The following is a 180,796-nucleotide window of genomic DNA, read 5'->3' on the forward strand; positions in this document are numbered from 1 at the left end:
CCCTCCCTCCCGCACCCGGCCGGACCGGCACCGGCCCCCTCCCCGCCGCGCCGGGCGGCACCGGCCCGATCGCTCCCGGCCGCAGGGGCACGGGTCCGGTCCCCGCCGGACGAACCGGTACCGGGCCGATCTCCACCGGCCGTCCGGGCACCGGCCCCATCGACACCAGGCGGACCGGCACCGGGCCGATCTCCACCGGCCGTCCGCCCTCCGGGCGGGGCGGCAGCCGGGAGACCAGCGTCGACCTGCCGGTCCAGGACGAGCCCGCCCGGGGTTCGGGGCGCAAACGCGGCGGCAGCGGACTGGTGACCGTGCTGGCGGTGCTCATCCTGCTGGCGTCGCTCGGCGGGGGCGGGTACTTCGGCTACCTGGAGGTGCAGGAGCGGTTCGGCGCCCCGGACTACTCGGGCGAGGGGACGGGCAGCGTCACCATCGAGGTGACGGACGGGGACTACACCTCGCACGTGGGCGAGAAACTGGTGAAAGCCGATGTCGTCAAATCCGTCAAAGCGTTCGTGCAGGCGGCCGGAGAAAAGCTGAAAGGCCTCCAGCCCGGTTTCTACGACCTGCGGAAGCAGATGTCGGCGGAAGCCGCGGTGGCATTGCTGCTCGACCCGAAATCCCGTACCGGGATCGTGGACGTCCCGCCCGGTAAATGGGCGGCCGAGGTGTACGCGCAGCTGTCGAAGGCCAGCGGCATTCCCGTCGCGAAATTCAAGAAGGTCGATCCCCGCACCCTGGGGCTGCCCGCGGCCGCCAAGGGCGAGGTCGAGGGCTACCTGTTCCCCGGCCGCTACGACCTGCCGCCGGACGCGACCGCCCAGCAGCTGCTCAAGATGATGGTCACCCGCTTCAAGCAGGAGACGAAGGGCATCGACTTCGACCGGGGCGCCAAGGTCGGGCTCACCCCCTCCGAGGTCGTCACCATGGCCAGCCTCATCCAGGCCGAGGCCGGCCAGCCCGAGGACTACCGCAAGATCTCCCGGGTCCTGCACAACCGCCTGAAGATCGACATGGCGATCCAGTTCGACACCGCGATCCTCTACGCGTGGCAGAAGCGCACCCTCGACGTGCGGTACAAGCACCTGGAAATCGACTCGCCCTACAACCTCTACCTGAACAAGGGGCTGCCGCCGGGCCCGATCGGCAGTCCGGGCGTCACCGCCATCAAGGCGGCCATGAACCCCGCCCCGGGCGACTGGCTCTTCTTCGTGGCGACCAATCCGACCGAGCGCATCACCAAGTTCACCGACGACCCCGAGGAGTTCGAGGAGTTCAAGGCGGAGTTCAACCAGTGGCTGGAGGACAACCCCCAGCCGAAGGACTGACCGGGGCTCAGCCGAACCAGGTGCGGGACCGGCCGGAGCGGGCGAGGGACGTCACCCAGGCGGCGAGCTCCTCCAGCTCTGCACGGGTGTGGTCGGAGAGGTAGAGGACCTCGTCGTCCAGCGGGTCCATCATGACGTTCTGCAGGAGCTGGTACTGGTACTCGATCTCCAGGAGGGTCTCGCGGGCGGCGTGCTCGCGGATCTCCGCCACCAGCGCGGGGCGGGCGGTCAGCACGATCGCGCGGCCGAAGGCCAGGGCGAACTCCTCGGCCTCCCGCCTGCTCCAGCCGAGCGGCGCGAAGGCGTCGCGGACGCCGTTCAGCAGGCGGACCGCGCGGTCGCCGTCGAGCTGCCAGCGGGATCGGGTGAGATGCTCCACCACCTCTTCCAGGGGGACGCGGCGGTCGATCGCCTCGGCGCAGAGCCTCGCCACGAGAACGGGATCGGCCTCCGGCCGTAGGCACGTCAGCGTGAGCGGCACTTCCTCGTCCGCCAACTGCGGAAGGCGGGAGAGAGCCCGCCGCCGCCAGGCCGCGTACTGCTCGTCCTCGATCAGCGCGGGCTCCACGGCACGGCCCACGAGCACCACGCGGGCCAGCTCCAGCACGTCCTCACGCGCGGAGACGAGCCCGAGCACCGCGGCCACCCAACGCGGATCCGTCTGCCAGGACCAGGTGTTCAAGTGGACGGTCAGTCGTGCGATCACCGGGGCCGCGACGTCGGGAAGGGCGCAGAGCCGCTCGAAGGCCTCCTGATACCTCGCCCAATCTCCCGCAGCGGCGTTCTCCAGATGCCGCGGGGGCCGATCCAGCAACAACAGAAGCCCGTCCACGACGCCTTGGTCGCCCGCGTGGACGGGCTCCAGTTCGGTCATCTCCGCGGCCCAGAAGCCACGCTCCGGCACGGTTCCGCCCGTCAGAAGCACGGCGAACGCGGGTAGCACGCCCGTCAGACGTCCGGTGGCGGCTGCCGTACGCAGCAGCATCTTCAAGCAGCCGGGTCCGCGAGCGACGACTCTGGCGAGTGCGTTGGCGTCCACGGAGGCTCCGTCACCACGCAGTACGCGGAAGAAGGGCACGAGCAGATCGGCCGGTACGCAGCGCTTCAACCGCTCGTACCACTCCTCCAGGCTCTTCCTGGGTTCGCCTGCGAGCTGGTGGAGCAGCTCGTACAGCACCGGCCCGTTGTCCGCGAGCGCGCTGAAGGCCAGCGTGTACTCCTCTTTGCTGCGCGTACGCACCAACCGCGCCACCGCGGCTTCTCCCCCAGGCGCCCCTTCCAGACTCTTCTCCGGGTCCGGGCAGCTGACGAGCCGGGCGAGGAACGCGTCGGCGAAGCCCAGCCGTTCGGCCGACCACAGGTAGCGCACCGTCTCCAGTTCCGGTTCCAGCTGCCAGAGCTTCGTCCGTGCGGCTTTGACGAGCGCCTCGAAGTCGCCTCCGACCTCGTCCCAGAGCGGCTCGACCACCATGAGGTCGTCGACGTCGCCCCGGGCCACCAGCTCGTTGAACAGGTACTGCCGGTCCTCGACCGAGGGCAGTTCCCGGAAGCGCCCGGACGCGAACAGCCGGTGCACCTCGTCGTAGGAGAGCCGCCCTTCTCGCACCGCCCGCAGCACCGCACCGGGCATGTCCAGCTCGTCCAGGATCCCGATGGCCGCGGCGGTGTCCAGGCCGGTGAGCGGCGCCACCTGCTCCGCGAGGTGGTCCGCCGCCTTCGCCAGCGGCAGTCCGGCCAGCCGTTCCAGATACGCGTGCCCGCCGGGCGGCGCCGCATCCCTCCAGTCCAGCTCCGCCGCCCCCGGGCCGCACCGGGCCGCGAAGGACAGGCCTTCCCCGCCGTCCTCGGTGCTCACGACGAGCCCCGCCCGCATCCCGTAGGGCAGCAGGGCGGCCACCGCGTCGGCGAACGCCAGCCGCTCCTCAAGGCAGAGCCCTCCGGCGTGGGTGACGGTCACCGGCCCGTCCAGGAGCAGCGACGCGGCGCCGGCCGTCCGGCCGAACCCGAACCGCTCCACCAGGGCGGACCGCTCCTCCGCCGGCTCCGCGGGCAGCGCGACGAGCAGCGCCTTCCCCTCCTGCGGGGTCTCCGTGCCCCGCAACGCCGCGTACAGGCTCCGGTAACCGACGCGTCCCGCGGAGAGCGCCCCGGCGGGAACGGAGAAGTACCTGCTGAGGGGGATGGGGTGGCCGTCGGCGTCGATATCGTGCGACCACTCCTGGAGCACCACCTCGAACCGGTCTTCGCGGACCCCGCCGAACGTCACCCGCGTCCCGGCGGAGGGGGCGTCCGAGGGAAGGCGCGCGAAGACCCCGGCGAGTCCGGGCACGCGACCGCCCGAGGCGAGGACCGTGTAGTCCTCATGGCAGGCGCGCAGCGCCCAGCCCACCTCCGCCCGGATCACACCTCAGCTCCTCGGCTCCGCCCCCGGAACCACCGCCTGATGAATTCCCACCCTAGGACGCGGAGGCGCCGATGATCCACCGTCCTTTCTGACAGTTACCGAAAGGTGAGTGAGCAGCGAGTTTCGGCCGAACTCGCCATGGCACCGAACTGAGCCGAAAACCGGAGCGCGAAAGAGTTCCGAAGAATGCGACGCACCGCCTGTCCGGATGCGGCCACCCGGTTCGCCACAGTTCGCCGGAGTTCTCCCGAACATCCCTAAGATCTTGTTTCAAGATCCGAACGAGAGGACGTCCTGATGCTGCCGTGGGGCTTCCTGTTCAGCCGCGCGTTCAGCCGCGACCCCCACACCGCCTACGCGGAGCTGCGCCGACAGGGCCCCGTGCACCGGATCGACTTCCCGCCCGGCGCGGAGGCCTTCCTCGTCGTCGACCACGAGCACGGCCGTGCCGCGCTGAACGACCCGCGGCTGTCCAAGGACACCGCGCACAGCACCCTGCCCGTCCCGAGCGAGCCGTACTTCGGCGGCACCATGCTGGGCGTGGACCCGCCCGACCACACCCGGCTGCGCGGTCTCGTCGTCAAGGCCTTCACCGCCCGCCGCACCGAGGCGCTGCGGCCCCGCGTCCAGGAGATCGCGGACGGGCTGCTCGACGCGCTCGCCCCCCGCGGCGAGGCCGATCTCATCGCGGATTTCGCCGTCCCGCTGCCCATCCAGGTCATCTGCGAGCTCCTCGGCGTCCCGGCCGAGGACCGCGACGCCTTCCGCGCGTGGACCACCGTCCTCACCGCGCCCGTCCTGGACCGCGCGGCGGCCGAACGCCGCCGCGAGACGGCCCGCGCCTTCGACCACTACCTGCGCGGAGTCTTCGACGCCCGCCGCGCCGAACCGCGCGACGACCTGCTCACCGCGCTCCTGCGCGCCCGCGACGGCGACGCCGCCCTCACCGAGGCCGAACTGCGCAACACCATCGGCCTGCTGATCGTCGCCGGCCACGACACCACGGTGAACCTCATCGGCAACGGCGTCCTGGCCCTCCTCCGCTCCCCCGGCCAGTACGGCCTGCTGCGCGACGACCCTTCGCTCCTGCCCGGCGCGGTCGAGGAGCTCCTCCGCTACGACGGCCCCCTGGAGCGCGCGAGCCAGCGCATCGCCCTGGAGGACATGGAGATCGCCGGTACGCCCGTTCCCCGGGGCTCCTGGGTGCACGTCTCCCTGGCCGCGGCCGACCGTGATCCCGCCGCCTTCTCCGACCCCGACATCCTGGACATCACCCGGCCCACCGCCCGCCACGTGGCTTTCGGGCACGGCCTGCACTTCTGCCTCGGCGCACCCTTGGCCCGGTTGGAAGGCCAGGTCGCCTTCGGAGCCCTCCTGGAGCGCTTCCCTTCCCTGGCCCTGGCCGTGCCGTCCGAAGAGCTCCGGTGGCACCGCAGCGGCTCCATCGTCCGCGGGCTGAAGTCCCTCCCCGTGCGCTTCTGACCGCCCGGAAGCCCTCAGCCGGCGCCCGCGCCGAAGACGCCGGAGCCCCACAGGGCGCGGACGTGCGCGATCAGCTGGAGCCGTACGGCGTCCAGGCCCTCGCGGTCGTTCTGCGCGACCGGTCCGGAGACGAGCGCGCCGGTGGCGGCGGAGAGCATCCGGCACGCCAGCAGGCCCTGCTCGCCGGTGGCGCCCAGGACGTCGGCGTGCACGGCGGTCATGGTCTCCTGGAGCTCGCCGCGGCGGGCGACGGCCTCGGGCCCGGCGGCGTACACCTCGACCAGGCACAACCGCGCGGCCGGCCACTCCTCCTTGAGCGCGTCGAGGTAGCCGGTCACGGCCCGCTCGTACCGCTCCACCGGGTCTCCCCCGCCGGACCTCCCGAGCGCCTGCGCGACACGGCCGAGCAGCAGTTCGGTCGAATACTCCAGAGCCGTCATGAAGCAGTCGAGCTTGGAATCGAACAGCCGATAGAAGCTCAACCGCGACACCCCGGCACGCTTCAGGACGTCCTCCACCGAGGTGCCGACGTACCCCTTCTCGACCATGGCCTCGGCCATCGCCCGGCAGAGCCGCTCCCGATGCACCCGCGCCACCTCTTCCGGAGGAAGCGCGTTCCGTCCTCGGGGCAACCGGCGTGGCATCGACATCCGCTCACTCTAAAACAGTCGGCGACTTGCCTGCTCAATGCTCCTTTTCCCGCCTGAGGCGCCCCCTCACCCCCGGAGCCAGTCGGCGTAGCGGACCTCGCCCAGGCGCGCCCCTTCGCCGGGGACGAGGGACTCCTCGGACAGCTCCGCGCCGAAGTAGGGCGCGTGCGGATCGGTGACGACGCGGTGCGGATCCCCCGTCGCCTCCAGGAAGTCGCGGATGATCTCGTCGAACCGGAACCGCTCCGGCCCCGCCACCTCGGCGTCGCCGTTCAGCGGCGCCTCGACCGCCGCCTCGGCGACCGCCCCCGCCACGTCCTCCGCCGCGATGGGCTGGAAGAGCACCGGCGCCAGCCGGACGGCGTCGCCGTCGGCCGAGGTCCGCGCGATCCAGGGGAAGAACTCGAAGAACTGCGTGGCGTGGACGATCGAGTAGGGGACCCCGGACTCCTTGATTAGGTCTTCCTGTGCGACCTTCGCCCGGAAGTAGCCGTTCCCGGGCAGCCTCCTGGTCCCGACGATCGAGAGCGCCACGTGGTGCCCCACGCCCGCCGCCTTCTCCGCGTCGAGCGTGTTGCGGGTCGAGGTGCGGAAGAACTCCAGCACCGCGTCCGGCTCGAAGGACGGCGAGTTCGCCACGTCGACGACCACCGAGGCCCCCGCCAGCGCCTCGGCCAGCCCCTCCCCGGTGAGCGCGTCCACGCCCGTGCTCGGCGACGCCGCCACCGCCTCGTGCCCCCGCGCCTCCAGGTCGCGCACGACCTTCGATCCGATGAGCCCGGTACCGCCGATGACCACGATCTTCATGTCCGCCCCCTTGGGATCGGTTCTTCCCCCTGGTCACCGGCTGAGACGGGCGGCTTCCCGGCTCTGCGCAAAGAAATCCGCGGCGGGCGTCAGCGGGAGGGGCGGCGGACGCGGAGGAGGCGGAGGGAGGTGTCCAGGAGGTGGCGGCGCAGGGAGTCGTCGTCGAGGGGCTGCAGGCGGGGGTCGATGCCGGTGGCCATGAGGCCGCCGCTGACCATGGCGGCGCAGACGAGCGCCTCGTCCGTGGGTTCGGGACCGACCAGCAGGCGGGTGATGCGCTCCTCCAGGGGGCTCAGCGTGGAGTGGAGGCGCAGGAGCTGGAGGACCGCCGGGTCGGACTGCAGGACGGACATCAGGCGGCGGTTGCTCACCGCCGCGTCGACGAGTCCGGAGAGGAGCGTCTCCACGCGTTCGGCGCGGCTCCGGCGTGACTCGGCGGTCTCGGCCACCTCGGCGAGGCGGTCGAGAACGGGGGTGACCACCGCCCAGACGATGTCCTCCTTGGACTGGAACTGGTGGTACACGGCCGCCTTCGTCACGCCCAGCTCGTCGGCGATCATCTGCAGGGACGTGCCGCTGACCCCGTGCCGGGAGAACAGCTCCGCCGCCGCGGCCAGCAGCCGATCCCTGGCGGTGCCCGCGCGCTGTGATCTCTGGACTGCCATCGAAGGAACCTATCAACCACCGCACCGCGCGGACACCGAAGATCCCACCGCGTCTTCGAAGGGGGAGAATCGCTATTTCCTAGTGATATGACCGGCACACGCCTAAGATCAACTCTGTGACGGAAGCAGCCGTGCCCAAGGGCGTCGATCCCACCGTTCCCTCTTCCGCCCGCGTCTACGACGCGCTGCTCGGCGGCAAGGACAACTACGAGTCCGACCGCCAGGTCCTCCAGCTGCTCAACGACCTCTACCCCCACGCCGCGGCCACCGCCCGGGAGAACCGCGCCTGGCTCGGCCGCGCGGTGCGGTACCTGGCCGAGGAGGCGGGCGTCCGGCAGTTCCTCGACATCGGCGCGGGGCTTCCCACCCAGGAGAACGTGCACCAGGTGGCGCAGGCCGTCGACCCGTCCTGCCGCGTCGTGTACGTCGACAACGACCCCGTCGTCCTCTCGCACGGGCAGGCGCTGCTGGCCGGGTCGAAGAACGTCACCGTCTTCGAGGGCGACCTCGCGGACGTGGACGCCATCCTGGAGCAGGCCCGCGAGCACCTGGACTTCAGCCGGCCGGTGGCCGTGCTGCTCAGCGCCGTCCTGCACTTCTTCACCGACGACCAGGACCCGTACCGGCTCGTCGCCCGCCTCCGCGGCGCGCTCTCCCCCGGCGGCCACATCGCCCTCTCCCACGGCACCGGCGACATCGGGAGCGAGGACTCCAAGACCTTCGCCGACACCTACTCCCAGCGGGTGAGCAGCAGCCTCTTCCTGCGCGACCACGCCCAGGTGTCCGCCTTCCTCGACGGCCTCGAACCGGTCGAGCCCGGCGTCGTCCACGCGGTGCACTGGCGCCCCCTCCCGGGCACCACGCCCCGCCCGGTGGAGGAGGCGCCCGTCTACGCCGGGGTGGGCCGCCTCGTCTGAGAGGGTGGGCGTATGTTCCACCCCGCCGACCTCCTGTTCACCGGTGGCCCCGTCCTGACCATGGACTCCGCGCGCACGCGGGCCACCGCCCTGGCCGTGCGCGGCGGCCGGATCATCGCCGTCGGGCACGAGGAGGTGCGCGAGCTCGCCGGGCCGCGCACCGAGCACGTCGACCTGCGGGGGCGGCCGCTGCTGCCGGGCTTCCAGGACGCCCACGTCCACGCCGTCATGGGCGGGATGGAGCTGAACCAGTGCAACCTGGCCGGCACCGTCGACCGGGCGGAGTACCTGCGCCGGATCCGCGCCTACGCCGACGCCCGCCCCGAGAAGGAGTGGATCACCGGGGGCGGCTGGTCCATGGAGAGCTTCGAGGGCGGCGTGCCCACCCGCGACCTGCTCGACGCGGTGGTGCCCGACCGGCCCGTCTACCTGGCCAACCGCGACCACCACGGGGCCTGGGCCAACAGCCGCGCCCTGGAGATCGCCGGGATCACCGCCGCCACCCCCGACCCGCCCGACGGCCGGATCGAGCGGGACGCCGCCGGAGTGCCCGTGGGCGCGCTCCAGGAGGGCGCCATGGTCCTGGTGGACAGGCACATCCCCGACGCCACGCCGCAGGAGCGGCTCGCCGGGCTGCTGCGCGCCCAGGAGCTGCTGCACGGGCTCGGCGTCACCGCCTGGCAGGACGCCCTGCTCGGCGGCCGGGACGGCTACCCCGACTTCTCCGACGCCTACCTGGCCGCCGCCCGCGAGGGGCTGCTCACCGCGAGCGTGGAAGGGGCGCTGTGGTGGTCCCGCCACCGCGGCCTGGAGCAGATCCCCGAGCTGCTGAAGATGCGCGAGCAGCTCACCTTCGGCAGGCTGCGCTGCCACACCGTCAAGATCATGCAGGATGGCATCGCGGAGAACTTCACCGCCGCGATGACCGGCCCGTACTTGGACGGCTGCGGCTGCGCGACCGCCAACAGCGGGCTCAGCTTCGTCGACCCCGCGGCACTCAAGGAGTACGTGCCCGCGCTGGACGCGCTCGGCTTCCAGGTGCACTTCCACGCGCTCGGCGACCGCGCCGTCCGGGAGGCGCTGGACGCCGTGCAGGCCGCCCGCGCCGCCAACGGGTGGCGCGACACCCGCCATCACCTGGCGCACCTGCAGGTCGTCCACCCCGACGACGTGCCGAGGTTCCGCGAGCTGGGCGCCACCGCCAACATCCAGCCGCTGTGGGCGGCGCACGAGCCGCAGATGGACGAGCTGACGATCCCGTTCCTCGGCCCCGAACGCGCCTCCTGGCAGTACCCCTTCGGCGACCTCCTGCGCGCCGGGACGACACTCGCGGCGGGCAGCGACTGGCCCATCAGCAGCGCCGACCCCCTCCAGGGCGTCCACGTGGCGGTCAACCGGGTCGTGGCGGGCCACGACTCGCCACCCTTCCTGCCCGGACAGGCCCTGGACCTCACCACCGCGCTGGCCGCCTACACCGCGGGCAGCGCGTACGTGAACCACCTGGACGACACCGGGAGCCTGCGGCCGGGCCACCGCGCCGACCTCGTCGTCCTGGACCGCGACCCCTTCGCCGGGCCCGTCGAGGCCATCGCGGACACCCGCGTGGCGCTCACCTACGTGGACGGGCGGCGCGTGCACGCCGCCCCCGACGCCTGAGCCGGGTCAGGCCGCCTCGCCCTGCGGCCGGGCCAGCATCCGGTCGATGACGGTGTGCAGGATGACGCGGAAGTACTTCACCGACTCGGGGTCGTCGACCCGCATCATGCCGTTGCCCGGGGCCAGGAGACCGGTGCCGAGGAAGCCGTTGATGCACCACAGCACCACGCCCAGGAACCCGTAGGGCCCCAGGTCGTCGGGCACCACATCGCCGATCTTGCGGGCCGCCAGCCGCATGAGCGGGCGCAGGTAGCGGTCCTCGACATCGGTGATCTCGGCGGCGTCCGACACCCAGCGGTGCGTCCACAGCGCCAGGAGCTGGGGCTGCTGGACGTAGAAGTCGAGGTAGGCCTCGGCGATCCGGTACGCCGCCTCGCGGCCGTCCACCGGGCTGTCCACGATCTCCTGCATCCGGACGCGCTTGGCCTCGAAGACCCGCTCCATCACGCACATGTAGAGCTCGCGCTTGCTCCCCGCCACCTCCTTCACCGCCGCCACCGGCACGCCCAGGGCGTCGGCGATGAGGTCGAGGGAGGTCATGTCGTAACCGAGGCCGGCGAACAGCCGCGTGGCGACCTCGACGACCTTCTCTCCACTGAGCCCCTGCATCATGCCCCCACCATACGGACTAATCGGCCATTAGTCGCATGACACCATTAATGTGGGCGTAAATGATTAACAACGCAAACACCATGAAACAACAAGCAAATCCCATAAATGGTTGAAAAGCGGGATAGACAGCCCAGCTCGGGGCAGGGTATGACCTTTGGGCGTGAGAAGGATGATCCATAGCGGCTTCTGCCAACCTTCCCTATTGGTACATACTGCTGTACTTCACGTGGATCGGGGGGTCGCGGGTCGTCGGATCCGGCTCGCTCCGCGCGGGGACGGAGAAGAAGAGATGAGCCCGGATCGCCTGGGTCTGCTGATCGGCGCCGCCTTCGGCCTGGTGTGGGTGGAGGTCAACGCCGGAGCGGCGCCGTCGCCCGTCGACCTGGTGCTCCGGGTGATCGGGGCGCTCGCCTTCGCCGGGATACTCGCCGCCCTGCTGCGGGCCGGGGGACCGCGGCCGGACGGCGGGGCGGGACGGCCCGGCTTCGGCAGGGGGTACTGGCTGGTCGTCGCCGCGGAGGCGGTCGCCTTCGTCGGCGGGAACGCGCTGCTCAACGGGCCCCTCGACCTGCCGGACGGGGTGCTGGCCTGGATCGCGGTCGTGGTCGGCGTGCACTTCGTCGCGCTCGCCAAGGTGTGGCGGGAGCCGTCGATCGGCTGGGTCGGCGGCGGGGTCGCGCTCCTGGGGCTGATCGGCCTCGGCATGGCGGTCGCCGGGGCCCCGCAGGAGGGCATCGCGCTGACGGCGGGCGTCGGCACCGGGGCGGTCCTGCTCGGCGGCTGCGGATGGGCGGCCCTGCGCGGCCCGCGCGTGCCGGCCGCCGGATAGGTGATCGGCGGATCATCCCGTGGTGGACGAATCGCCTAGGGTGGTGGCATGACTGCCCTGGTTCCCTCCCGCACCGCACCCGACCTGTCCTATCTGCTGGACCACACGAGCCACGTCCTCCGGACGCGGATGGCGGCGGCGCTCGCGGAGATCGGGCTGACGGCGCGGATGCACTGCGTCCTGGTGCACGCCCTGGAGGCGGAGCGGACGCAGATCCAGCTCGCCGAGCTCGGCGACATGGACAAGACGACCATGGTGGTGACGGTCGACGCGCTGGAGAAGGCCGGACTCGCCGAGCGCCGGCCGTCCAGCACCGACCGGCGGGCGCGGATCATCGCGGTGACCGGGCGGGGCGCCGAGACGGCGCGCCGGAGCCAGGAGATCGTCGACGCAGTGCACGAGGCGGTCCTCGGCACGCTGCCCGACACCGAGCGCGAGGTGCTGCTGCGCGCCCTGGAGCGGCTGGCCACGGGGCACCTGGCCGAGCCCGCGGAGGGCGCGGGCGCGAACCGGCGGCCGCGCGAGCGCCACAAGTAGTTCCACAAAGGATCGTCTACAACAAAACTATCTGTTAGAGTCCCTCCCGTGTCCGACGAACCGGGAGAGACCATGACGCGCACCCGCACCTCCCCTTCGCGCCGGGCGGCTCTGGCCGTCCTGTGCGCGGGGACCCTGATGATCATCCTGGACGGCAGCATCGTGACCGTGGCGCTGCCGGCGATCCAGCGCGAGCTGGGCTTCTCCGCCGCGGGCCTGACCTGGACGATCAACGCCTACCTCATCGCGTTCGGCGGCCTCCTGCTGCTGGCCGGACGGCTCGGGGACCTGCTCGGCCACCGGCGCGTGTTCGTCGCGGGCCTCGCCGTCTTCACCCTGGCCTCCCTGCTGTGCGGACTCGCGCGGTCCCCGGAGGCCCTGATCGCCGCACGCCTCCTGCAGGGCGCCGGCGGCGCGCTGGTCTCGGCGGTCGGCCTCGGCATGGTGGTGACCCTGTTCACCGAACCCGCCGAACGCGGCAAGGCACTGGGCGCCTACGCCTTCACCGGGTCGGCGGGCGCCTCGCTCGGGCAGGTGCTCGGCGGAGTGATCACCGACGCGCTCGGCTGGAGCTGGGTCTTCCTCATCAACCTGCCGATCGGCGCGGCCGCCGTCTTCTTCGCGCTGCGGATCCTCCCCGGCGAGCCGGGACCCGGCCTGCGCGGCGGCGCCGACGCGCTGGGCGCCGCCCTGGTGACCGGCGGCGTGATGGCCGGCGTGTACGCGATCGTCCAGACCGACGAGCACGGCTGGACCTCCGCCCGCACCGCCGGGCTCGCCGCCCTGTCGCTCGTCCTGCTCGCCGGGTTCCTCCTCCGCCAGGCCACCGCGGCCCGTCCCCTGCTGCGGCTCGGGATGCTGCGCGTCCGCAGCGTCTGGGGCGCCAACCTCGTCCAGATGCTGACCCTGGCCTCGACGTTCGGCTTCCAGGTCGTCATCACGCTCTACTTCCAGAACGTCCTGGACTACGGCGCGTACGAGACCGGCCTCGCGCTGCTGCCCGCCGCCCTGGCGATCGGCGTCGTCTCCCTCGGCCTCTCCGCCCCCCTCATCGCCCGCTTCGGGCAGCGCCCGATGCTGCTGACCGGCCTGGGCATGCTGCTCGCCCTGTTCCTCCTGCTCGCCCGCCTCCCCGCCGACGGCTCCTACCTCCTGGACGTCCTCCCGGCGCTGGTCCTGGCCGGCGGCTTCGGCCTCGCCCTGCCCGCCCTCACCGGCCTGGGCATGTCCGGAGCCCGGCCGGAGGACAGCGGGGTGGCCTCCGGCCTGTTCAACACCACCCAGCAGATCGGCGCGGCCCTGGGCGTCGCGGTGCTGACCACCCTCGCCGCCACCCGCGCCGAGACCCTCGCCTCGCACGGCGCGACCGCGGCGGACGCCCTGACCGACGGCTTCCGGCTCGCCTTCGGCATCGGCGCGGGCCTCACCGCCACCGCGATCGCGCTGGCCGCCCTGGTCCTCCGCGCCCCCGCCGTCCCGGAACCCGCGCAGGAGCCCGCCCGCGAACCGGTGGCCTGCGCCTGACGCGTCACCGGACCTCCCGGGCACCGGGAACCGGGGCTCAGAAACACGAAGACGGGTCGTGCTCGCATGGCACGACCCGTCTTCGGCGCTTCGCGGCCGGGCCGGATCAGCGGAGGACGCCGACGCCCGCGTAGAAGTGGGAGTTCTCGGCCTCCTGCTGGGTGACGATGTGGTCGGGGTGCCACAGGGGCGGGAGCACCAGGCCCGGCTCGACGAGTTCGAAGCCGTCGAAGAACTCCAGGACCTCGGCGTGGGTGCGCGGGATCAGGGGGGCCGTCGCCTTGTTGTAGATCTCGCGGAGGGCGGCGCCGATCTCGGGCGCGGTGAAGTCGAGGGTGCAGTGCGAGATGACGAGATGGCTGCCCTTGGGCAGGGCCGCCTTCAGCGTCTTCATGATCTCCCCGGGGTTCTCCTCGTCCTTGATGAAGTGCAGGATCGCGACGAGGTTGAGGGCGACCGGCCGGCTGAAGTCGATGAGCGACGTCACCTGCGGGTGGGCGAGGATCGCCTCGGGTTCGCGCAGGTCGGCCTGGATGACGGTGGTCGAGCCCTGGCTCTGCGTCTCCATCAGCGCCCGCGCGTGGATGAGCACCATCGGGTCGTTGTCGATGTAGACGACGCGGATCTCCGGGTCGATCTCCTGGGCGACCTGGTGGGTGTTGCCCGCGGTGGGGATGCCGGTGCCGATGTCGATGATCTGCTTGATGCCGCTCTCGGCCAGGAAGCGCACGGCGCGGCCGAGGAAGGCGCGGTTCGCGCGGGCCGTCAGCTCCATCCCCGGCGCGGCCGCCATCGCCGCCTCGGCCGCCGCCCGGTCCGCGGCGAAGTTGTCCTTGCCGCCCAGGTAGTAGTCGTACATCCGAGCCGGATGCGCGACCGTGGTGTCGATGCTCACCGGCGCCCGGTCACTGCTGATGGACGTGAAGTCCCACTCCGACCCCGCTGCGCTCATGGCCGCCTCCCCGTGTCCCCAGAACCCGAAAAAACGATCATAAGCCACTACTTATCGTGAAGTTCGCTTAAACCGAGCATTCCCTCAGCCCTCCCGCTGCCAGGCCTCCAGCAGGCCGACCGCCTCCGCCACGATCTGCGCCACGGGCTCGGCGGCGCTGACGACCGCCCCGTCCTCGTCCGGCTGCAGGGGCTCCAGCGCGGCGAACTGCGACTCCACCAGCGAGACCGGCATGAAATGGCCGGTGCGGGCGGCGACGCGCGCCACGATCGCCTTCTGGTCGACGTGCAGGTGCAGGAACCACACCCCCGGATCGGCCTCCCGGAGCAGGTCCCGGTACCACCGCTTCAGGGTCGAGCAGGACACCACCCCGCCCCTGCCCTCGCGCAGCCGCTCCCCCAGCCACTCCGCGATGGCCTTCAGCCACGGGAGCCGGTCCTCGTCGTTCAGCGGCCGGCCCGCCTCCATCTTGGCGATGTTGGCGGGCGGGTGGAACTCGTCGCCCTCGGCGTACTCCAGGCCCAGCCGCTCGGCCAGCGCCCGGCCGACCGTGCTCTTCCCGCTCCCCGAGACCCCCATCACCACGATCGCGGGCCGCTCGGGCCGCCGTCCTCGCTCCACGTCCATGGCCCCATTCTTCAGCCGCGGAGCTCTCCCCGCAGGACCCTGTGGACGAGGTCGTCCCCGAACTGGCCGTACCCGGTGCGCGACCAGAGGCCGGAGACCGCGTAGTAGGGCACGTTCCGGCCGTCCACGCGGTCGGCCAGGAACACGGGGAGGCGGTGGCCGCGCACCGCCTTGGCGCAGGCGCCGCAGGCCTGGACGCGCAGGCTGTCGCGGCTGCCGAGCTCGCGCCAGTCGACGGCCGCCGCGGCGTCGCCGTGCAGGGGGTTGAAGAAGCAGAGCGGGCTGCGGGGCCTCTCCTTGCGGCCGGAGGCCAGCGCGCGGGCGGAGTCCAGGGCGTCGCGCCCCCGGTCGACCAGGACCAGGACTCCGGCGAGGTCGAAAACGCCGTCGGCCGCGTCGAGGGTCTTGCCCGCCGCCTGGTAGGCGTCCAGGGCGAGGGTCATCAGGTCGTGGACGCGGGCGGAGTCGGAGTCGAGGTCGACGCCCTCCAGCAGTTCGCCGAACGCGACCACCTCCCGTTCGGCGCGGCCGCGCAGCTCCTCCCGGTCCGCCGTGTTCGCCGCCGCCAGGACCTCGCGCGGCAGCAGCAGGGGGCGCTGCTCGCGGCGGACGCGGGCGGTGCGCCGCCAGCGCCACACCGCCAGGCCGGTGACCGCGGCCGCGGCCAGCGCCCCGGCGGTGAGCGGGAGCGCCGAGTCCGCCCCCCGCCCGATCGGGAACGGCTTCTCGCGGGACGAGCCGAGGTGTTCGGTGGCCTTCTCGTACACCGCGCGCCCGCCGCCCGCGGAGACCAGCTCGACCGCCTTGATCAGGGAGTCGATGAGGGGCGCGTCATCGAACTCGGGGAGGAAGAACGGGACGCGGACGGCGTACTCGGAATCCCGCCGCTGCTCCTCGGTGCCGCCCCACCGGCGTGCCTCGAACAGGCCCCCGTAGGAGCCGGGGCCGATGTAGACGCCGTCGCGGCCGAGCCGGTCGTGCACCACGGTGAGCAGGTCCTCCCCGTCCTCCCAGGTGCCGCCTTTGACCAGTGGCACCAGCACCACGAAGATCGGCATGGGCGCCGCCCCGATGCGGGCCAGCAGCTTCTCGCGTCCGGCCTTGGGCAGGGCCGCCGCCAGCGACGGGTCCGCGTAGACCGGCGACCGGCGCAGCGCCTGGGCGATCTTCGTTCCAGGCGTGGGTTCAGCCGACACCGAGACTCTCCAGAACTCGTTTGGCCAGGTCCTGGCCGCCGAAACCGCGCTGCCAGCGGCCTTCCTTCACCTCGTGGTAGCGGCGCCCGCCGGGCAGCCTGAGCACCCGGCGGACACGTTCCCTGGCGTCCGCGTCCGCGCAGGAGCGGCAGATCTTGCCGGCGGGCAGCCCCACGACCGGTCGCTTCAGGATGCCCGGTCCGTGCAGCGGGTTCACCCGGCACGGTGCGAGCGGTCGGAGCAACCCCTTCTCCAGTACCTCGCGGCCCTGCCTCGCCAGCACGATGACCCCGACGAGGTCGAGCGCCGCCTCGTCGTCCCGTGCCTTCGGACGCGGGCCGACGTCGTCGTAGACGATCCGCGCGGCGTCATAGGAGCGCAGGGCCACCGGCCCGCCCTCCGCCTCCTCGGGAGGAGGCAGCAGCGCGGCGAGCCGGGTGAGCTCCTTCTCGGCCTGGGCGTGCAGCCTTCTGACCCTGGGCTGGTCGGAGGCGGTCGGCGGCCTCCGCCACATCCGGTAGACGCCCCTGCCCAGCACGAGCAGCAGGAGCAGCAGCACGGCGGCGATCGGGCCCAGGACCAGCAGGCCGCCGAAGAAGGGGCCCCAGATCTCCGGCTCGCGCGGTGGCGGCTCCTCGCCGAACGGATCGGCCTCGGAGTAGAGCTCGGGGGTACCGGGTGCTGCGGACGGCGCGTCGAGCACCTCGGCGAACGCCTGCTCGATCCGCGGGACGAGGCCGACGAAGGGCTCTTTCCTGTCCGCGGGGTTCGCCAGGCTCTGCGGAATGACGAAGTGCCCCAGTTCCCGCGGAACCTGGAACGGCACGACCTCGAGGTTCGCGTCTTCATCGACCATCAGGTAGAGGCCGTCGCGGCCGAGCTGCCCGTGCAGCCAGTGCAGGAACACGTCGTCGCGGCCGTCCGCCTCGGAGTCCGGCGGGTTGGGGATCACGATCACGAAGACCGGCATGCCGAGGCGCTCGCCCGTCTTCCGGATCGCCTTCTTGATCCGCCCGCGCTCGCCGCGGTCCACCAGGTCGACCAGCTCGTCATCGACGAACAGCGGGTCCGCCTTCAGCGCCGTGGCCACCCGCTCCAGCCGGACGAGTGCGTACGGCGTCTCATCCGCGGACGAGGCACCCGCCGGCGCGAGCAGCACCACCAGCACGGCCGCCAGCCAGCACGCCGCCGCCCTCATCGCCGCACCCTCTTTCGCACGAGGGAGACGCAGAGCGGGACGAGCACCACCGCGGCGCCCAGCACCGACCCGAGGACCAGCGCCCTCATCTCGGCCCGGTCGCGTTCCCTGCTGCGCTTCGCGTACGCCGATTCCGGCGCCTCCCGCACCTCTTTCAGCCGGGCTTCGACGTCGGGCGCCCGCAGGATCTCCACGAACCTCTCCACCTGCTGCGCCACTCCCGCGTCGTACGACAGCTCCCTGCCCGCCACGCCCCAGGCCCGCTCCACCGGCCAGGACCCGCCGTACTGCCGTGCCGTCCCGCTCCCACGAGCGTCCGTCACCAGGTAGATGCCGTCCTTCTGCAGCCGCTCGTGCAGCAGCACGGCCAGCTCATCGGGGGTCTTCCGCTCGTCGAAGTGGATCCCCGAAGACCGCACCACCACGAAGTACGGCACTCCCAGCCCGCTCAGCGCCTGCTCCAGCCGCTCCGCGGTCCCCTCCGGGATCTCCCGGAGCTCGTGATCGGTCACCAGCACGGGCTTCTCGGCCAGTCGCTCCGCCAGCAGATCCGCGTTGCTCTTCTCCCGATCCGCCCAGGCCGGAGCCGAACAAAACCACACAAAGAGTGACATGGCTGCCAAAAACCCTAGAAAGCGCCGCACGGGGAGCGAGTCTAGGCCAGCCGCCCCTCCCCGCACCGCGAAGTCCACGAAGTCACGGCGCTACGGCAGAACGCCCGCCTCCGCACCGGGGTCCGCGTCCTCCTCGCGAAGCAGCCGGGCGGCCAGCTCCCCGATCAGGTCGTCGGTGGAGTAGGGGGCGAGGATCTCGGGCACGGTGAGGTCGTCGATGACCATGCCGAGCATCGCGAAGTACAGGAGCGCGACGCCGGTGCGGCCGCCGGGGAGCCCCGCCTCCACGTGGTAGTCGACGCTCTCCCGGTGCTCGGCGGTCAGGAACTCGCCGAGCTCGGCATGGAGCTCGGGGCGGCGGGTGGCCTCCAGGCGCAGCTCCAGCATGGCGAGGTTGCTCGCGCGGTCACCGCGCATCCGCGCCAGGAGGTCGCGCATCAGGTCCGCGGCCAGCGCCCGGTCCGGCGCCTCAAGAAGGAGGACGGCCTGGACATCTGGCTGTGCGGCGGCGGCAGGCTCGCCGGCTCCCTGCTCCCCGAGATCGACGAGCTCATCGTCAAGAGCTATCCGGTGGTGGCCGGCGACGGGATCCCCTTGTTCTCCGCGGAATTCCATCCCACCCGCTTCACCCCCTCCCGCCGCCGCTCCTTCGAGAACGGAGTCCTCGTCACCTGGTACAGCCGCCCCTGACCCCGCACCCGGCGGTCAGGCGGCGTGGAAGACCTGGGTGTGGTGCCAGGTGAGGTGGTCGGGCGCCGGGGGTCGGGGCGGGGCGACGGGATGGCCCGCGAGGGCGTGGACCTGGGCACGGGTGTTGGGGGTGTCGCCGGCGAAGGCCTCGGTGACGGAGATGCGGTGGTCGTGGGTGAGGGTGAGGACGCCCTTGTCGAAGAGCACGTGGTGCAGGGAGCAGAGGCAGAGGGCGTTGTCGAGGGTGTCGGGACCGTCAAAGGCGAACCAGCGGATGTGGGCTGCGTCCAGGCCGACCGCCACCCCGGCCAGGCGGCCCTCGTAGTCGCAGAAGGCGCAGCGGTGGGCGTAGGCGTTCAGGACGGCTCGACGGAAGGCCGGGTCGCGGGGGCGGGTCGCGCGGCGCAGGACGTACGGGGTGCGGTGGAGATCGAGGCCCACGGCGTCGCAGATGCTCTCGTGGAGGGACTCGGGGAAGTTGGCGTCGAGGAGGGCGTGTACGGCTTCGAGGAGTGTCTCGGGGCGGGCGCGGAGCTCGGCGACGACGCTGGGGGTGAAACGGCCGGTGGCGCCCGTCGCACGGAGCTTGACGGGTGAGTCGCCGGGGCTGGGAAGGCCGTCGCGGGTGGCGACCGTCCACAGGTCGTCATCGTTGGCGAGGCGGTCGAAGGGATAGTGGGGACCTGCCGCCCTCGGCGGACCGAAGTCGCGGATGAGGGCGGCGAGTTCCTTCTCGGCCGTCGAGTAGAGGATCGGTCCTTCGCCCTCGCGCTGGAAGCGGGCGAGCGCGTACAGCAGGAGCAGCGGCTTGTGCGGCGCGCGTCTGCCGTTCTGCTGCCACATGCGGATGTCCATGATGCGCTCCACGAAGCTCACAGGCGTCAGACTAACGACGCCGAAGGGCGACGACGGAAGGGAAAGGGGAGGCCTGTGGACTTTCCGCGTGGGGTCGAGGTCATCGTGTCCGCTCTCATCGTCAGTCCGGACGAGGAGGTCCTGCTGATCCGGCAGCCGAAGTGGGGGGACCTGTGGACGCCTCCCGGAGGGCATGTCGAGCCGGGTGAGACGCTCGCGGAGGCGGCGTGGCGCGAGGCGGTGGAGGAGACGGGGCTCGAACTCGCGCCGGACGGGCTGGTGCGCTGGGGCGAGATCATCGATCCGGACGGCAGGTCGCGTCCGGTGCACTTCGTCTTCTTCGACTTCGCCTTCCGGGCGCGCGGCAAGGCGCTGGACCTGGACACGTCGGAAGTCTCGGAGGCGTGCTGGGTGCCCTTCGGGGAGCTGGCGCGCTATGAGATCGAACCTGACTTCCAGGCGAGCATAGAGAGGTACCTGGGGGCGTTGACAGGCTGATCCCGCGGTGATCCCGTGGAGGGATGAGTGAGGACTTCTTCGCCGATGAGCTCGTCCGGCAGGCGTGTGACGATATCGCCGCGCGGCCGGACGAGAACCGTTTCGTCGAGCTGCTGGAAGCCGGTGATCTGCCGAGAGAACGGTTGAACTGGCTCGCCGGAGAGGAATTCCGAATCGTCAGGAGCGACCAGCGGAGTTTCGCGCTGCTCGCGTCGCGCTTCCCCGACGGGGCGGCGGGCGATCTGTTCCTGGGGCTCGCCCAGGGGGAGGCGCAGGCGTCCTCCCTGCTGCTGGACTTCTCGGCCGCCCTCGGCTGGCGGGAAAAGGAGCTCAACGAGTACGCGCCGCTTCCCTTCGCGCAGGTGTATCCCGCTTATCTCGCCTGGTGCGCCCTTTACGGGACGCGCAGCTCGGTGGCTCTGGCGATGGTCGCGAATCTCGACGAATGGGGCGGCTACTGCGGGCGGATAGCCGACGCGTTGACGTCCCGGTACGGCCTGGCGGAGGAGGCGGTGGGCTTCTTCCGGTTCTTCGCCACGCCGCCGCCCGGGTTCGTGGAGCAGGCCGAGGCGGCCGTCGTGGAGGGCCTGAACGCCGGCGAGGACCCGGTCGAGGCGATGCGGGCCGCCCAGGCTCTGCACGTGTACGAGGCCGCTTTCTGGGACGCGCTCACCACCGGCCTGGAGTGACCGATCAGCGAGAACACTCCCGAGAAAGCCCAAGAAAGGGGATTTTCTCCATTTTTCACCCTTGAGGGGATGGAACCCGGAGGGAAGCCGGGGTTAGATCATTTGCCATGTTTGATCAGGTGGTCGACACCCGGCGATATCCCCTCCACGACGCGGACGGCCCTCTCTGGAAAGAGGTGATATCCCAGGTCAGAGCGGAATTGGCGGCGACCGGTTGCTGCGTGCTCACCGACTTCGTCCGACCGGAACTCCAGGAGACCCTCCGAAGCGAGGGCGCCGCGGTCGCCCCGCACGCCCACTACGACGTCGAGACCGTCAACGTCTACAACATCGCGGTGGACGGCGAACTGCCCGCCGACCACCCCGGACGCGTCGAATTCCAGCGCGGAAACGCCTTCGTCGCCCGCGACCTCATTCCCGAGGACCTCATCGTCCACCGGCTCTACACCCACCCGGTGTTCCGGCGTTTCGTGGCCGACTGCTTCGGGCTGGAAGAGGTGCACGAACTCGCCGACCCCCTCTCGGGCCTGTGCCTGAACGTCGTCCGCCCGGGCATGGAGCACCCCTGGCATTTCGACACCAACGAGTTCACCGTCAGCATGCTCACCCAGGCCCCCGAATCCGGCGGTGTCTTCGAGTACTGCCCCGGCATCAGGACCGCGGAGGCGGAGAACTTCGACGACGTCCGCGCCGTCATCGAAGGCCGCGGCGAACCCCTCGTCCGCCGCCTCACCCTCCGGCCCCGCGACCTCCAGCTGTTCAAGGGCCGCTTCTCTCTGCACCGCGTGAGCCCCGTGGCGGGCGCCGTCGAGCGGCACACGGCGATCTTCGCCTACAGCGAGCACCCCGGTGTGATCGGCAGTGCCTCCCGCACCAGGCAGCTGTTCGGCCGCGTGCTCCCCGTCCACCTGGAGGCCGGACGCGCCGTCCGAGGCGACCTCCTGCTCGACTGACCCGCCCGACCGGAGCGCGCCCAAGGCCCCCAAAGAAGGAGGAAGACGAGACCGTGCGTGTCGACAGCACAGGGAAAGTCTCACTCGATCACATCTATACGGCCCCCACGCCCCGCGCCTACTTCAGCACCCTGCGCGGATTGGAGTACCAGGTCCCGCAGGCCGCGAAGCCCCACTTCGAAGGGCTCATCGACGACTACCGACGCGCCGCCGGCGTGGCCGTCCCCCAGGTCCTGGACATCGGCTGCTCGTACGGGATCAACGCCGCGCTGGTGAAGTACAACGCGACGATGGACGAACTGTACGAGCGCTACTGCGAAGGCCCCCGCGACGACGGAGCCGTCCTCGCCCGCGACCGGGAGTTCGTCCGCTCCCGCACCCCTCGCGCCGTACGTTTCGTCGGCCTGGACGTCTCCCGGCCCGCGCTCGACTACGCACTGGCCGCCGGATTCCTCGACGACGCCGTCCACGCCGACTTCGAGGCCGCCGAACCCACCGACCACCAGTGCGCGCAACTCGCGAACACCGACCTCGTCGTCTCCACCGGCTGCCTCGGCTACGTCGGCGAGAAGAGCATCTCCCGGCTCATCGAGGCCTTCGGCGACCGGCGGCCCTGGATGGCGCACTTCGTCCTGCGCATGTTCCCGTTCGACGCCATCGAGGAGGCCCTCGCCGACGCCGGCTACGAGACCGTCCGCGCCGACGGCCTCTTCCGCCAGCGCAGGTTCGCCACCGAGGAGGAGCGGACGCTCGTCCTGGACCGGCTGGCGACGATCGGGCTCAGCCCGCGTGGCAGAGAGGCCGACGGCTGGTTCTATGCGCGACTCTTCATCTCCCGTCCCCGCGAGGAAGCTCGCCTCACCCCGATAGAGGAAAAGTGACCAGCAGCCACGAGACACCCGCCCGTACCTTCGCGCTGGAGGACGGGCTGCCGCGCGTGCCCCTGCCGACGCTCGACCACACCTGCGAGCGGTTCCTCGAGTGGTGCTCGCCGCTCCTGACCGACGAGCAGCTCGCCGAGACGAAGGCCGCCGTCGCCGACTTCCTGCGCCCCGACGGCCCCGGCCGCAGACTGCACGCGGCGCTGGCGGAGTACGACGCCCGCGAGGACGTGCACAGCTGGCTCGACCTGTTCTGGCCCTCCCGCTACCTGGGCCGCCGCGACCGGATCGCGCTGAACGCCAACTTCTTCTTCCTCTTCGAGGACTCCCCGCTCGGGCAGGTCGAGCGGGCCGCGCAGCTCGTCGCGGCGGCCGTCGACTACAAGCTGCGCCTGGACGACGAGCGCGTCCCGCCCGTCCGGCGGCGCGGCCAGGCGCTGTCGATGGAGCAGAACAAGTTCCTGTTCGCCACCACGCGCATCCCCGGCGACGAGCAGGACACCGTCCGCGCCCCGTACTCGCGGACGGAGCCGGGACCGTCGAAGTCCACGCACATCCTGGTGTTCCACCGGGGCAACATGTTCCGGATGGAGGTCCTCGACGCCGAGGGCCGCCCCCATTCGCGCGAGGACCTCGCGGCGGGCGTCCAGGCCGTCCTGAAGGCCGGGGAGGTGCGGGCGGAGCGGGACACCTCCGTCGGGCACCTGACGACCATGGCCCGCGCCGAGTGGGCCGAGACCCGGCGGCGCCTCATCGCCTGCGACCCGGCGAACCCCGCCGCGCTCGAGGACGTCGAGTCGGCGCTGTTCTGCCTGTGCCTGGAGGACACCGCGCCCGCCACCGCCCTGGAGGCCTGCGACCTGCTGCTGCACGGCGACAGCGGCGACCGCTGGTTCGACAAGGCCGTCTCCCTGATCGTCTTCCCCGACGGGAAGGCGGGCATCAACGTCGAGCACTGCGGCCTGGACGGCACCACGATCCTGTCGTTCGTCGAGGACATCCTGGCGGCCTCCCCCGAGACGGCCTCCCTGGGCGCCTCTCCCGTCCGTCCCGTGGAGTTCGTCCTGGACGACACGCTGCGCGCCGACGTGCTCGCGGCCGCGGACGCCTTCGCCCAGTACGCCGCCGACACCGCGACGACCACCCTGTCGTTCCCCGACTTCGGCACGACCCGCGCCAAGCAGCTGAAGATCTCCCCCGACGCCTTCGTCCAGATGGCCTACCAGCTCGCCCACAAGCGCTCCAAGGGCCTCACCGGCGCCACCTACGAGTCGATCGCGACCCGGCACTTCCGCCGCGGCCGCACCGAGGCCATGCGCGTCGTCACCCCCGAGATCCTGAGCTTCGTCTCCACCATGGACGACCCCGCCGCCGACCGCGCCACCCGCCTGGCCGCCTTCCGCGCCGCCGCCGACAAGCACGTCGAGCGCGCCAAGCAGTGCCAGGCCGGCGACGCTCCCGAGCAGCACCTGTGGGAGCTGCAGTGGATCCAGCGCCGCCGCGGCCCCGAGCTGGGCGTCACCGAGCACCTGGCGCTGTACGACGCCCCCGGCTGGACCATCACCCGCGACGACTACCTGAGCACCAGCTCCGCCCCGTCCACCCGCGTGCAGTACTTCGGCTTCGGCTCCACCAGCGACAAGTGCATAGGCATCGCCTACGTCCTCCTCCCCGACCGCTTCAACCTCTACCTCAGCACCCCCGAACCGGTCTCCGCCGCCATGCACGACTTCGCCGCGCACCTCAGGACCGCCGTCACCGAACTGGAAGCCCTCCTCGACGCCTGACGCGCCGCTCCGGCGGGACGCACCCCGATCGTCAACGCAGGGTTGACGATCGGGGATGCGTCAACCTATGGTTGACGCATGACGAATCCGCTCAAGCTCACCAATCCGCTCAGACTCGACGAGCTCATCGACGCGGTCAGGAAGAGCGACTCCGACGTGCTGGGGCAGCTGACGAACGCCGTCGTCGCCGCCGACGCCCTCGGGGAGCTCTCCGACCACCTCATCGGCCACTTCGTCGACCAGGCGCGCCGTTCCGGAGCGTCCTGGACGGAGATCGGGCGCAGCATGGGAGTCAGCAAGCAGGCGGTCCAGAAGCGCTTCGTGCCCAAGGCCGACGAGGCGGCCCTCGACCCCTCCCAGGGCTTCGACCGCTTCACGCCGCGGGCGAAGAACGTCCTCGTCGCTGCGACGAACGAGGCGCACTCCGCCGGCAGCGCCGAACTGACCCCCGCCCACCTCGTCCTGGGGCTGCTGCACGAGGCCGACGGGTTCGCCGGCGAGGTGATCCGCAACCAGGACGTGCTCCTGGACGCCGTCCGCCAGGCCGCGACCGAGGCCCTGCCGCCCTCCGCCGAGGAGCCGCCCGAGCTCACCCCCTACGACGCCGGATCCAAGAAGGTGCTGGAGCTCACCTTCCGCGAGGCCCTGCGCCTGGGCCACGGCTACATCGGCACCGAGCACCTTCTCCTGGCGCTCCTGGAGTACGAGAACGGGTCCGGGCCGCTCAGCTCCACCGGTCTCACCAAGGAGGCGAGCGAGCGCATCACCGTCGAGGCCCTCGCCGCCTTCATCGACCAGAACCCGCAGTAGGAAAGCCGCCCTGAGCACAGGGCCCTGCGTCCGGCGACGTCTCCGGCCGGGGCGTTCGCCGGGCGCCTCCTGCGGAAATCGCATCGTGCGCTTTCGGGCGAATGCAGATTCCGCGGTAAGGCGCTCTTCTCTCCCGCGAACACATGCGGGGTCAGGGTGTCAGGTCGCCTCCGGCCAGGCCTTGGTAACCCAGGTTGATGAGGGTCTCACCCGCCTCGTGCAGGGTATTGAGCGCCTTCTCCAGTTCGCGGAGCCGCAGGAAGGCGTCGCCGTAGGGGCGCTGCGCGTCCAGGGGCAGCCGCGGCACGGCGGCGCGCCGCACGTCCGAGCGTGAGGTCGTGGTGGTGGAGGAGCGGGTGAGGGCGGCGGCGCGCAGGAAGCAGGCCAGGAAGTACGGGTCGCAGCGGTCCGGTTCGGGGCGGAGCACCTGGGTGTGCGGGCCGGCGGCCGTTCCGCCTTCGGTGGCGACGTGGACTTCCAGCCTGCGCGGGCTCAGTGCCACGACGACGTCTCCCGGCTCCAGGAGGATGATTCCCGGGCCGTCCTTGGTGCGGCCGGACGGCTCCCTGCCCAGCATCACGTCCTTGGCCATCAGCACCGGGATCTTGCCTGAGGCGGTCTCCATCCGCATAGGCGGCTGCCTGAGAGAGACCGCGCCGCTCTGCACGAGTTCCGTCACCGTCGTCATCGGCAGTTCGCGTGACTCGTCGGTGAGCGTCTGAAGCCGGTCCACCGCCTCGCGTACCGCGTCGACCATGCCGATGAGGCCGTCGCGAGCCGACACGAAGTCCAGTCCCCGCGCCACCGGCCGAACGAGGTGCCTCGAAGGCGTCAGGTCGACGGTGTCGTCGAGCAGTTCGATGATCGGGACACCCCGCGCGAACTCCACGCCCGGCTGGACGTCGCGCGCCACCGCCTTCCACGCCTTCAGCGCGGGCTTCTGGAAGTCCTCCAGCTCCGTCAGGTCCGCCAGCAGCACCATCGTGGGCAGCGGATCGCCCTCCGCGGGACGGCGCAGCAACCACAGGTGCGGTGCCGCGGGCGAACCCGCCGCCATGCCCATGGGCAGTTCGAACACCGCCCGCAACGCGCCCGAACGCAGCAGCTGCGAGCGGACGCGGCGTCCTGATCGCCGGTCGGCCGCGGCAGCCGGCATGAGGCATGCGACGTGCCCGCCCGGTCTGGTATGCCAGAGCGCGTGCTGCACCCAGGCGAGTTCTGACTCCCCGCGCGGCGGCAGTCCGTAGGCCCACCGGACGTCCCCCGTCAGCTCCTCGTATCCCCAGGAGCGCTCTCCGAAAGGCGGATCGCACAGGACGACGTCCGCCTTCAGGTCGGGGAAGGCGTCCGCACGCAGGGAGTCACCGGCTTCGATCTCGGTCTCCACCCCGTGCAGGGCCAGCCGCGTCTCGGATATGCGTGCCGCGACGGGGTCGACCTCCTGCCCGTAGAGCTGTTCCGCTCCCGCCTCCTGCGCGGCGAACAGCAGTGATCCCGTCCCGCAGGCCGGGTCGAACACCGTCGCCCCCCGCACGCCGGTGAGCGCGACCATCAGTTTCGCGCTCTCCTGGCGCGTGGTGGCGACCCGCCGGGAATGCGCCTCCAGGTACCGGTCGACGACGAATTCGTAGAACTCCGGCGCCCGCCCGTCCTTCACCATCCCGGCCAGGTCCGCCGAGACCCCGTCGAGCCGGATGTTCCGTTTCCTCTCGGCGAGGAAATCCCCGACGTCGGCGACGGCCTCGGCCAGCGACAGGTCGTCGGCCACCGACCGGAGCCGCTGCCAGATCCGCTCCTCGGGCGGCACCTGCACGCCCTTGCCCCGCCGGTCCAGCCAGTCCTCGACCTCCGAGAGCGCGAACTGCGGGCTGCTCGCCGTCCCGCCCACGGGCTGGGGGAAGTCGTCATACCGCCGCCGCCAGTTGCTGACCGCGGCCCGTCCGTACCCCGTGAGCCGCGCGATGTCGGCGGCGGTCACCGTGGCGGCTTCGCTCTCGTTCTTCACATTCTCTCCAGCGTCTCAGCGGCCCCCGACGTGACAGGCCGCTCAACCGGCCCCTCCCGCCGTCCGCCCAGCGCCCTGCAACTCCCAGATAATTGAAAGTTCACAAAGACTGGTTGTGTATTTAGGTCACAATATCTCGGGGTCCCCGAGCGGGAGCAGGAGACCAAAGATCACAAGAGAATTATGACCGCTTTTTGGTAAGTAAAAGCCACCTTCCACGCACGGGTGACGTGAGAGCCTCCATGGAAACACAGCGCAACGCCATGATCGCGCAGCAGAGGCGTCCGCCCGCGAACGGCGCCATGACCTCGGTCCTTCCCTCGCATCGGGACGCCCTTCTTCCCCTCGCGCGGCCCGGATTCCGCGGAGGGGAGGACGATCCCGGCCGAAGGAGGCCGCCGCCCGCCGATCCGGCGCGCTCCTCGACGACCGGACCGACGGCTTCGGCCACCCTCCACGAGGGCGTCAGGGCCCGATGCGGTCGAGGAAGCCCGCGATGAGGGGGGCGATCTCGGAGAGGTGGGTCTCGAGGGCGAAGTGCCCGGTGGGGAAGAGGTGGAGTTCGGCGTCCGGGAGGTCGTGGAGGTAGGCGCGGGCGCCGGGCGCGGGGAAGAACGGGTCGTCGGCGCCCCAGGTGATGAGGGCGGGCGGGGTGCGGTCGCGGAGGTAGGACTGCCAGCGGGGGTAGCGGTCGAGGTTGGAGCGGTAGTCGAAGGCGAGGGCCACCTGGGCCTCCTTGCGGCCGGGGAGGTCGAGGAAGTGCTGGTCGAGCGTCCAGCCGGCCGGGTCGATCACGGCGGGATCGGGGACGCCGGTCTCGTACTGGCCGCGGGTGCCCTCCAGGGTGAGCAGGTCGCGGATCGTCCTCTCGGCGCCGGGCGTGTCGGGACGCAGCGCGATGAAGTCGCGGGCGCCGTCCGAGAGCCCCTCCCGGTAGGCGTTGGCGTTCTGGATGACGAGGCCCGTGATCCACTCCGGGTGGCGTTCGGCGAGGCGGAAGCCGACGGGACCGCCGAAGTCGAACATGTAGAGGGCGAAGCGGGTCAGGCCGAGCCGCCGGACGAAGCCTTCGGTGATGTCGGCGAGGCGGTCGAAGGAGTGGACGAAGCCGGCCGGAGCCTCGGTGCGGCCGAAGCCGGGGTAGTCCGGCGCGATCAGGCGGTACCGCGAGCCGAGCGCGTCGATGAGGCGGCGGAACTGGTGCGACGCCGAGGGGAAGCCGTGCAGCAGGAGCAGGACCGGGGCGTCGGCGCGCTCCGGCAGGGACTCGCGGTAGAAGACGCGGACGCCTTCGACGTCGAGGTGGCGGTGGAGGGTGCGCGACAACATGGCTAATGCCTTTCTCGGGGGAAGATGCATTAGTTCTAGCGGTGCGTGGACTAATGCGTCAACAGGGCTATGTACCATTAGCAAGGTGAGTGACCTCGGACCGCTGACCGGAGAGCCCCTGGCTCTGGACCTCGTCAACACCCGCCCCGCCACCGGCGACCTGCTGGCCGCCCCGCGGGACCTGCTCTCCTGGCTGGAGCTCCAGGCCGACCGCTTCCCCGAGGCCCGGGAGTTCCTCGCCGCCCCCGGACCGGACGCCGCCGGCCTGGCCGCCGTCCGCGCCGTCCGCGAGCACACCGCCCGCGCCCTCGACCGCGTCCGCCGCGGCGAGCAGCCACCGGCGGCCGACCTGGCCGCCCTCAACGAAGCGCAGCGCGCCGCCCCCGCCATCACCGAACTCTCCTGGGACGGCGCGACGGTGGTCGTCACCCGCCGCCGCACGGGCCCGCCCGGAGCACGGCCGGCCGCCTGGCTCGCCGAGACCGCCGCCGAACTCCTGGCCGACCCGGCCGTCCGCAAAGTCCGCCGATGCGAGGCCGACGACTGCGTAATGCTCTTCCTGCCCGCCCACCCGCGCCGCCGCTGGTGCTCGGCCTACCGCTGCGGCAACCGCATCCGCGTCGCCCGCCACTACCAGCGCCGCAGACCGGCGAACGAGTGATCAGAAAGGGGTATGCCCTCCCCGACGAACGGAGCAGCACCGACATGACCGCATCGATGACGTCCCTCCTGCCGGTCGCGCTGGAAGCGGCGGCACTCGCCCACGACCTCATCCTCACGCGCGCGCCCGGCGCCGTCACCGCCAAGGGCGACCGCGACATGGCGTCCGAGGTCGACTACGCCGTCGAACGCGCCGTCCGCGACCACCTGCGGGAACGCACCCCGGCCATCGGCTTCCTGGGCGAGGAGGAAGGACGGACCGGCCCCACCGGGTCCGGCCTCACCTGGATCGCCGACCCCGTGGACGGCACCGCGAACTTCGTCCACGGCATCCCGCTGTGCGGCTTCTCCCTCGGCCTGGCCCACCACGACGACCCGGTGCTCGGCGTCATCGACCTCCCGTTCCTGGGCGCCCGCTACTCCGCCGCGCGAGGCGCGGGCGCCTACCTCGGCGACCGCCGCATCCGCGCCTCCACCGCGGCCTCCCCGGCCGACGCCATCGTCGCGATCGGCGACTACGCGGTGGGCCCCGACGCCGACAACGGCCGCCGCCTCGCCCTCACCGGCCTCCTGTCGGCCCGCGTCCAGCGCGTCCGCATGCTCGGCTCAGCCGCCCTGGACCTGGCCTGGACCGCCGAAGGAAGACTCGACGCCTCCCTCACCCTGACCAACAACCCCTGGGACATGGCCGCGGGCGCCGCCATCGCCCGCGAAGCCGGAGCCGACCTCCACGACGCCAACGGCGCTCCCTACAGCCTCGCCTCCGACTCCATCATCGTCACCGCCCCCAGCCTCACCACCACGTTCCAGAACCTCCTCGCCGAGCTCCCGCCCTCCTCATGACACCCGCTCCCCCTCCGGAACGGATGCCGCACCCGACGGAGGCCCGCGAACGAGCCGCCGCAGGCGGCGGGCGGAGCATCCCCCAGGAGTGCGTCAACTTCATCTTCGGCTGCGCGCAGGCGGTGACCGCCTTCTTCAAGTCCGGCGCAGGACGCGATCGCGGCCGCCGGAGAAGAACCGGCGAACCGCCCGTTCTCAGCCGCGGCCGCCGAAAGCGGTAGGCGGCTCTAGCCGAGCTTTCCGGCGACCTGTGCCGCGGTCCGCTCCGCGAATCTCCGGCTCTCCTTTTCTCCCGCTCCGACGAAGTGGAAGATGATGTCGGCCTGATACGCGCCACGGCCCACACGCAGCAGATTGCTGAACTTGCCGGCCTTCAGGCACGCGATCTCCTGAATGTCGGGAATGCGGTCGCATTCCCCGCTCTCCACCTGTGCCAGCAGGTCGGTGTGGACCGTCTCCCCGGTTCCCATCGAGGGAAGCGCGCTCACCCGGACGGTGAGGGAGGAGATTCCGGACCCACCGGACTTCGTCTGCTTTTCACACGAGACGCTGCCCTCTGTCGCCGTCTGGTCAGCCACCACGAGGGTTCCGCCCCCCAGCAGCTCGGACGACGGGTCCTCCACCAGCCCGCAGGCATCGGGCAGCACGAGCGGCGTGCTCGTCCCGGTCGGGGACTCCGCGGCAGCGTCGGATCCACTCGGGTCCGGCGGACCCGAGGCCTCCGGCGAGCATCCCGCCACCAGTGAAACGGCCAGCAGAACGCCTGCCATCCCTCTCATGTCACATGCCCCACACGTTCTCGGCGACCGAGGGAGGTGATGCCAGTCCCGCCGACTCGCTCGACAGGTTCAGCAGGGTGGTGTTGAACTTGCCGCTGATCTGGATGAACCCGTCCACCCGCTGCTGGATGTTCTCCGTCATCTCGTCGAGGGCGTCCAGCATCGGCTTTAGGAGCAGGAGGAGCGAGGCCCCGAAGGTGGCTCCGGCCGCCACGACCGCCACGACCTCCTCCCAGTCCAAGCTCTTGAAGAAGGCCGTCACCGCCTGCGCGCAGTCGAAGATGAAGTTGACGCACTCCCGGTAGGTGTCCAGCACCGTGTTGTAGAAGGTCGCGGTCTCCTTCCCCAAGTTGATGAGCACCTGCTGGTTGCCCGCCGTCGTGGTCTTGAGGTCGGTGAAGTAGGTGTTGAAGGCCGTGTACGCCGGCCCTTCCCAGCCCTTCTCCCCAGCGCTGATCCCCGCGATGGCCTGGTGTGCGAGGCCTTCCTCCGACCAGGCGTTGTTCATCCCCGTGGCAGCGCCCCGCCAGGCGCCCACCGCCCTTTTCACGTCCTCGGGGTTCCCGACCATGTCGCGCACCAGCTGCAGGGCTGCCCGTGCGGCGTCATGGTGGAGCCTGACCGCCCACTTGGCCACGGTGGCCGCGGCCTCCACCGGGTAGGCCACTGGCTGGCCGATTCCGATGTCCGGAACCACAGGCGGGGTCACTTGGCCTCCATAAATGTCGTGGAAAGTGTTCCTGTCGGCGGGAAGGGGATCAGATGGGGCCGAGTCTGTCAGTGTCCTTGTACCTGGCGGAGGACTCCTTGATTTTCTGCGAGACGCCCTTCACCGAGGTCGCACCGTCTTTCAGCGTCTTCTGAGAACCCGTGACGACGCTGTTGTAACCGGAGATGACACCCTTGCCCAGGATTCCCAGGGAAAGAGGGGCGAGCTGGCCGCTGTTGAGGGCGGTCACCGACGCGGTCCACTGCTCCGCGGCGTTGCCCACGTGCTCGGACGCGGTCTGCATCGCCTCGTAACGTACGCCGAATCCATTCTGCGGTGTCACATTCAGCCTTTCAGCAGGTCAGCCGCCGGAGTTCCCGGCGGTCTCCGAGAAACCGCTGATCGCGAAGACCAGTCGTTCCGCCAGCCGTCGCCGTCCGACGAGCCGGGCCGCCGCGGTGTCGAGTTCGACCTTCAGGAGCCTGCCCCTGCCGTCGAGAACCACTTTCCCCAGGCCGCCGCCGATCTCCCGTTCGACCGGCGTGTCGGCCTTCGCGGCCTGCTCCGCCGCGGCGAACTCGGCCTCGCGGTCAGTGACGAGGGAATTGACGGACCTGACCTTCTCGTCGATCATCTCGGCCCAGTCGATCTCGTGCTCTCTCATGTCGTCCGCCCCATGGCCGCCTCCAAGACCTTCGTCCTGGCCCGCTCCACGGCCTCAACGACCCTCTCGCCGACGACACGCAGGTGGGGGCCTTTGTAGAGGCTCTCGGCGATGTCCATGGAGATCAGCCGCCCCGTCCCGTCCATCGTCACCGCGACCCCTCCCGCTTCGGCGGTCACCCGCTCCCGGGCCAGGACGGCGCGCCTCTCCTCAAGCTCCCGGAGGAATCGCGCACTGGCCTCGCGCGGAGCGGCCATCCTTCGGAGGAGTTCCGCCAGCTCGTCATTCGGCTCCGGTTCCCCGGACCACCTCGGAAGAGATTCCTTCGCCCCTTCCTCTTCCCCTCCGATAAGCGCGACGCCCGCTTTCTCCGGCGTCTCGTCATCGGCGGGCAGAATGGAAGAGGAGGGCTCCGCTGTTTCGCTGACGGCCGCCAGGCGCTCCAACGCCTCGTCACGCGATCGGGGAGCCAACGGAGTACTCGTGTTCAGCAACGCGTCGAACTTCGAGGTTTCTTCGTCGGACACGCCGGTAAAATAACCGCCGCCCCATGGCAAGTCAAACTTGTCCGATAAACCACGCACGGTCTGCGGCTTCCCGACTCCCGAAAGAAAATTCGCGAAGTCCGGAAGCGGACACCGGCCCCAACACGAAAAGCGCGCTTTCCCTTTTCTTTCATGGTAGGGATCGGCAGTGGCCTCGCGGAGGGCCGGGTCCGGCCGGCTGGACGCGGTCGGAAGACCACGCACGGTCGGCCCTGCTCCAGAGCGGGCCCCCGCCGGTCGGAGCGGACCCTCACCGGCTGGAGCGGGCCCTGCCCGGCTGAAGGAGGGCCCCACCTCGGCTGGAGAAGGGCTCTGCCTGACGGGAGGAGGGCCCCACCTCGGCTGGAGAAGGGCCCTGCCTGGCGGGAGGAGGGCCCTGCCCAGCCGGAGAAGGCCCTGCCCGCGGTCAGGGAGTCCCCCTACCAGTCAGAGCGGGCACTCACCTGTCAGAGAATGCCCCGCCGGTCGGAGAAGACCCTTACCTGCCAGGGCATCCCCGCCGGTCGGATAAAACCCTTTCCTGCCAGGGTGTCCCCGCCGACCGGAGAGCGCCCTTACCTGCCGGAGAAGGCCCCCGCCGGTCGGAGAGGGCCTTCGTCGGTCAGTGGTCGACCAGGGCCGTGGGGCCGAGGAGGACCTTGAGGTCGCCGGCGAAGGCGCCGTTGCGCAGGTCGACCTGGTAGTCGGGGAGGTCGAGGAGGACCTTTCGGCGGTTGAGTTTCTCCAGCAGGATGTGGACGGGCGTGTCGCCGCGGTGGGTGCGGAACATCTGCTTGAGCTCGGCGAGGAGCTCGCGGTTGATGCGGTCCTCGCGCAGCGCGAGGACGATGGGCTCGCGGCCTCCGGCCTGCGGGACGTTGGAGATGTCGAGGAACTCGATGGCGACGGCGTTGAAGCTGACGCTGGCGTCCTCGCCGCTGTCCCGGATGCGGATCTTGCCGGTGACGGAGACGACGAGGTCGGGCGCGAGGTTGTCGCCGTAGAGCTGGTAGGTGGCGGGGAAGCAGGGCACCTCGATCGAGCCGTCGTGGTCCTCGATCTTGAGGATCGCCCAGACGTTGCCCTGCTTGGTGACCTTCTTGTCGACGCCGGAGATGATGCCCGCGATCCTGATCTCGCCGCGCTCGCGGTCGGCGTCGCCGTTGAGGACCTGGGCGATGCTGTAGTCGCGGTTGCGTTCCAGGACGCGCTCGGCGCCGTTGAGCGGGTGGTCGGACACGTACAGGCCGAGCATCTCCCGCTCGAACGCGAGCTTGACCTTCTTGTCCCATTCGACGGGCGGCACGACGACGGTGAAGGCGTCGTCGCCCGCATCGTTGTCCTCGAAGGCGCCGAACAGGGAGTCCTGCCCCATCGCCTCCTTCTTCTTGACGTCGATGACGGAGTCGATGGCCTGCTCGTGGATCTGGTGCAGCCCGAAGCGGGGGTGCTCCAGGCCGTCGAACGCGCCGGCCTTGATCAGGGACTCGATGGTGCGCTTGTTGCAGACCACCGCCGGGACCTTGGTGAGGAAGTCGTTGAAGTCGTTGAACTTCCCGTGCTCCTCGCGGGTGGAGATGATCCCGTGGATGGGGCCCTCGCCGACGTTCTGGACCGCGCCGAGGCCGAAGCGCACGTCGTCCCCGACGGCGGCGAACCGCAGGTTCGACTCGTTGACGCACGGCGGCAGGACGCGGATCTTCATGCGGCGGCATTCGGCGAGGTAGACCGCCATGCGGTCCTTGTTGTTGCCGACCGAGGTGAGCAGCGCCGCCATGTACTCGGCGGGGTAGTTGGCCTTGAGGTAGGCCGTCCAGTACGACACCAGCCCGTATCCGGCGGTGTGCGACTTGTTGAAGCCGTAGGAGCTGAACGGTTCCAGCACGTCCCAGACGGCCTTGGCCATCTCTTCGGTGTAACCGTTGGCGACCATGCCGGAGGAGAAGGTGGCCCACTGCTTGTCCATCTCCTCCTTCTTCTTCTTGCCCATCGCGCGGCGGAGGATGTCGGCGCCGCCCAGGGTGTAGCCGGCGAGCTGCTGCGCGATGGCCATGACCTGCTCCTGGTAGACCACCAGGTGGAAGGTGGTGCCGAGGATCGGCTCCAGCGCGTCCTTCAGGTCGGGGTGGATCGGCGTGATCGGCTGCTTGCCCTCCTTGCGCAGGGCGTAGTTGATGTGCGCGTTGGCGCCCATCGGGCCGGGCCGGCCCAGCGCCAGGATCGACGAGACGTCTTCGAACCGGGTCGGGGCGATGAGCTTCGTCAGGTCGCGCATCATCGTCGAGTCGAGCTGGAAGACGCCCAGCGTCTCGCCGCGGGCCAGCAGCTCGTAGGTCTTCTTGTCGTCCAGGGGCAGGGTGAGCATGTCGAGCTCGAGCCCCCGGTTGAGCTTGACGTTCTCCACCGCGTCGCCCAGGACCGTGAGGTTGCGCAGGCCCAGGAAGTCCATCTTGAGCGCGCCCATGTTCTCCGAGCTGGGCCCGTCGAAACCGGTGATGCGCGCGCCGTCGTCGGGCCGCTGGAAGATCGGCATGACGTCGACCAGCGGCTGGGAGGACAGGATGACGCCGGCGGCGTGCACGCCGGTGCCGCGGGTCAGCCCCTCCAGGCCGAGGGCCGTGTCGATGATCTTCTTGACGTCGGGGTCGTTCTCGTACAGGGCGCGCAGCTCGGTCGCCTCGGCGTAGCGCTCGTGCTTGGGGTCGAAGATGCCCGTCAGCGGGATCTCCTTGCCCATGACGGCGGGCGGGAACGCCTTGGTGATCTTCTCCCCGACGGCGAAGGGGTAGCCCAGGACGCGTCCGGCGTCCTTCACCGCCGCCTTCGACTTGATCGTCATGTAGGTGATGATCAGGCTGACGTTGTCCTCGCCGTACTTCTCGGTGACATAGCGGATCATGTCACCGCGCCGGCGCTCGTCGAAGTCCAGGTCGACGTCGGGCATCGAGACGCGCTCGGGGTTGAGGAACCGCTCGAACAGCAGGCTGTGCTCGATCGGGTCGAGCTCGGTGATCCCCGTGACGTAGGCGACCATCGAGCCGGTGGCCGACCCTCGGCCCGGACCCACCCAGATCCCGCTGTCCCGGGCGTACTGGCAGATGTCGGCGACGACGAGGAAGTAGCCGGGGAAGCCCATCTCCTCGATGACCGACAGCTCGTACTCGATGCGCTCCTGCACGTCGGCCGGCACCGGGTCGCCGTACCGCCGCACCGCGCCCCGCTGGCACTCCTTGCGCAGCCAGCTCATCTCGGTCTCCCCCTCGGGGACCGGGAACTTGGCGGCGAGGTCGCGGTGGGCGAAGACCTCGTCGTAGGACTCGACGCGCTCGGCGATCAGAAGGGTGTTGTCGCACCCCTCCTTCCACAGCTCGTCGTGGTTGAGCTCGCGCATCTCCTCGGCGGAGCGGATGTAGTAGCCCTGGCCGCTGAACCGGAACCGGTCGGGGTTGGCGATCTGGGAGTTGGTGCCCACGCACAGGAGCGCGTCGTGGGCGCTCGACTGGTCCTCGGTGACGTAGTGGGAGTCGTTGGTGACCAGCGGCGGGATGCCGAGCCTCTTGCCGATCTCCAGCAGCTGGGAGCGCACGGCCGTCTCGATCAGGATGTTCCCGTGGTCCATCAGCTCCAGGAAGTAGTTCTCCTTGCCGAAGATCTCCTGGTACTTCGCCGCGTGCTCCAGCGCCTTGTCGAACTGCCCGAGCCGCAGCCGCGTCTGGACCGCCCCCGACGGGCAGCCGGTGGTGGCGATGATCCCGTCGTGGTACTGCTCGAACAGCTCGTCGTCCATGCGGGCGTACTTCTTCATGTGGCCCTCGAGGGACGCCAGCGAGCTGATCTTGAAGAGGTTGCGCAGCCCCTGGGCGTTGTAGGCCCACATGGTCTTGTGCAGGTAGGTGCCGCTGGCCGACACGTCGCCGCCGACCCCGGTCTGCTCGTTGAACTTGCGCTGGTGCGGCTCCCCCCAGAAGACGGCCTTCTTGTGGAACCGGGACTCGGGGCTGACGTACCCCTCGATGCCGATGATCGGCTTGATCCCCGCGCCCTTGATCTTCTTGTGGAACTCGTACGAGCCGAACAGGTTCCCGTGGTCGCTCATCGCGATCGCCGGCATCTTCAGCTCCGACACCCGATCGGCCATCTTGCCGATCTTCGCAGCGCCGTCCAGCATCGAGTACTCGGTGTGAACATGCAGGTGAACGAACGAATCAGCCACAGGAGATCTCGGCCTTCCAGAGTCAAGCGAGCGGTGCCCCAACTCTATCGAGGCACCACACCGGCCACCCCGGTTCTCCACAGGCCGACTTTCCGATCACCGTTGCCCGCCCGGCCGAGTGCCTGCTCAGCCGCCGGTTCCCAGGCGGAATCCGAGGGCGGCGCGCGGTTCCGAGGATTCTTCGCGAACCGCGGGGAAGAGGACCGGCTCCCGGGGGCGGGGAAGCAGGGCCCGGTCGCCCCCAGGCCCTTCCCTCCCGGAGGGGGGCGGGGAAGCAGGGCCCGGTCATCCCCAGGCCCTTCCCTCCCGGAAGAGGCGAAGGGCAAGGCAACCGGAAGCGTTTTCGGCACGACCGCCCACCACCGCCCACCACCGCCCAACGCCAGCCAACGCCGCCCATTACAATCCCCCGTCTCCCATCGCCGGCCAACGCCACCTACCGCTGCACTCGGCAACACTCAGTCGCGCACGACCGCGCAAAGCCACGCACGGCCACTCACGGCCACCGCAGACCGCGCAGACCGCGCAGACCGCGCAGACCGCGCAGGGCCACGCAGGACCACGCGCGGCCACGCACGACCACGCAAGGGCCACACACGGCCACGCACGCCCGCGCAGACCGCGCAGACCGCGCAGGGCCATGCAGGGCCATGCACGACCGCGCACGCCGAGGCGGCGATGACCGACCGGGCGAACGTTCCGTACGGGTGGGACGGGAGCACCGTTCTGTGCGTCCGGGACCGACGGTCCTCCGTCCCCGGAGCGGTGCACCAGGAATGGAGATTCGCCGGACAGGCAAGGGTTTGTGACGGTTTGATCTTCGAGTCCGAGTGTGGGTCGGAGGGAAGGGCGGTTCTGCGGTGATCCGGCGGAGGATGCTCTGGATGGTCTCCGGGGTGGCGGGGACCGTCGCGGTCGGGATCGCGGTCAACCAGGTGCTCAACGACGACGAGTGGAACCTGTGGGCGCTGGGGATCGCCGTCCTCATCGCGGTGTCGGCTGAGGCGGTGAACCAGTGGCTGGGGCATCTGGACGGACGCGACGCGGCGGGCGCCGTGACGCCGGAGACGGTGGGGAACGCGGCGGAGGCACTCGCACGGCTGGTCAAGGCGCAGTGGACGACCGAGGCCGCGATCCGGGCGCTGGACGACCCCGACCCCATGCCGGTCCGCTGGCGGCTCGCCGAAGCCGCGGTGATGGACCACCCCGAACGCGTCTCCCGGTCGAGGGATCCGGACTGGAGCGGGAGGAGCGACCGGATCGACGAGATCGCCGCCTGGTTGCGCGAACTGGAGCGCTCGCGGCTCGTGGTGCTGGGCGAACCCGGTTCGGGCAAGACGACGCTGGCCGTCCAGCTCGTACGGGAGCTCCTGGCCACCCGTGAGACCGGGGAACCGGTCCCGGTGCTGGTGTCGGTCTCCGGCTGGGACACCGTCGCGCAGCCGGACGTGTGGGACTGGCTGGCCGAGCGGCTCCGTCTGGGTTACCCGGCCCTGTCGGCTCCCGACTTCGGCGGGCACGCCTACCGCGACCTGACCCGCGACCGGTTGGTGCTCCCCGTCCTGGACGGCCTGGACGAGATTCCCGCGCCCGCCCGCACCGCCGTCCTGAAGGCCCTGAACGCCTCGCTCGGCACCGGCGGCCTGATCCTCACCTGCCGCACCCGCGAATACACCCGGGCCGTCACCGACGCCGTCTCCGTCCTCACCGCCGCGGCCGTCATCCGACCCGAGCCCCTCTCCCCCAAAGCCGCCGCCGCCTACCTCACCTCCGTCCTGCCTCCCGTCCCCCCGCCCGCCTGGCAAACCGTCCTCGACACCCTGGCCTCCGGCGGGAGGTCACCGCTCGCCCGGGTCTGCGCCACCCCCCTCGGGCTGTGGCTGGTCCGCACCACCCAGGCCCGGCCCGGCGCCGACCCCGCGGCCCTCGCCGACACCGGCCGCCACCCCACCGCCGCGGCGCTCCGATCTCACCTGTTCGACCAGCTCATCCCCGTCCTCGTCGCCGCCCGGCCGCCCACCGGCGACCCCACCGACCTGTTCCGCCCCCGCAGACGCCATGATCCCGACGACGTCGCCCGGTGGCTCGGCCACCTCGCCCGTATCCTCGCCCGTCCGCTCACCGGCGACGGGAAACCCCGCACCCGCGACTTCGCCTGGTGGCGCCTCGCCCGGGACACCCTCACCCCCGCCCGTTTCAGGATCACGGCCGTGCTCGCGGCTTGCCTTCCCGTCGGGCTCGCGTTCGGGATCTCGGTCGGGCTCTACGGCACGTTCGCGATCGGTGCCCGGGCCGGCATCGTCGGCGGGCTCCTGGTCGCGCTGACGATGATGTTCATCGCCGGAGGAGCCGTCTGGCTCTCGGCCGCGGACCTGTTCCGCAGCGAGCCCAGCCACGCCGACCTGGACCTGCGCGGCCGAACACCCCTGCTGCTCACCGGGCTCGCCCGCAAGGTCGCGCTGGGACTTCCCGTCGGGCTCACCGTCAGTTTCCTGAGCGGGATCCCCGACAAGATCGTCGGCGGGCTCGTGCTGGGCCTCACGATCGGAGTCGTGATCGGATTCGTGGAGTGGGCGGAGGTTCCCGCGGGCACCGGAGGGTCCGGTTCCCCGCTCACCGTCTGGCGCGCCGACCGCACTCTCAACCTCCTGCGCTCCGCCTCGGTCGGCCTCGTCCTCGGCCTCCTGGTCGGCCTCATCACCGGCCTCTCCATAGGTGTCCCCCTCGGGCTCATGGGCGGTCTCCTCCTGGGCCTGACGGTCGGCTTCCTCACCGCCCTCACAGGCGAGAAGCGCGCCTGGCCGGGTTACCTGATCGCCACTTACCGACTGGCCCTGGACAAACGCCTCCCCCGCCGGCTGATGCCCTTCCTCGACGACGCCCACCGCCTCGGCCTCCTCCGCGCGGTAGGCCCCCTCTACCAGTTCCGCCACGCCGAGTTCCAAGACCACCTCGCCGCCCGTCACGACCCCCCTTCTCCCTGATCCCCGAACGACCCGTTCCAGTCTCGCGATCCCTCCAGAGGCCCCGGCAGGTCTCGCCTCCCACACGACAGGCCTGGAACGTCCCACCCGGAAGAGACATGGGCAAGCCGTCTGGAAAGGCTCCGGCGCCGTCAGCCGCGACCTCGTCCCGCACCGTCGTCGGGCACCCGCCCGCTCGCGGTCAGAGCTCGCCCTGGCATTCACTTCCGGTATCGAAGAAGGTGTCGAGGTAGGCCTCCGGTTCGAGGTCGCTCTCCCGGAACAGGGAGAAGACCTCGGCGCCGTGCCCCACGGGATCCGCGAGCTCATAGCTCTGCGCCAACCCCGCGTAGGAGAACTCGTCCAGCATCCCGGCGTATTCGACCGCCTCGGCTTCGGCCAGCCGGATCGCCTCCGCCGCGTCCTTCGCCCGCCAGAGCGTGATGCGCTCCTCATAAGCGCCGATCCCCTCGTCACGGAAGACGCAACGCACGGAGAACCAGGCGTCACCTCCCGAAGGAACCTCGTCCCCGTCCATTTCCGGCTCCTTCTCCGTTCGAACCGATCGCGCACCGAATTCTCTTCGCCCTTGATCCTCTGCCTGGCGCATCGCGAAAGAAAGACCTGCCTGGAGCATCGGCTCACGCCCCCTTCCCGCTGTCTGTCGGATCAGTTCCGGAGTCGAGGCCCAAAGGGAGGGAACGCCACGGGACCCGCCATGCCGCTTCGGGACGGACTCCCCGTTCGAGCAGGATGGAAGTGCCACTCTCCACGTCCGTAGTCAGCGCTTCCCGCATCTCGTCCGAGGAAAGGGGATGCATCATGTGATCCGCCAGGAACCATCCCCGGAGTTCCTTGACAGGAACGGGCGTGCCCTTGGGCGTGAAGTAAGCCGTCTCATCGGTGAAGGTCCGAAGCACCGCGCCTCCCTCCCTCTTCGAGCGCAGCAGGAGAACCGTCAGCGCAACGGCATGCACGTCTTCTATTTCGACACGGCCGTCCTCAGTGAGCCCGATACCCGTGCTCACTTCCACACCCACGCCTTCCACACCCGCCCCTGTGACGGTCAGCAGATGACGCCGCCCCCGCCCGGCAGGCGCGACCAGAGCCGATGCCAGAGCGTCCGTCTCCGCGCGAGGAATCCCCTGCGCGAGCGCGAAGAGCGCAAGACGCTCAGCACGAGCGAACGCGGCACGCTGAACCGCGTCCAACACGATGTCCCGCCAGCCATCGAACCCCCCGGCGGCCTGCCAGACGACCTCCCGCACCATGCCCGGCGGCGGTCTATCCCCAGGGCCGTGATCCCGCTTGCACATGTATCCATCGCACTTCGTCACCCGCGAACGACGCACCGTCTGGCTCTTGCCACACCCCGGATGCCCGCACACGACGACGACCCGCTCGTCCTTCTTCGTCCGCCCCATTGCCCACTCCCGAAGTAGCGCTCGACGTAACGCAAGCATCACCCAGAGCAGCGACATCCGTGAGAGCGCCTGTGGATAACTCCGAACGCCGACCGGCGCCCCCATCCAGGTCGCCGACCTTTCAGAGCAACAAGGCACCCGTGTACCTTATTCACATAATGATTGATTTCAAGAACGGTTCCGTCTTCAAGCTCTCCCCCTGCGACCCCGGCGAGATCGGTTCCACCGTCGCGCCACTGATGATCCAGAACGAGCGGATCATCTCGGCGTTCAAGACCGTCCGGGACTTCGTCGTCTTCACCGACAAGCGGATCATCGCCGTCAACATCCAGGGCATCACCGGCAGGAAGCGCGACTTCAGCTCCCTGCCCTACGGCAAGATCCAGGCCTGGTCCGTGGAGACCGCCGGCAGCTTCGACCGCGACGCCGAACTCGAACTGTGGTTCAGCGGCCTGGGCAGCGTCCGCCTGGAGTTCAAGGGCGACTCCGACATCATCCGCCTCAGCCAAACGATCGCCGTCTACGTCCTCTGACCGCTCCCCGACGTACCGAAGAAGCCCTCGACGCGGCCCCCAGGGAGACGAAGACCGCGACCGGGAAAGAAGTCGCCCTCCTCGTTCCGAGCCTTGTTCTTCTCCTCATCGCATACGGCCTGCTCTTGACGGTCGCGGTGCGCTGAACGCCATCGCCGCACTCCACGATGCCCCCGGAACCCCCGCGCGGCCTCAGAGGAGAGCAAGCCTCAGGAGAGGAGGCTTTCCCCTGCTCACTGGCCGGTTGCTCCTGGCGGCCCGAACGGACGAGAGGATAGTAGCTAGACTGAGTACCAGTAGTCAGTTAGCCTGCCTACCGTGTTGAGACAGATGCGGCAGCAGTGGCTTCATGGGTTTCTGGACGTGTGTTTGCTGTGCCTGCTCGCCGAGCGGCGCGACTACGGGCGGGGGCTGGTGGAGCGGCTCGTCGGGGCGGGGTTCGACGAGGTTCCGGGAGGGACGCTCTATCCGGCGTTGTTGCGCCTGGAGAAGCAGGGGCTGGTCCGGACCGAGCGGGAGGCGTCCGTGTCGGGTCCGCCTCGCAAGTACTACGAGCTCACCGAGGACGGGCGGACGGCCGTGCTCGAACGGCAGCAGGCGTGGCAGCAGTTCCGAAGTGCCATGGACGGCGTCGTGTCGTCGCCGGTCGCGAGCGTGGAGGAGGCGGGATCGTGACCTCCGCGCAGGAGTGGGGAGCGCAGCTCGTCGCGCGGCTGACCCGCGTCGGGATCGAGATGGGCGAGGCACGGGAACTCGCCGGGGACGCTCTGGTGGAGGCCGAGGCGGCCGGGATCCATCCCCGCGCCATGTACGGGCCGGCCGTGGCCTATGCCGACACGGTCGCGCAGGCGGTGCGCACCGCCGTCGTCAACGCGGCACCGCTCCCCCGCGTACGCGGCCCCGTCATACTCCGACTGCGCGGCGTCTCCAAGCGGTACCGGCGGCGGCAGGTGCTCCAAGGCGTGGATCTGAGCCTGCGCGCAGGCGAGGTCGCCGCGATCGTAGGCGCGAACGGTTCGGGTAAGTCGACCCTGCTGAACATCTGCGCCGGGCTCACCCGAGCCACCGGCGGGACCGTCGAACGCACCGCGCGGATCGGTTACGCGCCCCAGCAGCACGGTGTCGCGCCGCTGCTGACCCCGGAGGAGCACTTCCGGCTGTTCGGCGCGGTACACGGAATGAACCGCAAGAAGGCCGTCGCGATCGGCACTGGCCTGGCGTCCCGGCTCGGCTGGCGGCCGCGGGCGGACGTCATCGCCTCGCACCTGTCCGGAGGGACGCAGCAGAAGCTCAACGTCGTCCTCAGCGAGCTGAACCGGCCCGAGCTGATCCTGCTCGACGAGCCCTACCAGGGCTTCGACCAGGCCTCCTACCTCGACTTCTGGGACCAGGTCTTCCACTGGAGGGACGGCGGCGCCGGCGTCCTGGTCGTCACGCACCTGCTCCACGACCTCGACCGGGTCGACCACGTCCTCGAACTGCGCCCCGCGGAGGAGTCCTGATGCTGCCGACCGTCGCCTCGACCGCCCTGCGCGAACTGAGCCGCCGCCGCGTCGCGCTGCTGTTCGTCCTCCTCCTCCCGTGCGTCTTCTACCTCGCGCGCATCGACGTCTCCTACCAGGCGATCCGCTTCCTGGCGATCGGCGTCGGCTGGGCCGTCGCCACCCTGTCGCTGTTCAGCCACGTCAGCGCACACCGCCTCGACCAGCGACTCAGCGCGATCGGCGCCTCCCCCACCGCCCTGTTCTTCGGCAGGCAACTCGCCCTGGCAACCGTCGGCGTCCTCGTGGCCGCCGCCTACTTCACCCTCGTGGCCGCCACCCGCGACGACCTCCCCCACCTCTCCTCCGTCGCCCTCCTCCTCCTGACCACCGTCCTCATCAGCGCCCCCCTCGGCGCCCTCGTCAGCCTCGCCATCCCCCGCGAACTCGAAGGCGCCCTGGCCCTCCTCTCGATCATGGCCCTCCAACTCCTCGTCGACCCCGACGGCTCCGCCGCAAAACTCCTCCCCCTCTGGTCCACCCGCGAACTCTCCGCCCACGCCCTCCAGACCACCCCCGCCCCCCTGACCGACGGCCTCCTCCACTTCACCCTCACCCTCACCCTCTGCACCGCCCTCGCCTGGACCGCCGGCACCCTCCGCCTCCGCCCCGTCCCCCTCAACCCCCCGCCCCCCACGAACGCACACCACTGACGCCAGGACGGGCACTTTCCAGGTCGAGCGAACACAAACGAGGTAGCCCGAGGCCTTCGAACAGGTGCCAACCCGTAGACCTCCACCACTTCGAAAAACTGCCGGCTCTGCGACCTATGCCGCCGCCTCCGCACCACTCGTCCGCAGGCACCGAACCCGTGCCGAGTGAATGTGAGCCGATTTCTCACGCTCAATGCGGCCCGTAGAATTTTCGGCTTCCGTGATCGGCCCGTCTGTCATTCGACACTCATCAGAAATAGTCCGTGTAGTGAATACACATCACCATTCCGGGTAGGTGATCGGCCCAGATCGTTCAGATGGGGACACGTCGAGATGTTGCGCCGACAGGTCGTTCTTCCCGCGGGTGTGCGGATACTGGAGCGCACCGATCCCGGCAAGGTGGGCGGATACCGGCTGACCGGGCGGGTCGGGGCCGGCGGGATGGGGGTCGTCTACACGGGGCTGGCCTCGGACGGGCGGCGGGTCGCAGTCAAGGTGATCCGGGCGGAGTACGGGGCCGATTCGGGGTTCCATGCACGTTTCGCCCGTGAGGTAGAGCTCATGGCCCGGGTTCGCAGCCCCGGTATCGCGGCGGTGCTCGACGCGGACACCGGGGCGGCACGGCCCTGGCTCGTCACCGAGTACGTACCGGGACCGACGCTCGACCAGCAGGTGCGGGAGCACGGGCCGCCGGCCGCCGGACGGGTCAGGACGCTCGCCTTGGGGGTGGCCGAGGCCTTGGCCGCCGTCCACGCGGCGGGAATCGTGCACCGCGACCTGAAGCCCGCCAACGTGATCCTCTCCCCGGACGGCCCGAAGGTCCTCGACTTCGGTATCGCCCGCGCCGCCGACGAGACTTCCCTCACCCGCACCGGTGTCCTGATCGGTTCCTCCGGCTGGATCAGCCCCGAGCAGTATCAGGGGCAGGGCCCCGGCACCGCCGCCGACCTCTTCGCGCTCGGCGCTCCTGGCCTTCGTCGCCGCCATCCGCCGTTCGGCACCGGAACCGCCGAGGCCGTCGCCTTCCGTGTCCTGCAGGACGAACCCGACCTCACCCCGGTGCCCGACGAACTGCGCGGCCTTGTCACCCGCTGTCTCGCCAAGGACCCGGCGGACCGTCCTCTCGCCTCCGAACTCGTCGACGCCTTGGCCGGACAGTGGTCGCCGGAAGACGCCCTCGCGCCCACCACCGTCCTCACCCAGCTCATCACCGAGGAATAGGACGGCTCCGCTCTCCACTCATCCGTTTCGCCTCCTGTCACCTACACGCCGCGCGCCGCCTCCCGCTCCCACGTCTACTCAGTACCGGTTTTGAATGCTGAACCCATCCGGCCGCCGAGTCGAGTGACGGATGTGGCCGCCGTTCAGGCATCGAAGAAATGCAACCGCGGAGGCGATCAGGGCTGTACCGGCAGCTTTGACAGAGGTCCAGTGGGAAGCGCGATCCAGCCTTCGCTGCGGGCGACGTCGATCTGCTCCGGGGGCGCAGTGGTCGTCATCTGCAGGGCCGACGCGCGTGCGGTGAGCGCAGCGATGACGGCGTCCAGCGCGTCGTCAGAGCTTCGACATGCCTCTTCGCACGTGTCGAGGTCAAGCCAGGGCGCTGCGGCTTGTAGTGCGTCGACCAGGTTCCCGAGCCTGTCCAGGTTCGCCGCGCGTTTGTAGTTGCGATGCGGCAACCCCCATCGGTTGAGGGAGGCGGCCGGGTAGACCTCCACGACGATGCCCTCCCCACTGCGATCGACCGGCCGGCCCAGGCGCGCGAGTCCGGAGAGAATGCCCGCGCACCTCATGGCGGTATGGCCGATGCGGTCGGCGGACACGCTCAACGGCGTGAGACCGGTCAGGTCGTGCACCACCTGGTCCGTCACCCGGAGCGTGAGGTCACGACGCCATTCGCGTCCGGTCGGCCCCACCGGTACCTCGACGTGCCCGTTCCTGTGCGCGGTGACGAAGTCGACGAACTCTTCGGGCCAGCCGAACGGGCAATCAATGCCTGCTTTGTCAGCTTTCATCACGGCGTCGAGGATCAAGCCGTCGTCCGCCCCCACCTTGACCCTGTCGACCCGCGCGCCATCTGAGGACCAGTCGACCCAGGCCAGCGCCGTCCTGACGGGTTCCGCCGCCAAATCCACTCCGACCGTACGCATTCCCCTCACGATAGGTCAGGAAGCGCGCGGTCATCATCATGCGGCCTGCTTCGGCCGGGGTAGGGGCGTCTCTGTCACTGCATCCAGCGTGGCGGCCTCTTGGCCTCTGCGACCGCTGCGGCCAGTGCCTCAGTCATGCTCGACAGGTTGCGGAGGCCGTGGACAGCGGAGTCGAGCGCCTCGACGGTCCCTTTGTCCAGGCGGCGCAAGCCGTAGGCTGCCCGCTCCAAGGCGAGGACCGTCTCGGTGTCGACGAGCGGCCGCTGCCGCAGCGCTTCCACTTCGGTTCGGAGGTCGGTCAGCCAGCGAGCCGCCGAGGCGTCGATCCGCTCCAGCCGCTCCAGGGCCTGGTCCAGGTGGGTCTCGCGCTGCTGGAGGGCCTCACCGATCATTCCCTCAAGTCGCCGTTCGGTAAGGCCTGACAGGCCATCCAGAACTTCCATGCCGCTGCCCTCACGTTCGTACTTCCAGTACCACAACACTTCGGAGTCATAGGTCTCCTGGTCCTGGTCAATAGTGGTGTGGTGCGGCCGACACATCAGCATCAGATTTTCGAAGGCGTTCCGTTCGGCCAGTGGCATCTGCGGATCGGCTCGAGGACCGTTGTCCTCGATCGCGACGATGTGGGCGATCTCCAGATTCATGCGCGGAACGCCTCGCACGAACACCAGGACCGGAACCAGGCAGCCCGGGAAGTAGCAGTGTCCTTCGGACAGAGCGGTCAGGGCCTGGATGGTGGCCCTGCTGTAGGAGCGACGGTTGGCGGTGGGCTTTCCGGACACGGGCGCCTCCAGAGGTCTCCGCACCGAGACGAGCGGAGGATGTGGGTGCAGTGTCGCATCCGCCTCTGACAGCTTCAGAGGCCCGCTCGGTACGTCAACTTGGGCCACGCCGACATAGCGACGGTTTCCGAGTCGGCCAGCAAGCGTCCACGAACATCCGATCTCTAGGCATCGGCACTCTTCCTGGCTGCAGGTCCGATGAGAAAACCAGCCGTGGCGTCCCGGCCGAGACCAGATCTCATGGGTGGTGCGGGAGCCCGACGAATATCACCACACGCCCTGACTGCGATCACGCCGTGGCCAACGCCTACCCGGGGGATGAAAAAGGGGTCACTCGTCGTCTTCTATGACTTCCCCGTCTACGACGTTCGCCGGTTTCGTCAGCTCCAGGTCGGCCAGGTGGTTCTTCAGCTTTTTGGCCATGGGGCGGTAGGACGCGAAAGTGAGTCCGCCGGAAATGAGAGCGCCAACGACGGGGATGGCCTTTGAGACGCCCCTTGCGAAGGTCTGCTTTGTCATCTGAACGCCGAGGTAGCTCGCGACCTTCTTCACCATCGGGTAGATGACGCCCTTGGTGAGCGCCTGCTGAGGCAGCTTCTTGGCAACCTGCTTCGACATCATCTCCGCGACCTTCCCCACAGCGGTGTTCGCTGAGTGGAGGCCGAACATCACACCGACGAAGAGGGTGAGCACTCCCTTGGTCGCGTCATCGAGGTCATCGTCGTCGGAGAAGAGATCGGGCCAGCTGTAGAGGTAGGCGAGCTTCTGTGCGATACGCAGTACGTGACCGAAGTATTGCACCAGATCGGCGGACACCGTGAGGGGGAGGACGACGAAACCGGGTATCCCGGCAGCCGCGGAGAGAGCACTGACCTTGGCAGTTTCGTAGGTGATGGAGCTATTGGCCACTTTGTCAAGGACTTCGAGAGGAATACCCGCCGCTGCGGGGGTCTCTGCGATCGCTCTGCGGACCTGGTCTTCGGAGCAGTGGCGACCCAACTCCTTTCGGAGGTAAGCGTCCCTGTTGATGCGCACACCGGGAAGCCTTGCCGCCGCCACCAGCACCAAGGAGAAGCGCGACTCGGGATTTTCATCCATCTCATTCGTTGCCATAGTAAAACGTACATTACCTTGAAGATGTCGAAAACATTCGCATACTTGGTAACAATGTTCACATAGCGCTCAGTCGGGTGGTTCTGGAAGAAGGGCGCGGAGGCAGGTGATCTCCTCAGCGTCGAGGTTCAGCCGGTAGGAGTAGGTCTCGTGCTCCTCCATGTCCCGGCCGTAGACGTCGTCGGTGGTCCTGGTACCGGTGACGACGTCCAGGACGGCCGGATGGAAGACCCTGCTCCGCAGGGCTTCGGCGAGGAACTCCAGAGGATCGTCGTCGGAGAGGACGGGTTCGAGGTTGGTGCCGCTGCGGTAGCAGAAGCTGGAACCGGCATAGACGCGGCTCATGACGGGAGTCCAGGTGGGTGGGATCAGGTGAGATAACCGGTCAAGCGGGTGATGCCAGGTCCCTCGCGTGTGGCGGGGCGGACGGGCGATGCGCGTTCGACGGGACCGCGGACGTCGTTCAGGCCGAGGGGGACGAGCTCACGGTGAGCTTCCAGCGGACGAGGGTGTCGATGAGGATCAGGCCGGGGCCGGGGATCTCCACCCGGCCGCGGAACGGACCCTTGCTGAAGTTGATGATGTCGTGGTGCCTGTCCTCGGGGGCGGCGTCAGGGCGGGTGTGGCGGACGTGGGCGTAGCCGGAGCCCACCTCCAGGAGAGCGGTCGTGGCGGGGCCGTGGTGGCGCAGGACGTCGGGGCACCCGCCAGTGACGGTCCCGGTAAGTTCACGGCAGTCCTCTGAGGTGAGGAAACCGGCTTTCCATCGGAAGAAGGGGAGTTCGTTGGAACTGTTCTCCACCAGGAGGTGCGTGTACTCCTTGGGGACGAGGAAGCGGAACCTGCCCCTGATGTAGCTGCCGGAGCCGACCCAGCCGCCGCGTTCGAGGCGTTCCGGGGTGTCGACCAGTCCGTGGACGTCGAGGCTTCCCAAAAGCCGGCCCTTCATCTCCGCGATGGTCGCCTGCCCTTCGGGGGCGTGGGTCACGGGGATGCGGCCCTTGCGCCAGCCGCGGAAGGGCAGCGGTGTCTCCGCCTGCTTCGTCATGCGGGGAGTCTGCCACGAGAAGAAGATCGTTTTTGTGGCGGAACGTACAGTCCGGGCTCCGTGCGGCGCGGGACGCCGACCGCAGCACCAGGCTGCCGGACTCCGCACTGCGCCAGCGGTTCGCCTTCACCGGGGTCCGGGCCGGCCGGGTACGGGAGAGGGGTCCTACGGCGGGTCGGGCTCCAGCTGGTGGTCCTCGATCACCACGCCCTCTACTTCCGTCAGCTGGCCGCAGCGGAGCTTACGGTAGCGGAACTCTCAGATCTGTGTACCGATTTCACCAGCATGCGACACCCGGGCGCCTCGACCTCATCACGATTGATCATCGGGGTCTCGACGGACCCCTCGTCCCTGTGGTGTGGTGACCGACCATGGCGGAGAAAACGGAGCCACTGCTCCCCGACACCGCCGTCCTCGTCGCACCGCGGTCCTTGGAACAGGCCGTTCGGGAAGAAGGACGGCTGCCGGTTCCGAGCGTCGCATGGGTCGGAGCGCTGGTCGCCTCGGCGCTTGCCGGCATGCATGCGACAGGCGACGCACACGGGGACGTCAGCCCCGGCTCCATCCTGCAGGACGGAGAGCGGGTCGTCCTCGGCCCCGGCCTCACCGAGGCGGGGAGGCCGGAGGAGGACCTCCGCAGGCTCGGCGAGAGCCTGCGCTACGCCGTCGAAGGGCACCACCACGACGATTCGGCTCTCATAAGCCATGCGGGACCCCTGCAGCCCCTCATCGAGGAACTGCTGAGCCACGACCCCTCCCTCAGGCCCACCGCCGCCCAGGCTGCGGACCGGCTCCTCGCGCTCCTGCACGCCCCCGCGCCCGCTCCGCGCTTCCTCACCCGACGGCGCCTGCTCGGCTTGGGAGCCACCGGGGTTCTCGCCGCGACGGTCCCTCCGGCCTCCTTTCTCCTCCTCGATGACGAACCCGACGGGCCCCCGGCCCTCACCCTGCTCGGCCATCTGACCCAGAACGGCTTCTTCATGCTGGGCTTCAACCCGACCAGCAAGGCCCTCGCCACCATCGGCAACCCCCCGGATCATGGGGAATTCCGGCTGTGGAACATGGACACCTTCACCCAGATAGGCCAAACCCTCACCGACTCCGATTATCTCAGCGGGCTCGCCTTCACCCCTGACGGCCTCACCCTCGCCATCGGATTCGGCAGCCGCGTGCACCTCTGGAACACGACCACCGGAGCCAGGACCGGCGCCATCCTCGACCAAGGCCCCTACACGGTCTTCAGCCTGGCCTTCAGTCCCGACGGGCGCCGCCTCGCCGTCGGCTGCGAAGAGTCGATGGTCAACCTGTGGGACGTCGAGCAACGTGTCCGGATCAAGGGACCGCTGCACCACGGCCTGCCCGTCTCCTCGCTCTCCTTCAGCCCTGACGGCCGCCTCCTGGCGAGTGGCGGCTGTTCGGGCGAGAAACTCGGCTGGGCCGTCCTGTGGGACACCGAGACCCACACCCAGGTGGGTGAACGACTCCGTCACGAGCACTGGGTCACCAGAACCAAACTCAGCCCCGACGGCCGCCTCCTGGCCACCAGCTGCTTCGACGGCGAAGTCCGCTTCTGGGACGTTGAGACCCGTGCCCTGACGGCCTCCTTCCACCATCCGCACCCCGTCCACGGCCTGGCTTTCACCCCCGACGGCCGTCTCCTCGTCACCGCCGACCGCAACAGCGACCTCCGCCTCTGGGACACCGCGAAACACACCGCGATCGGCCGCCCCGTATCCGGCAGCCGAGCCCGCATCCTCTTCATGGATCTCAGCCCGGACGGCCGCACCCTCGCCGTCGGCACAGACCTCGGAAGCATCCACCTCTGGCGCCTCACCTCCTGACCGGGCCGCTTGCGACACCCCGGGACATTCTCGCTATAAGAGTGCTTCTCGGTTCTTGTGGGGTTAGCCTGAGCGGGTTAGCGCGTCCGTGCGTTGACGCGGGCGCGTCCGTCCTCGCAGGGAGGAGCCCCCCATGGAGATGGCGCGGTGCGCGGGTGGTCGGCAGGGGCGGCGCCGGGAGGCGCCGGGGTTGTTCCGGGGGTATGAGGAGCGGTCGGGCGGCGGGCTGGTGTTCACCTCGGCGGCGCAGCGGTCGTGGATCAGGTGCCGGTACCAGAACGAGGAGCTGATGTATCAGACGCTCGACCGGCTGTCGGAGGCGGCGGCGCAGTGGCGGGGGTCGAGCGGGGACGTGCGGGAGCGGCTGCACGACTGGCTGATCAGGACGGTGGGGCTGCGGTACTCGCCCATCGACAAGGCGTTGAAGAAGAACGGGCTGGACAGGTTCTGGTTCGCCGGGCGGCAGTTCAGCAGGGTCCACCACATCAAGCTGGAGGACCACGTGCCGCCGACGCGGGTCGGACGCATCTACTTCGCGCTCGACACGCGCGACCACCGGTGGATCGTCGACCACGTGGGGCTGAAGCTCTACCGGGTGTGAGCCGCGGGTGAAGGCCCCGGCGCCTACGGTGCCGGGGTGCCCGCCGCGGGGAAGCCGCGCTGGCGGGCGGCCTCGTACAGCATGAGGGTGCCGGCGGAGGCGGCGTTGAGGGAGCTGGCGGCGCCGCCGATGGGGATGGCGACGGTCTCGTCGCAGATCTCGCGCCAGCGGGTGCTCATGCCGGTGGTCTCGTTGCCGACGACGAGGAGGACGGGGCCGGTCAGGTCGCAGTCGGCGACCGGGGTGGCGCCGTGCTCGTCGGTGCCGACGATGCGCAGGGGGACGCCCTTGCCGCGCAGGGACTCGGCCCAGGCCAGGACGTCGGCGGGCGAGGGGACGCGGACGACGGGCAGGCGGAACAGGGAGCCCGTGCTGGCCCGTACGGTCTTGGGGTCGTAGACGTCGGCGGCGTGGCCGGTGACGATGAGGCCGGAGGCGCCGAAGGCGTCGGCGGAGCGGATCAGGGTGCCGATGTTGCCGGGGCTGGACGGGCGGTCGAAGGCCACGGCGAGGAGGTCGGGCGCCGTGCCGAGGCGGCCGGGGTCGTCGGGGCCGAGGCCGCCGACGGCGATGAGCTCGGGCGGCGCGGAGTCGCGTTCGCCGAGCTCGTGCAGGAGTTCGGGGTCCACGGCGATGGCGGGGACGCCGCTGTCGCGGATGAGGTCCTTGGCCCAGGACGACAGGCGGGCGTCGGTCGGGTAGAGGAGGCGGTGCAGCGGCCAGCCGTACTGCACGGCCAGGGAGATCGGCCGGACGCCGTGGATGAGGAACTCACCGAGCTTCTGGCGCTTGTTGCGGTTGGCGAGCAGCGCCTGCCAGGTCTGGAACTGCGCGTTGCGGGTGGAGACCCTGCGCACTCGCCCGTCGTTCTCTTCCCCGTGGCGTGTTCTCCCACGCCCTTCCCTGTGCGGCACGGTCACCACGATAGTCCCGCTCGTGTGACCTTCGTCCGGTGCTGAAACAAGCGGCCTGTTCCGGGTAAAGAATCCCCCGCGAAGCGATGGCGGGGGCGAAGGGCCGGGGAGGTCTCCGGAGAGCATCGTCTTCCGTAGCAGACCGATCAGGAGAAGCGATGGTCGTCGATCCGGACCTGTGGGAAGAGGGCGGCCCCTCTCGGGGCAGGCGCAGAAAGCGCGGCGGAGCGGCGGTCGTCGTCTCGTTGCTCTTTCTCCTGGCGGTGATCGGCGGAGGCCTCTACTTCGGTTACGACAAGCTCCAGGGGCACATGCCGCCCCCCGACTACACCGGGCAGGGGACGGGGACGGTCACCGTCGAGGTGAAGAAGGGTGATTCCACCGCCCATGTGGGGCGGGCGCTGCAGAAGGCGGGCGCCATCAGGTCCGTCGAGGCGTTCACCAACGCGGCGGGCGCGAAGCTCCAGACGTTGCAGCCGGGCTTCTACCAGGTGCGCAAGGAGATGTCCGCCGAGTCGGCCGTCACGATGCTGCTCAGCCCGGACTCCCGGATCGGTGTCGTGCACGTTCCCGAGGGCAGGTGGGCTTCGGAGGTCTACGCGCTGCTCTCGGAGGCCGCGAACATCCCCGTCAAGGAGTTCGAGAAGGTCGATCCGGCTTCTCTGGGGCTTCCGGAGTCGGCGAAGGGGAAGGTCGAGGGCTATCTGTATCCCGGCCGGTACGACCTTCCGCCGCACGCGACCGCCGCCCAGCTGCTCACCATGATGGTCGACCGGTTCAAGCAGGAGACGCAGAAGGTCGACTTCTCCCAAGGCCAGGCGCTGGGCCTGGACCCGGCAGAGGTCGTCACCGTCGCGAGCCTGATCGAGGCCGAGGCGGGCCGTCCCGAGGACCGGCCGATGATCTCGCGGGTCCTGCACAACCGGCTGAAGATCGACATGCCGCTGCAGTTCGACCCGGCGCTGCTCTACGCGTGGCAGAAGCGCACCATCGACGTGCGGGAGCGGCACCAGGACATCGACTCGCCCTACAACCTCTACCGGCACAAGGGGCTGCCGCCGGGGCCGATCAGCAATCCGGGCGTCGCCGCCATCGAGGCCGCGATGAGCCCGGCCGACGGGAAGTGGCTCTACTTCGTCACCACGAACCCGACCGAGCGCCGCACCGAATACGCGGCGTCCTACGACGAGTTCCTCAAGCTGAAGGCGAAGTTCGACCAGTGGTTGCGGGACAACCCTCAGCCGCAGAACTGACTCACAGGCTCTTCGTCGTGAGCGGGCAGCGGGCGCTTCTGTGCGTTCGCTGCCGACCGGGGCGGGCGCCGAACACCGTCTCCTCCGTCATCCGGTACACGCGTCCCCGCCAGCTCCCGTCGAAGAGGGGTTCTCCCCGGTAGACGCCGACGAGCAGCCGTACCTCGTCCTCGTTCTCGACGAGCTTGGGGAGGCGGCGCAGCTGGGTCGCCTTGCAGGTCTGCACGATGTAGCGCTCGACCGTCCGGTAGAAGGCCAGGCCGAAGCCGAGTTCCAGCGTCCTGTCGTACCCGGCGAGAAGCGGGTCGAGACGGGCGTCCGCGGGCACATGGGCCAGGCCGTGGGTGCGGAGGATCATGGCGCGGGCTTGCGATTTCGTCAGGGAATCGAGCAATGATCACCTTTCACTGCGGATTGATGATCGTACCGCTGCTGCCCCAGTTGCCGTAAGTGACTTGGTAGAAGGAACGGTAGAGGCCGCCGCCGCTCACCTTCTTCCGGAGGTCGAGGTCGAGGCGCTTGGGCCGGTAGTCGGAGTCGAGGAGAAGGGTGAAGCGGATGGTGTCGTAACCCTTGTAGAAGGGACCGAGCTCCGGATTCTGGACGAGCTCCTTTTTCGAGGCGCTGCCGCCCAGCGTCCAGGTGGCCCGGTCCTTGGCATGGGTGAAGGACACCTGCTCGCGGATCAGCGCCGCGATGTTCTGCGGAGAGCTCACCCAGCGGGTCTCGATCAGGAGGTCCACGTGCGGGGAGCCCTGGAGATAGGCGGAGTTTCCGGCGGGCCGGGGGTCGTCGCCGCCGATCGCCTGGGAGTAGGCCGTGTCCCCGATGAGGATCAGATGGCGCGACTCGGCGCCTTCGCCAGGGTCGACCGGGTTGCGCAACGAGACCTCGTAACTGGTCTTCCGGCCTGCCTTGTAGTCGAGTCTGCCTTCCGCCTCAAGTCGTTCAAGGCTGTCCGGACGGCCGCCGGACACTTTGACGTTCGCCGTTCTGGACTTGGCCACCGCCGCTTCGATGGCCTCCGCGAACTCCGTACTGCTCTCTGGAGGTGCCTCTGCGTCAAAAAAAGCCGCTGCCTGCTCGTCCTCCCCCATCTGATCGATCACGACGGCTCCGATTCCCGCCGTGAATATGAAGCCGACGACGGCCGCCGCGGCCATCGGGAGTTTTCGAGAGCGGCGTCGCTGCCGCGGAGGCTCCGTGTGCGGAGTCATGCGGAGGGACGTCCACCGGATGGTCCGGCTGTCGTCGGTGGACGCCTCGACGGCGGTAGCACGGCCCAGAGCGAGCGCGTCGGAGCCGCCGGTGTTCTCCAGAAGGCTCGTGAGGATTTCGCTGGCACTCGGACGTTCCGCAGGCTCCTTGGCCAGGCAGCGGGCGAGCAGCCCGCGCAGGGGTTCGTCGATGAGGCCGAGGTCGGGTTCGGCGGTCAGAAGGCGGTGCATGACGGCCGGAATGGAATCCTGCCCGTACGGGGGGCTCCCGTTGGCGGCGTAGGCGATCGTGGCGGCCCAGGCGAAGACGTCGGCGGCGGCCGTGACGGCGCGTGTCGAGAACTGCTCGGGTGCCATGAAACTGGGCGTACCGACGATCGAACCACTCACCGAGGCGGTGGCGTCCAGGTTCCGCGCGATGCCGAAGTCGATGACGCGGGGCCCGTCCGGACCGAGGAGCACGTTGCCGGGCTTGAAGTCGCGGTGCACGATGCCCGCCTGGTGGATCGCGGCGAGCGCGGTGGCCGTCCCCACGCTCAGCCGGTACAGGGCCGCGCCGGTGAGCGGCCCGTCCTCCTCGACGGCGTCGCGCAGGGACGGCCCGTCGATGAACTCGGTGACCACGTAGTCGTCGCCGGACTCGATGACCTGCGCGGTGCAGAACGGCGCGACCTTGTGCGCGGCGGCGACCTCCCGCCGGAAGTCCTTGTCGACCATTCCGTGCATCACCTTGACGGCGACCCTCCGCCCGTCGGGCGCCTCCGCCAGGTAGACGACGCCCTGCCCGCCCTCTCCCAGCCGACCGAGCAGCCGGTAGCCGTAGATCTCCTCAGGGTCGCGCGGGGCCAGGGGGTTCACGGGAGTCCTCAGGGTTCGAGATCTTCGGATGTCGATCACGCCATTGTGCAGGAGGAAACGGAGGTAATGCCGCAAAGTTCAGCAAGGTGTGCAGAACGGCACCATTCGGCGGCAGGTGTCGTGCGTCCCGTGCCGCATGACGAGTGGAAAGGGCGTCCTGCGCCCGGCTCTGTGAGCCCCGTGCCGTGCGAACACCGCCGGTCCCGGCACGGTCCGCGAGTGGCCGCCATGCGTCCCGCACAACGGCGACGGCGCCGCGGCCGGAGCCGCGGCGCCGTCAGGCGGTAGGTCGGTCACCCGCCGACGTGCACCCACTTGGCCACCGAGGGGACGCCCTGGGCGTCGGTGGCGAAGAGCATGTACCAGCCGGGAGGGGCGATGTTGGGGTTGTTGGTGAGCTTGAACTTGACGGTGTTGCCCTTGACGGTGAGTTTCTCCGGGGCCACCGCGCGCTGGTTGGGGTCGGAGGAGTGGGTCACCGCGCCGGGGCGCATCAGCCAGGCGGTCTTGATCTTGCGGTTGGTCTTGAAGGTGTAACCGCCGCCGTAGGACCAGTACTTCTTGCTCACGCTCTGGATCTTGGGACGGGCGCCCTTGAAGAGGTAGGGCGGCGAGTAGATCGAGATGCGGGTCTCGTAGAAGTTGCTGATCGGGTTGGAGCCGGACGCCAGGACCCGGCCGTCGGGCAGCAGGACCGCGCTGTTGTGGTAGGTGCGGCCGACCTTGTCGGCGGCCATCGCCGTCCAGGCGTTCGGCTTCTTCGGGTCGAACATCGCCGCCTCGCGCACGTACTGGGTGCGGTTGGCGTACGAGCCGCCGGTCTCGAAGACCTTGCCGTCGGGCAGCAGCACGGCCGAGACGTACACCTTCGCCGCGTTCAGGTCGGGACCGCGCTTGTACTTGGGGTTGGCGGCGTTCAGGTCGACGATGTCGGTGTGCGCGTGCGCGACGCCCGGCCCGTCCTGCGAGAAGTCCATGCCGCCCATCGTCATGACCTTCTGGCGCTGGGCGGGCGGGAGCAGGACGCTGGCGGACTGGTCGCGCGCCCACTTCTGGCTCAGGCCGGGGACCTCCTTGAAGGAGTTCTTCTTCTTGTAGTCGAAGATGCCGGCGCTGAGGAAGTTGCCCTCGTTGTGCGTGTAGTTGTCGTTGCTGTTGCCGATGACCGGGTGGCCGAACACGCTGCTGCCGGAGTAGAACAGCTTGCCGTTCTGCATGAGGATCAGCGCGGGGTAGGTCGACCAGTTGATGTTGCTCTGCGCGACCTTGTTCGCGGGCAGCCAGGCGCCGCCGGTCTTGGACTTCTTGTTGTACTTGAACAGCTCCGCGACGCGGGAGACGTACTGGTAGTTGTTCTGGTAGTCGGCGGCGTAGCCGCCCACGGAGTAGACGTCGCCGTTGCCGAGGATGGTGGCGGAGGGGTACCAGTGACCGTCGCTCATGTCGTTGGTCCGGTGGTACTTGTTGTCCTTCGGGTCGAAGACGTAGGCCTTGTCCTCGCCCAGCCAGCCCTGGTACCCGGTGTCGTTCGCGGAGTACTTCTTCGTGCCGCCCATGATGAGGACGCGGCCGTCGGAGAGCTGGACGTGCCCGGCGCAGAACATGTCGACCGGCGTCTTGATCTTCCGGTACTTCCCGGTGGCGGGGTCGTAGAGCATGCTCTCGAAGCTGCCCGCCGCGAAGTTCTGCGCGTTGTTCCCCGAACCGGCGATGAGCAGGACCTTGCCGTTGTTGAGGACGACCGTGTGCATCGCACGGACGCCCTTCTTCTTGGCCAGCCCGCCCGCGTCGCCCGCGTCCTGGTCGTTCGCGTTCGGCACGGGGTCGCCGAAGTCGACGTAGCGCCACTTGCCCTCGACGCAGCCGGTGGCGTCGGTGCACTTGCCGGAGGCGCCCGCGGTGGCCGTCAGGACGTAGTCGTCGGTGGTGATGACGCCCTTGCCGGAGATCGCGAGGCCGAACCGGACGGCCTTGGTGCCGGCGGGCACCGGCGCGGTCTTCACCGTCGCCTTGCGCCACTTGCCCGTCGCGCCGCCGACTCCGTAGTCCGCCCAGGACACCCAGGTGCCGTTGCTCTTCTGCCGGAAGAACATCACGGACGTCTTCGGGGTGTTGGACTTCATGTAGAAGGACAGGTTCAGGCGCTGGCCCGGCTTGACCTTCTTGATGGCGCACCCGGCGGTCTGGACCAGCGCCCGCGCCCCGGAGACCCGCATCTTCTGCGTGATCTGCACCGCGCGTTTGCTGGCGCGCCCGCGTACGAGCTTCACCGAGCCGGTGTTGCGGCCCTTCTTCCACACCTGCCAGCACTTGGGCAGTTTGCCGGAGAGGGTCTCGAGCTTCGGGTTGGGCACCAGGTTGGGCGCGGCGTGCGCGGGGACGCCGCCCTGCACGAGGGCTGCCGCCAGCAGCGCCGACCCGGCCAGGAACACGCGCGCTCTCGGCCTGCGCAATCTCATCGTCGAACTCCTCGGGGCCGCGGCACTGCCGGTCAGCCGTCGCAAGCGATCTTGTTGCCGTCGGTGTCGAGCCGCTGCCGGTCGGTACCCGCGACCTCGATGGCCGTGGTGAAACCGTTGAGCTCGAGCCAGAGGCATTTGTCTTCAGGAGCGGTGATGCCGTCGGGGAACTCCCACGGGACGCACTGGGTCGACTCCCCGTAGTTGCGGTCGCAGCCGCCCCAGTCCTTCGGCGCGCTGCGCTCGCGCTCGGGGACGGCCTCCGGGATCTTACGCTCCTTGAGGGCGGTCGCCTGCGGAGTGACCTGGGGCTTCTCGACGGGCGTACCGTCCGGCGGGAGGGGCTCGGCCGTGGCGCCCGACGGGGACGTCTCGTCCTCGGGCATGGCGAAGGTGGTGTCCCCCGACGTCTCCCGCGCCGGGGCGCTCTGCCCTCCGGTGAGCAGGAAGACCCCGGCGACCACGGCCACGACGGCCACGGTCGCGACCAGGATCGCCCATACGGACCTGCGGCCCCCTGGCAGCGACATGCACGGCCCCCCTAGCCTTCTCGCGGGGGCTCGTCCCCCGCGCCCCGCTCGCATCGTGCGAGCGAAGCTACCAATTACCTTTGCATGATGCAAGGATTGCATCATGCAAAATACCGAACGTCGGGAAGGGCGGTACAAAAGGGGGCATGAACCATGAGCAGGTCGTGGAGACGCCCGGCGGCGCCGACATCGAAGCCGTCACCACGGCTCTCCTGACGGCCTCCCGGCTCCTCGTCGCGATCTCGGCGCGCTCGCTCGCCGCCGTCGGCGAAGGGGTGACCCTCCCCCAGTTCCGGATGTTGTCGAGCCTGTCGGTCCAGGGCCCGATGAAGCTGTCGGCGCTGGCCGACCTCCTGGGCGTCAACCCCTCCACCGCGCTGCGGATGGCCGAGCGGCTCGTCCTCGCGCAGCTGATCACCCGCAGGGTCAACCCGCGCAACCGCCGCGAGATCCTCCTCGGCCTCGCCCCCGCCGGGCACCGCGTCGTCGCGGACGTGACGGCCCGCCGCCACGAGGAGATCTCCCAGGTCGTCGCCCGCCTCGACCCCGAGCAGCGCACCGCCCTCATCCAGGCGCTCGCCGCCTTCACCGTGGCGGGCGGCGACCTCCCGGCCACGGTGACCCAGCCCATTTTCTTCACCTGACCGGGCCGAGAGGGTTCGCGCTACCAGGTGTCCCAGTGGATGACGGAGTCGGGGGAGGGCCGTTTGGCCGGGCGGAAGTCGGTGCCCTTGGTGTAGGCGAGCGGGGTGAGGACGGCTTGGGCGACGGTGTCATATGGAATGCCGAGGATGTCGGCAATGTCACGCTCCCGGGCCAGGTGCATGGACGTCCAGGAGGTACCGAGCCCGCGGGCGCGGGCGGCCAGCATGAAGCTCCACATCGCCGGGAGGATGTTGCCGAGCATCGCCTTCGCCGACGCGCGGTCGGGCCCCTCCGTGCAGCCGATGACCAGGACGGGAGCGTCGCCCATGTGCTCGCCCAGGTAGTCGGCGGAGCTCGCCACGCGGGCCTGCTCGTCGCCGGCCTGCCTTCCCGCGTAGTGCGGTGACGCCCGGTAGCCGGCGTAGACCTCCCGGTAGACGTCGCCGATGGCGCGGCGCTTCTCGGCGTCCCGCACCACGGCGAACCGCATCGTGACGACGTTCGAGCCCGACGGGGCCTGCAGGGCCATGGCCACGCACTCGCGGATCAGGTCCTGGGGTACCTCGCGGCCGAAGTCGAGCCGCTTGCGCACGGCGCGGGTGGTGGAGAGCAGTTGGTCGGGGTTCAAGTCGAGCAGCGTCATATTCGCGATCCTAGGTTTCGGCTCGTCAAGGGCTCACCGCGTCGAGGTAGCGGTTGCCGAGGGTCTTCAGATGCGTGACGAGGCCGGGCGGCCCGGTGACCTTGAAGTCGAGTCCGAGCATGCCGATGTAGACGGCGATCGTCTCCAGGCTGTCGGCGCCCGTCACCAGGACGCATCTGTGCTCGTCGACGGACTCGACGACGCCCACGGTGGGGTTGATACGGGCGAGGACCTCCTCGGCCGGGGCGAAGACGGTGATGCGGGCGTGGACCTTCCAGCCGGTGGCGGCCACGTCGCGCAGAACGAAGCTCGTGTAGTCGAGGCCGGGGAGCGGGACCGGGGTGAAGGCGCGGCGGGTCGGCATCAGGGGGGTGATCCAGTCGGCCCGGTAGGCCGACCAGTCGCCGGACCGCGGGTCGCGGCCCACGAGGTACCAGTGGCGCCGCCAGTTGACCAGGCGGTACGGCTCGACGAGCTTGCGGCCGTCCGGCACGGACGGCGTGGCGGTGGGCGCGTCGGACGGCGCCTCGGGCTCGATCGCGTAGTCGAAGCGGAACCACTCCCGGTCGCGGACGGCCGCCGCGATCCGGGACAGGACCGCGGAGTCGATCTCGGGGTCCGCGACGTTGGTGCCGAGGTACTCCGGCGCCCTGGTGGTGGACTCGTGGATCGCCGCCACCTGGCGGTGCAGCCGGTGGGGAAGCACCTGCTCCAGCTTCGCCAGTGCGCGCGCGCTGCTCTCCTCCATACCGCTGACGCCCGTACCGGCCCGCAACCCGATCGCGACGGCGACGGCTTCCTCGTCGTCCAGCAGCAGCGGCGGCAGCCTCGCGCCCGGACCGAGCCGGTAGGCGCCGGTCGCTCCGCGCGTGGACTCCACCGGGTAGCCGAGTTCACGCAGGCTCTCGACGTCGTTGCGGATCGTCCGGGTGCTCACGCCGAGGCGTTCGGCCAGCTCGGGGCCCGGCCACTCCGGCCGTGACTGCAGCAGCGAGAGCAGGGCGAGCCGTCTCGAAGAGGTCTCCAACATTCTTCGGATTATGGCGTCAATGAGGAATCTGATCTTCCGCTATGGCTCCTACCTTGAGGCCATGACGAAGACGCAGAACGCCGAGATCCGCCCCTTCCACGTCGAGATCCCCCAGGCCGAGCTCGACGACCTCACCCGCCGGCTCGCCAACACCCGGCTCCCCCGCCCCGCGGCGAACGACGACTGGACGCTCGGCACCCCGAACGCCTACCTGAGCGAGACCGTCGAGTACTGGCGCGCCTCGTTCGACTGGCGGAAGCAGGAGGCGCGGATGAACGAGTTCCCGCACTACCTGACCGACGTCGACGGGCAGACCGTGCACTTCGTCCACGTGCCGTCCGCCGAGAAGGACGCGACCCCGCTGCTGCTCATCCACACCTACCCCGGCTCGTTCGCGGACTTCCTCGACATGATCGGCCCGCTCACCGACCCTGTCGCGCACGGCGGCAGGGCCGAGGACGCGTTCTCCGTGGTCGTCCCCTCGATCCCCGGCTTCGGCTTCAGCACCCCACTCGAAGGCGGCGACTGGACCATGGCGAAGGTCGCCCGCACCTTCGACGCGCTCATGCGCCGGCTCGGCTACGACTCCTACGGCTCGCACGGCAGCGACGCCGGGACCATGATCTCCCGCGAGCTGGGCCTGCTGAGCCCGCCCGGATACCTGGGGATGCACGTCCTCCAGCTGTTCTCGTTCCCGTCGGGCGACCCCGCCGAGTTCGAGGGCTTCGGGCCCAAGGAGTACGCGGCCCTGGAGCACATGCAGTGGTTCCAGTCGGTCGGCGGCTACAACGCCATCAACGCCTCCCGCCCGCAGACCGTCGCCGTCGGGATCGCCGACTCCCCGGTCGGCCAGCTCGCCTGGAGCGAGCTGTTCAACTCCTTCGGCAACGGCACGAGCCTGGTCACCCGCGACCAGATCCTCACCCAGGTCTCCCTCTACTGGTTCACCAACACCCAGGCCACGGCCGGCCGCTACCACTACGCGGAGGCGCACTCGGGCGCCGAGCCCGCCATCAACACCGCCCCCACCGGAGTCGCGGTCTTCGCCGACGACTTCAAGACCATCCGCAGCCTGGCCGAACGCGACAACACGAACATCGTGCACTGGAGCGAGTTCCCGGACGGCGGCCACTTCGCCGCCATGGAACGCCCCGCCGAAGTGGTCGGCGACCTCCGCGCCTTCTTCGCGGCCCTGCGGAAGGGCTGAATCCGCGGCGCACGCCCTGTTGACACGAGAGCTGATATGTCTCATATTCGCGACATGACTGCTGAAGTGTTCCAGGGATACGCGCCCCTTTCAGGGGAGTCGTGGCGCGACCCGTTCGGCCTGTACGCCGGGCTGCGCGACCACGACCCCCTGCACCACGTCGAGCGGGGCGACTACTGGGTGCTGTCGCGGTTCGCCGACGTGTGGGAGGCCGCCCGGGACACCGGGACGTTCTCCTCGGCCGAGGGGCTGACCTTCACCTACGGCGAGCGGGAGCGGATCGGGCTCGGCGAGGCCGCGCCGATGGTGATGCTGGACCCGCCCGAGCACACCGAGTTCCGCAAGCTGGTCAGCCGCGGCTTCACCCCCCGCCGCGTCACCTCGATCGAGCCGGAGGTGCGGGCGTTCGTGCGCGAGCGGCTGGACCGCGTCGCCGACGGCGGCACGGCCGAAGTGGACATCGTCGCCGAGCTGTTCAAGCCGCTGCCGAGCTTCGTCGTCGCCCACTACCTGGGCGTGCCGGAGGCCGACCGGGCGAGGTTCGACCACTGGACCGAGGAGATCGTGGCCTCCAACGCCTACGGCGACGCGCTGGCGGCCGGGCAGGCGGTGGCGGAGCTGTTCGGCTACTTCAGCGAGCTCCTCGAACGCAGGCGCGCCGAGCCCGGCGACGACGTGATCTCCGCGCTGAGCACCGTCTTCGACGACTCCGACCCGCTCGGGCCGCTGCGCGTCCTCGGCTTCGCGTTCACCATGGTCGCCGGCGGCAACGACACCACGACCGGCCTCCTCAGCTCCGGATGCGGGCTGCTCGCGGCGCACCCGGACCAGCGGCGGACGCTGGTGGACGACCCGGGCCTCATCCCCGACGCGATCGACGAGCTGCTGCGGCTGACCACCCCCGTCCAGGGGCTGGCCCGCACCGCCACCCGCGACGTGGAGCTGCACGGCAAGGTCCTCCCCGCCGGGCGCAAGGTGCTCCTGCTGTACGGCTCGGCCAACCGCGACCCCCGCGAGTTCGGCGACGACGCCGCCGAACTCGACCTCACCCGCCGGGCGCGCCGCGCCCTCGGCTTCGGCCACGGCGCCCACCACTGCCTCGGCGCGTCCGCCGCCCGCCTCCAGGCCCGGATCGCCCTGGAGGAGCTGCTGGCCCGCTTCCCGCACTTCGAGGTGGACACCGACCGCGGGGAGTTCGCCCCCGGCCACTTCGTCCGCCGCTTCCAGTCCCTTCCGTTCCGTCCGGGGCCGTCCGCATGAGCCGCCCGTGGCTGCAGGAGGAGCGCAACGGCCTGGCCGCCGAACGCATCCTCGACGCCGCCGGAGAGGTGTTCGCCGAACGCGGCGTCGGCGCCACCGAGATGAGCCACATCGCGAAGGCCGCCGGATGCTCGCGGGCCACGCTGTACCGCTACTTCGAGAACCGGCACGCACTACAGGTGGCGTACATGCACCGCCACACCCACCGCGTCGTGGCGGACATCGGCCGCCGCCTCCGGCACCTCACCGACCCGCGCGAACGCCTCGCGGAGACCGTCCAGGCCGCCCTCGCCGCGGTACGGCAGAGCCCGGTCCTGGCGTCGTGGTTCACCGGGGCGGACGGCGCCCGCACCGCCGAGCTCGTCGACGCCTCCGCCGTCCTCCAGGGCCTGTGCGCCGCCTTCCTCGGCGACCCGGACGACACCGGCACCCGCGAGAGGGCGCGCTGGCTGCTGCGGGTCATCGTGTCCCTGCTGGCCCATCCCGGACACGACGCCGCCGACGAGCGCATGATGATCGAACGCTTCGTCCTCCCCGTCCTCCTCGACGCCCCGACCTCCGCGCCTCCCGCGTGAGGCGGCCCCCTTCGTGAGGCCGCCTCCCGCGCGAGGCGGTCTCACGTCCCGGAACCGGCGCGCCAGGCGGCATGGGCGCGGTCCTGCTCCTCGGGCGTGCCCAGCAGGTCGGGGTCGGCGGGCCCCAGGATCGGGGCGGTCGCGTCGCCGGAGGTGAGGAAGGCGACGTCCCGCTCGGCGCCGGGCGATCCGGGCGGGCACCGGTGGGCGTCGCGGCGGGAGCCGTTCACCAGGAGGCGGACGCCCACCCGGGCGGCGGCGCGGGAGAGCTGCTGGAAGGCGGCGAAGAGGTCGTCCCCCTGCGCCGCGATCCTGGGCCCGTCGTCGGAGCCGCGGAGGCGGAAGGCCACCGTCCACGGGTCGCGCCTGCGGACGGTGACCAGCCCCCGCGTCCGCCGCCCGTCCCGCAGGACGTCGACCTCCACCGGAACGCCCAGGACGAAGTCACCCGGCCGGGCTCCGGGAACCGGCTCCTCCAGGTACTTCGTCCCGCAGGCCGTGCACGCCCACCGCTCCTCCCGGGGAACGCAGCCGCCCAGGACGAGCCGTCTCCCGCGCAGCGCCTCCTGCAGTTCGTCCGTGAAGTGCGGGTAGCCGTACATGACCGGCACGACCCCGCCCTTCCGGCACCGCGGACACGGCACCCGCTCCGCCTCCACCGGTTCCCCTCGATCCATCCCTCTCCCTTCTCCAGGCGGCTTCCCCCCGTCCTGACGCCGTTCCGCCCGGCGAGGTTCGCCGGACCGGCAGAGATGCGAAGATCGTGGACATGAGCGCTTCCGATGGCAAGCCTTCCGTTGTAGGGGTGTTCGACCGGTCCGCGGCGAACTACGAACAGGTCGGTGTGGAGTTCTTCGCCCCCATGGGACGGGCGCTGGTGGAACGGGCCGCGATCGCCGAGGGCGCGCGCGTCCTGGACGTCGGGTGCGGGCGCGGGCACGTGCTGTTCCCCGCCGCCGAGGCCGCGGGCCCGTCCGGGTCCGTCGTGGGCACCGACCTCGCCGAGGGGATGGTCGCGCTGACGGCGTCGGCCGCCGCCCACCTGCCGTGGGTGACCGTGGCCGTCGGCGACGCCGGCGCCCCGGACTTCCCCGACGGCTCGTTCGACACCGTGCTCGCCGGGCTCGTGATCTTCTTCCTGCCCGCCCCCGAGGAGGCCCTGGCCGCCTACCACCGCCTGCTGCGTCCCGGCGGGCTGCTCGCCCTCAGCACCTTCGGCGCCCAGGACCCCCTCTTCGGCACCGTCGTGAAGACCCTCTCCGCCTTCGCCCCGGCCGGAGAGGGGGAGCGCCCCGTCGACCGCTTCGGCGACCCGGCCTCCATCACCGCCCTCCTCGCCGGCTGGGCCGACGTCGAGATCACCGAGCACCTCGTCGAGACCCGCTTCCCCGGCAGGCCCGTCTTCTGGGACTGGCTCTGGACGCACGGGCTGCGCGCCCTCATGGAGGAGATCCCCGAGTCCCGCCTCGAGGAGGCCCGCGCCGCCGTCCACGCGGAGCTTCCCGAGGCGCCCTTCTCCCTGCGCACCACCCTGCGCGTCACCACCGCGCGCAAGGTCAGCGGGTGAGGACCAGATAGAGGACCAGCGTGGCGGCCACGCTGATGAGGATCGAACCCAGACATCCAAGACGACTTGAGAAAAAGAAGAACATATTCCTCCCCTACCCACGGGACGGGTAAGGACCGGCTCCGGCAGGTCAGGGGTTGCGGTGGAGGCGGCGGGCGAGGAGCGCCAGGTGGAGGCGCAGTCGGCCGGAGGGTGTGCGGACGTCCCAGCCGAGGAGGCGGGAGGCCTGGGCCAGACGGGTCTGCAGGGTGGAGTGGTGGACGGTGAGGGCGGTCGCCGCGGCGCGGAGGCTGGTGGCGGAGGCGACCGTGTCCAGGGTCAGCAGCATCCAGGGGGCGGCGACCGCGGCGCGCTCCAGGGCGCGGGTGTCGGGGTCGGGGCGGTCTCCCGGCCGGACGTGCGCGGCCAGGACGGCCAGCGGACCCAGCTCCTCGGCGTGGAAGACGCGCGGGCCCGGGTCCTGGTCGGTGCCTTCGGCGGTCAGGCGGAGGGCGGTGCGGGCCGCCTCCCAGGAGGAGGGCAGGTCCGCGACGTCCACCGCGGCGCCCACTCCGGCGCGGCGCCCCTCCGGGACGTTCGCACCGTCCGGACCGTCCGGCCGGATGATCGGCGGTCCGTCCGGGAAGACGATGACGCGGACGGGTCCGTCGGTCTTCAGACCGAGACGGCGGGCCGCCCACAGGCGTTCGTGCTCCGGGGTCCGCGGGTCCAGGAGGATTTCGACGGGCTCGCGGGCCGGAGTCCGGGTGCGCTCCAGGACGGTACGGGCGGCGGCGGCCGCCCGTTCGAGGATCATCGGATCCAGCTCCGCGGGCCCGGAGGTCCGCTCCAGCAGCAGACGGGCCGGCCCGCCGGTCGCGACCTCCTCGGCGGGCCACCGCGGATCGACCGCGTCCCGGGCGTCGCCGCCGAAGGCGCGGGTGTCGGCGGGGGCTCCGTCGGGGGTCGCGCGCAGGTGGAGGCGGCGGTCCTCGTCGACCAGCCGGGCGGGGCACCTGGCCAGGAAGGCCGCGCCGCGGACGATGGCCTCCAGGCCCGCCCGCTGGGCGACGAGCGCGTCGAAGTAGGCGATGACCCGGACGGCGGCGCCCGCCCGGGGATCCAGCTCGGTCAGCCTGCCTACGAGCTCTCTCACCTCTCCATCATCGCTCCTCAGGAGGACAGGACGCGGCGCGCCCAGCGCAGGCGTGCCTCCTTGGCCTCGGCGGAGATCGCGGCGTGCGGGGCGAGCTCGTCGAACCCGTGGCAGCCGCCGGGCCAGACGTGGAGCTCGGCGACGCCGCCCGCCCGCCAGATCCGGGTGGCGTAGGCGACGTCCTCGTCCCGGAACGTCTCGGCCGAGCCGACGTCGATGAACGCCGGGGGCAGGCCGGAGAGGTCCTCGGCGCGGGCCGGCGCCGCGTACGGGGAGACGTCGGGGCCGCCGCGGGCGTCGCCCAGCAGCGCCGTCCAGCCGGTGTCGTTGCAGGTGCGGTCCCACAGGCCGAGCCCGGCCATCTGGAACGACGAGGGGGTGTCGTTGCGGTCGTCGAGCATCGGGCAGATCAGCATCTGCCCGGCCGGCGCGGGCCCCCGGCGGTCCCGGGCCAGCAGGGACACCGCGGCGGCCAGGCCGCCGCCCGCGCTGGTGCCGGCGACGATCAGGCGGCCGAGGTCCAGGCCCAGCTCGTCGGCGTGCCCGGCGGTCCAGAGCAGGCCGGCGTAGCAGTCCTCGACGGGCGCGGGGTGCGGGTGCTCGGGCGCCAGGCGGTACTCCACCGAGACCAGCGCCATCCCCAGGTCCCCGGCGATCTCCAGCATGTCGGACACCCCGTGCCGGTTGGTGCCCATCACCATGCCGCCGCCGTGGATGTAGTAGATCACCCCCGTCGGCCCGGTCGCGCCGGCCGGGCGGCAGATCAGCAGCGGGACGTCGGGCGCGCCCTCCGGGCCCGGAACCGCGCGCTCCTCGACGGTGAACGCCCCGTTCCCGGTGAACTCCGCGGCCGGCAGGGCGCCCAGCTCGGCTGCGGCCGCCCGGTAGACCGGGATGCGCGCGGCGACGAGCCCGTCCGCGGGCATGGTCTTGTGGACGACCGCCAGCGTGGCGGCCACGGTCGGGTCGAAGGGGGGCGGAGGGCCCACCGGGCTCTGCTGCGTCACGGCTCTCCTCGCGGTGCTCATGCGGCCGGACCACGGCCGCGAGCACCATTGTGGAGTCGCCCGGAGACCGGCGGAGCCCGTCAAACGGCGGACGTACTCCGCCGATCCGGCGGTCCCGCGGCTGCCGCGCGAGCGCGCTCCCGGCCCCGCACGGCCGTGCGGAGGGGCTCCACGGCCCCTCCGCACGGGAGTCCAGGACGTCGACCGGTCAGGCGCCGACCTTGTACAGGGTGTCCTTGACCACCTTGTCCTCCGTGACGCCCCCCTTGGCCGTGTTCCCGCTCGCCGCCTTGTCGGCGGGCTTCTCGGCGGGCTTGTCGGCCGGCTTCTCAGCCGGGGGCTTCGCGGCCGGAGGCTGCTCGGCGGGCTTGTCCGCGGGCTTCTCGGCCGGCTTGCCGCCGGGCTTCCCCGCCGCGTCGAGGTCGAAGAGGTGCACGTCGTGGTCGTAGTTCCCGTACGGGGTGTCGGCCTTGATCTGCACCCAGACCTGCTTCTCCCCCTTGAGGTACAGCCGGGTGCTGCCCTTGGCCACGCTGAGGTCGAACGGCAGCTCGACGCCCTCCTTCAGCGTCCCGGTGGCCTCCCCCAGCGAGGCGGGCCCCGAGAGCGGCACCTGCATCGCCCCCGTCACCTCGGCGTTCAGGTCGCCGGGCGCGATCCCGCCCCGCACCTGCCACACCTCGAAGTGGTACTCGAAGTTCTCCTTGCCCCCCGCGCTCTTGCGGGTCAGCATCCCTCCGTTCTGCACCCGGGTGACGCCCTCGCCCCCGGGTGGCTCCTTCACCGCGACCCGAGCCCCTCTCTCGGCGGCCGCGTACGCGACAGCCGGCACAGCCGACACCCCCAGCGGAACGACGACGGCCAGAACACCTGCGAAACGGCGAGTACGAAGCACGAGCTCCCTTTCCCGAAGTCCCAACGGCCTTGGTCCCGACCCGCCCTACCCAGCGTGATCGTTCTGTTACCGCGACACACCCCCAAGGCCAGGCAAAGGAGCACTCACGAGAGGGTAATCCGACGGGAAAATCCCCACATCCCCACCACCGGGAGCCGGAGAAACCCCCGGCCCGTCCTCGGGCGCGCCCCACCGGGGCCGACGTGAATATGCGGCAATCTTCGGCATTTCACCGACGCGTCGACATGGGTCAACAAACGCTCCTGTAACCGATTTGTGATTGACAGTAGCGTGATCGAGTGGTGACGTTGAGATCCGATCCGATATGTCCCGCTGGAAGGAACCCCTCCCTCCGGGGTCGCGGCGGAACGCGATCCTTTCCCCTGTCGCGTGCCGCTAACTGACCTAGATTTCCGTAGTCCGTCCGTTATGGCAGTGAGATGGGCCCGGAGGTTCTACAGTCGTCTTCGACATGCAAGAAAACGGGGAGAAGTGCATGAACAAGCCGCGAGTCCTGGGCGTGGACGCCTGCCGCAGAGGATGGGTGGGGATCGCGGTGGAGTGGGACGGAGGGCTGACCGCCTACCACGCCCCGGAGATCGGCCGGCTGGTCGACCAGGCCGAGCGGGACGGCAAGGTCGACGCGGTGGCGGTGGACATGCCGATCGGGCTGGCCGACGCCGGACGGCGGCAGGCGGACGTGCTGGCGCGCAAGGAGGCCGGGCCGCAGTGGTACTCGGTGACCATCGTCCCGGTGCGGGAGGCGCTGGAGAGCGCGGACATCGACGACGCGCGGGCCACCAACCTCCGCCTGGCCGGTGACGGCCTCACCCCCCACGCGTTCTCGCTCCGGGCCAAGATCCTCCAGGTGGAGCACTGGGTGCGGGAGACCCACCTCCCGGTCGTCGAGGTGCGGCCCGAGGTGAGCTTCGCGGCGCTGGCCGGAGAGCACCTGCCCTCCCGCAGGTCGTCCTGGGCCGGCGCCCACCACCGCCGCGAGCTCCTCGCCCGCGCCGGGATCATGCTCCCCAACGAGCTCGGCGATCCCGGCCTGCGCGCCGGCGTCGACGACCTGCTCGGCGCCGCGGCCGCCGCCTGGACCGCGCGCCGCGTCTCCCGGGGCGAGGCGCGCGCCCTCCCCGACCCTCCGGAGACTTTCAGCGACGGCCTGTCCTGCGCCATCTGGATCTGAAATCTGCTCCCGCGCGGAGAATGAGGCGGGACGTCCCATGACCATCTACTGACGGAAGTCAGATACCACTGACAGAAACGTGGACGCCCCTCCACTCTCCGTGCACGCCGGCACCCATCGCCTCCGCGGTGCCGCCCGGTCTCATGGCGAGAATCTCGGAACCCCGCCTTTCCCGCCCGGTCGACTCGGTGTCAGGAATCCTGATACCGAGCCGATCGGCAAGGTCAGCGGAGCCCCCCGCGCAGGTCGCGCTTGAGGATCTTGCCGACGGGGTTGCGGGGCAGGGACGGGCGGAGTTCGAGGCGTTCGGGGAGCTTGAAGGACGCGATGCGCCGGTCGCGCAGGTGGGAGACGAGCTCCTCCAGGGTGGGGGCGGCGCCTTCGGCGGGGACGGCGATGGCGCCGTCCCGCTCGCCGAGGACGTCGTCGGGGTAGCCGACGACGGCGACCTCGGCGACGGAGGGGTGCCCGGCCAGGAGGTCCTCCAGTTCCGCGGGCGCGATGTTCATGCCGCCGCGGATGATGAGGTCCTTGGCACGGTCGACGTGGTGCAGGAAGCGGCCGTCCTCGCCGGCGATCTCGAACACGTCGCCGGTGCGCAGGTAGCCCTCCTCGTCGAACGGGGTGGGCAGGTCCGCGCCGTTCAGGTAGCCGGGGAAGACCGTCGGCCCCTTGATGCGCAGCTCGCCGGGCACTCCGGGCTCCGTCACCTCCTCGCCGGTGGCGGGGTCGACGAGGCGCACCCGCACCTGGTCGGAGAGGCGGGACGTCCACTTCACCCCGGGGACGCCGTAGCGGGGGAAGTAGCGGGCGCGATGCTCGGGGTCGGGCACGTCGTGCGGGTCGGTGAGGAGCGCGATGCCCTCGTTGGAGCCGAAGAAGTTGATGATCCCGATGCCGTGCCGCTCCTGCCATCCGCGCACCATCGCGGGCGGCAGCGGCGCGGAGCCCGAGCCGATGGCGCGCAGCGAACCGAGGTCCGCGGCGGCGAGGATCTCGGGGCGGGCGAGCAGCAGGCCCAGCAGGGCGGGCGGGGCCACGGTGTACGTCGCCTTCTCCAGCGCGATCTGCCGCAGGAACGCCGGCAGGTCGAACGGGTGGTGCTGGACGAGCACGCCTCCGACGCGCAGCCACGGCAGGAACATGCCGGCGATCCCCGCCATGTTCACCATCGGGAACGGGTTGAGCAGCACGTCCTCGGACGTCAGCCTCGGCGCGTCCACGCTCGCCCAGGTGATGGCGAGCCAGTCGTAGTGGGTGCGCGGCACGCCCTTGGGCGCGCTCTCGGTGCCGGACGTCCAGCAGATCGTCACGCAGTCGTTCGGGTCGGCCGGGTGCGCGGCGGCGTGGGCCTCGACGATCTCGCGGGCCGCCGGACCGGAGAGGACGGGGTGTGCCTCGTCCGGCAGGTCGTCGCCGTACGCGATGACCGTCCGCAGCTCGGGCAGCGCGGAGCGGACGGCGCAGATCTCCCGGACGGGCGAGCGGTCCCCGATCCGGTCGACCGTCAGGTACGCGTCGAAGCCCGCGAGCCTCCCCAGCTCGGTGATCTCGTGTTCGCGGTACTGGACGGGCAGCGGCGAGACGACGGCGCCGATCCGCCAGCACGCCAGGTAGGCGGTGACGAGCTCGACGGTGTTGGGCATCTGGACGCCCACCACGGCACCCGCGCCGACGCCTTGCGCCAGCAGCGTGTGGGCGAGCGTGTTCACTTCCTCGTCGAGCTCGCGCCAGGTGAGCCGACGGGGCCGCTCACCGGTCAGATCCGCCTTGTTGGCGGGGTCGACGACCGCGAGCCGGCCGGGAGCGGCCGCCACGCGCGCGCGGAACAGCCCGTCCAGGGTCTCCTCGCTCCACCAGCCCGCGGCGGTGTACTCGGCGACGCGTTCGGCGGGATGCAGTCCTCGAAGACCCATCGCGTTGTCCTCTCCTCGTGCCCACGGGGCCGGGCCGCACCGGCCGCTACGGAGATCCTCTTCCCCGCGGTCCGAGCAAAGGACTTGAATCACGAAATACAGCGAGAATTCTTAGCAGTCATCATCCCGCTGACCCGCACGAACCGCTTCCCACCGCACAGGCGGCCCTCCTTGACTGACCGAAATGCGCCATGCATCCCCCTATGATCTTGATCTACCGTGTCATGGTCATTTTGGACCGTTGAAGGGTTCGCATGAGATCTGGACTGAAATACCTCGCCGCGCTCCTCCCCCTGGCCTTCCTCCTGGTGAGCGCCCCCGCCCACGCCGCTTACACGCCGCCGCAGGGCGCGCTCTTCAACCGGCCGACGGCCGCCGGGGCAGGCGCGGAGAACACCATCCAGAACCACCTGCTCAACCTCATCAACAACGCCGCCGCCGGGTCAGAGATCCGCGTCGTGATGTACACCTGGCGCGAGGACGTCATCAAGAACGCCCTGATCTCCGCGCACGCCGACCGCGGAGTCAAGGTGAAAGTCCTGATGAACAATTCCGTGGACGGCGATTCCGTGGCCGCCTACGACGCGCTGCGCGCCGCGCTCGGGGGCGACCTGAGCGCGGGCTCCTGGGCCGCCCAGTGCAAGAAGGGCTGGGGATGCCTCGGCACGGGCATCAACCACAACAAGTTCTTCATGTTCTCGCAGGCCGGCACGGCGCAGAACGTCGTCGTCCAGACCTCGGCCAACCTGACTTACCACAACCGCGTCTCGTACTGGAACAACGCTTACACCGTCGCGGACGCGGGCGTGTACGGCCTCTACAACAACTACTTCAACCGCCTGAAGACCGGCGTCAACCGCACGACCACCCCGGACAACGACGAGTACTGGACGGGCTCCAGCGGCTCGCACAAGCTCTACACCTACCCGTACGCCCAGTCCGACACCATCGTGAACGTCCTCGACAACGTCAAGTGCGGCACGGACCCCGACGCCCTCACCCGCATCCGCGTCGCCGTGCTCAAGTTCGGCCGGACGGCCATCGCCGAGAAGCTCGTCGCCCTGAAGAAGCAGGGCTGCCGCGTCTACGTCGTCTTCGAGGACTTCGACGGTTCGAGCGTGGGCGGCATCATCAGCGGCAAGCTCAGCGGCATCAAGCGCTGCGCGGCCGACGACCTGACGGTCCACTCCAAGTACATGACCATCGAGTCCGGTTCAGGCAGCTACGCCGGGACGAGCGGCCTCAAGCTGGTCTTCACCGGCAGTCACAACTACCACGACAACTCGCTGCGCTACAACGACGAGACCGTGCTGCGCGTCACCGGCGCGACCACCTACCAGCAGTACGAGGACAACTTCGACGAGGGCCTCTACACCCACTGCCCCTCCTGGAGCTGAAGACCCGCCGCGGGGACCGGGGGCGGCGCGGTCCCCGTCCCCGCGGCGCCCCTTTCCGGCGAACCGCCTCAGACGCTGTTCCCGACCAGCACCTCGGTGCCTTGCAAGAGCCCCCCGCACTGGTCGCAGATCAGCCGGGTGCGCAGGTCCTGGCCGCAGTCGCGGTGGGTGTAGACCAGCGCGGGGCCCTCGTCGGCGAGGAACCAGCGCTGCCCCCAGTCGATCGCGGTCATGACCACCGGGTAGAAGGCGCGTCCCTTCTCGGTGAAGCGGTAGCTCTGCCAGTCGGCCCGGTCCTCTCCCGGCACCTGGGTGAAGACGCCCAGCTCGCAGAAGACGCGGAGCCGGTCGGAGATGATCGTCGGCGGGGCGCCGAGCCGCTGCTCGAAGTCGCGGAACCGCTGCGCTCCCTGGAAGGCGGCGCCCAGCAGCGCCGCCGACCAGCGGTTGCCGATCAGCGCCATCGTCTCGGGGAACATGCCGGCGCCCTCGGCGGACGCCGAGCGGCGGCGGGTGGTGGCGGCCGGCACCGAGCGGCTCCAGGTGCCGCTCGGACCGAACCCCCCGGTGACGTCGGCGGCCCGCGCGGGCTTCTCGCACGCCGCGCACGAGAGCACCGGCAGGAAGGCCCGCCCGCACGTGCGGTGCGCCATCCGGGGCAGGCGCTCGGGACGCGCCTGCACCCACTCCGCCTCCCAGCCCCAGATCGCCACCAGCACCGGCCACAGGTCGCGGCCGCGCCGGGTGAGGACGTACTCGAACCGCTTGGCCTTCCTCTGGTACTCGACCCTCTCGAACATCCCCATCTCCGTGAGGACGTGGAGCCTGCGGGTCAGCACGGCGTGGGAGATCGGCAGCTCCTGCCGCCACTCCCCGTACCGCCGGACGCCCAGCATCGCGTGGCGCAGGATGAGGAGGTTCCACTCGTCCCCGATGAGGCCGAGGGTCCATCCGACGGCGTTGGTGCCGCCCGGCGGCAGCGGGGTGGGCCGGTCCGGCGGGTGGACGACCTGCCGGGGCGTCCCGCCCGGCGGGTCCGTCGGAGGTCTGGTCAAAGGTCGCCTTTCAGAGCCCTGCCGCCGTCCGGTCCTTACTACAACAGTGAGAGTAAGTCGTCAATGACATCCTCCTCGGGTGTCGGGAGAGCCTCACGCTACAACCGGGTTCCCGGCGCGTCCGCGAGGCGCGCGTACGAGGCCCGGCGGAAGCGGACGCCCCGCGCAGGGGCGGCCCGCGGCGGAGGTCCGGGTGCTCCCCCGCCTCCGCGGAGAGGCTCAGGTGATCACGACGCCGTGGGCCCGTGCCAGGTCGGCCAGGCCGCCGGGCCAGCCCTGGCCGACGGAGCGGAGGTGCCACGCGGACCCGCCGTCGGCGGAGCGGTAGAGCTCCGCGATCACCACCGCGCGGGCCGCGGGATCCGGCGGGACGGGAAGGACCCAGCAGCCGGCGATCGAGTGGAGTTGCAGGCCGGCCCCCTCGGCGGGCCGCCCCATGCCGATCGCCAGGATGACGCGGTGCAGGTGCGGGGGCAGGGCGGCCAGGTCGAGCGCCGCCCGTTGGACGCTGTAGGTCTCCTCGGAGCTCTTTCCCAGGAGCCGGACCGCGCCTTGGGCGGCGATGGGCTGGTTGTAGAAGACGAAGTCCTCATCGCCGCCCACCCTGCCGTCCGCGCCGGTGAGCAGGAGCACGAGGTCGGCGTCCGGGTCGAGGGAGCCGAAGGCCGCCGTCAGGTCGCGGACGGTCGCTTCGGGAAGGGGAAGGTGCTGTCCGGGCGCCAGGTGGACGGGTGAGGGAGGCAGCGGGCTCGGAGCAGCACTCTGGCGCCATTGCGCGAAGGGCACCGTCTCGTAGGGGTTGATCAGGGGCGAGGCGGGCTCCAGAACGTCACCGAAGTCGTCCAAAGACTGTTCGCCTTCGTCGAGGGCGGTCTCCAGGAGCTCTCGCAGGCTCGGCAGACGCTCGATGTCGAGTGGTTTCACGACGGTCGACAGGTTGCCGGAGGCGGTGACGGTGACCGAGCAGGAGACGTCCCGCCCCAGGTCGAGGAAGTGCAGGGCGTCCCGGGGCTCGCGCCACGGCGTCGTCTCGATCGCCCTGCGCGTCCACTGGCCGTAGGCGACAACGCCGAGGCGCTGCGTTTCGGACATGCGGGTGAGGACCGCGAGGTCGATCGCGGTGATGCCGGGCGCGGAGGCGAACGCCTCCTTCAGGGTGGCGATGACGTTGGAGCCCATGATGGTGAGCCACCACAGGAGCCTGTCGCGTTTGGTGAGCTTCTTCAGCGTCGTCCGTCCACCGGGGGTGAGGGCGGGCATCCGGTCGGGCAGGGTGTCCAGGTCCTGCTGCCTCATCAGGACGGACAGCACGCCGTCCCGCACTCCCACGGCGCAGCCGGCCGCCGGGTTGTCGGCGAAGGCGGCGTTGACCGCCTCGCAGACCGTCTCCTCGTCGTTCATGGTGAGCGCCTGCCACCACTGGTCGGCGGAAGCGGCGAGCTGCTGGTGCTTCTGGGCGAGCCGGGCCCGCTCGGAGGCGAGGTAGGCGGGCGCCTCCTGCCGGGCGCGCCGCCTGGCCGCCGCGCGATCGGCACGCGCGAACACGCCCAGCCCGCGCAGGTGGAAGGCGGAGGCCGCCGACAGAGCCCAGTCCTGGTCGAGGGCGGGCGGCCGCGAGACGATGGGAAGCCGCGCGGGCGGGAAGTCCTGCAGGTGGACGCTGGTCGTCTGGCGGCGCAGCTCCTTGAGCTGGGCGATCAGCGCGTCCCTTTCGGCTTCCTGCTGCGCCCGTTCCGCGGCGCGTCTCGCCCGTTCGAGCTGCGCCGCGGAAGGCCCCGACGAACGCCTGCGCGTCGTCCCGCGGCCCCCTCCGCCCAGAGAGGTCGACGCGAAGAAGGGGCCGAGACCGCTGGAGACCGACGTTCTTCCGGAACCCATGTGCACCCGGGCGATGCGCGGACCGACGGAAGCGCGGACTCCCCGCGTCGAGACCCGCACGCTCAAACCCGGCACACCGACCCGAAATCCGAAGCCCACCTCGGCACCTCCCCGCCCAGCACACCCCTTCTGTGTAAATTAGCACTCAGCACTATGCATCTGTGTACTGAATTTTCAAGATCTTTCCTTCCCGAAAGGGGATCCCCGCCCGCCCGGACACGGCGCGAGTGAGGGGTGCAGCTCCCCGGGAAAGGGACTTTCATAGACCATTCAGAAACTTCACGTCGGCCGGCCGACCTCACCCGTCAGGCCGTCGAAGAACTCGACGGCCTGCGCGTCCACGGCCCGGAATTCGTCGGCCCCGGACGCGCCGCCTCACCGGACCCCCTCCAGCTCATCATCGACCTGACGGGCCTGGGCGTCAGCGGCTACCAGGCCGCGGACTGGATGCGGGAGCAGCACGGGGTCAACCTGCACGTCTCCGACCACCGCCGCAGCTCCGCCCAGCTCACCTACGCCGACGACGAGTACACCGCCGGCCGTCTCCTCACCGCGCTCTCCGATCTCGTCCAGCACGCCGAAGACTTCCCGGAACCGGCGGACATCTCGGTTCCCAGCCCGCGGGAACTCCGCCTGGAGCAGGCCGAGCCACCGCGTGACGCGTTCTTCGGACGCACCGAGCAGATTCCCCTGGCGAACGCCGCGGGCCGGGTCGGCGCCGAAATGCCGACCCCTTATCCGCCCGGAATCCCCGCCGTCGTCCCGGGCGAACGCCTGACCTCCGCCATCCTGGAATACCTGCGCAGCGGAGTGCAGTCCGGAATGGTCGTCCCGGACGCCGTCGACGCGAACTGGAAACCGTTCGCGTGCTGGCCTGAGTCCTTCTCCTGCCCCGCTAGACCGTCTCGGGAATGTAGGTCAGCAGCGCCCAGATGATGATGATGTCGAGAATGATGACGAGAATGGACCACCACGGGTAGTAGGGAATGAAGAAGAAGTGCTCGATCGCCTGGAGCACGGCCAGCGCGACCGCGGGCCAGCGCGCCCATCCCTGTCCCGACATCAGCGCCAGCGCGAGGCCCACGAGCAGCACCCCGATGATGAGGTGGATCCAGCCCCATCCGGTGGTGTCGAACTCGTACACGTAATTCGGGGCCAGAACGAAGAACTCCCTTTTGGCGATGGCCGCGATCCCGACGATGATGCCCCAGATCCCGTTCAGGATCATCATGACCGAGACGAAGAGCACGACCCCCGACGCGGCTGCCTGGCGTCCGTTCATCCGTCACCCCTTTCACCCGTTCCTCACCTGTCTCCACGGTTTTCCCGGCGGGGTCGCCGTGAAGAGCGAAGACCGTGATCTTTTGCCCTGAACTGCGAAAGGACTTCACCAAGCGATCTCCATGAGAGGACATCGAAACCGGCAGTGACTCTTGTCACCGTGGTTCACCGGTTCTCAGGGGTAGGGCAAAAGACATGACCAGCTGAACCGAAAGGAGTCACCATGGCCACCGGTACTCGGGAAGACGTGGTCGATCTGCTGCTGAAGCAGCACGACGAGATCCGTTCGCTGCTCGACACCGTCGAGCGGAGCAGCGGCGAGCGACGAAAGCAGAAGTTCGACGAGCTGCGCCGGCTCCTCGCGGTCCACGAGACCGCCGAGGAGGAGGTCGTCCACCCGTATGCGCGGCGGAAGCTGGGCGGGGACGACGCCGTCGACGAGCTCGTGGACGAGGAGAGGAAGGGCAAGGAGGTCCTGAAGCGGCTGGAGCGGGTGGAGACCGGCTCCCCGGACTTCCTGCCGCTCTTCCGCCAGCTGCGCACCTCCATCGAGGCGCACGCCCGGCACGAGGAGGAGTCGGAGTTCCCGCAGCTGCGGATCAAGGGCTCCACGGACGAGCTCACCGGCATGGCCACCCTGGTCAAGGCCGCCGAGTCCGTCGCGCCCACGCATCCGCATCCGGGGGTGGAGGGCCAGGCGAAGAACCTCGCCCTGGGCCCGATGGCCGCGGTCGTCGACCGCACCCGGGACGCGATCCACAAGGCGCGCAGCTGAGCCGCGAGCAGGGGGCGGGGTCCGGGGGGCCCCGCCCCCTACATGTGCGCGCGCTCGTACATTCCCCGGATGTAGGCCGCCTGGCCGACGTGCTGGAGGTCGTCCTCGACGACGCTGACGAGCCGGACGGCCATCGTGACGGGCGGAATCCAGTTCTCGTCGACGATCCGCGCCAGTTCCGGCTCCTTCACGGACTGGACGAAGTCCTCCGTCTGCGCGTGGACGGCGTCGTGGTAGCCGATCAGGGTCTCGGCGTCGGCCTTGACGGCGGCGACCTGCTCGGGCGAGTGCCCGTACCCGATGTCGTGGAGGTCCAGCGGCAGGCGGAACCTCTCGGCCCAGCCCCCGGACGTCCAGATCTGCTCGGTGCCGATGATCTCCGAGACGTGGTCGTCCTGGACGCGGGTGAGATGCCAGACCAGCCACGCGATCGTGTTCGCCTCCGCGTCCGGCCGGTATGTCAGCGCGGCCGCGTCCAGCCCCTTGACGATGGCCCGGACGCTCTCCTTGATGCGGCCGAAGGCGTCGACGAGTAGATCGGTGCTGGTCATCTGCTGTCTCCTCTGCGCTTCCGGCCCCCGAAGACGATGCCTTCCCGCCCTCAGCACCATGCACACGTGGTTGCCAGGTATCGCGGAAGGTGCCATTCTCGGATCATGTTCTCTTCACGAAAGGGCGTTCAGCGCCCCGGCCGTTGAGCGCCGGTGAGGGCGCGGCCACCTACCTGGCCCACGCCCTGTCCCTCAGTGCTCTGCACGGCCCCGGCCCCTGGCCTTCCGGCGGTTCTCCGCTTCCCGACGAACGCCCCGATCCGGAAGCGATCCTCTCGGACGTCGTGTTCGACGGGATCCGCACCCATCATTTCGGCTTCGATGCGCAGCCGGAGACGGCCGCCGAACTCGCAGAACGCATCAGCGAGACCGTCCTCCACGACCTCGATCCGTCCCCGCTGGGCGAGCTCTTCGCAGAGCAGTCCGTGCTGCCGCTGGCCGATGACCTCGTCAAAGAGCTCCGCACGCGTCGCCTCCCCCGCGAGAAGCTGCGTTCCGTGGCCCTCCACGTGGTGGAGCACGCCACCCGGGGCTCCGAAACGAAACTCGGCATCGTCCTGCTCGGCATCTGCGGTGACGAACGCGACCGGGAGCTGCTGCTCCTTCTCGGCTCACTCGAAACGCTGACGCTCTACGCCGTCGTCGCGCTCTCGAACACCCAGCCCGACCCGCAACGCGCTGCTTTCGAACTCGCTCAGCGCGTCGAAGGCTGGGGGCGCATCCACGCCGTGGAGCGCCTTGAGGGCTGCGGAGACCCGGAGATCAAGGCGTGGCTGCTCCGGGAGGGCTTCCGCAACCACATCATGAACGAGTACCTCGCACACATCGCGGCCACCACCGGCGGCCTGTACGAGGCGCTTCTCTCCGACGACGTGGACGCCGCCCTGCTGGACGGCGCCGCTGACATCCTCTCCGCGCTGGCCATGGGCGGCCCCGCCAAGGACATGGCCCACTACGACGACGCCGTCCCGGCGATGCACCGTTTCGCGGAACTCGCCGACGCGAGACCCACCCTTTCGCGCCTCGACGCCCTGCTCACTCTCTCCCGCCTGCTCGACAGGACCGGTTTCTCGTGGCCGGAGCACGAACCCGCACGTCTCAAGTCCCGCTACGAGGCCGTTCTTTCGCAGCGGAAGTGGCACAGCCTGGTGTCGGCGCATCTCGTCCGCCCCGTAGGGGAGTACGGCTTCACCCACGCGCTGTCCTGCGCCGGACGGCTGGGCGTCCCCGCCACTCCTCACGCTCTCGGCCATCTGGAGAAGGACCCTTACAACGCCTACGTCTGGCAGTGGCTGCTGGAGCGTGTGTCGCGCGAGGAGGCGGACCTGGTCGTCGCCCACGCCGAACGGCTGCTGCCGCTCGGCGACCTGGCGTCCGGACCCGCCGAGAGCCTGGGTTTCGGTGAGCACCATGCCCCCGACCAGGCCCTCGGGGTCATCGTCCGGGGGCTTGAGAAGCATCCCGGCGCGGGCCACGGGTTGCTGCGGGTCGCGTTGAGCAGCCCTGTGATCAGCACCCGCAACGCCGTGCTCATGGCGCTGGAGGCCTGGCCTTCCGAAGCCCGCCCGCCCGAGGCCGGCGCCTGGCTCACGGCTGCCGGATCCATCGAGCCCGACCCTCGGGTCCGCGAGCGCATCCAGCGACATCTCGGACTCACCGACCAGGGGTTATCCACAGTACGCACCGGAGTGGGCACGATCTGTGATGTCATGAGACCAGTGACGCGGATCGCTCCGGAAGGGGGCCCGCCGTGCGGGAGAAAGTGATCTGGTTCCTGGTCGCCGCGGTCGGCGCCCTGGCCTGGACCGTGCTCGCCCTCGCCCGGGGCGAGCACGTGTCCGCGGCCTGGATCCTGTTCGCGGCGCTGGCCTCCTACGCCATCGCCTACCGCTTCTACGCGCGGTTCATCGTCCACCGCGTCCTGCGCGTCGACGACACCCGCGCCACCCCGGCCGAGCTGAAGAACAACGGCATCGACTTCCACCCGACGGACCGGCGCGTCCTGTTCGGCCACCACTTCGCCGCGATCGCGGGCGCGGGCCCCCTGGTGGGGCCCGTCCTGGCCGCCCAGTGGGGGTACCTGCCCAGCACCCTGTGGATCATCCTCGGCGTCATCTTCGCCGGCGCCGTCCAGGACCTCGTGGTGCTCTTCTTCTCGATGCGCCGCGGCGGACGCAGCCTCGGCCAGATGGCCCGCGACGAGATCGGCCCCGTGGGCGGCGTCGCGGCGCTGGTCGGCGCCCTGTCCATCATGGTCATCCTGCTGGCGGTGCTGGCGCTGGTGGTGGTCAACGCCCTGGCCCACTCCCCCTGGGGCGCCTTCTCCATCACGATGACCGTCCCCATCGCGCTGTTCATGGGCTTCTACCTGCGCTATCTGCGGTTCGGCAGGGTCATGGAGGTCTCCGTGATCGGCGCGGCGCTGCTGCTCCTCGCCGTCGTCGCGGGCCGCTGGGTCGCCGAGTCGGGCTGGGCCGGCGCGTTCACCTGGTCCCCCGAGACCCTCACCCTCGCCCTCGTCGGGTACGGCTTCGTCGCGTCGGTGCTGCCGGTGTGGATGCTGCTCGCCCCGCGCGACTACCTCAGCGCTTTCATGAAGGTCGGCGTCGTGGTGATGCTCGCCGCCGGCATCGTCGCCGCCCTGCCGGACCTGCGCACCGAGGCGTTCACGTCCTTCGCCTGGAACGGCGACGGGCCCGTCGTGGCGGGCGCGCTGTTCCCCTTCGTCTTCATCACCATCGCGTGCGGCGCGCTGTCGGGCTTCCACGCCCTGGTGGCCAGCGGCACCACCCCGAAGCTGGTGGAGAAGGAGTCCCAGATCCGGGTCATCGGCTACGGCGGCATGCTCACCGAGTCCTTCGTCGCCATCATGGCGCTGATAGCGGCCTGCATCATCGATCCCGGCCTGTACTACGCGATGAACATGCCGGCCTCCGCCCTCGGCCCCACCCTGGAGTCGGCATCCCGCGCCGTGGCCGACCTCGGCTTCACCGTCACGCCCGAGCAGCTGTCCCGCACGGCGCAGGAGGTCGGCGAGAGCACCCTCGTCGCCCGGACGGGCGGCGCCCCCACCCTGGCGGTGGGCATCGCCGAGATCCTCGCCTCCGTCATCGGCGGCAAGGCCTTCTGGTACCACTTCGCGGTGATGTTCGAGGCCCTGTTCATCCTGACGACGGTCGACGCGGGCACCAGGATCGGCCGGTTCATGCTGCAGGACACCCTCGGCAACGTGTGGAAGAAGTTCGGCGACATCAGCTGGAAGCCCGGCCTCTACCTCTCCAGCGCGGTCATCGTCGCGGCCTGGGGCTATTTCCTGTGGGCGGGCGTCAAAGACCCCCTCGGCGGCATCAACCAGCTCTTCCCGCTGTTCGGCATCTCCAACCAGCTGCTCGCCGCCATCGCCCTGATCGTGTGCACGACCCTTCTCATCAAGACGGGGCGCGCCAGATACGCGTGGGTGACGCTCCTCCCGCTCGTCTGGGACGTGGCGGTGACGCTCACCGCGTCCTGGCAGAAGGTCTTCTCCAGCGACCCGAAGATCGGCTTCTTCGCCCAGCGCGACCTCTACCAGGACGCCCTGGACGCCGGAAAGACCTCCCTGGGCAACGCCAGGTCCGTCGCCGCGATGGAGCAGGTCGTCCTGAACTCCACGGTCGACGGCGTCCTGGCCGCCTTCTTCGCCCTCCTCGTCCTCATCATCCTCGCCGACGCCGTCCGCGTCTGGATCACCGCGCTCCGCCGCCACGTGCGCACCACCGAGGACCCCTACATCGAGTCCCAGCTCTGGGCCCCCTCCGGCCTCATCCCCACCGCCGAAGAACGCCGCAGGCAGAAAGCCCTGTCATGACCTGGCGCTCCCTGTGGAGGCTCCTCCGCGAACTCACCGGCGACCGCGCCTACGAGCAGTACCTCGAACACCGCGCCACCACCCACCCCGGCGAACCCGTCCTCCCCGAAAAGGACTTCTGGCGCCTCCGCACGGACTCCCGCCCCCCGTCCGGCTGCTGCTGAGCGCTACCGGGCCGCTGCCGTCGGCTCCAGCTCCCCGTCCGACAGCTGCTCCTACCGGACCGCCGCCGTCGGCCGCTTCCTCCAGGCCGCTGTTGAGCTGCCGTTGAGCTGCTCGGGGCTCCGGGTAGTGAGGGTCCCCGGCCTCACGGGCATATTGGGTCTTGTGCGGTAGTGCGGTTAGCGTAGTAGTGTGCACGGCGTAAGGAGGTTTTCCGGTGGACACCACTCAGCTCCTCAAGGGAGTGCTCGACCTCGCCGTGCTGGCGGTCCTCGATCGGGAGGACAGCTACGGCTACGACGTCGTGCGCCGTCTTCGCGAAACCGGCCTGGAGGACGTCGGCGACGCCTCGGTGTACGGGACGCTGCGCCGGCTGTTCAAGGCGGGCGCGCTCAACTCCTATGTCGTCCCGTCCGAGGAGGGGCCGCACCGCAAGTACTACGGCCTGAACGCCACGGGCCGCACGGTGCTCGCCGACTCCCGCAAGACCTGGACCTCGTTCGCACAGACCATGGACACCCTTCTGGAGAGTCGATGACCACCACACCGGTCTCCGAATACGCCGCGGCCGTCCGCGCCGCCCTCAGCCACGTCCCCGAGACGGACCGGTCCGAGCTCCTGGAGGATCTCGAAGACCACCTGACGGAGGTCGCCGGCGAGTCCGGCGAGCCCCTCGAGACCCGCCTCGGCACCCCCGAGTCCTACGCCGCCGAACTGTACGCGGCCTACCTGCAGCGCCCCGACCAGCGCCCCTCCGACAAGAAGCGCCGCAACCTCCTGCGCGCCCTGGAGACCCGCACCGAGGCCTTCCACACCCGCGTCAACGACCGCTTCCCCGGCTACGACAAGCTCCGGAACGACTTCCGCCCCGCCTGGTGGCTCCTTCGCGGCTACCTGATCTCCTTCGCCTTCTGGGGCTTCAAGTCGGGCAGGCTCCACCCGGTCCCGTGGGACACCTTCGACTGGCTGGTCCTCATCGTCGTCACCACCACCTCGGTGATCCTCGGCTACCGGGTGCGCGACGGCCGCTCCCGCCCGTTGCGCCTCTTCTCCCTGGGCGCCGGCCTTCTCGCCGGATTCGTCGCCTTCGCCCTCCTGGTAGAGGGCGGAAGGAACCCCGAGCCGTACGTCTACAGCCCCGTGGACTACCAGCCGCACAGCGATCTGGCGAACATCTACCCGTACACCAAGGACGGAAAGCCCCTCAAGGACGTCCTCCTCTACGACCAGCACGGCAACCCCATCCAGCTCGACTACCAGCAGCACGGCTACGAGCAGATCCCGAGCACGGCCCCGCGGATCCCCAACTCCTACCCGCTGCCCATCTGCGCCTCCGACCTCTACCAGGAGGAGGCCCGCCTCATCCCCCGCTGCTCGGCCTCCGACCCCGGGACCTTCCCCGCCGAGGCCCCCGTCCCCGACCTCCCCACGGCCGCCCCCGCCGCCCCGTCGGACCCGTCGGACAGCTCCCGGCCAAGCGCTCCCTCCCGGCCGGACGCCTCCGAATCGAGCACCCCGGCCCCGACGGACACCCCGAAGCCGCCCTCCGCGTCCCCCGAGAGCAGCCCCACGGAGTGACCCGCCCCTGACCACCCCGCCTGATCCGGTCCGCGCGCAGCACCGATCAGGCGGGGTTCTCCTTTTTCCTCTCCTCTCATCAGGTGGGGAAGAGATCTCCCGGACCCTCGACGCCCGGGAACAGTCCCGCAGAGTGACCATGCTCTGAGCACCCCGCCTGAATCGGCCCGTGCGCAGCGTCGGTCAGACGGCTTTCCCCTTCCCCTCTCACAGGCGAAGAGGGGTGCCCGGACTCCGCGGCCGATCGCCTTCGGCCGTTTCGTACTGAAGGAGGCGAGAGCTCAGGGAGGCGTGGCTAAGGAAGGCGGGTGTGGTCAGTCGGCTGCGGTGGCGCCTGAGCGGGATTGCATGAGGGGGAGGCGGAGGACGAAGTGGGCGCCGGGGTCGTTGTCGGCGATGGTGAGGGAGCCGTCGTGGCCTTCGGCTATCGCTCGGGCGATGGGGAGGCCCAGGCCTGTGCCCTCTTTATCCAGTTCGCGGGATTCTTCCAGGCGGGCGAAACGTTCGAAGACGCGTTCGCGGGCGGCCGGGGGGATGCCCGAGCCGTCGTCGACGATGTCGATGACGGCTTCCTGGCGGGCGGGGTCGGTGGTGAGGCGGACGTCGACGCGGGAGGCGGCGTGGCGTTCGGCGTTGGCGAGGAGGTTGCCGAGGGCGCGGCTCAGGCGGACGCGGTTGCCGAGGACTTCGACGCCCCGGACGGCGGTGACGGTGACGGGGACGCGGCCGATGCGCCGTTCGCATTCGCGGGTGGCGAGCTCGGCCAGGTCGATGCGTTCGAGGCGTTGCGGGGTCCCGGCGTCCAGGCGGGCGAGTTCCAGCAGGTCGCTGACGATCTCGCCGAGTCTTTCGGCGTCCTGCAGGGCCTTGCGCGCCTCCGGTCTCCACGGGAAGTCGTCGGGCTCCTCAACGAGCATCTCCAGCCGGGTCTGCAGTCCCGTGATCGGGTTGCGGAGGTCGTGGGAGGCGTCGGAGACGAACCTGCGCTGGCGTTCCGTGGCCTCCTCGAGGCGGCTGAGCGTGTCGTTGACGGTGGTCGCCAGGTCGTCGATCTCGCCTCCGGTCCCCGGCACGGGCACCCGGCGCTTCAGGTCCGCGGTCGTGGTGATCTCGGAGAGCTCCCTGCGCATGTCCTCCACGGGCACGAAGGACAGGCCGACGACGTACCAGGTGCCGGCGCCGATCAACAGGAGCAGGAAGATGGCGAGCGCGCCGAACTGGAGCGGCAGCAGCCGGTCGGTGAGCGCCGTCGGCAGCGGCTCCGCCCCGTACACCACGACCAGCTGGCCGTAAGCGGAACGAGGAACGAGGAAACTCGTGACATGTACGCATTCATCGAGGTAGGACGGGCATTCCGTGGTGTCCGACCGCACCTCCTTCTCGCTGGGCCAGTCCTCCGACAGCCGCGGCTTTCCTTCCAGCGCCGCCGTGGAGGCGAGGACCCGCCCGTCCCGCCCCACGATCTGGACGAGATTGGTCTCCCCGGACTCGGGGACGATCGGATCGGGAACCCGGCGGACGGCGGCCATCGTGCCCAGCTGCCGCGCCGCGTGCGCGGCCGCCCTCTGCGTCTCGTCCTCCGCGGTGCCCTGCACCAGGAAGATCGACAGCGCGACGCACATCCCCAGCGCCACCGCGGCGACCCCGGTCGTCACCATCGTCGCCCGCCCGCGCACGGACTTCAGCAGCCGCTTCCAGACCTGCTGGAGCCCGGAGCCGTCTGAGGACACCGGACCGCTCCCTCCCGCCCGACCGCCGCACCCCACCCAAGGTCACCACGCCCGCGACGACTACCTACCCATCACCCTCCGTGTTCGAACGACCGCCCGCCCAGGGAAGCCCGTCACCGCAACGGCCCCGGCTCACAACCGTGCAGCACACCGAAACGCTCCTCCGCAATCCGCATCAAAGCAACAAGATCCTCCCGATAGGACCGCTCCTCCTGGATTTCACCGACGTCGATCCGCAGCCAAGGGTCATGCCGCCCGCAGCGGAACGTCGAGACCACGTAGTACGGCCGATCGTCCGCATGGGACGGCGCGTGAACAAGGAACCCGTTCCCGAGTTCCCCTGGCAACCGTTCGGGACCGTATTCCACGTACTTCTTTCTTTGACGGTCGACGACTTCACGTCCTCCGCTCCTACTCCATCTCAGGCCAAGCGGACCTGCAGGGCCGCTGTCACGAACCAAACAGCCGCCCTTCTCCTCCAGCCACCCGCTCCGCTGCTCTTCAAGAGCTGAAACGACACCCGTGACAAGCCGAAGATCTTCTCTCGAAACCAGCTCGCACCAGTACGGCGAAGCACCGGTGACCGGACTCGAATCCGTCTTCGCATCGGCCTGCGGCGAACCCGACTCCGGCGCGTCGCCGCACCGCGTCATGGTGAGGAGCGTGATCAGTGCAAGGCTCACCGCCCTGACCACCAAGCCGTCCGCAGTCAACTTGCCTCCCCATTGACGGCGAAGCTCCGGATCGTCTCGTCACGGGCACGGTCGATCACCCCGTTCACGACGTGGCTCGCCTTCGGCAGCGGGAAATCACGTTCCTTGCACCAGTCGTAGAAAGCCTCGACCTGTCCTGCGTTCCAGCCGGCGGGTGGCAGTATCTTGCCGTTCTCCGCGAAGATCTCGCCCTGTACGTCGTTCGGTTCGTAGTGGAGGTGGGTGACCGTGGAGGAGAGGAGCATCTGGTTGACGAGGTCGCGCATGCGGTCCTCGTCGCTGACGCGGTGGGCCTCGGTGTTGGCTTTCTCGGCGTGTTCGCCGAAGCGTTCCACGAGGTGCTTCCCGATCTCGTCGAAGGCCTTCGCGCCCGCGGGGCCCGTGATCTGGGGCGGGGCTCCGAAGCGTGCGAGGTAGGAGGCCGGGTCGGCCAGGCCGAGGCCGAGGTCGATCTTCTTCTTGAGGGCGGCGTTGACCTCGTCCTCCTGGATCTTGAGCGCTTTCATGGTCTCCGTCCGCAGGGCGAGGAGCCGGCCCACCGCGCCGGCTCCCATGGCCAGCCCGACCTCGCCCTCGCGGCCCCGGCGGCGCTGGTCGTCGATCCACAGCCGCAGGTGCCCCACGTGTGCTTTGAACAGCGCGGTGTAGGCGGCGTCGTCGGTGACGGTGTCCGCGATGACGGCGAGCAGCAACCGGGTGCCCTCCCGGGAGCCGGGGACGATGTGTCCCGAGTCCTCCGCCGCGTAGAGCCCGGTGGAGACGGAGTCGAGCCGGCCGATCAGGATGTCGCCCACGGCCGTCCGGAGCCCGGCCAGCTCGTCGAACGCCGCACGGTCCTTGATCTTCAACCCGCCCGCCTCGTACTTCATCAGTGCCAGCTGATCCCCGCCCAGCACCCTGACGAGCTCCTCGAAGACCTTCCGGGACCGCTCGTCCCCGCCCGAGGCCGCGGCCCGGAGCGCCTGCCCGAGGGCGGCCCCGCGGTCGGTCCCCGCCCATACCCGGCGCTGCCCGTGCAGCAGGTAGCGCAGGTTCCCGGACGTCTCGCCGTCGGGCGTGTGGTCGAGCAGTATCTGCGCCCCCGTCCGCGAGGCGCCCGCCGCCGCGAGAAGCCCTTCCAGGTAGTGCCGGTCCCGTGGACCCGGCACGTGGATCCCCGACGCGTCCGGCACGGCCCGCCAGGAGGATGCACCGCGTTCCCTCGCATGGGCGAGCATGTCCCGCCCCACCACCCGCAGGAACGCGTCCGAATACTTCACCTCGGCGGACGCGAGGATCGTCCCCAGCCCCTGATACCCGAAATACAGCGGCCTGCTGTTCTCCGGCGGGAAACCGCTCCGCCCCGCGACCGCGAGCGCCGCCAGGAACCCGTCTCCCGCGTATCCCGCGGACAACGGACGCGTCCCGCGAGCGAGCGCCTTCGCCAGCAGTTCCAGAGCGGCCCGCGTATCGGCCGTATTCGCTTCGAGCATGACGTCGTGCCGTCCGGCGTCGGCCTGTAGCTCCCGAGCCAGCCCGAAAGGCACGTCCAGCAGCCCTACCGCTCCGAGCCGCTCCAGCATCCCTTCCGCGAAATACGGGTCATCGCCATGCTCCCCGTAATTGAGCAGCGATCGAAGCGCTCCCCGGTCTCCCGCCGCGGCCCGCGCGAAGAGTTCACCCGCCTGGTGCCCACTGACCCGGGCCTGTTGATCGGCGTACCTGTCCGGCAGCCGAACGAACTCCCCTTCCGGCGCGCACACCGCGAAACCGGGCAGCTGCGCGTCCAGATCTCGCGCGAGCCGGTACCGCCGCCGCAACTCGGGCCCCACCTCACGCGTCCACCGGGCGACCTGGGAGAGCTCCGCCGCAGGCCCGGTATCCGCTCCCACCGCCGCCAACGCCGCGTGAAGCCGCCGAGCGAGCTGCTCCAGCTCCTCCTCGGCCCGCCCCACGTCCGTGACGAGCTGCTCGAACGCCCCCAGACGAACCCCGCAGGCCCCCGGTTCCAGCCATCCGTCCCCGCTCACCGCACGACGCCTGCCCCGCCACCGGCCCTTTGCAACGAGTCCGCGGCCTTCCGCAACTGCTCCTGGAGCACCCGCCGGTTGCGCAGTAGCTCCCGTTCGAACGCCCGAGCCGACGGCCCCACCCACGCCTTCGCGTCCATGAGCCGCACCGGACGGTCCAGCAGCCCCCCGTGCTGTTCCGTCATCCTCTGCACCTCGACGAGGGCCATCCGCAGCCGAAATTCGTCCACACCAGCTCCCCCGAGCCCGACCTTTCGACACCGAAGGTAATCGCCCCGTCACCGCGGAAAGAGCACTTGCGCATGCCGAGACGAGACCGAGACGCGCCGTTGGGCGACGAGAGAAGAAATGCCGCCCGAGCCGGGCACGGCCCCATGGGCGGTGCCGACGCCCACGGCGCCGTTCAGTGGTGGAACCCCGGCTGCCGGGGCGCGCCCGTGCTCCCGCTCTTCATCAGCCGGGCCAGGGAGCGTTCGAGGTCGTCGCCGAGGAGGGCGATCTCGTCCTTGCCGATGCCGTGCCGGACGAGGACGCGCTGGACCGTCACGTCCTGGCGGTCGGCGGGCAGCGGGTAGGACGGCACCTGCCAGCCCCGGGTGCGCAGCTGCTCGGTGAGGTCGTAGAGGGTGAAGGGCATGTCGCCTTCAAGGGTGTAGCAGACGGCGGGGAGCGCGCCCTGCCCGTCGTAGAGGAGCTTGAGCGGCCCCATCGCGGCGATGCGCCGGGCGAGGTAGCCGGCGGTGTCGGCGCACGCCTGGTGGACCTTGCGGTAGCCCTCGCGGCCCAGCCGGACGAGCATGTAGTACTGGACGACGACCTCGCCGCCGGGCCGTGAGAAGTTGAGCGCGAACGTGGGCATGTCGCCGCCGAGGTAGTCCACCTGGAAGACGAGGTCCTCGGGGAGGAGGTCGGCCGCGGCCCACACGATCCAGCCGCAGCCCAGGGGCGCGAGCCCGTACTTGTGGCCCGAGGCGTTGATCGAGGCGACGCGGTTGACGCGGAAGTCCCACACGAGGCGCGGGTGGAGGAACGGCGCGACGAATCCGCCGCTGGCCGCGTCCACGTGGATGGGGACGTCGAGGCCCGTCTCGGCCTGGATCCTGTCGAGTTCGGCGGCGATCTCGGCGACGGGCTCGTAGTCGCAGGTGTAGGTGACGCCGAGGATCGCCACCACCCCGATGGTGTTCTCGTCGACGTACTGGGCGAGCTGGTGCGGGCGCAGGCCCGTCGCGCCCTGCTCCAGGGGGATCTGGCGGAGCTCGACGTCGAAGTAGCGGGCGAACTTCTCCCAGCACACCTGGACGGGCCCGCAGACGAGGTTCGGCCGGTCGGCGGGCTCGCCCCGGGCCTCGCGCCGCTGCCGCCACCGCCATTTCAGGGCGAGGCCGCCGAGCATGGCCGCCTCGCTGGAGCCGGTCGTGGAGCAGCCGACGGTGTCGTCGGACGCGCAGTTCCACAGGTCGGCGAGGAGCTGCACGCAGCGTTCCTCGATGGCGGCGGTCTGCGGGTACTCGTCCTTGTCGATCATGTTCTTGTCGAGGCACAGATCCATGAGCTCGCGCACCTCGTCGCTGTTCCACGTGGTGCAGAAGGTCGCGAGGTTCTGCGCGGCGTTCCCGTCGAGGAGGAGCTCGCCGCGGATCGCCTCGAAGACGGCGCGCCGGTCGCTCTCCGCCTCGGGGAGCCGCCGCTTGGGGAGGGTCCGCTCGCTCAGCGGCATGCTGAACACGTCGTCCAGCGGATCGGTCTTGACTCTCACCCGGTGCAGCGCCATGCCGGTCCCCTACCCCCTCCCCCGGCAGGCCTCCCGCCGGACCGGGCGAGGTGCCGGAACCTCTACCTCGTCTTGACCACGCCTTCTGTCTGCTTCGCCCAACGAACGGAAAAAAGCCGGAAAGGACGTACGGGAGGAAGCCGGGATGGGCGAGATCAGGGACGACGTGCCCCGCGCCACGCAGAAGAGGCTGGAGGGGCTCAGCCCGTTCGAGCTGAAGGACAGCCTCATCGAGGTGGCCGAGGAGAACGACCGGAAGAACGCCGTCGCGCTGCTCAACGCCGGGCGCGGCAACCCGAACTGGATCGCCGTGGAGCCGCGCGAGGCGTTCCTGCTGCTCGGCCGGTTCGCCCTGGACGAGGCGCGCCGGACGTGGCGCCAGGGCGAGTCCCTGGCCGGGATGCCGGGCCGGGACGGCGTCGCGGGGCGGTTCACCGAGTTCCTCGACCGGCACCGCACCGAACCGGGCGCGGCGCTGCTCTCCCGCGCCTTCCAGTACGGCACCGGCCGCCTGGGCTTCGACGCCGACGCGTTCGTCCACGAGCTGGCCGACGGCTTCACCGGCGACAACTACCCGGTGCCCGTCCGGATGCTGCACCACTTCGAGCGGATCGTCCACGCCTACCTCGTGCGGGAGATGTGCGGGGGCCGGGAGCCCGAGCAGCCGTACGACCTGTTCGCCACCGAGGGCGGCACCGCGGCGATGTGCTACCTGTTCGACTCCGCGGTCATCAACCGGATCCTGAAGCCGGGCGACCGGATCGCCCTGATGGTCCCGATCTTCACGCCCTATCTGGAGATCCCGCGGCTCGCCGAGTTCGGCTTCGACGTGGTGGAGCTGCGGGCGTCCAAGCGCGACGCCGACGGGCTGCACCTGTGGGAGTACGAGATGTCCGAGCTGGACAAGCTCCGCGACCCCTCCATCAAGGCGCTGTTCTGCGTGAACCCGTCGAACCCGCCCTCGGTCATGCTCCCGCCCGCCGCGCGGGACCGGATCGCCGAGAACGTCCACACCGCCAACCCGGACCTGGCGATCATCACCGACGACGTCTACGGCACGTTCGTGAACGGGTTCGTCTCGCTGATGTCGGTGCTGCCGCGCAACACCCTGGGCGTCTACTCCTTCTCCAAGTACTTCGGCTGCACCGGCTGGCGGCTGGGCGTCATCGCCGTCAACCGCGACAACATCTTCGACAAGCTGATCGCGGCGCTGCCCGCCGCGGACCGGGCCGAGCTCGCCGAGCGGTACGCCTCGATCACCCTGGAACCGGAGGAACTGCGGTTCGTCGACCGGCTCGCGGCCGACTCGCGGATGGTCGCGCTCAACCACACCGCGGGCCTGTCCCTGCCGCAGCAGACGCAGATGGCGCTGTTCGCGCTGTCCGCCCTCACCGACGAGGAGAACGATTACAAGCGCCGCTGCCAGGGCCTCATCGCCAAGCGGATGGCGGCGCTGACGGAGAGCTGGGACATCCGCCCGCCCGACAACCCCGACTCCGCGCACTACTACGCCGAGCTCGACATCCTCGTCTGGGCCGAGAAGAAGCACGGGAAGGCCTTCGCCACCTGGCTGCAGAACAACCACGAGCCCGTCGACATCCTCTTCCGGCTGGCCGAGAACTACTCGGTCGTCCTGCTGCCCGGCGGGGGTTTCGACGCTCCCGAGTGGTCGATCCGCGTCTCGCTGGCCAACCTGCCGACGGAGTCCTACGCGAAGATCAGCACCTGGCTGGAGGAGACCACCCGGTCCTACAAGGACGAGTACGACCGCTCGCACAGGGCCGGGTGACGCGTTGCAGTGGTTCCAGAAACTGCTCCAGGGCACTCCCGAACTGGCCCTCTTCCTGTGTCTGGCCGCCGGTTACGCGATCGGCCGGGTGAAGGTGTGGAAGCTGTCGCTCGGCGGGATCGCCGGCACGCTCATCGTGGCGATCCTCGTGGGGATGGCGGGCAAGGTCACCCTCAACGACCAGGTGAAGAACATCGCCTTCGCCCTGTTCATCTTCACGCTCGGCTATCTGAGCGGCCCGTCGTTCTTCGCCAGCCTCAACCGCCGGAGCCTGCGCTACGGGGTGTTCACCGTCATCGAGGTCGTCTCCCTTCTGGCGATCACCGCGGTCTCCGTCCTGCTCCTGAACCTGGACGCGGGCACCGCCGCCGGGCTGATGGGCGGCGGCGCCACCGAGTCGGCCGTCGTCGGCACCTCCACCGACGCCATCGCCAGGCTGGACCTGCCGCCCGACCAGATCCAGACGCTCCAGGCCAACGTCGGCACCGCTTACTCGATCTCCTACATCTGCGGCCTCATCACGATCGTGCTGCTCACCAGCCAGATCGCCCCGGCGGTCATGCGGATCGACCTGCGGACCGAGGCGCAGCGGCTGTGGGCGAAGATCGGCGGCGGCGCCGAGGACCCCGGGCAGGCGACGGCGCTGCCCGACCTCGTCGGCCGCGCCCACACCGTGACCGTCGCCGACGGCTCCACGGTCGCGGCGGTCGAAGGCTCGCTGGGCCCGCACGCGACGGTCGAGCGGGTCGTCCGGGACGGGAAGCGCGTCGACTTCGCGCCCGGCACGCGCCTGCGCGCCGGGGACGTCCTCGTCCTCATCGGCCGCCGCGACCCGATGATCCACGCCGAGGAGCTGATCGGCCCGGAGGTCGCCGCGCACGGCATGGACTTCGACCTCGACGTCGAGCAGGTCCTCCTCACCACCAAGGCCGCCCAGGGCCTGACCCTCGGCGACCTGAAGAAGCACGTGCCGCCGGACGCGCACGGCGTCTACCTCACCGGCGTCGCCCGCATGGACCACCAGCTCCCGCTGCGGGACGGCACGGAGCTGCACACGGGTGACGTCGTGCGTCTCACCGGCGCGAAGTCCGACGTCAGAACTTATGCGGGGAAGGTCGGTTTCCTCCTGAACACTTCGGTCAAGGCGGACTTCGTCTTCATCTCCCTCGGCGTCACCCTGGGCTTCCTCATCGGCAAGATCGAGGTGCCGCTCGGCGCGGTGCCGCTGTCCCTGGGCACCGGCGGCGGCTGCCTGCTGTCCGGCCTGCTCTTCGGCTGGCTGCGCGCCAAGCACCCCACGTTCGGCCAGTACGACCCGGCCGCCGCGTCCGTCATCAAGGACCTGGGCCTGGCCACCTTCATCTGCGCCGTCGGCCTCACCTCCGGGCCCCAGGCCGTGCAGCTCATCGAGAAGTTCGGCGTGGCGCTGCCCATCGCCGGCGTCCTCATGACCCTCATCCCGGCGTGCGTCTCCCTGACCGTCGCCTGGAAGCTCATGAAGCTCCCCGCGCCGCTCGCCCTCGGCTCCGTGGCCGGCCAGCAGTGCTCCACCCCCGCCATCACCGCGGTCCAGGGCATCGCGGGGAACGCCACGCCCCTGATGTCGTACACGATCGTCTACGCCCTCTCCAACGTCGTCCTCCCCCTCCTCGGCCCCATCGTCGTGGCCATGTCCCGCTCCCTGGGCTGATCCGTCCCGCCGATCGTCCGCAACCGGATCCCGCGGCCCCGCGTGTATTGGACGACATCCGAGCCAAGGGGGCGATGTGGCGGACGAGGAGAGTTTCGCCGAGTTCTACCGGGGGGCCTATCCGGGCCTCGTGATCGAGCTCTACGCCTACACCGGCGATCTGGGCGAGGCCCAGGAGGCCGCGCAGGAGGCGTTCGCACGGGCGTGGCCGCGCTGGGACAAGGTCGGCTCCTACGACAGGCCGCGCGCCTGGGTGGCGCGGGTCGGCTACCGGCTGGCCGTCAGCCGGTGGCGCAAGGCGCGCAACGCGCTCGCGCACCTGTGGCGGCAGGGTCCGCAGCCCGACGCCGCACCGCCGGACGTCGTGTCGGTGGCGCTGGTCGACGCGCTGCGCCTGATCCCGGAGAAACAGCGGCGCGCCGTCGTGCTCCACCACATGGGCGGCTACTCGGTCGCCGAGATCGCGGCCATGAGCGGCGCCGCCGAGGGGACGGTCAAGTCCTGGCTGTCCCGCGGCCGCCACCGCCTCGCCGAACTGCTCGCAGACGAGACGGACGAGACAAAGGAGACCAGCCGGAATGCGTGACGTCGATCCCCTCTTCCAGAAGCTGCGCGACGGCATGCTCCCCCGGGTGACCGGCCCCGAGCCCGCGAAGATCATCTCGCGTGCCCGCGCCCGCACCTCCCGGCGCAGGCTGGCGGCCGGCGCCCTCGCCGCGTCCGTCGCGGTGAGCCTGGTCGCCTTCCAGAACCGCCAGGAATCCCCGCCCCCGGTGCTGACGTCGCCGAGCGCAACCGCGACCGCGTCCGTCCAGGCGAGGCCCCTCAAGCCCAAGGACCTGCTCTACGCCGCGGAGGCCGCCGAGGGAGACCGGCTGCGCTGGTACACCAGCACCGATCTCGACGGCGGCCCGCTGTACATCCAGGTCTGCGGCGGCGGCACCGAGGAGGAGTCCGACCCCCTCGGCACCGAGATCCCGGGCACCGCGCAGCGCCTCCTCGTCACCTACAACGGCAACGCCGAAATGGGCAACGAGATGACCTCGACCAGCCGCGGCGAACAGGTCATCGTCTTCACCGACGAGGAGACCGCCATCGAGACGATGAACGAGATCGTCACCGGGGCCCAGGACTGCGCGCCGGGAGCCGTCCTGGGCTACCCCGAGATCGGCGACGACGCGATCAGCTCCTCCTGGACCGAGCCCGGCAGCGCCGAACCCCAGCGCGGCAACGGCGTCGCCGCCAGACAGGGCCGCGCCATCGTCGTCTACGGCGACATCCGCAACAACGGCCGCCCCCTGGCCACCCTCACCGACCACGAACGCGACACCTGGAAGACGGTCGAGAAACTGAAGTCCCTCGGCTACTGACCCGCGGAAGTCCCTGTCCCACCTTGACCGGGCCTTTTGCCTGTTTCGTCAGACGACTGGAGAGAAGCCCAGAGAGGGTGGACGCCGTGTGTGAGGAGCCTGGATGGCCGTCGGGAGGACGCCGGTGCGGGGACAGCGGCTGCCGCTCCGGCACGGGGAGGGCGACAAGCGGCATCTGACGAGCCTTCAGGGGTTGTCGGCGCTGTCGTTGGACGCGCTCAGTTCGGTGGCGTACGGGCCTGAGCAGGTCGCGATCGTGCTGGCCGCGGCGGGGGCCGCCGCGGTCGGCGCGACGCTGCCGATCACGATCGCGATCGCGCTGCTGCTGATCGTGCTGGTGCTCTCCTACCGGCAGGTCATCGCGGCGCGGCCCGAGGGGGGCGGCTCCTACGGGGTGGCCAAGCAGGAGCTGGGGCGGCGGGCGAGCCTGGTCGCGGGGGCCGCCCTGATCGTCGACTACGTGCTCACGGTGGCGGTCAGTCTCGCCGCGGCCGCCGCGAGCCTCGCGTCCGCGTTCCCCGTCCTGCGGCCGTACCTGGTGGAGACGTGCCTGGTGGGGGTGCTGCTGCTCACCGTCGTGAACCTGTACGGGATCTCCGACAGCGCGCGGGTGCTGATGCTGCCGACCGCCCTGTTCATCGTGGCGATCCTCGGTGTGGTGGTGCTCGGGCTGGCGCGTTCCGAGCCGGCGGCGTCTTTGGGGGCGCCCGAGCGCGTCCCGGTGACCGAGGCGCTGACCGTGCTGCTCGTCCTGCGGGCCTTCTCCTCCGGCTGCTCCTCACTGACGGGGGTGGAGGCCATCGCCAACGGCACGCCGATGTTCCGCGAGCCGCGGGTCAAGCGCGCCCAGCGCACGGAGGTCATGCTCGGCGTGCTGCTCGGCACGATGCTCGTCGGGCTGGCCGTGCTCATCCACCGCGACGAGGTGCTGCCCCGGGAGGGGGTGACGATCCTCGCCCAGCTCGTGGCAGGCTCCTACGGGACGGGGTGGGCGTTCTACGCGACGAACATCGTGGTCGCGGTCGGGCTGGGGCTGGCCGCCAACACCAGTTTCGGCGGGCTTCCCGTCCTGCTGAGCCTGCTGGCCCGCGACAAACGCCTGCCGTCCCTGTTCGCCCTGCGCACCGAGCGCCCCGTCTACCGGTACGGCGTCGCCGCCGTGGGGCTGCTGGCCGCGCTCCTGCTGATCGCCGTGGACGGCGACACGCACCGGCTGATCCCGCTGTTCGCCGTCGGCGTCTTCATCGGGTTCACCATCAGCCAGGTCGGCATGGTCCGGCACTGGCACCGGCTGCGTCCGCCGAACTGGGCCGGCAAGGCCCTGCTCAACGGCACGGGAGCGGTGCTCACCTGCGTCGCCGCCCTGGTGCTGCTGTTCTCGAAGTTCACCGAGGGCGCCTGGATCGTCGCCGTCGTCATCCCCCTGTTCGTCCTGCTGTTCGTCCGGATCGAGCGCTACTACACCGAGGTGGCCGACGAGCTGGGCGTCGGCCGGCTCCCCGCCCGGCCCGACCGTCCCGCCGCCGCCTCCGATCCCGGCAAGAAGGTCGTCATCCCGGTCGGCGGCCTCAACGCCCTGACGGAGCGGGCCGTCAGCTCCGGCCTTGCCTTGGGCGGCGAGGTCGTCGTCGTGTCGGTCTGCTCGACGCCCGAGGAGTGCGCCGCCCTGCACGACGCCTGGGACCGCTGGAACCCCGGCGTCCGGCTGGAGGCCGTCCACCACCCCGGCGACGCCCTGATACGGCCGCTGCTCGACCACATCCGCCAGGTGGAGAAGACGGGCTACTGGACCATCGTCCTCATCCCCGTCGTGGTGCCCCGGCGTTTCCGCTACCAGTTCCTGCACAACCAGCGCGGCCTCTTCCTCGCCGAGGCGCTCAAGGCGCACACGAACGTGATCGTCTGCCTGCTCCCCTTCCACCTGGAGCCGTGAATGGACTCTCCCCCCGTGGGAGAGCCCATGCTGGAGCACGTGGACGGAGATCTTCTGCCGATCGGGCAGTTCGCCCGGCTGAGCCGGTTGAGCGTCAAGCAGCTGCGGCACTACGACGAGCTGGGCCTGCTGGCGCCTGCGTACGTGGACGCCGATTCCGGCTACCGCTACTACCGGCGTTCGCAGGCCAGGCAGGCGTTGTCGATCGGGCTGCTGCGCTCGCTGGACGTACCGCTTCCCGTCGTCGCCGAGGTGCTTTCGGGTACGGCGGACGCCTTGGACGGGGTGCGTGAAGCCCTGGAGGCGGAGCTCGCGAGACGGCGGCGAACACTGGCGACGCTGGAACGTGTGATCGCCGACGGGTTGCCCGCCCTTCCCATCAAGGTCGTCACCGAGCCGTCCAGGCCCGTGGTGATGGTCCGCGAGCACGCGGCTGGACCTGCTGACGTCTCCCGCGCCACGTCGGCGGCGATCGCACGGCTGCTGCAAATCTCGCCTCTGACCGGCCCTCCGCAGCTGATCGGCCTGTTCCCGGTCGAGCTGAACGACGCCTTCGAGGTGCGCGCCGCGCTCGTCGTGGACGATCCGGCGGGTCTCCGAGACGTGGAGGTGTTGCCCGGCGGGTCGTTCGCCTGCGCGACGCATGTCGGCCCCTACGACCAGATCCCGCTCACCACCCACGCCGTCCTGGCCTGGTGCGCCGAGCGGGGGCACCCGCTGCGCGGGCCGATCCGCGAGGTGTACGTCTCCGACCCGGCCACCACCGAGCCCGACCGGCTCGTCACCCACCTGATGATCCCTTTGGAGGAACGAGCATGACCCCGACGATCGCCACCCACGGCCCCGTCACCTGTCTGAGCGTGACCGGCCTGGGCGAGCCCGGCGGCGGCGAACACGGCGCGGCCATCCGCGCCCTGTACACCGTGGGCTCCGCCCTGGGCGTCGAATTCGGCGCGATGGAGGGCCAGTGGTGGGTGGAGGACGAGCGTCCGGCACTGCAGGTGCCGCGTGAGGAGTGGCGCTGGCACCTCCTTCTGCCGCTGCTGACCGACCCGCAGGAAGGCGCCCTGGAGCAGGCGCGCGAGGCCACCCGCCCCTCGGTTGCCGCCGTCGACCGCGTACGGCTCGCCACCATCGTCGAAGGGCGGTGCGTGGAGCTCCTGCACGAGGGGCCTTTCAGCGAGGAGCACCTGTCGCTGAAGATCATGGATGAGTTCATGGCCGAGCACGGGCTGACCGTCAACGGCCCGCACCACGAGATCTACCTGACCGCCCCGGACGTCCCTTTGCCCCGTACGCTGCTGCGCCAGCCGGTGCGGTCGGCGGTCTGAATATGAGTTTCGGCCGGTGACGGGTCCTTGCTACATTGCCGATATGGGTTATCTCTTCTACCTGTGATTCCGCCCCGGGAGTCCGGGCACCGGGAGCGTTCTCCGCTCCGGTAGCCGTTAAAGGTCCCCGGTAGGACGGTGATGCGGCGTTCTCTGCCGCCCGTACGGCTCTGCCGTTTTCCGCCTCCGCTCATCCCCGCGCCGCTGAGCGCGGGTGCCGAGGCGTGCCCTCCTCCGCCGTGGACCGCTCCCTCCGCAGGCCAGTTGTCCTTTCTTCCGAGACGGCGGATCACCCATGCAGCATTCCCACCCCATCGCCCCCATCGCCACCGGCTCCTTCCAGGTCGTTCTCGACGACGTCGTCCGCGCCCCCGGCGGCCGCCCGCTCCTGGACGGCGTCCACCAGTCCGTCTCGCTCGGTGAGCGGATCGGGATCATCGGCGAGAACGGGACGGGCAAGTCGACGCTCCTGCGCATGCTCGCGGGCATCGACCGCCCCGACAGCGGACAGGTACTCGTCCGTGCCCCCGGCGGGGCCGGATACCTGCCCCAGACCCCGCAACTGCCGCAGGACGACACCGTCCAAGACGCCATCGACCACGCCCTCGCCGACCTGCGTGCCCTGGAACGCGGGCTGCGCGCGGCGGAGCAGGCTCTCGCAGAAGCCGCACCGGACGAGCTGGAAGGCCTGCTGGCCGGGTACGGCGACCTGCTGGAGGCGTTCGAGGCCCGTGACGGTTACGCGGCGGACGCCCGTGTCGAGGCCGCGATGCACGGACTGGGCCTGGCGGGCATCACCGGAGACCGGCGCCTCGGCAGCCTCTCCGGCGGCGAGCAGGCCCGGCTCAACCTCGCCTGCATGCTCGCCGCGGCACCGCAGCTCATGCTCCTCGACGAGCCCACCAACCACCTCGACGTCGCCGCCTTGGAGTGGCTGGAAGAGCATCTGCGGGCGCATCGGGGCAGCGTCCTGGTCGTCTCGCACGACCGCGTCTTCCTGGAGCGGGTCGCCACCGCGCTGTGGGAGGTGGACGGCGAGCGTCGGACTGTCAGCAGACACGGAGGCGGTTACGCGGGCTACCTCCAGGCCAGGGCGGCCGCTCGGCGCCGCTGGGAGCAGGAGTACCAGGACTGGCTGGAAGACCTCGCCCGGCAACGCGAATTGGCCCGCAGCGCCGCCGACAACCTGGCTGCCGGCCCGCGCCGCAACACCGAACGCTCCAACCAGCGCCACCAGCGCAACGTGGAAAAGCAGATCTCCGCACGCGTGCGCCACGCCAAGGAACGTGTCCGCAGGCTGGAGGAGAACCCCGTCCCGCGTCCTCCGAAGCCCCTGCGTTTCCACGTCCGCGTCGAAGGCGGCGACGCGGAAGGCCACCGTGACGTGCTCGCCGACCTGCACAAGGTGAAGGTCGGCACCCGGCTCGACGTTCCGGCGTTCGCCGTCTCCCCCGGTGAGCGCGTCCTGATCACGGGCCCCAACGGCGCGGGCAAGAGCACCCTGCTGCGCGTCCTCGCCGGTGACCTCGTCCCCGACGAAGGAGAGAGCGGCCGCCCGCGGCGCTTCGGCTGGCTGCCCCAGGAAACGGAGATCACCGACCCGGACCAGAGCCTGCTCGCCGCCTTCGCCTCAGGCCGCCCCGGTCTGCCGGAGGAGCACCGATCCGCCTTGCTGGGCTTCGGCCTCTTCCGCCCTTCGGCCCTGGACACCGCCGTCGGCGACCTGTCCACCGGGCAGTTGAGGCGGCTCGCCCTGGCCCGGCTGCTCCGGGACCCGGCGGACCTCCTGCTCCTCGACGAGCCGACGAACCACCTGTCCCCGGCTCTCGTAGAGGACCTGGAGCAGGCCCTGGCCCACTACCAGGGCGCACTCGTCGTGGTCTCCCACGACCGCATGTTCGCCCAGCGGTTCACCGGCCGCCGCGTCCGCATGGAGAACGGCCGGCTCCTGGAGTGACTCGGAGTGACTCGTGCAGAAGGCCTGCGGTCGCGACCGCAGGCCTTCGCCGTGCCCTATCGCCGGGAGGTTCTCCAGTACTGGCGGTGTTTCTCGTTCCGCACGACGACGCCGAGGCGTGCCAGTTCCGCGCGGAGCTCCCGGATGTCCCGTTCGGAGGCGTCCTCGTCCTTCAGGAGTTTCTGGCGGGCTTCGAGGATGGCGTTCGCGCCCTCCGGCAGCCCGTGGGAACCGGGGACCCAGGGGCGGAACTCGTCCTTGTGCGGGTCGGCGTCCGCCCACGCGTAGCCGTGCGCGGTGAAGGCGGCGGCGACCCGGCCGAAGCCCAGGCCGCACTCCTGCCTGTCCAGTTCGCCGCCGTCATGTCCGAGCAGGACGAGCTGCTTTCCGTCACGGCACGCCAGGACGATGGCCTCCCGGGGAAAGTCGTGCTCCCGGTCTCCGCTCACGAGGACGACATGATCGCCGGTCAGCCGGATCGTGAGCTGCTCGTGCTGGGCGATGAGCCCGAGGGCCAGTCCCGCCACCGTGCCGGCGACGGGCAGCCACGGGAGGGGGATGGACGCGACCAGTTCGGCCGGACCCTGCATCGGCGCCCAGGGCAGGGTCAGCAGCCAGTCGGCCAGGGGGCCGATCAGCCATCCGATACCGGCTCCCAACAGGAGGAAGAGGACGTAGACGCCCGCCGTGCTCCATGCCGACTCGCGGAGCACGGTGCCGCCTTCGCTGCGCAGGGTCTGCTTCTTGTCCATGGTGCCCCCTCATCCTCGCTCCGATAATAATAGACTGAGCGCTCGGTCTATTATTATCGACCGGGGTCAGAGGCCTCTTTCGATCATGTCGATCAGGAGGCGGGTGGCTTCGGTGGCCTGCGGGTCCTGGAGGCCGCGCAGCGGACCGTCGATGAGGAGGACGGCCAGGCCGTGGACGCATGACCAGACGATGAATTCGGCGCCGGGGCGGCGTTCGGGCGGGATGAGGCCGCAGGAGGCGAGGTCGTCCAGAGCGGCTGCGAGCAGTTGGAAAGGCGTCAGGCCACCGGCTCCGGCCGAGATCGCGGCTTCGGCCTGGGTCATGTCCTCGGGGACGTGGAACGCGGCGCGGAACAGGCCCGGCTCGGTGCGGGCGAAGAAAAGGTAGCCGGTGCCGACGGCGCGGAAACGGGCGCGGGCTGCGGCGGACGGGTCGTCGACGGGCGGAAGGTTCGCCTGTTCGGCCTCCATGGTGCGGGCGAGGGCGGCCATGGCCTCCAGGGAGACGGCGTGCACCAGGGCGTCGCGGTCGGCGAAGTGGCGGTAGGCGGCGTTGGGCGAGACGCCGGCGCGGCGGGTGGCCTCGCGCAGCACCACCGCGTCCGGGCCGCCCGTCCGGGCCAGCTCGACACCTGCCTCCAGCAGCGCCTGGCGCAGGTTGCCGTGCCGGTAGGTGCTCCGGCGGGGCGGGACGGTCATGGCTGGTCTCCCTTATGTGGACAGCATCCACATAAGTGTGCCATGATCGGCCCACACCAAGAAGTGGACACCGTCCACAAAGGGGAGTCCCCTGATGAGCAAGCTGGTCGCCTGACCCGCTCTCCCCGGAAAGGACCGCCTGACATGACCACCCCCGCCAAAGGCGACCCCGCCAGCTACTTCCCCGCCATCGAGAAGAAGTACGGCCGCCCCGTCGAGGAATGGCTCGACCTCATCAGGTCCTCGCCCCTCACCAAGCACATGGAGCTCGTCGCCTGGCTCAAGACCGAGCACGGCCTCGGCCACGGCCACGCCAACGCGCTCGTCGCCCACACCCGCGCGAACGGCTGACCCCCGCCGTTCCCCCTTCAGCGAGAACAGAGAACCCCATGCACGACGTTGAGACGAGAACGCTCCAGGTTCCCGGAGCCGAACTGCACTACGAGATCCGCGGAACGGGTCCGCTGCTGCTGATGATCCCGGGCGCGCCCGCCGACGCCGGGGCGCTCGCCGGACTCGCCGCGCTGCTGTCCGACCGGTACACCGTCGTCGCCTACGACCAGCGCGGCCTGTCCCGCAGCCCCCTGACGGGCGCGCCCGAGGACCAGAACGTCGAGGTCTTCGGCCAGGACGCGCACCGCCTGCTCACCGCCTTGGACAGCGGCCCCGCCTACGTGCTGGGCAACAGCGGCGGCGCGCTCACCGCCCTCGACCTGGCGGCCCGCCACCCCGAGCAGGTGCGCGCCCTGCTGGTGCACGAACCGCCCGTCCCGGAGCTCCTGCCCGACCGCGAGCACTGGCGGACGACGTTCCAGGACGTTTTGGACACCTACCGTGCCGACGGCGCGGGTGCCGCGATGCAGAAGTTCGTCGCCACCATCGAGGGCGAGCCCAGCGACCCCCCGGAGATGCCCGACTTCTCCCAGATGCCGCCCGAGGCGCTGGAGATGATGGGCCGCATCCAGGGGAACATCGACTTCTTCCTCGCCCACATACTGCTGCCCGTGCTGCGTTTCGCACCCGACCTCACCGCACTGCGCTCCAACGCCACACCGGTCGCCGTCGGCGTCGGAGCCGCCTCCCCCGAAGGCGTCCCCCTGCGTTCCACCCGGATGCTCGCGGAACTCCTGGAGACCAAGCCGATCGAGTTCCCCGGCGACCACCAGGGCCTGGCCGTCGACGCCGCCACCAGCGCCGAACTCGCCCACGACGCCTTCACCCGGCTCACCGAGGCCGGCTGACATGGTTCATCTGCCGCTTTCCGGGAGATGTTGGGACAATGTTCGAACATTTCACGGCAGAGCGGCGGCAGCTGGCAGAAGCATCCCTTTTCGTGCGCCATGGCGGGGACGGCCCGCCGGTACTGCTGCTGCATGGACACCCCCGCACCTCCGCGACGTGGCACCGCGTCGCGCCTCTCCTGGTCGAACGCGGATTCACGGTCGTGTGCCCCGACCTTCGGGGATACGGCCGGTCACGCGGCCCCGCACCGACCGCGGACCACGCCGGGTACTCCAAGCGCGCCGTCGCGGGCGACCTGGCGGCGCTGATGAAGGAGCTCGGGCACGAGCGGTTCGCCGTGGCCGGACATGACCGAGGGAGTGAGGTGGCGTTCCGGCTCGCTCTCGACCATCCCGAGGCGGTCTCGCGGGCGGCGTTCATGGACGGCCTGCCCATCAGCGAGCACCTGTCCCGCGTCACCGCGGAGTTCGCGACGCGGTGGTGGCACTGGTTCTTCTTCGCCCAGCCGGACATCCCCGAACGTGTCATCAACGCCGACCCGGACGCCTGGTACCACGGCGATCCCCGGAGCATGGGCCAGGAGAACTACGACGAATGGCGGGAGGCGACCAGGAATCCCGACGTGGTGCGGGCGATGCTGGAGGACTACCGGGCCGGCCTCACCCTCGACCGACACCACGAGGAGGCCGACCGGGCCGCCGGCGTGCGGGTGCGGTGCCCTGCCCTGATCCTGTGGTCCCTGCGCGACGACCTGGAGGACCTCTACGGGGACCCGGTGAAGATCTGGACGCGCTGGGCCGATGACGTATGCGGCCACGGGATCGGCTCCGGACACCACATGGCCGAGGAGGCGCCGGAGGCCGTCGCCTCCTCGCTGGGCGGCTTCTTCACCGGCCGAACGCCCGGGTGAGGGCGTCGATCTTGCGGCGGGTGAAGTCGCGGCCGACGCCGGTCCTGCCGTGGAAGTTGTCGAACCCGTGGTAGGCCCCGGGCACGACGTGCAGCTCGCAGGGGACGCCGGCCTTCTGGAGGCGCGCGGCGTAGTCGAGGTCCTCGTCGTGGAAGAGGTCGTTAGTGCCGACGCCGATCCAGGCGGGCGGCAGGCCGGTGAGGTCCTCGGCGCGGGCGGGGGCCGCCGGGTGGGGGACGCCGTCGGGCTGGCCGGGGGTGAGGTGGGGGCCGAGGTAGGACTGCCAGCCGAAACGGTTGTTGGCGGGGCTCCACACCCGCAGGCGGCTCTCGTCGACGTCCGTGCGCACCGTGGTGCGGTCGTCGAGCATCGGGTAGACGAGGAGCTGGAAGGTAGGGCGGATTTCGGCGCGGTCGCGGGCGAGGAGGGCGAGTCCGGCGGTCAGGCCGCCTCCGGCGCTGGCGCCGCCGATCGCGATCCGGTCGGTGTCGACGTCGGGCTGGGAGGCGAGCCAGGAGAGGGCGGTATAGCAGTCCTCCAGCGGGGCCGGGTAGGGGTGGTCGGGCGCCAGGCGGTACTCGACGGACGCCACGATCACGTCGAGCTCGCGGGCGACACGGGCGCAGAAGGCGGAGTCCTGGCGGGCGTTGCCGATGACCATGCCGCCGCCGTGGATCCACAGCAGTGCCGGTCTGCGTCCGGTCTTCCCGGCGGCGCTCCGCCCGTAGACGTCGACGCCGACTTCGGGCGTGATGGCCACCGGGACGGCTCCCTCGGGAGGACGTCGGCCGGAGAGCTTCATCGCGGAGCGGATCAGCCCCAGTTGGCGGGGGCCGACCAGGCCGCGGGGCAGGAAACGGGCGGCACGCAGATCGGGATGGAACACCTGATCGGCCATGTGACCTCTCCTCGTGGTCGTTTCCGCATCAGAGTACGGGAAATGGCCGCCCCGTCCACGGGTGGTGGACGGGGCGGGAAACCGGCCGCTTCAGGCCGTCATGCTCTTTCTCGTCAGATCGGGCAGGCCCATGTGTGGGGCCTCCGCAACCCGCGGATGTCGAGGTTGACCCGCTGGTTCGCGCCGACGGCGGTCTGCTCGCCCGTCCCCTTCCAGGTGCACCAGCTGCTCTGGGTGCGGTTCCAGCCGGACTTGCCGAGTCCGCGCAGCCCTTGGCCGGTGACGTTGTTGGAGCCGTTGGTGTAGTGGGCGACACGGCCGGTGCCGTCCAGTCCGTCCCAGACGCAGAAGTGGTTGACGGGGCAGTTGTCCCAGCCGGCCGCCGCGACCGCGCCGGCCGGTGGAGCGGTGAGGAACGCGGCGGCGGTCGCCAGGACGATGGAGGTCAGGCGGAGGTGGACGAGCATGGTGTCTCCCGGTGGTCTGGTACGTGGGGTGGCATCGGCCTCAGCACTTCTTCAGCGAGAGGATGGTCTGGTTGACACGCGCGTTGGCGTTCACCTCGAAGCTCGGCGGCCAGTAGATGTTCTTGTAGTAGGTGCACCAGGTGTCGCCGGTGCGGTTCCAGGCCGATTGGGCTCCTTCGGCGAACCCCTGCTTCCGCACGTCCTTGGAACCGTGGCGGTAGTAGATGATGCGGCCGCCGCCGTCGGTGCCCTCCCAGACGCAGAAGTGGTCGACGGGGCAGGCGTCCCAGCCGGCCGGGGCGGCCGCGGCGGCACCGGCCGGGCCGGCGGCCAGCGCCAGCAGAGCGACGCAGGCCGCGGCGCGGGCACGTTGGAAGATCATGGAAATCTCCTTGGATGGTGTTGTTCGAGGCGGTTCAGGGGATGCAGCGGACGTAGTCGGGGCGGTGCGCGGCCCAGACGGCGGTGTTGCTGAGCTGCTGGTTGGGGCCGACGTATTTGCCCATGAACGTCCTGCCGGGGATGTCGAGCCAGCACCACTTGCCGTTGGTGCGGTTCCAGGCCGAGCGGCCTCCGTTGACCAGGCCCTGGTTGGCGACGTTGAAGGTTCCGTTGCGGTAGGTGGCGACCTTGCCGGTGCCGTCCGGCCCCTCCCAGACGCAGAACTCGTCGACCGGGCAGCCCTGCCACTGCGGGGCGGCCGGGCCCGCCGCCCGGGCGGCGGCGGGGAGAGGAGCCGTGTGCAGCGCGGCCACGGCCGCGGCGCACGCGATGGTCACGGCTGCGCTCTTCTTCTTCGTCATGTACCGGTCTCCTGTCGACCTCGCGGTTCGGGTTGTTCCGGCGCCGCACGGCTGAGGTGCTGCGTGGCGCCGAGCAAGAGGAAAGCCGGGCGGTGAAGGTGTCCAACAGGGCTGCGGACGGGCTCGTCCACGTTCGGTCCGAGGCAGGACCGTGATCGGACGACGGTCGGCTGCTCCGAGCCACGATCGGACACGTGTTGTCATCGTTCGGACACGCTCGGACAGGGCCGGGTGGGATAATCGGCGGCGGTAGCGGCGAACTCGAGCACAGAGGTCCGGCGTGACGATCAGTGATGACCCAGCGGCCTCCCATGCCGTGGTCCGGACCGAGCTGAACTCGGTGACGTGCAAGGAGGAGCTGGCGAAACTGCTGTCCCGGCAGTACGTGCGAGCCGACATGTCGTTGCGGGAGCTGGAGCTGCGGTCGAGCAGGACGGGCGGCGTCCGGCTGGCGCGGGCGACCTGCGCGGACATGCTGGCCGGACGCCGGTTCCCCAAGAAGGCGATGATGGTGACGTTCCTGCGGCTGTGCCAGGTGCCCGAGGAACAGCTTCCCGACTGGGAGCGGGCCTGGGAACGGGTGAAGCTCGCCCAGTCCTCCGCCCCGCAGGCTTCCGAAGCCGTGCAGCCGCTTCCCGAGCCTCTCCTCACCGGGCCCGAGGACGACGGAGCGCTCCAGAACGACCGGCCGACGACGGACGACGAGCCCGCCCCGGTCCGGAAACCCGTCCGGCGCCGTATGAGGGTGGCGGCCGGACTGTCCACCGCCGCAGGGTTGATCACCGCCGCTGGCGTTTATGTGTTCGCCGAGTCCAGCGCCCCTCCCCCGCGCGTGCTGACCGACGACGGCCGCGCGTTCGGCAAGGGCGGTTCCAGCCGGTTCGTCGTGAACATCGATCCCGACCACACCCGGATACGGCTGACCCGCCGCCTCGACGCCGGCATCGCGATGCAGACCGCCACGGTCACCGTGGACGCGACGATCGCCGCACTATGGCAGCCCCTGACCGGGGGACCGCACGGCTGGAGAGAGCAGAGCGTCCTCCTTCCGACCGCGCTGACCTTGGGGCGCCACCGGCTCACCATCGCCAACACCTTCGTGAACTCCGCCCTGGACTTCAATGAGTTCGCCTACTTCGTCCATCAGGAGGTCGACGGCGCCTGGTCGCTGGCCGACAGCATCGACGTCGGCCCCAACCACCCCGAAAGCGAAGAAGAGCACCAGTACCGCATCACCCACGAGACCTGGTCCGGCACGAACCCGGTCTTCGCATACCTGGAATGAGGCTCGCTCCCGTCAAGGGCCCGTATGAGCCGGGGCTCTGATCCCTGGTTCACGGACAGGGTCCCGTCTCACGCTGGCGCCCGTTCTCCACTCACAGGGAGCCACATGATGGGCTGGAATGCACGTATCGTCGCGGGTGTGGCAGTGCTGGCGCTCGCCGCCGGATGCCAGGGCGGGCAGAAGAGCGGAGAGGACCCTCGAAGCACGCCTCCGGTGAAGACGCCGCTGCCGGTGCAGGGGCTGGAGCGGATCAAGGCCGTGAGCGACCGTTCTTCGGGCGCCTCGCAGGAGATGGTCGCCCGATGCCCCGCCGGGAAGAAGGTGCTGGGCGGCGGCGGCCAAGTCATCGGCGGCGGCCGGGAGGTCCGGATGAGCGGGCTGCGGCCCCAGCCGGACGGGAGCGGTTACTGGGTCAGGGCCGACGAGGACGGCGACGGGTACGCCAAGGCCTGGTCCTTGGAGGCGTACGCGATGTGCGCGCGGGAGCCCGCCGGCCTGGAGTACCTCACCGCGAAGTCGCAGGACTCGGTCCATCCGAACGAGGAGCTGCCCCTGGGCATGCTGATCGGAGACCGCCGCCGAGGGGCCATCGTGACGTGCCCTGCGGGCAAGAACCTGACGGGCGGAGGCGTCGAGGTGCTCGAAGCGTCGGGGAACGCGGTCGTCTCGTTCACCGGCGGGACCAACGGCGAGACCGAGGGCGAGGACGAACCGGCGGAGCTCACAGCCCGTGCCTTCCTCAAGGGCGGGGGCACGGCGAACCCCCAGATCGTGGGGCACGCCGTGTGCGTGGACCCGCTGGAGAAATACCACAGGATGTCGAACCGCGACCTCAGCTTTGAAGTGGAGAAGAAGGAGAGCAAGGTCTCCTGCGTCGAGGGCATGCGGATGCTGGGGCTCTCCGTCTACGTGGTGCAGACGGGCGAGCCGGTGGCCGGAGAGAACATCTTTGACGCCCTGACACTGATCGGTGCGGTGCCGAACGAGAAGCTCGAGAAGGCCGTGCTGGCGGCTGTTCCCCATGCGGAATTCAAGGAGCACAACGACTCCACCTGGTTGATCGGCGGCTCCGTTTACTGCGCCAAGACCGTTCCCTGAGGTCCACGGCCGCGGGGTCGGGTGGTCAAGGAACTGTCAGGCTTCTTCGAGTCGCGGTCGAGGCGAACGGAGCTGCAGACCGCCACTTCGACGCACCCTTGCATGGCCAGGCGCCGCTGACCTGAATCCTTTCGCGGCCCGGAGGCCTCTTATGGGAGTGACCGGCACCGGGCCGGCTTCCTGGGTTGGAGGTTCTTCATGGTCATCGCTGGTGTGGTGTGCGCGGCCATCCTCGTCTGCGCATGCGGCACGTACTTCGTGCGGCGGTCCCGTGGTTGATCGGAGCTGGCCGAGCGAACAGGTGGTCGCCGCCGCACGCGACGGCGACACCGACTCTCTGACGGCGCTGGTGTCCGGGTCCCATCCGCATGTGCGCAGGTTCGCCCGGTCGTTGTGCGCCTCCCCGGAGGACGCGGAGGACGCCGCGCAGGAGGCTCTGATCATCCTGTACCGGAAGATCGGAACGCTCCGGGCCACCGGTGCACTGGCGACCTGGATGTTCCGCATCGTCCGCAACGAGTGCATCCGGCGTTCGCGCCTGATGCTCCAACCACGCGAACAGCTCCGCGACCGGCTGGTGCTGTCCGCCGAGGACGAGGTGATCCGCCGGCTGGAGACGGGACGGGTCGTCGCTGCGATCGCCGCGCTCCCCACCGACCAGCGCCGAGTGCTGATCATGCGGGATGTCCAGGGGTGCAGCGGCCGTATGACCGCCGACGCCCTCGGGCTCAGCACGGCCGCGATGAAGTCGCGGCTGCACCGGGCCCGCGCCGCCGTCCACCAGGCCCTGACCGACCCGTCTGAGGAGGGGGGTGCCCATGTCTGACGGAATCGTTTTCGCCAGCTCCTCGCTGCCGCGCCATCTCGCACGCGGGGCGATCGGCTTCGGCTCGCTTGTCGGGGCTTTCGTCTTGCTGTCGGCGATCGGCCCGGCCAGTCTGCTGCTACTCCCGATCGGCCTGGTCGCCCTGCGCGGCTGCCCGATGTGCTGGGCACTCGGCCTCGTCCAGACGCTTTCACGTGGACGTCTGGAACGTGAGTGCGTCGACGGCGTCTGCGAACTACGCGTCACCGACCGGAACACCGCCGAGAACGCGGCGTCCACCTCGCCGGTCACGGCAGCGGCCGAACGGGAGCACCTACCGATCTGATCGAAAACACGGACCCGCACCGACTCGGGCAGAATCACCGCTGCCTTCTGCCAGAGTCGGTCGGCCCGGCACTGACGGCGCCAGGCCCGAGCAACCGCACACAGCCATCCATCCGGTACTCCAGCCGCAGAGCGTGATCACATGCGGTCCAGCGCGGACAGCGCCTGTGCTGAACCTGTCCCGCACGGGAAGTCACCGGTCTCAGACAGAGAAGCCGGAGATCCTCTGCGGGGTCACCCGGACGATCAGCCGGAGGACATCGACCGGCTCGGCAGGCGGGTCCTCGCCGAGGTATCTCTGCGAGAGCTCACGCGGAAGCGACTTCTCCCGGTCCTCGATCAGTTCGGCGGTGCCGCGGATGTCCACGGAGTGGTACGGGTTCTCGGTGTCGTAGACGGTAAGGCTGATGCGTGGATCCCGGGCGAGGTTTCGTGCCTTCTGCCGCCCTGCCGTGGTGGAGAACAGCACCGTGTCTCCGTCCCTCGCTATCCAGACCACCGAGGTCTGCGGCCCGCCGTCCTGGTTCAGCGTCGCGACGGTGGCGAAGTTCCTCCCGTCCAGAAGCTTGCGTGTCTCCTCGTTGAACGCCACTGACACGGCCTCGCCCTTCTGTCCGGAACTCCGTATGTTCACTGCTTGCACGGAACAGACGTGAGAGCTGAGATCTTCCCGATACGGAATCAGACGGCTGGAATCCGGAGCGATGCGTGAGACCGACGGGCTGACGCCGGTCGGGAAGGTGCACCCGTGCTCACCGCAGCCCCCGACCCGGCCGAGGGCGGTCCGAAGTCGGCCGTCCCGTCGACAGGGACGTATGCGCGGTCGGCTCGTCGGCCGCGTCGAACGCTGACGAGCGTCAGTCCCGCCTCTTGAGGCCGGACGTCAGCCGTACGAACTGCTGCCGGGTCAGCACAAGGTGCCCGAGGTCGGGATTCTTGGAATCCTGGACGCCCACGCCCTGGGGAAAACGCGCCAGCTCGACACAGATGTCGTCGCTGACAGTGCCGCTGTAGGAGCTCTTACGCCACTCGATCTCCATACCTGGACTCCATCACTCGCCAGATGATCCGCCGAGACTCTTCCTCGGAGGCAGCCTGCTGTCCGATGAGATCGAACTCGACGATCAGGTTTCGCACCTCTTCGGACGTCTCCACCAGCCTGCCACCGTTACGAGCCCCGATATAGGCGAGATCTCGCTCTTTCAGACTGATAATCCGCATAGGTCCGTCCTGCCCGTAGTGCGACCCTGAGAGCTTGGGGATGATCCGCACCGAGACGTTCGACCGCTTACCCACATCCAGAAGATGCTGAAGCTGCCCCCGCATGACCGCATGCCCGCCCACTTCGATCTCGAGGACCCCTTCGTCCATGAGCAGCCAGACATACGGCGGCTTCTCCCGATCGAAAATCGCCGCGGTCTTCTTCAGACGGGATGCGACGGCCGCTTCGACGTTCGCCCCCGCCTTCGCGGCCACCAGCGCCCGGATGTACGCCTCGTTCTGGAACCCAGTCGGGATCACCTGCCCCTGATAGATCCGGACGATCTGCGCTCGCGCCTCATAATCGGCGTACTGCCGCTGCCACTCCGGGTCATGCCCCATGCAGGCGAAGTACAGAAGCGTCTGAATCAGCACACCCGTCCCGTACCGCTCGTCCAGCAGCGCGGCCTGCCGCTCGTCGATGCGCAGCCTTCCGGCCTCGATGTTCGAAACAGTGGACCGGGCCGCGTTGATGATGGCACCCACCTGAGCGAGGCTCAGCCCGTTGAGTTCTCGCAGATAGCGGAGCTGGAACGCGAGCAGGTGCCAGAGCGAGAGCCTGGGGTTCAGCGGGTCACGCTTCTTGGGCACATCCCTCCTTGTTTCGGAGTTCAGAAAACACAACGGAGCGTAGTCGGACGATGCGATTCTCGTAGCGGAATCAGCAATCCTCTGAGGAGATCTCCGTGAGAACCATGAACGACGACCTGAACATCCATCTGCTCGCCTGCCCCACCGCCGCCCGCCTGGCCCGCACCCTCATCACCCGCCGCATCACCCAGTGGGGCTACGTCCACCGCCTGGACGACGTCCTCCTGGTCGCCAGCGAACTCATCACCAACGCGAGCAAGGCCGCCCCCAACTCCCGCATCAAGCTCCGCCTCAACCACAACAACCAGGGCATCTTCATCTCCGTCTGGGACTCCTCCGAGGCTCTTCCCCAAGCCAGGCCGGTCACCGAGTTGACGCCCGAAGCCCTCGACGCCTCTACCAACGACTGGGACAACGGCGGAGGCTGGGGGCTGCCCCTCGTCGAAGCGCTCTCCTCCGCCTGCGGCCACCACCCCACCGACTCCGGCGGCAAATGGATCTGGGCCACCCTCGAAGCCTGACCCTCGATCGCTTCCTTCATGGACTCCCCACCTCCGAGCTCGCTACCAACCTGGCCACAGACAGCGGGGCCTTCGTCTTTCATGCTTGCTTCCTGCGTTTGGCAGCGAGGAGCTCGCGGGCCAGCGCGGCCCCACGCTCATAGACGTCGGGGTTGGCCGGCACGGCATCAGGCACGGGCTTGTCCCACGGAGCGTTCTGAGGGACGTAACGGTCAGGCTCGCTACCGACGACCTTGGCGATGTAGGTCAGAGGGTTACGCACCTCTCGACCGTCGAGGATCTGATGGCAGACCTTCTCCGCCCACGAACGATCTACGGGCCGTCCGGTGTGGCTGGTGAGCAGTGCGGCGATCTCGTCACCGAGCCTCTGAGCTTCCTTCGCTCCCCCGCCCTTCGCGCCGGATGCCTGCTGGCCTCCTGCGTCCGTCCTTGATGAAGGGATGCTTGATGGAAGTGATTGATGGCGAAGCCCCTGGCGACTTCCTTCGAGACGCTTAGCGCTTCCTTCAACGGGCGGCGAGACTTCCTTCGAAGCTCCACGAAGGAAGTCCCTTGGGGCTTCCTTCGCAACCGGAGGAAGGAAGCCCTCACACGCTTCCTTCAACGCTGGCGTGGCTTCCTTCGGACCAGCAGTCGGCGCTTCCTTCCTGAATGGCGGCGCCAAGAGAATCTCGTCACGCCGGGTGTAGACCTCGGCAGGCACCGATGCGGCGTAGACCGATGCTCGCCGGATGGTCGTCCCCCCAGGTCCGCGCCGAGCCCCTCCACGTTCGACCAAGACCAACCACCCGGCAGCGACCGCACGCCGAAGAAGCTTCTTCCATGTCTCCTCATGCGGGCCGAACAGCGCCAGCCCCGCGTTGCCTGGCCGTACTCCCCCTCCGCTGATTCCGTCCATGAAGACGCCGAGGGCGAGCAGCCTGAATCGGTCAGCCTCCGGAAAGTCGCTCATGAGCACGAGCCGTTCCCATTCGAACCGCCCGACGCGGACAGGGCCTGCATCGGAGGCGATCCCACCCGGCCGGGCATCCGCACTGTCCGAGGCCATCAGAGGACCGCCCCTCCATCACGCAGCTGCGTGTTGAGCCGCTTCACAACGCCCGAACAGCGGCGATACCACCACACTCGACCGCAGATCGGATTTCTCCTCCAGAGCGCAAGCAACTGTCGCACTCCAACGAGTGTCGGAGCGACAATTTTCATGCACCTGACGTCCACGCACGCGAGTGTACCGACAGACAGTTGGGCGTCGCCTCAGACAACCGAATATTGCAGGCCGTTGCGCTAATCTGTCGCCATGGCAGATTCGTTGCGCCCTAGCGACGTGGCCGCTCTCCGGTTCCGGGAGCTACGCAAGCGGCGAGACCTCACCGTTCAACAGGTGGTCGATGCGCTGAAGGACCTCGGCATGACCGAACTCACCACATCCGTGATCACCAACCTGGAACTGGGACGGCGAGACGGCTCGGGACGTCGACGCATGACTCTGGAAGAGTTGATCGCCCTGGCCTACGTGCTCGACGTCCCGCCGCTGGAACTCCTCGCCCCTCTCGGCCAGGACATCAAGGTCACGATCCTCCCCAGCCTGGAAGTCGAGCCATACGAGCTACGAAACTGGCTGACAGGCACCGGCCGCCTCGAGAACCGCCCCACGCCCGACAACCCGGAAGACCTGCGCTTCTGGACCGTCACCAGTGAACCGATTCGGCTCCACGACCGTTTCACCGAGGCATCCAAGACGTTGCACCAAGCCGACCTGGAGAAACGCACGGCCGAGAAGATCGGCGACCCCCAACGGATCCAGACGACACGCACGACCTACGCCGACGCGCTCCAGGTATGGGCCGAGGCACTCAACCGGATCCACGCGGCAGGGATGAAGCCCCCCACCTATGCCCCCAAGTGGATCGAAGACGCCATCGACTTCGGTTTCCTCAATGCCCAAGGATGAACCGTGATATCCGAAGACCTACAGTTCGTAGCGTAATTCAACCGCAAGAAGACCTGTCCGAAATCGACACGGCAGTCAGTAGGTAGATCGGACTGCGACGGCTACGCGCGTGGCCGCCTCGATGGGATCTTCGTGTTCCCAGATACGGATGACGGTCCAGCCTGCTTCGGTGAGGAGACGAGTGGTCTCGGCGTCGCGAGACCGATTGGTGGCAACTTTTTCGGACCAATATGCGGCATTGGTAGCCGATTTGGTGTGGTGAGCGGGACATCCATGCCAGAAACAACCGTCGATGAAGACGGCGACCTTGGCACGGGTGAAGACGAGGTCGGCGGTACGACGCAAGGTGGGAATGGGGCGAGCAGAGACGCGGTAGCGAAGACCCAGAGCATGAACGGCACGACGAAGTGCCAATTCGGGCTTGGTGTCGCGACCTTTGTTGGACTGCATGCTCTTGCGGACGCCCGGAGTAGCTGCTTTGGTGGGTCGCTCAGCTGGCATGGAACCAATCTACGGGATGGAAACTCCCCCGTTAGCCGGTTCGGCAGTGGATGGGAGGTAGTCATGGGAAGCTTCACGAGCGTCGAGATCTGTGCCGGCGGTGGAGGGCAGGTCCTCGGGCTGGAGCAGGCCGGGTTCGATCCGGTACTGCTTCTCGATGAGAAGGCAACTTGTTGTGAGACGCTCTCTTTGAACCGGCCGAAATGGCAGGTGGTACGGGGAGATCTTCGAGAGCTCACCTCTGAGGAACACCCCGAGATACTCGACGTCGATCTGTTGTCCGGAGGAGTGCCCTGCTCCCCGTACAGCTCGGCGGGGCGACAGGAAGGGAACAAGGACGCACGGGACCTGCTCGAAGCCGCGATCTACCTGGCCTACGAAGTGCGGCCGCGAGCCATCATGATCGAGAACACCGCAGACCTGGTGACGAAGGAAAAGTTTGCCTCGAATCGGAAGAACATCATCGATCACCTGGAACATCTGGGGTATGCGTTCGACTGGCAGGTGTTGGATGCCCAGAATTTTGGGGTTCCCCAGCGGCGACGTAGCAGCGTTCTCGTCGCGATGCTCCCGGAGCAATTCGCCGGCTTCACCTGGCCTGACCCGGTCGGACCGCCGCCATCCGTCGCAGAAGTACTGTTCACGTCGATGAACAGCCGTGGATGGCCTCATGCCGAGCGCTGGGCCGCGATGGCCGCCGATGTCGCGCCGACGATCGTCGGTGGATCGGACAAACACGGTGGCGCCGATCTCGGACCGAGTCGATCGAAAGCCGCCTGGGAGCGGTTGGGGGTGAACGGTACGTCGCTGGCGGAGGAGCCGCCGGGGCCCGACTTCGGATTCGAGACCGATCATCGAGCGGGACTTCCCAAATTGACCGTCGACCAAGTCGCCTTGCTCCAGGGATTTCCCGACTCCTGGCGGTTCGCAGGAAAAAAGACCGCCAAGTATCGAATGGTGGGAAATTCATTTCCGCCACCCGTGGCACGGGCGGTAGGAGAAAAGATCGCGTCCGCCCTCGCAATCCCATTCATGAATTCTCACAATGGGTGACAAGGCAAGCGTCCGCTGACAAAGTCACCTCGATCAGAGATTTTCTTTACCTCCACCAAAAATCTACGGTATGCTGTTCACCCGTCGACGTACATGATCGGCATTGGGACAGTTCGACCGACTGTGGAGAATACGTGAAGCCCACTCAGATCGTGGATCTTTTCGCCGGCCCCGGCGGGCTTGACGTGGCGGCCGAGTTGCTCGGCATATCGACAATCGGCCTCGAATGGAGTTCCGCAGCTTGCAAGACGCGCCGGGCCGCCGGTTTGGAGACAAAAGAAGGAGACGTACGCAGTCGGTGCCCGGAGGACTTCCCGGATGCTTCCATCCTGACAGGTGGTCCGCCATGCCAGACGTTCACGGTTGCCGGCACCGGCTCCGGACGCAAGGCACTGGACGATGTATTGCAATACCTTGATCTCATGCTCGAGGCGAAAGATGTCCACGAGCTCAAGAACATCCAGGAAGATTTGTCAAACAAGAGCGAAGAGCGCACCGGTCTCGTTCTTGAGCCTCTTCGTTGGGCACTTCACGCCGTGATGGAGGGAAATCCTTATAACACGATCGTACTCGAGCAGGTACCTGCGGTCCTTCCGGTATGGCAGGCCTATAGGCGCGCTTTGGAGAGCAAGGGATACAAGGCGGACTGCGGAATCCTACGTGCCGAACAATTCGGAGTCCCGCAGACTCGCAGAAGAGCGGTTCTGATCGCCCGATTGTGCGACGATCCGGTGTCCCTTCCCCTACCGACCCACCGCCCTTACCAGAAGGGCGTGCCTCAGAACGAAGGAGACACCTCGCTCGCCCCATGGCGGAGCATGACCGACATTCTGCCCCATAAAGGCGAGTTCTATGTGATCTCCAACTACGGCACAGGAGGAAACCCCAGGGATCGTGGAAGACGCGACCACCGGGAGCCCTCCGCAACGGTCACGGGAAAGATCTTCCGTAATCGCCTCTGCCGTCCGGACGGAACCGAGCTCGGTCGCTTCTCTCCTGAAGAAGCAGGGATACTGCAGTCTTTCCCTCCGAAGTACCCGTGGCGGGGACAGGACACGGGCCAGCAGATCGGAAACGCCGTCCCACCCCGCCTCGGCATGCACATTCTCTGCGCGGCGTTGGGGCGAAGCGCCCCTTCGGAAGAAGAATTGAGCGGTCTGGAAAAAGACTGGGATCGTGGTGAGCCCGCATCGAACCTCTGAGAGACCTCAGAGAGATCCATTCGGCGCACCGCCGACTCCGGGGCGTTCCTCAAAGAGCCGACGGAATAGGGAAAGCAGAGAATTTACCGCCCCGGGTAGAGCCCTGCCATCATCCGGACCGTCAGGAAGCGCATCGAATGGGATATTGCTATTACCTCGTTCGTCGACCCAGGTTCGGTAAGCGTCCGTATCCAGAGGTGCGTCGGGGGCGATAACCTCGTAGACGAGCGTCATACCAGCGGCGTTCAACGCCTTGCTGAGCTCGTTGACATGGTCGCTGGTCGCGACGGTTCCATCCGCCACCAGGCGTAGAAGGGCCTGAGCCGTCGGTCGGTGACGGATGATCTCGGTGCTGAGGATCGTGTTGAGGAGATCCTGGGGTTTCCCGCAAGCGATCTCCACCGACCGGTAATCATAGCCGTCACGAAAAAGTTCAGCCGCCCACCAGAGCCGGGCGAAGGCTTGACGGGTGATGCGGCCGCTGAACCGCTCCCGATTGGTGATTCTGTCGTTCTCTTTGGAGGGCCGGCCGGGATGCCGCCAGAAGACATAATCGGGGGCGATCCTGAGCGCCAGGTAGTTCCATAGGCCCCTGTTCGCCGCCTCGGCGCGAGTGAGGCGCAGAGTCGCGTGAAGCCGCGGGGCCAACCACGCATCGGCTGATTCCCGGTCACCGTCTTCGAACCGCTTCATTGCCTCATCACACAGCTCACGAATGGGTGCAGTCGCCCATCGCAGTTCATCGCCGAGTGGGATTGAGGATGCGTCTAGAACGCTTTCCGGGAGGTCCTCACCGCCCTTGAGGAAGTCAATGGTCAGATGCCTTTCAGCCTCATCGCTGGAAAGGCTAGCGCAATACTCGGGTAGATGACTCATTCAATCCTCTTCTCCGGATCGGAGCTGCGCACGGATCTGTTCGCCCAGAACGCGGGGAAGCTGCGCTCTCTTGAGGGCGGCCCGTAGGACTCTACGGTGCAAATCGGCCGCACCCGAGGCACTCATATTCCGAGCAGCAAGTTCAGCGAGCGCCGTCTCGGGACTCCGATCGGGGAAAACATCGGGGAGCATCTCCTCGACAACCTGTTCATGCCATTCTTGGGTCCACTCTCGGCGATCACCGCTCTTATGCAGATCCTGGATGGCGATATGGAAAAGCATGTTCCATATTTCGGCTCCCAACTGCGCAGTGGCCACGTCCCTGATCATTCGATCTTCGACCCTGCCGCTCGTCAACAGCGCTTCCAGTCCTTCGAATCCCCTGTTCAGATAGACGATCGGTTGGGCTCCCGACGCGTCGATCGTCCAAGGATCGCCTTTGAACGGGTGCAGGTGCGGCCGCCGCTCGTCGGTGAAGTCCGCCCAGACCTGATGAATCAGGCGAGGACGTTCCGCAACGGATGCTTCAAGGTCGAGCGTCCACGTCTCCTCTGCGGTCGCGATCAGACGACCTTGGATACCGTCACAGGTGGCGACGAGTTGTGCGGTAAGGGTGGCCTTCTTGAAGTGGAGGTCTCGGTGGACAAGTACCTCGCCAACCCAGGAGTCGTCTGATTCCCGATCCAGGACGCTAACGTCCCTTAGAAGGGTCTGCCGGTCGATGAGAATGGCAACGCATCGCAAATCCGTCCATGGACCGTCGTTCAGCTCCCTTCCGGGCGCGGTGAGCCGTATCTTGAGCCGCGCAGTACCCCAGGCAGCACGTTCGACCTTGTTCAGGGCGATGACGCGATCATCGCGGTTGATCTTTGAGGGAGGTAGGTCGACGTCGTCGAGCCAGGCCCTGTCGATGTCGAGTGAGATCTCGCCGAGCGGGGTCGGATAGGGGAACAGCCTCATCGCGACGCCTCCTTCACCCTGGCGAGGTCCACCTCGACCGTGGTCATCTGGGCGTCTACCGGATGGCTGGCGACATCACTGACCGCGGTGAACGTGGCCGAGCGGATTCCGGGCTTGAAGCGCAAGTGTCCGGCCTCGGTGCGGATGCACCCGGCTTCGGGTCGAATCTCGGCCCACTTTCCGATGATCGAACTGCCGGAGCGGACCAGGAATCTCAGGACAGGTTCGAGGATCCATGGGTCGTCACGCTCGGGTAGGCGCACATCGACTCGAAGATGCCAGGCACCGTCACGAATACTTCCTCGGGCGCTTTTGACGGTGGGGAAGCCGGTCGCGACCGACTTCCTCCGCTGAGGCGCTTTGGGAGCGACAGGATCCCCGAGAGGAGAATCGGCGGAGGACGTCATCAGAGGAGCCGGTTTCACTGCGCTTCGGATCTCATCGCGTGCCCTCTTCAAGAAACCGCTGATCCCCGTGACGACACCGCGCGCGTAGATGGCACGGAGATCGTCTGTGACCTTCCAGTCGTTGTGCTCCGGCGGCTCGGCAGCCCGGAGGAACTCCTCAGCTGCGATCGCGGCCTCATCGTCGGACCCAGTGGCGAGCCCTGCGAGCAGGACGGCCTGAAAAGTCCGCGATCCCAAGGGGAGGCGGGATACTTTACGGTCATATACGACCATCATCGTGCCGCGCATGGTCACCAGCCGGTTCCGACGATCGTTCTCGTTCGAAGGAGTCACCAACAGGACGGCTTCGTGCTGAAGCTGTTTCGAACCGGCGACGTTCTTCTTGGGCGGGACCGCCAGGGTGATGGACCTCTGGACGACGCTGTTCTCCCCGGCCATGGCCGGAACGGTGGTCCGGTCGTAATACGCCCGGACCGCCCGTGACCGTTCCGGCTGGTACTCATGCGGGTCGACCCGTTTCTCCGGAATGACCACCTCACCGTCACGCAAGGTCTCGACCGAGGCGATGAGCCGCGCGGGAACGTCGTTGCCCCGCACCATCGATGCCCAGAAATTGTCGGCGAGGCTGCGTACGAGCGCATAGTGAATATCGTGGAGCTCGTTGCGCTCAGGCACGGCGTCGTGTGCACCGACGATGAGGAAGGACGTCCCGGGATCTCCGCTCTCTCGTCGCAAATAAAGATCATCGACGGTCTTCTCGTCGGCCCACCAGGATCGGACCGCGTCACGCCGCTCGGGGTCGGGTTCGCCGAGCCAGGCAGGGCCGGCGAATTGCTTTCCGTCGATTTCCCGCCAGGGCAGGTCGAGACGGCCGACCAGTCGCCGGGCGGACCTTCCCTCGAACTCCTCTGAGAGAGTGCTGTGCATGAGGACGAGGCCGAACCGGCTGGCTGCCCAGAGTGTCGCCTTGCCCAATCCGAACGAGCCGCCCGCGGCAGGGTCGTGTTTGTGGCTGTCGAGTTGCCGGCGGACGACGGCCGCAAACCTGCCGTCGTCGTACTCGGGCCCGGTCAGACCTGCAGCGTTGTAATCGTCGATTCTCAGCAGGACGAGCCGCTCGGTGTCGCGCAGTTCTCTGATTCCGTCGGCCAGGACTCGGCCGACCTTCTGCCGGCGGTCGGCGGCCGCCTCAAGGTGGGGTTCGAGTTCGTTCCACCGCAAAGCCGCCAAGAACCTCCTGACGCGTTCCCCTGTCAGCTCATGGAGGAGGAACCGAATCCTCACTGGCTCTGCCGGGTCGTACCGTTCATCCAGGCTGTTCTGGGTCGCCTCCCTGGCCACGACGGCCAAGTCGGAATCAAACGCGAACGCCGCCGCGTTTCCCAGCTCTCTGCCCCCGTCACTCGGTGCCGGACGGTGCGACCAGATGACGCCGCCGACCGAGTCCGGCGTTCCGCTCCGTGTGGAGGTCGCGCCCGTGGCCAGACCGAGGATCTCCTCGATCATCTGCAACTTGTCGGGCCGCGGTTCGGCACGACCGGTGATCCAGGCCGACACCGCCGCCCTCGTGACTTCGAGGGACTTGGCGAGTTCCGCTTGGCTCATGCCCTTGCGACGGAGCTGCCGGCCCAGCCAGGCGCCGAAGGCCTCCGGTTCGTCCACCCCTATCACCCTCGATCCACCCGTAATGGAATTTGACGAGCCAAAGTCTACGTCAAGGGGTCTTTTGACGGACCCCGCACGGCCTACCCCTATGGGATGACGAACCTCAGCCGATCGCCCCACGCGGGGACGATCACACAGGGAGAGAATATGATTACAAGTAGCTCTTTGTCTCCATCAAGACGAGGGAAGCGGTGCAGATCGCCAAAAATTCTCAGCAACCCCTTGCGAGACCGATGGCCGATCTGCCATGGTTTCTCCCACCCCGTGGGGCGCCGAAATTCAGCGGTCCAGGTTTACAGGGGTGAACTATGCCCATTCTTCCCGATATGTCCCATTTTCCAAGAGTGCATATTGGCATGTCCTATTTGGCGATCATGGTCCATGACTAGAGAAATCCCATGATCTCCTCTTTTCGCGCCGTCTCCAGGAGTAAGGGAGCAAGAGCCGATGACCCACCCCCCACAGGCTCCTACCGTAGAGCACCCCACCGTGCTCGACGTGGTACTCGAGCAGTCCAGACGCAGTCTCGAGACCTACCGGAACGACCCTGGCCGCATCCAGGAGGACGCCAACGGTGAGCGCCGGATCAGTGAGGGTGGTTACGGCGACCGCCAAGTCTACGAACTGGTCCAGAACGGCGCCGACGAACTGCGCGGGCACTCCGGGGGAAGGATCTGCGTGATCCTCACCGCTTCCCACCTGTACTGTGCAAACGAGGGGAACCCTGTCACGCCCGAAGGAGCGGAGACCATTCTCCGCATGGGGGTGTCCAAGAAGCGCGGCGGCCAGATCGGCCGTTTCGGTGTCGGCGTCAAGAGCGTTCTGAGTGTGTCCGACACTCCCGAGTTCTTCAGCCGCGAGGACGACAGGAGTTTCGGCTTCGACCGGGAGTGGTCTGCGAACCAGATCCGCAGCGTCCGACCCGGTGCCGACCTGAACGACATCCCCGTGCTTCGGATGGCGCAGCCACTCGACCGCGAACGTGCCAAGGCCGCTGATCCCGTTCTGTCCGAGCTGCTCGGCTGGGCGACCACCGTGGTGCGGCTCCCATTGAAGAAAAGCGTCGCGGTTCGTCTCGGCCGTGACCTCACCCAGTTCCCCGCCGAGTTCCTGCTCTTCTCCCCCCATGTCAGCGAAGTCGTTCTCGAAGACCGCCGCGAGAACGGAGTGGCCCGCTCCCTCACCCAGCGGCTGAACGATGACGCGCGGACACTGATCCACAAGAACGGTTCGAAGACCGAGACGGAGGAGTGGCGGGTCTTCACCCGTGCCCACGCGCCGTCGATCGATGCGCTCCGTGAGGCCGGTGAGCTACACGATCGCCCTGAAGTAGACATCTCCTGGGCCGTTCCCGTGACAGGTAGCCGTACCCGCGGGCGGGGACAGTTCTGGGCTTACTTCCCCACCAACTACTCCACGACCCTGCGCGGCATCCTCAACGCGCCCTGGAAGACCTCCGAGGATCGCCAGAACCTGTATCAGGCGAACCGGTTCAACGATGAACTGATCATCAGTGGCGCCGACCTCGTCGTGGAATCGCTGGCGGCACTGTCCACTTCCCAAGACCCTTGCGTCTACTTCGACTTCGTGCCGGCTCGGGGCCGGGAGGAACCGGTCTGGGCGGCCAACGACCTCGTCCACAAGATCTGGGAATTCGCCGCGATCCGGCCGACGCTCGCCGACCAGGACGGCGTCCTCCGCCCCCCGGCAGATGTACGTCTTCATCCGGCCGACCTCAAGGACCACTGGCTCCAAATTTGGGCCGGCTACAAGAACCGGCCGAAGAACTGGTGCCACCACTCGGTCGAGCGCACGCCCCATCGACGGCAAAGCGCCGAGCGGATCCTGAGCACCGCCGGACTCGAACCGGCAACCATTCGAGAATGGCTCGAAGCACTGGTCTCCGACGGCGAACCCGAGTCGTCCTCTCGGGCGATCCTCATCGCCGCCGAAATGAAGCGGACCGCCGACGAGCTCACCAAGCCGATCGATCGTGCCAAGGCCCTGAACGTTGTCGAACAGGCACTCAAAGCGAAGATCATCCTTACGGAGGCAGGAAACCACGAAGCCCCCTCGGCCACGCTCTTTCGCCGCAGCTCCGGCGTCCAACTCGCCGACACGATCGTCTATGTCGACGAGCGGGTCGTCGATGCGCCCGGTCTCGCCCGCGCCTTGGACTCGATCGGTGTGCATGAAGCCGACGCCGCCGGCCGATTTGCTTCGGTCGTCCAGCGTGGCTTCCATGGATACGACGACGACGCGTGGGCGTCGTTCTGGAAACTGGCCAGGATGGCCGGGCCGGCGAACGCCTTGGCCGCTCTCCGTAAGAACGACATCAACGGTCCGAGCCAGCTCAAAGTCAAGACCGTCGCCGGGCCTTTCCGTCCGCTCTACGCATGTCTCATGCCGCCGCGGATCGTCCCCGGCGACGATTCCCGAGACGCCTCGATCAGCGCTGACATGCGATACCACGCCGACGACCGGACGGTTCTGCGCGACATGGGCCTGCTCGACGCACCGGCAGGTCGAGTCGACCCGAGTAATGAGGCGTGGTTCGAGGAGTACAAGGAATTCTTCCACTCCCAGTACTGCAGAACCCTTCCGTCCAATGCTTCCCGTCCCATGGTGAAGACCATGCGGTTCGAGGGCGCCAACCCGGCGGGCCCGCTCCGCTTCCTCACAGAACTGTCGCCTGAAGGACGGGCCGCATTCCTCGCGGCTCTTCCCGCCACCGACCTCGTCGGCGTCTGGCAGATGACCGTCGGCAAGCAGCGGGACACCCAACGGACGATCATGTCGCCGCTGCGCTGGATGGCCCGTAAGCACGGCTACCTTCAGACCTCCCGAGGTCTGAAGGCCGTCAAGCACTGTGTATCACCATTGCTCCAGCCTTACGAGGACCTGCTCCCGGTGGCCCGGATCACCACTGCGATCGCGGAGGCGCTCCGGTTGCCCGGCACCCTCTCGGATCTCAAGCCGTCTGTCTGGGCGGAGTTGGCAAAAGAAGCCGCCGAGACGACCAACGACACTTTCGTCGGCAAGGTGTATGCCCTGTTCCTCGAAGCGGACGTCGACTTTCCCGAGGACGTGCCTCTACACTGCAGGGTCGGCGACCAGTGGGTCACGGGGCTCGGCCCCCATGAGATCGCCGTGACCTCCAAGCTCGCCGAGTACGACGAACTGGTCAGAGAGGGCATTCCCGCTCTGCTCGCCCCAAGCCCGGCGGCCGCCGACCAAATGCGCGATACCTGGGAGATGCTCTCCCCCGATGCCGTCATCGAGCGCGACCTGCGTTTCGTCTCCGGCATCGAGCCGGTTTCACTCGTCCACGAGTTCCCTCATCTGAAGGTGACCCACCGCCACCAGACCGACGGCATCTCACTGCTGCGCTGTACCGAACTGGAGGAGATCACCCGTACCCCGAACGGCGCCCGTCGAACGACGATCAAGTCAGTGCTTCAAGGGACCAACGTGCTGGTCCTCAACCCGAAGGACGACTACGAAGCACTGATCGAAGTGGATCGGACTCTGAACCTCCGGCTCGGAGCCGACGGCTGTCACGCCGTCCTGAAGCGTCGCGAGCAGCAGCGCAACAACGAGCGCCTGCGCAAGATCTGCGAGACAAAGGATCTGCCTGAGAAGGTCCTGCTGCTGCTCGGCGAGGAGTCGCTGCGGCGCGGGCTACCTGAAGGCCTCATCGATAGCGAAGAGGCCTCGACCGGACAGCCGCCGACTCCCATCCGGGTCGCGCAGCTCGCTCTGGACGCCCACGGTGATGGCATCCTCCGCCACCATCATAAGGACCTGGCCATCGCGTTTCCCGAGCTCGCCGCGAAGTTTCGAGGCGACAACCGTTCCGTTCAGATCGTCAACGATCTGCGACTGCCTCACGCCTTCGCCGGTGCAAAGATCCAGCGTCCCGATCCGGTCATCACGGTCGGCGGTCCCACTGCGTTCCCTCGCCTGCACCCCTACCAAGAACGGCTCGCGAGCAACATGTTCGACCTGCTCATCCGTTACAGGGCGCCCAAGGCGATGCTGTGCCTGCCGACCGGCGCCGGGAAGACCCGAGTCGCGGCGGAGGCCGTCATCCGGGTGATCAAAGAACGTGGGCTCGGTGGACGACCGGTCCTGTGGATCGCCCAGTCCGGTGAACTGTGCGAGCAGGCCGTGCAGAGCTGGAGCTTCGTATGGCAGAAGGTCGGTCCTGAGGAGCCGCTGACGATCAGTCGGTTGTGGGAACACAACCAAGCGGCGCCCGTTCCCGAGAACGCGCACCTGGTCGTCGCCACCGATGCCAAGCTCAGCGAGGTCCTCGACACCGACTCCTATGCCTGGCTGCGCGACTCCGCGATCGTCTTGATCGACGAGGCGCACACCTCCGTCACCCCTCGCTACACCGCTCTTCTGTCCACCCTCGGCATCACCCATAGGGCGGGTGCCCGACCGCTCATCGGCCTCACCGCGACCCCCTTCCGGAACTTCAACGAGAAAGAGACCCAACGTCTCGTCGACCGTTACGGCAAGCTCCGGCTCGACGAGGGAATCTTCGAGTCCGACGATCCGTACGCCGAACTCCAGGAGTTGGGCGTCCTGGCTCAAGTGGAACATCGAGAACTGAGTGGTTCCACCCTTCAGCTCACCGACTGGGAGCTGAAGGAGATCAGCGCGATCGGCGGGCGTCTTCCGGCTTCGGTCGAGCAGCGGCTGGCCGATGACCACGAGCGCACCGAGATGCTCCTGAACACCATTCAGGAGCTGCCGGAGGACGGTCCGATCCTGCTGTTCGCCACCTCCGTGGACCACGCGAAGGTGATGGCGGCCAAACTGAAGGGCCGGGGTATCACGGCGGCGGCGATCGACTCCTCGACTCCCACATCCGAGCGGCGCACCATCATCAACGCCTACAAGGCCGACAGGATCCGGGTCATCACCAACTACGGCGTGCTGGCCCAGGGTTTCGACGCTCCCGCCACCCGCACCGTCATGATCGCCCGCCCCACCTATAGTCCGAACGTCTACCAGCAGATGATCGGCCGTGGCCTGCGCGGTCCGAAGAACGGTGGCAAGGAGACCTGCCGGATCCTCGACGTCCGCGACAACATCGCCAACTACGACAGGAAGTTGGCCTTCACCGAATTCGAGTACCTGTGGAAGAGGCAGTGAGCGAGACCCCCGAGCTCACCCCGGAGCAGCGCAAGGTGGTCGACCAGCCCGCGGACGCCCGCGTGCTGGTCACCGCCGGCGCCGGGGCCGGTAAGACCCACACCTTGGTCCGGCGCCTGGACCGTCTCGTCGACGAGGAAGAGTTGAGCGCCGGCGAGATCCTCGTGCTGACGTTCTCCCGAGCAGCGGTCCGTGAGCTGTCCGATCGTCTCACCCGCCATGGCGAGGCGGCCCGGTTCGTCCGCGCTCGTACCTTCGACTCCTGGGCATTGGAGGTGCTGCTCCAGGTCGACGTGCTCGGCGGTTGGGAGGACAGGTCCTTCGGCGATCGGATCGACGGTGCTCGCGAGGCCATCGAGAACGGCCTCGCCGACGAACTGTACGGCGATGATCAGCTCCTGCACGTTGTGATCGACGAGGTACAGGACTTGGTCGGTGCCCGTCGGGAGCTGGTGGAAACCCTGCTGGAGCGGTTCGGCTGCGGTTTCACCGTGGTCGGTGACCCCGCTCAGTCGATCTACGGATTCACCTTGGGTCCGAAGTCGACCGTCGAGGAACGGCAGGCTGAGACCAATCGGTTCTTCGTATGGCTCCGCAACACTTTCGGGGAGGAACTCACCGAACTGAATCTCACCGCCAACTTTCGTGCTCAGACTTCCGAGGCCGAGATCGCTCTCGGTTTCGGTCCGCAGCTTCGCGCATCTGCTGAGTCTGGCAGTGGTGTCACCTCGCTGTACGACGACCTGCGCACCACGCTGCGCTCAGGAGCTCTCAACCTCGGAACGCTCGACGAACTCATCGCCAGGGCGATCGGTGGGTGGGACGGCACGACCGCGATCCTCTGCCGCACCAATGGGCAAGCTCTTCAGGTGTCGGAGCAACTGCACACGGCCGGAGTGGAGCATCGGTTGCAGCGGTCTGCCCGGGACCGGGTCGCACCGGCCTGGCTCGGCTTGCTGATCCGCGCGGTCGACGGCGCCCTGCTCTCGCGTGCCCGCTTTGACGAGCTCGCGGCAGCACTGCCATTGCCCGCCGAGCTCTCTCCCGCTCAATTGTGGCGACTTCTGCTGCGCACCGGTATCGGCCGCGGTAACGACCGCAGCGTCGACCTCAGACGACTGCGTGCGGCATTGGCGAGCGGCAGGCTGCCGGACGAGCTGACCGCACAACCGGCGTCCCGGATCGTGGTGTCGTCGTTCCACCGTGCCAAAGGCCTGGAGTTCGACCAGGTCGTGATCGTCGACCCTGGCGTCCTTCGTCTCGACGATGACAAGAAGAGCAAGAAGACGAAGGCCCGTGCCATCGACCCGGTGGACGAAGCCAGGTCTCTGTACGTCGCGATGACCCGGCCCCGTCGAGAGCTGTACTGGCTGGATGCGTTGGACTCGGCGCAGATCAGGCTCGACCGGGAGACCGGACGGTGGGGTCGCTACGGTTGGCGGTACTGGGTGCGTGGCGGTGTGGAGATCACTGGTGGAGACGTGTTCACCGATCGTCCGGCCGGAACAAAGGTCTTCGACGCTGACCCACTCGACATGCAGGAGTACCTCGCTACACGGGTTCGACCCGGTGATGAGGTGACCTTGGAGCGGGTCGTGCCCGAGCCGATCGCCCTTGATGAGAGCCCCGACTACACGATCATTCACGACGGTCGTCCCATCGGCACGGCCTCCGAGCGGTTCCGCACCCAGCTGTACCGCCACATGCAGACGTCCCGGAATTACGTTCCGCAGAACTGGCCTCGACTGTTGACCGGGGTTCGGATCGATGCCGTCGAAACCGTCGCCGGCAGCGAGGCCGCCGGTCGCGAGGCGGGACTCGGACCACACGGCGTCTGGATCGCCCCCCGGCTGATGGGGCTCAGCGTCTTCGTTTACGACCAGAAAGCCGAGGAGGACACCGGTGTCACGGCACGGTGAACACTACCGTTTCCGCTCCGAGCTTGTAGAGCGGCTCAAGAACGACCTACTCGGCCCGGTGAACGGCCCGGATGAGATCATCACAGATCGCCCTGGGACGGCGTATGCGACAGGGGTTTTGTTTCCCCGCCGCAGCGACCAGGAGCACCTGCTCGCGCAGAAGGCCGAGGTGGAGAAGGACGTCGATGAGGCGTCGTTGACAGTCGATGAAGCTCCGGACAGTGGGGTCCCGGCTGCGAACATGCAGGCACCATCATCAATGGGCATCACGTTCGCGGTCGACCCGAAGCGCAGCGGGACGGTCGTCCTGAGCTTCGAGGCGGCCGTCTACGAACCGATCGACCGGGACGGCAGGAACGTCCAGGCCAAGCGTTCGGAGAGCCGCGCTACCCACGACACCGACCTGCGGTGGCGACGTCGTCCTCTGACGATCCCGTCGCGTGTCATCGACGTCGCCCAGGTGGGCCGAGAAAGGCCACAGCTCGTCGATGGCCTGGCAGCGGACATCAACGTCCGCAGACCCGATCTGAAGACCGGTTTCGTCGCGGTGACCGTCGCCCTCATGAACATCAACGAAGTGGGGCGTTATGACATCCATGATGCGCATTGCTTCTTCCAACCCGTCATCGAGGTGATGAGCCCGGACGACACGGTGGCCTTGGTCGAGCGTCCCTCCACCTCCGTTGGCGTGGACGAGGACGAGATCAAGACCAACCGTTTGCTGTACCGGCACGCCCCGACGTTCGCCGTCGGACACGGCTGCTCCGCCGATTGGAACTGGCAGGCTCCTCCGCCCCGCCACGAGGACCTGCTGAAGAGCGAACCCGCCTCGGTCGCCTCGGTACGCACGGCCTTCGTCCCGACCCGTGAGGTCCTGCTCACCGACTCCAATCCCGAGATCGATGCTTCCGATCTGGCCATGATGCACCTTGCCAAGGCTGATGACGACGAAGTGCTCGCAGCCCTGCGCCGATTGACCGACGGCTACCGCGAATGGATCACCGAGCGGTCCGAAGAAGCCCGTCTCCTCCGCAACACCGACTTCGGCAAGGCCGCCGAAGATCAGATCAATCAGTGCGTCGAGGCCTGTGACCGGATGGAATCGGGCATTGAGCTGCTGCGCTCGGACATCAAGGCCATGCGAGCCTTCCGACTGGCCAACGAAGCGATGGCCGTCCAGCGCGGCCGCAGTCAGTGGATCAAGAACGGTCGCGTGGGCGAAGTCCGTCTGGACGGAGTCTGGCGCCCTTTCCAGATCGCATTCCTGCTGATGTGCATGGACGGCATCGTCGATCCCGACCACGACGACCGGAAGCTCGCGGATCTGTTGTGGTTTCCGACCGGTGGCGGAAAGACCGAGGCGTACCTCGGCATCATCGCCTTCACCGTCTTCCTCCGGCGTATCCGCAAAGGTAAGGCCGGTGGCGGTGTCACCTCGATCATGCGTTACACGCTGCGATTGCTGACCCTCCAGCAGTTCGAGCGCGCCGCATCCCTCATCTGCGCGATGGAGATGATGCGTAGGGACGCCGGCGACGAACTCGGTGACGAGGAGATGCCGATCTCTCTCGGCATGTGGGTGGGACGTGCTGCGACCCCCAACACGTTGAAGGACGCCGCCAAGAGCCTCAGACGGTTGCGGAACGGAGAAGAGCTCCAGGAGGAGAACCCGGTGCAGTTGCGGACGTGTCCGTGGTGCGGCACCGCGATGGACGCATGGAACTATGAGGTCAGCGCCGAGACAGGACGCATGGAGATCCGTTGCTCCAACGATGGCTGCGATTTCCGTGATGGACTCCCCGTTCACGTCGTCGATGAAGCGATCTACGCCGCTCGCCCGACCTTGGTCATCGCGACGGCCGATAAGTTCGCCCAAATCGCTTGGCGTGCTGCGGTCGCCAACCTGTTCAATCGGAACGAAGACGGTCGAGGCACACCGCCTCCAGAACTGATCGTCCAAGACGAACTGCATCTGATCTCCGGGCCGCTGGGCAGTCTCGCCGGCTTGTACGAAACGGCGATCGACATCGCCGCCGATCAACCAAAGATCATTGCCTCGACCGCGACGATCCGTCGAGCCAAAGATCAGGTGCTGCGACTGTTCGACCGCGATGTTCGGCAGTTCCCGCCAGCCGGCCTGGACGCCCGCGACTCCTGGTTCGCCGTGGAGACCCCGGCCGAGGACAAGGCGTCCCGCCAGTACGTCGGGTTGCTCACTCCCAACACCAGTCAGGCGACCCTGCTCGTCCGTGCCTACGCGGCCCTCTTGCACCATGCCGCACACATCGACGCCGACGACACGACCCGCGACGCCTACTGGACCTTGGTCGGATACTTCAGCAGCCTCCGGCTGCTAGCCGCCGCGGAACTCCAGTTCCACGACGACGTCCAGGACCGGCTCCATCTACTCGCCGAGCAATGGGGCACCGACCGGCGCGCGGCCGAGATGCTCGCCGAACTCACCAGCCGGGTGCAGTCCAGCGACATCCCCCAGAGGCTGAAGGATCTGGAAACCAGGCTCCCTTCACCGGATGCGCTCGACACCGTCCTCGCCACCAACATGATCTCCGTGGGCGTCGACGTCGACCGGCTCGGTCTGATGGCGCTCATGGGCCAACCGCAGACCACCGCCGAGTACATCCAGTCCAGCAGCCGCGTCGGCCGCCAACACCCCGGCCTTGCGATCATGATGTTCAACGCGGCCCGGTCCCGTGACCGCTCCCACTACGAGAGCTTCGTCTCTTATCACTCCGCGCTCTATCAGCAGGTCGAGTCGACGAGCGTCACCCCGTTCTCCTCTCGTGCCCGAGACCGTGCCCTCCACGCCGTTCTCGTCGGGCTGATGCGCCTCACTCGTCCCGAGGCTCGACTGAACACCGCCGCGGCGAAGGTCAGGAAGTTCGAGCATCGGTTGGAGGAGGCCAAGGACCTCATCCTCATCCGAGCAAAATCCGTCGCACCGGAGGAGGCCGACGGAACCGCCGAAGACCTTCAGTCGCTCATCGACTACTGGTACGCAATGGCAGACCAGAACGAAGATCTGGTTTATGAGGCACCCTCCATCTTCAAGCGCGGTGATCGCCGGGGCGAGAACGTCGCGCTCCTGCGCTCTTACGAGGACGAAGATCTGGATAACGCCATCCGCACCCTGTGGAGCCTCCGCGACGTGGACGTTGAATCCGACCTGTACAAAGAGAGCTGACCCCATGGCCTTCACGAAGAAACAGCCGAGCGCCAAGCCCATAGGCGCCGTCCGTCGCGCCCAGATGATCAGTACCTACGGGGTCGGGTCGATGGTCGCCATCGGCGATCAGTCGTTCATCGTCAGTGGCATCGATTCCTGGTGGGTCAGCGACCGCTTCACCATCTTCGAACCGCGCCTCCAGGCCTGGCTCAGGGTCAGCGGTTTTCGGCTGCCGCCCGCCTACGATCCGCCCGTGGGAAAGGGCGTCAAGGTCCGCCAGTTCCCCACGATCTATTCCTGCTCGGAATGCCATGACCTCAAGGAGTTCCGCAAGTTCGGATCACCGAGCGGCAAGAGTGTCTGCGGTGACTGTGAGAAGCCACTGACCCCGTCACGTTTCGTCGTGGCGTGCGAGAACGGTCACCTCGATGACTTCCCCTACTTCGAGTGGGTGCACAAGAAGACGGCCCCCGTCGAAGAGAGCAAGGGGCACCATCTGAGCCTGCACAGCACGGGCCGAACGGCGTCCCTCCGGTCGATCATCATCCGCTGTTCCTGCGGCAAGGACGCCTCGCTCGAAGGCGCTTTCGGCCGGCGTGCTCTGGACTCGCTCGGCATCCGATGCAAGGGCCGCAGGCCTTGGCTCGGACGCGGCCACGAGCAACCGAACTGCACCTCCGCTCCGCGCACGATGCAGCGTGGTTCGTCGGCCGCGTGGTTCCCGGTCAACCGATCGTCTCTGTCGATCCCGCCGTGGTCCACCACCTTGCTCAAGCGCGTCAACACCCATTTCAAGACACTCGACGCTGTGCTGGCGACCGGCAACCGGGACGTCGCCGTCGCGATCATCGAGTCCAACCAGATCACCAAGGGCACCGCGTTCACCCCGGACGATGTGATCAAGGCGGTCGAGCAGCTGCAGAAGCTCAACGCCAACGTCGCCGAGGCCGACAGCCACGGATCCTTCGAGCCGGCGAGCAAGCTCCGCCATGAGGAGTACAGAGAACTGCTCTTCGGCACCGTCAAGGTCGATCGCGAAGAGGACTTCGAGTGTGTGAAGCCCGCCGATGACCCGGCCGCACCGCTGCCGTTCGGTATCGACCGCGTCATGCTCGTCAAGCGATTGCGTGAGGTCCGGGCGCTCGAGGCGTTCACCCGGGTTCTGGCACCGGACGCTCTCGGCGAGGACGGCAATCCGGCCGCGATCGCCGCGGAGGAGATGGACTGGCTCCCCGCGATCGAGGTCAGCGGCGAAGGCGTCTTCCTGACGATCGACAAGGGAAAGCTCGCCGAGTGGGAGGCGTACCCGGCGGTCAAAGAGCGGGTCGACCGTATCCGACGTAACCACACCTACGAGATGCGGCGAAGGGCCCAGGAGACCAATCCCAAGCGAGCCGCCGAACTGGTCTCACCGGTCGACGCCCGCTATGTCCTTCTACACACCCTTGCCCACGCGTTGATCAACGAGTGGAGCCTGGAATCCGGTTATCCGGCGGCTTCTCTGCGCGAGCGTCTCTATCTGTCAGACGAGATGGCGGGTGCTCTGATCTACACCGCGACCAGCGACTCCGCCGGCAGCCTCGGCGGCGTCGTCGCTCAAGGCGAGTACATGCGGCTGAGAGGTTCGTTGGAATCTGCGCTCGACCGAATCTCCTGGTGCTCACAGGATCCTCCCTGCATGGAATCGGTCGCCGACGAGTTCGGCAGTCTCAATCTGGCCGCCTGCTACGCCTGCGTCCTGCTCCCTGAAACGTGCTGCGAGACCAACAACACCTTCCTCGACCGGGCGCTGCTCATCGGCACCCCTGAGGACCCGAGGGTCGGTTTCTTCTCACGGCGGGACTGACTACCGTGATGCCCCGGTGCATAAATCTCTACGCTGGGGCTGACATCAGAAGAAGGTGGGGCGTTCGTGGCGACCTTGGGCATCCACAAGGATTTCCTCCGAGACTTGGTGAAGCTCGAACGCCCCGTCCAGAAGAAGGTTGTCGAGGCACTCGACAAGTTCGAGAAGGCCACACACGCCGGGGCACATCTGGAGAAACTCGACGACGTCCTCGATGAACGCCTCAAGAGCATCCGGATCGACCAGTCCTACCGCGGGATCGTCCTCGCCCCTCAGAACGGCGACCACTTTCTGCTGCTCAAGGTCATGCACCACGACCCCGCCTACGCCTGGGCTCGACGGCGGCGCGTATCGATCAACACTGCCAACGGTGAGTTGGAGATCCGGGACGTGGCCATGATCGAAGAAGCCACATCGACCGGGCTCGCCACGGCGGCCTTGGCAGAGGCCGACCTTCTCTTCTCACATGTGTCGGATGCCGACCTGACACGTCTTGGAGTTGATGACCAGATCCGCCGATTCGCTCGGCTTGTCACCACTCCCGAACAGCTCGAAACTCTCGTGGGTTACCTGCCGCAGAGCCAGTACGACGTCCTCATCGGCCTGGCGGCTGGCTACTCCGTCGATGAGGTCTGGGATCAGGTCGTCGAAAGCCCAATCGAAGAGATAGATCCGGACGACCTGGTCGCCGCGGCCGAGCGCATGCCTACCAAGGTCGCCTTGGTTCGCGGCTCCGACGAGCTGATGGCTCTCCTGGACAAGCCCTTCGCCTATTGGCGGGTTTACCTGCACCCCACTCAGTACGAAGTCGCTCACGTCCCCTATGGGGGCCCGGCCCAGGTGATCGGCGGTCCCGGCACCGGCAAGACCGTGGTCGCTCTGCACCGGGCCAGGAACCTCGCCCGCAACGGCGGCCGTGTCCTCCTCACCACCTTCACCTCCACCCTCGCGGACTCTCTCAAAGAAAACCTGCTTCTCCTGGAACCCGACCCCGAGGTCATAGCCCGTATCGATGTCCGAACAGTCGATGCCGTCGCCCACCGAGTCGTCTTCGATCACGCCGGGCGCTTCCCCATCCTGAAGGACACCGAAGAACGCGACGCCTGGAGGCGCATCGTCCGCCGCCGCAAGGTCGACTTCAACGAGACGTTCATCGCCGAGGAATGGCGTCAAGTCATCCTCGCCCAAGGTCTCACCGCCCTCGACGACTACCTGAAAGCCCGTCGAACCGGCCGCGGTCGTCGCCTCGGTCCCCTGCAGCGCACCCAGATCTGGCGGACCGTTGAGGAGTTCACCGCCGAACTCGCCGCCCGCCGCCACCACACCTACGAGACGGTCTGCGTCAAAGCCACCCGGCTGATGGCCGTCACCCCGAACAAGCCTTACGACCATGTGATCGTCGACGAGGCCCAGGATCTCCATCCCGTCCGCTGGCGTCTTCTACGTGCCCTGGTCGCTCACGGCGCCAACGACCTGTTCATCGCCGCTGACACCCACCAGCGCATCTATGACAACCGGGTGTCCCTCAAATCCGTAGATGTTCACGTCGCCGGGCGCACCACCCGGTTGACGATCAACTACCGCACCACGGCCGAGATCCTCTCCTGGAGCCACCGCATCCTCTCCGACGTGGAGATCACCGACTTGGACGACACGGCCACCACCCTCACCGGTTTTCGTTCTGAGATGCATGGCGAGGTCCCCGAAACGATCGATGCAAGCACCCGCCAGGAGGAACTTGCCCTCCTGGCCTCCAAGGTCGGCTCCTGGCTTGCCTCAGGAGTTCGTCCTTCGGAGATAGGCGTCGCTGCCCGCTCCGGACCCCTGGCCCAAGAAGCCGTCACCACCCTCGCCAAAGCCGGGATCCCCGCCCACCACGTCGGCCGCAAACACACTTCCCCTTCCGACCACGTCCAAGCCATGACCATGCACCGCATGAAGGGCCTGGAGTTCCGCTGTGTCGCCATCATCGGGGCTTCAGATCACCTCCTTCCCGACTCGGCCTCCCTACGACCCGCCGAGTACGACGATCTGGCCCACCAGCATGACCTCCAACGTGAACGCTGCCTTCTCTTCGTGGCCTGCACCCGAGCCCGCGAAGCTCTCTATCTCTCGTGGCACGGAACTCCCACCTCCTTTCTCCCACCTAGCCTCTGATCTGGGAATCCGTTGCCGGCCCGCCACTCGGACAGCGCTCGCTACGCCACGATCTGATCCAAGCCGACTATCCCTGACCACGCCAGTGGCCGAGAACCGCCTCAAGCTCCTCTGGCGCGGGAACGGCGCATTGCACCCGTGCCGTTTCTGCGTCCCCTCTTCGGCGATACAGCGCATCGCCACGGTCAAGAAGCTTTTCTGCGCCAGCCGTACCGAGCAGAAGCTCCGATTCAGCCGCCGTGCCGGTCGCCATCACCAAACGCACGGGTAGCTGTGAACGAATGGAACGCGGGAGCGTGGGTTCGTCGATGGTGGTGGTCGCGATGATCAAATGAACTCCGGCTGCACGGCCGAGGCGGGACAGGTTCGTGAGGCTTCCTCCGAACTCGTTCACGGCCACCCCCATCGGTGCCGCGAGCTCGGCGACGACTACCGCCAACCGTGGATGGCCGGGGGCATTCCCTCTACCAAACCGGCTGGCCGATGCGAGGATCTCTCCCCTACGGACGGCGGCGTTGTACGCATCGAGGGTTCGGCATCCCGCAGCGGCCATCTCGTCGTAGCGAAGCTCCATCTCCCGCTCCACCTCTCTGAGCACATCGATCGTGTCGGCAGTGCCGAGAGCGACCGACTGATGCAGGTGAGGCACTCCCTCGTAGCGGGCAAGGCCGCTGTAAACAGGATCCGTCAGCACGAGGCATAGGTCATCCGGCGCTGCGTTCGTCAGCAGAGAGACCAGGACGGCGTCCACGACCGAGCCCACGTCTTTCTTGTTCCTTCCAGCGATCAGCAGGTGTGGCAGGGTTCTCAGGTCTGCGACAGTGCTCCCCGATCTGTCCCGGCCGAGAGCGATCGCGAACGAACTGATGTCCTGCGTGGCGTCCCACAGAACACCCCCGACGCTGACGAAATCGCGGTCGGAATTAACGATCTCGTAGCCCACCGCAGCGATGTCCGGCAGGGAGGCCGTGGAGGGAACCTTCGGCAGGAACGTCACCGCCGTGCCGAGCGAGCGCTCAATGTGGGATGTGAGCTCACCGAGCCGCTCGACCGTCGCCGTGGGCCCAAGGCGTACCTCATAGCGGGTGACGGCCGGCCCCCTGGCGAACATTCCCACCGTCGCATCGATCCCGAAGGAAACCAAGATTTCCCGCAGCCTCTGGGCGACCCGATCATTTTCTGCGGTACGAGCCCGGAAAGGCGTCCCCGCCCGCAACAGCCCCTTCGATGCCGGTTCGTAAGTCCGTCGATTCTCGACGACCGGATCGACACCGCGCCGCACCGGTCGCACTTCAAGCCGCTGCCGAAGTCCCTTTCGCTCATCCCGAATCCGCCGGAGCTCCGCGGCGATCCCTTCAGCCTTCTGCGGCCGAAGCTCTGGGTCCTTTGCCATGAGCCGTATGACGATCTCTTCGAGAGCCTCGGGAATCTCCGGTCGTCGTTCCCTCAGCCGGCTCGGCTCCTTGTTCCTGTGCTGGAACGCAAGCTGGATCCGGTTACCGATGAACGGCCGCTCTCCAAGGCACATCTCGTAGACCACACAGCCCAACGAGTACAGATCGGCCCGCGCGTCGACCTTCCCCTCGAACTGCTCTGGTGCCAGGTAGGGCGGTGACCCTATCTGGTGCGTGCCTTCCACCGGCCCGTCTTCCAACACCCGCGCTATACCGAAATCACAGATCTTCGCCCATCCACCCTCCAAGATCATGATGTTGCTCGGCTTCACGTCCCGGTGCACCACTCCCCTGCGATGCGCTGCCGCCAACCCGTTCGCCACCTGAATACCGAGCTCGAGCACGTCGTCCAGGGGAAGCCCGCCCCGCTCACCCGCGATGACCTCCCCAAGGTCCCGCCCATCCAGCAGCTCCATCACGATGAACTGCTGTTCTCCGTGATCGCCCAGATCGTGGACCACGGTCAAGTTGGGATGCCGCACCGCGGCCCCCACCTGCGCCTCGACCACGAACCTTTCCTTCACCCCCTCCTCCAACTCCCGGAACGCGGACATCAGCTTGATCGCGACCTGTCGCGGCAACACCAGATCAGAGGCCCGCCAAACCTGCCCCATGGCCCCCTTGCCCAGCAGCCCCTCGAGCCGATACCGGCCGCCGAGCACCATCCCTTCCACCACGCCCACCCTCCGACACCACTGATATCCAGGCATCATCCTGCCCGCCACCTCGACCGTCGACAGCCCACGTCTAAATTGATCTTGAACCCGCTTAACGCGTCAAATTTCACCAAGCCCCTCCTCCTATACAAGACCGACCCTTGAGTTGAGTCCCACCACACCCTCGGACCGCCTCTCGGCCTACCGAATCAGTGAAGGCTTTGATGGAGCAACGGGCCCAGGGGCCATAACGGCCCACACGGCCCCCAACTAGACCAGCGCAGACGGGCGGCACGAAGCGCGGAACGAGAGCGGCCCACTCGCCCAACACCTAGCAGAAGACCCACAGCCGCACACGGGTGACGATCCACACGGCCCGATGTGGCCAAATAGAACCAAGAGGGGGAATTAACCGGATATGTTTCTCCTCGGGCTTCAACCTCCCACCTAAAAGGGCGCGACAAAATCGCGCCTAGTTGCCATGCGAAAAAACGGTAATTGCAAAACCCGCGCAGTACGTGCGCCGTCGATGACACCACCGAGACCAGAGGAATCAGATGAGCCCACGCAACCACGAATACCTGATGCGCATCCAGGAGGAAAACGCATCCACAGCGTTTGCCCTTGCCCGTAACCCTACGGAAAAAATCATGATAGAACGCCTCACCCGGCTGTTCGGACTGTGGAACCTGATGAATCCTTCAGGGGATTGGTTCATGCAGAGAGACCGGCTCCTCGCCGAACTCCCCTCACTTCATGACAAGGAGATCAAGCCGCAGAAACGTGGGGAGAACGCCGAGGACTGGTTCCGTCGGTTCTTGAAAATATTCGGGTTCTGGGCATCCGGCCCTTACAGAACCCCTCCCGCCGGTCGCCCCAAGGAGCAGACGGACGATTTCTTCAAGTCCTCCCGCCATAGGTTTCTCACCGAGATCAAGGCACGTCGGCGCCCCATAGACAGGCGTGACATGGCTCTTTTTGTCGAGCGCATTCGCCCTCGGAGGCACACGACACATGGATTCTTCGTCGCGCATCGATTCACCAAGGGTGCTATACAGATGTGCGCCGAATCCCAGCTGCCCATCATCCTGGTCGAATTCGATGAGCTGGAGCGGATCTTGAAGTCCGGCGGTGACATCGAAAAGTGGTTGGAAGAGAAGATCGACGCCTTGGCCATGCACAGGTGTCCGCTGTACCGGCCAGGCATCGATCCACCCCTGCCCTAACCGGACAACCCCTTGGATACGAGGAGGGAGCGTTACTCGAGGATCAGGTCGAGTTCTTCGGCCACCTGGTCGAATTCGGCCTGGACAGTGTTCAGGAAGGCTTGGCGAATGCCGTCGGGGATCGGAACGCCGCGATCGTAAATCTCGGTGACGATGATGTGGGCACGACGCATAGTGGAGCCGGAGCCGCTTTCGGCGCTGGCGCGTCGCCAGGCGTCTACCTGGTCGGTAATGAGGAGCTGAGTCAGGGCGAAGAGGCGCTTGGTGAGCATCGTCGAAGCGACGTCAACAATGTACTGGCATTCCTCTTCGTTCGGCTCGGCGCCGCTCCAGCGAGCCGGGTTCTGGAACATGAGGTGGAACTGCTGCTCGAGCTTGGTGAGGAGGCTGGCGGCAGGCTTCAGGTCCCGGTATTCGTCGGTGAAGCCGCCGGCGATGCGGCGGGTCAGCGCCTTGATGGTCGCCCAGTGGCGCTTGGGCGCGTCGGGGTTCGACTCAAGGCCGAGAGTGCCGAGCCACTCACGGTGGAAAGCGAGGGTCGCCTCGCGGACGGCTTCGGCGAGTTGCGTCCGGTCGTAGACCGGACGGGACGGGCCCACCTCCACGGGCGGCGGCTCATAGGTCAGAGCGTCCAGCAGCGCATTGAGCTGCTTCATGGCGTATCGGGCAGGACCGTTCTTCTTCGCCGGATCCAGCGCGGCCGGGTCGAGGTGCTCGTGAATACGACCGACGAAGAAAGTCGAGTCGTCCAGGCGAGACCGCAGCAGCCGCTCCGACGTTCCCAGCTCCTCTCGAATGGAGTTGAGCACGTTCTCCGCCGATTCGCGGACATGCTGGGCCTTGGCGGAGACGCCGACGAGGTTGTCGCCCTTCACCAGGTCGAAATGTGTGAAAAGGAAGGAGAGCTTGCTGCCGTTGCCCGTCGTTGCGATCGTCTTGATCACTGCCACCGGCGCGGCCTGCATCGGCTGTTGGGCGTTGTCGACGAGGAGGATGGCATCGGCCTCCTCCATGCGCGGTCGGATACCGGTGGACACCGTGGCGACCGACCCGGGCGTGTGGCCGAGCCCCTCACCGTCGATGAGGATCAGCTTCGCGGCGTCAGGTGCCCAGGCCGGCTTGAACGGACCGGAGACTCGGATGCCGTCCACGAGGGGTGTGAGCAGAGTGCCGAAGAAAGTGGCCTGATTGCTGGAAAATCTCGTCACCACCTCAAGGAATCGCTTGCGGGACGGGCATTGCCAACTCCAGCTGACAGGCCAACCGGTCCCATCGCGTCGCAACTCTCCATCAGCCAGCTGCGCGAAACGCTTCTCGATCTCGACCATGAAGCGGCCGACCAGGTCACCTGTCACCGGATGCATCCGAATCCGGTCGTCGAGACCGTCCTCGATGTAATCGTCCAGCGGTAGGTCCATATCCGGCGCGTACTCCGCTCGAAGATCGAATGTCACCGTCCTGGTGACGTCGCCGATCCGGTCAAGGGCTTCGCGGACGAGACCATCCGTCCCGGTCGACGTCTCGGAAATGACCTGTTCGTCATCGTCGTCGTCCCAATCGTCGTCTTCGTCGACCTGGAGGACGGGCTTTCCCAACATGTAGCTGAAACGGAACCGCTGACTCACATGGTCGAGCAGCTTGGTGACGAGGGTCGCCTCGTGCTTGTCCTCAAAGCATGCCTTGGCGGTCTCGGCGATGTTGTCCACCAAGGCGGCCTCGATCTCCGCTCGGCTCACGAACGTGATGACGGCCCGATAGTTCGGCTCGTCGGTGAGGATGAGCTCCGATGTCGCAACCGTCGTCTTCGCCGTGGACGTCGAGGGAAATCTCTCGGTCTCCGGATGCGTGCCGAGCAGCTGTCGGATCACGGTGGTCTTGCCCGCCCCCGTCGTTCCGAGGAGCAGGACTCGCCGGTAACCCTCGGTGGGCAACGGAAGCAGTTCCTCGCGTATCTCCAGCGGGGAGCGCTTCGATGCAGCCGGCAGGATTTCTACGATGGGCGCCTCGTCCGTGACAGCCGGTGGTGGTTCCTCGGTCAGATCGACCCTGCCCGCAAAGAGTGCCGCCAACTGGTCGAGCGACAGCTGCCTGAGAACCCTGTCTTTGACGTCCGCAGGCATGTCCCAAAGCCCGTACGTCCCCATCGCGCTGACGGGTTCGTGAAGCTTAACGACGCCTTCCAGCCGCCAATGGTCGTATCCGACCTCGGCCCATTCTCCGCACTCACAGGTACGCCAGTCCGTGCATATCTCGGTGAGCAGGCCGACCGCGACGATCACCTGTCGGTGCTGCGCCCCCTCTATGACACGGGCGAGGGGAAGCCCGGCCAGATCGGCGACGTCGTCGTAGTTCTCCTCGTCCGCGGCAGCCGGAGCGTAGATCGCCACAGGCCCTCGGTAGTCCGTCGCCGACTTCCGGCTCTCGACCGGCTGGTAGCCGTTGGCGATGGCGAATGCCCAGGGCTGGCGCACCGTGAGTGCGGGAATCGACTCAGACAATGCGGGTCCAGACGTGTCACGACGAAACTTACGAACAGCAGCGTACATCGGTTAACCGACATAACACCCAACAGGGTGCGTGTATGTCCATCAAACCGATACCGTTCGCCGCACCAGGCGTCCTGGCATCGACCCCCTGGGATCACGAGACACCCGTTGGCGTGTGGGCACATGAGGTTTCACGCTCTCAAGGTCTGTATCAGGAGACCGAACGACTGCAGGCTGTCGTCTGGGCGTAGGAGATCGAGGCCGAAATGCAACAGCTAGCCGATTACAACACTGCTGAGCGTCGACGAGGTGACGGGACGAACCAGGACCACGTTCATCTGGTCCGAGGCTCCAAGGATCCCGATCAACCAGAGCTTCCTTCCGCTATCGCGGTACGAAGATCTTTCATCAGGGGATGCTCGACGAGCACCAACCGGGTCAGAGTCCGGTCTTGTAGACGTACGAGATGATGCTCAGGTCTTCCTCGCCGATGCTCCATGGGCGAATGCAGTGAAGGGTTCCGCCGGAGGCCGTAGGCGGCGTGGTCGTGCGATCCAGGTCGATGGAATGCACGATCACGAGTGCGTTGGCCGGGTGCAGCTCAAGCTGCTTCTCTACCTCGGCGCGGGTCAGGACGATCTGTTGACCTAGAGAGGTCGTTCCTTTCACTTCCACGTGTAGGTGTTCCACTCCCCGGTCCAGCAGCAGGTCGTAGGACTCTGTGGCCCCCACGTCCTTGACCGCCCATCCCTCCGACTGAAAGTGCTCGGTGGCCAGTCGTACGCCGTGAAGTTCGACGGCCTTGCGCTCCTCCGCGTTCAGCCCTCTACCTTGCCTCTGCGCGTGGACCGGCCGTCGTCGGCCAGCCGCACGGGCGGCGGCCACCTCGACTTCGACGACCTCAGGTGGTGTGTCACCGGGAACGTAGGCCGCATCGTCCTCGGCGCGGTAGACGACGCCCAGAAGGCCTGCCATGAAGCGCAGGTCATCTTCGAGCTCGTGGGGACCAGGGATCTTCTCCCGGGAGTATTCGATCGATAGCACGCTCCCCTTCTCATAGGAGCCACCCACCTTGGACCGGACGATGTCCAATTTAATCTTCTCCAGCAGGTCGGTCCTGCCGGCGATGTGCGGCTCCAGGATCGAGCGTGCCCAGCGAGCTCTGGCCATGAGTTCCCTAGGTTCTCGGGGAGCATATTGTTGTCCGGTCCATCGGGTTGAGCCCTGGATGAGGGTGAGATACACCCGGTCCCCGCCGGCGCTGAAAAGGTAGACCAGATACCACCCTGTCGTGGCGCTGGGAGACCGATCCTCGGAGTAGACCCGGGCCCATGGAACTTCGGACTTGAGTCCGGTGGCGTCCCGTCCCTCCACCTGGAGCTTCTCGTCCGCGATCCCGACCGCAGCCTCCAGTTGGCCGAGGCGCTCGCGGATCCAAGCGGGTATCTCGTTTCGCACGAGAATGCCTCGGCGCTCCATCTTCGGAGTGCTCTTCGCCGTCCAAAACCGCTGCAGATCGAGCGTTTCGAGCAGAAGTCCGTCCACGCCGTGGAGCGTAACGAAAGCCGCAACTGTTCGGTCTCTCCTTAAACAGGAAATTTCAGGCTCAGCATGCCGAGCCTGCCCCAAGCTGCCGGAACTTCCGCCCAGAATCCGCTGGTGCCACGCCCTGAGGCAGATCAGTGTTGCGATCGCCGAGCATGTCCGGTCGGTGCGGCCTTCTCACCTGGTTCACTTGGTCAGTTATCCCCAGCCCCTTCCTCCCGTGCTTCTTCTGAAGGCAACTGCCTGTGGTGGCGGAGGTTTGGGTACTGCTCGCGTGCATGGGCGGCAGCGGACTTGGCCAGCTCGGGCCGGGCCAGACCGACGTCAGGTACGGGATCCTGCCAAGGGCCGCTCCGAGGGGCGTACCTCCCGGGCTCTTTGCGAATCGCGGCCAGGACGTAGGTCCGCAGGTCACGGACACCGTCGCGCTCATCGAGGAGCTCGCGATGTACCTTCGCAACCCACCTGGGATCCAAGGGCCCTCCGGTCTGCTCAGCGAGCAGACCGACAATCTCCAAGAACTCCAGGCGTGATCCTCATCTTGAGCGAGAAGCCTTCGGACAAGTTATAGAGGTACAGTTAGCAGAAACGTATCCCTATAAGTTCGGCGGGCGGGCCAGTGGAGAAGCCTCAGGAGATGTTCGATCGGGATCATGAGTGGGAGGCTCTGGCTAGGTTCATCACTGATGAGCAGCCCGGAGCGACCCTGGGCGTGGTTTCCGGTCGGCGACGACAAGGCAAGACCTTCCTCCTTGATGCGGCCTGCCGAGCCGCTGGAGGCTTCTACTTCGGGGCCACCGAGGCCGCCGACGCCGAGTCGCTGCGTCGGATCAGCGCCGCGCTCACTGAACATTCGCGGCCCCCGAGCCCGTATCACTTCGCCCACTGGGCTGAAGTCATCGACGCCCTCTTCGCCCTCGGCTCCGAGCGGCCGGTCCCCGTTGTCATCGATGAGTTCCCCTACCTCGCGAAAGCCAATCCAGAGCTGCCGTCCATCATCCAGGAGGCCCTGCGTCCGCTGCGCGACCAACGTGTCGCCTCACGTACCCGACTGCTGCTCTGCGGCTCGGCACTGGCCTTCATGGGCAAGCTTCTGTCCGGCAATGCTCCCCTGCGGGGCAGATCCGGCTTGGAGCTGATCGTCCGTCCTCTCGACCATCGCCTCGCTGCCGACTTCTGGGGCATCACCGATCCGCGACTGGCCCTGATGGTCCACTCGATCGTCGGCGGCACACCCGCCTACCGGCGCGAGTTCGCTCGCGGCGACTCCCCGTCCGGGCCCGAGGACTTCGACGACTGGGTCGTCCGCACCGTCCTCAACGCCGAGACTCCGCTCTTTCGTGAGGCCCGCTACCTGCTCGCGGAAGAACCCGACCTGCGTGACACCACCCTCTACCTGTCCGTCCTGGGTGCCGTTGCCGACGGCAATGCCACTCGGGGCGGCATCGCCAGTTACCTGGAGCGCAAGGCCACCGACATCGCGCATCCCATCAACGTCCTCGAAGACGTCGGGTTCCTCCACCGCGACGCGGACGTCTTCCGCGAGAACCGGCCGACCTACCGCATTACCGAACCCCTGATCGGCTTCTACCACGCCATCATGCGGCCCGTCTGGGACCAGTTGGAACGCCCCGGCAACGCCCGTCGCGTCTGGCAGGCCAGCCGTCGCCGCTTCGTCAGCAACGTCCTCGGCCCGCACTTCGAGCAGATCTGCCGGGAATGGGCCCTCTACCACGCCGACCCGGATCTGCTCGGCGGGCTACCCGCCCGGGTCGGTCACGGCACCATCCATGACCCGAAGGCCCGCACCGGCCACGAGGTCGACGTCGCCGTCATCGGTATCGCCGACAACGGCAAACCGCCCCTGCTCGCCATCGGTGAGGCCAAATGGAACGACACCATGGGTGCTGCCCACCTCCAACGCCTCCACCACATTCGCGACCTCATCACTCGGACCGGCCGCTACGACACCACCCACACGAAGCTGCTCTGCTTCAGCGGAGCAGGCTTCAACGACAAGGCCCTCACCGCGGCCGACGCCTCCCCCGACATCCACCTCATCGACCTACCCGTCCTTTACGGCCGCGTATGACCGACCGCAAGCGACTCGCGTCGTTCGTCGGTCCCGAGCAGCAGCGGACGGACGAAAGCCGGTGACCGGGCCCTGGCGCCGCACCCGTCTCTCTCCCCTACTCCGAAGGGGGGTTGTGCGCCAACCACTCCGACAGGCGCTGAGACGTCGACCAATGCTGATTGAAGTAGTCCGAGAAATACCGAGCAGCGTCGGTGTCCTCCATGCTCATTCCTCGTATAGCCTGATTGATACCGCCGGAGAAGGCGAGGAAGACGATCTTCTCGTCGATGATGGCCATGCTGAGAAGGTCGGCGCGGATATCCCACTCGACGACATGGGCTTCGTAGTTCGGGATGCGCCCGGTACGCGAATGATGATCCAAGGCCCACCGCCTCATCTGCGGTGAGTTGACGCAGATGAGGCGCCTGGCAATCCGTGATGGATTTTTTCGCGCCCACGAGAGAACCGTCTCGAAGTACAGTCTGGCTTCTTTCTGCTGGAAATCCGTCGGAGGGGTCTGCCTGAGATACCAGACGTCCAGACGGTTCTCGGCGCTCTTGGCGACGGCCTCGCGCAGCGCCCCGTAGAACTCCGCGTTGTTCTCGTACCGGTGGAACCGGGTGCACTGGTGATCCAGACCCGCGCGGATCGCGGACAGCTCATCGTGCAGCCGAAGGACCTCCTCACGGGTGCCACGCAGCGGAAGGAGGTTGCGCAGCACGGCGTACAGGGCAAGAAAGATCAAAGGGAGCTGCGCCGCTGGCGGCCAGTCCCGGACCGCTCCCAGCACACTCCCGGCGACGACGATGAGGACCGTCACGAGGATGAACCTGTCTTCCACCCTGTCCAAAGACCGGGGGATCCGGCTGGATCGTGACTCCCGCGGCACATTGGTGGGCATCCGCATCTCCCTGCGCAGCTTCGCTTCCCGAACAAGTTCGTTCAAGAAGACGCCGAAGCCACAGTCGGGGTTCCGTATGCGACGGCCGCAATCGGCCAGCGTGCGCAGTTCACCATTATCACCAGACCGATTATTGGGACATCCAGAACGATAAATACGGCAGCATCTACATATTTATGCCGATAACCCTGAACCGTCACAGGTGACGGTCACCGCCACCCTCAACCTCCGTCTCGGCGCCGCTCAGATGGACGTCCCGCTGACGCATCCGTTTCGAGCGCTCCTATCGACCTGGCCTCCTGGGCGAAGAGACTTTTCTGCGGAGCCGAATGCTGCTCCGATCAGGTGCGTCAGGTGGCACGAAGTCGTTCGGCAATCGTTCCTAGGGTCCGGGCATGGTCGTGTACTTCCAGTACGGGAATGGGATCTATCTGCGGTCGGCGCTGGTGGATCTGGCGGAACGCATGGAGAGCGACCGTGCCGCGGGAAAGTACGAGGACCGGGACCCCTGGTACACGTTCTACGGCGTGGGCGACACATCCGAGGCGCGGTTTCGGACGCGTTCGGCGGCAGCGGCGTTGTTCCAGGCGTTGGAGACCTCGATGCAGCGCATACCGTTGCGGATGGAGAGCCCTGGGTTGGTGCCGAGTCCCTGGCATCGCAGCCAGGGGGTCACGCTCTCATCTTCGCTTGATCGGCCGTTGCGCTGGTATGCCGCGGACGGTGTCACGCCTCGGGTCTTCTCTCACCTGCGGTTGGAGCTCCTGGATGAGCGCAGTGGGGAGGCGATGGTCTTTCTTTACGGGTGTGACGCGGACGGGCCTCCGCCCGAACGGCAGGCCGCCTGGTATCAGGTCGTCGCGGATCCGTGGGCTGACTACTCGGTGGAGGTAGGTGAGCTCATCGCGGTGCTGCTCTCCGGCGATGTCGAGGTCGGCCCGACCGAGCCCAAGGATTTCCACCTCCCTTTGCTCGATGACGCGATCGCCGCCGCGCTCACCGGACGGGACGCGTAGCCGGAGGCAGAATGTCAGGCCACTCCACGCGTCCGAGGACGAGGCCGCGGACGCTGGTGGCTCTTCCCTTTTCGATGAGGAATTTGGCGACCGTGTGCATCTGAGCACCGGTGGTGAGCAGGTCGTCGATGAGCAGGATGCGTCTGCTATCGGTGACGTTCGGACGTTCGAGCCTGAGGGCCGCGGCGTGTTCTCGGGCGGCTCGCATCTTGTCGCTCCAGCCCGTTCCCGTTGCGGCGGATCTGGTGGTTTCACGCGTCTTGATCAGCACGGGTCGTTTGGGGCTCGGGATCGGCCAGTTGCCGGTGGTGTCCTCGTCGTAGGCCGCGGCGAGCATGTGCTCGATGTGCCGACGCGGAGCGCGGCCGGGCGCGGTGGGATTGCCCAGGACCAGATTGATGTCAGCGAGGTCGTCGGCACGCTGCTCCATCCAGTCGAGGATGAGCCGACCGAAGACCTTGCCCCAGCTCGCATGGTGAGGCGCGGCTTCGTATTTGAAGTCCTTGATCTTCCCGTTCAGCTCCGGGGCGAGCATGGCGACGGTGTCGACTCGGGTGAAGAACCGGTTTTGGGCCGTCCAGCCGCAGATCTTGTTGCGGCACTTCTCTTCACCGCTGCCCAGCGTCTGACAACAGACCGGGCAGTGATGGGCGGCGACGGGTTTGAGGGTTCGGGCGGCGCAATCTCCGCAGAAGCGGGCCGGGCCGTTGTCTCGGTGGGGGCAGCGTTGGCAGTTGGGGAAGGCTTCTGCCGGAGGGACGGCGGGGCGAGGATTCATAGCCCTGCCAGGACGAGTTGGTGCCGATGCTGTGACATGACATCCACAGTCAGTCATTGTTGCCGACTCCCGTGTTCCTCGCATCGAAGCACGGGAGTTAATGACCGTCCGTCTTCGGCCACATCTAACGCGGGCACGTACTGCCCGTCCAGGGGCAGATCTCGGGATCGAAGTCACGCTGCAGATGAGTACGCAGGAACTCTCGGTTGCCTCGGTAGTCCGGCTTGATCCATCTGGCTGCGGTCATGATGGACACGGCCTTGACTCCGGCGTCCCTCAGTGTGAGGGCTGCGGATTGAGCGTGTCCGCCGGCGACCCAGGTATCGTCCATGAGGAGAACGTGGGCGTCGGACGGTAGCCGTTCGGTACGGAAGTGATCGCGGCGGACGGCCCGCTTATCCCGGACGGTCTCGGCCGCTGCGAGTCGGACCTCCTCCAGGCCCTGCGCTGCGGCCCTGGCCGCTCTGGCGAAAGGATGCTCGCCGGGCCTGCCCGGCAGCGACGGCACGAAAGACCAGTGCGTGATCGGCATCCCGGCCAGGCGTTCGGCACATCCGTTGTGTGAACCCCCGAGCATCATCAGACCGGTGACCACAGCGGTGTGCTCGCCAACGGGCCGCGGCGCCTTATAGCCGCGCATCAGATAACCGGACTGGGTTCCCCCCAAAGCGTAGGTCAGGGAGCACACGCGGTCGGCGATGCCGGGGATCGTGCGATGCGCCGAACACTGATTGCACAGCGACCGGTCATACGGCGTCGCGCAGACCTCACAAGTCACGCCCGCGAGGCGCACCGTGTTACGGAGGTAGCCTCCGGCGTAGGTTGCGAGGGTCTGCTTGAAGCGGGGAGAAACATTCGAGGGCGGCGGCGCATTCACGCCGATTCCAGAAGCCGCGCGACCAGCGACCGCGTCTGGACCACTTCCTCGACGATGGCCATGACCTGCCGGGCGCTGGAAGCCACGTGCACGTTCGGTCGGCCGACCAGTGCTTTGGCCCACTCGTTGCGTTCATGCACCAGCTCGGTGAGGATGACCGGTCGGCCGTGCTCGACGGCCATCCTGGCCTGGGCACGCGCGCCGCTCTTCTCTCCCGCCTCGACTACGAACGTCGCGATGCCGTACCCGGACATGGTCGCGTTCCGCATCAGGAAGGTGTGCCGTTGCGGAGGGGCATCGGGCCAGAACTGCGACAGCAGCAGACCCCGCTGGGCGATCTCGGCATGCAGGGCCTTGTTGGAGGCCGGATACGTCTTGTTGATGCCCGTGCCGATCACCGCTACGGTTCGGCCGCCGGCGTCGAGGGCGGCACGATGAGCCGCCGTGTCGATGCCGAGCGCGAGCCCGGCGGCCACTGTGATCCCCCGATCGACCAGCTCACGTGCCACAGTGGCGGCGATCTTCAGCCCCTGGTCGGAGGCCTTACGCGACCCTACGACCGAGACGGCCGAGTCGCCGGGAACCAGCGATCCGCGAGCGAACAGCACCGGCGGCGCCTGGTGGATGCTGCGCAGGCGTTCGGGATAGCGGGGATCGAGCACCGTCAGAACCGTGTTGCCCTCGGCGGCCCAGCGAGCGAGGTCGGCAGCGGCCTCCGCCAGAGGATCAGCCTCGCCGGGAATGTCCATCAAAGTAGCCGGCTGAAGCTTGTCCCACACGGCACGGGCACTGCCGGACTCCAGGACCTCGGCGGTGATCTCAGGCCAGGTCACGCCCTGGGGACGGGTCTGGAGCAACGCGATCAGCGCGGCCCTCTCCTCGTCAGCAGTGGCGACCATATCGCCAGAATACGGACCTGTCCGCATATGATCCACACCTCTCCCCACAAGCCGAACACTTGTTCGAATCCAGTATGGCAATCGGGCCGACGCTCCGCAGCTTAGGAGAGCTGAAGATCAGCCGCCTGAACATCACGATTCGGTGTTCAGATCGAAACGGACAGTACCCGTCGCTCCCGTCGGGATTCCCCGTGCCCGATCAGCCTCAAGCGCGTCATGGCGCAAGCTTGACCCGAGGTGCGGTGGCCGGCCTGGCGCTCCTCTTGAACGACGCCTGGGCCTCCTACCCTGCCGAAAGTCAGGGATGGGCGTTGTCTTTCGGGACCTGTGGCGGGGATCCGTGATCTCTAGCGTTGTCGACGTCGGCGAGACGAACGGAGCGCGCAGTGAGACGGGGTAAGAACTGGTGGCGGGTCATAGGGGCGGTGGTCGTCGGTTCGGTGGTTCTGGCGGGGCCGGTATCCGCGCAGGAGGAGCTGGACGAGGCGGCCGTTGAAAAAGTCGTGAGCGGCTACGCCGACAAGGCGGGGTATCCGGGCATCGTCGTCGCGATCACCAAGGGCGATCGCGTCCTTCACACAGGCGGGTATGGCCGGGACTCAGCTGGGGAGGCGGTGACCGGGACGACGCTGATGCCCATCGCCTCGGTCAGCAAATCGTTCACCGCGCTGGCCGTGATGCAACTGGCCGAGGCGGACAAGGTGAAACTGGACTCCCCCGTCCGCGATTACCTGCCCGACTTCCGGATCTCCGACTCCCGGGGAGCACGCGTCACCGTCCGGGAGCTTCTGAACCAAACGTCCGGCATCACCGACCGCACCCTTCCGGAGAAGAGCCTTCCTCAACCGGACTCCCTGGCGGGCACCGTCTCCCGGGCCCGTGCTGCGACGCTGGCCGTCGAGCCCGGCACCCAGCACTTCTACACGAACACCAACTACCACCTCGCCGCCCGCCTTGTAGAAGTCGTCTCGGGCGAGCCTTTCGCGGACTATCTGCAGCGCCATGTGTTCGAGCCCGCCGGAATGCAGGCCACCACGACCATCGACCAGACCCCGCGCGACCTTCCGAGTGGTCTCCGCAAAGGCCACGTCTACGCCTACGGTGCGTCCATCGCCGCCACGGAGCCGAAGCGGTTCGTCGGCGGCTCCGATGGCGTCCTCACCACGGCCTCCGACCTCGCCCAATGGCTGATCGTGCAGAACGGTTCGGGGGTGGCAGCGAACGGTACCCGTCTTCTCTCGGACGCCGGCGTCAAGGCCATGCACACCTCGTCGGACCGGCGGTGGACGTACGGGATGGGCTGGGACACCGATCAGAAGGGTCGCGTCCATCACAGCGGCATCTGGTTCACCTACTCCGCCCAAGCCCTCCTCCTTCCCGACGGTCACGGCATCGCGGTCGTCGGCAACAGCGGCGTAGGCCTCGCCAACGAAGGCATCGGACAGCTGGCGGAGGAACTGGCCGTCCTCGTGGAAGGTGGCGAGCCGTCGTCCGGAGCCCCGGTGCGGCTCATCGTCGATCTGGTCCTGGGCGCTCTCACCCTGCTGAGCGTGTTCCTCGGCATCCGCAACCTGCGGCGCTCGCGGGCTTGGGCAGTCCGGTTCCGCGACGCGCCGGCCTGGCGGCTCGCCCCGCGGCTGCTGCCCCGGCTCGTCCCCCTGGCCCTGTTGGTCTCCCTTCCGAACCTGATCGGCCTGCTCTTCGGAGGCGGGCGTGACGTCACGTTCGTCCAGCTCTGCTACTACTCGATAGCGCTGATCGCCTGGACGTCGGTCGCGGCCGTGCTGAACGTCGGCGTGCTCGCCACCCGCGTGACCCTGCTGGTACGGCTCCGCCGTTCGGCCGCAGATGTCCCGGAACCGAGCGCCCCGGCCCAGGAGGCCCTCACGGGATAGGGCCGGAGCCGCCGGAAACCGGAAGGAAGCACGCTCCCATCTGCGGAAATCCGCGTCCGCAGAACCCGATGACAGGTGTTCTGCGGGCAGGCTTACGGTGAAAAGAGCGCCGTGAAGGCGACTCTCTCTTTCAGCAAGGTGGGCTATCTGTGGGGACGAAGCATGCCGTCGTAGTCGGTGGCGGAATCGGTGGGCTGACCGCCGCGGCCGCTCTGCGGGTCCAAGGCTGGAACGTGACGGTGTGCGAGCGGGCGGAGAGCCTCGATCCGGTCGGATCAGGGCTGAGTCTGGGACCCAACGCGTTGCGGGCGCTCGACATGATCGGGGCGGGGCAGGCCGCGCGGGAGCTGGCGGTCATCGACGGGGTCAGCGGGATCCGGCGGGCCAACGGACAGTGGCTGGTGCGGGCCGACATGACGCCGATGCGCAAGAAGTACGGGGATCTGGCCGTCATCGCGTTGCGGGCCGAGCTCGTGGATCTGCTCCTCTCAAGGGTGCCTGAGGGAAGCGTCAGGACGTCGACGGAAGTCTCCTCCGTGGATCCGGTGAGCGGAGTGGTCACGACTTCCGCGGGAGTGCTGGAAGCCGATCTCGTGGTGGCGGCCGACGGGGTGCGGTCGAGTATTCGGGAGGCGCTGTTCCCCGGGCATCCGGGTGCGCGCTATTCGGGGTCGACGACGTGGCGGTTCGTCGTGCCGGAGCCGGGAAGGCGTTTCCGGACGACCGAGAGTTGGGGGCGTGGCGGCGTTTTCGGGGTCATGCCGTTGAGCGGGAAGCGGATCTACTGCTACGCGAGTGCGGTGGTGCCGGCCGGGCAGACCTTCGGGGACGAGCGGGCCGAGTTGCTGCGGCGCTTCAGCGGGTGGCACGAGCCGATTCCGGAGCTGATCGCCGCGGCCGATCCGGCGAAGATCCTGCACAACGACGTCTACTGGATCGAGGAGCCGCTGCCCGCCTACCACGTCGGCCGGGTGGCGTTCCTCGGGGACGCCGCGCACGCGATGTCCCCCAATCTGGGGCAGGGCGCGTGTCAGGCGATCGAGGACGCGGTCGTGCTCGCGTCTCTGGCCGACCGGCCGGACGGGCTCGCCCGCTATACGGCCGCCCGCCTTCCCAGGACCCGTATGGTCGTCCAGAACTCGCATCGGGCTTCCAAGCTGGTGGGGCTTCGGTCGCCGTTGGCGACGGCCCTGCGTGACGCGGTCATGTGGGGGGTCGGCCGGCTCGGCTCCGCGGCCGTCATCCGGCAGACGGCGCCGATCTTCGACTGGAGCCCGCCGAAGCTCGTGGACGGCTGAACGGCCTCACAGCGGTGTGGAGAAGCCCGGCCGGAACGGGGCGCCGTGACCCGGCACGATCGACGTCGCGAGCTCCAGCACCCGTTCCCGCTGCTTGCGCAGTTCCTCCCGGTCTGCCGAGTAAGGGTCCTCGGCGGGGCCCTCGGCCGCCCACCACAGGTGCGTCAGCGCCGCCGCTCCTTCGGACGTGCCGACGAGGGTCGTGATGTCGTGCGGGGTGTGGCCGGGCGTGGCGAGCAGCCGCACGCTCGGCGTGATCTGGACGCCGTCGGCGGGACGGCCCGTGAAGACATCACCCTCGATGACGGACTGGAAGTCGTGCACGGGGACCTGCGGGAACAGCGCGATGTTCACGGTGTGGTCGAGGTGGTGGTGGCTGACGATGACGTCGGTGACGTCCTCCGGCATGACGCCCAGGTCGCGCAGCGGCCGGAGGATGAGTTCGCGGTCCGCGACCATTCCCGGATCCACGATGATGATCCGTCCCTCGTCGCGGACCAGGCTCACCGTCCCGGCGACGTGCGGAATGCGTACATAGCCCTCCACGAGGACGTCGAGGCGGGCGGTGTGAGCGAGATCCGTCATGCGCTGCCCCTTACCCCGCCGCCGAGCCCGCCACGCTGACGGCCCCGGACCTCGGGGCCGTCAGGCCGTCAGGGCGCGTCAGCCGGAGAGCGGGCAGCCGCCGGTGAGCTTGCCGAGGAAGGAGTTCGGGTCGTAGTAGTGCTCGACCTCCAGGAGGCGCAGGTCGTCGGTGACCTTGGCGACGCTGAGGCCGAACATCTCGATGACCTCGCCGTTGGGGGCGAAGCCCTTGTACTCGCCTTCGAAGGTGCCCCAGTGGCGCCACTTGAAGGCGACGACGGGCGGCGGGGAGAGGACTTCGAGCATCTCCCAGAAGAACCCCATCGGGAAGGTCTTGAGGAAGACCTTGTGGGACGACTCGAAGCTCTCGGTGGACGCCGGGTAGAAGGGGCCGTCGCCGATGAGGATGTTGTAGCTGCCGCGTTCGGCGATGTCGGCCGACGACGCCCAGGGGCCGCCGTTGACGTTCGTGCGGAAGTGGTCCGACACCACGGAGACCCAGGTGGCGGGGTCCTTCTTGTGCGAGACCTCCATTTCGAAGACCTGGACGATGCTCTCCACGACCGCTTCCAGCGAGCCCGGCTCCAGTCGCCTCGACCGCTGCTTCGGCATGATCTCGTGCGAGTAGTGGTAGTCGGGTGTGCCTTCGCGCCAGTCCTCGGGTGCGGCGGCGGCGAGGACCGCCTCCCTGCCCTGCAGCCACAGCGGAGTCTCGGGAGTCGTCGTCATGTCGGGCGGTCCTTCCCCTTGCAGAGAATTGCTCTCGGGCGATGGGCAGAAATGAGATTCGCATGATCTTTCCGTGCGCTCCGACCCGACCGCCAGAAGCCGCCCACTTCCGGCCAAGTCCCCCTGCATCACACCGCGAGCTCTCCCTGAAGGCCGTCGAGAAGGGCGTGGAGACCGAACCGGAAGGTCTCGGCGGGGGCGGCCGCGTAGCCGGTGGCCTGCGGGGTATCGAGGCGGGCGCGCAGCCGGGGGAACCGCGCGGCGACCTCGCTCGCCTTGTCAAGGGTCTTCTGGAAGCGCGCCTCGGCGTCGCCGCCGTTGCGGCTCAGCCGTCGTGTCAGTGAGGCCGTGGCGGACACCTCCAGCACGCTGCCGAGCACGAACGTGAAGACGGCGGCCACCGCCTGGTCCGCGCGGCCTCCGGTGAAGCCGCCCTTCTCGTACACGGCGAGGCTGCGGTCGTCGTAACGCGCTTTTCCCTCGCCGTAGAACAGGTGAGAGCCGAACGCCTGCACCAGCCAGGGGTGCCTGCACAGCATCGCGTACAGGCCGGTGGCCAAGGACGTGGCGGCCGTCCGCCAGTCGGCCTCGTCGGGGTCGGGGAGCTCGATCTCCTGCCATACCCCGTCGCCGGCGAGCAGGACGAGGTCGTCCTTGTTCTTGACATGCCAGTAGACCGCCGTGGCCGCCGTGTCGAGCCGCTTGCCCAGGCTCCGCATGTTCAGGCCTTCCAGGCCCTCCTCGTCGAGCAGCGCGATCGCGGTCCGCACGATCTGGTCCTTGGTCAGGGTGTCACGTGGCATGCGGCCCACCCTAGGCCGCCGGAAGCCGACTTGCACAAAGTTCAGGAGAGGACTTGAACTTAGTTCAAGTGACCCCTACCGTCGGACTTGTACTTAGTTCAAGAACGTGGGGAGACCGACCGTGAACGTTTTCGTCGCCGCCATGCAGCTGCTCGTCGCCGCGGCTTTCGTGAGCATCCCGATGGTGCGGCACCGCTATGGGAAGGCCGCGACGGCCTCCGCGCAGGCGGAGCTGGCGCGCCAGAACGTGCGGACCACCGTCCTGGCCGAGAACGGGATGCGGTTCGACGCCGGAGGGCACGAGACGGCGGTTCCGGCGACGGTCGCCGCGGTGCTGGCGGTGGCGGCCGGGCTCAACCTCTTCGGCGCCGGCCAGGCGGCACTGCTGACCTGGATCGTCCAGTCCCTCGTCCTGGTCGGGAACTGCCTCATCCTGCACAGCCAGCTGACCGCCGTGCGGTCCGTGCAGGCCGCCTTCCGGCGCAAGGGCGACCCGACGCTCGCCCGCGTCGACGTGCCGGCGCTCCTCAAGGCGTCCGAGGACGGCTTCCCCGCATGGACATGGACGCTGCAGAACATTCGCCACGTCGTGGTGTTCGGCGCGTCGGTCCTCGCCCTGGCGGCGACGGCCTTCGCCTGACGCCTCCGTGGCACAGATCGGCCAACCATAAAAGACGCATAAACCAGAACAGTGGAAACCGCGTCATACCTACCGGGTCGCTCGGTGCTACCGCGGCGCGCAGCAGAGCACCATCGGCGGCCGACGGGACGTCCCGGTTCCGTTGAGCGTGATCGAGATTCCCGGGGTCGGCCGAAACGGCCATACCCGACTTGTTACGCTCCTGCCCGAACTTATGGACCCTTTATGCGAGGAGTCGCTCATGCGACGTTTCACGACTGCGGCGGCTCTGTCCGCGGCCCTGGTCGCCGGGCTCGTCGGCGCGGGTTCCCCCGCCTCCGCGTCCCCGGAGACCGCGTCCGTCGAGGACACCGTCGTGCGCCAGGGCACGGTCTCCGGCGCGGATCTCGTCGCGCAGGCCGAGCGTGACGGAACCCCCTACAGCGCCGCCAAGGCGCGCGTGCTCAAGAAGGCGCCCTGCCGCTGGTTCGAGCGCCAGCAGGGCCTGCGCGCCATCAAGAGCAACGGCAAGAAGGGCCGCTGGCTCATCTGGGTCAAGCTCCGCCTCAACTGGTGCTACGACGGCTACCAGGTCGTCTCGGCCAACTCCAAGTACCGCAGCTACACCTACGACCGCGCGACCTACCGCTGGCGCGGCTGGGGCCAGAAGCAGCTGGGCCGCGCCGGCTACGGCTCCATCACCTCCCGCGTGAAGGGCAAGTTCTACTACGTCCGGACCGGCCGCACCTACAAGCCGTGGATCACGTCGAAGGGCTACGCCGACGGCGCCTACAAGTGGTGGTCCAACGTCTGACACCACCTGAACGAAGCGAAGCCCCCGGGGAATCCCGGGGGCTTCGCCGTCGGCGGCTTCGGCGGGTCGGTCAGCCGCCCGCGGCGGCTCCCGCGGTAGCGGCCACCATGAGAGCGACCATCGCGCCCTCGATCTGCTGGATCGTCTTCTTGACCACCTCGCCCACCTCGTTGTCCTCGGCGAAGGCCTCGACGCGGCGCTTGTACTGCTTCTTGTCGACATCCGGGAAGACGTGGCGGTTCAGGTGGCAGGCCTGGACGATCGCCAGGAGCGCGGCGGAACGGGCGTCGGCGGGGGCTCCGTCCAGGACCGCGGCGAGGCGGGCACGGAGCTCCTGCTCGGGGAGCGGGTTCGCCTCGGGGTGGCGGGTGGTGGGGAAGACGCCCAGGACGGTGCGCTGCTCCTCGTTCAGGACGCCCGCCTCGACCAGGCGGGTGAGGGTGCGCTGGCGGAGGCCGGACTTGAGCTTGCCGGCCCACCAGTAGGCGCGGCGGACCTTCGCCTCCCCCGCCAGGCGGGCCAGGGCGGCGTCCTCCTCGGCGGTGCCGACGGGCGCCGGGTCCAGGACGAGGAGCTTGTCCTTGTCGAAGCCGATGCGACCCGCCAGGGCCAGCTCCGCGAGGACGGAGCCCACCAGCCCGTACTCGACGTACAGGGTGGAGACGAGGGGCTTCCCCTTCTCCTCGTGCAGGGCCAGCAGCAGGAACTCCTCGGCGAGGGTCATCGGCACGTCCTTTCTTCTCGCCCGTCAGACGTATCACGTGATCATTACGGTTCCCCTTTTGTCCCAACTTTTTGGACAGAACAGCGCCCGCCGGGCCCCGACCCGGCGGGCGCTGGCCTACAGGGACTCAGCCGAGCTGGAACTCCTTGGCCGCGTCCGAGGTGAAGGGCTCGGTGGCCTCGACGAGACCGCCCTTGGCCTTGCTGTCGGGGCGCTGGATGATGGACTCGCGGGTGCCGACCTGGCCGGGCTTGGAGAAGTCCAGGACCGGCATGAGGCCCTCGCTGTCGAAGGCCGACTGCGTCTGGAGGGCCTTGTAGATGCCCTCGCGGGTCAGGTCCTTGGACTCGCAGGCCTTCTTCAGGGACTCGCCGAAGACCTTCGCGGAGACGTAGCCGAACGTGGCGCCGCCGTCGAAGGTGTCCTTCGGGTACTTCTTCGTGTAGTCGCCGACCAGCTTGGTCATCGCGGGGGCGTCCGCGCTGGGCGGCTGGGTGGCGCTGATGTAGTAGAAGTTGGCCTCGAGGGCCTTGGCGGCCGGGGTGCCCAGCAGCTGCGGGCTGTAGCCGGGGTTGTTGGAGACGATCGGGACGTTGAGGCCGCCCGCGGCGGCGACGCCCGCCAGCGACGCGGACTGGCGGGGGCCCGCGCTGATGAGGATCGCCTTGACGCCCTCGGACTTCAGCGCGCTGACCTGCGACGTCATGTCGTTGTCGGTGGGCTTGATGCGCTGCTCGACGATGGTCAGGCCGGCCTTCTCGGCGGCGAACTTCGCGCCGGCCAGCGCGCTCTCGCCGTACTCGCCCTCGAAGTAGACGTGGCCGATCTTGTCGCCCTTCTTCAGGCCCTTCTCGCGCACCAGGAAGTCGACGCCGTTGATCATCTCCAGCTCGTAGGTGCCGCCGACGATCTGGACGTAGGGAACCTTCAGCAGCTGGGACGGCCAGGCCGCGGGGATCGTCAGGACCTTGTCCTTGGCGACGTTCTCGGCGATGGCCGCCATGATCGGGGAGCCGATGACCTGCGGGAGGCCCGCGATCTTCGACTGGAGCTCGGAGTACGCGCCGACCGCCTTCTGGACGTCGTAGCCGTGGTCGCGCACGAGCAGCTCCACGTTCCGTCCGCAGACGCCGCCGGCCTGGTTGAGCTGCTCGAAGTACAGCTGCTGGGCCTGGGTGATGCTCTTGCCGAGGGTGGCGTAGACGCCGGTCATGTCGGTGAGGGCGCCGAGGGTGATCTTGTCGGCGGTGACGCCGGGGCCGGTCTTGACGCCGCTGGAGTCGGTGCCGTCGCCGTTGTCGGCGGACTTGGTGCTGCAGCCCGAGGCGGTGACGGCCAGGACGGCCAGGCCGGCGAAGAGGGTGCGGAGTTTCACGGGGTGGTCTCCTTGCGGGGGGTGAGGAAGGGGACACGCAGGCCGGAGAGGCCCGCGGGCAGGAAGAGGACGATGAGCACGACGGCGCCGCCGTACAGGTAGCGGGCCGCGTCGGAGGGGGCGACGCCCTCGCCGCCGACCGCCGCGACCATCGGGAGGGCGTCGGCGTAGCGGGTGAGCAGCTGCGGAAGGAGGGTGACGAACGCCGCGCCGATGATCGCGCCGTTCACCGAGCCGAGGCCGCCGATGACGATCATGGCGAGGTACTCGAAGGCCAGCATCACGCCGAAGTAGTCGGGCACGGCCCGCTGGAACGCCAGCGCCAGCAGCACGCCGGCGAGCCCGGCGTACATCGACGAGAGCGTGAACACCGCGCCGCGCACCCGGGCGACGGGCACGCCGAGCACGCCCGCGGCGATCTGCTGGTCGCGGACGAGGTTCATCGCGCGCCCGGGACGGCCGCGCAGCACCCCGTTCGCGAACCAGGCGGCCAGGCCGAGCAGGACGAGGCCGAGGAACCACAACCGCTCCTCGGCGCCGAACGGCACGCCCAGCACGACGAGGTCGGTGGAGCCGTCGAACGGGAGGCCGAGGAGCCGCATCGGCTCCACGGAGCGGCCGTTGTACCCGCCGGTGACCTTCTCGAAGTTGAACAGCACGTGCTGCCCCACGAAGATCAGCCCGAGGGAGGCGATGCCGAGGTACACCCCCGACAGCCGGCCGGAGATCGGGCTGAACGCCAGCCCGGCCAGGCCCGCCAGCACGACGGCGAGCACCGCGGCCAGCGGCGTGGGCAGGCCCAGCCCCGCCACGTGCCCGTCGGACTCCCCGGCGAAGTACACGTACCCGTACGCGCCGACCGCGAGGAAGAACGAGTGGCCCATCGACAGCTGGCCCGTCGAGCCGGTGAGCAGGTTCAGGCCGATCGCGCCGATCGCGGCGGCCATCGCGAACAGGCCCGCGTGCAGCCAGAACGCGTCCAGGTAGAAGGGCGGGAGAAGGAGCAGCAGAAGAGGCGCCCAGCGCAGCTTAGACACGGGAGACCTCCCGGGTGCCGAAGAGGCCGGAGGGCCGGATCAGCAGGATGGCGATCATGACGGCGTAGGGGGCGACGTCGCCGAGGCCGCGGCCCAGGAACGTCAGGTCGTTCTGGTAGCCGCCGACCAGCGACTCGGTGAGGCCGATGAGCAGGCCGCCGACCAGGGCGCCCGTCATGGAGTCGAGGCCGCCGAGGATCGCCGCCGGGAAGGCCTTCAACGCCACCAGCGACGTCGTGCGGTCCAGGCCGGGCGTGGGGAAGGCGGCGATGAAGACCGCGGCGACGGCGGCCAGCGCGCCGGCCACGCACCACGCCGACATCGAGATGCGGCCCAGGCGGATGCCCATGAGGGCCGCGGTCTCGGAGTCCTCGGCCACCGCCCGCATCGAGATGCCCCACGGGGTGTACTTGAACGCCGTGAGGAACAGGGCGATCAGCACGGCGGCGACGACCAGCGCGGCGACCCGCGTCTGGGCGATCGTGATGCCGCCGAACTGCACGACCTTGTCGCCCCACGGGTCGCCGAGCGCCAGGACGGACGTGCCCAGGCGCCTGCTCAGCTCGGCCGTCAGCACGATGTCGATGCCGATCGTCGCGATCGCGATCACGTCACGGCGCGCCTTGGCGCGCCGCAGCAGGACGAACTCCACGAGCGCGCCGACCGCGGCCGCCACGACGATGCCGGTGGCCAGCGCCCCGACGAAGCCGAAGTCGTCGTGGAGGACGGCCGTCACGTAGCCGCCCAGGAGCAGCAGGGAGGCGTGCGCGAAGTTCACCACCTCGGTGGCCTTGAAGATGACCACGAAGCCGAGCGCGATGAGCGCGTACACGGCGCCGAGGCTCAGGCCGTTGATGAGCAGTTCCAGCAGCCTCGTCATGAGACCTCCTCTCCCAGGTAGGCCCGCAGCACCTCGGGGTTCTCCTGGACTTCCGCGGGCGTCCCGGTGGCGATGCGCTTGCCGAAGTCCAGGACGGTGACCTCGTCCGCGAGGCGCATCACCATGCCCATGTCGTGTTCGACCAGCAGGACGGAGATCCCCAGCGCCTCCCGTACGGAGACGATGAGGCCCGCCATGCTCAGCCGTTCGGTGGCGTTCATGCCGGCCACGGGCTCGTCCAGCATCAGAAGGCGCGGCTCTCCACACAGGGCGCGGGCGAGTTCGACGCGCTTCTGGTCGCCGTAAGGCAGCCCGCCTACCGGGATATTCAGGTGGTGGGCGACGCCCACGAAATCGGCGATCTCCCGGACGCGTTCGCGATGCTTCTTCTCCTCGCGCAACGCGGTGGGCCAGCGCAGACCGGCCCGGACGATGCCCGTCTTCATCAGCCTGTGGCGGCCGAGAAGGAGGTTGTCCTCCACCGTCAGGGCCGCCGACAGCGCCAGATTCTGGAACGTCCGCGAGATCCCCAACGCGCCTACGCGGTGCGGAGACATCGTCGTCAGGTCACGCCGGCCGAAGTGAACGCTGCCCGAAGTGGCCTTGTAGACGCCTGACAGGACGTTGAAGCAGGTGGATTTCCCGGCTCCGTTGGGTCCGATCACCGCGTGGAGCGTCCCGGGGTGCACGGTGAAGCTCACCGAATCGAGCGCAACGAGCCCGGCGAACCTGACCGTCAGGTCCTTGACCACCAGTTCCGGTATCGCGGTCATCCTTCCCACCTCGACAGCGTTCGGGTGCCGAAGGCGACCGGGATCTGCTCGTCGACGATGCCCAGGTAGCGCTGGCGGACCTCGTCGCTGGCGGCCAGTTCGGCCGCGGGGCCGCGCAGGGCGACCTGCCCGACGTCCAGCACGTAGGCGTAGTCGGCCAGCCGCAGCGCCAGCGCCGCGTTCTGCTCCACCAGCAGGACCGACGTGCCCTGCTCGTTGATCTCCTTGACCGTCCTGGCGATGGTCTGGGCCATCAGCGGGGCCAGACCCAGCGTCGGCTCGTCCAGCAGGAGGACTTTCGGGCGCGCCATCAGCGCGCGGCCCATCGCGAGCATCTGCTGCTCGCCGCCGGAGAGCAGTGAGGCACGCTGCTTACGGCGCTCGGCGAGGACGGGGAACAGGTCGAAGACCCGCTTCTTGGTGGACTCCGGGGCGTGGAATCCGCCGACCTTCAGGTTCTCCTCGACCGTCATACGGCCGAAGACACGGCGTCCTTCGGGTGCCTGGACGATGCCGGTCTCGACGATGCGGTGCGCGGGGGACGTGTTCAGGCTGACGCCCGAGTACGTGACCTTCCCGGAGGAGACGACACCGCCGTGGAAGCGCAGCGTGCCGGAGATGGCGCGCATCAACGTCGTCTTGCCGGCGCCGTTGGCGCCGAGAACGGTGACGATCTCACCTTGCGGCACGTCCAGGGAGACCTCGTGCAGTGCACGTACGGCGCGCCCGTAGGAGACCGTCAGGTCCCGCACGGACAGAGCCGCTTGCGCCCGCACATCTGGCGGTTTCAACATGATCCTCCTCACAGACGGTGCAAGGAGGATGCGTGTTGCGCACCGGTCCAGGCGATAGGCGTCGGACCTGGATCAAGAGGCGCGATTGGGCGGACGCACAATCGCCCACGCCAGAGCGCTCCACCGTCCAGCGACCGCCTGAGGACGCGGCCGCGGGCATTGGGCACATGCACAATGCGAGCGCCTCGCGACGTGCGGTGCGCCCATGGACCAACGGGAGAGCCGTGGGCCAGCATCGGAGCAATGAGCGAACTTCGGCTTCACAGGTGGCTGGCGGGACGGCTCCCCGAACTCACGTCGCGCCTGTCGGAGGAACTGCGGCGACAGGTCCCGTTCTACGCCGAGCAGCCGCAGGCCGTCCTGGACGGGCCGCTGCGGCAGGCGATAGAGGCGAACCTGCGGATCTCCCTGCGGGTGCTGGAGGAACGGCGCTCCTTCAACGCCGAAGAACGCGCGGAGGTCATCGCGTGGTCGGCGCGGCGGGCCGAGCAGGGGGTGCCGCTGGAGGCGGTGCTCACCGCCTACCTCCTGGCCGTCGAGTTGTGCTGGAAGGCCCTCATGGAGGAGGCGCGGCCTGACGAGGCCGAAGAATTGGGGGCTCTGGGGCTACATCTGTTCGGTTATCTGCGTTCGGCCACGCCTGCGGTGACGTTGGCACATGTGCAGCGGCACGGGGAACAGCAGGAAGCACGTCGCGCGATGCTTGAAGCTCTGCTTTCGGGGGCTCCAGCCGGGGAGTTGGCCAGTGGGGCGGGGGTTCCGTTGGCCGCCTCCTACGAGGTGCTCGTCTTGCGGACGACGGAAGACGGGGATCTCACGGCATCGCAATCGGCGCTGGACGCCTATGCCGAAGCGCGGGTACTCGCCAGATTCGACGGCGGCACAGGGACGGCTCTGCTGCCTGTGCGGGCCGATCTACGACTGGACGAGCTCGTAGCGGGGGTCGTCTCCTCGTCGGAGCATCCGGTGACGGTCTCCGCGGCGCTGGCCGAGAGGACGGAGAACGTGCCGGTGGCGTTGCGGGAGGCCACTGAGGTGGCCGAACTCGTCGCTCGATTGGGGCGGCCTCCGGGGCTGTACCGGATGGCGGACGTGCTGCTGGAGTACCAGCTGGCCCGTCCCGGCAACGCTCTGGCGCAGTTGGCCGCCAAGCTGGATCCGCTGGACGAGCGTCCCGAACTGATGGACACGCTGCGCGTCTACGTCCGCAACGGCCACAACCGGCGGCAGTCCGCCCTGGATCTCCAGGTGCACCGCAACACCCTGGACTACCGGCTGCGCAACATCGCCGCCCTCACCGGCCTCGACCCGTCCGGAGCCGAGGGGTTCCGGCTGCTGGCGGCGGCGCTGACCGCCCGTGCGCTGTGCTGAGGCCTTCCGCGCCGGGTCCGTTGTGCCTACGCTGGGCACGAATTATCTAACCTGATTCGGAGACTCCCCCCATGAGCAAACGCGACGCGATCAAGATGACCGACGAGGAGCTGGACGCGTTCCTGGCGGCCGAGCGCAAGGTCCAGATCGCCACCATCGGCAAGGACGGCGCGCCCCACCTGGTCACGATGTTCTACACGCTGTGGAACGGCAAGATCGCCTTCACCACGTACAAGAACTCGCAGAAGGTGCGCAACCTCCAGCGCAACCCCGTGATGACCTGCCTGGTGGAGGCCGGCACCGACTACAACGAGCTGCGCGGCGCCAGCCTCACCGGCAACGTCGTGATCACCGACGACCCCGAGGTCCTCCACCCGGTCGGCATCGTCGTCGGGCACCAGATCATCGGCATGGAGCCGCCGAAGGACCCCGCCGACGCCGACCCCGCCATCGTCGAGGGCATCCTGCACATGATGCGCAAGCGCGTCGTCGTCATCCTGGAGCCCACGAAGATCACCTCCTGGGACCACGCCAAACTGGTGTGACGAGCAGCGCGCGGGGCGTGTTATCCTCCAGGGGAGGCGTGGTTTCCTTCCGCTGATCCAGCGAACCGCCTTTCTTCTCTCGGCTCGACGCCGATCCCCGCGCGCATCGCGCTCCTCTTCGCGCAGCGCCTTCGTCTGCACCGCGAAAAACGACTTTCGCGTGCCGTCTCCCCTGGGACAGCCCATGACCCTCATCTCAGAGAAAACCCTCATTCCCACCGCCGCCGTTCCCGTGCAGGGGACGCTGGCCGTCACCGACAAGAACGCCCACCTCCGGGTGGACGGCTACGCGCCGGGCCCCGACGACGTCCAGGTGCCGCTCGCCCTCGTCCGCAGGTACGGCCTGCGCTCCGGCGACCACGTGACGGGCACCGCCAGGCCGCAGGGCCGGAGCGGCCCGCAGGGGCACGACGGCTCCGCGGGGCGCGGCGGCTCCGCCGAGCGCGGTGCTCCCGCCGAGCGCGGCGGCTCGCCGGGCCGGGGCGGCTTGCCGGGCCGGGGCGGCAGGAACGTCCTGGCCACCGTGGACTCGCCGCCGCGGCGGGACCGGCCCGACTTCGCCCGCCTCACGCCCGTGCACCCCGCCCGGCGGCTGCACCTCGGGCCGGGCCGCACCGGCCGGATCATCGACCTCGTCGCCCCCGTCGGCAAGGGCCAGCGCGGACTCATCGTCGCCCCGCCCAAGGCCGGCAAGACCGTCATCCTCCAGGAGATCGCCCAGGCGATCACCGCCAACCACCCCGAATGCCACCTGATCCTGCTGCTGGTCGACGAGCGCCCCGAAGAGGTCTCGGACCTGCGGCGCAAGATCCCCGGCGCGGAACTGGCCGCCTCGACGTTCGACCGGCCGCCCGCCGAGCACGTCGCCGTCGCCGAGCTCGCCGTCGAACGCGCCAAGCGGCTCGTCGAGCAGGGCCGCGATGTGGTCATCCTGCTCGACTCCCTCACCCGGCTCGGCCGCGCCCACAACCTCCTCGCCCCGTCCTCCAGCCGCATCCTCGCCGGAGGCGTGGCCACCACCGCCCTCTACCCGCCGAAGCGCTTCTTCGGCGCCGCCCGCGCCCTCGCCGAAGGCGGCTCCCTCACCATCCTCGCCACCGCCCTCGTCGAGACCGGCTCCCGCATGGACGAGGTCTTCTTCGAGGAGTTCAAGGGCACCGGCAACATGGAGCTCCGCCTCTCCCGCAGGCTCGCCGACCAGCGCCTCTTCCCCGCCATCGACCTCGCCGCCTCCGGCACCCGCCGCGAGGACCTCCTCCTCTCCCCCGTCGAACACGACCTCACCACCCGCCTCCGCCGCGTCCTCCACGCCCTCGACGACCGCCAGGCCCTCGAACTCCTCCGCGACAAAATCCAGGAGACCCCGTCCAACACCGCCTTCCTGGCCCAAATCGCCCAGCAGACGCCCTGACCCGCCCTCCCTTCCACTCAATCGGCGCTGTTCAACGGGCATGAACGGCCGCCGGAGGAAACGACTTCTCCGCACCGTCGGCCCGGCCGCCTCACGGCGCGGAAAGCCGTGCGGAAGACGCATCCGCCCGGTGCTGCGGTCGTCCCGCAGGGCGGGGCTCTGTTCGGGGGGATCCAGAGGGTCAGGACTCGGCGAGGACTTCCAGGACCTGTTCGCCGTAGCGGTCGAGTTTGCTCTCGCCGATGCCGCTGATGGTGCCCAGTTCGGCGAGGGCGGCGGGGCGGCGGGAGGCGATCTCGCGGAGGGTGGCGTCGTGGAAGACGACGTAGGCGGGGACGCCCTGCTCCTTGGCGGTGGCGGCGCGCCAGGCGCGCAGGCGCTCGAAGACCGGCTTGTCGGCCTCGGCGAGGTCGACGGGGGCGGCGGACGAGGTGCGGGCGGACTTGGCGATCTTGGCGGGGCGTTCGGGTTCGCGGCGCAGGTGGACCTCCCGGCGGCGGCCCAGGACCTCGGCGCTGGCGTCGGTGAGCACCAGGGTGCCGTAGTCGCCCTCCACGCCGAGCAGGCCGTGCGCCAGGAGCTGGCGGACGACGCCGCGCCACTCCGCCTCGCGCAGCTCCTTGCCGATGCCGAAGACCGTCAGCTCGTCGTGGCGGTACTGCTTGACCTTCTCGGTCTCCTTGCCGAGCAGGACGTCGATGATCTGACCGGCGCCGAACTTCTGGTTGCGCTCGTTCTTCAGCCGGAAGACGGCCGAGAGGAACTTCTGCGCGGCGATCGTGCCGTCCCAGGACTCCGGCGGGGCCAGGCAGGTGTCGCAGTTGCCGCACGGCTGCCCGCCGCCCTCGCCGAAGTAGGCGAGCAGCTGCGTCCGGCGGCACGTGACCGTCTCGCACAGGGCCAGCATCGCGTCGAGGTGGAGCGTGGCCGAACGCCGGTGGGCGAAGTCGCCGTCGGAGGAGTCGATCATCTTGCGCTGCTGCACGACGTCGGCGAGCCCGTAGGCCATCCACGCCGTGGACGGCAGGCCGTCGCGGCCGGCGCGGCCCGTCTCCTGGTAGTAGCCCTCGATCGACTTGGGCAGGTCCAGGTGGGCGACGAGGCGCACGTCCGGCTTGTCGATGCCCATGCCGAACGCGATCGTCGCCACGACCACCAGGCCGTCCTCGCGCAGGAAGCGGGACTGGTGGCGCTCCCTGGTGCCCGCGTCGAGGCCCGCGTGGTAGGGCAGCGCCGGGACGCCGTTGTTCGCCAGGAATTCCGCGGTCTTCTCCACCGAGGCGCGCGACAGGCAGTAGACGATCGCCGCGTCGCCCGGGTGCTCGGTGCGCAGCAGCTCCAGCAGCTGCTTGGTCGGGCTGTTCTTGGGGACGATGCGGTACTGGATGTTGGGGCGGTCGAAGCTGGCGACGAAGTGCCGCGCGTCCTTCAGGCCCAGCCGTTCGGCGATCTCGGTGTGGGTGGCCTCGGTGGCGGTCGCCGTCAGCGCCACCCGCGGCACGTCCGGCCAGCGCTCGTGCAGCATCGACAGGGCGAGGTAGTCGGGCCGGAAGTCGTGGCCCCACTGGGAGACGCAGTGCGCCTCGTCGATCGCGAACAGCGCGATCTTGCCCTGGTCGAACAGCTGGGCGGTGGAGTCCAGCTGCAGCCGCTCGGGGGCGAGGTACAGCAGGTCCAGCTCGCCCGCGCGGAAGGCGCGCTCCACCTCGCGCCGCTGGTCGAGGTTCTGCGTGGAGTTCAGGAAGGCCGCGCGCACGCCCAGGGCGCGCAGGGCGTCGACCTGGTCCTGCATGAGCGCGATCAGCGGCGAGACCACCACCCCGACGCCGGGCCGGACCAGCGCCGGGATCTGGTAGCACAGGGACTTGCCGCCGCCGGTCGGCATGAGGACCAACGCGTCGCCGCCGGCGACGACGTGTTCGATGATCTCCTGCTGGCCTGGCCGGAAGGAGTCATAGCCGAAGACGCGTCTGAGTGCGTCCAGCGCGTCCTGCGCTCCGGGGGAAGTCACCCGGCCAGTCTAGGGAGCCGGGACCGTTCCCGTGGCAGGACCTGTGGACGACTCAGAGGGTGTCGAGCATCCTCTCGAGCTCGTCGAACGTGATGTACCCGTCGTAGTTGGTGTCCGCACGTTCGAAGCGCTCCTGCGTCTCGGCCTTGCTCCACACCAGGCCCAGTTCGTCCAGGACCATGGTGAACCCGACAAGATCGAGCCGGCCCTTCTCCTGGACGTCGATCGTACGGAAAGCGGTGAGCAGGCCGTCGACTGTCAAAATGGCGCTCCCTTCCTTGTCTAGATCATCGAATGATGACACAGCCTGTGACGATTCACACGGTAGAAACGGTTCCCTTACGGGGATACGACGCGCATGGACCTGGCCGAAATCGATCGCCGGGCGTTCGACAGGGTGGCGGCCGCCCGGCTGCGGGGGCTGGAATTCGTGCTGCCCCGGCTGTCGAAGGCCGCCGACCGGGGGGTGCTCTGGTTCGGCCTGGCGGGGGCTCTGGGCTCGACGGGAATTCCCGCGCTGCGCCGCGGGGCGTTGCGCGGAGTGATCGCGATCGGACTTGCAAGTCCCTCGATCAATCTGGTGGGTAAACAGTTGTTTCGGCGGAGGCGTCCGCTCCTCCATAACGTGCCTCCGATACGGATTCGCCGCATCCCCAGTTCGCCCTCTTTTCCCTCCGGCCACTCCGCCTCGGCCGCGGCGTTCGCCACTGCCATCGCCCTGGAAACACCCAAAAGGGTTACTTTGCCCGTTCTCGGACTTGCGGCATCCGTGGCTTTCAGCCGTGTCTATACCGGCGCCCACTACCCGGGAGACGTGCTGGCCGGGGTCTTCTCCGGCGTCGTCTCGGGGCTGGTGACCCGGTTGGTGTGGCCCACCCGGGCGCCGGCCCGCGTGGCGAACCTCACCAGGGAGATCGAGCTCCGCGATCCGCAGGGCGCGGGCGTCATCGTGGTCTCCAACAACGACCCGGAGACGATCACCGACCTCCGCACCGAACTGCCCCGCGCCGAGTTCGTGGACTGCCAGGACGACCTCGAGGCGAAGCTGGAGGACGCCGCACGACGCGCCGAGATCCTCGCCGTCTGCGGCGGCGACGGAACGGTCGGCGCGGCGGCCGCGGCGGCCCTGCGCCACGACGTCCCCCTGCTCGTCCTGCCGCTGGGAACGCTCAACCACTTCGCCAAGACGCTCGGCATAGAGACGGTCGCGGATGCGCTGGACGCCTACTGGAGCGGCAGCGTGGCACACGTGGACATCGCCGCCTTGAACGACGTGCCGTTCCTCAACACCGCCAGCTTCGGGGCCTACTCCGAACTCGTGGACCGCCGAGAAGGGATGGAGAAGCGGATCGGCAAGTGGCCCGCGCTGGCCGTCTCGGCCTTCCGGGTGCTGCGTCATGCCACTCCGGTGGACGTCATGGTGAATGGGGAGCCGCGCCAGGTGTGGTTGGCGTTCATCGGCAACTGCCAGTACGGGACTCGCGGAGCCGTCCCGACCAGCCGCGACAACCTCACCGACGGGCTGCTGGACGTCCGCCTGGTGTCGGTGAAGCGGCACCTACGGCGGATACGCGCGCTGGCGGTCGTGCTGACCGGGCGGTTCTGGCCGTTCTCCGACTACGAATACCGCCTCGTGGAGTCGGTGACGGTCGACTCCCGCGGTGATCTCCGTGTGGCCCATGACGGTGAAACGGAGGACGCTCGGACACCGATCGTCTTCACGAAGCACCCCAAGCGACTGGTCGTCTTCGTCCCCATCTGAGATTCGATGACGGGATACCGGGGCTGGCCACCGCCGCGGAATAAGTTTAAAATTCAACATGTTGGAGCGGGTACCGAACACTCCAGCGCCACCGAGCCCGAAGGAGGGCCCATGCCGGCCGTCACCGTGGAGAACCCTCTCGCCCTGCCGCGCGTCCCCGTTCCCGACCCCGTGAACGACACCCCGCGGCCCGTGCTCGGCGTGACCAACGCCCCCAAGGGCTTCGAAGGCGAGGGCTTCCCGGTCCACCGCGCCTTCTCCGGAGTGCACCCGCGCCACCTCGACCCGTTCATCATGATGGACCAGATGGGCGAGGTGGACTACGCGCCGGGCGAGCCCAAGGGCACCCCCTGGCACCCGCACCGCGGCTTCGAGACCGTCACCTACCTCATCGACGGCGAGTTCCACCACCAGGACACCGCCGGAGGCGGCGGCAAGATCGGCCCCGGCGACACCCAGTGGATGACCGCGGGCGCGGGCCTCCTGCACATCGAGGCCCCGCCGGAGCACCTCGTCATGAGCGGCGGCCTCTTCCACGGGCTCCAGCTGTGGGTGAACCTCCCCGCCAAGGACAAGATGATCGCGCCCCGCTACCAGGACATCACCGGCGACCACATCACCCTGCTGACCACTCCCGACGGCGGCGCGCTGCTGCGGGTCATCGCGGGCGAGCTGGACGGCCACCGCGGGCCCGGCTCCACGCACACGCCGATCACGATGATCCACGCGACGGTCAGCCCCGGAGCCCGCCTGACGCTGCCGTGGAACCCGTCCTTCAACGGCCTCGCGTACGTGCTCGCGGGGAACGGCACGGTCGGCGCGCACGACCGTCCGATCAAGGGCGCGCAGCTCGCCGTGTACGGCAAGGGCTCCAGCATCACGCTGGCCGCCGACGCCGCGCAGGACTCCAACAAGCCCGCCCTGGAGGTCGTTCTGCTGGGCGGACAGCCGATCAACGAGCCGATCGCGCACTACGGGCCGTTCGTCATGAACACCCGCGCCGAGCTCCAGCAGGCCTTCGAGGACTTCCAGGCAGGTCGCCTCGGAGTGATCCCGGCCGAGCGCCTCTGACGTCTCCCACGCGCGAAGGCCGCTCCCACAGTTCGTGGGAGCGGCCTTCGCGCGTCAGTTCAAGCTCTTCGGCTGGGCGACGTCCGCTTGGCGACGTGCCGCCGGTGGCCGAACGTGCGCTTACTCGTCTCAACGACCCACCGAGTGACGCCTGCCTGACGGCGCACTATCCGCGCACGCCCTGAACAGTCCGCTGAGTGAACGCCCTTACGGTGGCCGGACGAGTACTCACTCGCCCTGAGTGGTCCAGAAGCGGTACTGGTGGTCCTTCGCGAACTCCGTGCGCTTCCACGTCCCGGAGGTCAGAGACTGCACGTACTGCCCGTCGCGGAAGGACGGCCAGTCCGTCTCACCCGTGGCGGCGAACCGCACCCAGGCCTCGATCATCCGGTCGGCCAGCCGGTCCTGCTCGGGCGTCCGGTCCTCGAACAGCTCCATGTCGAACAGGTAGGCCAGTTCCACCATGTGGTTGGCGCCCGGTTCGAAGCTGGGCTCGGGGTAGCCCTTGTACCAGAGGGTCTCGGGCTCGGCGAACTCGTACATCCGGGTGGGCGTCCACTTCGACAGCAGGCGGGCGGTGTCCAGCGTGGGCGCCGACCACACCGAGTCCGTCTTGGCCGCCGCCAGTGCCTCTCCCGGCGACGGGTACGCGCTCAGCGGGTAGCGCTTCAGCACGGCGTCGGCCTTGGCGCCGAACAGCTCACGGATGGTCGGCTCGTACGCCTCGGGTTGCATGGGCTTCCCGGTCGCCAGCTCCTCGCCGAGGACCATCCCGCGCTCTTCACCGTGGTTGACCCCGATGAGCACCGGGACCTTGTTGAGCCTTCCGGTATGCAGCGCCTTCTCGGGTGCCACCGGCAGCAGGCGGGTGCCGCTCACCGGCAGGGGGTCGGCGTACGCCCCGTACGCCTCCATCAGCTCGGCCGCGGACTTGTCACGCAGGCACTTCGCGGTGTCCTTCTCGCACTCCAACGCCTTGATGACGCGTGCGCTGTCGGCCTTCGCCTCTTTCCTGGTGCGCGAACTCCCCGCGGTGCAGGGGGCACTCTGCACGATGGCGCGGTCGAACAGGCCCGCCGAGCCGGGTGAGGCGAGGTGTCCGCACACGGCGAACCCGCCGCCGGACTCGCCCATGACCGTCACGTTCCGGGCGTCGCCGCCGAACGCCGCGGCGTTGGCGCGGACCCAGCGGAGCGCGGCCTGCTGGTCCTCCAGGCCGAGGCCGTCCGCTCCCTTCAGGGAGGGGTCGGTCAGGAAGCCCATGATGCCCAGCCGGTAGTTCATCGAGACCACGACCGCTCCGGCGGCGGCCATCCGGTCGGGCCTGTACATGTCGCCCGTGCCGTACATCAGGCTGCCGCCGTGGATCCACACGATCACCGGGAGGTCGCCCTTGGCTCCGGCGGGCGCGGTGACGTTCAGGTAGAGGCAGTCCTCGTTCTCACTCGGCACGCCGATCGGGTAGCCCACCGGCTGCGCGCAGGCCGCTCCCGGGGAGGTCGCCTCGCGCACTCCCTGCCAGGGTTCGGCGGGCTGCGGAGACTTCCAACGCAGCTCGTCCACCGGCGGAGCGGCGTACGGGATGCCCTGGAAGCTGCGCACGCCGTTCTTCACGGTGCCGCGCACGTCGCCCAGGGACGTGCCGACCACTTCACCGTGCTTCGTACTCACCGCCTCCGCCGTGGTGGAAGTCGTCCCGACCCAGCCGAGACCCGCCGCGACCAGGGCCGCCGTCGCCAGAGAAACGCTCTTGATGATCCGCATGCCGAGGACGGTACAGAGATTTGGGCGATCGCGCAAGACGATCGCCTTAGGCGAATGCTCTAGGCGTTCGTTCTAATCCGGCGGTATGCTGCGGCGCATGGGCAACCGTGAAGATCTGCTCGCCGGCGCCAAGAAATGCCTGCGCGAGAAGGGATACGACCGCACCAGCGTCCGTGACATCGCCACCGCGGCGGGCGTCAGCATGGCCGCCATCGGCTACCACTACGGGTCACGGGAGGCGCTGCTCAACCAGGCGCTCTTCGCCCTCCTCGACGAGGGCGGCTCCGGCACGGGACGCGCGCTCGTCACCGAGGAGAACGGATCCGCGGCCGAGGGCTACACGCGGATGTGGGAGAACCTCATCGAGCAGTTCCGCGCGCAGCCGGACCTGTGGCTGGCCTCCGTGGAGCTGTTCATGCAGGCGCAGCGGCGGCCCGAACTACGCGACGCCCTGGCGGGAGGCATCGCCCACGGGCGGCGGGGGAACTCCGGAATCCTGGAGGGCGTACCGGAGGAGGAGGTCTCCGAACGCTCCGCGCGCACGCTCGGAATGGTTCAGTCGGCGCTGATGTCGGGCGTGATGATCCAGTGCCTCAGCGACCCCGAGAACGCGCCCACCGCGACCGAGGTGCTCGAAGGGCTGCGCGCGCTGGTGAAGGTCCTGGACGCCCCGTAGGGCTCAGGAACCGAGGTGGCGCGGGACGGCCGGTCGCCGGGAAGCGGCCGTCCAGCTCCTGACAGATGGCTTCCGCCGTCCATGAAGGCCGGACGGCGTCGTACGTCGACGGTCACCGTTCCCCGGTGGCCGCGCTACTTGGCTTCGGGGGCGTTCCATCCCTGGGGGCTCGGGCGGCCCTGGCCCGGGTAGCCCTGGTAGGGCTGGCCGGGGTGCGGCTGACCGCCCTGGCCCGGGGACGGCTGGCCCGGGGACGGCTGGCCCTGGTGGGGCTGGCCCTGGGAGTGCCGCCCGCGATAGGGCTGACCCTGGTGGGGCTGGCCCTGGTAGGGCTGGTCCCGGCGGGTCTGACCCGGGTGCGGCTGGCCTTGGTGCGGCTGGCCCTGGTACTGCTGACCCGGGTGCTGCTGGCCTTGGTGCGGCTGGCCCTGGTACTGCTGACCCGGGTGCTGCTGGCCTTGGTAGGGCTGGCCCTGGTGGGGCTGGCCGCCCTGGCCCGGGTGAGGCTGACCCTGATAGGGCTGGTCCCGGCGGGTCTGACCCGGGTGCGGCTGGCCCGGATGGCCCGGGCCGCCCCGGCCCTGGGCGGGCTGGTCGTCGTCCTTCACGCCCTTGCGCTTCTCGTTCAGCCGGACGCCCACGAAGACCAGCACGGCCAGCAGCACTATGACGAGCACCACCTTGGAGCTCATGCCGACGTACTTCTCGACCAGCTCCCAGTTCTCGCCCAGGGTGTAGCCGGCCATGACGAAGATCGTGTTCCAGATGAGGCTGCCGGTCGTGGTCAGCAGCGTGAAGATGCCCAGCGGCATGCGCTCCACCCCGGCCGGGATGGAGATCATGCTGCGGAAGATCGGGATCATCCGGCCGAAGAACACCGTCTTACGGCCGTGCTTGAGGAACCACGCCTCGGTCTTGGTGATGTCGTCGAGCTTCACCAGCGGAAGCTTGGCGGCCAGGGCCAGCGTGCGCTCACGACCGAGCAGCGCGCCCACCCAGTACAACGCCAACGCGCCCAGGACCGAACCCAGCGTCGTGCACACCAGCACGGCCACCAGGTTCATCTCGCCCTGGGAGGCCGTGAAGCCCGCCAGCGGCAGGATGACCTCGCTCGGGAGAGGCGGGAAGAGGTTCTCCAACGCGATCGCCAGTCCCGCGCCCGGTGCCCCGAGCTTTTCCATCAGTTCGACCAGCCAATCTGTCATGCCCAAAGACTATGAGAAATCAGATATGGCTGGAATGAAGTACGCCGCCGCTCCGCGTCACCGAAAATCGCCGGCACAGGTGGACATATACCCCATTTCACCAGCTAGGCGACCAAACCCGCCGCTCCCCGCCGGAGCGTCTTCGACGGCGCGAGACCGGCACCCGAGGGAAACCCGTCCTCGCCTCGCCGGCTCAGCGGCCGAAGGCCTCGCTGATGACCGCGCGGTGGGAGGGGCAGGCCTCTTCCCAGCGGCGCTCGCCCTCGCCGGTGAGGGCGACGAAGACGCCGCGGCGGTCCTGGGAGCACATGGAGCGCTGGACCAGGCCCTCCTTCTCCAGGCGGGCGACGGCACGGGAGAGCGCGCTCTGCGTGAGGTGCACCTCTTCGCTGAGCTGCTGCATGCGCAGGCCCCTGTCCTCCTCGTCACCCCGCTCGGCCCTGTGGTCGGCGAGGCGGTCCAGGACCTCGAACTCGCTCATGCCCAGACCGTGCCCGTGCAGAGCCTTGTCCAGGCGACAGGACAGCGCCGCGACCTGGCGGGCCAGCTCGCGCCACTCCTCCACCTGCTCGCGGACTTCGCTCACGCGCCGAGGATAGCATGCAGCAGAATCATATGCGAGTGCATTTAATGTTTGCGCATCCGATGCGTGTGCATGTAACTTCTGCCCCATGATCCCTCACGGCAGCGTGAACGACGCCTCCGATCCCGCATCCGCCGGCACCAGGTGGTCGCCCCGCCTCTGGGGCGCCCTCCTCGTCCTGTGCACGGTCCTGTTCCTCGACGGCCTCGACGTCTCGATGGTCGGCGTCGCCCTCCCCGCCATCCAGGCCGACCTCGGCCTGTCCACCGCGGCGCTGCAGTGGATCGTCAGCGGCTACGTCCTGGGCTACGGCGGACTGCTGCTGCTCGGCGGCCGCACCGCCGACCTGCTGGGCCGGCGCCGGGTGCTGCTCGTGGCGCTCGCGGTGTTCGCCGTGGCCTCGTTGCTCAGCGTCTTCACCGACAACGGGACCCTGCTCATCGCCACCCGCTTCATCAAGGGCGTGGCGGCCGCGTTCACCGCGCCCGCGGGCCTCTCGATCCTGACCACGACCTTCCCGGAAGGGCCCGTGCGCAACAGGGCACTGGGCATCTACACCGTCTTCGGCGCCAGCGGCTTCTCCTCCGGCCTGATCCTCGGCGGCCTGCTGTCGGAGTTCGACTGGCGAGTGGTGTTCCTGCTGCCCGCGCCCCTGGCGCTGGCCGCCCTCGTCGCCGGCTACTACTTCATCCCGCACAGCTCCGAGCGCGACGAAGGCGGCTACGACCTGCTCGGCGCGGCGACCTCGACCGGCGCGCTCCTCCTGCTGGTGTTCACCGTGGTCAGCGCCCCCGAGGCGGGCTGGACCTCCGCGCGCACCCTGGGCTCCTTCGCCCTCGTCGCCCTGCTGGCCGCCGCCTTCGTCGCCGTCGAGCAGCGGGTGGCGCACCCGCTGGTGCGGCTGAGCATCTTCCGCAACAAGCTGCTGGTCGCCGCCAACCTGTCGGCCATGGCGGTCTTCGGCTCCTATGTCGCCTTCCAGTTCCTGGTCGCCCTGTACCTGCAGAACGTCCTCGGCTGGTCGCCGCTGGAGATGGCGCTGGCCCTGCTGCCCGCCGGCCTGATCGTCGCCTTCTCCGGCCCGGCGATGGGCAGGCTGATCACCCACTACGGGCCGGCCCGCCTCATCGCCCTGGGCATGGCGTCCTTCATCACCGCCTACGCCCTCTTCCTGCGGGCGGACGCCGAACCCCGCTTCGCCACCGTCATCCTGCCCACCGCCCTGCTGCTGGGCGCCGGCTTCGCCCTGGCCTTCAGCTCGCTGAACTCCCAGGCGACCGCAGGAGTGGCCGACCACGAGCAGGGCCTGGCCTCGGGCCTGGTGCAGACGTCCTTCCAGATCGGCGGCGCCGTGGTGCTGGCCGTCGCCACGGCCATCGTCTCCGACTCCCCCGTCACCCGAGGCCAGATGCCCGAGAGCTTCCGCCCCGCCCTGCTCCTCATTACCGCCGTCGCCGCCCTGGGCCTGATCAGCGCACTCCGCCACTGGTCCCACCGCTTCCCCGCCGAGGAGCCGCAGAAGGAACCGTCCCGCCCACTCGAACCCGTCGCCTGACCCCCTCCAGAAAGCCGCCCTCCCTTCGTCAAGCCACCCGCCATCCGGTGGCCGCCCGCCGTCCGGGCGGCCACCCCCGTCCAAGGACGCCGCCCACCCACCGTCCGGCGGACCGTCCACCCTCCAGAGACACCGCTCCTCCGTACGGGGAACCGTCTGCCATTCGAAAGACCCCCGCCGTCCGGGATAACCGCCCCGCCGTCCGGGGACCACCCGCCGTTCGGGGGTCGCCCGCCATCCAGGAACCGCCCGCCATCCGGGGACCGCTCGCCGTTCGGGTGGCCTCCTTTGGCGGCGGTGGAAGCGGAGGCCGCCTTCAGGGGCGGCGGCCTCCGCTTTCGCGGGTTCGGGCGGTTTTCGTTCTGCGGGGACGGTCAGTCGATGGTCAGCGCGTCGTCAGCGGCGAAGGCGACGCTCTCCCGGACGAGAACGACTGCTGGGAGCGGGGTCATGAGCGCTGAGGCGAGCAAGTGGGGGACGCTGGCCGTCGCCTGTACGGCGATGCTGGTGTTGTCGGTGGATCTGACGGCACTGCATCTGGCGATACCGCTGCTGACGCGGGAGCTGGCACCGTCGGCCGCGGAGATTCTGTGGATCGCGGACGGGTACGGGTTCGCGCTCGCCGGGCTGCTGATCACCATGGGGTGGGTCGGCGACCGGATCGGGCGCAGGAGGCTGCTGCTGGCGGGCGCCGCCGCGTTCGCGGTCGCGTCCGTGCTGACCGCCTACGCGCACACCACCGAGGCGCTGATCGCGGGACGGGTGCTGCTCGGGATCGCGGGAGCGACGATCATGCCGTCGGCGCTGGCACTCGTCCGCAACGCCTTCACCGACTCCGCGGAGCGGACGACGGCCGTCGGGGTCTTCGCGGGCGTCGGCGGACTCGGCGTGGGGCTCGGGCCGCTGCTCGGCGGGGCGCTGCTCGACCACTTCTGGTGGGGCGCGGTCTTCCTGGTCAATGTGCCTCTGATGGCCCTCGTGGTGGGAGCCGGCCTGGTGGTGCTGCGGGAGTCGCGCGACCCCCGGCCCGGCGGACTCGACCCGCTGAGCGTGCTGATGTCCGTGACCGGCCTCGTGGGCGTCGTCTACTCCGTGAAGGAGGCCGCGACCGGCGGGCTCTCCCTCGTACCGATGGCCACGGGACTCGGCGCGGTGGCGGTGCTCGTCCTGTTCGTCCGCAGGCAGGCCCGGATCGCCGATCCGCTGATCGACGTTCGGCTGTTCCGGATCCCCGCCTTCTCCGGCTCGATCGGAGTCAACCTCTTCGCGATGTTCGCGTTGGTCGCCCAGTCGCTGGTCTTCGCCCAGTTCTGGCAGCTCGTCCTCGGCTGGAGCCCGTGGGAGGCGGGACTCGCCGGACTGCCCGGCGCTCTCGGCGCGATGGCTGGCGGGGCCGCACTCGCTCCGCCTCTGATCTCTGCGGTGGGCCGGGCGAAGACCATCGCCGCCGGGCTGCTGTTGAGCGCCTGCGTCTTCGCCGCGTTCACCGGCTTCGGAGCGGACCTGGAGTACTGGGCTCTGCTGCCGTTCCTCGTCCTCAACGGTCTCGGCATGGGTATCACCATGGCCGTCACGTCCGACACGATCCTCGCTTCGGTGCCGAAAGAACGTGCAGGCGCCGCTTCTGCTGTCTCGGAAACCGCCACCGAACTCGGCGGTGCGCTCGGGATGGCACTGCTCGGCTCCGTCGTCAACGCCGTCTACCGGTCCGGTATCGACACTCCGGAAGGACTCTCCGACACGGCCTCCGCGCTGGCCGAGGACTCTCTGCCCGGCGCGTACGAGGCGGCCTCCACGCTTCCGGCCGACGTCGCGGAACGCGTACTGGAAGCCGGGCGCCTCGCCTACGTCGACGCCATGCACGCCGCACTCCTGTGCAGCGCGTTCCTTTCCGTGGTCGCGGCCGTAGCGGCGCTGTACTCGCTGCGCTCCGTCCCCAAGGAACTCGAGTCCGTCGGCACGTGAACCCGTCGACCCCGTCGACCCCATCGCGTCGCGGCCGGACCGACGCGCAGGGGCCGTACGAATCCGCCGTCCCGCTCCGTCGCCCCTGCGGAGCGGGACGTCAACGCGTCACAGGTGGGTGATGACCCAAGCCGCCAGGTCGCGGGCGCAGGTCTCCACCGACTCCTTCCACGTCAGCGCCGCCTCCTCGTCCGCGGTGTCGCTGACGTGCTTGACGAGCCGTACGGGGACTCCCGCGGCGTGGGCGGCGGACGCCACCGCGTAGCCCTCCATGTCCACGAGGTCCGCTTGGAGCGCCAGACGCGCGCGCACCTTCTCGGAGGAGACGAAGGCGTCGCCGGTGGCGAGCGTCAGTCCCTCGGACCGCAGGTCCAGGGGAAGGCCGACGGGGCGGCCGGTGAGCGCCTCGATCGCCGCGCCGTCCAGATCGTGCTGGACCACGCGGGCGATCTCGTGGGTGCCCTTGATGCCGTGCTTGAGGGCGCCGGCCGTGCCCAGGTTGATGATCTCGGAGGGGCGGTGGGACGCCAGGACCCGCGCCACCGCCAATGCCGCGTTGACCTTCCCCATACCGGTGAGTAGGAGGGGAAAGCCGTGGTTCAGGTGGACCGCTTCCTCTTCGGCGGCCACGACCAGAAGAGGGCGGTCTGGGGCGATGATTCCGGTGAGCCGCATGTCTGCACGTTAGCGTCCCGGCGGGCCCCGCTCAGCGCTCCCCGAGGAAGTGCTCGCGGGAGACCTCGAGGAACAGCGCGGCCGCCTGGATCGCGACCGGGCCGTCCGGGGAGCCGATCCGGCCCTCGCCCTGGAGGTAGATCTTGCGTCCGTCCACGCCGGTGCACCAGGCCTTGAGGTGCACGACGCTGCCGACCGGGACGGGGATGCGGTAGTCGGTCTCCAGCCGGCCGGTGACCGCCATCCGGCCCAGGCTCCAGGCGGCGGTGCCGAGGACCTCGTCCATGGCCGTCGCGAGGAGGCCGCCGTGCGCCAGGCCGGGCGAGCCCTGGTGCTGCTCGGTGACGGTGAAGTGCCCGTACACGGCCTCGCCGTCGGCGCTCGTCCGCTGGAAACGCAACCCGGACTCATGTCCCTCACCGCAGCCGAAGCAGCCGTTGTAACCGCCGGACTGCAGCAGGTCCTCCGGGGAGATGCCCCCCATCCCCTGCGGGGGGACCGCGGCGTCGGGGGGCGGGGTGGTCGCGGGCGAAGCGGTCATGGGGTCCTCCGGTCTGTGGTCACCGCATATTACTTTTAAGTAGTCATACGTAAGAACGCGGCTCTTGTGCTGTGCGTCATAACAGGCGACGCCTTCTAGGGCGCACTCTCTGTACATCTCATGACTTTCGCCGTTATCAGGGGGTGCGTAGAGTGACGCGCGACGGAGGTGACGGGTGGACCGCGAACAGGTGACACACGGCCTCGACGCATTCGGAGCCAGGCTCGCCGCCCTCCCCGGCGGACCCAAGAACAGCCTGGAACTACGGGTGCGCTGGTTGCTGGCCACCGTCGTCGTCATCGCCAATGGTGTCGGCGGCATCGTCGTGCTGCTGTTCGTACTGGTGGTGCTTCCCAACCCGGAAGAGGTCCGCCCGGACATCAACATGATCAACCTGATCTCCTTCCTCTCCTATCCGGTGGTCGCCGCACCGCTGGTGATGTGGTGGGGGCTCAAGCTCTTCGACCCCGTCCGGCGGCTCGTCCGGGAACAGGGCACACCCGACCAGGAACAACGCCACGCCGTCCTCCTCGGCCCCGCGCGGCTCACCCTCATCCAGGCCGTCCTCTGGGGCGTCGGCGTCCTGGTGTGGACCGGCGTCAACGCCACCTTCCACCCCCTGATGGCGCTCAAGGTGGCGATGACCTCCCTGCTGGGTGCCATCACCACGCTGGCACTGGTGTATCTGCTGGCTGAACGCCTGCTGCGTCCCGCGACAGCGCTCGTCCTGGCCACGCAGCCGCCGCGTGAACACCTGATGTCGCGGGTGACGAGCCGTGCGATGCTCGCCTGGGCGCTCGGAACAGCGGTTCCTCTGCTCGGTCTGGTCGTCATCGCGGTCGTCGCCCTCGTGGACCCCGACTTCGACCGCTTCGAAGTCGCCTTCTCCAGCCTCGTCCTGGGTGTCGTGGCATTGACCGTCAGCTTCCTGGTGACGTTCGAGGCCTCGCGCGCCGTCGGAGACCCGATCAGGAACGTGCGTGATGGCATGGCGCGCGTCGCGAAAGGCGATCTGGAAACGAGCCTCACCGTCTACGACGCGAGCGAGCTCGGACAGCTGCAGGCCGGGTTCAACAACATGGTCACGGGGCTGCGCGCACACGAACGCCTCCAGGATCTGTTCTCCCGGCACGTCGGCAGCGACGTCGCGGAGCTGGCCCTCAACTCCGACATCGCGCTCGGAGGCGAGATCAAGGAGGTCGCCGTCCTCTTCGTCGACCTGGCCGGGTCCACCAAGATGGCGGCCGAGCGCCCCCCGGACGAGGTCGTCGCCCTCCTCAACCTCTTCTTCGGCGTCGTCGTCGACTGCGTGAACCGCAACGGCGGCTGGATCAACAAGTTCGAAGGCGACGCCGCGCTCGCCATCTTCGGCGCCCCGACCCCCCTGGAGCAGGCCGGCGGCCACGCCCTCACCGCCGGACGGGAAATGGCCACCCGCCTGCCGCTGGAAGTCCCCGAGGTGACCGCCGGGATCGGCGTCTCCGTCGGCACGGTCGTCGCCGGATACATCGGCGCCGAGCAGCGTTTCGAGTACACCGTCATCGGCGACCCCGTGAACGAGGCGGCCCGTCTGAGCGACCTCGCGAAGACCGCCACCCCACTGCGCGTCCTCGCCTCCGCCGACGCCCTGGAGGACTGCGACCCCCTGGAGGCCTTCCGTTGGGAGGCAGGCCAGGCCGTCACCCTCCGGGGCCGCCCCCAGCCGACGATCCTCGCCCACCCCCGGGTCGCGAACGAACCCGAACCGCCCCTACCGGAACTCGTGGCCCGCGCCCGCGGCCGCCTTAGGCGCCGCGTCCGCTTCTTCCCCCTGCTCTCGCTCTTCACCCTCCGGCAGGGGGATTCCGACCGCTGACGCGCTCAGAAGGAGGCGAACCAGCGGACCGTCTTGGCCGTGCCCGTGAGGTTCGAACCCAAGTGGTGGGAGCCTTCGTAGGTCGTGGCGGGCAGCTTGCGCAGGGTGGACTTCAGCCCGGCGTGACACGAGACGCTGTTCTCTGGGGCCGCCTGCTCATCGCGGGGGTTGTAGTAGAGGCGGACGGGCACCTTGGGCTTCCAGTCGCTGCAGATCCTGTCTTCCTCACGCAGCGCCTTCGCGAACTTCCCAGAAGGCTTCTTCAGCAGTGAAGCGCCCCGAAGGTTCCGGACAGTGGTCCCACTACAATGGGATTGTCCGGAAGGTGTTTAATTTTGGCTCGATC

General features: G+C 68.7%; 164 protein-coding genes and 1 pseudogene. 79 read left to right on the top strand and 86 right to left on the bottom strand.

Translation table 11 applies throughout. The features are described 5' to 3' along the window. Window positions 1–1,328, top strand: a 1,328-nt coding sequence (mltG, locus tag ABD140_RS17165) for an endolytic transglycosylase MltG (protein WP_344241847.1), incomplete at its 5' end; no start/stop codon positions are given. A gap of 7 nt (window positions 1,329–1,335) precedes the next feature. On the opposite strand, the gene ABD140_RS17170 is transcribed toward mltG (ABD140_RS17165), so the two are convergent. Further along, window positions 1,336–3,732, bottom strand: a complete 2,397-nt coding sequence (locus tag ABD140_RS17170; RefSeq protein WP_344241848.1) for a hypothetical protein — start codon at window positions 3,730–3,732, stop codon at window positions 1,336–1,338. 297 nt (window positions 3,733–4,029) lie between these two features. On the opposite strand from ABD140_RS17170, the gene ABD140_RS17175 reads away from it, so the two are divergent. Continuing rightward, the gene (locus tag ABD140_RS17175; RefSeq protein WP_344241849.1) at window positions 4,030–5,214 is read left to right on the top strand and encodes a cytochrome P450 family protein; all 1,185 of its coding nucleotides are present in this window, start codon (window positions 4,030–4,032) and stop codon (window positions 5,212–5,214) included. Window positions 5,215–5,228: 14 nt separating this feature from the next. Here the strand turns inward: ABD140_RS17175 and ABD140_RS17180 are convergent, their stop codons facing one another. The 3 genes from ABD140_RS17180 to ABD140_RS17190 all read right to left on the bottom strand — a co-directional run bounded on the left by ABD140_RS17180 (window position 5,229) and on the right by ABD140_RS17190 (window position 7,336). Beyond that, on the bottom strand, window positions 5,229–5,864 hold the full coding sequence (locus ABD140_RS17180) for a TetR/AcrR family transcriptional regulator (RefSeq protein WP_344241850.1): 636 nt from the start codon (window positions 5,862–5,864) through the stop codon (window positions 5,229–5,231). A gap of 66 nt (window positions 5,865–5,930) precedes the next feature. Beyond that, the gene (locus ABD140_RS17185) at window positions 5,931–6,671 is read right to left on the bottom strand and encodes an SDR family oxidoreductase (protein WP_344241851.1); all 741 of its coding nucleotides are present in this window, start codon (window positions 6,669–6,671) and stop codon (window positions 5,931–5,933) included. Window positions 6,672–6,760: 89 nt separating this feature from the next. Continuing rightward, the gene (locus tag ABD140_RS17190) at window positions 6,761–7,336 is read right to left on the bottom strand and encodes a TetR/AcrR family transcriptional regulator (protein ID WP_344241852.1); all 576 of its coding nucleotides are present in this window, start codon (window positions 7,334–7,336) and stop codon (window positions 6,761–6,763) included. A gap of 116 nt (window positions 7,337–7,452) precedes the next feature. On the opposite strand from ABD140_RS17190, the gene ABD140_RS17195 reads away from it, so the two are divergent. Beyond that, complete coding sequence (locus ABD140_RS17195; protein WP_344241853.1) at window positions 7,453–8,253, top strand: SAM-dependent methyltransferase; 801 nt, start codon at window positions 7,453–7,455, stop codon at window positions 8,251–8,253. 12 nt (window positions 8,254–8,265) lie between these two features. Further along, entirely contained in the window at window positions 8,266–9,909 is a 1,644-nt protein-coding gene (locus ABD140_RS17200) for an amidohydrolase (RefSeq protein WP_344241854.1), read from the top strand. Window positions 9,910–9,915: 6 nt separating this feature from the next. On the opposite strand, the gene ABD140_RS17205 is transcribed toward ABD140_RS17200, so the two are convergent. Further along, the gene (locus tag ABD140_RS17205; protein ID WP_344241855.1) at window positions 9,916–10,521 is read right to left on the bottom strand and encodes a TetR/AcrR family transcriptional regulator; all 606 of its coding nucleotides are present in this window, start codon (window positions 10,519–10,521) and stop codon (window positions 9,916–9,918) included. A gap of 289 nt (window positions 10,522–10,810) precedes the next feature. Between ABD140_RS17205 and ABD140_RS17210 the strand changes: the two genes are divergently transcribed. Genes ABD140_RS17210 through ABD140_RS17220 form a run of 3 tightly spaced genes read left to right on the top strand, consistent with a single transcriptional unit; the run spans window position 10,811 to window position 13,411 of the window. Further along, complete coding sequence (locus tag ABD140_RS17210) at window positions 10,811–11,350, top strand: hypothetical protein (RefSeq protein ID WP_344241856.1); 540 nt, start codon at window positions 10,811–10,813, stop codon at window positions 11,348–11,350. A gap of 48 nt (window positions 11,351–11,398) precedes the next feature. Further along, window positions 11,399–11,887, top strand: coding sequence for a MarR family winged helix-turn-helix transcriptional regulator (locus ABD140_RS17215; protein WP_344241857.1), 489 nt, complete (start codon window positions 11,399–11,401; stop codon window positions 11,885–11,887). A 48-nt stretch (window positions 11,888–11,935) separates the two neighbouring features. Next, window positions 11,936–13,411, top strand: coding sequence for an MFS transporter (locus ABD140_RS17220; protein ID WP_344241858.1), 1,476 nt, complete (start codon window positions 11,936–11,938; stop codon window positions 13,409–13,411). A gap of 106 nt (window positions 13,412–13,517) precedes the next feature. On the opposite strand, the gene ABD140_RS17225 is transcribed toward ABD140_RS17220, so the two are convergent. The 6 genes from ABD140_RS17225 to ABD140_RS17250 all read right to left on the bottom strand — a co-directional run bounded on the left by ABD140_RS17225 (window position 13,518) and on the right by ABD140_RS17250 (window position 18,436). Then, window positions 13,518–14,363, bottom strand: a complete 846-nt coding sequence (locus ABD140_RS17225; protein ID WP_344241859.1) for an SAM-dependent methyltransferase — start codon at window positions 14,361–14,363, stop codon at window positions 13,518–13,520. Between the two features lie 84 nt (window positions 14,364–14,447). Continuing rightward, on the bottom strand, window positions 14,448–14,990 hold the full coding sequence (locus ABD140_RS17230; protein WP_344241860.1) for a gluconokinase: 543 nt from the start codon (window positions 14,988–14,990) through the stop codon (window positions 14,448–14,450). An 11-nt stretch (window positions 14,991–15,001) separates the two neighbouring features. Beyond that, a complete protein-coding gene (locus ABD140_RS17235) occupies window positions 15,002–16,186 on the bottom strand; it encodes a hypothetical protein (RefSeq protein ID WP_344241861.1) in 1,185 nt (394 codons plus the stop codon). Beyond that, the gene (locus ABD140_RS17240; protein ID WP_344241862.1) at window positions 16,176–17,384 is read right to left on the bottom strand and encodes a hypothetical protein; all 1,209 of its coding nucleotides are present in this window, start codon (window positions 17,382–17,384) and stop codon (window positions 16,176–16,178) included. Before ABD140_RS17240 ends, ABD140_RS17235 begins: the two co-directional genes overlap by 11 nt. Further along, window positions 17,381–17,998, bottom strand: coding sequence for a hypothetical protein (locus tag ABD140_RS17245; RefSeq protein WP_344241863.1), 618 nt, complete (start codon window positions 17,996–17,998; stop codon window positions 17,381–17,383). Before ABD140_RS17245 ends, ABD140_RS17240 begins: the two co-directional genes overlap by 4 nt. 90 nt (window positions 17,999–18,088) lie before the next feature. Further along, entirely contained in the window at window positions 18,089–18,436 is a 348-nt protein-coding gene (locus ABD140_RS17250) for a hypothetical protein (protein ID WP_344241864.1), read from the bottom strand. Here ABD140_RS17250 and ABD140_RS17255 point away from each other — a divergent pair. Then, a complete protein-coding gene (locus ABD140_RS17255) occupies window positions 18,341–18,688 on the top strand; it encodes a dihydrofolate reductase family protein (RefSeq protein WP_344241865.1) in 348 nt (115 codons plus the stop codon). The genes ABD140_RS17250 and ABD140_RS17255 overlap by 96 nt on opposite strands. A 15-nt stretch (window positions 18,689–18,703) precedes the next feature. Here ABD140_RS17255 and ABD140_RS17260 read toward each other — a convergent pair whose 3' ends face one another. Next, complete coding sequence (locus tag ABD140_RS17260) at window positions 18,704–19,564, bottom strand: phosphorothioated DNA-binding restriction endonuclease (protein WP_344241866.1); 861 nt, start codon at window positions 19,562–19,564, stop codon at window positions 18,704–18,706. A gap of 54 nt (window positions 19,565–19,618) precedes the next feature. On the opposite strand from ABD140_RS17260, the gene ABD140_RS17265 reads away from it, so the two are divergent. The 6 genes from ABD140_RS17265 to ABD140_RS17290 all read left to right on the top strand — a co-directional run bounded on the left by ABD140_RS17265 (window position 19,619) and on the right by ABD140_RS17290 (window position 25,161). Continuing rightward, entirely contained in the window at window positions 19,619–20,041 is a 423-nt protein-coding gene (locus ABD140_RS17265) for an NUDIX domain-containing protein (RefSeq protein WP_344241867.1), read from the top strand. A 23-nt stretch (window positions 20,042–20,064) separates the two neighbouring features. Further along, entirely contained in the window at window positions 20,065–20,730 is a 666-nt protein-coding gene (locus ABD140_RS17270) for a thiaminase II/PqqC family protein (protein ID WP_344241868.1), read from the top strand. Between the two features lie 107 nt (window positions 20,731–20,837). Beyond that, window positions 20,838–21,683 carry a HalD/BesD family halogenase gene (locus tag ABD140_RS17275; protein ID WP_425544126.1) on the top strand — a complete coding sequence of 282 codons (846 nt, stop codon included), beginning with the start codon at window positions 20,838–20,840 and terminating at the stop codon, window positions 21,681–21,683. Window positions 21,684–21,736: 53 nt separating this feature from the next. Next, on the top strand, window positions 21,737–22,564 hold the full coding sequence (locus tag ABD140_RS17280; RefSeq protein WP_344241870.1) for a class I SAM-dependent methyltransferase: 828 nt from the start codon (window positions 21,737–21,739) through the stop codon (window positions 22,562–22,564). Further along, window positions 22,561–24,351: a choline/carnitine O-acyltransferase gene (locus ABD140_RS17285; RefSeq protein WP_344241871.1), complete on the top strand. Its 1,791-nt coding sequence runs from the start codon at window positions 22,561–22,563 to the stop codon at window positions 24,349–24,351. Before ABD140_RS17280 ends, ABD140_RS17285 begins: the two co-directional genes overlap by 4 nt. Window positions 24,352–24,429: 78 nt before the next feature. After that, window positions 24,430–25,161, top strand: coding sequence for a Clp protease N-terminal domain-containing protein (locus ABD140_RS17290; RefSeq protein WP_344241872.1), 732 nt, complete (start codon window positions 24,430–24,432; stop codon window positions 25,159–25,161). A gap of 151 nt (window positions 25,162–25,312) precedes the next feature. Here ABD140_RS17290 and ABD140_RS17295 read toward each other — a convergent pair whose 3' ends face one another. Both ABD140_RS17295 and ABD140_RS17300 read right to left on the bottom strand, forming a co-directional pair. After that, on the bottom strand, window positions 25,313–27,166 hold the full coding sequence (locus tag ABD140_RS17295) for an N-6 DNA methylase (RefSeq protein WP_344241873.1): 1,854 nt from the start codon (window positions 27,164–27,166) through the stop codon (window positions 25,313–25,315). 465 nt (window positions 27,167–27,631) lie between these two features. Further along, entirely contained in the window at window positions 27,632–28,495 is an 864-nt protein-coding gene (locus ABD140_RS17300; RefSeq protein ID WP_344241874.1) for an alpha/beta fold hydrolase, read from the bottom strand. Between the two features lie 85 nt (window positions 28,496–28,580). Here ABD140_RS17300 and ABD140_RS17305 point away from each other — a divergent pair, with 85 nt between their 5' ends. Continuing rightward, window positions 28,581–29,156, top strand: a complete 576-nt coding sequence (locus tag ABD140_RS17305) for a CGNR zinc finger domain-containing protein (protein WP_344241875.1) — start codon at window positions 28,581–28,583, stop codon at window positions 29,154–29,156. Between the two features lie 44 nt (window positions 29,157–29,200). After that, the gene (locus ABD140_RS17310; protein WP_344241876.1) at window positions 29,201–29,998 is read left to right on the top strand and encodes an inositol monophosphatase family protein; all 798 of its coding nucleotides are present in this window, start codon (window positions 29,201–29,203) and stop codon (window positions 29,996–29,998) included. Between the two features lie 227 nt (window positions 29,999–30,225). Here ABD140_RS17310 and ABD140_RS17315 read toward each other — a convergent pair whose 3' ends face one another. From ABD140_RS17315 to dnaE, 6 genes are all read right to left on the bottom strand, one after another. Then, window positions 30,226–30,768 (bottom strand): DUF3558 domain-containing protein, encoded by a 543-nt coding sequence (locus ABD140_RS17315; protein ID WP_344241877.1) that lies wholly within the window; start codon window positions 30,766–30,768, stop codon window positions 30,226–30,228. Window positions 30,769–30,778: 10 nt separating this feature from the next. After that, a complete protein-coding gene (locus tag ABD140_RS17320) occupies window positions 30,779–31,486 on the bottom strand; it encodes a hypothetical protein (protein WP_344241878.1) in 708 nt (235 codons plus the stop codon). A 49-nt stretch (window positions 31,487–31,535) separates the two neighbouring features. Then, window positions 31,536–31,829 (bottom strand): type VII secretion target, encoded by a 294-nt coding sequence (locus tag ABD140_RS17325; protein ID WP_344241879.1) that lies wholly within the window; start codon window positions 31,827–31,829, stop codon window positions 31,536–31,538. An 18-nt stretch (window positions 31,830–31,847) separates the two neighbouring features. Continuing rightward, window positions 31,848–32,150 carry a hypothetical protein gene (locus tag ABD140_RS17330; protein WP_344241880.1) on the bottom strand — a complete coding sequence of 101 codons (303 nt, stop codon included), beginning with the start codon at window positions 32,148–32,150 and terminating at the stop codon, window positions 31,848–31,850. After that, a complete protein-coding gene (locus ABD140_RS17335) occupies window positions 32,147–32,677 on the bottom strand; it encodes a YbaB/EbfC family nucleoid-associated protein (protein ID WP_344241881.1) in 531 nt (176 codons plus the stop codon). Before ABD140_RS17335 ends, ABD140_RS17330 begins: the two co-directional genes overlap by 4 nt. A gap of 619 nt (window positions 32,678–33,296) precedes the next feature. Further along, on the bottom strand, window positions 33,297–36,887 hold the full coding sequence (gene dnaE, locus ABD140_RS17340) for a DNA polymerase III subunit alpha (RefSeq protein WP_344241882.1): 3,591 nt from the start codon (window positions 36,885–36,887) through the stop codon (window positions 33,297–33,299). Between the two features lie 884 nt (window positions 36,888–37,771). Here dnaE and ABD140_RS17345 point away from each other — a divergent pair. Continuing rightward, window positions 37,772–39,871 (top strand): NACHT domain-containing protein, encoded by a 2,100-nt coding sequence (locus tag ABD140_RS17345; protein WP_344241883.1) that lies wholly within the window; start codon window positions 37,772–37,774, stop codon window positions 39,869–39,871. A 181-nt stretch (window positions 39,872–40,052) separates the two neighbouring features. On the opposite strand, the gene ABD140_RS17350 is transcribed toward ABD140_RS17345, so the two are convergent. Both ABD140_RS17350 and ABD140_RS17355 read right to left on the bottom strand, forming a co-directional pair. Beyond that, window positions 40,053–40,388, bottom strand: coding sequence for a hypothetical protein (locus ABD140_RS17350; protein ID WP_344241884.1), 336 nt, complete (start codon window positions 40,386–40,388; stop codon window positions 40,053–40,055). 103 nt (window positions 40,389–40,491) lie between these two features. After that, on the bottom strand, window positions 40,492–41,331 hold the full coding sequence (locus ABD140_RS17355; RefSeq protein ID WP_344241885.1) for a hypothetical protein: 840 nt from the start codon (window positions 41,329–41,331) through the stop codon (window positions 40,492–40,494). A 101-nt stretch (window positions 41,332–41,432) separates the two neighbouring features. Here ABD140_RS17355 and ABD140_RS17360 point away from each other — a divergent pair, with 101 nt between their 5' ends. From ABD140_RS17360 to ABD140_RS17380, 5 genes are all read left to right on the top strand, one after another. Beyond that, window positions 41,433–41,807: a PH domain-containing protein gene (locus ABD140_RS17360; RefSeq protein ID WP_344241886.1), complete on the top strand. Its 375-nt coding sequence runs from the start codon at window positions 41,433–41,435 to the stop codon at window positions 41,805–41,807. A gap of 318 nt (window positions 41,808–42,125) precedes the next feature. After that, on the top strand, window positions 42,126–42,482 hold the full coding sequence (locus ABD140_RS17365; protein ID WP_344241887.1) for a PadR family transcriptional regulator: 357 nt from the start codon (window positions 42,126–42,128) through the stop codon (window positions 42,480–42,482). Next, window positions 42,479–43,309: an ATP-binding cassette domain-containing protein gene (locus tag ABD140_RS17370; protein ID WP_344241888.1), complete on the top strand. Its 831-nt coding sequence runs from the start codon at window positions 42,479–42,481 to the stop codon at window positions 43,307–43,309. The genes ABD140_RS17365 and ABD140_RS17370 overlap by 4 nt, the downstream gene beginning before the upstream one ends. After that, window positions 43,309–44,001: a hypothetical protein gene (locus ABD140_RS17375; RefSeq protein ID WP_344241889.1), complete on the top strand. Its 693-nt coding sequence runs from the start codon at window positions 43,309–43,311 to the stop codon at window positions 43,999–44,001. Before ABD140_RS17370 ends, ABD140_RS17375 begins: the two co-directional genes overlap by 1 nt. 333 nt (window positions 44,002–44,334) lie before the next feature. Continuing rightward, window positions 44,335–45,222 carry a serine/threonine-protein kinase gene (locus ABD140_RS17380; RefSeq protein WP_344241890.1) on the top strand — a complete coding sequence of 296 codons (888 nt, stop codon included), beginning with the start codon at window positions 44,335–44,337 and terminating at the stop codon, window positions 45,220–45,222. Between the two features lie 176 nt (window positions 45,223–45,398). Here ABD140_RS17380 and ABD140_RS17385 read toward each other — a convergent pair whose 3' ends face one another. The 5 genes from ABD140_RS17385 to ABD140_RS17405 all read right to left on the bottom strand — a co-directional run bounded on the left by ABD140_RS17385 (window position 45,399) and on the right by ABD140_RS17405 (window position 49,094). Next, on the bottom strand, window positions 45,399–46,151 hold the full coding sequence (locus ABD140_RS17385; RefSeq protein WP_344241891.1) for a DUF429 domain-containing protein: 753 nt from the start codon (window positions 46,149–46,151) through the stop codon (window positions 45,399–45,401). A 74-nt stretch (window positions 46,152–46,225) separates the two neighbouring features. After that, window positions 46,226–46,933 carry an HNH endonuclease signature motif containing protein gene (locus ABD140_RS17390; protein ID WP_344241892.1) on the bottom strand — a complete coding sequence of 236 codons (708 nt, stop codon included), beginning with the start codon at window positions 46,931–46,933 and terminating at the stop codon, window positions 46,226–46,228. A 330-nt stretch (window positions 46,934–47,263) separates the two neighbouring features. Continuing rightward, window positions 47,264–48,046: a hypothetical protein gene (locus ABD140_RS17395; RefSeq protein WP_344241893.1), complete on the bottom strand. Its 783-nt coding sequence runs from the start codon at window positions 48,044–48,046 to the stop codon at window positions 47,264–47,266. A 69-nt stretch (window positions 48,047–48,115) separates the two neighbouring features. Further along, the gene (locus tag ABD140_RS17400) at window positions 48,116–48,391 is read right to left on the bottom strand and encodes a hypothetical protein (RefSeq protein WP_344241894.1); all 276 of its coding nucleotides are present in this window, start codon (window positions 48,389–48,391) and stop codon (window positions 48,116–48,118) included. 118 nt (window positions 48,392–48,509) lie between these two features. Further along, on the bottom strand, window positions 48,510–49,094 hold the full coding sequence (locus ABD140_RS17405) for a hypothetical protein (protein ID WP_344241895.1): 585 nt from the start codon (window positions 49,092–49,094) through the stop codon (window positions 48,510–48,512). A gap of 371 nt (window positions 49,095–49,465) precedes the next feature. Between ABD140_RS17405 and ABD140_RS17410 the strand changes: the two genes are divergently transcribed. Both ABD140_RS17410 and ABD140_RS17415 read left to right on the top strand, forming a co-directional pair. Next, window positions 49,466–50,935 carry a protein kinase family protein gene (locus ABD140_RS17410; RefSeq protein WP_344241896.1) on the top strand — a complete coding sequence of 490 codons (1,470 nt, stop codon included), beginning with the start codon at window positions 49,466–49,468 and terminating at the stop codon, window positions 50,933–50,935. Window positions 50,936–51,068: 133 nt separating this feature from the next. After that, on the top strand, window positions 51,069–51,536 hold the full coding sequence (locus ABD140_RS17415) for a GIY-YIG nuclease family protein (protein ID WP_344241897.1): 468 nt from the start codon (window positions 51,069–51,071) through the stop codon (window positions 51,534–51,536). Between the two features lie 23 nt (window positions 51,537–51,559). Here ABD140_RS17415 and ABD140_RS17420 read toward each other — a convergent pair whose 3' ends face one another. Further along, a complete protein-coding gene (locus tag ABD140_RS17420) occupies window positions 51,560–52,393 on the bottom strand; it encodes a TrmH family RNA methyltransferase (protein ID WP_344241898.1) in 834 nt (277 codons plus the stop codon). Between the two features lie 215 nt (window positions 52,394–52,608). On the opposite strand from ABD140_RS17420, the gene mltG (ABD140_RS17425) reads away from it, so the two are divergent. After that, entirely contained in the window at window positions 52,609–53,703 is a 1,095-nt protein-coding gene (gene mltG, locus ABD140_RS17425) for an endolytic transglycosylase MltG (protein ID WP_344241899.1), read from the top strand. Between the two features lies 1 nt (window position 53,704). Here mltG (ABD140_RS17425) and ABD140_RS17430 read toward each other — a convergent pair whose 3' ends face one another. From ABD140_RS17430 to ABD140_RS17445, 4 genes are all read right to left on the bottom strand, one after another. After that, on the bottom strand, window positions 53,705–54,061 hold the full coding sequence (locus tag ABD140_RS17430; RefSeq protein ID WP_344241900.1) for a hypothetical protein: 357 nt from the start codon (window positions 54,059–54,061) through the stop codon (window positions 53,705–53,707). 46 nt (window positions 54,062–54,107) lie between these two features. Beyond that, a complete protein-coding gene (locus ABD140_RS17435) occupies window positions 54,108–55,778 on the bottom strand; it encodes a serine/threonine protein kinase (RefSeq protein WP_344241901.1) in 1,671 nt (556 codons plus the stop codon). A 293-nt stretch (window positions 55,779–56,071) separates the two neighbouring features. Then, window positions 56,072–58,237, bottom strand: coding sequence for a galactose oxidase early set domain-containing protein (locus ABD140_RS17440; protein ID WP_344241902.1), 2,166 nt, complete (start codon window positions 58,235–58,237; stop codon window positions 56,072–56,074). Between the two features lie 32 nt (window positions 58,238–58,269). Continuing rightward, on the bottom strand, window positions 58,270–58,767 hold the full coding sequence (locus tag ABD140_RS17445; protein WP_344241903.1) for a hypothetical protein: 498 nt from the start codon (window positions 58,765–58,767) through the stop codon (window positions 58,270–58,272). Window positions 58,768–58,913: 146 nt separating this feature from the next. Between ABD140_RS17445 and ABD140_RS17450 the strand changes: the two genes are divergently transcribed. Then, entirely contained in the window at window positions 58,914–59,411 is a 498-nt protein-coding gene (locus tag ABD140_RS17450; protein WP_344241904.1) for a MarR family winged helix-turn-helix transcriptional regulator, read from the top strand. 20 nt (window positions 59,412–59,431) lie between these two features. Here the strand turns inward: ABD140_RS17450 and ABD140_RS17455 are convergent, their stop codons facing one another. Then, window positions 59,432–60,055 (bottom strand): nitroreductase family protein, encoded by a 624-nt coding sequence (locus tag ABD140_RS17455; RefSeq protein ID WP_344241905.1) that lies wholly within the window; start codon window positions 60,053–60,055, stop codon window positions 59,432–59,434. 25 nt (window positions 60,056–60,080) lie between these two features. Next, a complete protein-coding gene (locus tag ABD140_RS17460; protein WP_344241906.1) occupies window positions 60,081–61,085 on the bottom strand; it encodes a helix-turn-helix transcriptional regulator in 1,005 nt (334 codons plus the stop codon). 61 nt (window positions 61,086–61,146) lie between these two features. Here ABD140_RS17460 and ABD140_RS17465 point away from each other — a divergent pair, with 61 nt between their 5' ends. From ABD140_RS17465 to ABD140_RS17475, 3 genes are read left to right on the top strand one after another with little or no spacing between them, the layout of a single operon-like run. Next, window positions 61,147–62,292: an epoxide hydrolase family protein gene (locus ABD140_RS17465; protein ID WP_344241907.1), complete on the top strand. Its 1,146-nt coding sequence runs from the start codon at window positions 61,147–61,149 to the stop codon at window positions 62,290–62,292. Between the two features lie 54 nt (window positions 62,293–62,346). Beyond that, the gene (locus ABD140_RS17470; RefSeq protein WP_344241908.1) at window positions 62,347–63,552 is read left to right on the top strand and encodes a cytochrome P450; all 1,206 of its coding nucleotides are present in this window, start codon (window positions 62,347–62,349) and stop codon (window positions 63,550–63,552) included. Further along, entirely contained in the window at window positions 63,549–64,127 is a 579-nt protein-coding gene (locus ABD140_RS17475; RefSeq protein ID WP_344241909.1) for a TetR/AcrR family transcriptional regulator, read from the top strand. The genes ABD140_RS17470 and ABD140_RS17475 overlap by 4 nt, the downstream gene beginning before the upstream one ends. Window positions 64,128–64,168: 41 nt before the next feature. On the opposite strand, the gene ABD140_RS17480 is transcribed toward ABD140_RS17475, so the two are convergent. Continuing rightward, window positions 64,169–64,804 carry a hypothetical protein gene (locus ABD140_RS17480; RefSeq protein ID WP_344241910.1) on the bottom strand — a complete coding sequence of 212 codons (636 nt, stop codon included), beginning with the start codon at window positions 64,802–64,804 and terminating at the stop codon, window positions 64,169–64,171. 92 nt (window positions 64,805–64,896) lie between these two features. Between ABD140_RS17480 and ABD140_RS17485 the strand changes: the two genes are divergently transcribed. After that, window positions 64,897–65,694, top strand: coding sequence for a class I SAM-dependent methyltransferase (locus ABD140_RS17485; RefSeq protein WP_344241911.1), 798 nt, complete (start codon window positions 64,897–64,899; stop codon window positions 65,692–65,694). 130 nt (window positions 65,695–65,824) lie between these two features. Here ABD140_RS17485 and ABD140_RS17490 read toward each other — a convergent pair whose 3' ends face one another. From ABD140_RS17490 to ABD140_RS17500, 3 genes are all read right to left on the bottom strand, one after another. Further along, window positions 65,825–66,829: a helix-turn-helix domain-containing protein gene (locus ABD140_RS17490; protein WP_344241912.1), complete on the bottom strand. Its 1,005-nt coding sequence runs from the start codon at window positions 66,827–66,829 to the stop codon at window positions 65,825–65,827. Window positions 66,830–66,846: 17 nt separating this feature from the next. Further along, window positions 66,847–67,755, bottom strand: coding sequence for an alpha/beta hydrolase (locus ABD140_RS17495; protein ID WP_425544128.1), 909 nt, complete (start codon window positions 67,753–67,755; stop codon window positions 66,847–66,849). Between the two features lie 289 nt (window positions 67,756–68,044). Then, window positions 68,045–68,620, bottom strand: coding sequence for a hypothetical protein (locus tag ABD140_RS17500; RefSeq protein WP_344241914.1), 576 nt, complete (start codon window positions 68,618–68,620; stop codon window positions 68,045–68,047). 607 nt (window positions 68,621–69,227) lie between these two features. On the opposite strand from ABD140_RS17500, the gene ABD140_RS17505 reads away from it, so the two are divergent. Further along, the gene (locus tag ABD140_RS17505) at window positions 69,228–69,923 is read left to right on the top strand and encodes a DUF429 domain-containing protein (protein ID WP_344241915.1); all 696 of its coding nucleotides are present in this window, start codon (window positions 69,228–69,230) and stop codon (window positions 69,921–69,923) included. Between the two features lie 224 nt (window positions 69,924–70,147). Here the strand turns inward: ABD140_RS17505 and ABD140_RS17510 are convergent, their stop codons facing one another. Continuing rightward, complete coding sequence (locus ABD140_RS17510) at window positions 70,148–71,839, bottom strand: class I adenylate-forming enzyme family protein (protein WP_344241916.1); 1,692 nt, start codon at window positions 71,837–71,839, stop codon at window positions 70,148–70,150. A gap of 254 nt (window positions 71,840–72,093) precedes the next feature. Between ABD140_RS17510 and ABD140_RS17515 the strand changes: the two genes are divergently transcribed. Beyond that, window positions 72,094–73,236 (top strand): phospholipase D-like domain-containing protein, encoded by a 1,143-nt coding sequence (locus ABD140_RS17515; RefSeq protein ID WP_344241917.1) that lies wholly within the window; start codon window positions 72,094–72,096, stop codon window positions 73,234–73,236. Between the two features lie 68 nt (window positions 73,237–73,304). Here the strand turns inward: ABD140_RS17515 and ABD140_RS17520 are convergent, their stop codons facing one another. Together ABD140_RS17520 and ABD140_RS17525 are read right to left on the bottom strand one after the other, a co-directional pair. Then, entirely contained in the window at window positions 73,305–74,291 is a 987-nt protein-coding gene (locus ABD140_RS17520; protein WP_344241918.1) for a winged helix-turn-helix transcriptional regulator, read from the bottom strand. A 219-nt stretch (window positions 74,292–74,510) separates the two neighbouring features. Then, on the bottom strand, window positions 74,511–76,169 hold the full coding sequence (locus ABD140_RS17525; protein WP_344241919.1) for a TerD family protein: 1,659 nt from the start codon (window positions 76,167–76,169) through the stop codon (window positions 74,511–74,513). Between the two features lie 234 nt (window positions 76,170–76,403). On the opposite strand from ABD140_RS17525, the gene ABD140_RS17530 reads away from it, so the two are divergent. Further along, on the top strand, window positions 76,404–77,105 hold the full coding sequence (locus ABD140_RS17530) for an Orn/Lys/Arg family decarboxylase (RefSeq protein ID WP_344241920.1): 702 nt from the start codon (window positions 76,404–76,406) through the stop codon (window positions 77,103–77,105). Here ABD140_RS17530 and ABD140_RS17535 read toward each other — a convergent pair. After that, window positions 77,065–77,451, bottom strand: coding sequence for a DUF7144 family membrane protein (locus ABD140_RS17535; RefSeq protein WP_344241921.1), 387 nt, complete (start codon window positions 77,449–77,451; stop codon window positions 77,065–77,067). The two genes, ABD140_RS17530 and ABD140_RS17535, sit on opposite strands and share 41 nt — an antisense overlap. A 222-nt stretch (window positions 77,452–77,673) precedes the next feature. Between ABD140_RS17535 and ABD140_RS17540 the strand changes: the two genes are divergently transcribed. Then, entirely contained in the window at window positions 77,674–78,225 is a 552-nt protein-coding gene (locus tag ABD140_RS17540; protein WP_344241922.1) for a hemerythrin domain-containing protein, read from the top strand. A 38-nt stretch (window positions 78,226–78,263) separates the two neighbouring features. Here the strand turns inward: ABD140_RS17540 and ABD140_RS17545 are convergent, their stop codons facing one another. After that, window positions 78,264–78,776, bottom strand: a complete 513-nt coding sequence (locus tag ABD140_RS17545; RefSeq protein ID WP_344241923.1) for a mycothiol transferase — start codon at window positions 78,774–78,776, stop codon at window positions 78,264–78,266. A 143-nt stretch (window positions 78,777–78,919) separates the two neighbouring features. Here ABD140_RS17545 and ABD140_RS17550 point away from each other — a divergent pair, with 143 nt between their 5' ends. The 5 genes from ABD140_RS17550 (at window position 78,920) to ABD140_RS17570 (ending at window position 84,363) form a co-directional block, all read left to right on the top strand. Further along, complete coding sequence (locus ABD140_RS17550) at window positions 78,920–80,542, top strand: hypothetical protein (protein WP_344241924.1); 1,623 nt, start codon at window positions 78,920–78,922, stop codon at window positions 80,540–80,542. Next, window positions 80,527–82,623 (top strand): carbon starvation CstA family protein, encoded by a 2,097-nt coding sequence (locus ABD140_RS17555; protein ID WP_344241925.1) that lies wholly within the window; start codon window positions 80,527–80,529, stop codon window positions 82,621–82,623. The genes ABD140_RS17550 and ABD140_RS17555 overlap by 16 nt, the downstream gene beginning before the upstream one ends. Next, window positions 82,620–82,787, top strand: coding sequence for a YbdD/YjiX family protein (locus ABD140_RS17560; protein ID WP_344241926.1), 168 nt, complete (start codon window positions 82,620–82,622; stop codon window positions 82,785–82,787). The genes ABD140_RS17555 and ABD140_RS17560 overlap by 4 nt, the downstream gene beginning before the upstream one ends. Window positions 82,788–83,002: 215 nt before the next feature. After that, window positions 83,003–83,323 (top strand): PadR family transcriptional regulator, encoded by a 321-nt coding sequence (locus ABD140_RS17565; RefSeq protein ID WP_344241927.1) that lies wholly within the window; start codon window positions 83,003–83,005, stop codon window positions 83,321–83,323. Continuing rightward, the gene (locus ABD140_RS17570; RefSeq protein ID WP_344241928.1) at window positions 83,320–84,363 is read left to right on the top strand and encodes an HAAS signaling domain-containing protein; all 1,044 of its coding nucleotides are present in this window, start codon (window positions 83,320–83,322) and stop codon (window positions 84,361–84,363) included. Before ABD140_RS17565 ends, ABD140_RS17570 begins: the two co-directional genes overlap by 4 nt. 314 nt (window positions 84,364–84,677) lie before the next feature. Here the strand turns inward: ABD140_RS17570 and ABD140_RS17575 are convergent, their stop codons facing one another. From ABD140_RS17575 to gad, 5 genes are all read right to left on the bottom strand, one after another. Further along, complete coding sequence (locus ABD140_RS17575) at window positions 84,678–86,093, bottom strand: sensor histidine kinase (protein WP_344241929.1); 1,416 nt, start codon at window positions 86,091–86,093, stop codon at window positions 84,678–84,680. Window positions 86,094–86,206: 113 nt separating this feature from the next. Beyond that, window positions 86,207–86,806, bottom strand: coding sequence for a hypothetical protein (locus tag ABD140_RS17580; protein ID WP_344241930.1), 600 nt, complete (start codon window positions 86,804–86,806; stop codon window positions 86,207–86,209). After that, window positions 86,803–88,815 (bottom strand): hypothetical protein, encoded by a 2,013-nt coding sequence (locus tag ABD140_RS17585; RefSeq protein WP_344241931.1) that lies wholly within the window; start codon window positions 88,813–88,815, stop codon window positions 86,803–86,805. The genes ABD140_RS17580 and ABD140_RS17585 overlap by 4 nt, the downstream gene beginning before the upstream one ends. Beyond that, window positions 88,812–89,045: a hypothetical protein gene (locus ABD140_RS17590; RefSeq protein ID WP_344241932.1), complete on the bottom strand. Its 234-nt coding sequence runs from the start codon at window positions 89,043–89,045 to the stop codon at window positions 88,812–88,814. The genes ABD140_RS17585 and ABD140_RS17590 overlap by 4 nt, the downstream gene beginning before the upstream one ends. A gap of 173 nt (window positions 89,046–89,218) precedes the next feature. After that, on the bottom strand, window positions 89,219–90,589 hold the full coding sequence (gene gad, locus ABD140_RS17595) for a glutamate decarboxylase (protein WP_344241933.1): 1,371 nt from the start codon (window positions 90,587–90,589) through the stop codon (window positions 89,219–89,221). 145 nt (window positions 90,590–90,734) lie between these two features. On the opposite strand from gad, the gene ABD140_RS17600 reads away from it, so the two are divergent. The 8 genes from ABD140_RS17600 to ABD140_RS17635 all read left to right on the top strand — a co-directional run bounded on the left by ABD140_RS17600 (window position 90,735) and on the right by ABD140_RS17635 (window position 100,659). Beyond that, complete coding sequence (locus ABD140_RS17600) at window positions 90,735–92,378, top strand: bifunctional aspartate transaminase/aspartate 4-decarboxylase (protein WP_344241934.1); 1,644 nt, start codon at window positions 90,735–90,737, stop codon at window positions 92,376–92,378. Window positions 92,379–92,382: 4 nt separating this feature from the next. Beyond that, on the top strand, window positions 92,383–94,068 hold the full coding sequence (gene aspT, locus ABD140_RS17605) for an aspartate-alanine antiporter (RefSeq protein ID WP_344241935.1): 1,686 nt from the start codon (window positions 92,383–92,385) through the stop codon (window positions 94,066–94,068). A 76-nt stretch (window positions 94,069–94,144) separates the two neighbouring features. Further along, window positions 94,145–94,654, top strand: a complete 510-nt coding sequence (locus ABD140_RS17610) for a sigma-70 family RNA polymerase sigma factor (protein WP_344241936.1) — start codon at window positions 94,145–94,147, stop codon at window positions 94,652–94,654. Next, complete coding sequence (locus tag ABD140_RS17615) at window positions 94,647–95,438, top strand: hypothetical protein (protein WP_344241937.1); 792 nt, start codon at window positions 94,647–94,649, stop codon at window positions 95,436–95,438. The genes ABD140_RS17610 and ABD140_RS17615 overlap by 8 nt, the downstream gene beginning before the upstream one ends. A gap of 103 nt (window positions 95,439–95,541) precedes the next feature. Further along, on the top strand, window positions 95,542–97,371 hold the full coding sequence (locus ABD140_RS17620; RefSeq protein ID WP_344241938.1) for an APC family permease: 1,830 nt from the start codon (window positions 95,542–95,544) through the stop codon (window positions 97,369–97,371). Next, on the top strand, window positions 97,372–98,190 hold the full coding sequence (locus tag ABD140_RS17625; protein WP_344241939.1) for a MerR family transcriptional regulator: 819 nt from the start codon (window positions 97,372–97,374) through the stop codon (window positions 98,188–98,190). Continuing rightward, window positions 98,187–98,702: a GyrI-like domain-containing protein gene (locus ABD140_RS17630; protein WP_344241940.1), complete on the top strand. Its 516-nt coding sequence runs from the start codon at window positions 98,187–98,189 to the stop codon at window positions 98,700–98,702. Before ABD140_RS17625 ends, ABD140_RS17630 begins: the two co-directional genes overlap by 4 nt. Window positions 98,703–98,997: 295 nt before the next feature. After that, the gene (locus ABD140_RS17635) at window positions 98,998–100,659 is read left to right on the top strand and encodes a TlrC/CarA/OleB/SrmB family ABC-F type ribosomal protection protein (RefSeq protein WP_344241941.1); all 1,662 of its coding nucleotides are present in this window, start codon (window positions 98,998–99,000) and stop codon (window positions 100,657–100,659) included. 56 nt (window positions 100,660–100,715) lie between these two features. On the opposite strand, the gene ABD140_RS17640 is transcribed toward ABD140_RS17635, so the two are convergent. After that, the gene (locus ABD140_RS17640; RefSeq protein WP_344241942.1) at window positions 100,716–101,411 is read right to left on the bottom strand and encodes a YqeB family protein; all 696 of its coding nucleotides are present in this window, start codon (window positions 101,409–101,411) and stop codon (window positions 100,716–100,718) included. A gap of 66 nt (window positions 101,412–101,477) precedes the next feature. Further along, entirely contained in the window at window positions 101,478–102,110 is a 633-nt protein-coding gene (locus tag ABD140_RS17645) for a TetR/AcrR family transcriptional regulator (protein WP_344241943.1), read from the bottom strand. A 144-nt stretch (window positions 102,111–102,254) separates the two neighbouring features. Between ABD140_RS17645 and ABD140_RS17650 the strand changes: the two genes are divergently transcribed. From ABD140_RS17650 to ABD140_RS17660, 3 genes are all read left to right on the top strand, one after another. Then, a complete protein-coding gene (locus ABD140_RS17650) occupies window positions 102,255–102,461 on the top strand; it encodes a DUF4287 domain-containing protein (RefSeq protein WP_344241944.1) in 207 nt (68 codons plus the stop codon). A gap of 38 nt (window positions 102,462–102,499) precedes the next feature. Next, window positions 102,500–103,351, top strand: coding sequence for an alpha/beta fold hydrolase (locus tag ABD140_RS17655; protein ID WP_344241945.1), 852 nt, complete (start codon window positions 102,500–102,502; stop codon window positions 103,349–103,351). A gap of 92 nt (window positions 103,352–103,443) precedes the next feature. Beyond that, window positions 103,444–104,262: an alpha/beta fold hydrolase gene (locus ABD140_RS17660; protein ID WP_425544127.1), complete on the top strand. Its 819-nt coding sequence runs from the start codon at window positions 103,444–103,446 to the stop codon at window positions 104,260–104,262. On the opposite strand, the gene ABD140_RS17665 is transcribed toward ABD140_RS17660, so the two are convergent. From ABD140_RS17665 to ABD140_RS17680, 4 genes are all read right to left on the bottom strand, one after another. Next, window positions 104,240–105,160 carry an alpha/beta hydrolase gene (locus ABD140_RS17665; RefSeq protein ID WP_344241947.1) on the bottom strand — a complete coding sequence of 307 codons (921 nt, stop codon included), beginning with the start codon at window positions 105,158–105,160 and terminating at the stop codon, window positions 104,240–104,242. The two genes, ABD140_RS17660 and ABD140_RS17665, sit on opposite strands and share 23 nt — an antisense overlap. 113 nt (window positions 105,161–105,273) lie before the next feature. Beyond that, a complete protein-coding gene (locus ABD140_RS17670) occupies window positions 105,274–105,627 on the bottom strand; it encodes a peptidase inhibitor family I36 protein (protein ID WP_344241948.1) in 354 nt (117 codons plus the stop codon). Window positions 105,628–105,667: 40 nt separating this feature from the next. After that, on the bottom strand, window positions 105,668–106,009 hold the full coding sequence (locus tag ABD140_RS17675) for a peptidase inhibitor family I36 protein (protein ID WP_344241949.1): 342 nt from the start codon (window positions 106,007–106,009) through the stop codon (window positions 105,668–105,670). A 34-nt stretch (window positions 106,010–106,043) separates the two neighbouring features. Next, window positions 106,044–106,430 (bottom strand): peptidase inhibitor family I36 protein, encoded by a 387-nt coding sequence (locus tag ABD140_RS17680; protein ID WP_344241950.1) that lies wholly within the window; start codon window positions 106,428–106,430, stop codon window positions 106,044–106,046. Between the two features lie 280 nt (window positions 106,431–106,710). On the opposite strand from ABD140_RS17680, the gene ABD140_RS17685 reads away from it, so the two are divergent. The 4 genes from ABD140_RS17685 (at window position 106,711) to ABD140_RS17700 (ending at window position 109,964) form a co-directional block, all read left to right on the top strand. After that, window positions 106,711–107,715: a hypothetical protein gene (locus ABD140_RS17685; RefSeq protein ID WP_344241951.1), complete on the top strand. Its 1,005-nt coding sequence runs from the start codon at window positions 106,711–106,713 to the stop codon at window positions 107,713–107,715. A 138-nt stretch (window positions 107,716–107,853) separates the two neighbouring features. Next, entirely contained in the window at window positions 107,854–108,813 is a 960-nt protein-coding gene (locus ABD140_RS17690) for a hypothetical protein (protein ID WP_344241952.1), read from the top strand. Between the two features lie 271 nt (window positions 108,814–109,084). Next, on the top strand, window positions 109,085–109,639 hold the full coding sequence (locus tag ABD140_RS17695) for an RNA polymerase sigma factor (RefSeq protein ID WP_344241953.1): 555 nt from the start codon (window positions 109,085–109,087) through the stop codon (window positions 109,637–109,639). Continuing rightward, on the top strand, window positions 109,632–109,964 hold the full coding sequence (locus tag ABD140_RS17700; protein ID WP_344241954.1) for a hypothetical protein: 333 nt from the start codon (window positions 109,632–109,634) through the stop codon (window positions 109,962–109,964). Before ABD140_RS17695 ends, ABD140_RS17700 begins: the two co-directional genes overlap by 8 nt. A 201-nt stretch (window positions 109,965–110,165) precedes the next feature. Here ABD140_RS17700 and ABD140_RS17705 read toward each other — a convergent pair whose 3' ends face one another. From ABD140_RS17705 to ABD140_RS17715, 3 genes are all read right to left on the bottom strand, one after another. Continuing rightward, complete coding sequence (locus ABD140_RS17705; protein ID WP_344241955.1) at window positions 110,166–110,606, bottom strand: PPOX class F420-dependent oxidoreductase; 441 nt, start codon at window positions 110,604–110,606, stop codon at window positions 110,166–110,168. Window positions 110,607–110,820: 214 nt separating this feature from the next. Beyond that, window positions 110,821–111,003, bottom strand: a complete 183-nt coding sequence (locus ABD140_RS17710) for a DUF397 domain-containing protein (RefSeq protein WP_344241956.1) — start codon at window positions 111,001–111,003, stop codon at window positions 110,821–110,823. Further along, on the bottom strand, window positions 110,984–111,814 hold the full coding sequence (locus ABD140_RS17715; RefSeq protein WP_344241957.1) for a helix-turn-helix domain-containing protein: 831 nt from the start codon (window positions 111,812–111,814) through the stop codon (window positions 110,984–110,986). The genes ABD140_RS17710 and ABD140_RS17715 overlap by 20 nt, the downstream gene beginning before the upstream one ends. Before the next feature lie 104 nt (window positions 111,815–111,918). On the opposite strand from ABD140_RS17715, the gene ABD140_RS17720 reads away from it, so the two are divergent. Beyond that, window positions 111,919–112,335, top strand: coding sequence for an ATP-binding protein (locus ABD140_RS17720; RefSeq protein ID WP_344242010.1), 417 nt, complete (start codon window positions 111,919–111,921; stop codon window positions 112,333–112,335). Window positions 112,336–112,414: 79 nt separating this feature from the next. Here ABD140_RS17720 and ABD140_RS17725 read toward each other — a convergent pair whose 3' ends face one another. Then, entirely contained in the window at window positions 112,415–113,293 is an 879-nt protein-coding gene (locus ABD140_RS17725) for a hypothetical protein (protein WP_344241958.1), read from the bottom strand. A gap of 339 nt (window positions 113,294–113,632) precedes the next feature. On the opposite strand from ABD140_RS17725, the gene ABD140_RS17730 reads away from it, so the two are divergent. Beyond that, window positions 113,633–114,286, top strand: coding sequence for a hypothetical protein (locus ABD140_RS17730; protein ID WP_344241959.1), 654 nt, complete (start codon window positions 113,633–113,635; stop codon window positions 114,284–114,286). A 75-nt stretch (window positions 114,287–114,361) separates the two neighbouring features. Here the strand turns inward: ABD140_RS17730 and ABD140_RS17735 are convergent, their stop codons facing one another. Next, the gene (locus ABD140_RS17735; RefSeq protein WP_344241960.1) at window positions 114,362–114,787 is read right to left on the bottom strand and encodes a very short patch repair endonuclease; all 426 of its coding nucleotides are present in this window, start codon (window positions 114,785–114,787) and stop codon (window positions 114,362–114,364) included. A 63-nt stretch (window positions 114,788–114,850) separates the two neighbouring features. Here ABD140_RS17735 and ABD140_RS17740 point away from each other — a divergent pair, with 63 nt between their 5' ends. Both ABD140_RS17740 and ABD140_RS17745 read left to right on the top strand, forming a co-directional pair. After that, window positions 114,851–115,840: a DNA cytosine methyltransferase gene (locus tag ABD140_RS17740; protein ID WP_344241961.1), complete on the top strand. Its 990-nt coding sequence runs from the start codon at window positions 114,851–114,853 to the stop codon at window positions 115,838–115,840. A gap of 134 nt (window positions 115,841–115,974) precedes the next feature. Next, the gene (locus tag ABD140_RS17745; RefSeq protein WP_344241962.1) at window positions 115,975–117,042 is read left to right on the top strand and encodes a DNA cytosine methyltransferase; all 1,068 of its coding nucleotides are present in this window, start codon (window positions 115,975–115,977) and stop codon (window positions 117,040–117,042) included. A 6-nt stretch (window positions 117,043–117,048) separates the two neighbouring features. Here the strand turns inward: ABD140_RS17745 and ABD140_RS17750 are convergent, their stop codons facing one another. The 3 genes from ABD140_RS17750 to ABD140_RS17760 are packed head-to-tail and all read right to left on the bottom strand — an operon-like array spanning window position 117,049 to window position 120,947. After that, window positions 117,049–117,918, bottom strand: coding sequence for a DUF6339 family protein (locus tag ABD140_RS17750; RefSeq protein ID WP_486303346.1), 870 nt, complete (start codon window positions 117,916–117,918; stop codon window positions 117,049–117,051). Further along, window positions 117,919–118,878 (bottom strand): hypothetical protein, encoded by a 960-nt coding sequence (locus ABD140_RS17755; protein ID WP_344241964.1) that lies wholly within the window; start codon window positions 118,876–118,878, stop codon window positions 117,919–117,921. Continuing rightward, window positions 118,875–120,947 (bottom strand): helix-turn-helix domain-containing protein, encoded by a 2,073-nt coding sequence (locus ABD140_RS17760; RefSeq protein WP_344241965.1) that lies wholly within the window; start codon window positions 120,945–120,947, stop codon window positions 118,875–118,877. Before ABD140_RS17760 ends, ABD140_RS17755 begins: the two co-directional genes overlap by 4 nt. A gap of 492 nt (window positions 120,948–121,439) precedes the next feature. Here ABD140_RS17760 and ABD140_RS17765 point away from each other — a divergent pair, with 492 nt between their 5' ends. The 5 genes from ABD140_RS17765 to ABD140_RS17785 all read left to right on the top strand — a co-directional run bounded on the left by ABD140_RS17765 (window position 121,440) and on the right by ABD140_RS17785 (window position 135,222). Next, complete coding sequence (locus ABD140_RS17765) at window positions 121,440–126,116, top strand: DEAD/DEAH box helicase (RefSeq protein WP_344241966.1); 4,677 nt, start codon at window positions 121,440–121,442, stop codon at window positions 126,114–126,116. Further along, window positions 126,113–128,035 (top strand): UvrD-helicase domain-containing protein, encoded by a 1,923-nt coding sequence (locus ABD140_RS17770; RefSeq protein WP_344241967.1) that lies wholly within the window; start codon window positions 126,113–126,115, stop codon window positions 128,033–128,035. Before ABD140_RS17765 ends, ABD140_RS17770 begins: the two co-directional genes overlap by 4 nt. Next, on the top strand, window positions 128,019–131,237 hold the full coding sequence (locus ABD140_RS17775) for a DNA helicase (RefSeq protein WP_344241968.1): 3,219 nt from the start codon (window positions 128,019–128,021) through the stop codon (window positions 131,235–131,237). The genes ABD140_RS17770 and ABD140_RS17775 overlap by 17 nt, the downstream gene beginning before the upstream one ends. Before the next feature lie 4 nt (window positions 131,238–131,241). Continuing rightward, window positions 131,242–133,065, top strand: coding sequence for a DrmB family protein (gene drmB, locus ABD140_RS17780; RefSeq protein ID WP_344241969.1), 1,824 nt, complete (start codon window positions 131,242–131,244; stop codon window positions 133,063–133,065). A 66-nt stretch (window positions 133,066–133,131) separates the two neighbouring features. Continuing rightward, window positions 133,132–135,222, top strand: a complete 2,091-nt coding sequence (locus ABD140_RS17785) for a 3'-5' exonuclease (RefSeq protein WP_344241970.1) — start codon at window positions 133,132–133,134, stop codon at window positions 135,220–135,222. Between the two features lie 67 nt (window positions 135,223–135,289). Here the strand turns inward: ABD140_RS17785 and ABD140_RS17790 are convergent, their stop codons facing one another. After that, entirely contained in the window at window positions 135,290–137,359 is a 2,070-nt protein-coding gene (locus ABD140_RS17790; protein ID WP_344241971.1) for a DNA translocase FtsK, read from the bottom strand. Window positions 137,360–137,889: 530 nt separating this feature from the next. Here ABD140_RS17790 and ABD140_RS17795 point away from each other — a divergent pair. Next, window positions 137,890–138,558, top strand: coding sequence for a hypothetical protein (locus ABD140_RS17795; protein ID WP_344241972.1), 669 nt, complete (start codon window positions 137,890–137,892; stop codon window positions 138,556–138,558). 32 nt (window positions 138,559–138,590) lie between these two features. Here the strand turns inward: ABD140_RS17795 and ABD140_RS17800 are convergent, their stop codons facing one another. Further along, the gene (locus ABD140_RS17800; protein ID WP_344241973.1) at window positions 138,591–141,056 is read right to left on the bottom strand and encodes an ASCH domain-containing protein; all 2,466 of its coding nucleotides are present in this window, start codon (window positions 141,054–141,056) and stop codon (window positions 138,591–138,593) included. A 426-nt stretch (window positions 141,057–141,482) separates the two neighbouring features. After that, a complete protein-coding gene (locus ABD140_RS17805) occupies window positions 141,483–142,589 on the bottom strand; it encodes an MrcB family domain-containing protein (RefSeq protein WP_344241974.1) in 1,107 nt (368 codons plus the stop codon). Window positions 142,590–143,226: 637 nt separating this feature from the next. On the opposite strand from ABD140_RS17805, the gene ABD140_RS17810 reads away from it, so the two are divergent. Beyond that, entirely contained in the window at window positions 143,227–144,681 is a 1,455-nt protein-coding gene (locus ABD140_RS17810; protein ID WP_344241975.1) for an ATP-binding protein, read from the top strand. A gap of 97 nt (window positions 144,682–144,778) precedes the next feature. On the opposite strand, the gene ABD140_RS17815 is transcribed toward ABD140_RS17810, so the two are convergent. After that, a complete protein-coding gene (locus ABD140_RS17815) occupies window positions 144,779–145,564 on the bottom strand; it encodes a hypothetical protein (RefSeq protein ID WP_344241976.1) in 786 nt (261 codons plus the stop codon). Window positions 145,565–145,959: 395 nt separating this feature from the next. Between ABD140_RS17815 and ABD140_RS17820 the strand changes: the two genes are divergently transcribed. Then, complete coding sequence (locus tag ABD140_RS17820; RefSeq protein WP_344241977.1) at window positions 145,960–146,580, top strand: hypothetical protein; 621 nt, start codon at window positions 145,960–145,962, stop codon at window positions 146,578–146,580. Here ABD140_RS17820 and ABD140_RS17825 read toward each other — a convergent pair. The 3 genes from ABD140_RS17825 to ABD140_RS17835 all read right to left on the bottom strand — a co-directional run bounded on the left by ABD140_RS17825 (window position 146,561) and on the right by ABD140_RS17835 (window position 149,134). Beyond that, window positions 146,561–147,358, bottom strand: coding sequence for a hypothetical protein (locus tag ABD140_RS17825; protein WP_344241978.1), 798 nt, complete (start codon window positions 147,356–147,358; stop codon window positions 146,561–146,563). The genes ABD140_RS17820 and ABD140_RS17825 overlap by 20 nt on opposite strands. A 124-nt stretch (window positions 147,359–147,482) precedes the next feature. Continuing rightward, a complete protein-coding gene (locus ABD140_RS17830) occupies window positions 147,483–148,235 on the bottom strand; it encodes a hypothetical protein (protein ID WP_344241979.1) in 753 nt (250 codons plus the stop codon). Continuing rightward, entirely contained in the window at window positions 148,232–149,134 is a 903-nt protein-coding gene (locus ABD140_RS17835) for a DNA-processing protein DprA (RefSeq protein ID WP_344241980.1), read from the bottom strand. Before ABD140_RS17835 ends, ABD140_RS17830 begins: the two co-directional genes overlap by 4 nt. Before the next feature lie 386 nt (window positions 149,135–149,520). Between ABD140_RS17835 and ABD140_RS17840 the strand changes: the two genes are divergently transcribed. Together ABD140_RS17840 and ABD140_RS17845 are read left to right on the top strand one after the other, a co-directional pair. Beyond that, window positions 149,521–151,029 (top strand): serine hydrolase domain-containing protein, encoded by a 1,509-nt coding sequence (locus tag ABD140_RS17840; RefSeq protein WP_344241981.1) that lies wholly within the window; start codon window positions 149,521–149,523, stop codon window positions 151,027–151,029. Between the two features lie 149 nt (window positions 151,030–151,178). Next, on the top strand, window positions 151,179–152,327 hold the full coding sequence (locus ABD140_RS17845) for an FAD-dependent monooxygenase (protein ID WP_344241982.1): 1,149 nt from the start codon (window positions 151,179–151,181) through the stop codon (window positions 152,325–152,327). 6 nt (window positions 152,328–152,333) lie between these two features. Here ABD140_RS17845 and ABD140_RS17850 read toward each other — a convergent pair whose 3' ends face one another. The 3 genes from ABD140_RS17850 to ABD140_RS17860 form a co-directional block, all read right to left on the bottom strand. Continuing rightward, window positions 152,334–152,912, bottom strand: a complete 579-nt coding sequence (locus tag ABD140_RS17850; RefSeq protein ID WP_344241983.1) for an MBL fold metallo-hydrolase — start codon at window positions 152,910–152,912, stop codon at window positions 152,334–152,336. A gap of 78 nt (window positions 152,913–152,990) precedes the next feature. Next, the gene (locus ABD140_RS17855) at window positions 152,991–153,641 is read right to left on the bottom strand and encodes a hypothetical protein (protein WP_344241984.1); all 651 of its coding nucleotides are present in this window, start codon (window positions 153,639–153,641) and stop codon (window positions 152,991–152,993) included. Window positions 153,642–153,769: 128 nt separating this feature from the next. Beyond that, a complete protein-coding gene (locus ABD140_RS17860; RefSeq protein ID WP_344241985.1) occupies window positions 153,770–154,444 on the bottom strand; it encodes a TetR/AcrR family transcriptional regulator in 675 nt (224 codons plus the stop codon). A 121-nt stretch (window positions 154,445–154,565) separates the two neighbouring features. Between ABD140_RS17860 and ABD140_RS17865 the strand changes: the two genes are divergently transcribed. Together ABD140_RS17865 and ABD140_RS17870 are read left to right on the top strand one after the other, a co-directional pair. Continuing rightward, window positions 154,566–155,084, top strand: a complete 519-nt coding sequence (locus ABD140_RS17865; RefSeq protein ID WP_344241986.1) for a hypothetical protein — start codon at window positions 154,566–154,568, stop codon at window positions 155,082–155,084. Between the two features lie 241 nt (window positions 155,085–155,325). Further along, window positions 155,326–155,877 (top strand): hypothetical protein, encoded by a 552-nt coding sequence (locus ABD140_RS17870; protein WP_344241987.1) that lies wholly within the window; start codon window positions 155,326–155,328, stop codon window positions 155,875–155,877. Window positions 155,878–155,947: 70 nt separating this feature from the next. On the opposite strand, the gene ABD140_RS17875 is transcribed toward ABD140_RS17870, so the two are convergent. The 6 genes from ABD140_RS17875 to ABD140_RS17900 form a co-directional block, all read right to left on the bottom strand. Then, window positions 155,948–156,601 (bottom strand): GOLPH3/VPS74 family protein, encoded by a 654-nt coding sequence (locus ABD140_RS17875; RefSeq protein WP_344241988.1) that lies wholly within the window; start codon window positions 156,599–156,601, stop codon window positions 155,948–155,950. A 127-nt stretch (window positions 156,602–156,728) separates the two neighbouring features. Continuing rightward, a complete protein-coding gene (locus tag ABD140_RS17880) occupies window positions 156,729–157,976 on the bottom strand; it encodes an ABC transporter substrate-binding protein (protein WP_344241989.1) in 1,248 nt (415 codons plus the stop codon). Next, window positions 157,973–159,013 carry a branched-chain amino acid ABC transporter permease gene (locus tag ABD140_RS17885; protein ID WP_344241990.1) on the bottom strand — a complete coding sequence of 347 codons (1,041 nt, stop codon included), beginning with the start codon at window positions 159,011–159,013 and terminating at the stop codon, window positions 157,973–157,975. The genes ABD140_RS17880 and ABD140_RS17885 overlap by 4 nt, the downstream gene beginning before the upstream one ends. Further along, entirely contained in the window at window positions 159,006–159,893 is an 888-nt protein-coding gene (locus ABD140_RS17890) for a branched-chain amino acid ABC transporter permease (protein WP_344241991.1), read from the bottom strand. The genes ABD140_RS17885 and ABD140_RS17890 overlap by 8 nt, the downstream gene beginning before the upstream one ends. After that, the gene (locus ABD140_RS17895; protein WP_344241992.1) at window positions 159,890–160,666 is read right to left on the bottom strand and encodes an ABC transporter ATP-binding protein; all 777 of its coding nucleotides are present in this window, start codon (window positions 160,664–160,666) and stop codon (window positions 159,890–159,892) included. The genes ABD140_RS17890 and ABD140_RS17895 overlap by 4 nt, the downstream gene beginning before the upstream one ends. Then, complete coding sequence (locus ABD140_RS17900; protein WP_344241993.1) at window positions 160,663–161,460, bottom strand: ABC transporter ATP-binding protein; 798 nt, start codon at window positions 161,458–161,460, stop codon at window positions 160,663–160,665. The genes ABD140_RS17895 and ABD140_RS17900 overlap by 4 nt, the downstream gene beginning before the upstream one ends. A gap of 243 nt (window positions 161,461–161,703) precedes the next feature. On the opposite strand from ABD140_RS17900, the gene ABD140_RS17905 reads away from it, so the two are divergent. From ABD140_RS17905 to rho, 3 genes are all read left to right on the top strand, one after another. Next, a complete protein-coding gene (locus tag ABD140_RS17905; protein WP_344241994.1) occupies window positions 161,704–162,831 on the top strand; it encodes a PucR family transcriptional regulator in 1,128 nt (375 codons plus the stop codon). Window positions 162,832–162,902: 71 nt separating this feature from the next. Beyond that, window positions 162,903–163,376 carry a pyridoxamine 5'-phosphate oxidase family protein gene (locus ABD140_RS17910; protein WP_344241995.1) on the top strand — a complete coding sequence of 158 codons (474 nt, stop codon included), beginning with the start codon at window positions 162,903–162,905 and terminating at the stop codon, window positions 163,374–163,376. A 184-nt stretch (window positions 163,377–163,560) separates the two neighbouring features. Continuing rightward, window positions 163,561–164,787 (top strand): transcription termination factor Rho, encoded by a 1,227-nt coding sequence (gene rho, locus ABD140_RS17915; RefSeq protein ID WP_344241996.1) that lies wholly within the window; start codon window positions 163,561–163,563, stop codon window positions 164,785–164,787. A 181-nt stretch (window positions 164,788–164,968) separates the two neighbouring features. Here rho and recQ read toward each other — a convergent pair whose 3' ends face one another. Both recQ and ABD140_RS17925 read right to left on the bottom strand, forming a co-directional pair. Beyond that, window positions 164,969–166,798 carry a DNA helicase RecQ gene (recQ, locus tag ABD140_RS17920; protein WP_344241997.1) on the bottom strand — a complete coding sequence of 610 codons (1,830 nt, stop codon included), beginning with the start codon at window positions 166,796–166,798 and terminating at the stop codon, window positions 164,969–164,971. Window positions 166,799–166,850: 52 nt separating this feature from the next. Further along, window positions 166,851–167,060, bottom strand: a complete 210-nt coding sequence (locus ABD140_RS17925; protein ID WP_106396314.1) for an EF-hand domain-containing protein — start codon at window positions 167,058–167,060, stop codon at window positions 166,851–166,853. Between the two features lie 96 nt (window positions 167,061–167,156). On the opposite strand from ABD140_RS17925, the gene ABD140_RS17930 reads away from it, so the two are divergent. Both ABD140_RS17930 and ABD140_RS17935 read left to right on the top strand, forming a co-directional pair. Then, window positions 167,157–168,560 (top strand): bifunctional phosphatase PAP2/diacylglycerol kinase family protein, encoded by a 1,404-nt coding sequence (locus tag ABD140_RS17930; protein ID WP_344241998.1) that lies wholly within the window; start codon window positions 167,157–167,159, stop codon window positions 168,558–168,560. A gap of 111 nt (window positions 168,561–168,671) precedes the next feature. Beyond that, window positions 168,672–169,631, top strand: a complete 960-nt coding sequence (locus ABD140_RS17935) for a pirin family protein (protein WP_344241999.1) — start codon at window positions 168,672–168,674, stop codon at window positions 169,629–169,631. A 228-nt stretch (window positions 169,632–169,859) separates the two neighbouring features. On the opposite strand, the gene ABD140_RS17940 is transcribed toward ABD140_RS17935, so the two are convergent. After that, entirely contained in the window at window positions 169,860–171,395 is a 1,536-nt protein-coding gene (locus ABD140_RS17940; RefSeq protein ID WP_344242000.1) for a carboxylesterase/lipase family protein, read from the bottom strand. Window positions 171,396–171,492: 97 nt separating this feature from the next. Here ABD140_RS17940 and ABD140_RS17945 point away from each other — a divergent pair, with 97 nt between their 5' ends. Then, window positions 171,493–172,071: a TetR/AcrR family transcriptional regulator gene (locus ABD140_RS17945; RefSeq protein ID WP_344242001.1), complete on the top strand. Its 579-nt coding sequence runs from the start codon at window positions 171,493–171,495 to the stop codon at window positions 172,069–172,071. Between the two features lie 608 nt (window positions 172,072–172,679). On the opposite strand, the pseudogene ABD140_RS40145 reads toward ABD140_RS17945, so the two are convergent. Beyond that, a pseudogene (locus ABD140_RS40145) lies at window positions 172,680–173,276 on the bottom strand (DedA family protein); the annotation flags it as partial. A 193-nt stretch (window positions 173,277–173,469) separates the two neighbouring features. Next, the gene (locus tag ABD140_RS17955; protein WP_344242003.1) at window positions 173,470–173,862 is read right to left on the bottom strand and encodes a MarR family winged helix-turn-helix transcriptional regulator; all 393 of its coding nucleotides are present in this window, start codon (window positions 173,860–173,862) and stop codon (window positions 173,470–173,472) included. An 85-nt stretch (window positions 173,863–173,947) separates the two neighbouring features. Here ABD140_RS17955 and ABD140_RS17960 point away from each other — a divergent pair, with 85 nt between their 5' ends. Next, entirely contained in the window at window positions 173,948–175,414 is a 1,467-nt protein-coding gene (locus ABD140_RS17960) for an MFS transporter (RefSeq protein ID WP_344242004.1), read from the top strand. Window positions 175,415–175,864: 450 nt separating this feature from the next. Beyond that, entirely contained in the window at window positions 175,865–177,379 is a 1,515-nt protein-coding gene (locus ABD140_RS17965; RefSeq protein ID WP_344242005.1) for an MFS transporter, read from the top strand. Window positions 177,380–177,487: 108 nt separating this feature from the next. On the opposite strand, the gene ABD140_RS17970 is transcribed toward ABD140_RS17965, so the two are convergent. Both ABD140_RS17970 and ABD140_RS17975 read right to left on the bottom strand, forming a co-directional pair. After that, window positions 177,488–178,054, bottom strand: a complete 567-nt coding sequence (locus ABD140_RS17970; RefSeq protein ID WP_344242006.1) for a nucleosidase — start codon at window positions 178,052–178,054, stop codon at window positions 177,488–177,490. Between the two features lie 31 nt (window positions 178,055–178,085). Continuing rightward, on the bottom strand, window positions 178,086–178,595 hold the full coding sequence (locus ABD140_RS17975) for a PaaI family thioesterase (protein ID WP_344242007.1): 510 nt from the start codon (window positions 178,593–178,595) through the stop codon (window positions 178,086–178,088). Window positions 178,596–178,770: 175 nt separating this feature from the next. On the opposite strand from ABD140_RS17975, the gene ABD140_RS17980 reads away from it, so the two are divergent. After that, window positions 178,771–180,450 carry an adenylate/guanylate cyclase domain-containing protein gene (locus ABD140_RS17980; RefSeq protein ID WP_344242008.1) on the top strand — a complete coding sequence of 560 codons (1,680 nt, stop codon included), beginning with the start codon at window positions 178,771–178,773 and terminating at the stop codon, window positions 180,448–180,450. Between the two features lie 5 nt (window positions 180,451–180,455). Here the strand turns inward: ABD140_RS17980 and ABD140_RS17985 are convergent, their stop codons facing one another. Continuing rightward, window positions 180,456–180,641, bottom strand: coding sequence for a hypothetical protein (locus tag ABD140_RS17985; protein ID WP_344242009.1), 186 nt, complete (start codon window positions 180,639–180,641; stop codon window positions 180,456–180,458). Window positions 180,642–180,796 lie beyond the last annotated feature (155 nt).

The sequence above is a fragment of the Actinocorallia libanotica genome, assembly GCF_039525175.1.
GTDB classification, from domain to species: Bacteria; Actinomycetota; Actinomycetes; order Streptosporangiales; family Streptosporangiaceae; genus Actinocorallia; species Actinocorallia libanotica.

Excerpts from the sequence above, each read along its gene's own strand:
- ABD140_RS17175 (WP_344241849.1), top strand. The coding sequence starts at position 4,030 with ATGCTGCCGTGGGGCTTCCTGTTCAGCCGCGCGTTCAGCCGCGACCCC.
- ABD140_RS17180 (WP_344241850.1), bottom strand. The coding sequence starts at position 5,864 with ATGTCGATGCCACGCCGGTTGCCCCGAGGACGGAACGCGCTTCCTCCG.
- ABD140_RS17185 (WP_344241851.1), bottom strand. The coding sequence starts at position 6,671 with ATGAAGATCGTGGTCATCGGCGGTACCGGGCTCATCGGATCGAAGGTC.
- ABD140_RS17190 (WP_344241852.1), bottom strand. The coding sequence starts at position 7,336 with ATGGCAGTCCAGAGATCACAGCGCGCGGGCACCGCCAGGGATCGGCTG.
- ABD140_RS17200 (WP_344241854.1), top strand. The coding sequence starts at position 8,266 with ATGTTCCACCCCGCCGACCTCCTGTTCACCGGTGGCCCCGTCCTGACC.
- ABD140_RS17205 (WP_344241855.1), bottom strand. The coding sequence starts at position 10,521 with ATGATGCAGGGGCTCAGTGGAGAGAAGGTCGTCGAGGTCGCCACGCGG.
- ABD140_RS17210 (WP_344241856.1), top strand. The coding sequence starts at position 10,811 with ATGAGCCCGGATCGCCTGGGTCTGCTGATCGGCGCCGCCTTCGGCCTG.
- ABD140_RS17215 (WP_344241857.1), top strand. The coding sequence starts at position 11,399 with ATGACTGCCCTGGTTCCCTCCCGCACCGCACCCGACCTGTCCTATCTG.
- ABD140_RS17225 (WP_344241859.1), bottom strand. The coding sequence starts at position 14,363 with ATGAGCGCAGCGGGGTCGGAGTGGGACTTCACGTCCATCAGCAGTGAC.
- ABD140_RS17230 (WP_344241860.1), bottom strand. The coding sequence starts at position 14,990 with ATGGACGTGGAGCGAGGACGGCGGCCCGAGCGGCCCGCGATCGTGGTG.
- ABD140_RS17240 (WP_344241862.1), bottom strand. The coding sequence starts at position 17,384 with ATGAGGGCGGCGGCGTGCTGGCTGGCGGCCGTGCTGGTGGTGCTGCTC.
- ABD140_RS17245 (WP_344241863.1), bottom strand. The coding sequence starts at position 17,998 with ATGTCACTCTTTGTGTGGTTTTGTTCGGCTCCGGCCTGGGCGGATCGG.
- ABD140_RS17255 (WP_344241865.1), top strand. The coding sequence starts at position 18,341 with ATGGAGCTCGGGGCGGCGGGTGGCCTCCAGGCGCAGCTCCAGCATGGC.
- ABD140_RS17250 (WP_344241864.1), bottom strand. The coding sequence starts at position 18,436 with ATGCGCGACCTCCTGGCGCGGATGCGCGGTGACCGCGCGAGCAACCTC.
- ABD140_RS17270 (WP_344241868.1), top strand. The coding sequence starts at position 20,065 with ATGAGTGAGGACTTCTTCGCCGATGAGCTCGTCCGGCAGGCGTGTGAC.
- ABD140_RS17275 (WP_425544126.1), top strand. The coding sequence starts at position 20,838 with ATGTTTGATCAGGTGGTCGACACCCGGCGATATCCCCTCCACGACGCG.
- ABD140_RS17290 (WP_344241872.1), top strand. The coding sequence starts at position 24,430 with ATGACGAATCCGCTCAAGCTCACCAATCCGCTCAGACTCGACGAGCTC.
- ABD140_RS17300 (WP_344241874.1), bottom strand. The coding sequence starts at position 28,495 with ATGTTGTCGCGCACCCTCCACCGCCACCTCGACGTCGAAGGCGTCCGC.
- ABD140_RS17310 (WP_344241876.1), top strand. The coding sequence starts at position 29,201 with ATGACCGCATCGATGACGTCCCTCCTGCCGGTCGCGCTGGAAGCGGCG.
- ABD140_RS17315 (WP_344241877.1), bottom strand. The coding sequence starts at position 30,768 with ATGGCAGGCGTTCTGCTGGCCGTTTCACTGGTGGCGGGATGCTCGCCG.
- ABD140_RS17330 (WP_344241880.1), bottom strand. The coding sequence starts at position 32,150 with ATGAGAGAGCACGAGATCGACTGGGCCGAGATGATCGACGAGAAGGTC.
- ABD140_RS17345 (WP_344241883.1), top strand. The coding sequence starts at position 37,772 with ATGGTCTCCGGGGTGGCGGGGACCGTCGCGGTCGGGATCGCGGTCAAC.
- ABD140_RS17350 (WP_344241884.1), bottom strand. The coding sequence starts at position 40,388 with ATGGACGGGGACGAGGTTCCTTCGGGAGGTGACGCCTGGTTCTCCGTG.
- ABD140_RS17355 (WP_344241885.1), bottom strand. The coding sequence starts at position 41,331 with ATGTCGCTGCTCTGGGTGATGCTTGCGTTACGTCGAGCGCTACTTCGG.
- ABD140_RS17360 (WP_344241886.1), top strand. The coding sequence starts at position 41,433 with ATGATTGATTTCAAGAACGGTTCCGTCTTCAAGCTCTCCCCCTGCGAC.
- ABD140_RS17375 (WP_344241889.1), top strand. The coding sequence starts at position 43,309 with ATGCTGCCGACCGTCGCCTCGACCGCCCTGCGCGAACTGAGCCGCCGC.
- ABD140_RS17380 (WP_344241890.1), top strand. The coding sequence starts at position 44,335 with ATGTTGCGCCGACAGGTCGTTCTTCCCGCGGGTGTGCGGATACTGGAG.
- ABD140_RS17385 (WP_344241891.1), bottom strand. The coding sequence starts at position 46,151 with ATGCGTACGGTCGGAGTGGATTTGGCGGCGGAACCCGTCAGGACGGCG.
- ABD140_RS17395 (WP_344241893.1), bottom strand. The coding sequence starts at position 48,046 with ATGGCAACGAATGAGATGGATGAAAATCCCGAGTCGCGCTTCTCCTTG.
- ABD140_RS17400 (WP_344241894.1), bottom strand. The coding sequence starts at position 48,391 with ATGAGCCGCGTCTATGCCGGTTCCAGCTTCTGCTACCGCAGCGGCACC.
- ABD140_RS17405 (WP_344241895.1), bottom strand. The coding sequence starts at position 49,094 with ATGACGAAGCAGGCGGAGACACCGCTGCCCTTCCGCGGCTGGCGCAAG.
- ABD140_RS17410 (WP_344241896.1), top strand. The coding sequence starts at position 49,466 with ATGGCGGAGAAAACGGAGCCACTGCTCCCCGACACCGCCGTCCTCGTC.
- ABD140_RS17415 (WP_344241897.1), top strand. The coding sequence starts at position 51,069 with ATGGAGATGGCGCGGTGCGCGGGTGGTCGGCAGGGGCGGCGCCGGGAG.
- mltG (WP_344241899.1), top strand. The coding sequence starts at position 52,609 with ATGGTCGTCGATCCGGACCTGTGGGAAGAGGGCGGCCCCTCTCGGGGC.
- ABD140_RS17430 (WP_344241900.1), bottom strand. The coding sequence starts at position 54,061 with ATGATCCTCCGCACCCACGGCCTGGCCCATGTGCCCGCGGACGCCCGT.
- ABD140_RS17440 (WP_344241902.1), bottom strand. The coding sequence starts at position 58,237 with ATGAGATTGCGCAGGCCGAGAGCGCGCGTGTTCCTGGCCGGGTCGGCG.
- ABD140_RS17445 (WP_344241903.1), bottom strand. The coding sequence starts at position 58,767 with ATGTCGCTGCCAGGGGGCCGCAGGTCCGTATGGGCGATCCTGGTCGCG.
- ABD140_RS17450 (WP_344241904.1), top strand. The coding sequence starts at position 58,914 with ATGAACCATGAGCAGGTCGTGGAGACGCCCGGCGGCGCCGACATCGAA.
- ABD140_RS17455 (WP_344241905.1), bottom strand. The coding sequence starts at position 60,055 with ATGACGCTGCTCGACTTGAACCCCGACCAACTGCTCTCCACCACCCGC.
- ABD140_RS17460 (WP_344241906.1), bottom strand. The coding sequence starts at position 61,085 with ATGTTGGAGACCTCTTCGAGACGGCTCGCCCTGCTCTCGCTGCTGCAG.
- ABD140_RS17465 (WP_344241907.1), top strand. The coding sequence starts at position 61,147 with ATGACGAAGACGCAGAACGCCGAGATCCGCCCCTTCCACGTCGAGATC.
- ABD140_RS17470 (WP_344241908.1), top strand. The coding sequence starts at position 62,347 with ATGACTGCTGAAGTGTTCCAGGGATACGCGCCCCTTTCAGGGGAGTCG.
- ABD140_RS17475 (WP_344241909.1), top strand. The coding sequence starts at position 63,549 with ATGAGCCGCCCGTGGCTGCAGGAGGAGCGCAACGGCCTGGCCGCCGAA.
- ABD140_RS17480 (WP_344241910.1), bottom strand. The coding sequence starts at position 64,804 with ATGGATCGAGGGGAACCGGTGGAGGCGGAGCGGGTGCCGTGTCCGCGG.
- ABD140_RS17485 (WP_344241911.1), top strand. The coding sequence starts at position 64,897 with ATGAGCGCTTCCGATGGCAAGCCTTCCGTTGTAGGGGTGTTCGACCGG.
- ABD140_RS17495 (WP_425544128.1), bottom strand. The coding sequence starts at position 67,755 with ATGCCCGCGGACGGGCTCGTCGCCGCGCGCATCCCGGTCTACCGGGCG.
- ABD140_RS17505 (WP_344241915.1), top strand. The coding sequence starts at position 69,228 with ATGAACAAGCCGCGAGTCCTGGGCGTGGACGCCTGCCGCAGAGGATGG.
- ABD140_RS17510 (WP_344241916.1), bottom strand. The coding sequence starts at position 71,839 with ATGGGTCTTCGAGGACTGCATCCCGCCGAACGCGTCGCCGAGTACACC.
- ABD140_RS17515 (WP_344241917.1), top strand. The coding sequence starts at position 72,094 with ATGAGATCTGGACTGAAATACCTCGCCGCGCTCCTCCCCCTGGCCTTC.
- ABD140_RS17525 (WP_344241919.1), bottom strand. The coding sequence starts at position 76,169 with ATGGGTTCCGGAAGAACGTCGGTCTCCAGCGGTCTCGGCCCCTTCTTC.
- ABD140_RS17535 (WP_344241921.1), bottom strand. The coding sequence starts at position 77,451 with ATGAACGGACGCCAGGCAGCCGCGTCGGGGGTCGTGCTCTTCGTCTCG.
- ABD140_RS17540 (WP_344241922.1), top strand. The coding sequence starts at position 77,674 with ATGGCCACCGGTACTCGGGAAGACGTGGTCGATCTGCTGCTGAAGCAG.
- ABD140_RS17545 (WP_344241923.1), bottom strand. The coding sequence starts at position 78,776 with ATGACCAGCACCGATCTACTCGTCGACGCCTTCGGCCGCATCAAGGAG.
- ABD140_RS17560 (WP_344241926.1), top strand. The coding sequence starts at position 82,620 with ATGACCTGGCGCTCCCTGTGGAGGCTCCTCCGCGAACTCACCGGCGAC.
- ABD140_RS17570 (WP_344241928.1), top strand. The coding sequence starts at position 83,320 with ATGACCACCACACCGGTCTCCGAATACGCCGCGGCCGTCCGCGCCGCC.
- gad (WP_344241933.1), bottom strand. The coding sequence starts at position 90,589 with ATGGCGCTGCACCGGGTGAGAGTCAAGACCGATCCGCTGGACGACGTG.
- ABD140_RS17600 (WP_344241934.1), top strand. The coding sequence starts at position 90,735 with ATGGGCGAGATCAGGGACGACGTGCCCCGCGCCACGCAGAAGAGGCTG.
- ABD140_RS17615 (WP_344241937.1), top strand. The coding sequence starts at position 94,647 with ATGCGTGACGTCGATCCCCTCTTCCAGAAGCTGCGCGACGGCATGCTC.
- ABD140_RS17620 (WP_344241938.1), top strand. The coding sequence starts at position 95,542 with ATGGCCGTCGGGAGGACGCCGGTGCGGGGACAGCGGCTGCCGCTCCGG.
- ABD140_RS17625 (WP_344241939.1), top strand. The coding sequence starts at position 97,372 with ATGGACTCTCCCCCCGTGGGAGAGCCCATGCTGGAGCACGTGGACGGA.
- ABD140_RS17630 (WP_344241940.1), top strand. The coding sequence starts at position 98,187 with ATGACCCCGACGATCGCCACCCACGGCCCCGTCACCTGTCTGAGCGTG.
- ABD140_RS17635 (WP_344241941.1), top strand. The coding sequence starts at position 98,998 with ATGCAGCATTCCCACCCCATCGCCCCCATCGCCACCGGCTCCTTCCAG.
- ABD140_RS17640 (WP_344241942.1), bottom strand. The coding sequence starts at position 101,411 with ATGGACAAGAAGCAGACCCTGCGCAGCGAAGGCGGCACCGTGCTCCGC.
- ABD140_RS17645 (WP_344241943.1), bottom strand. The coding sequence starts at position 102,110 with ATGACCGTCCCGCCCCGCCGGAGCACCTACCGGCACGGCAACCTGCGC.
- ABD140_RS17650 (WP_344241944.1), top strand. The coding sequence starts at position 102,255 with ATGACCACCCCCGCCAAAGGCGACCCCGCCAGCTACTTCCCCGCCATC.
- ABD140_RS17655 (WP_344241945.1), top strand. The coding sequence starts at position 102,500 with ATGCACGACGTTGAGACGAGAACGCTCCAGGTTCCCGGAGCCGAACTG.
- ABD140_RS17665 (WP_344241947.1), bottom strand. The coding sequence starts at position 105,160 with ATGGCCGATCAGGTGTTCCATCCCGATCTGCGTGCCGCCCGTTTCCTG.
- ABD140_RS17670 (WP_344241948.1), bottom strand. The coding sequence starts at position 105,627 with ATGCTCGTCCACCTCCGCCTGACCTCCATCGTCCTGGCGACCGCCGCC.
- ABD140_RS17675 (WP_344241949.1), bottom strand. The coding sequence starts at position 106,009 with ATGATCTTCCAACGTGCCCGCGCCGCGGCCTGCGTCGCTCTGCTGGCG.
- ABD140_RS17680 (WP_344241950.1), bottom strand. The coding sequence starts at position 106,430 with ATGACGAAGAAGAAGAGCGCAGCCGTGACCATCGCGTGCGCCGCGGCC.
- ABD140_RS17700 (WP_344241954.1), top strand. The coding sequence starts at position 109,632 with ATGTCTGACGGAATCGTTTTCGCCAGCTCCTCGCTGCCGCGCCATCTC.
- ABD140_RS17710 (WP_344241956.1), bottom strand. The coding sequence starts at position 111,003 with ATGGAGATCGAGTGGCGTAAGAGCTCCTACAGCGGCACTGTCAGCGAC.
- ABD140_RS17720 (WP_344242010.1), top strand. The coding sequence starts at position 111,919 with ATGAACGACGACCTGAACATCCATCTGCTCGCCTGCCCCACCGCCGCC.
- ABD140_RS17730 (WP_344241959.1), top strand. The coding sequence starts at position 113,633 with ATGGCAGATTCGTTGCGCCCTAGCGACGTGGCCGCTCTCCGGTTCCGG.
- ABD140_RS17735 (WP_344241960.1), bottom strand. The coding sequence starts at position 114,787 with ATGCCAGCTGAGCGACCCACCAAAGCAGCTACTCCGGGCGTCCGCAAG.
- ABD140_RS17740 (WP_344241961.1), top strand. The coding sequence starts at position 114,851 with ATGGGAAGCTTCACGAGCGTCGAGATCTGTGCCGGCGGTGGAGGGCAG.
- ABD140_RS17750 (WP_486303346.1), bottom strand. The coding sequence starts at position 117,918 with ATGAGTCATCTACCCGAGTATTGCGCTAGCCTTTCCAGCGATGAGGCT.
- ABD140_RS17755 (WP_344241964.1), bottom strand. The coding sequence starts at position 118,878 with ATGAGGCTGTTCCCCTATCCGACCCCGCTCGGCGAGATCTCACTCGAC.
- drmB (WP_344241969.1), top strand. The coding sequence starts at position 131,242 with ATGGCCTTCACGAAGAAACAGCCGAGCGCCAAGCCCATAGGCGCCGTC.
- ABD140_RS17795 (WP_344241972.1), top strand. The coding sequence starts at position 137,890 with ATGAGCCCACGCAACCACGAATACCTGATGCGCATCCAGGAGGAAAAC.
- ABD140_RS17810 (WP_344241975.1), top strand. The coding sequence starts at position 143,227 with ATGTTCGATCGGGATCATGAGTGGGAGGCTCTGGCTAGGTTCATCACT.
- ABD140_RS17815 (WP_344241976.1), bottom strand. The coding sequence starts at position 145,564 with ATGCCCACCAATGTGCCGCGGGAGTCACGATCCAGCCGGATCCCCCGG.
- ABD140_RS17820 (WP_344241977.1), top strand. The coding sequence starts at position 145,960 with ATGGTCGTGTACTTCCAGTACGGGAATGGGATCTATCTGCGGTCGGCG.
- ABD140_RS17825 (WP_344241978.1), bottom strand. The coding sequence starts at position 147,358 with ATGAATCCTCGCCCCGCCGTCCCTCCGGCAGAAGCCTTCCCCAACTGC.
- ABD140_RS17835 (WP_344241980.1), bottom strand. The coding sequence starts at position 149,134 with ATGGTCGCCACTGCTGACGAGGAGAGGGCCGCGCTGATCGCGTTGCTC.
- ABD140_RS17850 (WP_344241983.1), bottom strand. The coding sequence starts at position 152,912 with ATGACGGATCTCGCTCACACCGCCCGCCTCGACGTCCTCGTGGAGGGC.
- ABD140_RS17855 (WP_344241984.1), bottom strand. The coding sequence starts at position 153,641 with ATGACGACGACTCCCGAGACTCCGCTGTGGCTGCAGGGCAGGGAGGCG.
- ABD140_RS17860 (WP_344241985.1), bottom strand. The coding sequence starts at position 154,444 with ATGCCACGTGACACCCTGACCAAGGACCAGATCGTGCGGACCGCGATC.
- ABD140_RS17870 (WP_344241987.1), top strand. The coding sequence starts at position 155,326 with ATGCGACGTTTCACGACTGCGGCGGCTCTGTCCGCGGCCCTGGTCGCC.
- ABD140_RS17875 (WP_344241988.1), bottom strand. The coding sequence starts at position 156,601 with ATGACCCTCGCCGAGGAGTTCCTGCTGCTGGCCCTGCACGAGGAGAAG.
- ABD140_RS17890 (WP_344241991.1), bottom strand. The coding sequence starts at position 159,893 with ATGACGAGGCTGCTGGAACTGCTCATCAACGGCCTGAGCCTCGGCGCC.
- ABD140_RS17895 (WP_344241992.1), bottom strand. The coding sequence starts at position 160,666 with ATGACCGCGATACCGGAACTGGTGGTCAAGGACCTGACGGTCAGGTTC.
- ABD140_RS17900 (WP_344241993.1), bottom strand. The coding sequence starts at position 161,460 with ATGTTGAAACCGCCAGATGTGCGGGCGCAAGCGGCTCTGTCCGTGCGG.
- ABD140_RS17905 (WP_344241994.1), top strand. The coding sequence starts at position 161,704 with ATGAGCGAACTTCGGCTTCACAGGTGGCTGGCGGGACGGCTCCCCGAA.
- ABD140_RS17910 (WP_344241995.1), top strand. The coding sequence starts at position 162,903 with ATGAGCAAACGCGACGCGATCAAGATGACCGACGAGGAGCTGGACGCG.
- rho (WP_344241996.1), top strand. The coding sequence starts at position 163,561 with ATGACCCTCATCTCAGAGAAAACCCTCATTCCCACCGCCGCCGTTCCC.
- ABD140_RS17930 (WP_344241998.1), top strand. The coding sequence starts at position 167,157 with ATGGACCTGGCCGAAATCGATCGCCGGGCGTTCGACAGGGTGGCGGCC.
- ABD140_RS17935 (WP_344241999.1), top strand. The coding sequence starts at position 168,672 with ATGCCGGCCGTCACCGTGGAGAACCCTCTCGCCCTGCCGCGCGTCCCC.
- ABD140_RS17940 (WP_344242000.1), bottom strand. The coding sequence starts at position 171,395 with ATGCGGATCATCAAGAGCGTTTCTCTGGCGACGGCGGCCCTGGTCGCG.
- ABD140_RS17945 (WP_344242001.1), top strand. The coding sequence starts at position 171,493 with ATGGGCAACCGTGAAGATCTGCTCGCCGGCGCCAAGAAATGCCTGCGC.
- ABD140_RS17960 (WP_344242004.1), top strand. The coding sequence starts at position 173,948 with ATGATCCCTCACGGCAGCGTGAACGACGCCTCCGATCCCGCATCCGCC.
- ABD140_RS17965 (WP_344242005.1), top strand. The coding sequence starts at position 175,865 with ATGAGCGCTGAGGCGAGCAAGTGGGGGACGCTGGCCGTCGCCTGTACG.
- ABD140_RS17970 (WP_344242006.1), bottom strand. The coding sequence starts at position 178,054 with ATGCGGCTCACCGGAATCATCGCCCCAGACCGCCCTCTTCTGGTCGTG.
- ABD140_RS17975 (WP_344242007.1), bottom strand. The coding sequence starts at position 178,595 with ATGACCGCTTCGCCCGCGACCACCCCGCCCCCCGACGCCGCGGTCCCC.